Origin of the sequence: Flavobacterium aestivum, assembly GCF_026870175.2 — a bacterium.
GTDB lineage: Bacteria > Bacteroidota > Bacteroidia > Flavobacteriales > Flavobacteriaceae > Flavobacterium > Flavobacterium aestivum.
The window spans coordinates 633,897-864,582 of the sequence record NZ_CP113977.2 but is presented as its reverse complement, the minus strand read 5'-3'; the positions used below and the strand labels follow the sequence as shown (position 1 = coordinate 864,582).

Here is a 230,686-nt window from a genome sequence, read left to right as displayed (position 1 = left end):
TAATAAATATTGGCATTGTGCCAATTCTACTTGGGTTCTTGCATAAGAGGTTTCGGCTCTTTGGGCAAAAATATCGAGTATAAGATTGGTTCTATCTAGTATTTTACAATCAATTATTTTAGAAATATTCTTTTGCTGAGAGGGTGATAATTCATCATCGAATATCAATGTTGATATATCATTCTCTTTTACAAAAAGACAAATTTCATCTAACTTTCCAGTTCCTACAAAAGTTTTAGGATTGGGACGTTCCATCTTTTGTGAAAATCGTTTAACTACTTCACCTCCTGCGGTAAAAGTTAAAAACTCTAATTCGTCAAGATATTCATTAAGTTTCTCTTCACTTTGGTTTTGGGTAACAATACCTACAATAGCCGTTTTTTCGAAATTTATTGTTTCTTTTTCTAACATGTCTTTAAATAAGAATGCAAATTTAATGATTTGATAGCTACAATCCTTTTTATCCCATTATAAAATAACTAATCAGGAAGTAAGCATTTTATTTTATCATTTTTGATTCAAAAAAAATACCCTTCTGAAAAGAAGGGTATTTTTTATAATAGAGTTTTTAAATCTTATTTTTTTGATAGTTTAGAAAGCAATCTTAAGAATTCAATATACAACCATACTAGTGTAATCATTAATCCCATTGCACCATACCATTCCATGAACTTTGGCATTCTTTGTTCTACTCCTTTTTCTATTCTGTCAAAATCCAAGAACAAGTTTAAAGCTGCAATTACAATTACAAATGCACTAATACCTATACTCATCATAGAATTTCCATAATGTACCGGAGTAAAACTTGTAAACATAGAAAACAACCAAGAGATTATATAATAAGTAGCAATGGCAAGAGTAGCTGCCACAACTACAGATTTGAATTGCTCCGTTACTTTTACTATTTTATATTTATACAACCCTAAACAAACTGCAAAAGTGACAAAAGTAGCACCAACTGCTTGTGTTACAATTCCTGGGTACTGAACTTCAAAAATAGCTGATACTCCACCTATGAACAGACCTTCAAAAAGTGCATATCCTGGGGCCAAATACGGAGAATATTGTGGTTTGAAAGCTGCTATTACTACTAAAATTAGTCCCACAATAGCACCTCCAAATGCAGGAACTATTGGATTTATTCCATTAAAAGTGGCCCACCAAATAACAGTTGCAGATGCAGTAAGCAATAAAAAAAGAATTAAACTTCTGTTGATTGTTCCTGCTAAAGTCATATCCTGATTATCATCAATAATCGTTGCTTGATGCACTTCATCTTTTCTGGAAACTGCGTTTGAAAATGTTTTGTTATTTAAAAAAGGGTTATTCGAATTCATATTTTCAGATTTTAATTTTATCAAATGTAATTTTTATTTTTTAGAAGAATGTTTAAATTTTATTAATTTTTTTCTTCTATTTTCCCGCTAGCCAAGTTCTAGGATTGGTATAAGTAGTGTTCTGGGTAATCGCAAATTTTAATATTGTTTTTCCATCGCCATTGGTTTTTATTTTCCCCAAACTTTGTTTTATACTTACTTTATCTCCTTTGCTTACACTCACTGAACTCAGATTTTGATATATGGTAAAAAAGTCTCCATGCTGTAACATTACCAATTTATTTACTGGTGAAATAATAATAACACTAGATACCACTCCCGCAAAAACTGCTCTGGCATTGGCTCCAGAATCCGTTGCAAATTCAAGTCCGCTATTGTGTATTACCAATGTCTTATATACCGGATGTGCTTGATCTCCGTACCCGAGCGAAATATATCCTTTATCTACTGGCCAAGGTAATTTTCCTCTATTGGATTTAAAATTGTCTGAATCCACTTTTCCGTAAGGTGTCAAATCTACTTTAGTAGTAGAAACTGCTACTACAGGAGCTTTGGTTGGTTCTTCCTTAGCGATAGCTTTTTCAACCTCTTTAGGAACCGGAATTGGTTTTGGAATTGGTTTTGCATTCGCTTTTGCTTTGGCTGCTGCAATAGCATTTGCTTTTTCGATCGCTGCCTTCTTTTCGATCGCTTTAGCTCTTTCAATTGCTTTGGCTTTAGCTATGGCATCTGCTTTGGCTTTTTCTTTGGCTGCTTTTTCTATAGCCGCTTTTCTATTGGCTTCGGCTATGGCTTCTCTAATTAATTTATCTATCTTTTTATCAATCGTTTTAGACTCTTTTTGCTTTTTCTTGATATCAGCGATAATCTTATTTTTGTCTTTCTTTAACGATTCTACCAATTTTAATTGTTCTTCTTTTTCTTTTTCTAAAGATAAACGCTCTTTCTCATTTTCGGTAATAAGCTTTTCTTTTGTGCTTTTTTGAAGATCTAATTTAGCATTAAATGTATAAAGCACATTGGTTTTAGATTGTATCTCTTGCCCTTGTATTTTTCTGTAATTCGTATATTGTTTCATATACTGAGCTCTTTTATAAGCTTGCAGAAAACTTTCTGAAGATAATAAAAACATAGCTCGGCTTTCTTCTGAGCGACTTTTGTATGACTTAACAATCATCTTAGCATAATCCTCTTTCAGTAATTTAAGTTCATTTTCTAACTTGCCAATATGAGTTTGATTTACTGCAATAGAACTTCCCAAAAGTTTTGTTTGCTTTTCGGTAGTTGAAATTAATTCTTCCTTTAGCTTGATTTTATTGTTTTGCAAATCAACTGCTTTATTAGCTGTTTTTTCCTGCTTCTTAACCGTTTGCAATTTGGTTTCGTTTTCCCGAATTTCTTTTTGGATCTTGGCTTTTTGCGCTTCTAATTTTGCTTGTTGCGATTCTTGGCTCCAAAGAACTGGAGTTACAACTAGAAAAATAAGGCTTATAAAAAATTTTGACATCTTAAAAATATATGGTACAAATTTAATGAATGATAGTTTAAGAAAAACAGCACTATTTTATTTATGAAAATAAGATAGTGCTGTATCTCCTGAATAATTGGCTACATATTATACAACCAAGACGCTGGATTATTATATGTAGTATTTTGAGAAATGGTAAACTTTAAAATGGTTTTACCCTCTCCGTTAGTTCTAATTTTTCCAAGACTTTGTTTGATGTTTACCTTATCTCCTTTGCTTACAAAAACTGAACTTAAATTTTGATACACCGTAAAACAATCTCCATGTTGTATCATTACTGCTTTGTTTACGGGTGATAAAACAATAACACTTGTCACCTCTCCTCCAAAGACCGCTCTTGCAGTTGCCCCTTGATCTGTGGTGATTTCTATTCCGCTATTGTGAATCACCAAACTTGGATAAACCGGATGCGGCTGGTCTCCATATCCTAATGACACAAAACCTTTTTCTACTGGCCAAGGCAATTTCCCTTTATTGGCTCTAAAATTATCAGCCAATATTTTGGATTCGGCTGTTAATACAATTCTAGATGATGTATAGGCTGGTACTGGAGCATTTGGATTGTTTTTTGCATTTTCGCTAGCAGCTTTTCTGTTGGCCTCTGCAATAGCTTCTCGAATTAAACGATCTATCTGTCTGTCAATAGCTCTGGACTCCTGCTGTTTTTTCTTGATACTAGCAATAATTTTTTTCTTGTCTTTTTTTATCGAGTTAACGAGCTTTTCTTGCTCTTTTCTCTCTTTTTCAAGAGACATTTTTTCTTTATTATTTTCGGCTATCAGTTTCTTTTTGGCTACTTTTTGAGTGTCTAATTTTCTATTAAAACCAAGTAACTCATCTGTTTTTGATTTGATTTCTTCTCCTTGCATCTTTCTGAAACTTGTATATTGTTTCATATACTGAGCTCTTTTATATGCCTGCAAAAAATTCTCGGATGACAATAAAAACATGGCTCTACTTTGTTCCGATCTACTTTTGTATGATTTCACAATCATCTTTGCATAATCTTCTTTGAGCACAACCAACTCCCTATTCAGTTTATTAATTTTCAACTGATTAATATACATGTCATTGCTTAGAATCCTAGCCTGTTTCTCCGTAGTATTAATCAGCTTTTCTTTTAATTTTATTTTATTATTCTGCAAAACAACCACATTAACGGCAGATTTTTCTTTTTTCTTTACCGTTTGCAATAACTTTTCATTAGCCAAAATCTCTTGTTGAATTTCGGCTTTACGCTTTTCTAATTTCTCCTGTTGCGATTCCTGGCCCCACATTACTGAGGTCATAGTTAAAAAAATTAGGCTTAAAATAAATCTAGGCATCTTAAAAAATTGAATTTGTTCAAATTTACTTAATTAAAATTCTTTTATAACCATTTGGAACGCTATATGGGAAAGAAAGTTCTTCATTTATGGTTATGGCATTGTATCCTAAATTTATTTCCGTTTTCCCTTTATCTTGAATGGCATTGATTACAACATTTGAAGGAAACATGGATTCATTATACAGCTTAGAATCAGAATATGAAACCTGAATCATTCTGTTTTTAGCAGTTTGAGTAATCTCTTGCTTATTGAGCAGGAATTTTTGAGTATCAAAAAAGAAATATTTTTTGGTCTCTTTATTAGAAATGTCTTCTAAACGGTATGTTTGATCTACCAATGAATCTTGATATTCTCCTTTCGTTAAATCATCCATAGCTTGGCCAATCAGCATGTTTTGAATCTTTTTATAATCTAAATCAGTTCCCAACCACTCACTTAGTGTACTAAAATCACCTTCAAAATAACTTCCGCTTATTTTCTCATAATAGCTTACTGCTGTTGGAGTAATCAGGGCTTTGGCCATTGTTATTCCTAGAAACCGAATACTAATCAGAATCTGTTCGTTGTTCTTGATTTTGATTTCGGCAGTTACATTTTGAGTTTGTTTCTCGTCACTATATTTTACATTTGATTTAATATATAATGTTGAAAAATCACTTTTATTATTATAGTAATTCTTTACAATTCGATCTGCAGTCAAATGATTTAAATTAGTATTTTCTTTTACAGCTACTGCTTTTGACTTACACGACACGAGTGTTAAGGAACTCGTGAAGCAAATCATTAAAACAAAAAGCACTCTTATCAGAAATTGATTCATTATTTTTTTTCTTTTATTAATTGATTGGCTTTACTAAAATAAAACTCTTTCTTCGCTGCATCTCCTAATCCATTGAAAGCTTCGCCAAGTTGTATATTAAAATTAATTTCTAAATTAACATTTTCTACAACATAATCTAAGCCCATCTCAAGAGTTTCTTTGGCTTTCTTATAATGTTGCAATTGATTGTTTGCCAACCCTGCATAATAATAAAACTGAGGTTCTGCAGGAAAAGTTTCAATCATGGCCATCGCTTTTTTGGCTACAGGCTCAAATTGTTTGAGTTCTGTATTGGCTTGAAGCCAAAGCAAACTTGTTTCAATATCGACTTCAGAATTGTTTTTCTCCGATAGTTCATAATATTTAATCGCATTGGCCCATTGTTTTTTATTCTGGTAAAACTTACCTATTTCCTTTGGAACATTAATTTCTTTGTCTGTCTTGAAATAACCTATTGCATTATCCAAATCGGGCGTAAATTGCTGATTGGCATTGGTAAAAAGTAAAAATTCATTAAGAATACGATGCTTGATTTTTGAATCAATTTTTGGGCTGGCCAAAACTATATTCATTGCTTTTACAGCATTTGGTCCATCATTCTTTTCTAAATAACTTTTGAATAAACTCACTTGCGCCCAAACTGATTCTGGGATTTCCTTTTCTAATTTTTGTGAAATCTCTAATGCTTTTGCCTCTTCATTATTTTTAGAATACAAAAAAATCAAAGCAATATAATTAGACTCTTCTTTTGGGTTTTTATTTATTTGATCTAATAGATTTGTTATTTCTGCATTTTGATATTTCCCTTCAGACAAAATCTCCATTTTGTATATTTCTCTTCTGTCTGTTTTTCCGGTTTTCTCATTCAGCTCATTTATAGCCTCAAGCGCTTTATCATATTGATGTGTTGCCATATATAAAGAAACCAGGTCTTCTTTATATTCTGGATCAAAAGGAATAATTTTATTGACAATAATTATGGCTTGATTAAAATCCTTTGTAACATAACATACATCATACATCCCTACCCAAAACCATTTGTTATTGGGATCTATTTGAGTGGCGTGTTCATATGAATCGTAGGCATTTTTATAATCTTTTAGAGCAAAGTAATTTTTCCCAAATTCAAAATAAACGGTTGCATCATTGGGTTTCAATTTTAAACATTGTTCTAATGATGCTAGAGATTTATCATAGTTTTCAATGCTTTTTTGAAATAACGATTCATAAAAAAAATCTTGGAATTTATCTCCCTCCACCTTAATTTGATCAGGCTCGGTTTGTGCCAATACAGTAACTGAATTGCTTAGCAAAACAGAAAAAGTGAATATGGAAATTATTTTTTTTATCATTTAAAAGAGTGCTCTTTGGTAACAAAATCATATAGAATTGTTCTCCTTTGCAAAATAAATTAAAAAAACAACAAAGCAGCATAATAAAAACTTAAATAATGCTGCTTGATATTTTTTTTATGTACGCTTTAAACTATTCTAGAACAGAATAATCCCCAATGCTTACATTAGTGAAATTCCCATCAAAATTAGCGTGGTTTCCAATCATTGCATTGTCTAAATTGGCATTCTTTATATGTGAATGGGTTTGCACCAAACTATTTTGAATCTTACTATTTTGTACATGGCATGCATTACCCAATGATACATTTGGCCCAACTGTAGAATTGATTAAAATCACATTTTCTCCTATATAACAAGGTGGGATAATCGTAGAATTATCTAATCTTACACTTTTATCTACCAAATCAATTCCGTCCTTATGAAGAAAACCTAGCATTCTAGAATTAGTTTCAACAGTAACATCTTTGTTTCCGCAATCCATCCATTCATCTACTTCACCTGGAACAAATTTCATTCCTTTAGCCATCATCTGCTTTATTCCGTCATTGATTTGATATTCTCCTCCGTGAATAATATTGTTATCTAGCACTAACTGAAGTTCATTTTTTAAAACAGCTATATCTTTAAAATAATAAATTCCGATAACGGCAAGATCAGAAACAAATTCTTTAGGTTTTTCTACCAATTCAATTATTTCATTAGCACCATTTAAGTTTACCACACCAAATGCTTCTGGCTGATCTACTTGTTTTACCCAAATAACACTGTCAGCATTTGTATCTAAATCAAAATTAGCACGAATTAAAGTATCAGCATAAGCAATAACTGCTGGTCCGCTCAAAGAATCTTGGGCGCACATAATGGCATGACCTGTTCCTAGTGCCTCATTTTGATAATAAATGGTTCCTTTGGCTCCTAATTTTTGAGCAATTGCAATTAAATCATCTTCTACTTTTTTTCCAAAACTTTCGTGAATAATAAATGCTATTTCTTCAATATCTTGATTTAAAACGCCAGCAATATCTTCGACTAAACGATGTACAATTGGTTTTCCTGCAATTGGTATTAAAGGTTTAGGTATTGTTAATGTATGTGGGCGAAGGCGTGATCCACGTCCTGCCATTGGTATAATTATTTTCATGTTTTTTTTATTAAAAGATCGAAAAGTTAAAAGATTGAAAAATTAGAATCAAAAATCTTTCAATTATTTAATCTTCAAATTATTAAATTAATTTATTTTACTCCTGTACTTCCAAATCCACCCGCACCTCTTGAAGTCTCAGTTAATTCAAGTGCTTCTAACCACTCAGCACGTTCGTGTTTGGCAATGATAAGTTGAGCTATTCGTTCTCCATTTTCGATAACAAATGGATCATTAGATAAATTTACTAAAATTACTCCAATTTCACCTCTATAATCAGCATCGACTGTTCCGGGCGCATTAAGAACAGTTATGCCATTTTTTGCAGCCAATCCGCTTCTAGGGCGTACTTGAGCTTCATAACCTATAGGCAATTCTATAAAAAGACCCGTTTTTACAATGGTTCTTTCCAGAGGCTGCAATGTTATAGGCTGAGTTAAATTAGCTCTTAAATCCATCCCGGCAGAAGCAATCGTTTCGTAGTTTGGGAGTGCGTGTTGTGATTTATTGATAATGTTTATTTTCATTCTTTTTTTAATATAAATATTGTTGATTACGAGATATCCTAGCCCTGATTACTTCACTTAACTTTTATTTCAACTGGAGTTAATTGAGCTTCGTTTACAGTAGAAATCCCTTTATAATAATTTAAAGATTACATCTGAAACAGGAAATAGCTCCTAATTTTTTATTGGACGTTTTAAAATTCGTAAAAGTGTTTCTTTTTCATTGTAGTATATAAATCCCAGAAATATTCCTAGAAGCAAGATTCCGATATAATAATTCTCTCTAAAACCATAAAAAGAAATACATGAAAAACCAGTAGATAACGTAAGATAACCAACTATCTTTTTCTTGTCATAAGGAATTGGGTAATACTTATTTCCTAGATAATAAGAAATAAACATCATACTTCCGTAGGCAGAAATAGTAGCAATCGCTGAACCATAATAACCGTATTTAGGAATCAATAAATAGTTTAATGCCAAAGTTACTACTGCACCAACTATAGAAATATAAGCTCCCACATAGGTTTTATCAATCAATTTATACCAAACTGAAAGGTTCGTATAAATACCCAGAAAAAAATTGGCTAAAATAATCAGTGGCACCACTTTCATTGCTTCCCAATATGAAGAGTTGGGTATCATAACTTGTTTTAAAATATCTGCAAATACTATTACTGATAATAATATAAAGGAACCAAAAATCACAAAATATTTGGTAATCGTTGCGTAAGTTTCTTGGGCATTATCATTAGAAGCATGACTGAAAAAGAAAGGCTCAATTCCTAACGTATAAGCTGTTCGATACAAAACCATAAACAGACCCAACTTATAACAAGCGGAATATACACCTACTTGTGCTTTGGCAATATTGGCTGGTAATAGATCCCCCAAGAGAATTTTATCAAATTGTTCGTTGATTGCAAAAGCAATTCCGGCGATCATAATAGGTAATCCATAACGCATCATACGTTTCCAAAGCTCATAATCAAATTTCCATTTGATGGCAAAATAATCAGGGAAAAGCACAATGAAAGTTAAAAAACTAGCAATAATATTGGCAAGGAAAATATAACCAATTTGAAAGTTGTCAATATAAACGGAACTCAAAAAACTGTCCGGCTGAGATACCGAAACGCTTGGTAAATATATCAAAAAGAATAGGTTAAACGATAGATTAACTACAACATTCCCAATTTTGATTAATGCATAAAACTTGGGTCTTTGATTAGCTCTTAACTTAGAAAATGGAACAATAACCAAAGCATCTAAAGCCAAAATCCAAATAGAATACGTAATGTATTGAGTGTCTACTCCAGACCATTGAGCCAACGAATTTCGAAACAATAATGCTATAAAAACAAAAAGAATCGTAGACCAAAAAATAGAAACAGTTGTAGTTTCTACTACGCTTGCTTTGTTTTCATTTTTATTATTATAAAATCTAAAAAAAGCAGTTTCCATTCCGTAGGCTAGGATTACATTGAAAAAAATCATCCAAGCAAATATAATTGATACTTTTCCGTACTCTTCTTGTGGAAGCAATCCTGTATACAATGGTACCAACAAGAAACTGAACATCCTTGGTATTACTGTTGCAAGCCCGTAAATGGCCGTTTGTTGAAAAAGTTTTTTATATAATCCCAAAATGTACTGTCTGTTTATTAATTATAACACAAAAATAACTAATTCTTTTATTTATTCATCGTAGGATAAACAATCATTGGTAATTCTTTTACATTGGTAATTTTATAATAGTAGGTTTTTCCATTTTTTAGATATTTTACTACAGCTTCATTAGCTTTTAAGTCAAATTTTGGTTTTGCTATCAGTGGTGGTTTATTTCCATATTCTTTGGTTGAATCGGAATCCATAATATAATCTTGTTTACTACTTTTTGAATAAAAATAGGCAACATAAATAGTATTGGGTTTTAGCTCAAAACCTGCTTCTTGATAATGAAAATAAATTTTCTGAAGTTGAATATTTGCCGAAAGCGGTTTTTTGAATCTAATGTTAAAACGAGTTTCGATTACTACAGAATCTCCTTTACATCGCTGATAATATACTTCTGCTATTTGCTGAGGAAAAACAGTTCCGAGCTTTTGACTTAAAACAACATGGGAAAAGCCAGCAAAAATCAATAAAAAAACATATTTCTTAAAACCAACTTTCATTTTTTCTTTATTTAAGTTAATCCTTCTTCATCTAGTATTTTCAAGAAATGGAAACCTCTAGGTGCATAACCTTGGTTATAATAAAAACGATGAGCTGTAAAATTTCCGGTGAAAGCATCTAGAACAATGGCATTGCAATTTTCAGCTTTCGCTTTAGCATCAATATAATCGGTCATCATTTTACCAACTCCTTTTGCTCTGTGATCTGAATGAACAATAAAATTATCTATTTCGATATACTTACCCGTCCATAGTTTCATAGCTGTCCAAAAACCGGTCACTCCTACACAAATTTCATCTTCAAAAACAGCTAATTGCTTATAATTATGAGGAACCATTTCCTTTAAATAACTTTCATATTTTTCCAAAGTAAGTTTTGGATATAAATGTCGCATTACTCCTATTTGAGCAAGCATTTCTGAAATTGTGGTGAGTTCTACGGCTTTCAATTGAATAGAATTTAAAAATAGAAAGAACAAAAATAAACAAAAAAGAACCATTCAGAAAAGAGAAGAAAATTTATTGAAAAATCACTAAAAGTGGGTATTGTACAAACCTTCATAATGACCGACATTTGTATAACAAAATTTAGATAAAGGGGTTTATAAAGCTAATTGATCCCCACAAAACAAAGCATGGGGATAAGCTAAAATTCACCCTTAAAAAATTGAGCAAAAAGGATTATAAAGCTATTTGTTCCTAAAAACAAAGCACAGGGAAAAGCTAAAATACACCCTTAAACATAGAGCATAAAGGATTATAAAGCTATTTGTTCCTAAAAACAAAGCACAGGGAAAAGCTAAGTTCACCCTTAAACATAGAGCAGAAGGATTATAAAGCTATTTGTTCCTTAAAAACAAAGCACAGGGAAAAGCTATAATACACCCTTAAACATAGAGCATATAAGGATTATAAAGCTATTTGTTCCTAAAAACAAAGCAAAAAAAAAGAGCCATTCGGCTCTTTTTTCATTTTATGCATTTTATAAATTATCCTTTCAATGCTTCTGCTCCACCAACAATCTCAAGGATTTCATTAGTAATAGCTGCTTGACGGGCTTTATTGTATGTCAATTTCAATTGATCTCTCAACTCGGTTGCGTTATCTGTTGCTTTGTGCATTGCAGTCATACGCGCTCCGTGTTCTGAAGCAAATGAGTCACGAATTCCTTTAAACAATTGAGTTTTCAATGCTTTAGGAATTAATGTTAAAACTATTTCCTCTTTTGAAGGTTCGAAAATATAATCACCAGTAGAAACTGCTTTGTCCGATTTTATAGGTGCCAATGGCAAAAATTGCTCTGTTAGAACAACTTGTGTCGCAGCATTTTTGAATTGATTGTAAATCAACTCTATTCTATCATATTCACCAGTAACAAATTTTTGAGTTAATGTATCTGCAATTGCAGCCACATTATCAAATGATAAATGATCAAAAATAGTACTTTGATTATCAATAACTTTTAGTGTTTTTGATAATATATCATTACCTTTTTTACCTATAGCAAAAACATCAACTTGCTTTCCAGCATAATATTCAGAACGGCTTTTAGCTTCTTTAATTACATTCGAATTAAATGCTCCACACAAACCTCTGTTTGAAGTTATGGCAACAAGTAAAACTTTTTTTACTTCACGTTGTGTTGTAAATTCTCCTCCAACATCACCTTCAAGTGTAGCTGAAAGATTTTGTAATAATTCAGTTAATTTTTCGGCATAAGGGCGCATTGCTGTGATCGCATCTTGTGCTTTCTTCAGCTTTGCTGCAGAAACCATTTTCATTGCCGATGTGATTTGCATCGTTGATGAAATGGAAGTAATTCTATTACGGATTTCCTTTAAGTTTGCCATTTGTAAATTAGAAAATGTGACAATTTTAAAATTAGATAATTAGAATAATGCTAAAACATTCTCTAATTATCTAATTTACGAATCATCTAATTAGTTATATTTCGCTGAAATTTCTTTTGCTACAGTTTCAATTACATCTGTAATTTCGTCTGTCAATTTTCCTGCTTTCAAAGCATCAAGAGTAGCTCTGTGCTTGTTGTTCAAGAATTCCAAGAAATCTTTCTCAAATTCTTTTACTTTATTTACAGGAACATCTCTTAATAAGTTTTTAGAACCAGCATAAATAATTGCAACTTGGTCTTCAACAGTATAAGGATCGTTCAAACCTTGTTTCAAGATCTCAACGTTTCTTTTTCCTTTTTCGATAACGTTTAATGTAACAGCATCCAAATCAGATCCAAATTTAGCAAACGCTTCCAATTCACGGAATTGTGCTTGATCTAATTTTAAAGTACCTGATACTTTTTTCATTGATTTAATTTGAGCATTACCTCCAACACGAGATACAGAAATACCTACGTTGATTGCTGGACGAACCCCTGAGTTAAACAAATCTCCATCCAAGAAAATTTGACCATCTGTAATCGAAATTACGTTTGTTGGGATATATGCTGATACGTCACCTGCTTGAGTTTCGATAATTGGTAAAGCAGTCAATGAACCACCACCTTTAACGATACCTTTTAATGAATCAGGTAAATCGTTCATATTTTTAGCGATACTGTCATCAGCGATAACTTTACAAGCTCTTTCTAATAAACGAGAGTGTAAGTAGAAAACGTCTCCAGGGTAAGCCTCACGTCCCGGTGGTCTTCTTAATAAAAGTGAAACCTCACGGTAAGCAACAGCTTGTTTAGATAAATCATCATAAACAATTAAAGCTGGACGACCTGAATCTCTAAAATATTCACCAATTGCAGCACCTGCGAAAGGAGCATATACTTGCATTGGAGCTGGATCAGAAGCATTAGCTGCAACGATCACTGTATAAGCCATTGCTCCTTTTTCCTCTAACGTTTTTGCAATTCCTGCAACTGTAGAAGCTTTTTGACCAATAGCTACATAGATACAAAATACTGGTTTTCCAGCATCGTAAAATTCTTTTTGATTTAAGATGGTATCGATACAAACAGTTGATTTTCCTGTTTGACGGTCACCAATAACCAACTCACGTTGTCCTCTACCTACAGGGATCATAGCATCAACAGCTTTTACTCCTGTTTGCAATGGCTCAGTAACTGGTTGACGGAATACAACTCCAGGAGCTTTTCTTTCTAAAGGCATTTCGAATAATTCACCACCAATTGGTCCTTTTCCGTCAATTGGAAAACCAAGAGTGTTCACTACACGTCCTACCATTCCTTCTCCTGTTTTAAGAGATGCAATACGTTGAGTTCTTTTTGCAGTAGATCCTTCTTTGATTCCTGTTGATGGTCCTAAAAGTACCACACCAACATTGTCTTGTTCAAGGTTCAAAACGATAGCCTCTAATCCGTTTTCGAATTCAACTAATTCACCGTATTGAACATTTGAAAGCCCATAAATAAGAGCAATACCATCTCCAACTTGAAGTACTGTTCCTACTTCCTCTAGCGTAGCACCAGATTCAAAACCTTCGACTTGCTTTCTTAATATTGCTGAAATTTCAGCAGGTTTGATTTCCGCCATCTTAATTTATAATTTAGACACTTAAATGTGTAATAAAACTAATTACTTAACTCTCTTTTTAATACTTGTAATCTGTTGGCAACTGAAGCATTATACTGCTGATCGCCTATTCTTAAAATAAAACCTCCAATGATAGAAGGATCTATTATACTTTCTATTGTAATTTTTTTGTCTGAAAGGGTTGCAATCTTAGCCAAAACTTTAGCCTCAAGTGCAGCATCCATAGCTATAGCTGTAGTTACTTTTGCTACTTCAACATTATTCTTAACATCAAATAATTTACTGTATTCTAATGCAATAACATCCAGAATTTCGAATCTTTTGTTTTCAAATAACAAATGAAGCAATCCTTTAGTTACATTATCCACACCAGCAAAAACTTCTAAAAGTGCTTTCTCTTTTACTTCTACTTTTATAGTTGGGTTTTGAATAAAAGTATTCAACTCCTCATTACCTTTAATTGTTGAAGCAATAGATTTCATGTCATTATTCACAACTTCAGATACACCTTTAGAACTAGATAAATCTAAAATTGCAGTCGCATAACGAATTGCTGCTCTAGTACTTGCCATAATTAGTTCAATTTAACGTCACCTAACATTTTCTCAACCAATTTAGTTTGAGCTTCTTTGTTAGATAATTCATCTTTCAATAATTTTTCAGCAATACTAAGAGACAATGTAGAAACTTGTAATTTCAATTCTGCCATAGCTGCATTTTTTTCACTCTCAATAGCCGTTTTAGCTTGATCGATCATTTTTTGTCCTTGAGCTTGAGCTTCATTTTTAGCATCTTCAACCATTTTCTCTTTCATTTCACGAGCTTCTTTAAGCATGTTGTCACGCTCTAATCTTGCTTCTTGTAAAATACGTTGGTTGTCTGCTTGTAAATTTTGCATTTCTTTTCTAGCGTTTTCAGCAGAAAGCAAAGCATTTTTAATTCCTTCTTCTCTATCGTTTACTGCATCAAGGATAGGTTTCCAAGCGAATTTTTTCAATAACAATATTAACCCAACAAATATTAATACTTGCCAGAAAAACAAACCGAACTCAAACTGATTTATTAACTTTTCCATTTTTTATAAATTGTATAGTGTAAATTCTATTTTAAAAAATAAAATTTAATCTGTTTAATATAATTTTCGACATTTAATTAAAACAATAGTTACAACCAACCGTTGTAACTATTGTTCTTTTTTAGTTTTAATTAAGATGCGAATAACGCAGCAAAACCAATACCTTCAATAAGTGCAGCTGCAATAAGCATTGCAGTTTGGATTTTTCCAGAAGCTTCTGGTTGACGAGCGATAGCGTCCATTGCTGAACCACCGATTCTACCAATACCTAAACCTGCTCCGATAACGATCAATCCTGCTCCTACGATTTGTGGAATTTCCATAATATATATAATTAAAAATTAAACATTAAAATTAAATGTGCGACTCTTCATGCCCGTGTTCTTGTGCTGCTGAACCAAAATAAAGTGCAGACAACATCGTAAATATATAAGCTTGTAAAAATGCAACCAATATTTCAAGAATAGAAAGTGCAAATGACAATCCAAATGATAAACTACTTCCTAACCAACTTTTAAATATAAACATTAAACCAATAATACTCATTAATACAATATGTCCCGCAAAAATATTAGCGTACAAACGTATCATTAATGAAAATGGTTTAATAAAAATACCTAATAACTCAATCGGAGCCAAAATAATTCTCATTGGTTTTGGTACACCTGGCATCCAGAAAATATGACCCCAATACTCTTTATTAGCAGTAAAGTTTGTAATTAAAAAAGTAAGGATTGCCAATGAAAAAGTAATAGTAAGATTTCCGGTAACGTTGATACCAAATGGCATTAGACCAAAAATATTTAAAAATAAAATAAAGAAAAAGATAGTCAATAAATAACTCATGTATCTTTTATAATGTTTCTCTCCAATGTTTGGAATTGCAATCTCATCACGGATAAATAATACCAATGGCTCAAAAATACGAGCTCCACCTGAAGCGATTCCATTATTCTTAGCATAAGATTTTGCTAAACCTGTAAAAATGAAAAACATCAAAACAGCAGCAATCATTATTGATAAAACTGATTTTGTAATTGAAAAATCCAAAGGACGTACATTTGTAGGGTGTCCTGTTTTTTCATCTTCGGTAATTGTACCGGCAGCATCAGTTTTGTAAATTTTTCCGTCGTGGTGGTTTAATTTGTAGAAATTTCCATTTGATTCGGCAACAGCTTCTCCGTGCTCAAATTTTGAAGAAGAGAAAATTTGCAATCCATTGTCCCAAATAATAACTGGTAATGAAAAACCATAGTGTACTCCTGTTTCATCATCTTGGAAAAAAGAAAATTCATGAGAATCTAAAACGTGGTGCTTTACAAATGCTTTTACTTTAGATTTCACATCTGTTGGTTCAGCATGCGCTTCGTGGTTTGCTTCAGTCCCTTCATGAGCTACTGCAGTTTGAACTTTTGTAGTATCCGTTTCAGGGTTTGCCATACTAATAAAAGGAAGACATATAACGAAAGTCGCTATAAAAAATCTAAGTGCCTTGTTTGAAATCACCATATCTGTTAAATATCTAAATTTTTTACGATTCTAAAATTTGGTGCAAATGTACATTTTTTATTAATACTCAAAAGCATATAAATTTAAATTTTTCAAACATTTTTATGTCATATCGTGTATTTACGCTTTTTCGTTAACTAATCGTATTGTAAAAAGTGTTTCAATTGCTAAAAAGACAATAAATAAGACAAAAAAATTTATCCGTTCTGTCGGGTTATTGGGCTTGGGAATTTGCAATAATGGTCTAACTATCAAGTAACAAAAAATCATTTTTATACTTGTAGCCAAAAGAAAAGACATTCCAACATTGTCAAAACTTTTTTCTTTTACAATTAGCAATACTTTAAAAATAATGACTGATAAAAGGGAGAAAAACAGATAAAGTTCTTCTAAAGAATACTTAAATGTGTTAGTATCTATATTGAAAGTATAAAAAATAATTCTATGAATGAGATAAATTGCAAGGACAATGCTTAACAAAGTTATAAATGGTAAGACCTTTTTAAAATTCATTATATGATTACTTTTTATTGATTTCGTTTACTTGCCTGATGACATTATATAAGGCTAAAAAAACACCTATCATCACCATAATTTTTACATAATACACTTTTGTACTAGGATGATTGTCGTCGAGCCAGTTTCCCAGATAGGAAAACAAAAATATAATAACTCCCATTTGGATTGGGATATTAATTAAGGCCAACCATTTATTATAATTGTTTTTCTTAGGATTATTATTGGTTGTCATTTGTGATCCCTTGTGTAGAATTGGGTTTCATAATACAGGTTGCGCTAAAGACAGCTCCTGGTTCTACAGATAGTTTTCCAACTGTGACATCACCAATAATTATGGCCGATGCTTTTATGTTTAAAGTATCATCAACCTTCATTTTACCTTCAAACTTACCTTCTATATCTGCGTTTTGACAAATTATCTCTCCTATCACACTCCCCGCTGGACCAATTACTAACTTTCCGTTTGAAGAGAAATTGCCTACAAGCGATCCGTCTAGTCTAAAATCAGCTTGAGAAACAATATCTCCCCTCATTATAGTTTCCTCAACAATTCTATTTGTTTTCCCTAAAAGATCTGTCAAAGATTTTGGTTTTTTTTCAAACATAATTAAGGTTTTTTTAGTGAAAGATAATCTTCAAGATTTTTTTTGATTTGAACTATTTTGTAGTTTTCATTAGAAATAGCAATTCCTGGTTGATTTATTTTGTATTTAATGTTTTCGGCCAAAAGGGTCGCTACAAATTTGGCATAAGCCTCTGTGTGTATTCCATGAATCGAAATAAAACTTTCTTTTTCGTTATAGGGATCACAGCTATATCTTAGCTTTTCAACATTTTCATTTGCAAAAAACAACGCTAACTTACTCTCAATTGCTGCAGCACTTTTCTCGTCATTATTGGCAATTCTAAAAATAACCTTCCAATTCTTTGATTCGGCTGTACTGAAATTCATTTGTTCCAGAGATGGAATTTGTGTTTTAAGAATTTCAATAGCATTCTTCCCTTCTTCGGTAGTGGCATAATTATCAGCCACGTATCGTATCGCTGTTTTGTAAGCATCAAGTCCATATAATTTTCCAATGGTAAATGCTTTTAGCAATTCGAATTTTGAAATTATTGGATCGCCAGAAAAATTTTCTATTAAACCATCTACTTGTTTTAATACGGATGTAAAATATTCCTCTTCGTATAACCTATATAATTTATTATACACACCTTCGGGTGTATCTTGTACGATTTCATTATTTGAACCCGCATTGTTAATTATGTTTGCGTAACGAGAATTTGGATATTGAGTCGTTATCTCATTCTTCAACGCTTCAGCTTTGGCGCTATTTGTGATTTGATAGATCTTATATAAATTATACTTTGTAGGAAGTATTAATTTCTCTTCTGGATTGAACAGTAATAATTGTTCCAGTTTGTTACTGGCCAAATCATATTCTTTAAATTTTTCTTTATAAGTAACTCCAAGTCTATAATAGGCTGAATTCCTTTCTTTAACCAGACTGTCAACAACCGTTTGCGATTTTGGAAGTTGCTTCATATAATAATCCGTAGTATATTTTTCGTTTACCGCTACTGGAGCAGTTTTCGCATCTGTTTCAACTTCTGTTTTATTTGCATCAGGATTATTATTAGCAACTGGTGCTGCAATTGCCGATAATCTCCAATAACCAACTTGAGTTCTGTTTCCCCATCTCTTTTTAAACTCTAACTTACCATATGCCACAGTATTTGGATTATAGAAATAGAAAGTATTTATCTTTTCTTTTTCTTGAGAATTATTATTATCTGGTGGCACAACTCCTGATATTTTATTAGGTGCTCCTATATTTTTATTAGAAATAGCCCCATCTTGCACATTTGAAGCGCTGTTAATGGCAATGTTATTTTCTATCTTTTTTTGTTTATCCTCTAAAAGTTTTTTTAGTTCGTCTCTACTCTTTAATTTTTGAATATAATTTTCGAAATAAATAATTTGCTCTGGTTCCTTTAATCCGGCTACATAGATAATACTGTCATTCTTTTTGGCAATAGCTTCATCGAGTATGACTTCATCAAGGTCTTTTCTGATTTTTTGAATTTTAAGAAATTCTCTGGACTTCACATCCATTAAGGCCAAAGACTTATCGTAGTTTTTTGCGGCATTTAGATAATCTGTATCTTTAAAGTATAGATTTCCTATATTTCTATAATTGGACGCATTCAAATAAGCATCTGTAGATTTTGCCTCTAATGAAGCATTATAATAATCTAATGCCATTTTTTTATCATTATTATTATCATAAAAAATTCCAATATTATGATATATAACATCTAGGTAGGGTCTGTTTTCTCTGTCTTCCATAATCTTTTTGGATTTTTCGACAAACAAATCATAGTCCTCGTTTTTATAATTGTTGAGTTTCGCTTTTTTGGCATAAGCTTGAATCACAAATTTTCTTTCTGCCTTTCTATTCATATCAATAACTGTCTGATAAAAATAAATGGCACTATCCTTTTGCCCTGATTCTTCATACAACTGCCCTAATAAAAAAGAATATCTCTCTTTATCTTCATTACGCTTTGTGAATTTATTGGCTAATTTTAATTTTACTATTGCACTGTCTTTTTGTTCAATATCCAAAAATGCACTAACTAAAATTGCATTCGCATCTGCATATTCCTGTTTGTTTAACTTATTATTTTTTAGTTTGCTTAACTTACTATCCTCTATAAGTTTAGAAATATTTTTTATTCCTAATGCATCATTCCCTAAACGAATATTGGTTTTTTCACGCCAAATTTTGGCTTCATAAATATTACTACTGTTGGGATATTTGTATAAAATGTAATTGAAAGCGTCTAAAGCAGGAATAAATCTCTGATCATAATACCTTGCTTTTCCAAGTAACAAATAAGCTTCGTCTATTTGATAATTCTTTTCTCTTCCATCAATATTCATGGAATGTTTTTGAATCGCTTTGGTTGCTTTGGCTTCAGCGAGTTCAAAATCAGCATTTTTAGATTTTCCATCTGCGGCTGGCAACTCATCTTTGAGTTGCATTTTCTCGACAGGTAAACGCTTCCAAAAATTTTCAGCCGTATTATCATTAATTCCTTTAAGGCCTTTATCTAGACCAATTTGTCCGTTATATAAAATATTATATTTTGTGCTTAAGGCATGGGAATTTCTAGCCAAAAAAGTATCCTTCTTGGTAGAACAGGCTATCAAGAAAGATAAAAATAGTACTGATAAAATATATTTTGGCTTATTACTATCCAAGGGCAAACGTTTAAGTCATTAAACTTTTAAAAAAGTATTTTAGTATATGACTGGTAAAAATACGTTTCTTTTTGAAATATATATAAATTTAAACCGCAAAAAACAATTCTAATTCCTGTAATGTTTCTTTTGAAGTTGGCATGTCTTTGACCAATTCTCCTTTATTCAAAGCAACAATTCTATCACAAACATCAACTGTGTGCTGTAAATCATGACTTGATACGAGTACTGTAATATTAGGGTTATCAGCCAATTCTCTAATAATTTTTTTCAATCTATTTACTGTTGTGGGATCTAAATTCGCAAAAGGTTCATCTAGAATAATTACTTCTGGATTACCAATTAAAGTAGCTATTATACCCACTTTCTTTTGGTTCCCTTTAGATAAATCGCGTAAATATTTTTTGTTTTTAAGGATTTCACCATTAAAAAATTCTTCATGTTTAGCCAATAAAGCATCAACATCAGCTTTATTTTCTCCTCTTAAATCTCCTATGAAATAGAAGTATTCTTCGGGAGTTAAATATCCTATTAAGAAACTCTCGTCCAGAAAAGAAGCTGTAAAAGGTTTCCAATTCTCACTGGTACTTACCTGAACTTCATTATTTAAAATATTTCCCTTTGTTGGCTGAATTAAATCCAATAACAAACTAAAAAAAGTGGTTTTCCCAGCTCCATTATTTCCTACTAATCCAAAACTTTGTCCTTTTGGAATTTCTAATGACTCTATATTCAATACGGTAGTTCCGTTATATTCTTTGGAAAGATTATTTACTTGTATCATGGTTATTTTAGATTTTAGATTGTGATTTTGGGTTAAACACTCTGAAAAGTGATTTTTTATTAACCCTTTTGTTTGTAAGCTGCAATGGTTTTATATTTCTCCTTTTTATAAATTTTTTCAATTATTGAGAAAACGCTATTTCTAAACATAAATCCTAATACTCCCGCAAGAGCCACAAAAGCCAAACCTAATTTTGGACTTATTATATATGAGCCCAGCCAATATAATACTAATGGCAGTATTAATTTGGGAATTGAAAGTAACATCGTGTTTACATTAAAACCTTTTTTGTCTCCAAATGCACCTTTTGACATTGATAAATCTATTGGCGTTTTTGTAAATGCACCTCCTAACAATACCAAATGCGAGTTTACACCAATATTATAAATGGCTCCTGCAACTATGGTAAGATATACTTGCCAGCCAAAATATAAATAAAAGGAAGCTAAAATGGTTGAAACTGCTGTACCCATTACAATCAGCCACCATTTTGAATTCAAATAACCTTTGTATGGAATATTTTGTGTCATCATCAATTGATAATAAGAACTATCCCAACTTGGTACAAACTGACCAAAAGTGAATAAAAATCCGCCCGATACAAATATTCCAGCAAAAATTTGCATCACTGGAGGTTGATGTGAATTGCTATTGAAAAATAGTAGCCCATAAAACAAGAACATCACACTTAAACCAACAGTGGTTTTTGAACGTTTATTCCTTTTGATTAATTTAATGTCATTTTTTAAGAATGTCCCTAATGTTCCAAATTGGTTCAACCATGTTAGATTTTCCGTTTTGGCAATATCATTTTTAGCAGATAGTCCTGCATCAAGATACAAATCTCCTTTTAGGTAATTATATGTCCAATAATACAACCCCATCACAACTGCGACTGGCAGTAAAAAAGCCCATTTGGTATGGAATAATGCTTCAAAAAATGGATAACTGTAAAGCGTAACATCAAAAAGTTTGTAATATTGACAACCCGCCAAAATCACAACGACTGTGATAAAAACACCTAACAAGTTGTCTTTGTTATTCAATAAAATATTCAAGAAATTATTCGCAAATACTATAGAATAAAGAGCAATTAACCAAAGTAATGCACTAATTACATCATAACCTTCATAAATTAAAACCGCACAAAAAGGCAGAAAGAAAAAAGCATGAACCAAATTAAAAAAAGACAATCCTGTTTTCCCTAAAGAGAAATGTACAATTGTTGATCGCTTGAACGGCATAGTCAATAATGGACGAATATTCATTACCGGAATCGCTTGCAACAAAAGCCGAATAATCAAGTCCATCAAAAAATAATAAATTAAGAACTTGTTTATGGTTACCAAAGGATCTAATTTCATTTCCTTTAGGATATAAAAAGACCCAACTCCTAATGCTAAAAAAACTAATGCAAAATATAGGACCAGAAATCCCATTAAAATTTTTAAAGCTAAATTCGAAGTGAAAGAAGCTGATCTCGTGAAGGATTTCCACTCGAGATAAATAAATTTTGTAAACATGGTTATTTAGTTTGGTTTTGCAATAAGTAGTTTGGGGTAGGAAAATGTTACAAAAACAAATAGAATTTAAACTTGAATTGTATCAAATCCTTTCAATCCTAAATAGTTTTATTACTTTTGCAAAAAAAAATATTCCTATGCCATCTTTCCTAAAACTGATTGTAAAAGAAGTAAAACGCGAAACCAAAGACGCTGTTTCTATACTTTTTAATGTGCCCGAAGAATTAAAATCCAATTATACTTTTATAGCCGGTCAATACATTAATTTACGACTGACATTAGATAATACAGAAATCCGTCGTGCCTATTCTATTTGTTCTGCTCCTACAAGCGGAGAATTACGAATTGCGGTAAAAGCCGTAAAGAATGGCGCTTTTTCTCAATTTGCCAATAGTAAATTGAAAGCGGGTGATGTACTTGAAGTAGGAAAACCAGAAGGAAAATTTATTTTTGAACCTGAAATAGACCGTCAAAAAAATTATATTGCTTTTGTAGCTGGTAGCGGGATTACTCCTGTTTTATCAATTATAAAATCAGTTTTAAAAAGCGAACCAAAAAGTTCTTTTGTTCTCGTTTATGGAAACAAATCTCCTGAAGAAACCATTTTTCACCAAGAATTGCACGATTTGCAATTGCAATATGTAGGACGCTTATTTATACATTATGTTTATAGTCAAGCTAATGTCGAAAATGCTGTTTTTGGTAGAATTGACAAATCTGTAGTAAACTTTGTTTTGAATAATAAACACTCAGCATTAGATTTTGAAAAATTCTACTTGTGTGGACCAGAAGAAATGATCAATACGGTTTCTGGTATTTTGAAAGAAAAAAACGTGAAAGACTCAGCTGTAAAATTCGAGCTTTTCAAAACCTCTTCACACGAAAATACTATTCAAGAAGCGTTAGTTGGGCACTCTAAAATCACTGTTATGGTCGATGATGAAGAAACAACTTTTGAAATGTCACAAAAGCAAACCATTCTTGAGGCGTCCCTAAAACAAGGAATTGATGCACCATATTCTTGTCAAGGAGGTATTTGCAGCAGTTGTTTGGCTCGTGTAACTTCTGGAGCAGCATTAATGAAGAAAAACTCTATTCTTACTGATAGCGAAATCGAAGAAGGTTTAATACTGACTTGTCAAGCGCATCCAACTACTCCTAGCATACGAGTAGACTTTGATGATGTATAAAATAAAAATAAATAATTAACAAAAACTTCTCTGAAAAGGGAAGTTTTTTATTTTAATAAAGTCTTGATTTTTATTATATTAGTAGAATAATTATGACCATCACAATCTGCCTGATTTTAAGGTAGATCAAATTGAGTTGAGCCTAATACTAACTAATACATAAAATGCCATGACAATCCATCACCACATTCACCTGTATTTTATTTCGCTTTTTGTAATAACAGCTTTTTTGTGTGCCATCATTATAATTAAAAAATCGAGAAACAAAAAAGAACCCAAGCTACTTACAAAAGAAAAATACAAATCTACAATGATTGGAAAAATGAAAGAAATAGCACCCGCAGAAGTGATTATTTTTAATATTTGGCCATATGTAGACAAATTAAAATCGGCTAAAACTGTATCCAAAAAAATTAAAGAACAGGAATTAATACATAAAATTTACCGCAACTCGACAGGAGAATTTGAGCACATTCTACTGTTTACCGAAAAAGAAAATAATTTTGTTGTAATTGTTGTAGATAGGAAAAAAAAGAAAATAATAGGTTATTTTCTTCTTGATTTGAATGGAGAATATAACTTAGTGGCTTAAATTAAACTGCATTTTTTGGGTTAATTACCTGAAAAATGCAGTTTAAATTTTAGAAACTATGTCATCTACAGCAATAGTTCGCATAGCATCTTCATAACCGTCTACTTTTTTATTGCCGTAAACAGATGTTGGTAATTTTGGATACAAATCCCTATCCGAAACCAATGCGTTTTCCAATGGTTGATTAAAAGGAGAAAATCCGGCATAAGGATGTGTTGCACCCCAAAGTGTAATGACTTTTACCCCAAGCATTGCCGCAATATGGGCATTTCCGGAATCCATTGAAAGCATTACGTCTAGATTTGATATAAGTTGCAATTCCTGCTGAAACTTTATTTTTCCAGCCATATTGATGACATTCTCTTTCCCGGAACTCATCGTATTCAAAATTTCGATTTCTTTTTTTCCGCCACCAAAAAGCAAAATGGTATTGTTTTGATCTAATGCTAGAATATCTATTACTTTTTGCATCAAATCCTGAGGATATACTTTGGAATTGTATTGTGCAAAAGGTGCAACACCAATTAATTTTTGTTGTGAATTACCTATTAGATTCAGAATCTCAGAATCTAAAACGGCTTTTTTAGGAAATATTGGATTCGCTAAATTCACAGAAAAACCAAGCTCTTCAAACACTTTAGTGTGTCGTTCAAACATGGTGGTCAATGGCTTAAAAATTTTATTTTCGGGACGAGTCAAGCTTTTTTTCTCTTCTCTTCCTTTGTCTACCGAAGCTATTTTTTTTCCGCTTAAAGCAAAAAATGTCCGTACAATTTTTGATCGCAAGACATTGTGCAAATCGGCGAAAGCGTCGATCTTTAATACTTTTAAATCCTGAAACAATCTAAATAATCCTAATGGTCCTTTGTGCCTTACTTTTTCATCAAAAGCAAAAAAAGAAAGATTGGGAATTCCATCAAAAAAAGGTTTAAAAAAAGGCCTGGAAACAACTGTAATTTTTACTTCTGGATACTGATTTGCAAAAGCACGTAAAACAGGAACCGTCATGGCGACATCTCCCATTGCGGAGAGTCTCATAACAGCTATATGTTTAATTTTTTTTGACAATTAACTAATTGGTATAAAAAACCATTAAGGAATTAAGTTTCATTAAGCTTTACTTAATATTCTTAATTCCTTAATGGTTAAAATAATTTTTATTACTTTTTATTTTGGTACAAAACAGGATTCAATTCATCATCATTGTACATTTTCATTTGTTTGTACACTTTCATGAATTTATCACCATTTTCAATATCTTTTAATAAATCATCAATCGCTGTTGACAAGTCTGATCTTTGTTCTAATAAAACATTCAATTTTGCCTGACATTTGTCTCTATGATCTTGCGAAGCTTCAGCACGAGTTGCTTCCTCTTGCATATGGTAAATTTTTAGAGCCAAGATAGACAATCTGTCAAAAGCCCAAGCAGGACTTTCAGAGTTGATTTTGGCATTGTCTTTTACAACAACATCACTATATTTTTGAAGAAAATAACTATCGATATATTCTACCATATCTGTACGCTCTTGATTAGAAGCATCTATCCTTCTTTTCAAAGTCAAAGCAGCAACTGGATCAATATTTGGATCACGAATAATGTCTTCAAAATGCCATTGCACGGTATCAATCCAATTCTTTAAATACAATAAATGTTCAAACTTATCTTTTGGGAAAGGATTGTTTATAGGTTGGTCAACATTATCAAACTGGTGATAATCTTTAATACTTTGTTCGAAAACAGAATAAGCTAATTTAGAAAACATATCTTTATCATTTTTGTGATACAAAGATACTTTTTATACTTTTATAGTTTATAGAAAACTCCAAAAATTATCCCGACGTTTCGGGACCAAACACCTACTTCATGGAAATTCATTATTTATCAGAAAATAATAGTGTGCTAAATCATTTTTTAAGCCAAATTAGAAATATAAAAGTTCAAAATGACAGTATGCGTTTTCGCAGAAACATAGAACGAATTGGTGAGATTATGGCTTATGAAATGAGTAAATCATTATCTTACAAAGCTATCGAAATACAAACTCCTCTTGGTGTTAAAAAAACTACTGAAATTGCAGATCAATTAGTTCTGTGCTCTATTCTAAGAGCTGGACTGACCTTACATCAAGGTTTTTTAAACTACTTTGACAATGCGGAAAATGGTTTTATTTCGGCTTACAGACACCACCCTAACCATGATGCTGATTTTGATATTTTAGTAGAATATCAGGCTATTGCCGATATTAATAACAAAAATGTTTTTCTACTAGATCCGATGCTCGCAACTGGACAATCTATAGTAGCAGTTTTTAATAAGTTAATGGAAAGAGGAACTCCTAAAGAAATTCATATTGCAGTGATTATTGCCGCTCCAGAAGGTATTTCGTATCTAAAAAAACATCTTCCTGATACCTGTCATCTTTGGATTGCCTCATTAGACGAGAAACTCAATGACAAGAGTTACATTATTCCAGGACTGGGAGATGCTGGTGATCTAGCTTATGGAAACAAATTATAACTGAGAGAAGAACGCAAATAAACTACAAGCCAAAAGCACAAACATTACAATTTCTTCTTTTAATTTTGGTTGAGCAATCTCGATATGTGATGTTGCCATTATCGCCAATGGTGCAAAAGTAAAAACTAATAATTCATTGCTTTTGTTGTTCGATAATACAAAAATTAAAATCCCTATAAAAAAAGAAGCAATCACTTTTTTATAAGAAGAATGCAACACTAAAGGTCTATTCGAAAGTGTTGAAAACATAGATATTACAAAAAATAAAGCCACTGTAGCATAAATAGAAAAAGCTGCATTTTGATAATTATTTGTAAAGTAATCTATGCTTAAATTGATTTTACTGTTTTTTTGTAAAAAAGCAATACTGTTGATATCAAAGATCAAAGAGCATGAAATAAATAATATCGAAACCGCAAAAAGTGCAATAAAAGGAATAACCCAGTTTCTATAATCCCTAGATACATGGAATATAACTGATATAAAAACCAGAAGAATATATAAAATACTCCAAAACTGAAATAATGCGGCTACAAAAATCCATAAAGAAGCATCAAAAAGCTTTTCTTTTGTTTCTTTTAATGTTTGTAAAGAAACAAGTCGTCTAATGGCTAACAGTATAAAAAAATTAGCAAGAATCAGATTTGGGTTATTGAATAAATCCGGAAAAAAAAGCAGAAACAAAAAACAAAAAAAAGCGGTGTAAGTACTGTCTTTGCTCAATCCGTTGCGTTTTGAAATAAAACTGGCAAGAAAAACTGTTCCCAATAAAATACTAAATAGTCCTACTCTTTGAAGAATTGAAATAACAGAATTCGTCCAAGTTGGTTCTTGGATTTGATATAGAAAAAAGAAAACCAACATTAAAATAACCACTAAAGAAAAATTTAATGGTGTAGATTTTCTAAAAACACTTGTTATCATAAGGATATTTTATACTTTTGTGACTGTAAATATAATACTTGTTTAAAAAGGAAATGAGCTAGATTAAAAAAGATTCTTTAGAAAATTTTTTTATTGATGTTCTCGACTCCAAAACATAAAAAATAATAAAATAAAATATATTCATTATGACATCATTTTTTGAAGGAATACAATACTTATTTGTAAACATTTTATTCGCTCCTTTAGACTTTTTACGTTCATTAGAGCTTAAAACATGGTTTGGTGCTAATACCATCAACTGGATCTTCATGATTATTTGTGCTGTAGCAATCGTTTACTGGGTTAAACAATTGAAAATTTATGAAGAAAAAGGAGAGGAAAATCAAGATACTACTGCTCATTCATTTTTAGGATAGAGATTTTAGCTCCTGTAGCATTATAAATATAAACTACTTAGATTTTAACTTTTATAAAAATTAAAATCTAAGTAGTTTTTTTGTTTTTAGATTAAATCGAATCCAATATCTTTTCTGAAATTCATCTTATCAAAGTGTAGTTGATTTACATTTTTATAAGACTTATCTAAAGCTTCTTGAAAATTATCTCCATAAGAAGTAATTGCCATAACTCTTCCTCCATTAGATACAACATTACCATTATCTAACTTGGTTCCTGCATGAAAAACGATAGAATCTGTAACCGTTTCTAATCCTGTAATTACTTTGCCTTTTTCAAAATCTTCAGGATATCCTCCAGAAACAATCATAACCGTCGTTGCGCTTCTTTCATCAACTTCAAGGTTAAACTCGTTTAGTTTTTCATTGGCTACAGCCAAAAACAATTCTACCAAGTCTGATTTTAATCTTGGTATTACAACTTCGGTCTCTGGATCTCCCATTCTCACATTGTATTCAATAACAATTGGTTCGTTATTAACATTGATCAAACCTATAAATACGAAACCTTTATACGGAATTCCATCTTTTTGAAAACCTTCTATAGTAGGCTTTACTATACGGGTTTCTATTTTTTCCATCAAAACGGCATCTACATAAGGTACTGGAGAAACTGCTCCCATCCCGCCTGTATTTAGACCTGTATCACCTTCGCCTATACGTTTGTAATCTTTGGCTGTTGGCAAAATTTTATAGCTTTTCCCATCAGTAAGTACAAAACAACTTAGTTCGATTCCATCTAGAAATTCTTCAATTACCACTTTTGAACTTGCTGAACCAAATTTTTGGTGTACCAGCATATTTCTTAATTCAGCTTGGGCTTCGGCCAAATCCTGAATGATTAAAACCCCTTTTCCTGCTGCTAAACCATCTGCTTTTAGTACATACGGAGGTTGCAATGTTTCTAGAAACTGACATCCTTTTTCAACAGTTTCGGCAGTAAAACTATCGTAAGCCGCTGTAGGTATGTTGTGTTTCATTAAAAACTCTTTGGCAAACTCTTTACTTCCTTCTAGCGTTGCACCAAGTTTTGAAGGTCCAATTACTGGGATATCTTTTAAATCCTTGTCATTTGAGAAAAAATCATAAATCCCTTTTACCAAAGGATCTTCTGGTCCAACCACTACCATTTTTATATTTTCTTTGACTACCAATGCTTTTATAGCGTCAAAATCGGTGGCACTGATGTCAATATTTTTTGCAATTTGTGCAGTACCTGCGTTTCCTGGTGCTACAAAAAGGGTGTCACAAAGGGGACTTTGAATCATTTTCCATGCAAAAGCATGTTCTCTTCCTCCAGATCCTAGTAATAAAATATTCATGGTGTAGTTTTATAAAGTTGTGTTGCAAAAATAATTGGTTTTGAACGTAAAAAATAATTATATATTAAAAAGTTACCTTTTAACCCTCAATAGTTCTAGCTAAATATTATTTTTGATAAAAATTATTCTATCAAATGTTGAAACTTTTCAACCTAGCACTCAAACTAAACGGTTTTCCTATACAGGAAGCCAAAACTGAGTTACGAAAAATAATTTCTATTCCCGAGGAGGAATACGGTTCTTATGTTGAGCAAAAGAAAACAGAAATTGTCAATTTTCATTTAAAAAACAACTCAAATTATCGGCAGCTTTTTGGGGAAAATACATTTGATAAATGGGATAATTTACCCATTATGACCAAAAAAGATTTTCAAAAACCATTACGGGAGATACTATCTGTAGGGTATACCGAAAAATCTGTTTTTGTCAATAAAACTTCTGGATCCAGTGGAAATCCATTTGTATTTGCCAAAGATAAATACTGTCACGCCCTGATCTGGGCAAACATTTTACGCCGTTTTCAATGGCATGGCATTGATTTTAATCATTCCTATCAAGCCCGTTTTTATGGTATGCCTCTGGATTTTATATCAAATAAAAAACTGCGCTTTAAAGATTTTTTGAGCCATCGCTATCGTTTTAATATTTTTGATTTATCTGATAAGGGATTAGAAAAAATAGTTCAGAAATTTTCGAAGACCAAATTCGATTATATCAATGGCTACACTAGTTCAATTGTCCTTCTAGCAAAATATTTAAAGAAAAATAATTTATTTCTAGACACTATTTGTCCAACATTAAAAGTATGCATCATTACTTCCGAAATGCTTCTTGAAGAAGATAAAATGTTACTTGAAGAACGTTTTAGAATTCCGATTATAAACGAATATGGTGCCGCTGAAGTAGATGTTATTGCATTAGAGAATGCAAAAGGTATATGGAAAGTAAATGCAGAAACACTTTTTGTTGAAATTCTGGATGAAAATAATCAGATTGTACCTCATGGTACAGCCGGTAGAATTATTGTTACCTCACTTTATAACAAGGCCTACCCTATGATTCGATATGAAGTGGGTGATATTGGTGTATTAGATGAAAAAAGCACCCTAAAAAACCCTATTCTAAAAAAATTAATTGGCCGCACAAACGACATTGCAGTATTACCAAGTGGTAAAATAGCTCCTGGAATGACCTTTTATTCGATTACAAAAAAATTATTTGGAGATCAGGGAAATGTTAAGGAGTTTGTTATTACCCAAACAAAACTAGATACTTTTGAAATAGAATATACGAGTGACATTGAGTTAAGCGAAAACGAAATAAATACCATTAAAACTGTGTTTTCTACTTATTTAGAACCTAATTTACACTACCTTTTTATTAGAAGAAATGCCTTGGAAAGAGGAAAAAGTGGAAAATTGAAGCAGTTTAAATCAATGATAAAATGAAAATCACAATAATAGCAGGAGCTAGACCCAACTTTATAAAAATTGCACCCATAATTAAAGCAATTGAACAAAAAAAAGACAGTGGCGAAAAAATCACATATCGTTTAGTGCATACAGGTCAGCATTATGATAAAAATCTTAGCGACACTTTTTTTGAGGAACTTAACATTCCTTTACCTGACATAAACCTAGATGTAAAAAGCGGAACTCAGTCTGAACAAACGGCTGCAATAATGGTTGCTTTTGAACAAGAACTGCTTAAAAACCCTTGTGATCTTGTTTTGGTTGTTGGAGATGTAAATTCGACTATGGCCTGCGCAATTACTGCTAAAAAATTAAATACAAAAGTTGCCCATGTAGAAGCTGGAATTCGTTCCGGTGATCTAACAATGCCCGAAGAAATAAATAGAATGGTTACCGATAGTATCTCGGATTATTTTTTTACGACTTCAATTACCGCTTCTGAGAATCTATTAAGGAATGGTGCAGATAAGTCAGCAATTCATTTTGTGGGCAACGTAATGATTGATACTTTATACCAAAATCAAAATAAATTTACACCTCCTTCTTTCTGGAAAGAACATCAATTAGAATCTAAAAACTATATTATCCTTACTTTGCATCGCCCTTCTAATGTAGATGAAGAACAATCATTAATAAACTTGCTTTTAGGAATTGACAAAATGGTTGGTTATAAGAAAGTTATTTTTCCTATACATCCTAGAACAAAATCTATATTGGGAGAAAACAACTTGAACCTTAAAAATATAATATTTGTTGAGCCACAAGGGTACTTATCATTTATGTATTTGATTCAAAATAGTTTTGCTGTAATTACTGATTCTGGCGGAATTTCAGAAGAAACAACAATCTTGAACATTCCTTGTTTTACAATGCGAAACACTACAGAAAGACCCGAAACTGAGACTATTGGGACCAATACCTTGGTAGGCACCTCAATAGAAAATTTAGTAAAGGTTTATAATGAATTTCTACTAAAAGGAAAAAAAGAGTCTGGTATTCCAGAACTTTGGGATGGAAAAACATCTGAACGAATCGTTACTATTTTACTAAGCAAAAAATAATGGAAGAAATTCTCATTGTATCCAATTATTATCCTCCGGAAAAAGGGGCTGCTGCCAATAGAATAGAGCAATTGGCATTAAAATTAAATCAAAATAATTACAATGTAACAGTACTTTGTCCTTTGGGAAATTATCCAAAAGGTGAGCTATTCCCAGAATACAAGGGGAAATTCTTTGTGAAAGAAATGTTTCAAAATATTATTGTAAAACGACTTTGGATTTATCCCAGTAATAGCAAAAATATTTTCATACGATTGATATCGATACTCTCTTTTACTACTTGTATCTTCTTTTACCTTTTGTTCAAAAAAACACCCCATAAAGTAGTCGTTCAATCGCCTCCACTATTATTGTCTTTTATTTCTGTTTTTGTACTTTGGCTCAAACGCAAAAAAATAATCCTAAACGTTTCAGACCTGTGGCCTTTGGCAGCAATAGAATTAAAGGCTTTGAAAGTAAATAGTCTTTCTCACAAAGTGTCTCTAAAATTTGAGTTTTTTATATACCAAAAAGCAACTCTTATTTTAGGTCAATCAAATGAAATTATTACCCATGTCAGATCGTTGATTCCAAATAAAGACTGTTATTTATATCAAAATTTCCCTGATCACGCCGTGAATCAAAACGATCTAATTCCAGAAATAAAAACGGAAAAGGAAGGAACTATAAAACTCTTCTATGCTGGACTATTAGGCGTTGCACAAGGTGTTTTAGAATTATGCAAAAAAATTGAAATTGACCATTTAAATATTGAATTACATATTTTTGGAGATGGAGCGGAACGAACTCAAATAGAAGAGTTCATTAAGCAAAACCCTTCGAAAAAAATCTATTTTTATGGGATGCTGGCGCGACAAGATTTACATGAAGAAATCAAAAAATTAGATATTGCCATTGTACCTCTTACAACAAGGATATATGGCTCTGTACCGTCAAAAATATATGAATACGGGGCACTTGGTTTCCCTATCCTCTACTTTGGGGGTGGAGAAGGTGAAACTATTGTAAGTGAAAACCAACTGGGCTGGGTTGCTGAAGTTGGGAATTATGATGAACTAAATGTTCAAATAGCTATAATTTCAAAATTAAGCAAATCCGAAATTTATGAAATGAAAAATGCTATTGTAAAGCAATCCGAAAATGTATTTAATCTAAATACCCAAATGCAAAAACTATTGTCAAAAAACGTGTTTTAATACGCTTTTTTGTCTCCTTTGATAATGTTATAGACGGTATTAATAATAATTTTTAAATCCAACAACAGAGACCATTTCTCGATATAAAAGATATCATATCTTACCCTATTTATAATGTCTTTGTCCGTTTCAACCTCCCCTCTAAATCCTTTGGTTTGAGCCAAACCGGTTATGCCTGGTTTTATAAAATGGCGCACCATAAAATTGTCAATCCGTTCTGCATACATATTGGTATGGCTTACCATATGTGGTCTTGGCCCTACTACGGACATGTCTCCCAATAAAACATTAAAGAACTGAGGTAACTCATCTATACTTGTTTTTCGTATGTATCTGCCAATTTTTGTTATTCTTACATCATTTTTAGAAACTTGATTGATGTTTGCCTCATCGTTGAGTTCCATCGACCTGAATTTGAAACAATTGAACTCCTTATTATTTAAACCATTTCTCTCTTGTACAAAAAACAATGGGCCATTTGAATCTAACTTAATAATAAATGCCAAAATCGGAGTTAGCCAAGATAATATCCCAAGTATTATTAAAATTGAAAAAACAATATCGAATGCACGCTTAATGATTTTATGCAAAGATTGGTCTAGTGAAATTGCTCTTTGTGGAATTATGGGAATATAATCATAATACTCAAAGGTGGTATTTAAAGAAAGTAATTGTTTCTCATTTGGAATAAATTTAAGCGTTTTAAAGTTGTTGTCTGCAAAAAAAATAAAATCATCTATTTGCTTACTGGTCAGATCACTCATAGAACAATAAATTTCATCTATTTTATTATCTAAAATAAACGAAAGGCTCTCCAGTAACTGCTCATATTTATGATGATCTAAATCAAATATTTTTATCAATTTATATCCATAATCTGGATTTTCTTCAAAAAAGTGCTGCAAGGGTTTAATACTTTTATCTTTACCTATAAGCACTACTGTTCTGAAATTACCCCCAAATATGATTCTGTATTTTTTTAGAAAAAAATAAATGAATAATTTGAATCCAAGAACCAATATTGTTGATCCAGTTGTGAATAATAGTATCGCGTATAAACTATACCTTTCGGGATAAAAATAAGCAAGTGCCAGACAACATATCAGAAAAACAGTGGCTTGTTTCAAAGTACAATTCAAAATAGCAATTACTTTGGTGTACCTATAAACTTCGTAGAAACCTAAATTGGCTGCAATAATAAACCAAGTACAACTAATAATTAATGCATAAAAATCCTGAAAAATAGGTATACTCGAAAAATACGCTGCAAAAACATTGATAATAATCAAGTCTAATAAGCGTGAAAAAGGGCGAATATAGCCCGAATATCTTCCAGTTTTAGTCTTCACTAATTGATATACTTAGAAAAATCTTTGTGCTCCTCTTTGGATAATTCCTCTTTGGATAATGACTTAAAATAGTCATACGTAATTTTCATTCCTTCGGAACGACTTACTTTAGCTTCCCAGCCCAATAATTCTTTAGCTTTGGTTGTGTCTGGTTGACGTTGCAAAGGATCGTTTATAGGTAACGGGCGGTAAACCACTTTTTGATTGGTTCCAGTTAATTTTATAATTTCCTCAGCAAAATCCTTGATGGTAATTTCATCAGGATTACCAATGTTTACCGGATACACATAATCCGAGTGTAGTAATCTAAAAATACCTTCTACCTGATCGTCAACATAACAAAAAGAACGGGTTTGTAATCCGTCTCCAAAAATGGTTAAATCTTCTCCACGAATAGCTTGTCCTATAAAGGCTGGAATAACACGACCGTCATTGAGACGCATTCTTGGCCCGTAGGTATTAAAAATCCTTACTATTCTAGTTTCGACCCCATGAAAAGTATGATATGCCATAGTGATTGATTCCTGGAAACGTTTAGCTTCATCATACACACCTCTTGGCCCAATAGTATTTACATTTCCGTAATAGTCCTCAGTTTGTGGGTGTACAAGTGGATCTCCATACACCTCAGAAGTAGACGCAATAAGAATTCTTGCCTTTTTTACCCTAGCTAGACCTAATAAATTATGTGTTCCCAATGAACCTACTTTTAAAGTTTGTATCGGGATTTTAAGGTAATCTATTGGACTCGCTGGCGAAGCAAAATGTAAGATATAATCTATCTGTCCAGGAACATGCACAAATTTGGTAATATCATGATGGTAAAATTCAAAATGCTCTAGCTTGAACAAATGTTGTATATTTTTTAAATCACCAGTAATAAGGTTATCCATTCCTATTACATGATAACCTTCTTTGATAAAACGATCGCATAAATGAGACCCTAAAAATCCTGCTGCTCCTGTGATGAGTATTCTCTTCATAGCTAATGTATACTACTAAATTTATTTTTGTGAAACACGCAAATGTACTAAAATATTTTACCTAACAATTATTCAGATAAATGATTATCAGGTATCCTTTTACATTTACTAACCGATAAATTCTTACGATGGTATTTGTAGTTGAAAAGCCTAAATAAATTTCTTACGTATTGTGAATTAAGCGCCTAAAAAAGGCATTTCGATTAGCAAACTTTATAACTGTTCACTTATGGAAAACACATGGGCATTTGTTCTAGCTAAATCTCGAGTTATGGAAAACAACATGATTCTAAAACTTAATGATTAAGCAAACGAGGTGGATTTGAATGAAAGTAAGGACAAAACTTTCTGTTTTATTTAAAAATTAACAAAACTATTTTAGATACAAAGCAATCAATTGATTGAAGTTTTTATTCATATTAAACAATTCATCAGCTATTTGGAATGATCTTTTACCAAATTGTTCCCTTATGCTTTTATCCTCTAAAATTTGAAATGCATTAACATAATCTTCAATTTTATCACATAAAAATCCATTTTGAGAATTAATTACAGTTGGTTTATTTCCGTTAATATTAGACGAAACAATAGGCTTAGAGAGCACCATTGCTTCAATTATATTAAATGGAAGCCCTTCCCAAGAAGATGTAGATAAAAAAACATCAAATTCATTAGCTAATTTGAGTGTTTCATTATTAGACTTCCAACCCGTAATGATAATATTTTCAGCAGTAAGTTTATCTTTTAACTCACCATCCCCAATCCATACAAATTGATAATTGGGAAGTTTTAACGCCAGTTTATTGAATAACTCAGGGTTTTTCGGTATATATATCTTACCACTTGTTCCAATTGTAAATTTTTGATTGTTATATGGTCTAATGTGTTTTGAAACGGAATCAATATCAACTCCATTTCTAATCAACTCAGCTTTACCAAGCCCTTCTGCTTTTATGAATTCATAATCACCACATGCAATGATAGTACCACCAAATATTTTAGTTATTATTTTTTCTAATAAATAATATACCTGTTTTTTATTTCCTGATATATCTTCTCTAATAAAAGAATAACCATGCGGTGTATAAAACAATTTTGCTTTTGGGTAAAACAATCTAGCAATTCTACCTAATACTCCTGCTTTTGAAGAATGCACATGTATTATTTCCGGTTTAATTTTTCTTATTTCGAGGATAATTTTTATTAATGATTTTAGATCTTTCAAAGGAGAAATCTCTCTTGACATAGTAATTCTCCTAAACTCAACATTTGGAAAAAAGTCCTCCTTAATAAAATCATCATTTGTTTCAGATCTTTCTCCACTATAAATAACAAAATTTTGAAATCTATCGTCTTTTGAACAAAAATAAGTAAGCTGTCTTATGTAGGTGTAAACTCCACTAACAAAGGTTTCAGAAATATGTACTATTTTTGTTTTTTGCATAAAGTCAAAAATACTAATTTTTATAATATATCTTAGGAAGATGAAAGTTGTTTTTTTATTCGGTGGATCAGGTTATATCAGTTATTTTCTAATTAATCGTTTTATAGAGCTTAATAAATTTGATAAATATATTATCTATGACATAAATCGCCCTGAATACTTTGAAACTATTCCTGATATTGTAATTTATGAAAAATGTGATGTAAGAAATCCGATTCCTTTCTATACTGGAGAACTTAATCCTTCAGAATCATGGGTATTTAATCTTGCTGCTATTCATAGAGAGCCTGGCCATGATCCCAAAGAATATTTTGATACAAACATAATCGGAGCAAAAAACATCAATGTTTTTACGGAAAATCTAAAAATTGAAAACTTTTTTTTCATAAGTAGCATTGCTCCTTACGGTAGATCAAAAAATGTTTGTGTTGAAAATTCACCGTTGTATCCAGAAACCCCCTATGGAATATCAAAAGCAATGGTAGAGTTAGAACATAAAACTTGGCTTGCGAGCAATGTCTTTAAAAGATTAATTATTGTAAGACCTAGTGTTATTTACGGACCTAAAGATCCAGGCAATATTTATAGAACCATAAAAGCCTTGAAAAAAGGTATTTTTGTTTTGCCTAATGGCGGAAATGTAATTAAAGCCTATGGTTATGTTTACGGTTTGATAGACAGTATCTTATTCACAATGGAAAAGAAAGACAGGGAAATAACCTATAATTATGCCGAATATCCTTTGTTGAATCTAAAAGAGATGACGCAAGAAATTAAACATAATTTGAATTATAAAAAACCTACTTTGAGTTTACCCATGCCTATTTTAATCACTTTAGCAAGAATTATTCAAATAATATTTAAACTAATTGGTAAGAAATCGGATCTTCATCCCACTCGAGTTAAAAAGGCAGGATTCCCAACAAATATTAAACCTCAATATTTAATAGATACTGGTTTTGAATTTAAATACGGTTTTGCAAAGTCATTAGCGCATTGGAAATCTAATACCCCGAAAGATTTCGAATAATAACTTCTATCATTAAATTATGGGATGTTCTTTATTCACATTGATTGTTTGTTGTAGCCAATAACAACCAAAAATTGAAACCCATAATCCACTAAATACGATTCCATCAAAACGCAACAAAAAATCATCGGTAAGGTTGGAGCTAAAAAAAAGAAAGAAGAAAAAAAGAATCAAGACGTTTTTTAAACTAAACCCTAAATAACCAGGCAATGATAGATAAACTAAAACTATCACTGGGCCTAATATTCCGAATTTCAACAAAAAATCCAAAAACTGATTGTGTGTAGGATATTTATTTCTAGCCAAATAATGTTGATTTGTTTTCTCGAAATATTCTATTAATTTGTTTTTTCCCTCCGATGCCCCTACCCCTACAAGAAGATGCTCTGAGGAAAGTTCCCATGCTGATTTCCAAATAGAAAGACGAGTAACAAATGCACTCGAAAGTTTACCCTCAGGATTTTCAATTTCATCAAGTTTACCAACCTTATCCATATAAGAAAAGGCTATGGAACCATATTTCTCTTTCATAAAGGGATTCTTTTGAATAAAAACAAAAAACACACCTCCCAATAAAAGAATTAATAGAGTAGATATTCCAATAACCCTCCTGAGATTATATTTACTGAAAACTTCAGAGTAAAAAACCAATACATAACCAATAAGCACATTGATCAATGCCATTCTTGTATTTACAAAAAGAATAATGAAAAAGGAAAAAAGGAAAATGAATATACTAGCTATTCTTATGATTATTTTTTCCTTGAGACGGAAACTATAAAAAATGAAAAAGAGACTGCATACACTAACAAAAGCTAAATGCATATTAAGAGCTGGAGCATGTATTCCTACACTATCTGAAAAAACATACCCCATTTCCCATAAATCTTTTCCGCTTAAATATTTATCCATTAATTCTGAATGCAAAACATTAAATCGGACAAAGAAAAAAAGCAAAATAATTGTGGTTATCACACTATAATATCGAAGAATTTTATAAAACTGAACCCTCTTATAATTCCCTAAAATAAATAGTGGGAAAATAAGGAGAGAACTGTATTTCTCTAACGATTTTAAACCTTTAAGATAAGAGTCATTATTCCAAAACATGACAATTTCCAGAATCAAAGGTGACGCGATAAGCAATCCTAAAACCAGAGATTGTTTAGTATAATTCAGTTTTTTGATGAAAAATAAATTAAAAACAGCAAATAATATGATCAACAAAGTACATGGTTTTCTAAAAATCATTGCAATGGCAAGCAATACCAAAAAAACGTTGATTATTTTATTAAAGTTTTTTTCTGAAATGGTCATAGTATAATGCATAGTAAATTAGAGGAAAAACACCTATTTTATGTCGAACTGCCGACCCTAAATCAGGTTCAAAAATGCCTTGAACAATAAAAAAAGCAAACAAAATCAATAAAATCCAAAGCTCATAATCGTTCTTTATTCTATCCTTTATACATCTTGAAAACCGAACAAAAAGAATGTAAAACAAAAAAAGTTGCCAAAAAACAAAAGCCAAAATTTGAGGAGAAAGAATATGTTTAAAGCCGTTTACCGGAATATTTACTGAGAAAAAACCATATACAATTCCAATGGCTTCACCATACCAAGTATCTGGTTTTAATGGAGATATAATGCTAGAATTGGCATCTACTCCATTTAATCTTGCGTTATTTACTATTTCTCTACTAATTTCTGAAAAATAATGTCCTTCTATGACTCCATAACTTAACGACAAAAATATGGCAATAAGTAATCCATAAAAAATAGTATTGAGCGTTGTATTTTTAAACTTTACAAAACTTATACCATACATACCAACGGATATAATTGGAATCAAAAAAAAGTAAGGCCTGTAAAAAACTCCAAAAAGAGCCAAAAAAAACAGGGATAAAAAGACAGATTTCTTAAATGAAATTCTCTCACTTTTATATATAAATACAATTTGTGCAACAAATAAATAGGTTATAAATTCTTTAGAAGGCATTGACATAAAAACTGCCATCATAAGTATTCCTATATAGATGAGTACATTTTTTATGTTAAGCTTCTCAAAATCATAAGGTATTCCTATTCTGTATAAGATATACATCAAAATAGGAAATTGAATTAACCCTACTATAGGAAAAGGTAAATAACGCAAACCCGTTATCTTATAAAACAATATGGTTAGCGGATAACTACCCAAAAAGCCTATTTCATTCCCTTTATCTAACGCAATAACTACAGCGTCATAAAAGAACCGTTTTGGTAATATATAGAATGCAAGAACTGCAACCAATAAATTGAGTATCAATAATGCAATAAAAGTTGCCGTATTTCTTTTAATTAAAATTGACATGATTATATTATTGTTTGATACAAATCTATGTGTTTATCTACCATAAATTGTATGTCGTATTGCTTAGCTCTTATTTTGCAGGCATTAACAACCTCTTTATAATAATTCTGATCCTTGATTAGCTTATCAATATGAAAGGCTAGTTCGCTAGCATTTCCTTTTTCAAACAAAATACCAGCATCTTTAACAACACTTGCCATTCCTGGAACGTTTGAGGCAATAAATGGTTTTCCAGAAGCCATGCTCTCTACAGCTACTAAACCAAATCCTTCCCAATTTGAACTTAAAAGGGATATATCAGCTGTTTTTAACAGCTTTGGCACATCCATTCGCGCACCCAAAAATAATACTCTGTCTTCTAATTTAAGCTGCTTAACCAAGTCTTTGCAGTTTTTTCTTAAAACTCCTTCCCCTACCAGCATTAACTTTACATTGACAGGCAAAAATTTCAATGCTTTTATAACTGTTTCCTGATCCTTATGCTTGCTAAATCTAGCAACTTGAATTAGTAATGTATCTTGATCGCTAAATAGACTTGAAATGTTTCTTTTAGAATAAGGCTCAGCATCGTATATTTCTTTTAGATTAACCCCATTCTCAATTACAACAAACTTCAACTGTGATTGTTGGGTGTATTGATATAATATTTGAGAAACCTCATCTGTAATACAAACTACTTTACAGTAAAATCGGTAAATAAATCGATCTATTTTACTTAATAGATAATTTTTCATGCGAGGATTTGTCGTAGTATGCTCAGTAAGTATCAATTTAATTTTAGAAAAGGACAACAGCTTTGCAAAGACAACCCAATATTGTGAAGGAAATAAATGTACATGAGCTATATCATATTTTTTCAGGAAAGGAATTAATCTAAAAACCTGTATCGGATTGTATTCTGAATTTAGCCCTAAAGAATAAATCGAACAACAGTCGAGCTCTTTTAATACTTGCATAAAAGGACTTTCGGTGCCATTCAGTACCAATAAATCAACCTCAATTCCTTTTTTTCTATAAAGAGGTATAGTGTCCAAAAGTAATTTTTCGGCGCCTCCAGATGCTAAATTGTTTATAATATGTACTATTTTCATTCTTGGGGGCATTCAAATTATCTAATTCAAAAAAACGTTCACTTGATCCTTTTTGTAAATCACAATCGCAGTAATACTGTTCCAAAAAATTGAACTAACCACAAATGCAGTTGCAGCTCCAATCATACCATACTCAGGTATTAATAACCTATTCATAAGAAAATTAATAAACACGGTAACTAACAATATAATTTGAAAAATATGTTGTCTACCCGTCATATTCAAATAAATCGGTGCTGTGCCAAAAGCAGAACAGATTCCTTGACCAATAGCTAAAATAAGCAAAGCATTCTTTGCAGCTACATACCCTTTTCCGAAAAAACCTAAAATATACTCTGGAAAAAAACAGATCATAAATGCTATCGGAAAAGTCAATAGAAATATTAAACGTGAGGCATGTTGAACTGTTTTAATCAAATCCGTTCTGTTTTTGCTAAAAAAATATTCAGAAATTTTGGTAGAAACCGTAATATTTACTGTGATAATCACCATCGAAAGAATGGTAACTAATTTAACGGCTACAGAGTAAAATGCCACTGTAGAATCATCTCTATATTTTTTTAAAAAGAGAATATCAAAACTCATTAATAAAAACAGAGCCATTCCGCTAATTGCGATGGGATATGACTTAGAGAATATTTCTTTATACCCAAAATTTACAGTTGCTTTCTCAACATTTGCTTTGCTAAAATAGAAGAAAACAATAATAGTGGTTATAAAAGAAAGAACAACAAAACCCAACAAAAAAACCTCAACCAAATAGGTTTCTAAACCAAAATAAAAGAGCAAAATTGCTCCAATAATCAATGGAATATATTTGATAGTATTTCTAAAAAGTTCGGCTACATAAAAATGGTCTAATGCGCGAAAAACTTCTGTATTCAAAGTAGTTAAACCATAAAAAAACAACACCAGTACCGATTTTAAAAGAATATCGTAAACTCTTGAATCAGAGAAATAATTGTTTATAAATTCCTCATTGATACTCCAAAATATCAAAAGAAATAAAACTGACATCGTCAGTAACATTCCTAGCATTTTAGTATAAACTTTTTTTATTCCTTCTAAGGTATTCTCTCCTATAAGTCTACCTTTAAAATACAATATCGACTGGTCGCATCCCAACAAACAAATGCTCCCAATTACAAGAAGGAAAGAACGAACAAAATCATATTGTCCAACAATTTTTGGAGAATAGGTTTTGGTAAGAAATACAGTGAATCCAAATAATGTTAATAACCCACAAATTCTAAAAATCAAAGTGATCAAACTTTGTTGAATAAATGAATTTTTGATTATTTTCAGTAATTGGTTCTGAATTTTTTTTACCATATTTCGCTCGCCATACTCATTATTTACTCCAAACTTGCTTTTGCTTTTAACGATTGTTTTTTATAAAAAGCTATAAAAAAGCTTACGAAAACAAAAAGACCAACTAAAAGTAATGGTAAGATAAAAATCAATTTTCCTTTTACGCTCTTATTGTTTTTTATGTTCAAAACCATTCCTTTGTCTTTAATGGTTTTGTCTGTATTGTACTGCTCTATCTTTAATTCCCCAATCAGATCAGTCAAAGAATCTTTGTTTTTAATAACTTTATCTAAATTCAAATTTTCATTATAATAAACCAGTTTTTCATTATTAGGATGATTGCTAAAAGTTCCTGTAAACCGATTTATAATACCATCTATTTGAAGAATTGTCGCTTCTTTTATTTTTATACTGTTTTGAATATTCTGCAAATTGATTTTTTTGTACTTATCATAATAACTACTTGCATTTAAATACTTTAAAAGGGGGTCAATTGTATTTTTTGAAGAAACGACGCCTCTTGTATTTATAGTAATGGCATGAAGCGCATAATTTTTACTGGTAGTTGTTTCTTTAACAATAGATTTAAGATCACCATTTTGTGCCATCAATTGCAATAACTCCAAACTTTTACTGTCTTTGTTTTCATTGATCAAATTATATATATCTATAACTGGTTCAATAGAAATATCTACAATTTTAGACGGCTTTTCGATTCCAATAGATTTTAAAAACAAAGTATCCCTTAAAGCAATTTTTGAGTCCAAAAAATCAATTTTAGAATACAGATAATCTGTCGATTTAAAATTTGGAGCCACCATCACTTTCTGTTCATAGCTGGAGTCTACCTTCTTCAAGAAAAACCCAATTCCAACTCCAATGATGATTAAAACAGATACGACAATAGCATTTTTTACAAAAAATCGAATTATTCTAAACAGCAAAGTATTAATCCATTCAAAGAAATCCCCAATTCTACTAAAAACCGTCAGTAGATCAATCTCTGGATTCTCTGAATTATTCTCTCTTTTTGTACTCATGCTGCCTTTTTATTTTATATTAAAAATTTGTTCAAGTATCTTAATTGTAATCAAATAGGTCGGTTTTACACCTGTGGTTCCTAATCCCCCTGATGCTAATGTGCTTCCAGTTTCAAGTGGGTTATCCGAAGCATAATATGCATAACGCACTTTGATATCATGAGGAACACTTTTTCTAATTTTAGAAGCCGATTGTATGGCTTTTTGATAATAAGAGCCTTCCATTTCCAGACCGATAACTCTCCAGGTTGATTCATGAAAGAACTTTAATAAATCTTTGTTTTGTAACGATGTTCCCAAAACCGTAACCATTGGTCCTGCAAAAACCGCTATACCATTACCCTCAAACATGCTAGCTGTCAATTCATTTTCGAAAAAATAATTATCTGCAGTTCCCTCATTGATATGGGCGTTCGGAATCATGATATCTCCTTTTCCTCCTTCTAGAATCCCTGCTTTTCCCATAATAGAAACCGATTCTACTCGAAGTAAAGTTTCTTTTTTAAACGGTTTCAATAACTCGTCTATTGTTTCATACGCTTGCTCTCCAAAGGCATAATCCATAACGATAAGAACGGGTTTTTTATCCCCAAAACTTGCTGTAGGAAAGGATGTTTTAGACCAATCTATTTTGGCTGTATCAAAAATTTGAACATCTATGTTAGTTCCCGATGTATCGGGTAAAGCAATCATTCCTTGTTTCAACGCTACGGCTTCTACTAAATTTCGAACATCATGAGCTCCAGACTTGCTTAACTCTTCATAAATAAAGAAATCAGATTTGTCTTTGAACTTCGTTTTCAAAATAGGTGTGGCAAAAATAGAATTCATCACCGAGTGCATATTGGCACTAATCACATGAATCGGTCTATCTAGCAGTTGATTGGCTTTCAAAATTTCCTTGATGTTGGTTGCCCAAACTTCTCCATGAATATGATGACCCAAACGTTCTCTTAGAATAGGACTAAACGTAATTGTTCTTTTATTATTGTCAACTACCTCTTCTATAGCCAGTTTCCCTAACCAATAAATCACGTGCAAAAAGCGATCTGGGGCAGTTTCGGTTCCAAATGCATCATAAATATTCAAAACTTCCTCAAATGTTCTCCCTAGAATATTTGCAGCATGAGAAATAGCCTTTTCTTTTTCTATAAGGCTCAATTTTTTGATTTGAGATACCGCTATTTCAAGTTTTACCCAATCACGAGATACTTCACCCACATCATCCAGTAAAACCCTATTTTTGATTTTATGCGATTCTATGAAAATAAATGTCAAATGGGTCAAGATATCATAAATGTCTGATCGCCCTCGAGTGATTTCAACATTCATTTGTTCTTCATCAATTCGGTAGCAATTGCGGCGTCTTTTTGGCGGAACTATCGCTTTAAAATGCGATTTAGAATATCCTTCATCCGAAGTTAAATTAATAAAACGGCACTCCTCTATTCCTACAGGAAGACGCTCTATAACATATAATAACCCATTTAATTCGACTTTCTCTTCGGCAATATTTCCATAAATTTCTGGCCTTAAAGCTAATAAAGCCTCTCTTAATGTATCTCCAGAAATTCCCATTGGTTTATAAAAACCTCTATTAAAAAGATGGCGCATCGTAATGTACATTTTTTCGATTGCTGCCGATGATTCCTGTGCTCTGGATCTGGATATGTTTTTAGTCTCTTTCATATTTTTATTTTATCTGCCTCACTATATTTGGTATAATTAGCATATTAACATGGTCTTTACAACCCATTTCGATAATGCTTATTATCCCCTTTTATATTTTTTAATTCTCAAATGTATCGTTTTTATTTTTGGCTTAAAACCGTTGCAATTTTCCTATCATTAGAAAGCCTTGGTATTTTGTTTTGCCCTCCCAATTTTCCTATAGATTTCATGTACTCTTGAAAACCATTTTTGTTCACTTTGGTAATGACCAGTTTTTTCAAAACATGACCTACAATCAAATCGTCATAATAAATGTTTTGTTTACGCATGGCATTATCTAGCGCTTCCGCAAAAGTGTCACTATCCTCGGGTTCATTTTCAAATTCGATAAACCATTCATGGTAGGGTAATCCTTCAGTTGGAGTAATTTGTGGAGCAACAGTAAATTCATTAACCCGTACATTTGTTCCCATCATGGCTTCTTTCAAAGCGCACTCGACTTCTTTTCCTATAACATGTTCTCCAAAAGCCGAAATATAATGTTTAATACGACCCGAAACTATAACACGATACGGTTTCAAGGAAGTAAACTGAACCGTATCTCCAATATTATAACCCCAAAGTCCGGCATTAGTCGAAATAATTAGAACATAATTAACTCCCAACTCAACTTCGCCTATGGTGTATCGCTTTGGGTTTTCGGTATAAAACTCTTCACTTTTTATAAATTCGTAAAAAATTCCAGCATTCAACAGCAACAACATTCCCTTTTCTTTCTGGGAATCTTGATAGGCAAAAAAACCTTCGGAGGCTGGAAATAATTCAATACTGTCTACTTTTCGACCTATTAAATTTTCGAATTTTGCTCTATATGGTTCATAATTCACCCCACCATAAATAAACAAATTAAAGTTTTTAAAAATATCTCCAACTGGTTTAGCTTCGCTCAGTTCGTCTAAGGATCGGGTTCCGACTCTTTGTTGTAGTTTTTCAAAATACATTTGCACCCAAGAAGGTATTCCTGAAATTACAGTCATATCCTCATTAATTGTTTCATTTACAATAGCATTCACTTTGGTTTCCCAATCTTCAATACAATTGGTTTCCCAAGAAGGCAATCGGTTTTTTTGCAAATATTTTGGAACAAAATGAGCAACAATCCCAGACAATCGACCCAATTTTATTCCGTTTTTTTCTTCTAAAATAGGGCTTCCCTGCAAGAAAATCATTTTACCATTGACAAAATCTGCTTTCTTGGTTTCGTGTATATAAAGCAAAATTGCATTTCGAGCCGCTTCTATATGATAGGGCATTGATTCCTTGGTTAACGGAATGTATTTGGCACCCGAAGTAGTTCCCGAAGTTTTGGCAAAATAAAGCGGTTTACCTTTCCAGAGAATGTTCTCCTCCCCTTTTACCACCCTATCTACATATGGTTTTAAGTCTTCATAATCTCGAATAGGAACTCGTTTTGCAAAATCCTCATGAGTGTTTATCTCATCAAAATGATGGTCTTTCCCAAATTGGGTTTGTTTTGCTTCTTGTATTAAATTTAGAAAAACAGCTTTTTGGGTTTCTATCGGAGTATTGGCCCAAGCCTGTGTCTTTTTGTAAATATTTTGTGCAAATAGTTTTGCGGCAACCGATTTTAGTGACATTGTATTGGGCTTTATTTTAAAATTGTAGTGTTATTTTTCGATCAGATAAAATCTATTGTTTAGGATATAACATTTTATCTAAAAGTTAACACGAATTGTACAAATTTACACAAATCTGTAAGCTTATTACTGTTTGTGCAATTAATTTCAAAAACAGATTAATCGCAATTTAAGAAATTTGTGTTCAGTTTTGTACTTATACACATAAGATGATATTCTATGTAATTTCTCTTATTTTGCCTTCTTTTTTGAATTTGGAATTTCAGGTTTAGACTTTTCTTCTTTATCCACTCTTTCCCTTAATTGTATTTCTTCTTTAGAAGCTGACAAATCAACAGGTTCAGGCGTTTCAGCTGTACTTGAAAGTATAGAATCTTTATTGAATTTAGCGTATTCTAAATCGCCATTCAGTACTTTTTGAATCGATTTAATGTAAGCTTCATTTTTCTTTAGGGCATTAGACAGAGAATCTGATTTTAATGCCAAAACCGTAGCATCTTTTTTTAGTTGAGTAGAAGAATAACCTGGGATATATTCTCTTAAAGGGGTAAATGCAATTAAAACCGTGGTAATAGAGATTAAGAAAATAGCACCTAGTGAAAGTGAGACAAAAACACTCATGATATTCAACTTAAAAGAAAAAATTTCTTCAAAAGTATTCTCATTCAAAATTATTAGTCGGTTTTTGATTAATAATTTATCCAAAAGCTTTTTTCTTTTCAATCGATTACTGGACATGGTATTTGTTTAAGTTACAAATATAATAATTAAAAACGTTGCCAACACTAGCCTGTTTTAAGGAGTTCCGTGGTTAACCTAACAATTTTACCAAATATTTAACGCTTTCTAAAGTAAATAAATCAATCAAAATGAATGCCTATTAAGTTATTCTATATACATTTGCACATTAGATTCATTAACAAATTTGCTACGGCATTAAAATATTCAATCATGGGAAGATTAGGTCTTACAGAAATCCTTGTTATTGTTGCAATCATTATATTACTTTTTGGAGGTAAAAAAATTCCAGAATTAATGAAAGGTCTAGGAAGCGGAATTAAAGAATTCAAAAACGCAGCCAAAGACGATCAACCGGCTGATAAGAAAGAAGATAAAGAAGAAGAAAAAAAATAAAAAAAAGGCTTTTCAAAATTGAAAAGCCTTTTTTTTGTCTTTTAAATAACCATTGTCAACTGAATCCTTTTCCTATCCTCATCAACCTCCGTTACTTTAACCTGAACATGTTGGTGTAATTTTACCACTTCGTTGACATCGCTCACAAAACCGGCTTTGAGCTGAGAAATATGTACTAATCCGCTTTCTTTCAAGCCAATATCTACAAAACAACCAAAATTGGTAATGTTATTAACAATACCAGGCAAAATCATTCCTGCTCTCAAATCTTTGATTGTTTTTACATTAGGGTCAAATTCAAAAACTTTAGCCGATTTTCTAGGATCCAATCCTGGTTTTTCAAGCTCTTTAATAATATCTTTTAATGTTAATAAACCTATTTCTGGTGTAATATAATTTTCAGGTTTTATTAAAGCCGTTTTTTCTTTATTGGCAATCAAATCATTTACAGAAAGTTTCAAATCTTTGGCCATCTTTTCAACAATAGCGTAGGCTTCAGGATGCACAGCCGAATTATCCAACGGATTCTTTGCATTCGAAATTCGGATAAAAGCTACTCCTTGTTGATAAGCTTTGTCCCCCAAACGAGGCACTTTTTTGAGTTGTTTTCTATCTGTAAAAGGTCCATTTTCAGAACGATAATTTACTATATTTTCAGCCAGCTTCTCTCCTATTCCACTCACATAGCTTAGCAAATGTTTACTTGCCGTATTGATATTTATTCCAACAGAGTTCACACAACGAATCACCGTATTATCCAGTTCTTCTTTAAGCTTGTTTTGATCCACATCGTGTTGGTACTGCCCTACACCAATGGCTTTTGGGTCTATTTTTACCAATTCGGCCAACGGATCCGATAATCGTCTTCCGATAGAAACCGAACCTCGAACCGTAACATCATAGTTAGGAAACTCATCTCTCGCAATTTTAGAAGCCGAATATACAGAAGCCCCTGCTTCTGAAACAATGAAAACCTGTACCGGTTTATCAAAAGCAATTTTTTTGATTAAGAACTCCGTTTCTCGGGAAGCCGTTCCGTTTCCTATCGATATGGCATCTATTTGGTAAGCATTGACCATCGAACGGATTTTTTTTATCGCCATGGCTTCCTCCTTTTGCGGAGCGTGCGGATAAATGGTTTCGTTGTACAACAAATCCCCTTTCTCATCCAAACAAACCACTTTACAACCTGAACGAAATCCTGGATCTATTGCCAAAATTCGTTTTTCACCCAATGGTGGGGCAAGTAATAACTGTCCTAAATTGTTAGCAAATACCTGAATAGAATTAGTATCGGCTTTAGCCTTAGCTTCTTGTAATGTTTCATTCGAAATTGCTGGATTCAACAAGCGTTTGTAACTATCCTCAATCGCCAGTTGAATATGTGGTGTAGTACTATTTTCTCCTTTTATGACTAATTCGTCAATTATGTCGTAGGCATCGTCTAATTCAACATCGACTTTGAATTTTATAAAACCTTCATTTTCGGCACGCATTATAGCCAACAATCGGTGTGATGGTGCTTTTGTTAGAGGTTCTGACCAATCAAAATACTGATTGAATTTCTGGGCACCTTCCTCCTCTTTTTTAGACTTAACCACTTTGGTTGTGATAGTTGCTTTGCGTTCAAACAGTCGTCTAAGTTGTTTTCTAACGTAGATATTTTCATTAATCCATTCAGCAATAATGTCTCTTGCACCTTGCAGAGCCGATTCTTCATTAATCACATTTTCATTCAAATATTGAGTAGCCAGAAAATCAACATCATCCTTACCTTGAGCCATAATAATCTTTGCCAAAGGCTCTAAACCGTTTTCACGGGCCACATCTGCCTTAGTTCTTTTTTTCTTTTTATAAGGCAGATAAAAATCTTCCAATTCCTGTAAATCGAAACTTTTGTCAATTTTAGCAAATAAATCCTCATTCATGACTCCTTGCTCCATAATTGATTTTAAAATTGCTTCTTTTCGTTTTACAATCACCTCATATTCTTTTTGATATTTGGCTATTTGCTCAATAACAATTTCATCCAGATTTCCGGTTTTGTCTTTTCTATAGCGTGATATAAATGGAATTGTGCAGTCTTCCTGTAATAATTGCACCGTATTTTGAATATTGGTCGTTGCTGTGCTAACGTATTTTGAAATGAATTGTAAGTTGGTCATTATTTATGCTGTAATTTTTATACTGTAAAAATAGAAAAAGGAATGTATTTCTGCTCGTTTAATTCTTTTTTTGCTAATCGCAAAAAATTCTCCCGGTCACTACTTTTTCAAGACTTAAATAACAAACTTCTGCTATCTTTGGCTCTTATTTATAATCTAATGGAAGTATTAACATATGTCTTTTTTCTTGTTAATTTTATCGCGTTTTTTTTAATTGCTTGCGACAAACGTCTGGCAATTAGAAATAAAAATAGAATTCCAGAAAAAACACTTTTGCTTTGGGTGGCCCTCGGTGGAACCATTGGATCATCGCTTGCGATGTCGATTTTTCGGCATAAAACCTCTAAAACAAGCTATTTGTGGAAATTTTTCGGAATTATTACACTCCAAGTTTTTATTCTACTTGGAGTGTTTTATTTAAACTTAATATCGCTATAAAACATAAATTCAGCCAATACACCAACTGAATTCCTATAATCAGTTAATGTATTGACTGAATCTTTATAAAGTCAATAGAAATTCTATATACTTATTGACAAGCTATTTTGTCAACTCTACTTTGGTGTCTTCCACCTTCAAATTCTGTAGCTAAAAATGCTTCAACAATTTCTACAGCTTGCTGAATAGAAGTAAAACGTGCTGGAATACTAATAATGTTAGCATCGTTATGCAAACGAGTTAAAACTGCAATTTCTTTTGTCCAACAAAGACCTGCGCGAACTTTTGCATACTTATTAACTGTCATCGCAATTCCGTTTCCGCTTCCGCAAATAACAATTCCATAATCAGCTTTACCTTCGCTTACATCTGTAGCAACTGGATGTGCAAAATCTGGATAATCTACACTGTCTACAGTATCTGTTCCGTAATTAGTTACCTCATGTCCTTTTGCTTCAAGCATAGCAACAATCGCTTTTTTATAATCTGGACCGGCGTGGTCATTTCCTATGGAGATTTTCATTTTTATTGAGTTAGATTTTTTTTGCAAATTTAACCAAAGTTATTTAGATACAATGAAAAAACACCTTCCACTTTTATATAGCTATCCAACTAATAACTCCTATAAACAACAGTAATGAGAACTTATTAACCTATCATAATGCTCAAAAATGAACTTAACAGTATACATCTAGATTATTCTATACTCTTAAGTCAAATTTTAAGGTAAAAATTACTAATCTTTGCCATTCAATCCTAACTATTCTCAAAACTCTTAATAGTTATTAACTTCAAATATTCAATAAGCAAAATAGAGTAAAAGAGGCTGTTTTTAAACTTAAATACAACTACTTGATTTTCAGAAAATAACGAGTTTATTAACATAACGATAAATTTACAATAGACTGTATATCAATGCATAGTATGTAACTAAAATGTTAATTATTTACATTGTTGATAGCAAAACATAACTACTTGATATTCAGTTAACCTTAAGTTAACATAAAATGTTTATAACTTAAGAAAGAATTTTAGAAGTATTTTTTGGAAAATAGAATAAAATAAGTAATCCAAAACCCACTTTAAAAATCCAAATTTAGTTTACTCAATTTTTAGAAAAGTTATCAATACTCAAAATTGGTTTTTCAACATAAAAAATAAAAACACTTATTTACAATTTAAATAATTTTTGGATTGTTAACAGTTGTTAACTAAACTTAAAAAAACCTTAAAAATTAAATATTTACGTATAAATAACTATGTTAATAACTCGAAATAAAAACCTAAAACTAGATTTCAATACTTTTTTTTAGAAATTTATAGCAACTATTAACAAGCTATAATAACCATAAATTTTTTTAAAATTTTTAAAATTTCTTTTTCTTGTATTTAATATATGTTGACAACTTTGAATTTTGAAAACAAAAAAAAAAATTCAATTTTTGAAATTTTCTAAACGATTGAAAGTTTGGAATTCAAATTGTCTAGTATTTCTTGAACTTGTTCAAAATCGTTTGGATGTACTTTTAGTTGGATGCCACCGTAGGCAAAGCTTGCCAATGGGTCAATGGAGACGATGTGTTCATTTTCGAAAAAATAATGAATTCCTTCCTGATCCAAAATATGTTTAAGGACCACGATTTCATGTGGAAAATTAAAAATAGCTATCGTTTTAAAGCCTTTCATTTTGAATTTTTTATAAATGTAGTAAAGATATAATAAGTTTAAAACTGAACTGAGAATACGGAATACTGAATACTATTTTGTAATTTTAGACTTTTAAGAAAAGATTTATGAGTAAAAGATTAAGAAAGCCGATAAAAAAAGAGAAAGATTTCTCAGATAAAATATTAAAAATACTATCGAAAAGTGCTAATAAAGCATTTAATTACAAACAAATAGCGGCAAAGTTAGAATTAGACGATACCCAAAGTCGCAATCAAATTATAAAGGATTTAAAGATTTTAGCTGCTTCAAAAAAAATTATAGAATCAGAACCTGGTAAATATTTAGTAAAAGCAGCCAGTAAAGATTATTACGAAGGAACAATTGATATGACAGGTCGTAAAACAGCCTATTTTATTTGTCCTGAGTTTGAAGAAGACATTTTTATTCCAACCAATAATTTAAATCATGCTCTGGATAAAGATACTGTAAAAGTGTATGTTTATAATAGAAGAAGTGGTAGAAGAGCTGAAGGTGAAGTAGTTGAAGTGGTTGAGAGATACAAAACCGACTTTGTGGGAGTAATTGATATTCAAAAGAATTTTTCTTTTGTATCTACTGCCAATCCAAAAATGTATACCGATATTTTTATTCCAAAAGATAAAATAGGGGATGCAGAGCAAGGAGATGTTGTTTTGGTCCATATCGAAGATTGGCCTTCTAGAGCTGACAGTCCTTTTGGTAAAGTGGTAAAAGTTCTTGGAAAACCAGGAGAACATGATACTGAAATTCATGCAATTCTTGCAGAATATGGTTTGCCTGCTGAGTTTCCTATTGAAGTTGAGACTTATGCTCAAAAAATAGATACATCTATAAAAGAAAGTGAAATAGCGAAACGTCGTGATATGCGCGATACGTTGACTTTTACAATTGACCCTAAAGATGCCAAAGATTTTGATGATGCATTGTCTTTCAAAAAGTTAGAGAATGGTAATTATGAAATAGGTATTCATATTGCGGATGTTTCTTATTATCTGGAAGAAGGTACAATACTTGACGATGAAGCTTTTCAAAGAGCAACATCGGTTTATTTAGTAGATAGGGTAGTGCCAATGTTACCTGAAGTACTTTCTAATTTTGCATGTTCGTTACGTCCTCAAGAAGAAAAATATACTTTCTCTGCTATTTTTGAAATCACTGAGAAATGCCAAGTGGTGAATCAATGGTTTGGTAGAACTGTAATTTTCTCTGATCAGCGATTTGCTTATGAAGAAGCACAATACATCATTGAAACTAAAGACAATACTATTCCAGTCGATATTTCTATCACCGGAAGTTCTTATGTCGTTTCTGATGAAATCGTTGCTGCTACCTTAAAAATGGATCAGTTAGCCAAAATATTCCGTAGAAACAGAATGAACGAAGGTGCCATCTCTTTTGATAAAGTAGAAGTAAAATTCAACTTAGATCAAGATGGGGAACCAGAAGGAGTTTATTTTAAAGTAGCCAAAGATGCCAATCATCTTATTGAAGAATTTATGTTATTGGCTAACAGAAAAGTAGCTGAATATATTGGTAAACAAAAGAAAACCTTTGTTTATAGAATACATGATGAGCCAGATGAAGATAAATTAATTGCGATGCAAAATGTAATTGCTAAGTTTGGTTATAAAATTGATTTTAGAAATAAAGGTGATATTTCGAAATCATTGAATGCTTTGATGGAAGAAGTCAATGGTAAAAAAGAACAAAATTTAATTGATACTTTGGCTATTCGATCTATGAGTAAAGCCAAATATTCTACAGATAACATTGGTCATTATGGCCTAGCTTTCGATTATTATTCACATTTTACATCTCCAATCCGTCGATATCCGGATGTAATGGTACACCGTTTATTGCAGTTTTATTTAGATGGTGGAAAATCTGTAGATGAAGAAACATTTGAAACTAAATGTTTACATTCTTCAACAATGGAAGGATTAGCGACAAATGCCGAAAGAGATTCTATAAAATACATGCAGGTAAAATACATGCAAAACCATAACGATCAAGAATTCTTGGGTGTAATTTCAGGAGTTACCGAATGGGGTATTTATGTAGAAATTATTGAAAATAAGTGTGAAGGTATGGTGAGAACCAGAGATATAAAAGAAGATTATTACACTTTTGATGAAAAGCAATACGCCTTAGTAGGTGCTAATTCCAATCGATTATTACAACTTGGTGATGAGATTTATGTAACAGTAAAAAATGCCGATTTGGTTAAAAAACAATTGGATTTTAATTTTGTAAAAAGAAACGAGTAAGATTAATTTTAAGTAGTTGCTAAGATTCTAAGTTTCTAAGATTTAAAAAGGAGAATTATATTAAGCTTAGGTTTTAAAAATCTTAGCATCTTAATTTTTACTAGCAAACAATTAAACATATTAACAATTAAATTTTTTTTAAATGAAAAAGATAATTTTATTAGGTTTTGCATTCCTGACACAGTTGACTTTTGCCCAAACTACTATAGATCCCTTGGATTTTGATGACCTTAAAGTATTTGATAAACTGAATGTTACTCTAATAGCCTCTAATGAAAATAAAGTGGTTATTTCAGGTACTAATCAAAGTGATGTTGAAGTAGTTAATAAAAAAGGGCTTTTAAAAATAAGAATGGCCGTGACAAAATCTATGTCTGGTGATGGAGTAAAAGTGTTATTATATTTCAAAAAAATTCACAGTATAGATGCCAATGAAGGTAGTACTGTAACTTGTACAGATACCTTCAAACAAACTTCATTGGATTTAGGTACTCAGGAAGGAGCAAGCATAACGGTAGCATTAGATGTAGATAAAACGACAATTAAGGCTTATTCCGGCGGTAATATAAATTTATCGGGTAAAGCTACCACTCAATCGGTTTCTATCAATTCTGGAGGTATTTTAAAAGCGAAAAATTTAGAAACTTCGCAAACTACCGTAAGTGTTTCAGCTGGTGGAAATGCCGAGGTAAAAGCAAGTACACTTGTAGATGCTAAAGTAAAAGCTGGAGGTACAATTGCTATTTATGGTAAACCAAAGGAAATCAAACAAGAAACCCTTTTTGGTGGAAGTATTATCGAAAAGTAATAAATAATTTATAAATTTTTAAAGTCATTTTTTAATGATAAACGATATTTTAACTGGAATTCCTTGGGGAGTTTTATTGAGTTTTATGATTGGCCCAGTTTTTTTTATTTTACTTGAAACAAGTATTATCAAAGGATTTAGAGCCGCTTTAGTTTTTGATTTAGGTGTAGTTTTAGGTGATGTTTTCTTTATATCAATTGCCTATTTAGGGAGTTATAGACTTATTCAAAGTTTAAATGACAATTCATCTTTATTTATTTTTGGAGGTTTTATCATGATGGCCTATGGTTTTGTTTCTTTTTTGGGAATTAAAAAAGAGAAAAAAATGAATACCAAAACAATTGATAATGAGATTATAAAAAAGAATTATCTAGGTCTTTTTTTTAAAGGTTTTTTTCTAAACATTATAAACATTGGTGTTCTTGGTTTTTGGTTGGCAGTAATTATTTCTGTTGGACCAAAATTAGAAATGGAAACCTCTAGAGTGCTTACATTTTTTATCTCAGTTATCATTACTTATTTGAGTATAGATTGTATAAAAATAGCCTTAGCAAAGCAATTGAAACACAAAATGACTCCAACTAATATTTATAAAATTAAAAGAGGAATAAGTGTTGTTTTGATGATTTTTGGAACAGCATTAATTTTTCAAGGTTGGTTTCCAGAAGAGAAACAAATGGTAAAAAATGCTTTCGAAAAAATTGAAAAGTAGTTTTGCATTAAAATATAAAAAGGGACTGTTTACAGTCCCTTTTTTTATACTTTTAGTTTTTTATAATTTTATACAATTGATTTTCAATTATAATAGTATATAAACCTTCTGTTAATGAGTTCAAGTCAACTTTGTACTCTGTTGAATCAATTTTATTTTTCAAGACCATTTTCCCTGTTAAATCATATATAGAATACGGTGCATCCAATGGTGCATTTTGTATATAAATATAATTAGTTGTTGGATTTGGATATAAAACTATGTTGGTATTTTTTACTTTGTTTTCATTTGTATTTAATACCACATTTGAGTTTGGTACATAATTTATTAATGCATCAGTACCTGCTAGGTTAAATAAATAAATACTGCTTTTAATTGTGGTTGCAGTTGCAATTCCATCTTGATTAGGAGAGACTTGCCCGTAATCATTATCATTACTAACAGCAATTGTGTTTTTATCAATAATTGCAATTCCTTCTGCTTTATCTAATGCCACAGGCCATCCTTTTGCATACATATCAAATAATAATGTTTTGGTTACCGGAACAATATTATTAGTTGTTAATGCTGCTGGGGTATTCAATTCTTCTAATGTTTTGCCATTGTAAGCCACACCACTTTGTACTTTAGTAGCGTTTGTAATATCAAAAGTGTACATTCTTTTAATATCGTCTGGAGCCGTTCCTGCTGCTTGTTCTACTACTAAAAAGGAAGTGTTGTTTATAGCTCTTAGATCTCCTATTTTTATATCTTTTGGTTTAATAGTTCCAATAGTTCCGTCATTTACATAAGCATACATAGCTGTTGTGTTTGTAGTTGGATCTATTTCTAAAATACGGTGTATTTGTGAACTTGCTAGGGTTCCAGATCCTGCAACTCCAGAAACTGCTTTATAATACAATGGACTTTGTATGATAGCATATATTTTGCCATTAGGAGCGACAGTAATTCCTTCAAAACCGCGATTGTTTCTTCTAAAAGAAAAGCAAGCATCAATGCTTACGTCTTCGGGTTGTTGATTTTGAGTGTAAGGTGTATAACGTTTTAAAACAACACCATTAGGGTTTACTTTCCATATAGTAGGGCCACCTTCTTCGCAAATCCAAAAATTACCATCTTTATCAACATCTATACCTTCAGAATCGATTCCCCAAATGTCTTTTTGGGCTGTATTCGCATCAAAATTGGCACAATCGGTAACTATGTTAGTTGAAGCTACTTCGGTTTCTGTACTTCCAAATCCAGTAGGATTTATAATTCCTGTTGCATCAGTCCCGTTTGGTCTTTTTATAGTTATACTTTTTAAAATTTTAATTTCATTTCCTTCAATTTTTATACGGTGTATTTTAGGAGCATAATTTGCAAACGCATATATTTTATCATAAGTAGGTTTGCAAGTATGATATTTTATTGATGGAGTAGCTGTAGCATTTGCATTAGCAGCATCTACATTGACACCTCTATCGCTAACTGTCCAAAATTCTGTTCCATTAGTATTAGGAATATATGCTAAACTAGAAAATCCTCCTTCTCGGAAAGCTATATTTTGGAAGGTTCCAATAGCAGCAGAATTTACATTTTCATAATGATTGCCAACCGTAATTTGAGCTTGAACGGAGCTAATTCCTAGATTTAATAAGCCAGTTCCGAATAGTGATAATAGTAATTTTGTTTTCATTTATATCAGTTTTTGGCAAAAATAGTTTTGGTTTAAATTGTCCCAGTTTGCTAAAAATTATATAATTGTTATTCTTTTGTAAAATATAATTACTGTATTTATCTTGGTATGATTATTTTGTAACTATTTTATAATGAAGTAATAAATCTCTAAATTGCTTTAGAAGTTCTAGAAGAATAGTCCGGATTCGAACATAAATTTTACATTATTTTTTCTAAAAATAAGACATAAAAAAACCTCTAAATTGCTTTAGAAGTTTTAGAAGTATTGTTCGGATTCGAACATAAATTTTATATTATTTTTTCTAAAAATAAGTCATAAAAAAAAACTCTAAATTGCTTTAGAAGTTCTAGAAGAATAGTCCGGATTCGAACATAAATTTTACATTATTTTTTCTAAAAATAAGTCATAAAAAAAACCTCTAAATTGCTTTAGAGGTTTTGAGGCATCGTCCGGATTCGAACCGGAGTAGGAGCTTTTGCAGAGCCCAGCCTAGCCGCTCGGCCACGACGCCATCGTTGAACGGATTGCAAAAGTAGTTTAAATTTTCAAAGTTCAAAAGTATAATCTAGTTTTTTTTGAATTTTTCTTTTAATTCTTACAATTTGTAATAACGCTCTTCTTCCATTTCTACGCTAACTAATTCAACGTCACCACCTATAGGAGGATTTAGCTTTGAGACCGCTACTTTTATTTTTGATATAGCTTCTATCTCATTTAAGGCCCTAACTATGATTCTTTTGGTAACATGTTCTAATAAATTGGATCGAATAGCCATTTCTTCTACCACAATTTTATTTAAATGAACATAATCTACAGTATCCTTAAGGTTATCTGACTCGGCAGATTGTTTCAAATTGGCTCTTATTTCTAAATCTACACTATAATCAGATCCAATTTTACCTTCTTCTATTAAGCAACCGTGGTAAGAATACGTTCTGATATTTTTTAATTTTATTGTTCCCATTTCTTTGTTTTCAGTAATTAATTCTTGTTTAAAATCGTATTGATTTTTGATTATTTTTTTAGTTAAAAAAGTCTATTTAGTTGATTTCTATATCTGTAAATAAGCTTTTTTTATTTCAAAAAATAAAGCATTTGTACAAATGTATTAAAAATTGATAACTGTTTTTTCTTAAAAGTCTATTATCTCAATTGACCATTATCTGTCATCTATTTTTTATCTTTGCTAAAATTATTTAAAGATGGCATCAGAAGAGAAATCACTTCATTTTATAGAACAAATTATAGAAGACAGTTTAACAAACGGTTTTCCACAGGATAAATTACGCTTTCGTTTTCCACCAGAACCAAATGGATATTTACACATTGGTCATGCCAAATCGATTTGTCTTAATTTTGGTTTAGGTTTAAAATACAATGCGCCAGTAAATTTGCGTTTTGATGATACTAATCCGGCCAAAGAAGAGCAGGAATATGTAGATGCTATCAAGGAAGATTTAAAATGGTTGGGTTTCAATTGGTCAGAAGAATTGTATTCATCTGATTATTTTCAACAATTGTACGAATGGGCTGTTACTATGATCAAAAAAGGTAAAGCTTATGTTGATAGTCAATCTTCTGAAGAAATGGCAATTCAAAAAGGAACTCCAACACAACCTGGTGTTGATGGTCCTTACAGAAATCGTTCTATTGAAGAAAATTTAACTCTTTTTGAGGGAATGAAAAATGGTGATTTTCCAGAAGGAAGTCATGTTTTACGTGCCAAAATTGATATGGCATCTACTAATATGTTGATGCGCGATCCATTGATGTACAGAATTTTACATCGTCATCATCATCGTACTGGAAATGATTGGAATATCTACCCGATGTATGATTATGCGCATGGTGAAAGTGATTATGTAGAACATATTTCGCATTCTATCTGTACACTAGAATTTGTGATGCACCGTGAATTATACAATTGGTTTTTGGATCAAATTTATGATGAAAATCAAGTGCGTCCAAATCAATATGAGTTTGCTCGTTTGAACTTGAACTATACTGTTATGAGTAAACGAAAACTCTTGCAATTGGTTCAGGAAAATATAGTAAATGGATGGGATGATCCTAGAATGCCTACTATTTCCGGATTAAGAAGAAGAGGTTATACTGCAGCTGCTATTCGTAAGTTTTGTGAAGTTATAGGGGTTGCAAAGCGTGAAAATATTATAGATATTTCGCTTTTAGATTTCTGTTTGCGTGAAGATTTAAACAAAACTGCTCCAAGAGTTATGGCTGTTTTAGATCCCGTAAAAGTGGTAATTACCAATTATCCTGAAGGAGCAGAGGAGTGGCTTGAAGCCGAAAATAACCAAGAAGATGAATCAGCAGGTTATAGAAAAGTACCTTTTTCCCGTGAATTATATATAGAAAGAGACGATTTCCTTGAAGTGGCTCCTGCTAAGTTTTTCCGATTAAGTATAGGAAATGAAGTGCGTCTTAAAAATGGATATATCATTAAAGGAGAGAGTGTTACTAAAGATGCTAATGGTGTTATTACCGAAATTCAAGTAACGTATGATGAAGATTCAAGAAGTGGAAGTGGAAGTGAAGCCAGTCAAAGAAAAGTAGCTGGAACCTTGCATTGGGTTGCTGTAAAAACAGCTGTTGAAGCCGAAGTTCGTTTGTATGATCGCTTGTTTACTGATGAAGCACCAGACAGTCATAAAGAGAAAAGTTTCTTGGAGTTTATGAACAAATCTTCTTTAACAATAGTAAAAGGTTTTGTAGAACCAAGCTTATCTGAGTCTAAAATTGGAGATCATTTTCAGTTTCAACGTTTAGGTTATTTTGTTGTTGATAAGGATACAACTAGTTCAAAATTAGTATTTAACAAAACTGTTGGGCTTAAAGATGCTTGGGAAGAGAAAGACAAAAAAGAGGCTAATCTTTTGATGAATACTCAAAAAGAGATCAATAAATACGTAAAAGAAAAGGATGATAATAATGCTCAAATTCTTTTGAATTCTATTGTTGATAACATAAAATCTATTGATAATTTTAGTCTACTTTGTCAAACACTTGTTAAGAATGTTAAGAATGACAATAACTCTTTATTATTTGCTAATTTGATTTTGCATTTTTCTGATAAAGTAGCTGCTAATGATATCGATCAGGAAGTAATACATAAATTATATACAATGTCGTTAAAAAGTCAATTGGCAACGGTCCGTATTTTTGTATTATTAAATATCAAAAAAGATTTACCTAACTTTTCAATTTTTGAATCTCAAATTTCAGATTTAAGAAGTTTAGAAAAAAATGAGAAAGTATTAGAAGTTCTAAATTCTTTATAGAACTTTAATATAGATTTTATCAATCAAAAGCGCTTTTTTTAGGCGCTTTTTTTATTATATAAATTATTGATTATAAATATAAAATTAATAATTTATTTTTATTAAAAACAGCTTTCATAAATCAATTTTAAGCTATTTTTTATTTTTAGGATAGTATTTATATGTTTTTTAGTTTTTAGTTTATTAAAAGTGCTAATTTTAAGTTTTGACTTAAAAATTGATATTTTCAATTAAAAATTGATCAAAATTCTCTTTTTTTGAGATAAAACTATATTTTACTAGAAATATTTACTTTATCTATTTATTTTAATTATTTAATAAATATACTTTATTATTATAATTAACTATTCAGTTTTTAATTTTAATTGATTTTTTAGATTAAAAGTGACTTCTATATCTCTTTTTTAAAGCATTTTTTTATTTATTTGGATATTAGATATGATTTTATATTTATGATTAAACTATGATCTTTATTTTAGTTTTTATTCTGTAATTTTATACTTTAACTGCTTGTTAACACATGTTTGTTAATAAATCCGTATTTTTATAGTAATAACCTTTAAAATTTAATTGATATGTCAAATAATACTGGAAATACAATAGTAGCCATTTTAGTTGGTGCAGCGATTGGTGCTGGAATAGGAATTTTGTTTGCACCTGATAAAGGATCTAAAACTAGAGAAAAAATAAAAGATGGTTTTGACGATGCCAAACACAATCTTCAAGATAAATTACATGAAGTTTCAGAAAGTATTAAAGGCAAAATTGTGACAGCCAAAGATGATATTGATGGGAATTATGAAAATATAGTTTCTTCTTTAAGTCATAAAACTGAAGATGTTATTTCCTTTTTAGAAAATAAATTAGCCGATCTTAAATTAAAAAATGCTAAATTTCAGAAATAAAATATAGCATCTATGTCATTTGTAGAGATAAAAGAGAATTCAGATAAGATTCAAGACCAAGCTCAAGCTTATTTTGAGAGTAGTGCTTCATATTATAAATTATGGGGTTTTAAAGTAGCGATGAAATCTACCACTATGATTTTAAAGTTTGCTTTAATTTTATTGTGTTTTAGTATGGTTTTATTATTTGGTTCTATAGCAGCTGCTTTGGCAATTGGTTCTTATTTTGGTAGTTACGCCATAGGTTTTCTTATAGTAGCTGGTATATATTTACTCACAACAGGTCTTTTATTTTTAGTAAAAGAAAAAGTGATTGAAGGACCAATTTTAGAAAAATTTTCAGAAATCTTTTTTAACGAGTAATTATGGAAATCAAAAAATATTCATCTTATGCAGAAATAGATCGTGATTTAGAAATTTTAAAATTAGAAAAACAGATCAGTTATCAAAAACTAGTTTTAAGTATTCAAAAGACAAAAGATTCAATTACACCGGAAAATATTGTACAAGGTTTCTTTGATTCTTATAAAAATCTACTTTCTAATTCGTTTGTATCTATTTTAAAATCTATAGTTCCCTATATAATTAGTTATTTCATAAATAAAAAAAGAGGCGATTAAGCCTCTTTTTTTATGGTATATATGTTATATATTATTCTTCTGATTTTGGTGATTCTGAATCAGGTAATTCTAGTTTATGAGATGATGGAGGTAAGGTTTTGTGTTCCTCAGCTTTAGATTTCATTTTAGGTTTATTTCTTTTCATCATTTCACCTATTTGATTCGATGCTGAGAAGGAAGCCACCATATTATTTAGCATATCACTTCCGGCTTGTGGAGAATTTGGTAATAAAATTAAGTTTGAGTTAGCATCAGAGCCTATAGCTTGTAGAGTATCATAATGTTGTGTAACTACTATTAATGCTGAAGCTTCTTGTGAATTGATACCCACTTTGTTCAAAACATCTACACTTTCTACCAAACCTCTTGCAATTTCACGACGCTGATCAGCTATACCTTGACCTTGTAAACGTTTGCTTTCTGCTTCAGCTTTAGCTTTAGCAACGATTCTAATTCTAGATGCTTCAGCTTCAAATTCTGCTACAGTTTTTTCTCTATCTGCTGCATTGATTCTATTCATGGCATTTTTTACCTGGATATCTGGATCAATATCGGTTACTAAAGTGTTGATAATAGTATATCCATAAGTAGTCATTGCTTCATTCAATTCTCTTTTTACAGCTATAGCTATATCATCTTTTCTTTCGAAAACATCGTCTAATTTTAGTTTTGGAACTTCAGCTCTCACTACATCAAATACATAAGAAGTGATTTGATCGTGTGGATATTCTAATTTATAAAAGGCATCATAAACTGTTTCTTTGATTACCATAAATTGTACAGAAACTTTTAGTTTAACAAATACATTGTCTTTGGTTTTGGTTTCGATGATGACATCTAACTGTTGAATTTTGAGATTCACTCGTCCAGCAATTCGATCAATCATCGGAATTTTTAGTTGTAAACCGGAATGCCTTATGCTATGGAATTTTCCAAAACGTTCTATGATGATACTAGTTTGTTGTTTGACGGTAAAAAAAGAAGACAGGAATATAAATAACCCAATGATTATTATAAAAATTAGTGCAATGTTCATAGTTTTAGTTTTTAAGTTTGTGTATGTTTGACGTAAGATAAGTTTTAAAGTTACAAAAAAAAAGCTCCCAATTTGGGAGCTTTTTGCTTTTATAAAGTTGCGATTGCTTTTTGTAACCTAGTAATCGTTTCGTCTTTTCCTATGACTTCAACAATATCGAATAGGTGAGGGCCTTTGAGCGCTCCAACCAAACTCAAACGGAATGGTTGCATTACTTTCCCCATTCCAATTTCGTTTTTGGTCATCCAATCTTTTACAATAGTTTCAATATTCATTGAGTTAAAATCGGTTATTTCTTCAACAACAGAAATTAATTCTTGCATTAAAGCTGGAGTTTCTTCTTTCCAATTCTTAGATGCTTTTTCATCATAAGTAGTTGGAGCTACAAAGAAGAAACTAGTCAAATCCCAAAACTCAGAGATAAAATGAGCATCTTTTTTGATTAAGGAAACAATTCTGTTTAAGTCAAATTTTGAAATATCAACACCTTTTTCAACTAGAGCAGGAGTAAAGGCTTTTGACAAAACACTATCATCTTGCATCATTAAATATTGTTTATTGAACCATTCATTTTTCTTAGGATCAAATTTAGCTCCTGCTTTATGAACTCTTTTTAAATCAAAAGCTGCAGTTAGTTCATCCAATGAGAATAATTCTTTTTCAGTTCCATCATTCCAACCCAATAATGCTAAAAAGTTGACTACGGTTTCTGGGAAGAATCCTTTCTCTCTATAGCCAGATGAAATACCTTCTTCTGTTTTCCATTCTAATGGGAATACTGGAAATCCCATTTTATCTCCATCTCTTTTTGATAATTTACCGTTACCAATAGGTTTTAATATTAATGGTAAATGGGCAAATTCTGGTGCATCCCAACCAAAAGCTCTATACAACATAACGTGTAATGGCATAGATGGTAACCATTCTTCTCCACGAATTACATGGGTAGTTTCCATTAAATGATCATCAACAATGTTTGCTAAATGATAAGTTGGCATTCCATCACTTTTAAACAGTACTTTATCATCTAATAGTCTGGTTTGAAACTGTACTTCACCACGAATGATATCTTGTAAATGTAAAGTTTCGTCTACCGGTGTTTTAAAACGAATAACATAATCTTCGTTATTTGCGATTCTTTTCTCAGTTTCTTCTTTAGAAATAACTAATGAGGTATCTAGTTTTTCTCTATTATGATGATTGTATATAAATGTTTTTCCTTCAGCTTCATGTTGTTTTCTATGAGTATCTAAAGATTCTGCAGTATCAAAAGCATAATAAGCATTACCTGATTCAATCAATAAATCAGCATATTGTTTGTACAAATGCTTTCTTTCACTTTGTCTGTATGGACCAAATTTTTCATTTTTTCCAACTGTTTCTTCAGGTGCTATACCTAACCATTCCAGTGCCTCCATGATATATTCTTCTGCACCTGGAACAAATCTAGTTTGATCTGTATCTTCTATTCTTAAATAAAAAGTACCACCATGTTTTTTTGCAAATAGGTAATTGAATAAGGCGGTACGTACTCCGCCAATATGTAATGGTCCTGTTGGACTTGGTGCAAAACGCACGCGAACTGGTTTAGACATTGCTTAATTTTTTTGCAAATATACAATTTTCAAATAGTCCATAGGTTATGCCTAATTGTGGAATATTGGTATGTAGAATATTATGTTTTTTTTGCATTTTAATAGTCATTAAAATTATTACTTTTATAGGTTATTAAATCAATAGAGTAATTTTGGAAAAATCAAATTCTATACATCAAAAATTAGAAGCCTTTATCAAGAAGTATTATACCAATGAGCTTATTCGTGGTATAATATTCTTTGTTGGTTTAGGGCTAATTTATTTTTTGTTTACACTTTTCATTGAGTATTTTCTTTGGTTAAAACCACAGGGAAGATCTTTCTTGTTTTGGTTTTTTATCACAGTTGAAGCTTTTTTATTGCTTCGTTTTATATTATTTCCTGTATTTAAAATTTTTAAATTTCAAAAGGGGATTGATTATAAGCAAGCCTCTTTTATTATTGGAAATCATTTTTCTGAGGTTAATGATACTTTAACTAATTATCTTCAACTTTCTAATTCAGATACTTCTGCTTATAATTCAGAATTATTATTGGCTTCTATTGAACAAAAGGCTAATGCTCTTCATCCAATTCCATTTGGTAAAGCAATTGATTTCAATAAAAACAAGAAGTTTTTGCCATTAGCGATTCTCCCAATTCTATTTTTATTGTTCTTTTTTATATCTGGTAACAGTACTATCATTTCTCAAAGTTTGAATAGAGTAGTACATTTCAATGCGACTTTTACACCACCGGCACCTTTTAAATTTGTTGTTTTAAATAACAGTTTGGTTACGGAACAAGGAAAGGATTTTGTATTACACATTAAATCTGAGGGTTCAATTGTTCCTGAAAATGTGATGATTTTCATTGGTGATGAGAGTTATTTTTTAGAAACTATTCGCCCAGGTGAATTTCAATTTAAAATAGTTAAGCCATCATCTAATGTTGATTTTCACCTAGAAGCCAATGGGGTTGAATCTTCTAATTATGAATTGAAAGTAATAGCTGTTCCTACTATTGCTAACTTCGAAATGAAGTTTGTTTACCCTTCTTATTTAAATCTTAAAAACACTGTTATTAAGGGAACTGGGAATGCAATTATTCCTGAAGGAACTCAGGTTATTTGGGTTATGAATACCAATTATACTCAAAATGTAGTTTGGAAAGATGGTATTCATTCGTTTCCATTTTCTAAAACAGATAATACATTCATTTTCTCAAAAAATATTAGTCAAAATACAGAATATCAAATTATTACATCTAATTCTGAAGTAAAAAACTTTGAAAAGCTGGATTATCAGCTTAATATTGTCAAAGATCAATTTCCGAGCATCAATGTTACCAAAGCACCCGATAGTTTAAGGGTTGGAAACTCTTATTTTGTTGGACAATTATCAGATGATTATGGTTTATCTAAGTTGCAGATTGTGTATTATGAAAGCGGAAAACCACTCAATGCCAAACGTGGAACAATTGCAGTTAAGAAGGATGTTTTTGATCAATTTGTTTTTGATTTTCCAAGTAACCTTGATATTGTTAAAGGTTTAAATTATGAATTTTACTTTGAGGTTTTTGATAATGATGCTATTCATCATTTCAAAAGTTCACGTTCCTCTGTGTTTACTAATCGTGTACTTTCTGATGAGGAAAAGCAAAATCAATCTTTCCAGGAGCAAAAGAATGATATCAATAGTTTGCAAAAAACATTATCTAAGCAAGACAAACAGTTTTCTGAAATAGAAAAACTTCAGAATACAAGTAAAGAAAAGTCATCTTTAGACTTTAAAGATCGTCAAAAAGTTAATGATTTCATCAAACAGCAAAAGCAACAAAATGATATGATGAAGGAGTTTGCTAATAAAATGAAGAATAATTTGGATAAATCTAATCCTCAACAAAAGGATGAAACCAAAGAATTATTGCAAAAAAGATTAGAGAATACAGAAAAGGAACTTGACAAAAATAAGAAGTTGCTTGATGAGCTTAATGAATTAAACAATAAAATCAATGACGAAGATTTTACTGAAAAGTTAGATAAATTTAAGGAAGCAAGTAAAAGCCAAAATAAAAATTTAGCTCAATTGGTTGAATTGACTAAGCGCTATTATGTAGAGAAAAAGGCTGAACAAGTAGCTGATAAATTAGATAAACTATCTCAAAAGGAGGATAAGTTATCAGAGAATGAAAAAGAAAATTCTGCTCAAGAACAAGAAAAACTTAACTCAGAGTTTGATAAAATTAAAGATGAACTTGACAAATTAGAGAAAGATAATAACGAATTAAAATCTCCGATGGATATTCCAAATGATGCTGAAAAAGAAAAAAGCATCAAAGAAGATTTAAAGAAAGCAACTTCTGATTTGCAAAATAACAATAAATCTAAGGCCAAGCCAAATCAAAAAAATGCTTCTAAAAAGATGAAGGAAATGTCTAAAGCAATGGAGATGGCAATGGAAGAATCTAACAAAGATCAGATAGAAGAAGATGTTAAAATGTTACGTCAAATATTGGATAATTTGCTAACGTATTCTTTCTCTCAAGAAGATGTTATGAACCAATTTAAAACTATTAAGCCAGGATCACCATCTTTCAATAAGTATATTAGAAATCAGCAAAACTTAAAAACGGAGTTCAAACATGTAGATGATAGTCTATTTGCTCTATCCTTACGTCAACCAAAAATAGCTGATGCCGTTACAAAAGAGGTAGCAAATGTTCAGTACAATATTGATAAATCTCTTGAAAGTTTATCCGATTCGCAGTTACAAAGAGGAATATCTCAACAGCAATATGCGTTATCTTCTGCTAATAAATTGGCTGATTTGTTAAGCGATTCTCTGAATAGTATGCAGATGCAAATGTCAGGAAGTAGCAGTGGAAAGCCTAAACCAGGGAAAGGATCAGGTATGCAATTACCTGATATTATAAAGAAACAAGGTGAACTTGGAGACAAGATGAAGAAAGAAATGGAGAAGGGTAAGAAGGATGGAGAAGGGAAGAAACCTGGAGACAGTACTAAAGGAAAGGGTTCTCAATCTGGAAAAGAGAAAGGAAATGATGGTGGAGAAAACGGAGATGGTGAAGGAGATGCTAAAGCAACAATGGATATTTACAAAGAACAAAAACAATTACGTGAAGCTCTACAGGAAGAGTTAAATAAAAAAGGGTTGGGTAATAATGGGCAGAATGCCATGGAGCAGATGAAGCAATTAGAAAAACAACTTTTAAATAGAGGTTTTACAAACGAAACAGTTCAAAAAATAAACAATATAAAACAAGAGCTTTTAAAGTTAGATACTGCAATTCGTTTGCAAGGTGAAGATCCAAAACGTCAGTCTGAGACGAATACTAAGAATTTTTCTAGCCAAGCGAGTCCATTGCCAAAGGTGCTTTCAGATTATTTAAACAGCATAGAAATATTAAATAGACAATCGCTACCTTTGCGCTCCAATTTTAATCATAAAGTTCAAGTATATTTCAATAACAAATGATCAATTTTAATTACGAATCCGATTTTACTTTAGAGAACGAAGAAGCAGTTGCTACTTGGTTAAGTGCGGTAATAGTTTCGGAAAACAAGACAGAAGGAGAAATTAATTATATATTTTGTGATGATGAATATCTTCATAAAATAAATGTAGAATACTTAGATCATGATACGCTTACTGATGTTATCAGTTTTGATTACACTATGGGCAATGAAATTAGCGGAGATATTTTCGTTTCTGTAGAAAGAGTATTAGATAACTCTGTAGATTTTAATACCACTTTTGATAATGAACTGAAGCGTGTTTTAGTTCACGGAGTTTTACATTATTGTGGTTATAAAGACAAATCAGAAGCTGATGAAGCTGTAATGCGTAATAAAGAAGATGAAAAATTAGCTATGTTTCACGTGGAACAGTAGCTATAAATCTTTCAAAATTATATAAAAAAATAATACGTTCCACGTGAAACATTATAAAAATTTTATATTTTTTTTAATGTGTTTCACGTGGAACATTTTTAATTTTGTCAGGTTAAAAGTTTCACGTGGAACATATTTTGAGTTTTTGTTTTGATTTGTTTCACGTGGAACATTATTTCAAGATTTCATAATTCCTTTTAGGAGGATTAATTTATAAGAGAATGTTTTTAGAAGAGTATGATGTAATTGTAGTGGGTGCTGGTCACGCTGGATCTGAGGCTGCGGCTGCGGCGGCAAATTTGGGTTCTAAAACTTTGCTGGTGACTATGAGTTTGCAAAACATTGCACAAATGTCTTGCAACCCCGCAATGGGCGGAATTGCCAAAGGACAAATTGTTCGTGAGATTGATGCGCTCGGAGGATACTCTGGAATCGTTTCGGATCGTACGGCAATTCAATTCAAGATGTTGAATAAATCAAAAGGTCCAGCAATGTGGTCTCCGAGGGTTCAAAGTGATCGTATGCGATTTGCTGAGGAATGGAGAATGATGTTGGAGGGAACTCCAAATCTTGATTTTTACCAAGAAATGGTTAAAGGATTGATAATTGAAAACGGAAAGATAAAAGGAATCAAAACTTCGTTGGGAGTTGAAATTCGATCAAAATCGGTTGTCTTGACAAACGGAACTTTTTTGAATGGTTTGATTCATATTGGTGAAAAACAATTTGGAGGAGGAAGAGCAGGCGAGAGTGCTGCGTATGGAATTACAGAAGATTTGATTCATGTAGGTTTCGAAGCTGGACGAATGAAAACTGGAACACCTCCAAGAGTCGATGGGAGATCTTTGGACTATTCGAAAATGAATGAGGAAAAAGGAGATGCGAGACCAGATAAATTTTCGTATTCGGATTTGACCAAACCATTGGCTGTTCAAAAATCTTGTCACATGACGTACACTTCCTTGGAAGTGCATAATATTTTGAGAGAAGGTTTTGATCGTTCTCCAATGTTTAACGGAAGAATAAAAAGTTTGGGCCCGAGATATTGCCCTTCTATTGAAGATAAGATAAATCGATTTGCTGATAAAGAGCGTCATCAATTATTTGTAGAGCCAGAAGGGTGGAATACTTGTGAGGTTTACGTAAATGGTTTTTCTACATCTTTGCCAGAGGATATTCAATTTAAAGCTTTGCGTTCAGTTGCAGGTTTTGAAAATGTGAAATTCTTCCGCCCGGGTTATGCAATCGAATATGATTATTTTCCACCAACGCAATTGAAACATACTTTGGAAACAAAGCTAGTTGAAGGTTTGTATTTCGCTGGACAAATAAACGGAACAACCGGATATGAAGAAGCAGCTGCTCAAGGTTTGATGGCGGGAATCAACGCGCATCTTAAAGCGCATGAAGAAGCTCCGTTAATTTTAAAAAGAGACGAAGCTTATATTGGAGTTTTAATTGATGACTTGATTACGAAGGGAACAGAAGAACCATATCGTATGTTTACTTCTCGTGCAGAATACAGAACTTTGTTGCGACAAGATAATGCCGATTTTAGATTAACGCCACTTTCGTATGAAATTGGTTTAGCATCTGAAGCACGTTTGCGTCGTATGGAGCGTAAATTAAGTGAATCCGAAAAAATGGTAAATTTCTTCAAGGAGACAAGTGTTACTGTTGCGGAGGCTAATCCTATTTTAGAAGCGAAAGATACTGCATTGATTAGTCAGGGAGATAAAATGTTTAAAGTTTTCTCAAGACCACAAATTGATTTGGATGATATGATGAAATTTGAGAAGGTCGCAGAATACGCTGCAGAAAATAATCTTGATCAGGAAATTTTAGAGCAAGCGGAAATCCAAGTGAAATATTCAGGCTACATTGAAAAGGAAAGAAATAATGCCGATAAATTGACAAGACTGGAAGATGTAAAAATTCCAGAAAATTTCGATTATAGTAAAATCAAATCAATGTCGATTGAAGCAAAACAAAAATTGAATAAAATTCGCCCAATAACCATTTCTCAAGCTTCAAGAATAAGTGGTGTTTCACCAAGTGATATTTCGGTACTTTTGATTTATATGGGAAGATAAGAGGAGTTTAGAATTTCATAGTTTTTGAATTCTTTTAATCTAAGTTCAGAAGTCTGAATTCTAAAATTAAAATGTTCCACGTGAAACTACGGTCTTAACCCTTGTATTTGTTGATAAAACGGAAATACAATATTTTTTAAAATGAAAATCCTTCAAACAACGGTTTTAAATTTGAATCAAAAGCAATCGCTGTTTGAACTTTGGAATGCTGAATATCCCGAAAAAATTGGATATTCCAAATTATCAGAATTTGATAATTATCTAGAGGGACTTTCAAATGCAGCGCATTATTTATTAGTTGACGATCAAAGCCAAATTCTAGGTTGGGCTTTTACTTTTTTTCGTGAGGAAGAAGATTGGTTCGGAATAATCATTGATTCAGAAATACAAGGAAAAGGATTTGGAAATTTTTTACTGAATGAATTAAAGAAAAATAAATTGATTTTGAATGGTTGGGTTATTGATCATCAAAATGATTTAAAACAAAATAAAGAGTCTTATTTGTCACCATTAGAGTTTTATACCAAAAATGGTTTTTTAGTGCATGAAAATATCAGAATTGAAAACGATAAAATTTGTGCGGTTAAAATAAGATGGGAAAGGGAGTAGAGTAGCAAAACAATTGCTGCTAATAGAATTAATTAAAAAAGAATTTGTTTTCAGCTTTTATTCAAAAAAGGCTGAAATTATTTATTTAAAAACAAAAATGGACATTACACACAAAAAGCATTTTCTAAAAGTAAAAGATTATTCGGTTTCTCAAGAAACTTTCGATTTGTATCAAGATGAAGCATTAGATATGTTAATCACACATCCACAACCAAGTTTAGATGTATTAGGTAAATATTACGAAAGTGCTGATTATATTTCGCATACTGATTCAAAAAGATCTTTGTTTGAAAAAGCATATCATTTTGTGAAAAATATAGCTCTTAAAAATAAATTGAATTTAATTAATTCTTATCAACCTTCTAAGGGGTTGATTTTGGATATTGGTGCTGGAACTGGCGATTTTTTGACCGTGGCTCAAAATGACGGATGGAAAACAATTGGTGTAGAGCCTAGTGATAAAGCGAAAGCTATTGCAAAAAGTAAGGGTGTTTCATTTGTAGAAAAAACTTCTGAATTAGAGGATCATTCGTGTGATGTGATTTCTATGTGGCACGTTTTGGAGCACGTTCCCAATTTAGACGAACAAATCAAAGAATTAAAACGTTTGCTCAAACCAAACGGAACTTTGATTGTAGCTGTTCCTAATTTCAAGTCTTTCGATGCAAAACATTATGGACATTTTTGGGCTGCTTATGATGTGCCAATTCATTTTTGGCATTTCTCGAAAACTGCAATCCAAAAGCTTTTTGCAAAAGAAAATATGAAGCTCGAAAAAGTACTGCCTATGAAATTTGATTCTTTTTATGTGAGTTTACTATCAGAAAAATACAAAACAGGTAAAATGAATTATTTTAAAGCTTTTTTTATCGGTTTACAGTCAAATTGGAAAGCAAAGCAAAATTTTGAATACTCATCGCATATTTATATCCTTAAAAACATCTAAAACGCATTTTAAGCGTTTTTTATGCATTAATTTAGGTTTTGCTAGGGAAATTATTCAATTTTTTTGATTTGTTTCTTAAAAGCAACCCTATTGATTAGGTCTTAATAACTTTTTTTGATAGAATTTTTATTTTTTAATAATTAAAATTTATTATAACAAAATAGTAGCATTTTTTAATCTTTTTATCAATGCTATCTATTTTTTTATATTTTTGTCATCCATACTAAAAAAATTTGAAATACATTAAAATGAAGAAAGCATTATTATTTATCGCAATTTCAATATCACTTGTTTCTTGTGATAAAAAAGCAGAAGTGAAAGAGTTGAAAACGGCTTATGTTGATACAGCAGTTTTGATGAAAGAGTATACTGAAACTAAAGATCTAGAAGCAAAATACAAAGGGCAAGCTGCCGAAAAAGGAAGACAATTAGAAGCAGAAATCAATAGATTTAAACAAGATGCTGCTAATTTTCAGCGTAATGCACAAGCAAACGGTCAAGAATGGGCTCAAAAAAATGGTGCTGAATTGCAACGTAGAGAGCAACAATTAGCTCAAGCTCAACAAGGTTTGCAAATGCAATTGCAACAAGAAAGTGGAAAAGAAATGGATTCTCTTGTAAAAGGAGTTAAAAAATTCATCAAAGATTACGGTAAAGAGAAGGGTTACGCTTATATCTACGGTACTGGTGATGCAGCGTCTATTTTGTATGCAGAAGATAAATACGATATTACAAAAGAGATCGTAAAATTATTGAACGAAAAATACAAATCTCAAGCTAAAACTGAAGAAGTTAAAAAGTAATTTTTTGTTCATATTGACATTTAAAACCTTCATCTTGAACGAGATTGAAGGTTTTTTTTATTTTCATATTTTAGTTTTTTAAACTTATACGCCATGCAATCTATTTCCGAAGCTGCTGCTTATGCCTTACGTTTTATCAATCAAACCCATCAATCTGTTTTTCTAACTGGTAAAGCGGGAACAGGTAAGACTACACTTTTGAAAGAAATCATTGCGACTACGCACAAGAACACGGTTGTGGTGGCACCAACCGGAATTGCTGCGTTGAATGCAGGTGGTGTAACTATCCATTCCATGTTTCAGTTGCCATTTGGAGGATTCATACCAGATAATTCTGCTCCTCAGTTTTCTGATACAACTAAGTTTGAAACTAAAGCCACATTGCGTAGGCATTTTAAAATGAACAATCAAAAAAGAGCCGTTATCCGCAATATGGAATTGCTTATTATTGACGAAGTCAGTATGTTACGTGCAGATTTATTGGATGCCATGGATTACATGATGCAAACGGTTCGAAAGAAAGCCGCACCTTTTGGAGGTGTTCAAGTATTGTTTATAGGAGATTTATTACAATTACCACCAATCATCAGAGATGATGAATGGCGTACTTTACGAACGTATTACAGAGGAAAATTCTTTTTTCACGCACATGTGATACAGCAATATCCGCCGTTGTACATTGAACTGTCTAAAATTTATCGTCAAACAGATGACCGATTCATTTCTGTTTTGAATAATCTACGGAACAACGAGATTACGCCAAGTGATATACAAACGCTGAATGAATTTGTAAAACCAGATTTTGACTTGAAAGCCAACAAGGGATATATCACTTTGACAACCCACAATTCCAAAGCTGATGTGATGAATGCACAATCGCTAGAAGATCTTGAAGGAAAACTAACTAGTTTTCTTCCCGAAATCACTGGAGATTTTCCAGAAAAAATATACCCTGTCGATCCCAATTTGCAACTGAAAGTGGGAGCACAGATTATGTTTGTCAAAAACGATTTGTCGTTGGATAAAAATTATTTCAATGGAAAAATGGGAGTTGTAAAATCAATGACCAGCAAAGAAATCTGGGTGCATTTTCCGGATGAAGACAAAACGATCGAAGTTGACAAATACGAATGGCAAAATATTCGATACACCGTAAACGAGATGACCAAGGAAATAGAAGAAGAGGTTTTGGGAAGTTTTGTGCATTACCCAATCAAGTTGGCTTGGGCTATTACAGTCCATAAAAGTCAAGGTTTGACTTTTGACAAAGCTGCGCTCGATGTATCGCAAGTTTTTCTTCCTGGACAGGCATATGTAGCATTATCACGTTTGCGTTCCTTAAATGGCCTTGTTTTGCTTTCTCCGTTGCGAATGAATGGTATTTCTAATGATCAGGATGTAATGGATTATGCGGAAAACAAAGCGACTGAAGAAGCATTAGCTAACGCTTTGAAACGCGAGACTAAAAATTTTATTCTCAACTATCTGAAAAACAGTTTCAATTGGAACGAGTTGGCACAAGAATGGCGCAACCACCAATTTAGCTACAACGAAGATGCCGAAAATTCAGCCAAATCCAAGCATGCCACTTGGGCACAAAACCAAGCTGGAGTCATTTGGCAATTACTAGATCCATCTTCCAAGTTTTTGGTTCAGTTAGACAAATTGTTCCACAGCGAACAATTGGAATTCTCTCATATTTCTGACCGAATCAATGCCGCTTTCAATTATTTTATGGAGCCAATGGATCAGTTGGTTTATGAAATCCTCTGGAAATTGGAGGAAGTTAAGCGACTCAAAAAGGCCAAAGCATTTTACGATGAGTTAATGGTTTTGGACGACCTGCAAACTAAGGCAGTTCTTCAGCTGATGAAAGCCAAATTAATGGTTGCAGTATTAGTAAAAGGAGAAACCATTTCTAAAGAAAAATTAACCTCTGAAGAAATAAAAAAATATAAAACAACCAAGGTAGAGCGTGTCATTGAAGACTTCAAGAAAGTGAACATTACGTTGATTGAGGATGAAAAAGACGCAGAACGTTACGCACCTAAGAAAACAACCAAGAATGAACCTAAAAAATCTACTGTACAGGAAACCTATGAGTTGTGGTTAGAGAAGAAAACGGTTAACGAAATTGCTAAGATTAGAAAGTTTACCCAGGAAACTATTTTGTCACATTTAACCAAATTGATTCAATCTAAAACTATTACAATTAGTGAAGTCATGACCAAAGAGAAGGTAGCTGAACTTACCGAGGCTTTTGCTGGCTATAAAGAAGAATCCGTTTCTCCTCTAAAAGAAAAGTACGGCGATAAATTCAGTTGGGAAGAACTTCGAATGTTCAAGGCTAGTTTGAATCTTAATTAGACTAAAGAAATTTAAAATCATTTAGGCATGCCACCATAAAAACAAAGGGGCCAACTCATCATATCTGTGAGTCGGCCCCTTTGCTTTATGCTGTTGGGCTATACGCGCTACTTCGGTAGCTAGCTGCTATCCCTCACATGTACTTACAAGATGTTTTATGGTAATTGAGAAGAGTTTTGAGGTAATAAAAGACTATATTTTTGTAAGAATTATTTAATAATTTTGAAAATTAGATTGTTTAGATATATTAATTTTTTACCGAAATGATACCGGAGATTTGTAATCTAATGGTTCAGTTAGAGTATTGCTATTGTAGAAACGATCGTTCAAAATCTTATTCAAGAATTCAATTCACATTCATAAACTAAATGAAAAAAATTACCTTATTCTTCCTCATAGTATTTTCTCAAACGGTATTTGGATATTCAAAATTTACAGAAACCCAAAAATTGGTAGCCACTTGTAAAGTGTGGGGCTATTTAAAATACTATCATCCAAAAGTAGCGCATGGAGATTTTAATTGGGACAAACAGCTTTTTGAGGTTTTACCTAAAATTGAACAAGCGCAAACAAAAGAAGAATTTTCATTAGTTATAGAAAATTGGATCGATTCCCTTGGTGAAGTAAAACAAATAGCTCCAATCATTCCACCAAAAGACATTGAATTCTTTGATAAAAACTTCGATTTATCTTGGATTAATAATGATAAATTGTTTTCTAAAAACCTTTCGAAGAAATTGAAATTTATTGAAAACAATAGATTTCAAAGTACCGAAGAATTTGAGCCAGGATTTGATGGTCTTAAGAATATAAAAAACTATTTCGATCTTGATTATAATTCGAAAGGTTCTAGAATTCTGATGTTGTTTGCCTATTGGAATTTAATAGAGTATTATTTTCCGTATAAATATCTGATGGATCAAAAATGGGATAAAACTTTAGAACAAATACTTCCTCTTGCTGTTGAAGCAAAAGATAAAAATGACTTTTATCAAGCATTGAAGAAAATGTCAACGAAGATCAATGACAGTCATGGTTACTTTTTTGGGGCTACAAAATGGAATCCAGAGTCCAGGTATTTTCCAGCTAATTGTAAAATAATTGACAATAAAATGGTTGTTACTGAAATCGTTGGTGATAGTTTGGCACAGGCTGATAATATTAAAATCGGAGATGTTATTACTAAAATAAATGATAAAACCATTAAAGAATTTATTGAAAAAAATAGAGATTTAGTCTGTGCTTCAAATGAAGCTTCATATTTAAATAAAGTTGTAGAAACAATTTTACGTTCAGATTCAGAGCAAGTTAAAGTTGAGTTTTTAAAGGATGGTAAGTACGAAATAAAATCAATGACCTGGTATAACTATCATGATTCTCATAGAAATGAGTTTAAAAAGGGAGCCATGAAAAAGAAGGAAAAGTTTAAACTTCTTGATAGCAATATTGGTTATGTCAATATGGGTGTCATAAAAGTTAAAGATGTTCCAGATATGATTGAAGCATTACGATCTACAAAAGCAATTGTATTTGATATGAGAAATTATCCAAATGGGACCTTTAATGACATTGCTAATTTTTTAAATTCAGAGGAAAAGAAATTTGTTATTTATACTTTTCCTTATTTGAATTATCCTGGAAGATACGTGTGGACTGAAGAAAGAAATTGCGGATCTGAAAACAAGGATAATTACAAAGGAAAGGTGATTGTGCTTCTTAATGAAGATTCTATAAGTCAGTCAGAATGGACAGCAATGTGTTTTCAAACTGCTGGTAATACAACGATTATTGGTAGTCAGACCGCTGGTGCTGATGGTAATGTATTTGGACTTGATTTTAAAGAATTCCATACAGCTTACTCAGGAATTGGTGTTTATTATCCCGATAGGAGAGAGACACAAAGAATCGGAATCATTCCAGACATTGAGATCAAACCTACGATTTTGGGAATCCAGCAAGGAAAGGACGAGGTTTTAGAACGAGCATTGCTATTTATTGAAATCGGAAAGTAAGCTCAATTTTTGTTGATTTTATATAACCTTTTGTTTTTAAAATTACACTCTCGGCAAAAGCCTAGACTTTGGTGATCTTTTTTAAGAGTGTAACATTTGAAAGTCTAACTCGTCCTTTATTTTAAAAATAGAAAAAATGAAAAACACTGTTTTATCGGCATTCATGCTTATTTTGTCAGTTATGGCATATGCGCAAAAAAACAAAAAAGTGGATGTTTTAACCCTTGGGACATTTCACTTTACTTTTCCGAACTTGGACGTACAGCAAATAGCAAAAGGAAATCAAATAGATGTTTTTGAAACAAAATATCAGAAAGAAATAAACGATATAATTAAAAAGTTAGAGCAATTTAAACCCACTATTATTGTTATCGAAAGACAACCCGAACAACAATTAAAGATCGATTCGCTGTATAATGAATATATAAAAGGCAACTATCAACTAGGAAGAGATGAAGATCAACAAATAGGTTTTAGATTGGCAAAAAGATTGCATCTTAAAAAGTTATACTGTGTAGATGAGTGGGGGAATTTTAACAGCAATATAGAGCCAATAATTAGCGGAAAAGATAGTTTGGAAGCAAAGAAATTTGAAACTTTTTTTGTGAATGATCCTGATATTAAAAAAAAATTTTCGCTGAAGCAAGTGTTTAAACAAAAGGGAATACTATCAGAATTAATTCAAATAAACGATGAAGTGAATATAAAAAAATCCCTTGGAAATTATTTGATTGGCTTATTTAAATATGAATCTAAAAATAATGATTTTTTTGGTGTAGATTTTGAGACAGGTCGTTGGTTTAATAGAAATTTAAAAATTTTTAGAAACATTCAAAGAATCGAAACGAAACCAACTGATAAAATTTTGGTTATTTATGGTTCAGGACACCTACAATCTATTGAACTACTTTTTTGAATGTTCTCCAGAATATCAATTACTACAAACGAACAGTTATCTAAAAAAGCATTAATAATAAAAAGAAAAGCGGTGAATATTTCTATTCAGCCGCTTTTTCACACAGTTCAATTTGGATTATAGTCTATTTGTTCGGAATAGATTGCTTTACTGATGTAATTTTTTTACATAAAAGTGAATTTTAAAAGTTGTTTTGTTTTACTTGTGGTTATGCTTTTTTTTATAATAATACAAGGATATAAATGCCACCATGTTTAAAACAATTATTATTGATACAATTGGATTAAAATCTAAGGCTTTTCCAAGATTTTCAGTTATTTTGCTTACTACCATCAATACAAATGAAGCAATGCTTACATAGGCGTAGATCAAGTAAACGGATTCTTTGGTTGTAATTTGTTCGGTTTTCATCTTTGATTGGTTTTTAGTTATTTTTTACTTCAATAATTAATTAAAAAATAGTTACAAATGCTTAATACTAAGATAACTATAAAAATATATTAATGCTATTACTACAAAAAATAAATCTGCTGTATTGCATTAAAATCCGATTAAACGACGAAATTGTATTCATTTTGTTCAGTTTTATATTTAAAGTTTTAAGTTTGATAATCAGATTATAGTTTTTTTTTGATTACCTGATTTATGATATTTAGGATCGGTATTGATAGTAAAAACTAAATTTGTTTAGTTTCTTATTTCAGATTGTAATTCATGATTAGTAGAATTATAATGAATTAGACGTTTTTAGGGCCTTTTTTATAAGTTGATATAAATGGGGTTCTGAATCTCTAAAAGAGCTTTAAAACAAAGCTAAACCACTTTATATCGCATTTAGTAAATAGAAGGAAAGGAAATCAATTATAGATCTTTTATAAACGTCTCAGAATTATCGCTACTATATTCTTATTTGATTATTGTTTAATTATATCTATTTTTGTGACTGATTAGTCAATCTTAAAGTAATGGATAAAAAACAAATAATTCTAGAAACAGCTCTTAAACTGTTCGTAAATAACGGTTTTCATGGTACAGCAACCAGTAGAATTGCTCAGGAAGCCAGTGTAGCCAATGGGACACTTTTTAATTACTTTAAGTCGAAAGATGAACTTATCGTTACTCTATACAATTCCATTTTAGGAGAAATGGATGATTTTATAATAGCTAGAATGGAATCGTTTTCTATTTCTAAAGAATCATTTCAATCACTTTTTTTTACGACTCTATTTTGGAGCTTAGATAATCGGATTAAGTATCAATATGTGCAGCAGTTTAATCACTCTCCATATTTTAAACAAGTATCCCCAATTATTCTAAAGCAGCAAGAACACCCACTTTTTATTTTAATTCAAAATGGAATTAATATTGTTCTTCTAAAGCAAATGCCAGCTCATTTTATTTTTTCTTTATGTACAGCTCATATTGATGGCGTTTATAATTATTTAATCGATAATAATTTAGGAAAGAATGAGCAATTGGAATTGATTCATGAATCTTTCGAAATGTTATGGAAAGTGATAAATGATTAATCCAATATCTTTATGACTGATTAGTGAATCTTAAGTTTTCTTGAAATAAATAATTATCTATATATCATTTAAACTATTATAAATTAACTGATTACATTATAAAGTAATTTGTTAAATTACTTTATTACCCAGTGTAGCCTATATGGCACTCTTTTTAATTACTTTAAGTCTAAAGACGAATTTATCGTTACTCAATTAAATTCAATTTTGTCTAAAATGGATGATTATTTAATGACAAAGTTGGAATTTTTTTCTATTTCTAAAGGGTGTTTTAATCATCCTTTTTAAATTATATTTTGTCGTCTTAATTTCTAGATTGAGTATTAATTTATATCAAAAGTTTAATCATTTCCATATTTTAAAAAATGTCTGCAACTCTTGTAGGGCATTACGAACTTCCGAAAAATCAGCGATTGGAATTGATTTATAAATCTTCTGTAATGTATAGATTTATTTAGTGACTGATTAGTCAATCTTTGAATTTGAGTAATAAATAATTCTATAAAATACATTTAAATTATTATTATATAGTAAGTTATACTTTTTGCAAAGAAAAAAATGCACAAGTACTCAGTGTTGTTAATGGGACACATTTTGATTGTTTTATAAAGCAAGATGAACTTACTTTTTATATTTATTTCTATTTTTAATGACTGTCATCGCAAGACCTAAATACTTTTTATTTATAAAGAATCATATGGCATCATTTCTTTGTTATTTTATTTTAAAGCTTAGATAATCAAAATCAGTATAATTTTTTGCATCAGTTTATTGATTCGTTATATATAAAAATAACTGTCTAAAACAGTTGTAAAACAGCAAGACTCATTAAAGATAAGGCAACTAGAAATGTTATTAATTTAATTAATTATTATTTTAATCTTATTATGACTGATTAGTCACTCTTTGAATTTTTTTAAAATTGTAGTTCTAATGTTTAATAATAAGTTGTTTATATAGAATGGTTTATATATTAAAGCAATGAATAAAATTGTACAGTAAGTAAGTGTTATGAATTCTTTTTTTTAAATTGCTTCAAGACTATTGATGTGTATATCGTTTCTTTATTCAATTCTGACTTTGATTGATTTTTAATGAAAGAATTAAATCTTTTTCGATTTCTAATGAACTATGTCAATCTAACTTTTTAATGATTTTATTATTAAGCTTAGATAATTGGATTCAGTATTAATATATAATTTTAAATAAGCACATGTAAGAGTTATATAGAAGCAAAAGTTCCTGAAGGCATATACAACTGAAATTGATCTTTAGAAATACTATAGTTCAAATTAAGATCAATTCAATTTTTATATGACTGATTAGTCAATCTTAATTATTTAAAAGAATGAAAACTATAGAAATAGTATTTAAATTGTTAGTATAAAGAGGTTTATATTTTACAGTTGCGATAAAAGTGTACAACAGATAAGCGTTACCAATAGGACTTTTTTTAATTATTTTATTGTCAAAGATGGACTTTTCGTTATCTTTATTTAATCCTATTTTAGAAGATTTTCATTGTATGTATGAAATCTATTTCTATGAGTAAGGAGTTTTCCTAATCACTCTTTTTGCAACTTTATTTTGGTTTTGAATAATAGGATTAAGTTTCAAAAATAGGTAACTGTTAATCTTTTTTATGCTTTAAGTTCGAATTTTATTTTATAGAAACGAGCTAAAACACCATTTTTTATTATGGTTGAAAGTGGAATTAAAATTGTCCTTCTTAAACAAGTGCCAGATCATTTGACTTTCTCTTTACGTGTTATCTATAGCAATTTTGTGTTCATGATTATTAAATTATCAATAACTTAAGTAAATTTTAAAATTATAACATTTTAAAAACGGTAATTTGATTTCCAATTGACTGATTAGTCAGTATCTTTTTTTGAGATTTTTTATATTTAAATAGTGCAATTGTTCAAGATAGAATACAAATACCGCATAAATAAGGAATAGTTAAAATCTACTATATTTACTTCGAATTTAAGAGTAGAATATCAAGTTACAGTCTTAAGAGTAATCATTTGGTACAATCCATTGTAATACAGCTGATAAATAATATAAATGCAGACATTAATTACATATTTTGAAAAATTGGGCTTTTTGGAGAATGATTTGACAGCGTTTTTAAGTTGTATAAAAACACGTAAGTTTTCAGCTAATGAAATAATTCTTTTCAATGGTCAATTAGAAAGTTATCTATCCTTTATCGATACTGGTGTATTGCGTTATTATGTGGTTGCAAATGACAAAGAAATTACGTTTGATTTTGCTTTCAAAAATTCCTTCTATTGTGCCTACGATTCCTTTTATAATAGAACCCAAACGAGTATTTATATTCAAGCTATAACAGATTGTCAGCTATATTCCATTTCATACGAAAGCCTTGAAAGGCTGTATAAAGAATGTGAAAATGCTAAAAAACTCGGAAGAATTGCCACTGAATTCCTGTTGGCCAAAAAAGTAAAAAGAGAATTGGATCTTTTAACGAAATCTCCACAAGAAAGATACGAAAATCTGCTTCAGGAACACCCTAAATACATTCAACAAATACCATTGAAATATCTTGCTTCTTATATTGGCGTCGTACCTGAAACGCTAAGCCGTATTCGGAAACGCATTTCTTGACCAAAGTCAATTCTGGAATCATAAATAGGGTTCAATTTTGCATTATCATTAACTATAAAATTATAAGGCAAAATGAAAGTAACCATTACACATATCGACACGGCTTGTGTTTTAATAAACATCAATGGGTTCAAAATATTGACAGATCCAACTTTAGACAATAAAGATGGTTTTTTACCGCAATACGTCAGCAAACCATTGGCTTTCTCCAAGAAATATTGTGATCCCGCTTTATCAAAAGATGAGATTGGTAAAGTAGATTTAGTGTTATTAAGCCATGACCATCACAGTGATAATTTAGATAAAAAAGGGCGAGCGTTTATCAAGACGGTCAATACTGTACTTTCGACTAAAGATGCTGTAAAGCGTTTGAAAAACGATAATACGATTGGACTTGATAATTGGGAGGAATATAGTGTAGGAACTGAAAAAGTCCCGCAATTAAAGATAACTGCAATACCAGCTCAGCACACTAATATAAAGCGATTAGATAAAGTTATGGGTAAGGTAATTGGCTTTACTATTGAATGGGAAGGGCAAAAAAACGGTTGTATTTATATTTCGGGTGATACTGTTCTTTTTGAAGGTATTTATGAACTTAAAAAAAGAAAAAAAGTTGATATAGCTATTTTGCATCTCGGAGCTGGGGCATTTCCTTATTTGAAAAAGAATTTGAGAGTGACCATGAATGGGGAAGAAGCCATCAAAACCGCTAAACTTTTAAATCCAAAAAGTGTTATACCAATACATTACGAAGGATGGTGGCATTTTAAACAATCGGCTAAGTCTTTAAAAAGTGAGATAGAAAAGTCTGAAGATAAAGATAAATTTTTATGGCTTACTAGCGGAATTGAAACGACATTGGTAAACTAAAAGTTAGAATTTACACATACCAATTTGTATCTGGTAAGTTATTTTTTAAAAGCCTTAAACATAATAAGTTCGGGGCTTTTTTGCTTTTTAAAAACTTAATTTAGTGATCAGATCAATTGGTTTTGTAAAAAGTATTCATGAAACTATATCTGAAAGAAAACTGTAATTTCAGATCTGTCCCGCTGTTACCCTTTGCAGCAGGAAGATTAAAATAAGGATCACCGGCAAAGTCGTTGTTTTGGCGCATTCCCCATTGTAATTCAGGCCCCATTATGCAATTTTTTGCAGGTGAATACAATAAATTGACACTGGCATATTGCCCAGTTTTGTAAGCAGTTGATAATTGAGCCTCAGTGGTTTTATTGTTCAATATGGAATATCCGATGGTTGAACTGAACTTCCTGTTCCAGTAAATATCAAAATAAGAAACAGCTCCAACCAATGGAATAGAAACTCCTGTAATTGGTGTCAGAGTGTTATCATATTGTCTTTTTATGCCTATATCAGCTTCTGCATCGTTCATATAGTTCTGAATACCAGCACCTGTTGTAAAAGCCCCATGATAAATAATGTTATTCGCTAATTTTAATCTGGTACTTAAACTCAAACCCCAGCCTATAGCACTTCCAGATAGATTAAATTGGTCAGTGTTATTATCTTCCCATTTGATGCTCCTGAGAATACTGGCTAATTCTACATAACCCCAAGAAGCACTGTAGCGATATTCGGTAGAAAAGTCAGGCAAAGTAAACCTGAAATTAACATGCTCTAATACGGAAGCATATATGAATTCGTCTCCGTATTGTCCTTGGTCTGCTGTAGCTCCAGGACGTTCGAGAGCAACAGCAAATCTATGGCCATTACTCTGAATTGGAACATAGCGGATTTGTATATTTCTAAAGGCTGACATGGCATTTGGCCCCATAAATTCAAGCATATTGGGATAGACTTCTACGTCAGAAAATAAACTGTTGGTTTGTCCAACTCCAAATCTGCCTAATTCAGCAAAAGCATGCCTCAGATGAAAGGTGGTAGCTCCTACATCTTTTCCAGAACCTACCAAATCAAATTCTATAAATGTCTTAAGCAATCCGATTCCAGTATCAAAATAGTTTCTTAAACTCAAGGCTGTTTGTCTAACGCCCATAAAATAATTTCCTTGTGGTTTAAATTCATTGCCTTGACTATCCAAAATTTTAGTGGGACGCATTGAATCATACCAATTAGGATCCATCTTCCCAAAATCATACCCAGTGTCTAGCATGATAAAACCTTTGATTTCCATGGTTTTATCAGTTTTTTCAATTTCTTGGCTTTGTGCATTTAAAACAATTGAAAACAAAAAAATAAGTAGAATGGAGTATGTTACTTTTTTCATATTTTTTGTTTAAAGTAGTACAAGAAGGATTGTAATTTTAAAACAGGATAACAAAAAGAAAGAGACTACTCTTTGTAAATGATAAGTTTATCTTACCAAATTTAATGAAAAAATAATTACAATTAATTTTATTTCAATGGTTTACAAAAAATTTGAGAAGAGTTTTCTAGAGGAATGATATTCATAATGTTTTCTGAATTGATCCAGCTATAGTTACATTATTTCAGAATTATTTCTAATGTGGGGTAAGTCAAAAATTCCATCAAATGTATTGGTATTTTAGAGTATGACAATTTGCCTTTTCTCAATGTATAAGCTACTTTTCGTTTGTTTTAAGAGGTCTTTATGGATTAATCGACTTAGTGGTGGTTTTGTATATAAATCGATCTGAAATGGTCTTAAATTGAGTTTAGTGTAAAATGAAAAAGGAATTGAATGAGGTAAAATAAAAAATCACGAACAAACACAGTTTAAATTCGTGTTCATTCGTGATTTCTTTATGATTGATTTTAATTTTCTAAAGAGACTGTATCAAAATCCAAGCTTCGGGATTATCGGTTTCTGTGATTTTGGTTTTCTCTTTTTCTGCTTCCGCAAAAGTAGAGTAGCTTCCGTATAATACAGGGTAAAGTCCATTTTTATTAACCGCCAAACGTCTTGCTTTGTACCCTTTGGCAACTAATTGGTCATATCTTTTTTGTGCATTAGCTTCACTTCTAAATGCTCCGGCCATAATGTGATACGGCAATTTTGTTACTACTTCCTTGTTCGTCTTCAAAGAAAGAGTCACCGCTGGTATTGGCGTTTGAATAAAGAAAGTAGCTTCTTGAATTTTGTTTTGTACTTGTTTTTGAACTGCTGTTTCAACTAAAATAGTTTCAGAGGCAATTTGTTTTTGGTACAAAGGATATCCAATAGTTCCAGTTGCAGCTAATCCAAGAACGAAAATAGCGGCGTATTTAAGATAAACACTTGTTTTTCTTGTTTCAGGAATAAATTCAATCGGTGCTTTTTCTGCAACAACAGTTTCTTTTTGAATTTCAATTTCTCTTTTTACAGCTGGCGATACAAAAGTACTTAATCCAAAAGACTGGGTTAAATAATTAGTTTGCTCGTTAGGAGTGAAAAGAATATTGTTATCTGCATTCAAACTAAGGATACCAACATTTTTTATCGAAAAAGTTCGGTTTTCCTGTAATGTTTTCTTCCAACTCAACACTTCATATTCTATAGCGCTTACGGCATAATCATATGATGTTTTTTCGGCTTGTGCAATATGATTGGCTAATAATCCATCATTGTTTTTTAGATAGGAATTAAAGGAAATCATCTTTTTTGGCGGAAAAAAAGAATGTGAGTTTTCGATTAATTGAGCCGATTGTATTTCGGTCAAAAAAGCTCCAAAACCAGGAACGGTTACACATTGGTAACGGTACAAAAGTTGCGCGATGTAATGTTCGATTTTCATAATAACAAAGTTATGGAACGAGAATAGTTATCAAAATTTTATTCACAATTTTTATTAACAATTTGTATGTGTTTATTTGTCAATATGTTATGGTTTGAGCATTTAAAAGAGATTCAGTTTAAACGTGATTTTTATTTTCATCCTTTTTTAAATAGGCTTTAGTTTTGAAATATTTTGACGCTAAAATTTTTAGTGATCCAAAAATATGTGGTATAATTGTAAGATATGTCAGAGGAAAATTTATTTCATTTAATGGCTTTACTCCGTGTGGAAGGGGTTGGAGATGTTATGGCCAAAAAGCTGCTAAAACATTTTGGTAGTGCTGAAGCGGTATTAAATGCGAAAACGAATCAGCTTGGCGCTATTGACGGAGTAGGTTCAGTTTTATTAAAAAATTTAAAAGACAAATCTGTTTTCGAAAAAGCTACCCAAGAACTTCGATTTATTCAAAATAATAGTATTGATGTGCATTGTTTTCAAGACGAAAGTTATCCAGATCGCTTAAAGCATTGTATCGACGGCCCTGTTTTGTTATTTAGTTCGGGAAACATCAACTTAAAAAACCGAAAAATAATAAGCATCGTGGGTACACGCCAGATTACTTCTTATGGTACTGAATTTTGCAGAAAGTTTATTGAAGATCTTGCACCACTTGACCCAATAATTGTGAGTGGGTTTGCATATGGAGTAGATATTGTTGCACATCAACTGGCAATGGATTGTAATTTACAGACTATTGGTGTTCTAGCACACGGTCTGAATCAAATATATCCTAAAACGCATAAAAAATATGTTGCCAAAGTAGAACAAAACGGAGGTTTTATGACTGAGTTTTGGAGCACTTCAAAACCTGATAAAGAAAATTTTGTTCGCAGAAATAGAATTGTGGCTGGTATGACTGAAGCTACAATTGTTATAGAATCTGCAGATAGGGGAGGTTCGCTCATTACTGCCAATATGGCCAATGATTATAATCGAGATGTTTTTGCAGTTCCCGGACGAATTACAGACAAATACAGTCAAGGTTGCAATAATCTAATAAAAACTCAAAAAGCCAATGTTCTCACTAGTGCGGCAGATTTAGTTTATATTCTGAATTGGGATATCGAAAAAGAAGCTAAACCTGTGCAAAAACAATTGTTTGTTTCTCTTGAGGATGACGAACAAAAAGTATATGATTATCTCTTGAAAACGGGTAAAGAACTAATGGATATCATTGCTTTGCATTGTGATTTACCCATTTATAAAATATCTGGATTACTCTTAAATATGGAACTTAAAGGTGTTATTAGGCCTTTACCGGGTAAGTTGTTTGAGGCCATTTAAAAAAAGCAGACTTAATGAGGTCTGCTTTTGAAGTTTTGGAATTATAAGTGTTAATCTAAAATCAGTAATTTTTAATAAAGAATTCTATACCTGATGGTATTTGGAATCTTCTTTAATTTTTTTTCTAACTCTTTGTTATGGAAATTATCAATATCAGTAATTACATATCCTAAAGTTTCATTGGTCTTAAGATATTGTCCCAAGATATTATTATCATACTCTGAAAGAATTGTATTGATCTGGGCCAAGATACCTTTTACATTTTCATGAATATGCATAATACGGTGAGCACTTTGTAATTCAGGTAATTGAATTTCTGGAAGATTGATACTTCCATATGTGGAGCCGGTGTTGATATACTGAATTATTTTTCTTGCCACAAAATGGCATATATCTTGTTCCGCTTCTTGAGTATTTCCAGCAATATGAGGAGTAAGTATCACATTTGGTAATCCTCGTAATTCGGAAATAAATTTCTCTTGCGAATTGGTTGGTTCGTTAGGGAATACATCTATGGCAGCTCCACTGATGTTTCCGTTTTTGAGATTGGCGGTCAAGGCTTCAATTTCGACAACATTGCCACTAGAAAGGTTTAAAAATACTACACCAGGCTTCATATATTCAAAAGCTTCGGCATTTATCAGGTTTTTATTGCTTTCTGTTTCATCTATATGTAAACTAACCACGTCTGAGAGTGATAATAACTCTTTTAGCGAAGAACATTTTTTAGCGTTACCAAGGGCTAATTTGTCAACAGTATCATAGAAATAAACATTCATTCCCAGTGCTTCGGCAACTACCGATAGTTGTGATCCAATACTTCCATATCCTATGATCCCTAGTTTTTTCCCTCGAATCTCATTGCCATTTGTAGCAGATTTATCCCAAATTCCGGAATGCATCATTTTGTTTTTTTGGAACGTATTGCGAACCAACATTATGATTTCTCCTATGGCTAACTCAACTACTGAACGGGTATTGCTATAAGGCGCATTAAATACAGAAACACCTTGCATGGTACACGCTTCTAGATCTACTTGATTAGAACCAATACCAAATGTTCCGATAGAATGTAATTTCTTGGCATGATCTAAAACTTTTTGGGTAACTTTTGTTTTTGATTGAATTCCAAGTATCGAAACTCCTTTGATTCTTTCACATAATTCGTCTTCAGTCAATTCGTTTTCGACTATTTCTACCGTATAACCTTCATGCTCGAAAGTTTGGGCAACTTCTTGATTTATATTTTCTAATAATAGAACTTTGATTCTGTTTTTAGGATAAGATACAGATGCCTTATATGATAAATCATAAAGAATTTCATCTAAAGAAGGCGCAATTCTATCGGCTTTATCAACAACAATTTTGCGGCTAACATTTTCTGTAAATGCAAAAAACTTAGATACAGCTCCACCTTCAAGAGTTTCATAATCGGTATAACCATCACCAATCATAATGGCTTCACCTTTTAGATTTAATGATTTTATTTTTTTTACTTTCCCTTGATTTTCACACAATTCATCTTTTTCATCAAAACCAATAATTTTTCCATCATGGTCGAATTTGAAAGTATTGGCTAAAACATGTTCTGGTTTTATGCCATATTCCTGAACAATAGGAATGATTATTTCTTTGAATCCATTCGAAATGATATAAACATGATCGGCATGCTGTTTGAAAAAAGCTCTGTTTCTAATAACAGATGCAGTCACTTTCTTTTTCAAAACGTCTATTGTGGTACCTAAGTGATCTCTATTGGCTTGTAAAAGGCTTATTCGTTTCGTTAAAGACTCTTTTAAGGACAATTTTCCTTCCATTCCAAGGTTAGTCAATCGTTGGATTTCATTCAGAATTTGAATTCCTGCGGTACTGTCTTCATAAATTACTTCACATAACACGTCAAGTGCTTCGACTTTGATAAAAGTACTGTCAAAATCGAAAATAAATGTTTCTTGAATTTCTGTCATTTTAAAAAATTAATGGTTAACCGAAATAATAGGTACTTGTATCAGGCTCAAAGATAAGATTGCAATTATAATTATGAAAGTTTAAGAGCTTTACCCTTTGCAAATTATTACAGAAAAATTGATTTGATTTTTTTTTAGACTTTATTTTGACAAATTTTCATTTAATGGATTAAAAATTATGCAATATGAGATGTAAAGAACATTTTAAGAATCTATTTTTCAGTTGATCAGTTGTAATTATAGAGTTTTATCTTCGTAGGGTTCATGATTCTGTAAGAAGTGTCCTTAAAACAAAAAGTCCACGATTTCAACCGTGGACTTTATTGTTTTTATATATTTTTTTTGATTACATCATCTCAAAACCTAGTTTCTCTCTTACTCTATCCAAGACACTATTAGCAACGGTACTTGCTTTTTGAGCACCAATTTTCAATAAGGCATCTACTTCCTCAAGATTATTGATGTAGTAATTGTATTTTTCTCTTTCGGTTTTAAATTTTTCCAAAATCAATTCAAACAAAGCCTGTTTGGCGTGACCATATCCATAATTGCCACCTAAGTAGTTAGCTCTCATGGTTTCTAATTGACTTTCAGTTGCCATAAGTTTGTACAGTGCAAAGCAATTACAGGTTTCAGGATTTTTGGGAGCCTCAAGCGGAGTACTATCCGTTTCTATGCTCATGATTTGTTTGCGCAATGCTTTATCATCCAAGAAAATATTGATAAAATTATTGGCAGACTTACTCATTTTTCCACCATTTGTACCTGGAATAAGCATACTGTCATCTTGAACTTTGGCTTCAGGAATTACAAATGTTTCTCCCATTTGGTGATTGAATCTTGAGGCAACATCACGTGTAATTTCTAAATGCTGTAACTGATCTTTTCCAACTGGAACAAATTCTGCATCATACATCAAAATATCAGCAGCCATAAGCATAGGGTAAGAAAACAATCCAGCATTTACATCATCCAATCTATCGGATTTATCCTTGAAAGAGTGGGCTAATGTTAAACGTTGAAATGGGAAAAAACAACTCAAATACCAAGATAATTCTGTTGTTTGTGGCACATCTGACTGACGGTAAAAAACCACTTTTTCAACATCTAAACCACATGCTAACCAAGCCACAGCAGTACTATAAGTATTGGCTCTTAAAGTTTCTCCGTTTTTTATTTGTGTGATTGAATGTAAATCAGCTATGAAAAGAAAAGATTCGTTTTCGGGTTTATTAGATAATTCTATTGCTGGTATAATTGCTCCAAGTAAGTTCCCTAAGTGAGGAGTTCCAGTACTTTGAACTCCAGAAAGTATTTTTGCCATTTTATATGTTTTATTCCCTATTGATTTCGTTATCGAAAGTATTTTTAATTGCAAAGTTAATTCTTTTGCCAAATTTTCCGCAAGTTTCCTTACTTTTGACGTTATGAAATGAGCATAATTTTTAATTGGTCGTCTAACCAATGTTGATATGTGAATTACATCTTACCAATAAAGAACAATTATTATCAATACATGAAAGGTATAAAAAAGATATTTTGGGCCGTATGGCGGGTTTGGTTTTACGTCGTAATGCTTATTCCGATCCTTATTATGTGTCCTTTTTTGGTTGCTTCAATCTTGACCGAAAGTGGGTATCCCTATTTTTTCAAGATGTCCCGTATTTGGGCAAAATGTGTTCTTTTTGGAATGGGATTTTATTATAAAGTGGAAAAAATTCAAAATTTAGATCCTCACAAAAGCTATATGTTTGTAGCTAATCATACCTCAATGACAGATATTATGCTAATGCTTGCGGTGGTAAAAAATCCGTTTGTTTTTGTTGGTAAAATGTCGCTAGCTAAAATCCCATTATTTGGCTTTTTTTACAAAAGAACAAGCATTCTTGTAGATAGAAGTTGTTCTAAAAGTAAAATGGAAGTTTTTGAAGAAGCTCAAAAAAGAATTGATCGCGGACTTAGTATTTGTATATTTCCGGAAGGAGGAGTTCCCCATGACGAGTCTATTTTGTTAGACAATTTCAAAGATGGAGCATTTCGTCTAGCAGTAGAACATGAATTACCAATCGTTCCTTTAGTTTTTCCAGACAATAAGAAAAGATTATCTTATACTTTCTATAGTGGAAGTCCTGGTTTGATGAGGGTAAAAATTCTTCCTTATATCGAAACAGCAGATAAAAAAGGAGTGATAGACAGAAAAGAAATTAAGGAAGAAGTAAGGGATCTTATTTACAATGAATTACTCGAGTTTGAGAAATTAGACAAGCTGAAAGAAAAGAATTAACTATTTTGAAATAAAATCAGCTTCATCCAATATCATTATAAAAAAAGAGTCCGTAATTGAATTACGGACTCTTTTTTTATTTAATCGATTGCAAATTCTTTGATGTGATCTTTGATCTTCACTTCAAGTTCGTCAGCCAATTCCGGATTGTCTTTTATTAATGATTTTACTGCATCACGACCTTGTCCTAGTTTGGTCTCACCATAACTAAACCAAGAGCCCGCTTTTTTGATAATTTCAAATTCTACAGCAAGATCTAATATTTCACCAGTTTTAGAGATTCCTTCTCCATACATAATGTCAAATTCGGCTACTTTAAATGGCGGTGCAACTTTGTTTTTAACAATTTTTACTTTAGTTCGGTTACCTAATACGTTTTCACCATCTTTTATCTGAGTAGAACGACGAATGTCTAAACGAACTGAAGCATAAAATTTCAATGCATTTCCACCCGTTGTAGTTTCAGGATTTCCAAACATCACACCGATTTTTTCTCTCAATTGGTTGATAAAAAATACTGTACAGTTGGTTTTGCTTATCGTTCCTGTTAATTTTCTTAGGGCTTGTGACATTAAACGAGCATGTAATCCCATTTTTGAATCCCCCATTTCGCCTTCAATTTCACTTTTAGGTGTTAATGCAGCAACAGAGTCAATAACCACAATGTCAATTGCACCAGAGCGAATTAAATTTTCAGCAATTTCTAATGCTTGCTCCCCGTTATCAGGTTGAGAGATGATTAGGTTTTCGATGTCAACATTCAATTTCTCTGCATAATTTCTGTCAAATGCATGTTCCGCATCTATAAAAGCAGCTATTCCGCCTGCTTTTTGTGCTTCAGCAATAGCATGTAGGGTCAATGTTGTTTTACCAGAAGATTCAGGACCATAGATCTCTATAATTCTTCCTTTAGGGTAACCTCCAACTCCCAAAGCTAAATCAACACCTAAAGACCCAGAAGAAATAGTTTCTACTTCCTCAATGGCTCTATCCCCCATTTTCATTACAGTTCCTTTTCCGTAAGTTTTGTCTAATTTATCAAGCGTTAATTGCAGTGCTTTTAACTTAGCTTCTTTCTCTGAACTGTTTTTTTCTTTCATTTCTTTTTCTTTTTCTTTCATATGTTTTGCACTATTAAAGGCTCGAAATACTGGATTGGTTTACTATAATTTTCGTAAAAATACTTCTTTTTTTTGAAGTTACAATAGTTGTTTTTGGGAACAAATTGTTGTCTTCAAAACAATTTTGGCGTGACCATATTATAAAAAGGGGCTACTTTAGATTATCTAGAGCCACCCCTTTTTATAATATGATCGGGCTATCCACGCTACTTCGGTAGCTAGTTTCAAATGAAATTCACTGGACTCCTATGAGAATAAATGGATAGTGGAGTAATCCCTCACGCGGTTTACCATATCATTATGGTTTTTTATGTAAAAAGGGCTTTTAATTCAGTAGCATCATGAGGATTCATTTTGCCAGCCAAAACTAAGCTCAATTGTTTTCTTCTTAAAGCCCCATCGTAGCGTTGTTTTTCCAATTCTGTTTCTGGTTCCAGTACTGGAACTTCTACGGGTCTTCCTGTGTCATCAACAGCTACAAAAGTGTAAATCGCTTCATTGGCTTTGGTTCTATTCCCAGATTGTCGGTCTTCAACCCAAACATCTAAATAGATTTCCATTGAACTTTTAAAAGCTCTGGATACTTTGGCCTCAATAATTACTACACTACCTAATGGAATAGATTTGTTAAAAGCAACGTGATTAACAGAAGCCGTTACACCTATTCTACGAGAATGTCTTCCGGCGGCAATACTCGCTGCGCGATCCATTCTGGCTAATAATTCCCCTCCAAATAAGTTATTCAAAGGATTGGTTTCACTTGGTAAAACCAAATCGGTTAATATAGTTAAGGATTCCGAAGGATGTTTTGGTGTCATTGTTTATTGTTTTATAATGATATTGTAGTTATTTCAATTAAATTAATTCAGCCAATATACAGCCATTACCGCAGGAATAAAATAAAGGACTATGGTTCTTGCTCCGTCATAATCTTTGGCTAATCTTTGTCCAAAAAGTAGCATTATAAGAGTAATACAAGAAAAAATTGCTCCATACAAGCCATAAGTTTTTCCGCTATTTACGGTTAATTCTATAGAGCCGACAGTGCATAAAATACCAGACAATAATTCTAGCAATAAGACATTAAGTAAGGCTAGCGGAACTTGATTTTTTAAGGGAGTTGCTGAAAAATGTTCTTTTAACCAATCGAGATTATCTTTCCAATAAAATAGTTTATCATAAGCTGATTGCAAAAAGGTAATGGCTAAAAAAACTAAAATTAGGGTTGAGGCAATATTATTCATGTTCATGTTTAATTACTTTTTATGGATGAGACGTGTGAGTTTTATAGATAAATCTGTTAAAATTATTTTTGCGTTTCCATTGCGTTCTATATGATACATAGCATCAGATAGTTCTTTGAAAATGTCATTAATATTGTTTCCGTTTACAAAAGGTGCAAAATTTTCTAGTTTGAATTTTTCGACCTTAGCTTCAATGTAAACTAGTTTCTGAGTTTCATAATTCAGTAGCAAAGCCTGACGAAACATTTCGATACAAAACTGTAGAAATTTTTTCTGTGTTTCTCTTCCTAATGCAGCGATTTGTTCACTCCACAGAATCAAATCTTGAATGGCCGCCGCATTTCCTTTGGCTTTAAAGGCAGCTCTAACCCAAGTAACAAACCATTGCTCAAAAGGAAATTCGTCATTATCATCATGCAACAGGTGTAGTGCTTTACAGTAGTTACCCTGTGCTTGATGAGCAATTTTTGTCGCCAGTTTTGGATCAATTTGTTCTTTGTTTATTAGAGCATCTGTTATAATTTGTTCACTTAAAGCATTAAAATGAACTATCTGACAACGTGATCGTATCGTTTGAATGATGTCTTCTTCATTCTCAGAGATCAATATAAAAACTGTTTTTTCCGGTGGTTCCTCCAGTAACTTTAATAATTTATTAGAAGCAGAAATGTTTAATTTATCTGCCATCCAGATAATCATTATTTTGTAACCTCCTTCGTATGATTTTAATGCCAAAGATTTTAAAATTTCTTGGGCATCATCTACACGAATTTCACCTTGCTTATTTTGAACGCCCAATTTTGAGTACCAATCAAATAAACTTCCGTAAGGATTTTCAAGTAAAAATTGTCTCCAATCAGTTATGAAATCGATGCTTTTTGGCTTTTGTTTTATTTCTTCAGTGGTAACGGTGGGGTATATAAAATGCAGATCAGGGTGTGATAGTTTTTGGAATTTTAAAACACAGGATTCGTTTGGCCCTTCAGTATTATTGCAAAGTACATATTGAGAATAGGCTATCGCCATAGCCAAAGTACCACTTCCTTCAGGTCCCACAAATAATTGTGCATGAGGAATTCTTCCTGAATCGGCACTTTTTGTTAAGTGATTTTTAATATAATCTTGTCCTAGAATTTCTGAAAATTGCATGAAGCAAAGATAGGAGAAAATGATTTAGTCAAAAATAATACGTTATAAAGTTTATATCGGATTTATAACTAAACGATTATGAATTAGAAAAAAAGAAAAAAAATATGTTATAGTATTGAAGCAATAAAACATGTGTTGATAACTTTTGTATTAAATAATTTACTAATTGATAAATGTTTATTTTTTTAAGTGTTTTTTGAAAGAAAATATGTGTTTTTAATTAATTTTTTGCTATTATTTATTTTAAAATATTTAATAATTTAACCGATAAAGTGTTGATTTTACTCGGCATAACGCAGAATTTGGCTTGATTTTATCTTAAAATTGGTTTTAAAATATTATTTAGAACTTGCAAATTCAAAATATTTGTATATTTTTGTTTTATTAATTAAATTTTATCAATGATATGAAAGGGAAATTTATTTTTTTCAGTATTTTTATGTTAGCATTTAGTACTACAGTGACAGTTAAGGCACAGGCCAAAAACCCAAATATGCCAAAAAGTATTATTAGCACGAGCGCTGCAATTCGTACTTACTATGATGACAAAACGCTGAGAGCAATGTCAAAAGGGGAATTGGTAGAATTATACATCGAGCGTATGAAGGTTGTTGTAAAAACATTGCCATATATCGCTTTGGCAACAAAACCAGGTGTTACCTTGACTGATCTTGGAATTCCAGCTGACGAAGTAAATAAAAAAGCATTAGATTTAGAAACTGAAGCAACAAATGTTTACTTAGAAGTAACAGTAGATTTTTTAAGAAAAATGCTACCTTATTCTGACAAAGGACAATTGGTGACTATGGTTTTATTCTACGAGCAAACTTTGAAAGCTTTGCATGAAGTGGAACATGAATAAAAATTAAAGTTTTTTAGAAAAGATGTAAAAATCTTACTCTAAGATTGACCCTTAACTCTATATATGAGTTTATAAGCTCTTCACCTACAAGAGACTACCAAAAAACACAATTTAACACACCCCCCAAACCTATGAAAAATTTACTACTTATTATATGGGTTTTCCTTTCGGTTGTTTGCAATGTAAATGCACAACAAGAGAAAGGAATAATTGGATCAAGCAACTGGTTGAACAACTGGACAGAATTTAAACCAGGTAAATCAGATTACGGAGAAGCGACTCAGATTCTCGCTGGTAATATTGCTGAGAATACTAAATTGACCAAGAAAGATGTTTACATTATACAAGGAAATGTATATGTGACTAATAATGCAGTACTTACTATTGAACCAGGTACAGTAATTATTGGTGATTCAGAATCAAAAGGAACTTTGGTTATTACTAAAGGAGCTCAATTGATTGCGGAAGGTTTGGAAACAGATCCAATTGTTTTTACTTCAAATAAATCGCTTAAAAAAGCTGGTGATTGGGGAGGTATTGTAATGCTTGGTGATGCTCCAATTAATAAATTCGGATCATATTCTTCTATTAATAGTTATGACTTAGATCCTTCATTAACTACTTATGGAGGTTCAAATCCAGCAAGCTCTTCAGGAGTTTTAAAATTTGTTAGAATCGAATATGCTGGTAAAAAACCAAGAGGTTCTGAAAATTTTAATGCTCTTTTGTTAGGAGGAATTGGAAACAAAACAATTTTAGAAAACATTATGGTAAGCTTTGCTGCTGGAGATTCTTTTGAAGTTCTTGGTGGTGAGCCAGTGATGTCTAAAATGGTTTCTTATAAATCTAACGGAGTAGATTTTAAATTTACTTTGGGAGCACAAGTTAAAATTGATAACTCTTTAGCAGTAAGATCTTCTTATTTAACTGGTAGTAGTGGTTCTCGTTGTTTAGATGTTTCTTCTTATATTAAAAAAGAAGAAGTAGATTTTACAAAAAAGCAAACACTTGTTACAGCGACAAACTTGACTTTGGTTAATGATAGTGAAAATATTGATGCTGATATTAAAGCAGGTTTAATTAAAGAAGCTGTTTACGTAAGTGAAAATTCTTCTTTGGTTTTACGTAAAAGTGTAATTTCAGGTTTTAATCCAGCAGTAGTTCTAGATAGCAAAATTGAAATTAACGATAAGAACCTTAAAAAGATTCGTATTGAGGAAATGTACTTAAATTTCTGTAATGGAAATATATTTTCAGAAGGATCTGATAATAATGAAGATTTAGAAGGTTATTACGGTAATAGTGTTTTCTTTAATTTGTATTCTAAAACTACAAATTTAGAAACGTTCAATGACTTCGCAAATCCTAAAAGACCAGATTTTAGATTAGCTCTTTCTAAATTCACAGCTTCTTCAAAATAAAATTAAAGTTATAATGACCTTTAATTCTAAAATGAAAGTAAAACCTTAGCAAAGGTTTTGCTTTCATTTTATTACTTAAAGTAGTCGTTAATTTTTAGTTTTAAATGCTATTCAATATGTCAAGTAAAGCCCCCTCTTTTTTTTCTTCAGATATTTTTTTAAATTTTTTGATGCTGTTGATTCTGCCTTCAGCGTTTTTTGTGTATTCACAAACAATTAACCCTATAAAATTACCATTCGATAGAATTTGTGCTGGTGGACCACATCCTTCGATTGCAGGTCAAGTTTTTAATGAGTATCAAGCTTCTTTTAAGGTTAGTGGTTTTGATCCTAGTGTAAGCTTTGTTGTAGAACTTTCCGATCCCTCAGGATCTTTTACAACTCCAATTGCAACTACTGCTTTACCACCTTTGGCAGGAACACCTCCAGATACAGCAACAGATAAAACGCTTACATTTGCAGTACCTACTAATTTAGTAGGTTCTAATACCTATCAATTGAGAGTTAAAAGTTCTAGTGGAGTAGTAAGTTCTAGTTTTAATATTAATGTTCCGGGTAGTGATAAAAATCTTCCTGCGTATTTTAAAGCTTATAACGGCTCTTTTTTCATTAATGATAAAAAGAATGCTGTAAGTTATTGTAATGGTGGTAGTGTTACTCTAACGATATATAACCCAACTCCTTCTACTCCTGAATCCTCACCTGCAAATTACCCACAATTAAAATATAAGTGGTATCAGAATGATCAATTGGTGCAAAACCAATCTGGGAATTCTTTAGTAGTAAGTTCGGAAGGAGTTTATTATGCTGAATTAGATTATGGTTCTTGTTCTGATGTTAATTTTAGTTCACAGCGTGTAACCGTAACTGGTGTAACCGGAAGTGTGGCGTCTATTAGTTCAAGCTCAGGTAATCCTTTTTGTGCTAGTTCTGGAAATTCTACTTTAACAGCTACTTCTGGAAATACGTATGTATGGAAAAAAAATAATGTTATTATTGCTGGTGCTACTGCTCAAACGTATGATACCAATTTACCAGGTAATTATACTTGTGACGTTGACTTTGGTGGATGTAAATCAACTGGGTCTATAGATTTAAAAGTATTTGAAATTAATAGCACAATTTCTGGTGTTGATGTTGATAAAGTGAATAGAATAGCTGAAGGAGAGAAATTATCCGTTACAACAACTACAAATGCTGTTTCGCCAAGTTATCAATGGCTTCTTAATGATGTTATCATTCCTGGTGAAACCAAAAGTTCATTAGATGTTACAGCTCAAGGGAAATATAAAGGGATTATTACACAAACTTCGGGATGTCAAATAAAAAATGAATTCCTTTTTGAAGTGTCTTATCAAACAAACTATAATGTGTCACAAATATCGAATATAGTTACTCCTAATAATGATGGTATTAATGATACTTGGATTATTCCTGATCAATATATTAGTGGGACTAATACCCAAGTTATGATATTAAATTCATCAGGTAAAATAGTTTTCCAAACTGATAATTATGATAATTACAATGGTTGGCCACAAACCCCTATTGAATTCAGTAATTTCAATCCTGTTTACTATTATATAATTACTCCTTCTGGTCAATCTGCCAAAAAGGGTTCAATAACTCTTGTGAAATAATATGAAATGAGCATCAATTTAATTTTGTTGTAAAACAAAATATAATATGCGAATTACTTTCGATAGTTATTAGGACTCCAAAAACAATATTATCTACGTATGAAAAATTTTCTTTTAAGTGTTTTCTTTTTTTTCTGTTCCATTCAAGTTTTCTACTCACAAAAAGAAGATGGAGCAGTATCTTTTGTTATTCCTCCCGGAAACTCTTTGAAATTTAATTCATTTACAATCAATCCTACTTTTAGTTTTGTAAGACAGCAAAGTGCTTATATTACACTTTTTAACAAAAGTCAATGGACAGGATTTGAAAATGCGCCCAAAACTTATTTATTAAGTTATTCAGGACGTTTTAAAGAAAATGAAGGTATAGCTTTGGGCGTTTTTAAACAAGATTATGGTGTATTAACCACTTTTGGTCTTATGACCAATTTTGCCCATAATATCCTTCTTCAAGAAGATAATAATTTGACATTTGGAATTAATTTAAGTGCTTATAAAAGCGGTTTGAATAGTGGGAAAATAGTTTCTAATTTCCCAGATCCTTCTCTGGATAATATCCCTTCCAATACTTTGTTAGCTATTTCACCTGGGGTTAACTATGGTACGACTTATTTTGATTTTGGTCTTGCTTATAATAATTTAGTAACATATAATTTTAATTCAGGTGTTTTAAAAGACGATCCTAATAGTGGGTTAGAAGCTCATGTTATGTATACAGGATTCCTTGATTCATATGGTTTTTTCGACAAAAGTAAGTTTTCAGGTCTCGTAAAAACCGAATTATATAAAGAACAGACGATTATTTCAGGATCGGCAATGTTTGCGATTCCTAAAGGTATTTGGGCCCAGGCTGGATATAATTCTGTTTTAGGAATATCAGCTGGGCTAGGTTTTAATATTACTCCAAAAATCGCATTAGAATATTCATACGGAATGGGCTTAGGAGATATTTCAAACCTTGGTGCATCACATATTATTGTTTTAGCATATAAATTGAAAAACAATAATTATGATTATGGAGATGATGAAGAGGAAGGAGCTATTTTTACACCTACAGAAGTTCGTAAAACGGTACCTGCAAAAGCTAAAACAGATACAAAAGAAGTTGCTGCAGCGAAAGCACAAGCTACAGCTGAAGCAAAAGCCAAACTAGCCGCTGCTGCAAAAACAAAAGCTGATGCTCAAAAGGCGGCTGCAGAAAAAGCAAAACTTGCTGCTGATGCCAAGGCGAAGTCAGATGCTGAAGCTGTTATTGCTAAAAATAAATTAGCAGCAGATGCTAAAGCAAAATCGGATGCCGCAGCAGCACAAATTGCAGCTAATAAAAAATCAGAAGCTGCCGTTGCAAAAGCAAAACTAACAGCCGATACAAAAGCGAAAGCAGATGCAGATGCTGCTGCAAAATTAGCTGCTGAGGCTAAGGCTAAATCGGATGCTCAAGCTAAATTAGCGGCTGACAATAAAGCTAAAGCAGATGCTGCTGCTCAAGCTAAAGCAGAAGCTCAAGCTAAACTAGCAGCAGACAATAAAGCGAAAGCCGATGCTGCCGCTCAAGCTAAAGCAGAAGCTCAAGCTAAACTAGCAGCAGACAATAAAGCGAAAGCTGATGCTGCCGCTCAAGCTAAAGCAGAAGCCCAAGCTAAATTAGCCGCTGACAATAAAGCGAAAGCCGATGCAGCCGCTCAAGCCAAAGCTGAAGCTCAGGCAAAATTAGCTGCAGATGCAAAAGCAAAATCGGATGCTGAGGCTCAAGCAAAAGAAGCGCAAGCTAAATTAGCAGCAGATGCGAAGGCTAAAGCTGATGCACAAGCAAAACTTTTAGCTGATTCAAAAATTAAAGCAGATGCAGATGCTCAAGAAGCCTTAGCTGCCAAAGCTAAAGCCGAAGCTCAAGCAAAAGAAGCACAAGCTAAATTAGCAGCAGATGCGAAAGCCAAAGCTGATGCGCAAGCAAAACTTTTAGCTGATTCAAAAATTAAAGCGGATGCAGATGCTCAAGAAGCCCAAGCTGCCAAAGCTAAAGCAGAAGCTCAAGAGAAAGAAGCCCAAGCGAAATTAGCAGCAGAAGCTAAAATTAAAGCTGATGCTAAGGCTAAAGAGGAAGCCGAAGCTCAAGCGAAACTAGCAGTAGAAGCTAAAGCAAAAGCAGATGCAGAGGTTCAAGCTAAATTAGCTGAAGAGGCCAAAGCAAAAGCCGACGCTGAAGCTAAAGTTAAAGCAGATGCAAAGGCTAAAGAGGAAGCAGAAGCTAAAGCCAAACTAGCTTCAGAAGCCAAAGTTAAAGCTGATGCTGAAGCAAAATTGATTGCAGATGCGAAGGCTAAAGAAGCAGCAGAGACTAAAGCAAAACTAGCTGCAGAAGCCAAAGCCAAATCAGACGCTGAAGCAAAATTGATTGCTGATGCGAAAGCTAAAGCAGATGCAGAGGCTAAGGCGAAACTAGCTGCAGAGGCTAAAGCTAAAGCCGACGCCGAAGCAAAATTGATTGCAGATACGAAGGCCAAGGAAGAAGAAGCTAAAGCAAAACTAGCTGCAGAGGCCAAAGCGAAAGCCGACGCTGAAGCAAAATTGATTGCTGATGCGAAAGCTAAAGCAGATGCAGAGGCTAAGGCGAAACTAGCTGCAGAGGCCAAAGCTAAAGCCGACGCCGAAGCAAAATTGATTGCAGATACGAAGGCTAAGGAAGAAGAAGCTAAAGCAAAACTAGCTGCAGAGGCCAAAGCGAAAGCCGACGCTGAAGCAAAATTGATTGCAGATGCTAAAGCCAAAGCAGATGCAGAGGCTCAAGCGAAACTAGCTGCTGAAGCCAAAGCTAAAGCCGACGCCGAAGCAAAATTGATTGCAGATGCTAAAGCCAAAGCAGATGCAGAGGCTCAAGCGAAACTAGCTACAGAGGCCAAAGCTAAAGCCGACGCAGAAGCTAAAGCGAGACTAGCTGCAGAGGCCAAAGCTAAAGCTGATGCAGAAGCACAAGCAAAACTTGCTGCTGAGGCTAAAGCCAAAGCGGATGCTGCTGCTCAGGCCAAACTAGCAGCCGAAGCAAAAGCTAAAGCGGATGCTGATTCAAAATTAGCTGCGGAAGCAAAAGCAAAAGCAGATGCTGCTGCTGAACAAGACAGAATTGAAGCTGCTGCCGCTGCCAAACTAGCTGTTGAAGCACTTGCAAAAGCAAAAGCTGATGCTATGCCTAAAGATGAGTATGGCAAATCGATGGATAATATAACTAAAACATTAGAGGATTCTAAAAAGAAACAACAGCAGTTACTTAATAGATTAGATGCTTCTGTGGCCAATAAAGAAAAAGCTTTAAGAGAGTTAAAAGAAGAAAATGACTTAAGCGATAAAGGTGTTGTAAAAACAACTGTTGAGTTCAAGAGCACATCTGCTGAAAATAGTGAGTTAGAATCTATAAGAGCTCAAATTGCTGAAGTGAATAGAGCACAAAATGAGTCTTTAGCTGAGTTTAACAGACTTTATAATGAAAGACTTAAAAAGGTTCCAAATAAGAATGATTTGATTAATCAAAATTATTTAAAAACTATTGAAAATTTAAAAGCTGAACAAGCAAAAGCTGAAGAATCAAATGCAGCTTTAATTAGAAACTTAGAGCAAATTAAAATACAAACTGAGATTGAGAAAAAACGTAGAATCAAGCGTGCAGCCTCATTGAATGATCAAGATAGATATGCTCAGGATTTAGCTACTTTAAAAAGATTAAAAGAAACAACAAAAGTTAGTAGTGTTCCTCTTAAAGCAGAAGATTTTGATTTTGGAGACAAGCAATCTAATATGCAGATTATCAAGAATAATAAAAATGTTGAGAGTGGTTATTATTTAATTCTTGCTGTACATAGTGATGCACAAAAAAGAGATACTTTTGTAACCAAAACATTGTCAGCAGGACAAAAAGATGTGAATTTCTTCTATGATGCGAATTCAAGTAAATATTTTATTTACGAAGCGATGTTTGATAATCTAGAAGAGGCAACAAATGCATTAGGAGAAAAAGGTAAAAAACCATACAACGGTAAGATGGTAATTGTTAAGATTGAAAAATAATTATTAAGTTATTGGTTTGTTTAAAAAAAAAATAAAAATAGTATACGAAATTGTGATAAATAGTATACTTTCGCGTCTTAACTTATGTTTTGTAGTAAAAATAATCGTGTAGTATTTTTATGAAATTATAAGTAAAAGCATATCAGAATATTATATTATTTTTTGTTGTTTTCTAGGAATAGGAATCAATTTATAAACGTTATTAGATTTAAAATTTAATTAAAAATGATTTTCTTTTAAGACATTCTTTTGCCCCAAAGAATGTTTTAAAAGGTTTTCTGTAATATTACATATATGAAAAAACCTACTTTTTCTAAATTTGTTATTTTCACTTCATTATTTTTAATGAATCTTACTTTATTCGCTCAGAACGATAAAGCTTTTGGAGTTCGATTTGATAAAGATGTTCAAGGTGATATGTTACTGATCGGTAATAATATTCTGAGTCAGGACAACAATAATTATAATAACGACGGCGAGTACAATTCTAATATCGATATGAAATATGTCGATGTTGATAGTGACCCAACTACATTTAGCTCTAGTAGCGCCAAATTAGATATTCCTAATAAGGGTTGTGCTAAAGTACTTTATGCAGGTTTATACTGGAGCGCAATTCTTCAAGATGGTGATCGAAGCACCATAAACTCAGTAAAATTTAAAACCCCAACAGGAGGATATAACAATATAACTGGTCAAATAATTTGGGACGCAGATGCCAAACCGGTTGCATCAAATAAGCCATATGTTTGTTATGCAGATGTAACTAATTTGATGGATGCAATGAACCCTAACGGGGAATATACAGTCGCGAATGTTGTTGCTGGTTTGGGTTTCAATGGGGGAACAGGAATGTCTGCAGGTTGGTCGCTTTATATTGTTTATGAAGACTTAACCTTGACGAGTAAGTCAATTACTTCTTTTGATGGTTTTAGTGGTATTACAAGAAATACAGGAACATTAGACATTCCAATTACTGGTTTTAGAACTATACCTACTGGTCCTGTTAGAGCAAAAATAGCCTTTGCAGCTTTAGAAGGTGATAAACCTATCCCTGGTGATTATTTGCAAATTAATGGTAGTGCTATGAGTACTACAGAGAGACCTGCAGATAATTTCTTTAATAGTACTGTTACAGATTTAAATGGTTTATATACTAATAGAACCCCTGCAAGTAGTAATACTTTAGGATATGATGCAGGAATAATGAAGGTAAATAATCCAGCCACTAAAAAATATCCTGGAGGTTCGGTTATTAAGAATGATGATACAAGCGCAACAATAACACTAGGAAGTACACAAGATACCTATTTTTTCTATTTTACCGCTTTTGCTGTTGATATTATTGCCCCAAAAATTGTACTTACAAAAATTGTACAGGATAATTCAGGTAAAGATATTGGTAATACGAATGTTACCCTTGGAGATCAACTTAACTATGTTATCGGTTTTCAAAACGTAGGAAATGATGACGCAAAGTCTCTAACAATTCGAGATGTATTGCCAATAAATATTATTTTTAACTATCCTGCAGATTTAACAGCATTACCAACTGGTGTAACAGTGAAGAGCTACAATGCTGCAACAAGAGAGATCATTTTTGATATTGATAAAAGCGTGGTAGAAGTTGGGGATGCTGCTTTAGAAATCCGTTTCAAAGTAAAAGTAGTACCTAGTTGTAATATGTTAAGCGATGCTTGCTCGAACAGTATTGATAACACAGCATATGCTACTTATAAAGGAACATTAAATCCTGATTTTATACTTACTGATGATCCAAGTGCTAATACTAATACAGGTTGTTTATTAGTTAAAAAAGCAACCAATTTCTTAGTTGGGATAGATGATTGTAAGTTTACCAAAAATGAAATTTTATGTGGTGCAACAGTAACTTTAAAAGCGGCCAATGGATATAATAGTTATTCATGGTCTTCAAGCCCAACAGGTACACCAGTATTAGGAACAGGTCAAACTCTTACTGTTTCTAAAGTAGGAACTTATTATGTACATGATACAGCAGTTGCTCCATGTTTGTCAATTGATGAAACAGTTACAGTAACTTCTTTTGGAGGGATTGTTAATAATCCTGTTATTCCTTTTGCAGATCAAGTAGTTGTTTGTACTAGTGATGGAAAAAAATTACCTAATATATTTTTATGTGGAGCAAATGCTTCCAAATTAATTCAAACCAATATTTCTGATGGTTCTACCATTGTTTGGGAAAAATTGAATGAAAATGGAACTTGTCCTGCAGCAACTAGTACTACACTATGTGCTAACGAAAGTGCTTCTTGTTCTTGGACACAGGTGGCTACTGGACCAGATTATTTAGCAAATACTTCAGGGCAATTTAGGTTAACATTAACTTATCCGGGCGGATGTTTTAATCGTTTTTATTTTAATGTTTTTCAAAATTTATTAAACCCAACTGCTACTTCAACAGATATCTATTGTAATACTCCAGCAAAAATTACTATTGGAGGTGTAGGTGCTGGTTATGAATATAGTTTAGATGGAGTTACTTACCAATCGAGTAATGTATTCCCTAATGCTTCTTTTCCTGTTGTTACTGCAGGTTTACACACAGTTTATATTAGACAAACAGGTGTGACTAATGGATGTGTTTTTGAAGTAAAAAATATTCAAATCCTTGATAAGGTTTTAAAAGTTAACACAACAAAAGTTGTTCAACCACTTTGTTTTGGCTCTAAAGGTTCAATCAAAGTAGGAGCGAACGATGTAAAAGGACAATATACTTATACTTTATATAAGAATGGTGTGTTTGTAAGTACATCAGGACTTACGAATGCTCTTGATTATGAATTTTTAAATCTGGATGGAGGTACAACGACTCCTTTGGCACCAATACAATATAGAATTGATGTTACTACAGACAATGGTTGTTCAGATTCTGTAACAGTAGATTTAATTATGCCGGATCCAGTGACAGCTTCAGCTGCATTAACGAAGCCATTTACTTGTAATGATGGAGAAATTACAGTAAATGCAGCTGGTGGTACTAAACCTTATTTTTATTTTGTAAATAGTTCTACAGTTTTTCAAACTGTGCCGCAAATAGTGGTGACTAACCCTTTACCTGCTGGTGGAGTTTATAATATTGATGTTGTAGATGATAACGGATGTAAAGCTCAGACATCAATTACGGTTAACAATATCCCTAAGCCAGTTTACACAGTTACGAAAACAGATGTAAAATGTTATGGTGATAATACAGGAAGCATTCAGTTTAATGTGACGAATGCTAATGGATATACATTAATGTATAGTATTGATGGAGGTGTTACTTATTCTGCTTCTAATGTTTTTTCTAATTTGGTAGCCGGTACGGTTTATACTCCACAAATAAAATATTCATTAGGAGGAGTAGACTGTATTGATAGTAAACCAACTATTACTTTAACAGAGCCTGCAGCTCAATTAACAGCATCGGCAGGTGTATCTGAATTGGCAGGATGTGGAGATGGAGTTATAGTGCCTAAGAATAATGGTAAAATACGTATTACAAATGTACAAGGAGGTACGCCAACTTATGAATACAGTTTTGATAATCAAGTATCATGGATTGGAACTAATGAGGCTTATAAAGCTCCAGGTACTTATACAGTATATGTAAGAGATTCTAATAAATGTATTTTTTCTGCAAGTGTTACCATAGATCCAGAACCAGTGGCACCAGTTATTGATGTTGCTACTCCTGTTGATTTTAATTGTGACGGTACAGCTACAAGTACAGTAATTGTAAACAATCCTGGAACGGCATCATTTACTTACAAATATTATTTAGATGGTGTATTAAATCCAAATACTCCTGCAAATAAATTTTTGAATGTACTACCTGGAACTCATGCAATTCGTGTAGAATATTCAGTAAATTCAGTGCCTACTTATAGTAACTTGTTAAAAGAAACTTTTGGATCGGGTAACCCAACCTTATCTCCAGGTATTGCAAGTGCATATTGTTTTAACGACCAAAGAGTAAATGCACCTTATTTATGTGGTACTCGTTCAATTGAAGATAACCAATATTCTGTGGCAAATGATTTTTGGAGAGGAGATGATCCTAGCGGAACAAATGTAGGTGCATGGTATCATTTTAAAGACCATACATCAAATGGAACTGATCCAAAAGGTCGCTTTTTAATAGTAAATATTGGTGGAGCGGCAGGAGCAAATGGTATTCTTTATAGTAAAGTTATTAATGACATTATACCTAATCAACCTGTTATAGTTGAAGCTTATTTATCCAATCTTTTAAGACTAGGTTTTAATGGAGGTGCAGATCCAAGTTTCTCTTTTGAATTAGTGGATAGTACCGGAAAAGTTGTTGCTCAACAGCCACCAATTCCTCCAACTCCTAATCCAACAGGAATTCCAGCGATTCCAACTATACCTCGTTCAAATAATTGGGAATTAAGAACAGTTTCTTTGAACCCAGGATTCAATACTACTTTGACATTCAATGTTAGGTCAGGAAGTACAGATTATAGCGGGAATGACGCAGTTATAGATGATATTACAGTATATCAATTACCTAAAGCTTGTGCAACTATTAAGGATTATACTATAGTAGTGCCTACAGGAAAAGCATTCTCTGCTGCTATTACGGGTCATAAAGATGTTACTTGTAATAATTTAAAAGATGGAGAAATTACTATTTCTGCTCAAAATTTTGATACTGTAAAAGGTTTTCAGTATTCTTTAGATAATGGAACCACTTGGAATACGTCACTTACTTCACCAAAAGTGATTACAGGATTAGACTCAGGTACTTATTCTATTTCAATACGCCCAGATGCTACTTCATCTGCAGCATGTACTAAACCATTTACACAAGAAATCAAGAAACCTGCTGCGATAATGACCGTAGTTACCGTGCCAGTATTAGCTACTTGTACAACAGGAGCTACTATTGAAACTAATGCTTCTGGTGGAACTGCAGCTTATCAATACGAGTTAAGAAAAGCTGACGGTATTACTGTTGTTGCACCTTATCAAGCGAGTAATCAATTTACTAACGTGCCGGTTGGAAGTTACACGGTTTTTGTTAAAGATGCCAATCTTTGCGTAAATCCAGTAGGAGCTACAGTAGATGTGTTAGCACCACCAACATTAACTGCAACTTTAGATACAGGTACTGATTTATGTTATGATACAGTAAATAAAGCAACTTTTGTGGTTAAAGTAACCGGAGGTGTTGGGCCATTTACTTATAAATTAGATACTAATGCCGCTCAAAACAGCAATACTTTCAACAATGTCGGACCAGGTCTTCATACTATTTTAGTTACCGATGCAACTACAAATTGTACTGCAAATGTAATATCAGTGACAATTGAACCTGAATTAAAATTAACGGCTACTTTAGGACAAGATTTAACCTGTTTGGTCGATGCTTCTATGACTACTACTATTGTGGGAGGAAATGGAGCTCCTTATACCTATACAGTTTCTCATAATGGAGGTGCACCAACAACCGTAGCTTCTTTCCCTTACATGGTTTCGGTTTCAGGAACTTATGTGTTTACTGTTACAGATAGCAAAGGCTGTTCAGCAACTAGTAATACAATAACGGTTACTCCAAAAACAACTCCAACATTACTATTTAAAAGCACGGATATTACTTGTAATAATGCTAATGATGGTACAATTACAGTTACAGCAAGCAATGGATTTACATCAAGCTATACTTATGCGATTAAATTAAATTCGGCTGCAGCTTATACTACTCAGACCACTAATAAATTTACAGGTCTAGCAGCTGGAACGTATAATATCAAAGTAATTGATAGTAAAGGTTGTGAATCTGCGGTTACTGATGTTACTATTGTGAATCCAGCTATAGTTGGGGTTTCGGCAGTAGTTACAACTCCATTTAGCTGTAGTGCTACGAATACAAAAGTTGCCGCAGTTATTACTGTAACTGGGTCTGGAGGATCAGGAACTTTCACTTATAGTTTCAATAATGGAACTTCATATAGTTCGGCTAATACTTTGACTGTAAATGATAATGGAAGTATTCAATCATTTGATATTATTGTAAAAGATAATAAAGGTTGTTTATCTTCTGTACAACATATTGATTTAGCACCATTAAATCCACCAACAGATTTGACATTTGCTAACGCAGCTGTAACATGTACTGCGCCTACTACAAAGGTTACACTTACGGCTACGAATGGAGTGGCAGCTTTACAATATGAGACTATCGCGCCTTCGGTAGTAATTTTACCAAAGCAAAGTTCAAATGAGTTCCCAGGATTAGCTCCAGGTAATTATACATTTAGAGTAACAGATGCTAATGGTTGTTACTATACTGAGTCATACATAGTAAAAGCAGTTACACCAATTACTGCTTCGGCAACGAAATTGAAAGATATTGATTGTTTTGGAAACACTACAGGTTCAATTCGCTATAATGTGGGTGGATTTACAACTTATAGTTATAGTGTTAATGGAGGTACAGCGGTAACAGGACAAACGGCTGCAACATTTACATTACCAAATCTAGGTGCAGCTACTTATAATGTGGTTTTCACTGATGAAACTACTGGCTGTACAGCTTCAACATCAACAACTATAACGCAACCAACAGCAGCTTTAGCAGCAACTTATGTAACTATAAATGCAAATTGTAATGTTGCAACTTCAAAAGTAACAGTAAATGTAACTCCAGGAACTGGAACACCAGGTTATACTTATTCATTTAATAATAGTAATGTTACTGCGGGTACATATGTAGCTTCTAATGTGGCTAATTTAAGTCCTGCGCTTACTTGGTATGCTTGGGTAAAAGATGCTAATGGATGTACAGTTACACTACCATTAACTTTGGTTAAAGATTCTGCACCAACAGCTGTTACTGCAACTGCTACAGGACAATGTTTAGGAGTAGGTAGTTATACTATTACTGCTACAGTTACAGGTGGAACAGGAGCTTTATTATATAGTATTGATAATGGTGCTTCTTGGCAATCAGGAAATACTTTTGTTGTTACAGCTGCGGGTACTTATACTATTAGAGTAAAAGATGCTAATGGCTGTACAAAAGACAGTAATCCAATAACTGTTGCATCACAATTGACTTTGACTGCTGTTTTAAATAAAGGTATTACTTGTAATCCTGCACCAACAGCTGCTCAAATAACTTTAACACCAACAGGAGGTGTAGGTGCATTTAGCTATGAATCTAAAGAAGCTCTTGGCGCATATACAGCTATGGGAAGTAATGTGTTTACTTCAGCAACAGCAGGTAGCTACACTTTTAGAGTTACAGATGCAACTACAGGATGTACTGCTCTAACTACTACACCGATAGTAACTACTACACCAATAAATCCTGATATTACGGGAGTAACGCAAACAGCATTTATTAACTGTAATACTGATAGGACTGCAGCAATTTCTATTGCCATTGATAATACTAAAGGACAAGCACCATTTGTATTTAATGTTAAGCAATATTCTGATTTAGCACACACTATCTTAGTTAATGACTTTGGTACTCAAACGTCTGGATTACCAGCAGGCTTTTACGTTGTAACCGTTACTGATGCAAAAGGTTGTATGGATACTGAGCCAATTACTATTGCAGAGCCTACTCCAATGGTTATTGATAAAACGGTTATTCCAATTCAATGTAATGGCTCAGGTATTTCTAAGGGATCTATTATTATAAATAAAATAACTGATGGAGTTAGTCCATTAGGAGGTACAGGAGGAACAGCTCCATATACGTATTATGTAACAGGAATTAATGGTTATAACCAGTCTGAACCTAATGCTTCAGGAACAACTTCTGTTACTTTCAATGTAGTAGATTTTGGATTGTATCAAATTAGAGTTGTTGATGCAAAAGGTTGTACTGTTATAGAGAAGGATGTTTTAGTCGCATCTCCACCAAATTCTTTAGGAATTACAATCAATCCTACTGTTACTTGTGCAACTGGAGGTTCAGCTATAGTTAAAATTACTTCTGCTTTTGCAGGTACAGGTCCATTCCATTTTAACATTTATAATGGTCCAGGTCAAGTTTGGACTGCAGACGGAACAGATGGGTGGCAAGGAGAAATGCCTGCCGGTAGTAAAGAGACTCTTTTTTCTCCTTTATTGCCTGGAGTAACCTATACTTTTATAGTTTATGATGAAAACACTAAATGTTATTATTATGAAACTGCTGCAATACCAGTACCATCAATTACTTCTCTTTCGGCTAACAATATAGTTCCGAAAAATATCACATGTAAAGGAAGTAATGACGGGAATGTATCTTTCGATATAACTAATGCAAGTGGAGCATCATTAGATTATACTTATGAAGTTTTTGAAGCATTTACAAACATATCTAAATATGTTTCTGGTACTTCTACTATTCCAGGTTCAAGTACTATTAACATTCCAAATATTCCTATAACTCTTGGGGTTGGTAGTTATTATGTTTATATAAAAGAAATGTCAGGCCCTAATAGTGGTTGTGGTAAGGCTTCGGCTAATTTTAATATTAATGAATCACCTACAGTATTAACAGTTACCGCTACAAAAACTAAAAATGTTAATTGTAATGAAGATGGTATAATTGCTGCACAACCACAGGGAGGTACTGCACCTTATACATATCAATATCTATTGGCTACTGATCCAGTACCTACAGCAAGTACTGGAGGTTGGACAGGAAATACAACTTTTGCAACAAGCGTAACAGGTAATTATATTGTTTATGTTAAAGATGCTTACGGTTGTATTAAACAAGATGCAGTAACGCTAGTTGCGGATGCTTTACCAACAATTAGTGCACCATCATCAATTTGTTATGATGGAGCGACTGCATTTACAATTAATTTATCATTAGTTTCTTCTGCAACAATATTGCCTGCAACTTATAGTGTTAATGGCAGTGCTTTTCAAACTTCACCAAACTTTACCTTCAATGCGTCAGGTACTTATAACCTGGTGATTAAAGATGGAAACGGTTGTACAGCAAATGTAGATTATGTTGTATATCCTAAGTTAGATTTATCGGCTACCTTGACTAAAGAATTAGATTGTACAGGTACACCAGATGCTATAATTACCTTGACTACAACAGGAGGTAATACGACTCCAACTGCTAATTATACTTATGAAGTTTCTTTTAACGGAGGTGGGTTTGCAGTAGTAACTAGTCCATATACAGCAACTACAGCTGGAACGTATGATTTCAGAGTAACTGATGCAAATAATACAACTCTATGTCAGGCTACTAAAAAATTTATTTTAGATCCGATACCAACTACAGTATTTACAACAACTCAGACCCATGTAAGCTGTAATGGCGATTCTGATGGAACTATCACAGTAAATGTTACAGCTGGTGAGGGACCTTACGAATATAGTTTAACAGATGGTGTAACAACAACACCATTCCAAACTGGAAACTCATTCACCGGTTTAAAGGCTGGAACTACCTATGTGGTATCAGTTCGTAATGTAAGAAACTGTGTGCGAAATTCGGCAGCTATTACGATTACTGAGCCTAATCCATTATTAGCAACATCTGCTATAACTACGCCATTAACTTGTGGTGCTGGTAATGTAGCACAACCTGCTACTGTTACCGTTACAGCTACACCAGGTACAGGAACGGCTCCTTATCAGTATAGTTTTGATGGAGGAACAAGTTATTCTTCTACAAATACTTATCAAACGTATGTTGGAATTACTTTTAATGTACTTGTAAAAGATGCTAAAGGATGTATTTATACTTTGGTAAATGGAGTAAATATTCCGGCTTTAGATCCGCCAACGCAAATGGATATTGCTGGGACACCAATATATTGTGTGGCTCCAAATACTACTAGTACTGTTACTATTAGTAATGTTATCAATGGAGTTGGGCCATTTACATATCAAATTATTTCGCCAGCAATTGTGAATAATGGTAACAATCCTATTTTCGCGGGATTAACTCCAAATACTTATACTTTCCAGGTAACAGATGCAAACAATTGTACTTATCAGGAAGCGTACACTGTTGATCCGGTAAACAATATTACGGTTGCTGGTAGAATCATTAGTAACGTGACTTGTTTTAATGCTGCTAATGGAGTTGCACAGTTTGATATCACTAACTTTACAGGAAACTACAACTATTTATTCGATGGTGTACCAGTTAATGGTGTAAATAATGCTCAATTAACATTCACCAATTTAGCACCAGGAGTACATACATTAGATGTTACAGATGCTATAACTGGATGTCAAAATACAGCTAGCGTAACTATAAGTCAACCTGCAGCTGCACTTGATTTTACAGCTACAGCTACAAATACTAATTGTAATAATGATAATGCTACTATTACAGTAACTCCAACAGGAGGAACAGCACCATATAAATATGCAGCTGTAATTGCTGGAAGTCCTGCCCCAACCGTATTTAGTACAAGTAACTTAATTACTGTTGATACAAATACTGGTGCAAATATGACTTGGGATGTATATGTTACTGATGCGAATGGTTGTCCGATCAATAAACCACAAACGATTCTATTGGATGCAAGTCCGTCATTAATTTCTGTGGCTCCATATAGCGAATGTCCAAACGCAATAACTGGTACTTATACGTTTACTGTAAATGTACCAACAGGAGTTGGTCCTTTTGAATACAGCATCGGTGGTGGTTTCCAAACCAGTCCAACTTTTGTTGTAAACGCACCAGGTAATTATAATGTTACAGTGAAAGATAAAAATGGTTGTACTACTACAGCTACGGCTTTAGTAACTATTCGTCAGCCGTTAATCTTAACTCCTGTAGTTACTACTCCACCTTCATGTTCAGATAATGATGGTGTAATATCTGTAAGTACTACAGGTGGATCAGGAAGTTATGTGTACAACATAGATGGTGGTGCTTTTGTAGCAGTTACCTCTTTTAGTAGTGTAATACCTGGAACTCATACTATTGGAGTTAAAGATACTGCTACTTTGTGTGAAGTTTATGTTCCAATTACTTTAAGTACTGCGACACGTATTACTGGTTTTGGTTTAACACAAACTGCTGTTACTTGTAACGGAGGAAATGATGGTACTATTACGGCTACTATGGCAACTCCGGCACCAGGCGTAAATGACAATCCTGTATATAGATATACTTTGAGTGGAACGACGGTAACAGGAACTGCGGTTAATGTGGGGCCACAAGATTTTCCTCTATTCAGCGGATTGAAAGCTGGAAATTATACTGTTGATGTGATTTCTGGAAGAAATTGTCCTGCTTCTTTGTCTATTACTGTTGGACAACCAGATCCAATTGATGTTCCAGCTCCTGCAGTAGTACAGTTTGCTTGTACATCTGGAAATACAGGTAACTTTGCTACTATAACAGTAAATGGAGTTACTGGTGGATCTGGAACGTATACAATTTACGAGTTCATTAAAGGGGCTACAGTTGTTCAAAGAGGAGCAAGTAATGTTTATATAATATCAGATTTATCTGGAGGTAATTATACGGTTAATGTTTATGATAACAAACGATGTATTGGATCTATCGCAACTCCAATAACAATTGCTCCTTTCATAGCATTAGATAAAATCAATGTAGCAATAACTAAGGCTATTACATGTAATAATCTTGAGGATATTAAGGTCACTGTAAACGCTACAGGAGGAACTCCTACTAATTTGGAATACACTTTGGTAGATGTTAATGCTACAACAGGTGTTAATGGTGGTTTGTATCCTTCACAAACAAATGCTACAGGTATCTTTACAGGATTACCAGTTGCAAATTACCTAATCACGGTGAAAAATCTTGATACAGGTTGTACTATGCAAGCTGCTCATTATGTAAACGAGCCAAATACTTTTGATCTTCTTATAGATAATATAGTAGATGTAACTTGTTTTACATATAAAAATGGAAGTGCTAATGTTACTTTTATAGATAGAGTAATTACTGCTACTGACCCGAATCAGGCTGGAGCATTTACGTATACTTTGGTTGATGCTTTAGGGAATGCTCTTCCTGGAGGTACATCTTCAAATGCGGGACCTGTTACGATTAGTAATTTAGGATCAGGAACTTATACAGTTACTGCTACTTTAACTAATTCTCCATTCTGTACATTTAGCAAAAACTTTACAATCTCTGGACCAGCAGCGGCTTTAGATGTAAGTAAAACATCTTATACAAGAATTACATGTGCATCAAATAATGACGGAACTATCTCAGCTACTGCTGTAGGTGGATGGCCAGGTGGTTATATGTATCAATTGGAATTAGTAGGAGGAACTGTAATCAGTAGATGGAGTACTGTTTCTGAATTTTCAAGATTGGGAGCAGGAAATTATATAGTAAAAGTTAAGGATAGTAAAGGATGTGAGGACACTGTTTCAGTAACATTATCTATTCCAACTCCAATTGCTTTCACAGCTACACCATCAACTACGTTATTAACATGTTTTGGAGATACTAATGCTTCAATTACTGTTAGTGCACCAACTGGTGGTCAAGGTTCTAATTATTTATATACTTTGAATACAACTTCGGTAACGCCAAATACATTCTCAGGACCTCAGGCTTCTCCTGTATTTGCTAATCTTGGAGCAGGAACTTATACTGTAACTGTTACTGATGGATTTAGTTGTAGTAAAACTTCTGCGCCAGTTGTAATAGCACAGCCTAGTATAGTAAAAGCTAGTTTAGTGGTGTCATCTACTCAAACTTGTACAGTTCTAACATCTCTTACCTTGAGTGCAACAGGTGGGACTGGATTATACAGTTATAGTACGACTCCTAATTTTGCGGTAACATTGGGCACTTTTGCTTCATCAGTTACATTTACTGTACCAACAGGAACGCACCGTTATTATGTAAAAGATGCTAATGGTTGTATCAGTATAGTATCTAACGATGTTACAATTGATCCATTAGTTCCATTAACTATCAAATTAGATGTTACTAATGCAGTTGTTAATTGTCGTGGAGATAAAACAGGTGTTATTGTTGCGACTGCAAATGGTGGTTTAGGTAATTATGTTTATACCTTACTTGACGATGCTACAAATACCCCAATTGCAGGTGCTGTTCAGACTTCGCCAGGTTACTTTACTCAATTGGCTTCTGGAACTTATAAAGTGAGAGTGGTGAGTCGTGATTGTAATACAACAACAGCTACCATTACGATTAAGGAACCTAATTTACCATTGATTGCTCCATTTACAGCAACTCCTGTTACTTGTAATGGTAATGGTGATGGTAAAGTAGTGATAAATGCATCTGGAGGAACTGGTATTATTAAATATGCGATTTCACCTAATTTAGATCAGTTCTTTGAGAGTAATACTTTCAATAAATTGAAACCTAATAATTACGATGTAATTGTTCAAGACGTTCTTGGTTGTTATGTTCGATTAAACTTTACTATAACTGAGCCTAATCCGATTGATGTTAGTACAGTGGCTAATTCTATTATTCCAGAAGTTTGTGTTGGAGATAAGAATGGTGCATTTAAGATTAATGTTACTGGAGGTGTTGCTCCTTATAATGTTGAGTTAGATAAACCAAGTACTGCAAATACTCAGAAAGGTACTGCAACTCAAACACAATTTGATTTTACTAATGGAATTACCGGAGGTGATCACATGGTTTATGTTACAGATATGAACGGATGTACCGCTGAATGGAAAGTATCATTGCCAAAAGCAATTAATCTTGATCCTAAAGCTGTAGTAACGTATGAATGTGATGTAAATACTCCAGGAAATAAAGTTACCGTGACTGTAGATCCTAGTAATACTGTTCCTTCTGAAATTGATTATATTATTGATGGAGTTAAGCCTTTCCAAGCGAGCAATGTATTTGCTAATGTGGCACCTGGATTGCATTATGTAGAGGCAAGACACACCAATGGTTGTATCCAAAAATTCAGTGGAATTGCAGTTGAAAAAATAGATCCTTTATCTCTTTCAATAGATCTTGGAGGATTAAATGAAATTGTAGCTACCGTTTCAGGTGGATCAGGTATTTACCAATTGACTGTTAATGGTGAACCAATGACTGCTCAAAACAAGTTCATTTACTTTAAGTCTGGAGATTATACAGTAGTTCTAACTGACAGTAATGGATGTACAGTATCTGCTACCAAGCATTTTGATTTTATTGATATTATAATACCGCCAATATTTACTCCAACTGGAGATAATACGAATGACACTTGGAAACCAACTAATACTGAAAATTATCCAGACATTAAGTTCATTGTTTATGATCGTTATGGACGTGAAGTAGGTGTTTTTGGAGCAGGAGAATCTTGGGATGGTAAGTACAACGGAACAGAGTTACCAATGGGTGATTACTGGTATGTATTGAAATTGAGACATTCTCAAGATGATCGTGAATTTATAGGCCACTTTACTCTATATAGATAACAATAGTGAAAGCAGTTAGTTATCCAAAATGAAAAAATAAAATGAAAAAGATCTTAATTAGCATTTTCCTCATGACTGTAACAGCCAGTTACAGTCAAGAGTTGAATGTTCCAGTAGCTACACAATATTTGGCCGATAATCCCTTTGTAATTTCACCCAGTTATGCTGGTATTGGAGATAACTTTAGAATCAACCTAAATGGTTATAAACAATGGGTAGGCGTTCAAGATGCTCCTCAAAGTCAGGCACTTTATGCAGATTTTAGGGTATTAAGCCAATCTGGTGTTGGTTTAACATTGTATAATGATTCAAATGGAAACACTAAACAAAGTGGGGGTAAGCTTACCTTTGCGCATCATATTATTTTGGATTATTATTCCAAGCAATACCTTTCGTTTGGTCTTTCGTATATATATAATGCGTTTCGTATCGATGTTCCAGATTTAACCAATGTCCCACCTGATGCTGCAATTACTGACAATCGTTCCACTACAAACAATAACTTTGAAGTAGGATTGTTGTATCGTAATAAAGGTTTTTATGTGAGTGGTACTGCTACCAATATTTTGCAAAAAAATATTGATTTTAGTACAACTAAGATTGAACCAAATTTACTTGCAAATTATCAACTCTATTCTGGGTATGTTTTAAATATAGGAAATAGAGCAGAATTAGAACCATCTGCTTATTTTCAAGTATTTCAAAGTGATGGCCGTTCTAATACGGATTTGAATATAAAGTATAGAAAATTCAATAAATACGAAGATTACTATTGGGTAGGAGCTTCTTATCGTTTCTTAAATGATCAAATAGGTCAGCCACTAGGTATAGGTCCAATGGCGGGATTTACAAAAGGATATATCTCAGTAGGTTATTCTTATCAAGTGACACTAGACAATAATTTGGCTCCTCATAATTCAGGAACACATTCTCTGACAATAGGATTTAGATTCCTGCAAGGTGTTAGTAACTGTCCTTGTACAGAGAGCCCAATACACGATTAAACACAAGTATTTTAAAATCTCAAAAACACAAATTTGTTCTATTTACTAGAATAAGTTTGTGTTTTTTCATTTCCCCAAGTAGTAAAATAGGATTTCTTATTGTAATCAGTTTCTTTTTGTGTTTATATCGATTTCGTTAGTAAAATGACTTCTTTTTTAGAATTTTCAAATTTAATAGTGGTTTAAAAATTATATCTTTGCTTTTCTTTCAAAAACAACTAAAAAAAGAACCATGAAGACTTTAAATAATTTTGATTTTAATGCTAAAAAGGCAATAATCCGTGTAGATTTTAACGTTCCTCTTGATGAGAACTTTAATGTTACTGATGCTACTCGAATTGAAGCTGCAAAGCCCACTATTGATGCTATTTTAGCTCATGGCGGGAGTGTAATTTTAATGTCTCACTTAGGTAGACCAAAAGGAGCTGAAGATAAATATTCATTGAGACATATTTTGAAAACTACTTCTGAGATTCTAGGAGTTCCAGTTCAATTTGCATCTAACTGTATAGGTGAAGAGGCTCAAAATGCTGCTAAAAATTTATTACCGGGTCAAGTTTTATTATTAGAAAATTTGCGTTTTCATAATGAAGAGGAAGCAGGAGATGTTGCTTTTGCTAAAGAGTTGGCTTCATTAGGAGATATCTATGTAAATGATGCATTTGGAACGGCACACAGAGCACACGCTTCAACTACTATAATTGCTCAATTTTTTCCAACAAGCAAATGTTTTGGAACATTATTGGCAAAAGAAATAGAGAGCTTAAATAAGGTATTGAAAAATAGTGAAAAACCAGTAACGGCTGTTCTTGGAGGATCAAAAGTTTCATCTAAAATTACTGTTATAGAAAATATTTTGGACAAAGTAGATCACATGATTATTGGAGGTGGAATGACATTTACTTTTGTAAAAGCTTTAGGTGGACAAATAGGAAATTCTATTTGTGAAGATGACAAACAAGAGTTGGCACTCGAAATTTTAAGAGTAGCCAAAGAAAAAGGAGTTCAGGTTCATATTCCGGTTGATGTTGTTGCTGCCAATAGCTTCTCTAATACAGCAGATACACAAATAGTCGATGTTGACAAAATTCCTGAAGGATGGCAAGGTCTTGATGCGGGACCAAAATCATTGGAAAACTTCGAAAAAGTGATTATGGAGTCTAAAACAATTCTTTGGAATGGTCCATTAGGCGTTTTTGAAATGGAAAATTTTGCTAAAGGAACTATCGATTTAGGTAATTATATCGCTGCATCAACTGCAAATGGTGCTTTTTCACTTGTAGGTGGAGGAGATTCAGTAGCTGCAGTAAAACAATTTGGTCTTGAAGACAAAATGAGTTACGTTTCTACTGGTGGAGGTGCTATGTTAGAAATGCTTGAGGGTAGAGTATTACCTGGAATAGCTGCTATTTTAGACTAAGACACATCTTATAAAATATTCCTGAAATCTATTTTGGACGATCAAGAAAACTAGTAGTGATTTATTTTACTGCTAGTTTTTTTTATGGTGTAGTTTGGTTTTAGAATCATTCAGTTCAATTTATTTTACTGAACATTTAAAATAAATAATAAAAAAAAGCGTTGTATAAATTCGTAATAAGCTGAAATACAGTATTGAATGGTGTTTTCTTTCTAATGAATTTACGATACTTACTGTTTTTTGAACTTTGTTTTGAGCCTTAAGCAATTTTTTTAGAGCTAATTTCCTAATATTTGAATAATAGGCAAATGATAAAAATTAGGTTTTTGAAAAATTTAACTCACAAATGATTAAAAATTAGGCCAAATATCGAGTTTTTTTGTATTTTTAACATTATTTATAGCTTTTTTAAAATTTTACCTCTTAAGTTTGTAATCCTTAATTTGTAATTATTTGAATAATAGCACTTTGAAAATATATTTATGACTTTAAAAAATACCACATTATCGTTTTTTCTTTTGCTAACTTTTTCAGCCTTTTCTCAAAATCTTGTTGAGAAGAGTGAAATGACAAGTACAGAAAAGCCTGTTTCTTATTTAGACTCCATCAAAAACTCTTTTGTTAAATACGATAGAACAACAAAAACGGATAGTTTATGGATGAATCAGGTATCCAGTTTTGATATTTATAATAATATAGAAACCGAAATCAATACTGTAAATGTTGATAAGGATATCGATAAAGAATTACCAACTGAATTACTAAAAGAAAGATTAGCAGCTATGGATGCTAAATCACCTTTTAATATCGAATACAACCAAGGTCTTGAAAATTTAATAAAATCATTTCTTAAGAACAGAAGAAAAGCATTTGCCAATCAAATGGCGATAGCCGAGTATTATTTTCCTATTTTCGAAGAAGCATTGGCTAAACAAAATGTTCCTTTAGAAATTAAATATTTAGCGGTTGTAGAATCAGCTTTAAATCCTAAAGCTGTTTCTAGAGTAGGAGCTACAGGTTTGTGGCAATTTATGTATCAAACGGGAAAACAATACAATTTGAATATTGATTCTTATGTTGATGAGCGTAGTGATCCTTTAAAATCTTCTGAAGCAGCAGCGCAATACATGACCAATATGTTTGCCATTTTTAACGACTGGGATTTGGTTTTAGCCTCTTATAATTCAGGTCCGGGAAATGTAACCAAAGCGATTCGTAGATCAGGTGGTCAACAAAATTTCTGGAACATCAAAAAACACCTTCCTCAGGAAACCCAAGGTTATGTTCCTGCTTTTCTAGCAACGATGTATATTTATGAATATCATACTGCACACGGGATTATTCCTAAGAAAGCTTTAGTAAAACATTTTGCGACAGATACCGTAATGGTCAAAAAAGAGATGTCCTTTGCTCAAATTTCAAAATTGTTAGACGTACCGGTTGAGCAACTTCAAGCTTTAAATCCTTCGTACAAACGAAATGTTATCCCAAGTTATGTTGGAAAAAGCCATTATTTGACACTACCTTCTTCAAAAGTGGCGGTTTTTACTTCAAATGAAGATAAAATCTATGCCTATGTTCAATACGAATTAGATAAAAGAGAAAAAGTTAATACTGGTAGAAAGTTTAATAGTTTCAAAGACTCTTCTGCTACAGCAATCGCTTCTAACAGTAAAGTTAAATACTATAGAGTGAGACGAGGCGATAATCTGGGAGATATTGCCAAGAAGAATGATGTTGCAGTTTCTGATTTGAAAAAATGGAATCACCTCAGAGGAAATTCTGTTGCTTCGGGTAAATCATTAAAAATTATTCTTGAGGATAATACAGATTCAAGAACCAGCTTAGCTTCAAATGCCAGTAAAAATAAAGCTTTGATCGTAGCCGATGCACCAAAGTTGGCTAATGCAGAAACTAAAGCAAATTCTATTGAGAAGACGGACACGTTAGTTTCTGATGCTGTGAATCTTTATATCGTTCAAAAAGGTGACAATCTTAACACGATTGCCAAAAAATACAATACAACTGTTGCGGAGATTAAAGAATGGAATCACCTTACTTCTACTAATCTTAAATTGGGAGCGTCTTTACAAGTTGCCAGTCCAGTAGTCGAAAATAAAGAAGCTGTTGCTGTAAACACTCCAGAGCTTAAAGACATTCAATACGAAGTTAAAAAAGGAGATAATCTTGGAAACATCGCTAAAAAATTCGGAACTTCTTTAGCTGATTTGAAGCAATGGAATAATTTACAAAACAATAATCTTGCAGTTGGGAATGTATTAATAGTGGCAAAAAATGAAGTGGCTATTATTACAAATAACGCAACGGTAGATTCATTTAAGAAAAAAGATATTTTACCATCTTCTTCTAAAAATGCCGATATTGATTATTTGGTTAAGAAAGGAGATTCTTTATTTAGCATATCCAAACAATACCCAGGAGTAACTGTATCCGACTTAAAAAAATGGAACAATATTACTGGTGACAATCTTAAACCAGGTATGGGATTAAAAATAAAAGGATAATACAATAAACTGCTGTACTTTTGAGGTCTATTTTATAATCGGTTTATGATGAATAAAAAGCCTATTTTATTTGTATTTCTGTCCTTACTCTTTTTTCTTTCTTGCTCCAAGAAAAATGATAATTTGGTACGACATTCTTCAGGGAAAATCAATTCTATATCGGTAGTTATAGATGATAACCTTTGGTATGGCGTTATTGGAGACAGTATTAGAAATAAATTTGCCCGTCCAGTTGAAGGTTTACCAAAAGAAGAACCATTATTTGACATAAATCAATATCCTACCCATTTGATGGAAGGATTTATGACCAAAAGCAGGACGATTATTGTAATCAAGAAAACCGATCAAAATGTTTTTGAGATTAAGAAAGATCAGTATGCTACGCCACAAAATGTGTTTCATATCTCAGGAAAATCAGTTTCGGCAATTCTTGAAATTTTAGAAACACACGCTCCACAAATAATCCAAATTATAGAAAAAGGGGAAATCATTGAGCACCAAAGACTGTTAAGTGATTCTATCCTTAATCCTAAGGTTATTCAGAAACAATTTCAAGTTGTTCTGAAAGTTCCCAATAGTTATTCTTATACTATTAAAAAGACTGATTTTGTATGGCTAAAAAAAGAGTGCATTAGCGGTAGTAATAGTTTGCTAATCTCTAAACTGCCTTTGAGCTCGATAAAAAGCAATTTGAATGTATTTTCAAGAATTTTAAAGCTTCAAGATTCTATAGGAGGGTTATATGTAAAAGGAACTGAGCCGGAATCAACAATGTATATCGATCAATCCTACCCCATTTACTTTTTTAAAACCAAAGTAGGAGGGAAAGTTGCTTATGTAACAAAAGGGACTTGGCGATTAAAAGATAGTTTTATGTTTGGGCCTTTCGTGAATTATATGATTTTGGATGCTGATAAAAATAGGATTTTGTTTTTAGAAGGATTTAGTTATTCCCCTTCAAGAGACAAGCGTGATTTTATGCATGAATTAGAGTCAGTCATACAAGGAGCAAAGATGTAGTAGCGTTTTTAGATTTCATAGTGCTTATCTGTATCTAAAAATATTTAAAAAAAGGAATAATGACTATAGAATGGAAAATAAAGCCTTTTGAGGCATTAACGGTTAATGAACTATATGATATACTCCAATTACGAAGTAGAATCTTTGTAGTGGAGCAAAACTGTGTCTATCTTGATCTTGATGGCAAGGATAAAGTGGCTTTACATCTTTTTGGGATTTTTGATGGCAAAATTGTGGCTCACGCTCGACTTTTCAAAGCTGGAATCAGTTTTGATAACGCTTCAATTGGGAGAGTAACTGTAGATCCTGACTATAGAGATAGAAAATGGGGACACGATTTAATGAACGAAGCCATTTCGGGTATACAGATTTATTTTGGCGAAAGCCAAATTACTATTGGAGCGCAATTGTATCTTAAAAAATTCTACGAAAGCCATGGATTTGTTCAAACCAGCGAAATGTATCTAGAAGATGATATTCCGCATATCGAGATGGTGAGGAATTAGTTTAATTTTATGCTAATTATTAACTGCACCTCATTACGCGGTTAGTTTTTCAAAATACCATTATATTCTACAGGGTTATTCAAAATAGCAACAGCTTTCTTGATTTCGGCATTATTTTTTATATAATAATCGTACAATCCTTCTTGATATTGATAACGTTTGATGATTTCGTCTAGCAGTAAACCTTTGATTTCTTTTTGGTTTTTATCTAATTGATTGTTTTCGGATTTTTGAAGAGCTGTAAGCAATTGTTGATATTCAGTAGAAATAGATTCGTCTAGATTTTCTTTTTTGGCAGTAGCCAAAGTATTTTTTAAAGCGATTTCAGTCTCGGTATCAAAAGTTAGTTTTTGTGTTTTCAAAAATTGTTTGAAATCTGAGTAATCAGCATCTGTAAGCGTTGGAATCTTAGTTCCTAAATTAGGATTTTTGTAATAGTAGTATGTTGCATACTGAAAAATCCCATCGTTTTTTAGCAATGCATTAGTTATAGGGCTAGTTTTGGTTTCTTCCATTTCTATATCTGGTAAAACACCGCCTCCATCATAAACTGTTCTTCCTTTTCTGGTTTTAAAGGTGTTGTAGTTTTTGGCATCGGTTCTAGTAGCAACACCATTTTTATCTTTATGAGCATAATCTAATGCTTGAATGCATCTGCCTGAAGGAGTATAGTAACGCGAAATAGTTACTTTGAGCTGTGTTCCATATGTTAATTCTACAGGTCTTTGTACTAATCCTTTTCCAAAGCTACGACTGCCCAAAATTACAGCACGATCCAAATCCTGTAATGCTCCAGAAACAATTTCGGAGGCAGATGCACTTCGTCCATTTACTAAAATAACTAGCGGTATGTTTGTGTCTACAGGCTCCTTGGTAGTTTTATAGGTGTTGTTGTGTTTTTCTATTTTTGATTTAGTGGTAACAATAGTTTCATTTTTGGGTACGAAAAGATTGCAGATATTTACAGCTTCGTTCAATAACCCTCCAGGATTGCCCCTTAAATCCAGAACGATTCTTTCGGCTCCTTCTCTTTTTAGTTGTTCTAGAGCCTCTTTGGTTTCATTTGAAGCTTTGTTGTTAAAGCGGGCCAATACTATATACCCAGTTTTTGCATCTATTTTTCCGAAATAAGGAACCGATTTGATCTCGACTTCATCCAATACAATTACAGTTGAAAGTGTTTTTCCCTGACGAATGTATTTAATGTCGATTTTAGTGTTTTTTGAACCTTTCAAAAGTTGTGAAGCGTCATCTTTGAAGTCGGTCAATGGTGTATCACCAATTTGGATAATTTCGTCTCCGGCCTTGAGTCCCGCTTTATCTGCCGGGAAGTTTTTGTAAGGCTCTTTTATAATTAATTTATCGTCTTTTCGGGTTATCAAAGCTCCAATTCCGGTATATTCACCAGTATTATTGATCTTGAATTTAAGTACTTCCTGTTCATTAAAATAAACTGTATAAGGATCAAGGGAACTCAACATCCCTTTTATAGCGTTGTTCATCAAATCTGCAGGAGTAGTTTCATCTACATAATTCTTGTTCAATTCCTTGAATAGTGTGGTGAAAATCTCTATCTGTTTTGCAATCTCAAAATAGTCGTCTTTAAAACTAACACCTACATATAAAAATGCTGATGCAATAACTGGAATGATGAATTTTTTTTGAAAAAGAGTATGCATGATTATATGTTTTTTTCTTAAAACGTTTTCTTATAAAATAAAATTGTTACTATAAATAAGGTCAAATCTCTAAATAATGTCAAAAAGAAGTTTGAAATTTCATAAAATCCAGATTTGAAGGCGTTCCATATTTTGATTTTATAAATAGGCTTAATTTATTTTTAAAAATACAAAATTAATTTAGATTAAAGCTTAGACAGTAGTTGTACTCATTTTTTTAATCAAAATTTATGGAGTCGTTTCTTCTTTTTTTATTTGTTGAATAAATTTCTCGAAAAGCTGTATAGTTTTTGTGTTGATTTCATCATAACTCAATCGGTCTTTGCTTTGATAGAAAAACATAAATGAATAAGGCTGATCCAGATTGTCAAGTAGTAAATGTTTGTTGAGTCTATAAGTTTCGCGAAGCACACGTTTGAAATAATTGCGATCTACGGCTTTTTTAAAATATTTTTTAGAAACCGAGACACCAATTTTTATTTTTTCACCTTCGCCAAAAGTCCCGGTATTATAAACCAATCGTAGAGGATATTTAGAAACAGATTTTCCTTCGGTAAATAATAAACCGATAGTGATTTTACTTTTTAGTTTTTCTGTTTTGGGATAGGTAAAATTCATTTTGTACAAAGCAAAGTTATGAGAATGCAAAGGTACAATTAATGTACGGCGATACAATAGGTTGTTTTAGCGCCCTTTTTTAACTATTTTTTAATTTTTTAATTTTGCTTGGCAAATGAGATTTTAATTGTAAGTAATTGAATGTTAGTAAAATGGTAATATTTATTTTGTTGTAAGTGATATAAATACTCCTAAAAATATATTTCTTACTTTTGTGCCAAATTTAATAGTATGCAAAAAATTATTTCGTATCCCTTATCTTTTGTTGTTTTAATGTTAGTTCTTTTGACATTGGTGGTTTTTCACCCGATTCAATGGATTTGTTTAAATGCTTTTGGATATCAGGCGCATAAGAAAAGTGTCGATTATCTTAATTTTATTTTATTGAAAATAGTTCTTTTGTTGGGTACTACTTTCAGTTTTGAAGGAAGAGAAAATATACCAAAAGGGGTACCAGTTATATTTGTTGCTAATCATCAGAGTTTGTATGATATTATTGCTATGATTTGGTTCTTGCGACGATCTCATCCAAAATTTGTGAGTAAGAAAGAATTAGGGAAGGGAGTTCCAAGTGTTTCGTTTAATTTGAGACATGGAGGTTCTGTACTTATTGACCGTAAAGATCCAAAACAAGCGATACCATCTATTAAAAAATTATCTGAATATATAGAAAAAGAAAAAAGATCAGCAGTTATTTTTCCAGAAGGAACACGTAGCAAAAACGGGAAACCAAAAGAGTTTGCTCAAAGCGGATTGAAAATTTTATGCAAGTATGCACCATCGGCATATGTAGTTCCGGTAAGTATCAATAATTCATGGAAATTGGTAAAATATGGAACTTTTCCATATGGTTTAGGAAATCGTATTACCTTTGTAGTACACGAAGCAATCGCGGTTAAGGATTATGGTTCTGATGAAATAGTAAAAATGGCCGAAACGGCAGTTGTAAAAGGAATAAAAATTTAATATTTATATAAGATGTCTATAAAGAACATTCGTCTAGAGGTTATGCAATTTCTAGAAAAAAAGGTTGACAGTTTTGTTGATCAATACTTGATACCAGTGGAGCAAATTTGGCAGCCATCTGATTTTTTACCAAATTCAGAAAGTGATAACTTTCTTGAAGAAGTAAAAGAACTTAGAGAGATTTCAAAAGATTTACCATACGATTTTTGGGTTGCTATGGTAGGGGATATGATTACTGAAGAAGCTTTGCCAACCTACGAAAATTGGTTGATGGAAGTAGAAGGAGTTGATAACTTAGAAAGAAATGGTTGGGCAAAATGGGTACGTGAATGGACTGGTGAAGAGAATCGTCATGGCGATTTACTAAATAAGTATCTTTATCTGTCAGGTCGTGTGAATATGCGCGAAATCGAAATGACAACGCAACACTTAATCAACGATGGTTTTGACATTGGAACAGGAAGAGATCCATATAAGAACTTTATCTATACGAGTTTTCAAGAGTTAGCAACTTATGTTTCGCATAACAGAGTTTCTCAACTAGCTAAAAGTTATGGAGATAAGAAATTGTCTAAAATGTGTAAAATGATTGCAGGTGACGAAATGCGTCATCATCATGCCTATAGTCATTTTGTTTCTGAAATTTTCAAAATAGATCCAAGTGAAATGATGCTTGCGTTTCAATACATGATGAAAGCCAAAATCGTTATGCCTGCGCATTTCTTGAGAGAATCAGGAAATAGAATTAGCACTGCTTTCGAACATTTTTCTGATTCAGCACAAAGAATTGGAGTTTATACTGCCAATGATTATGTTGAAATTATGCAAAAATTAATTAATAAATGGGAAATCGATAAAATAGGTAGTTTAACAGATGAGGCAGAAAAAGCCCGTGACTATTTAATGAAATTGCCTGCTAGAATGGCTAAAATTTCTGAAAGATTGGTTATTCCTACTGAGTCATTTCAGTTTAAATGGGTAGAACCGGCGAGATTGTAAATTTTAGAATTCAGATTTTTTAAAATTAATAGGGCTGATTTTTGAGGTTTATACTTTGAAAGTCAGCTTTTTTTATAAGCAAAAGTATAGATGAGTAATTTAGATTTAATAAATAAAACAATCCTTTTTGTAAAAGAAAAATTAGCTAATGCCGAAGGGGGACACGATTGGTTCCATATTCAAAGGGTATATAAGAACGCACTCTTGATTGCAAATGGCGAAATTTGTGATGAAACCGTAGTAAAACTTGGGGCATTGCTCCATGATATTGCAGACAGTAAATTTCATAACGGAGATGAAACGATTGGTCCAAAAATGGCTCGTGAATTTTTAGAAAGCGAATCAGTTCCGGAATCAGTAATAGAGCATGTGATTCAAATCATAAATAATGTCTCTTTTAAGGGCGGAAATACTGAAAAGGTATTCTCGTCTATAGAATTGGATATCGTTCAGGACGCAGACCGTTTGGATGCTATAGGAGCCATTGGAATCGCAAGAGCGTTTAATTATGGAGGTTTTAAAAACAGAGCGCTGTATAACCCTCAAATTACGCCAAATTTGAACATGACCAAGGAAGAATATAAAAACAGTCAGACACCAACAATTAATCATTTTTATGAAAAATTATTGTTGTTAAAAGATAAAATGAATACTGAAACAGGTAAGCAAATAGCCCAGGGAAGACATCAATACATGATGGGCTTTTTGGCTCAGTTTTACGCTGAGTGGGATGGAGAATTGTAGGTTTCAGAGTTTCAGATATTTTTTGACGGAATAATTTTTTCGTGTTTTAATAAAGAATCACTAATAAAAGTATAAAATATGTCAGAGAATAATCTAAAATGTTCAGAAGCCCAAATGCTAATTAGAAAGCCAGTTTCAGAAGTTTTCCAAGCATTTATTGATCCCGAATTGACAAAACACTTTTGGTTTACCAAAGGGAGTGATAAATTAGAAGTTGGTAAAACTGTAACTTGGGAATGGGAAATGTATAATTTCTCGACCAAAGTGGTAGTCAAAGAAATTGTGGTAAATCAAAAAATAGCCATTGAATGGTTTACTTCGGAAAAACCAACAAATGTAGATTTTGAGTTTAAAACACTAAGTGACGGTAATACTTTTGTGAGTATTACACATTATGGTTTTGATAAAACGGGAGACGAATTATTAGAAACAATCAAGGATTCAACCGGTGGTTTTACCATTGTTCTGGCAGGACTTAAAGCTTATTTGGAGCACAACATCAATTTGAATCTTATTTTAGACAAATTCCCAAAAGAAATCATGCAACACGGAAATAAATAAAATAATAAGTCCCGATAGTTTGCTATCGGGACTTGTTATTTACAATCTAAAGACCCTTTTCTTTCATTTCCAAAATCACATCAGATGCATTCTTAAAAGTAGGAGCTTGTTCAATAATGCTTCCTGCTCTTTTTTTGTTGATTTTAAAGGTGATGTCATTTTCGGTAGTGAATAAAAGAGCTGTCAAAAATGGATTATTCATGTATGAAGCCAGAAAATGGTAGGCTTCATCAAGGGTGTGAAAACTTTCAATTTCTTCAGTTTTATAACGGGCTATAACCGAAAGACTAAAGACATCATCATTCAAAACAGGGCGAACATAAATGTTTTTCAATTCAGTATCGCCTATGGTTTTGGCAAGGGTTAATTTGGCATACGTTTTATTCTCGATGCTTTCTTTTACTTTTTCCCAGAATTCAGCAAATACAGGTAGGAATAACATAGATTTTATTTTTAGGTAATGAAATTTATAAATGGAAAGCACAAAATTAGGGCTTGTGAATTAAAGAACTTCCTGATATCTGAAATATTTATTTTTCAATGGAATATTCTATTCTCAAAAAGTAATTTTATGATGTAGTTAATTCGAGTTTATAAAGTTACTTTTAAGAGTTGTTTCTTACTCCCGTTGGATCCTAGAAAAAAAACAGAATTATCTAATTGAACACCTTTTGAGACCATAAAGGGTACTTCATTTTTTTCATCATCTAGGACTTTTTCAAATTCAAATTCACCATTATTTTTTATTCTGATCAGATAAAGATTTGATTTATTTTTGTTTGAATCTTCAAATTCTATTCTATTATTGTCTAATTGTTTTATTTTTTTTCCACCATTAATAAAGTAATAAGGCATATCTTCTACAATTGATGCTGTATAGGAAACGTAGCTCTCATCTTCATCATACTGGTAAGCTTGCTTTTTGTTAATATTTCTTGCCCAAACTAAATCACCATCAATACTCAATTTTACGGTTACAATATCACCATAGTTAAAATAAGTTCGACTACCATTATTAATAAACATGCTATTCACGCCAATTGCCGTGTTATTTGAAGTAACTGAATATTCTTCCTGGGCATTAAATAATAATTCATTGTCTTTAGTAAAAAGATAATTTTTAAAAGTTAAATATTTTAATTCTTTATCTTTTTCCTCCCCATATTTATCAATCATAAATTGCTCAGAAAACGGATTGTATTTTGTTTTTAAAAGCGTTAGAGAATTTGCATCTAATTTAAAATAGCATATCCCTTTGTATTTAGAATCATTAATGTCAGAATAAAATCCACAGCAAATTAGTCTGTCTTCCTCTGTGATAGTTTTTAAAGAACCTATGAAATGTTCTTCAGTTTCAAAAGTGTTTGTGACCTCTTTATCTTGATTAAATTTTGTTATTTCGAATTGGTATTTACCCCCTTTTTCTTTACTTTTTTGATTTGGTGTAAAAGATTTACTTAAGAGATAAATTGAATTTCCATCTTTTGACAAATTAATATTTTGAAATATATATTTACTGTCTTTGATTTCTTTGGAATAAGTAAGGTCATTTTTTTTATTTAGTTTATCATCAAATAAGTACAGTTTTAATGTTTCAGCTTTTTTGCCGTTAAAATCAATTCCTATTGAAAACGCATTTTTATCTTTATTAATTACTATTGCAATTCCTGAATTATTTCCAAAAGATGAACTAGTATCGTGTTTTGAATTAAAAGGATTTAATGAGAATGTATTTCTATTTCCTTTAGAAGAAAAATCACCATTTAAAAAGGAGTCGTTTCGAAAGCTTTTAAAAAAACTCTCCGATAGATCAAAATTTCCATATTGTTTTATTTCTTCACGAGTAAATCTAAATAGCTCTTTTTGAGTGGTATTAAGATCATTTTTGTTAATACAGTGTGCAAGACATATGTAGGCTCTCTCATTTATATCATAAAAAACTTGAATGATATTTAAGTTGTCTAACATTGTAAAGACACCTAATTCAAATTTATATTTTTGTGTTCCAGTATGTTTTAATTCATAATCAAACTCTTTTATAAGTTTTAAATTTGAATCATAATGCTCAATATAGTATCCTCTTTTTCCTGAAAAACTTCTTTCATAGGATCTTACTATTAAAACTCCTCCATTTCCATCTTCTTCGGAAAGTACTATGTGAGATTCTTTATACTCATCTTTAAAAAGCTCGCTTTTTTGAATTTTAAAAGGAATAGTTTGCGCAAAAGTTGAAATGGAAATCATTATAATTCCGAGTACAACAATTATTTTATTCATGTAATTAATATTATTTCCCAGTAAAAACAGCTTTTCTTTTTTCTAAAAACGCTTTGGTACCTTCACTAAAATCTTGGGTTCCAAAACATTTTCCAAAGTTTTTGATTTCGGTTTCATAACCATTTTTACCATCTACAAAATTAGCATTAATCGCTTTGATGGCTCTACCAATGGCAAAAGGAGAGTTTTTTATGATTTTTTGGGCAATACCAGTACAAAATTCTATTAACTCAGCTTGTGGTACTACGTGATTTACCAAACCGTATTGCTTGGCTTCATCGGCAGTAATCATTCCTGCAGTCATTATCAATTCCATTGCACGACCCTTACCAATCAATTGAGGTAAACGTTGTGTTCCTCCATAACCTGGGATAACTCCAAGAGATACTTCCGGAAGCCCCATTTTGGCATTGTCTGAAGCTACTCTAAAATGGCAAGCCATAGCTAATTCTAGTCCACCACCCAAAGCAAAACCATTAACAGCCGCTATAACTGGAGTTTTTAGATTTTCTATGAAATTAAATAGAAGCTCTTGCCCTTGAAAAGCCAGTTGTACACCTTCTTCAATAGTAAAATGAGCAAACTCTGAGATGTCTGCTCCAGCAACAAACGCTTTTTCTCCGCTACCTGTAAGTATGATAGCTTGAATTTCTTTGTTTTTACCCAATACTTTAATGGCTTTATGCAAGTCATTTATCGTTGCAATATTCAAAGCATTTAGTTTGGTTGGTCTATTGATCACAACGGTTGCGATGTTGTTTTCTATTGTAATTAATAAGTTTTCGTAGTTCATTTTGCTGTTTTAAGTGTTAATGATGGGTAGAGTAACCGTAAAAATGGTTCCGCTTCCAAATTTAGTTTCAAAGGTAATCGTTCCTTTGTAGTTTTCGATAATGTTTTTTATAATTCCAAGACCTAAACCCATTCCGCTGTTTTTGGTGGTAAATTTTGGTTCAAATATATTAGCTACATGGTGAGGATCAATTCCGGTTCCGTTATCTTTTATGGCAATTACGACTTCGTTTGCTATTTTTTTTATGGTAACCAATACCATTTTGGTCTCCTGATCTTCCGGAATGGACTGTATAGCATTCTTAACCAAATTGGTAATGATTCTAATAAGTTGCGTACGGTCTATTTTTGAAATGATCTCATTTTCGGAACATTCAAAAACAATATAATCTTCATTAAATATATCTAAGGTAAGTTCTACAACTTCAACAACGTTCAGGACCTCGTTTTGTTGCGCAGGCATAGAAGCAAAATTAGAAAATGCTGAAGCTACTGAACTCATTGTATCTATTTGCTGAATTAATGATTCGGCAAAATCATTCAATTTTTGTTTAATATTAGGGTCTTCAGGACTAAATTTTCGTTGGAAACTTTGTACCGTGAGTCGCATAGGCGTAAGCGGATTCTTGATTTCGTGTGCCACTTGTTTTGCCATTTCTCTCCAAGCTAAGTCTCTTTCGTTTTGGGCCAGTTTTACGGCGTTTCTTTCGAGTTCTTCAATCATCCTATTGTAGGCAATCAATAACATGTTTATTTCTTTAATCTTGGCCGAAAACGGGATTTTTTCGTTTTTTCGATTCAATCTGGTACCGCTCAATTTTTTTGCAAAATCATTGATGGGCTTGGTTACAAAAGAGGATAAAAAATAAGCAAATGCAAAAGCCACAATAATCATAAAGGTGTACACTTGTGCCAAGTGAATCAGGAAATTGTTTAATTCTTTTTCATAATAACCATCATCGGGTATGTTGGGTAAATTGAGAATGCCAATAGGTTTGAATTTTTTGTTCTTTATCAGACTATAGGAAGAGCGATACTTAATGCCATTAATCGTTTTGACGTCAACATATCTTTTGTTGATAGAGGATTGTACTAATCGAAGTATGAATTTCGAAACTGTAGGGGATTGCGACTCTACAGAGAAAGATTCTTTAGACGATTGAAGCAATTTTCCCTCCAGGGAATAAATTCGGATTTCCACATTTTGGATGTCCGACATTTCGTGGATTTTATCCTTAAAAATTAGTTTTATATTTTCATCAATCAGAGGATAGGTTGTGTTTGAAAGGATATAATTGATGTGCTTTTTTACATAAAATTCTATGCCTTCTATCCGTCTTTGATTGTATTCTTTAGCTACACTTTTGTATTGTATTATAGAGATAGTTATGAGCAATATTGAGGTTGCGATGATTAAAACAATCATCGACAGAAAGATTCTAACACGTAATGAAATTAAGGGAATCTTAAAATTTTTAAACATAACTACGATTTATTTCGCTCTCTTATTCTCTTATAAAATTTAAAACCAAGCATGATGGTAATCGAAAACAAAAAGATACCCACGACTCCATAAATCCAATTCACGGCATTTTTTAAAATTACTAAAAAGACAACGGCAAATAGAATGATGGTTGCTCCTTCATTCCACAATCTCATGTAATTTGTGGTGTACTTTACTTCGTCTCTTTGCAATTGATTGAATATTTGCTGGCATTTTAAATGGTATAAATACAGTAAAAAAACAAAACAAAGTTTTACATGCATCCAGGGCATTTGTAACCAAGCATTGCCAATTTCTGTAAAAAACAACATCCAAAAAGCAAAAAAACTGGCCAATATAGCTGATGGCCATGTGATAATGTACCACAAACGGTACGTCATAATTTTATATTGTTTTTGAAGAATCTCTTTTTCTGGAGAAGGCTTATCGGCAGCTTCTATTTGGTACACAAATAATCGAACGATATAGAATAAACCAGCAAACCAAGTAATTACAAAGATGAGGTGTAATGATTTTAAGTAATTATAATACTCCATGGGTTGTTGTCTTTTGTTTGAAATTCATTTCTTTTTTTAGGAAATAACCGGTAACGAGTGTTGATAAAACATCGGCAATTGGAAAAGCAATCCATACTCCAAAAATACCTAAAAAATTTGGTAATAAAAGCACTAAAGGAATTAAGAAAAAGCCTTGTTTGCTTAACGTTAGGAGTAATGCTTTTTTGGCTTTGCCGGCAGCTTGAAAATAAGCAGCCCCGATAAGTTGAATGGCAATAATGGGTGATGCTGCAAAAACCCAGCGCAAGGCTGCTGGCGTTTCGGCAATGACTTTGGGGTCAGTAGTGAAGACAGAGACTATGGAGCGGGCAAAGAATAGTATAATTATAAAAATAATGGTGGCTAGAATGGCTGAATATTTTATAGAAAGAGTAACACTTTCGTGTACTCTTTCAGTATTTTTTGCACCATAATTATAACCAGCAATTGGTAAAAAGCCCTGTGTGATTCCAAGTATAGGGAATAAAGCAAACATTAGCATTCTGCTGATTATTCCGTAAATGGCTATAGAATGTTCACCTCCATAGTTATATAAAGTGTGATTTAATATAATGGCTAATATACTCACAACACCTTGCCTGGAGAAAGTAACAAAACTTAGTTCTACTATTTCTTTTAGTATAGGTAGTTGAAATTTAAAATGTCGAGCTTGTAGTTTCAATTCACTTTCGGTTATAAAAAACCAAAAGACAAACAAAAAACACAAAAAATAAGAAATGGATGTAGCTAGCGCCGCTCCCAAAATACCTAAATTCAAGAACTTTATAAAAATAATGTCTAAAAGAATATTTGCAATTGCAGGAATAATCATGGCGACCATGGCAAATTTTGCTTTTCCTTCAGCTCGGATAATGTTATTCCCCATCATGCAAAGTGCCAAAAAAGGAACACTGATTATGATTGGGATAAAGAATTCTTTGGCGGGTCCCATAATTGTGCCTTTGGCTCCAAAAAGCAACAATATCTGATCGCTAAAAACAAGTCCTAAAACAGAAAAAAGGGTAGACAATAAGAACGTCATCATGATTTGGTTTCCAAACACTTGTTTGGCTTTCTCTTTGTCATTTGCGCCCAAAGCCCTAGAAAGTACAGATCCTCCACCCACACCAATTGCCATTCCTAATGATGAAATTAAGAAGGTAATTGGCAAAACAACAGTTAACGCCGCAATGGCAAGAGAGCCAATCCATTGTCCTACAAATATGGTGTCGACCAAAATGTTGATCGACATGAATAATATACCTATTGAAGAAGGAATCGCTTGTTTGATCAAGAGTTTCTTTATATCCTGTGTGCCTAATTCTACTGAGGTTACGGCCATTTTGATTTGTTTGATTTAAGATTTTCGAATTGAATGTGAATAAACAGATGATTCTTTTTAAATAGAATTAAAAAAGAGAATCGTTACTATTTATTGATCTAAGATATAATATAAATCGGCATTCTAAAATCATAAATCAATTATCCTTTTGCCCAATTGTTAATCCACTTGCTTACTGTGGCACACCATTCGTCATCATCATTCAAACATGGAACGGCCAAGAAATTCTCGCCTCCGTGTTCTTTGAATTGATGGTTGGCTTCCATAGCAATTTCTTCCAGGGTTTCTAAACAATCAGCAACAAATGCAGGAGTTACCACAGCCAAATTCTTAATTCCTTGTTCTGGCATTTTATTCACTTCGACATCTGTATATGGTTCAAGCCATTTGTCTCCCGCCAAGCGCGATTGAAAAGTTTGGCTGTATTTGCCTTCTGGAATTCCTAACGCCTTTACTACTAATCTCGTGGTTTCATAGCATTGGTGACGGTAGCAAAATTCGTGTGCTGGAGATGGAGTGTTGCAACAAGAACCATCAATTTTGCAGTGCGATTTGGTTATATCGGTTTTGCGAATATGACGCTCCGGAAGTCCATGATAAGAGAACAAAAGATGATCGTAATTAAATCCGTTCAAATGTTTTTGAATAGAATCAGATAAGTTCTTGATGTAATCAGGTTTGTTATAAAATGCGGGAACAGAAGAGAATTTCATGTTAGGGAAATGCTTTTTTCTAACTTCTTCTGCCTTATCGATAACGGTAACTGTAGACGACATTGCGTGGTGTGGGTACAAAGGAAAAAGCAATACTTCGGTAACGCCTTTGTCCTGTAATTCCTGAAGACCTGCTTGTAAGGAAGGATTTCCATAACGCATGGCTAAAGCAACAGGAACATTAGCTTGAGGTTTAACTTTTTCGTGCATTCTTTTAGAAAGAACCACTAGAGGAGAACCTTCCTCCCACCATATTTTTGAGTAAGCCGAAGCCGCTTTTTCAGGTCTTTTTCTTAGAATAATACCACGAACCAATAATGCTCTCAATAAATACGGAACATCAATCACGTATTTGTCCATTAAAAATTCATCTAAATAGGGTTTTACATCTTTGGGAGTTGGACTTTCAGGAGAACCTAAATTGATTAATAATACGCCTTTCATTTTTTATTTTTTTTGATGTTTCAAAAGTAGCTAAATGTACTTTTGGATAAATTGATGTTTATTATTTTTTAATTATTGTTGGATATAGAAATTTGATAGCCTTGAATAATCCCTAATACAAGTTTTAGAGATTTGAATTAATAGACATCAAATATTTCTTAGGAGTTGTGGCAAATTTCTTTTTGAATGCCGCTATAAAGTGACTTCCGGTGCTGTAGCCAATTTTCAATCCAACTTCATTTACATTATAAGAGCCGCTGTCTAATAATTTTCGGGCATATTCCATCTTGTAATCAAATAAGAAACCATAGACCGTATCGCCATAAATTTGCTTAAAGCCCATTTTGAGTTTCTTTAGATTCAAACCAATCTCATCTGCCAATTCTTGTAAACCAGGAGGTTCGGCCATGTTGGCGATAATAATGTCTTTGGCTTTTTTGATTTTAAAAACATTGTCTTCGTCAATCAAGAACGGACATTGTTCTGCATTTGGATCTTCTGTTCGGTTAAAATAGAGACTCAATAATTCGTATCCTTTTCCTTTGTAATAAAGGTTTTTGATGGAAGGATGCAGATTGTAATGAAATAATTGACTCAAGACAATTGCCATAGACGGACTTATGTCGTCCTCCTTATAATATTTTTTATCCTTATTGTCGGCACTCAAAAAAGTGATGTAATTGGCTTCGGTCGAAAATAAGGCATGGAATTTTTTGATTGAAATAATCACTGAGATTACCCAGGAATTTGGAGCTAATTCTAAATTTAAGGGTAATTCCTTTTGCGGATTGTATAAAAGCAATGATTTCTCTTCTTTTAACTCCAAAGTATAATTGCCTTGATTGAAAATAAATTTAGCACTTCCTTTTAGCCCAAAATGAAATTGTATCAATCCGCTACTGACTTCATGCTGTGCCTGAAAAGCGGTTTCGGTGTCATTCTGAAAACGAATGAGTGTAAAATCATCTTCAATAATTATAATTTCTTGAGACCCCATAGCGATGTTTTTTTTGTTAAAATATGATAATTGTCAGATTGTTTTATTTAGAATGATTCTTGATAAAACAAGTTTCAACCCTTGATAACACCGCAAAAATAGAGGTTTTTATTCTAAAACAACGATTTAAATTCAAAAAAACATACAACGACACAAAAAGTACTTCTAGCGTTATTTTTATAAAGAGGATAGTAATAAGTTTGTCTAACTTTAAGTTAAAGTGTAATTATGGAAAATCACAGCGTTTCAAAACAACATTATTTCTATTCAATTGGGCTCAGTTATAAAAAAGCAGATGCCGAGATTAGGGGGAAGTTTAGTTTAGATACTCTAGCAAAAACGCGTTTGCTTGAACAAGCTAAAAGCGAAGGAATACAAAGTTTGTTCGTTACTTCTACCTGTAATAGAACAGAGATTTATGGCTATGCAGAGCACCCTTTTCAATTAATAAAACTACTTTGTGAGAACAGTAATGGTACTGTTGAAGATTTTCAGAAGGTAGCTTACGTTTATAAAAATCAAGAAGCAATTTCTCATTTATTTCGAGTAGGAACTGGTTTAGACAGTCAAATCTTGGGTGATTTTGAAATCATCAGCCAAATAAGAAATGGTTTTGCTGAGGCCAAAGCAATGGGATTAGCGAATGCATTCATGGAGCGATTGGTGAATGCGGTAATACAATCCAGCAAAAAAATCAAAAATGAAACCGAAATTAGTTCAGGAGCCACTTCGGTATCTTTTGCATCGGTTCAATACATTATCAAGAACGTTCCAGATATAGGAAACAAGAATATTTTACTTTTTGGAACAGGTAAAATCGGAAGAAATACCTGTGAGAATTTAGTAAAACACACCAAAAACGAGCACATCACTTTAATTAACAGAACCAAAGACAAAGCTGAGAAATTGGCTGGAAAGTTGAATCTGATTGTTAAAGATTACTCAGAATTGCATCTTGAATTGCAAAAAGCTGATGTGGTTGTAGTGGCTACTGGAGCTCAAAATCCAACGATAGACAAAGCTATCCTGAATTTGAAAAAGCCAATGTTGATTTTGGATTTGTCAATTCCAAAAAATGTCAATGAAAACGTAAAAGATTTAGAGGGAGTTACCTTAATTCACATGGATCATTTGTCGCAAATGACAGATGAAACATTAGAAAACAGAAAAACACATATTCCTGCTGCCGAGGCTATCATCGAAGAAATAAAAGATGAATTCATAGCTTGGACCAAAGTAAGGAAGTTTGCCCCTACAATCAATGCCTTGAAAGATAAGCTAAACGCGATTAAAACTTCGGAATTGGATTTTCAAAGCAAAAAAATTTCCAACTTCAATGAAGAACAAGCCGAAATTATCAGCTCTAGAATCATCCAAAAAATTACAACCCATTTTGCCAATCATCTAAAAAATGAAGATACTATGGTAGATGAAAGTATTGATTGGATAGAAAAAGTTTTTCAAATAGAAACGGTTACAAAGTAGTTTAACCATTAGACATTTAATTAAAAAAATTGAACCATTAAGATATTAAGAAAGTTAAGTTTTGATGGCCAAAAAAATGAACTATTAAGAGATTGAGATAAATTAACTTTTGTATTTATAAAAGTAGGCTTAATAATCTTAATATCTTAATGGTAAAAATTATCTTAATGGTAGAAAAACAAAAAATGTTCTATGACAAAAAAAGAGGTTACACAATTAGCTTATGAAATTACAGGTTTTGCTATAAAAGTGCATAAAGCTTTAGGACCTGGACTTTTAGAAAGCATTTATGAGCAATGCCTTAAATATGAATTAGAACAAAACGGATACGATGTTAAACAACAATTAGTTGTTAAAATAGACTATTACAACCTTGAATTAGAATCTGATTTAAGAATTGATTTACTTGTGAATGACTGTGTAGTTGTTGAATTGAAAGCGATAGAAAACCTTTTGCCAATTCACGAAGCACAATTACTAACATATATGAAATTGTTACAAAGACCTCAAGGATTATTGATTAATTTTAACACTTTAAACATAACAAAATCAATGAAACCACTTGTAAATGAATTTTTTTCAAGGTTAATTGATTAAAGAATTAAACCATTAAGAGATTAAGAAAATTAAGTTTTATACTTAATGAACCTAAATATTCAACACGAAGCTTAATTCTCTTAATGCCTTAATGGTGAAAACAAAAATGGTAGAAAAAACAATAAGAATAGGAACCCGTGATAGCGAACTCGCACTATGGCAAGCCCACACGGTAGAAAAAAAACTAAACGATTTAGGGTATAAAACCGAAATCATTGCTGTAAAATCACAAGGCGACATTATTCTCAACAAACCCCTTTATGAACTGGGAATTACAGGAATTTTTACAAAAACGCTCGACATTGCCATGATTAATGGTCAAGTAGATATTGCTGTGCATTCTATGAAAGATGTTCCAACGGCTTTGCCAATAGGAATTGTTCAGGCAGCCGTTTTGGAAAGAGCCAATACCTTAGATATTTTAGTGCATAAAGGAAATCTTGATTTTCTAAATGAATCCGGAACCATTGCAACAGGAAGTTTGCGTCGTCAGGCTCAATGGTGGAATAAATACCCCAATCATACTGTAGTCGATTTGCGCGGAAACGTAAATACCAGAATGCAAAAACTACAAGAAAATGATTGGAATGGAGCCGTATTTGCTGCAGCGGGACTAGAACGCATCAACCTAAAACCCGAAAATTATATAGACTTAGATTGGATGATACCAGCACCTGCACAAGGAGCAATGGTTGTTGTGGCTATGGCAGATGATGATTTTTGTAGAGACGCAGTTGGACAATTAAATGATATAGAAACCGAAGTGTGCACTCATATCGAAAGACAATTCCTAAGAACCTTAGAGGGCGGTTGCACGGCACCAATTGGAGCTTTGGCAAAGTATAACGAAATCGAAGATACTATTGAGTTCAAGGGAGTTTTATTTTCTATTGACGGAAAACAGAAAATTGAAGTAAACAAAGTCGTTCCTATTGAAGATTGGAAAAAGTTAGGTTATAATTCGGCTCAAGAAATATTCGAAAACGGAGGAACTCAATTGATGGCAACAATAAAAGAGAGTTTAAAAAAATAAGAAGCGAAGAAATTGGTATTTTTGGTAAAATAGATTTCCGATATCATTACAAATCTTTCTAAGCTCATTTATAGAAACGAGATGAAGAAAGATTTTCTTTTCGAATGAAATTCACTGGACTTTGATGAAAATAAAGATACAGCGAAGTAATCGGGGCTAAAACAAAAATAATTGGCTTTTTCAGAATGATTTAAAAAACAAAATAGCAAATGAGCAAAATCCACATATTATCCACCAAGATTCTTTCTCCTATTCAAAAGCAAGAATTGATAAAAGCGGATTTTGAAGTAACAGAAGCCGATTTCATCAAAACTGAAAGCAAGAAAATTGAGCTTAAAGAAGTCAATGAGAATTTGATCTTTACCAGTCAAAATGCCGTTCACAGTGTTTTTCAGCACACAGATTTAGAGAAATTAAAGTCTAAAAACGTTTTTTGTGTAGGTCTCAAAACCAAAATATTATTGTCTGAAGCAGGATTCAATGTGGTAGCTTATACCGGATATGCATCAGATTTGGCAGAAATAATCACGCTGATTTACGGTTCTGAAAGTTTTACCTTTTTTAGTGGTAATTTACGCCGTGAGACTTTACCCGTTGCGCTAAAAGAAGCAGGAGTGAAGTTTAATGAAATCAAAGCTTATGAAACGACTTTGACTCCACATAAGATGAAGACTAAAACCGATGCAATCTTGTTTTTTAGCCCATCTGGAGTAAAAAGTTATCTAAAAGAGAATACAATCAAGAACGAGAACTGTTTTTGCATAGGAGAAACAACCGCAAGTGCATTAGATAAAATAACAAAAAACATCATCGTGGCAGACCAACCCAGTGTTGAAGAAGTGATTGATGATGTAATAGCAGAATATAAATAGAAAAAAGCTTTAGGCAGTAAGCCTAAGCAAAAGAATTATAGATAAACAAAACGCTTAAAGCCCAATGCTTAAAGCCTAAAGAAAGAAAACAATGCTAAAGAACGATTTATTTTTAAAAGCTTTAAAAGGAGAAACAGTACAACGCCCACCGGTTTGGATGATGCGTCAAGCCGGAAGATATTTGCCTGAATTTAGAGCTTTGCGTGACAAATACGATTTTTTTACCCGTTGCGAAACTCCAGAATTGGCTGCCGAAATTACCGTGCAACCTATTCGTAGAATTGCTCCGGATGCAGCTATTTTGTTCTCGGATATTTTAGTAGTGCCAAGAGCAATGGGAATTCACGTAGAATTGAAAGATAATTTGGGACCAATAATTCCAAATCCAATACGTACCATGGAACAAGTAAATCAGGTTTTTGTTCCAAATATTCAGGAAACCTTGGGTTATGTAATGGATGCGGTAAAATTGACCAAAGAAATGCTGAATGATGAGGTGCCATTAATTGGTTTTGCAGGTTCACCTTGGACTATTTTCTGTTATGCAGTAGAAGGAAAAGGATCGAAAAGTTTTGATACTGCCAAAGGGTTTTGTTTTTCAAACCCAGTAGCTGCACACACTTTATTGCAAAAAATTACCGACACAACGATTTTATATTTAAAAGAAAAAGTAAAAGCAGGAGTAAATGCAGTTCAGATTTTTGATTCTTGGGGAGGAATGCTTTCACCAACAGATTATCAGGAATTCTCATGGAAATACATTAACCAAATCATTGAAGCATTAGCGGAAATTACACCGGTAATTGTTTTCGGAAAAGGATGTTGGTTTGCTCTTAACGAAATGGGAAAAAGCAAGGCATCAGCTTTGGGTGTAGATTGGACATGTACACCTAGAAATGCTCGTTATTTGTCTGGAGGGAACGTAACTTTACAAGGAAATTTTGATCCTTCAAGATTGCTTTCGCCAATTCCGACCATCAAGAAAATGGTACACGAAATGATTGACGAATTTGGAAAAGACAAATACATAGTAAATTTAGGTCACGGAATTTTACCAAATATTCCAGTAGATCACGCCAAAGCATTTATTGATGCGGTGAAGGAATACGGAAACTAATAAGCAATTTCGGTTTGTATTGTATATCCTGCAAGGTTTTTTGAACCTTGTAGGTGTGTTAGAAAACGTTATTTCAAAAGAATGAGTGTTTATGAAATTAGAAGTTTTAGAAAAAGAGGGTTATTATCATATTTATAACAGAGGTATAAATAAGTGTTTAATTTTCGAAAATGATGAAAACAAAAACTTCTTTTTGAAACAACTTTCAAAATATTTATCAGGTAAAATCTCAATATTTGCATATTGTTTAATGGATAATCATTTTCATTTGGTTATTCGATTGAATGAAGAGGAAAAAATAGTAACACAGGCATTTTCTAATTTTTTTAATTCTTATGCGAAAGCTTTTAATAAAGAAAGTGATAGGACAGGGAGTTTATTTGAAAAGCATTTCAAGAGAATAAGACTCAATGATGAAGAGTATTTGAAGCAATTGATACAGTATGTGCATTTGAATCCGAAGCATCATTTGGATTTAAAATTTGAGAATTATAAGTATTCATCCTATCCGGCTTTCATCTCAAATAAAGAAACAAAAATTGAAAGAGAAGAAGTTTTAAAATTATTTGGAGGTCTAGAAAATTTCATTTTTTGCCACATTCAAAGAAATGATTTTTTGACGGAAAAATATACTTTTGAATAAATTATTGGGAGTATGTATCTCTCCCAGATTTTTTCAAATCTTGAAGTTATGATATAAAAGGATAGCACAAAAGTGATACCTACAAGGTTTTTTAAAACCTTGCAGGATAAATAAATAACAGTAATAATAAAATATGCTAAACAAAGGCTTAAGAGACCAAGAAAGTATTCGGATTGACAACATGCTCAAAAAGCTGATGTCATTGGTTTATGTGCCTAAGTTTTGGAATTTAGAAGATCTTCTTTACCTAGAAAATGAGTTAAAAGATTTGGCGATGAATGTCGAGAGTCTAGGGGAATTTAAAGAAGATGAATTGATTACCCATTTGGAACGCCTACATTTTGATTGGAATCAGTTCGAATTATTTGCCGATTTTTTAGTCGCTTTTTCAAAAGGAAGTCAATTTGATTTTTCACAAAAAGCCATTGCCATTTACAATTATATTCAACAGGAAAGCAAGACGTTTTCGTTTGGAATAAGTGCAAAAATTGCCAATGCAAAAATAAATTAAAACAAATCCTCAGCTCAGCTCTCTAGGTAATTTATCTGGTTTGCAGGAGAGTTAAAGGGAGAATAAAAAACATAATGCATTATATAAACTCATTCCATATTGCCCTACTGGATGACAACGACGCAAAAAATCTGAATGAATTAATGGTTTCAAATGCCGAAAGATTCAAAAGATATTTTCCTCAAACATTATCTAGTAATCTGACTTTAGAAGATTCAGCAAACTATATTAATATTAAAACATCAGAGCTGCAATCTAACATTTGTTATACGTTTGCCATAAAAGAAAAAGAAACTGAAAACATAGCGGGTCTGATTGCTATCAAAAAAGTTGATTTTGAAACGCGACAAGCAGAATTGGCTTATGGTATTGGTGCTGAATATGAAGGGAAGGGTTTAGTTACTTTTGCTGTCAAAGAAGTTTCAAACTTTGCATTCAATGAGCTGAATTTGAACACCCTTCAAATTATATCGCATAAAACGAATTTGGGGAGTGTAAAGGTGGCCGTAAAATCTGGGTTTGTTTGGCAAAGAACCTTGCCAAATGAGTTTACGCCAACGGATGAACTTCCAATAGATATGGAATTATATGAACTAACGAAATGAGCATTGCCTAAAATCAGTCCTAAGCATTAATGTAGTTATGCGACTCGAGTCCCGATAATTATCGGGACGAATAGGTGAAGCAATTACATATGACCAATGAAAAATAATATTATCTCCTTATGAAAGAACAATTTTTCTCTTATATACAAAACCTTCAAGACCAAATCTGTAAAGGATTAGAAAACGTGGATGGTCAAGCCAAATTTCGTGAAGACCTTTGGGATCGTCCAGAAGGAGGAGGAGGGCGTACCCGTGTTATTGAAAATGGGGCCGTTTTTGAAAAAGGTGGTGTTAATATTTCGGCAGTACACGGGAAATTGCCTGAAACGATGCAAAAAATGTTCAATGTAGGCGAAGCAGATTTTTTTGCCTGCGGTTTGAGTTTGGTTTTGCATCCCAAAAGTCCAATGGTACCAACAGTTCATGCCAATTGGCGTTATTTCGAAATGTACGATGATAACGGAAAAGTGATTCAGCAATGGTTTGGAGGCGGACAGGATTTAACGCCTTATTATCTATTTGAAGAAGATGCCGTTCATTTTCATCAAACCTGTAAAACGGCTTGTGACAAACACAATCAGGAGTTTTACCCAAAGTATAAAAAACAATGCGATGCCTATTTTTGGAACGCGCATCGTAATGAAGCTAGAGGAATTGGCGGATTATTCTTTGATTATTGCAAAGCAAATGACGCTATGAGTATGCAAGATTGGTATAATTTTGTTACTGAAGTGGGAAATAGTTTTCTGGAAGCCTACGTTCCAATAGTCGAAAGAAGAAAAAACTTGACTTACACACCTGAGAACAGAACTTGGCAGGAAATTCGTCGAGGACGTTATGTAGAATTCAACTTAGTACACGATAAAGGCACTTTATTTGGGCTAAAAACCAACGGAAGGATAGAAAGTATCCTGATGAGCTTACCGCCGCATGTACAGTGGGTATATGATCATCATCCAGAGGCAGGAAGCCAAGAAGAAAAGTTATTGAAAGTATTAGAAAATCAGAAAGAATGGTTGTAAAAACGTTTTGTTTGATTTTGATTGGTGGGATTCTTGGCTGTTTTGCCCAAGAAAAGACAACCCCCAATTCGTATTTCAAAACGTATGATGACAAAGTAATAGCCAGCTTGTATTATTTGGATGTTTCTAATGCTTTTCAGATTGTTGGTTCGAATACAGATGGGACAAAAAGAGTACTTGATCTGATTCCTAACCGAAGAGAGCAAATAGGAGCAAGTGTTTCATTTAAAATGGCTGATTTTTCATTTGGATTTTCACCTCGTTTTTTTGATGCTAACAAAGACAATGGAGATTCAAAATTATTTAATTTGAGCACACGGTTTATTCATAAAAAATGGATGCAAACACTTAGTTTTATTAATCAAAAAGGATTTTATGTCAATGATGGACCAGTAACAGTTCCTTTGCCAAATCTGAGATCTACCAAAATAGGAGGTGTTACTTCCTATATTTTCAATCCCAATTTTTCGTTTAAAACAATAGCAAATCAAAAAGAATGGCAAACTAAAAGTTCGGGTAGTTTTATTCCAAGTTTTTCATTTTTTTACACCAATCTTGATCTGAATGACGGAAGTCAAAACCCAGAAAGTGATTTCTTTGAAATGACATTATCTCCGTCATATTATTATAATTTTGTAATTAACAACAGGATTTTGCTATCGGCAGGATTAGGGATAGGAGGAGGAATTAGTGATATGGATGGAGAAGTTTCGGGTATTTATAATTCTAGCGGGAGTTTAAAGCTGGGTTATAATACCAATTCGTTCTTTTCATTTGTTAACGTAAATTACATTGCATTTGTGCAAGACAGTGACACTAGAGTACAATTGAATGATGCTGTTGGCACTTTAAATTTTACGGTAGGCTATCGTTTTGATCCTCCCCAAAAAGTAAAAGAAGTATTTGAAACCGTTCATCAAAAAACGGGATTTTAATAGCTTAAATATAAATCTGAAATCTAAAATAAAAAATTATATGTTCCCATTACACAGAAACCGCCGTTTAAGAGTTAACGAATCGATTCGTAGTTTGGTTCGTGAAACGACTTTGAGTCCAACTGATTTTATGTTTCCAATGTTTATTGCAGAGGGAGAAAACGTAAAGGTTGAAATACCATCTATGCCGGGAATCTTTCGCCGTTCGATTGATTTAACGGTAGCTGAGGTCAAAGAAATATATGCTTTAGGAATACGTGCAGTCAATATTTACGTAAAAGTAAGCGAAGACCTAAAAGACAATACAGGTGCAGAAGCTTGGAATCCAAACGGATTGATGCAACAAGCTATTCGAGCTATCAAAACAGCTTGTCCAGAGATGGTTGTAATGCCGGATGTGGCTTTAGACCCATATTCTATTTATGGTCACGATGGAATTATTGCCAATGGCGATGTAGAAAATGATTCTACAGTAGAAGCTTTGGTAAAAATGGCAGTTTCACATGCCGAGGCTGGGGCCGATTTTGTAGCACCATCTGACATGATGGACGGACGTGTGCTACGTTTGCGTGAAGGATTAGACGCTGCAGGATTTCACCATGTAGGGATTATGAGCTATTCTGCTAAGTATGCATCAGCATTTTACGGACCTTTCCGAGATGCTCTAGACAGTGCACCAAGAGAGGCTGATGTTGCCGTTCCTAAAGACAAAAAAACATATCAAATGGATTATGCCAACCGTATCGAAGCCATCAAAGAAGCCTTATCTGATGTAGAAGAAGGAGCGGATATGGTAATGGTAAAACCAGGAATTGCCTATTTAGATATCGTTCGCGAAGTAAAAAATGCAGTAAATGTTCCAGTAACGGTTTTTCATGTATCTGGTGAATACGCCATGATCAAAGCCGCAGCCGAAAGAGGTTGGTTGGATAATGACAAAATTATGATGGAGCAATTAATGTGTATCAAAAGAGCGGGTGCAAGCTTGATTTCGACTTATTTTGCCAAAGAAGCCGCTATACTTTTAAATAAATAATTTTCAGGAGCTAATCCCGTTATCCGCTATATCTTTATGTTTTTAAAGGAAAAACATAAAGGATGCCGCTACTACCGGGGCTAAAAAACAAAACCATTTGTGTAAGCGAATGGTTTTTTTATTTTCATCCTTTCTAAATTCTTTGAGAACTTTGCAATAACTTTGAGAACTTATAGTCAAATCTACTTAAAATCATGGAAACAGCTTACATCAAAACACCTTTGGGAATTGCCGCAATTACAGGCGATGAAAATGGAATATCTGAAATTTCTGTTTTAGATGAAGGAACAGTTTCGGTAGAAATTCCAATTGTTTTACAAGAAGCAGTTTTGCAACTCAATGATTATTTCGAAAAGAAAAGAACTCATTTTGATTTCAAACTCAATCCTAAAGGAACAGAATTTCAACAAAAAGTATGGAAAACATTACTAGAGATTCCGTATGGGAAAACCAGATCATATTTAGAACAGTCAAAAATTTTAGGAGATGTAAAAGCCATTCGTGCTGTAGCTTCTGCGAATGGGAAAAATCCGCTTTGGATAGTTGTCCCTTGTCATAGAGTCATTGGAACAAATGGTTCACTCACGGGCTACGCAGGAGGATTATGGCGAAAAAAATGGTTGCTCGAACATGAAAATCCCACCACACAACAAAGTTTATTTTAGTTTAGACTTATTTAGATTGTTAGATTTTTGGACTTCTTAGATTAGAATTATTTACAAGTCTACTTTCTTAAAACGGGATTATCTTAGATTTTTTAGATAAATTAGTTTTTTGAATTAGTTAGCAATTTCTAAACTGTTCGAAAAATCTAACAATCCAATAATCCAAAATCTATCTGATGATTGAAAAAATAAACCTCAATAATATACTATTCCTCGATATAGAAACCGTTCCGGAAGAAGAAAACTACAATTCACTTGATACTGAAATGCAATCGCTTTGGGAGCAAAAAACGTTATACCAACGCAAAGACGAGTTTTCAGGAGAGGAATTTTACGATCGTGCCGGAATTTGGGCTGAGTTCGGAAAAATCATTTGTATATCAGTTGGGTATTTTACCATTAAGGGAGATATCCGAAATTTTAGGGTGACTTCCTTTTTTGGAGAGGAAAAGAAAATCCTAAATGATTTTAATAATTTGCTGAACAATCATTTCAATCAACCACAACATGTTTTGTGTGGGCATAATGCCAAAGAATTTGATATTCCGTTTCTAGCCCGTCGAATGATTATCAATCAAATAGCAATTCCTAACAAGCTGAATTTATTTGGCAAAAAGCCATGGGAGATTCCACATTTGGATACTTTAGAGTTATGGAAATTTGGTGACTACAAACACTTCACATCGCTGAAGCTAATGTGTAAAGTACTCGGGATCCCATCGTCAAAAGGCGATATTGATGGTAGTCAGGTGGGGCACGTTTTTTATGTAGAAAAAAATATTGATCGTATCATCACCTATTGCGAGAAAGATACCATCGCCGTAGCGCAAATTTTCCTCCGCCTCAGACGGGAAGATTTATTGATAGAGGAAGAGATTATTCATGTTTAGACTTTATAAGACCTAACAGGTTTTTAAAACCTGTTAGGTCTTTTCTTTTAAATAATTATATTTACAAAAATTATAAATTATGGTATTAAGTAGATTTTGGTTGGTTATTTTCATTTCTTCAATTGTATTTGTTGTTGTCAGTTTATTTACGGGAAACAGTTACACCATTGATTATACCTTGAATGGGAAAAAAGACGATCCAATTTTACTGTCCGAAAAATATATTCATCAGGTTCCTGCTTTTATCAAGGATAGTATCAAGAAAGCACCAGATCAAACCATGATTATCAATCGTGATACGCTAAATGCTGACACGACTTACGTTTATAAAAACAAAACCGTAAAAATTTTCAGTGGAGTTCAAAAATCAGATGGTTTGTTGCCAACCTGCAAAAGCACTTTGGTAGATTTGATTTTACCACTTATTGCTTATCTGGCATTTTTCTGCGGCTTGATGGAGTTATTAATCATATCCGGAGCTTCTGAAAGATTAGCCAAAGTATTAAGTCCGGTATTTGTGAAAGTGTTTCCAAGCATTCCCAAAAATCACCCTTCGATTTCTTATATGACCTTAAACTTTGCTGCCAATTTCTTGGGATTGGATTCAGCCGCAACACCATTTGGGTTAAAAGCGATGGAGAGTTTACAAGAAATAAATCCCGAAAAAGACAAGGCGAGTGATGCCCAAATTATGTTTATGTGTTTGCACGCATCTGGGCTAACATTAATCGCAACTTCTATTATTGGTTATCGTGCAGCGGCTAATGCCACCAATCCTGCCGATGTAATGTTGCCTTGTATAATCACTTCGTTTATTGGCACAATTGCCGCTTTCCTTATTGTTGGAATCAAACAAAAAATTAATTTCAAAAGCGCTTCTTTGGTTGTATCCTTGATGGCACTGATTGCAGCGATAGTTGGTTTGTTGATGTATGTAAACCATTTGGATTTAATAGGTAAAAATTATTTTACTTCGAATCTATCGGCTTTGATATTGGTAGTGATTATTGTTGCTACTTTAATCTTATCCTTTGTAAAAGAAAAGAAATTTGCAGAGGCAAAGACTACCGTTTTTGAAGCTTTCGTGTCGGGAGCCAATAATGGTGTAAAAACCGGAGTAACTATTTTTCCATATGTTTTGGGAATGTTAGTTGCCATTTCTTTATTTAGAAACAGCGGTTTATTTGAAATTATCAGTAACTGGATTGCTTATGCTTTCTCTAATATGGGAGTAAACAAAGAAATTACCGATGCCTTACCAGTGGCAATGCTTAGACCTTTTAGTTCAGCGGGATCAAGAGGATTTTTGATCGATTCGATGAATACTTTTGGAGCCGATTCTTTGACGGGAAGATTGAGTAGTATTTTTCAATGTAGTGCAGAAAGTACTTTTTATGTGATTGCCGTTTACTTTGGTTCAGTTAATATAAAAAATACCCGTTACGCTTTAGGAACTATGCTTTTGGTGGATTTAATCTGTGTGATTACCGCTATTTTTGTGGCGAGTTGGTTTTTTTAAAACAAGACCCATTTTGAAGTAAGCTTATTTTGTATCGATTTGTTCGGAAGCGATATAGTATTATAAAAAAGCCTCGCAATTTGCGAGGCTTTTCATTTGGTTAGTAAGGGAGATTATTCTTTAACCAATTTCTTAGTCATTGTTTTTTGACCATCATTTACTTCAATAATGTAAGTACCGGCACTTAATTTACTAACATTGATGTCGTTTTCAGATAATTTACCTGAACCAACCTGCTGTCCTAAGTAATTAAAGATTCTGTATGAAACTACTCTGCTGTCAGCCATTTTAATGCTAACGGAATTGATAGTAGGGTTAGGATATACGGAATAATCAAAGATGTTATTTTCATCACCTAATTCTTTAGTACCAGCAATGTTAAACCCTGTTATTGGTGAACCACCAATATTTACTGTATAATCCTCAACTTCTCCATAGGTGAAAGTTTCACAGGCTGTTGCTGCAGCTCCGTATTTCATTGAAACTCTCATTCTTGTTGGTCCAGCCAATGCTGTTGTTGGAACTGTAAACGTATATGAAAGGTTAGAACTAAGAGATGATGATCCAGCTACCATTTGCTCAGAAGTTTCGAAAGTTCCATTTTTATTAAAATCAATCCAAACTCTCCAATATTCTGTGTAGGCAGAACCTGAAAATCCAGTACTCAATACTATTGTGTTTGTACCATAAGGAAGATTACCGGTTTGGCTTGTGAAATCTCCATAGCCTCCGTTACCGGCTGTTGTATTTGCAATACCACCAATGGCAACATAGTCAATAAATTCATCGGCTACACTATTTCCTTTAGAAGTACAGTAAGTAACTGCAGTTCCAGTTGTAGTTACATTTGCCACATTACTAGATGCAGAAACATTACCGGCAGCATCTTTTGCAACTACATAAAAAGTATAAGCAGTACTTGCTGTCAAACCTGTAACGGCATATGTAGTTCCTGTAACGGTAGATTTTAAAGTTGTTCCTTGGTATACGTCATAGCCAGTTACACCTACATTGTCTGTAGATGCTGTCCAAGATAGATTTGTTGTAGTTGCAGTAGTTCCAGAAGCAGCAAGGCTTGTAGGAGCTGTTGGCGCTTGGGTATCGGTTGTTCCAGTAGCAAGGTTAACAGTGTAATCTTCTACTTCTCCATAAGAAAAAGCTTCACAAGGAGTTGGTACGCCATTATATTTCATAGATACCCTCATTCTAGTTGTGCTAGCAGTTGCAGATGTTGGAACTGTGAAAGAACCAGTAGCTGGTGTTGTAGTTGAAGCGGCTTTGCTCCACACTAATTCACCTGCATCATCAAAATCTTTATCATCGTTTAAATCAATCCAAACTGCATAACCTTCAGCATAAGAAGTTCCAGTCCATGTTGGTGTAATAGTGATTGTTGAAGCGCTACCTTTTGTTAGATTAGTAGAAATAGAAGTATAATCACTATAACCTGTACCTCCTGTAGACGTATTATTGATAGTGCCTAATTGTACTTTTCCGATATATTCATCAGTTACACTATTCCCTTTAGAAGCACAGTAAGCTGCTGTAGCTGGTCCAGTTGTTACAGAAACCGCATTACTGCTTTGAGATAGATTTCCAGCAGCATCTTTAGCTTTTACGGTAAAAGTATAAGCTGTGCTAGCTGTTAATCCAGTAACAGTATAAGTCAATCCAGTAGCGGTGGTTACTAAAGTTGCCCCATTATAAACATTATATCCAGTTACAGCCACGTTGTCTGTTGCTGCTGTCCAAGATAAATTTGTAGAAGTTGAGGTTGTTCCTGCTGCTGCTAAATTTGCAGGTGCTGTTGGTGCAGTTGTGTCGTTAGAATAAGCTGCTCCAACTCCCACGGCATAGAAAGCGTTAGTAGTGGCAATTACTTCTGGAGAACCTGCTCCGTAAAGATCAATTGCAGACTGGATTCCATAAGTTCTGGCATTAGCATAAGTAGAGTTTGCCGATAAATACACACTTTCTAAACGAAATGCAATTTTTGCAGCTTTGTCTATTGTAATACCAGTAACACTATAAGAACTTCCAATGTCATTTGTTCCTGTTTTACCTACACTCAAAATGTAAAACCAGTGATTTAGTACCCCACTATTTGTATGTACTCCGCAGTAGTCATTGGTTTGTGATGGCGTACAGCTTACAGATTTCCAATTTGTTCCTCCATAAGTATCAGGTTGTCCTTCTGACTTTGGATTACTCATTGATCGTAATGAAGCGTGTCCTGCTCTTCTTTCAATATCTTCTCCAACTAACCAGGTAGATTTTGTTGGAGCGGCATAATACTCGATACAAGCTCCCCAAATATCTGAGAAACCTTCGTTCATGGCACCAGATTCTTTTTGATATACCAGATTAGCCGTTTTTTCACATACGGCATGACCAATTTCATGACCAGCAACATCTATTGAGGTCAGTATGTCAAAATAAGTACCGCTTCCGTCGCCATAGGTCATTACGCTTCCGTTCCAGTAGGCGTTATCATATGCATTGTCATAGTGAACATAACTTTTGATGGCTGCACCAGCATTATCAAAACTGTTTCTGCCGTGAACAGTAGACCAGTAATCGTACGTTTTTTCGGCTCCCCAATGAGCGTCAAGTGCACCATTATCCTTGTTTGTGTTGTTATATTCAGCTGCGGTCCAATTATTGTCAGCATCAGTAAAATTTACTGCAGCGCTATAGTTGGTTCCCTTTTTCATATTTACCGTTAAGACCCCATTTCCTCTGGTATTGTCTGATAAAATATAAGAGGAACCACTCAATAAAGTTTGAATAGTTTGTGTCCCGCTATAACGAGTTGCAGCATTGGCGGCAACAAATACTGTTTTTGTATTTTGGGTAGCTTTTTGAGTATCTACAGCAGTAGTTTTTGAGCTGCTATGAGCATATTCTCCAAGATGTTTTATGGTTGCATTGTAAAATAAAACCGCTCCGGAATTGGCATCAATATACATATCACCACGACTCACAGGATTTGTGGCATAAATATCAAATTTATAGGCTAACCGAACTACATCTGTTGTTCTTTTCGTTCCTTGTTCTTCCATAGATGGGAGAAGAACTAACTCTCCTTTCGGTTTTTGATAGCCCATTTGTGAAGCCTCTTGAGGATTATCCCAAAGATATTCTTTAGCACCTGTACGGCTTATCGCTATGTTAAGAGCATCTTGAGGAGAGATCGAAGCTGTCGTTTTTACATTTTTCATATTGTAAAACTCACCATTCATCGATTCTAATTTTTCGCTCTTAGAGTGTAAAGTATAAGTTGCAAATTCGACTTTTAAACCTTGTTGGTACAATTGAAATCTTTCATGAGTATATCCTTTTGCATCAGTTTCGGTTTTAATTTTCGAAAAAGATTGATTCTCATTTAGATTCAATTGCTCTTTAAGTGCCTTTTTGGAATCTGAGGCTTTGTAGGTTGATTTGTCATTAAAGGTAATTGAACTCGGAGTGCCATTGTCAGATAAATTTTTCTGGCTAATTCCCTTGTCTGTTTTTTGTGCAAATGCCGACAAAGAGAATATCGATGTCGCAAATGTCAGTGCAATGATTTTCGGTAATTTTTTTTTCATTTTGGTTGGTTTTGGTTGGTTAATAAATAATTTTTGTTTTTACAACAAAAGCAAATGTATTTGTTGTGAAAAAACTAATAGCACGTATTAATACCTGTTTTATGGTCGTTATTTTCGTTGAATTTGTTTGTAAACTGCTTATTTGCAGTAAGTTTTGAAAGATTAGAAGCGGAAATCTTAGGAATATAGAGGGGTAAACTAGGTATGCATAGCATTGTATTTTTTTATAACAAAATGTAATGTTTTTGTTATAAAAACATTAAATCATTGTAAAGGTGTCTAATCTGTAGTTACGCTTTTTGATATTTTTACAAATGTGTTACTAATTGGTATTTAGTTTTTTATGAAATAATGATGATTATTTTGGGATATAAAATTTTTATTTTAATGATCATGTAGGAAATGAAAGTAGGAAAAAGATGGAGTTTTGAGTTATAATTTTATTTGTATATTTCAAAATGGGTCTTTTGTCATGATTATTTAATGATTTTGGATAATTTAAATGAGGAAGCTGGTATAAATGAGCTATGGTTCTTTGAACAATTCTTATATTTACGCCATCAAAAATCAATTATAAATTATGGACTTTATATACCAGGATCCTTATCCTATCTTAAAAGACGATACCCAATACCGTAAAATCACTTCTGATTTTGTAAATGTTGAAAAATTTGGCGATAGAGAAATCTTGACTGTTGATCCAAAAGGATTGGAATTATTGGCTCAAGAAGCTCTAAAAGATGTTTCTTTTATGTTGCGTACTTCACATTTAGAAAAGCTAAAAGCAATTCTGGATGATCCAGAAGCGACAGATAATGACCGTTTTGTGGCTTATAATTTATTACAAAATGCTGTAGTGGCTATCGATGGAGAGTTGCCTTCTTGTCAGGATACCGGAACGGCTATCGTAATGGCCAAAAAAGGAGAAAACGTATATACTGGAGCTGATGATGCCGAATGGTTATCAAAAGGGATTTTTAATACTTATCAAGAAAGAAACCTTCGTTATTCTCAAATTGTGCCTATTAGCATGTTTGAGGAGAAAAATTCAGGGTCTAATCTTCCTGCTCAGATTGATATCTATGCAAAAAAAGGAGCTTCATATGATTTCTTATTTTTAGCCAAAGGAGGAGGATCTGCCAATAAAACGTATTTATACCAGCAAACAAAATCGTTATTGAACGAAAAATCACTGGATGCTTTTATTCGTGCCAAAATAATGGATTTGGGAACTTCGGCTTGTCCGCCATATCACTTAGCTTTAGTGATTGGAGGAACTTCTGCAGAAGCGAACTTAAGTGCCGTTAAAAAAGCTTCGGCAGGTTATTTTGATAATTTGCCTACTTCTGGAAACATGGCAGGTCAGGCTTTCAGAGATTTGGAGTGGGAAAAAAGAGTACAGTTAATCTGCCAGGAAAGCCATATTGGAGCACAATTTGGAGGTAAATATTTCACCCACGATGTTCGAGTGATTCGTTTGTCACGCCACGCTGCTTCTTGTCCGGTAGGATTAGGTGTTTCTTGTTCTGCCGATAGAAACATCAAAGGTAAAATTACTAAAGATGGTATTTTCGTTGAGCAATTAGAAAAGGATCCAAAACGATTATTGCCAGAAACAGCACCGCATTTAGAACCAGCCATAGAAATAGATTTAAACAGACCAATGTCTGAGATCTTGGCAGAATTGTCTAAATACCCAATCAAAACTCGTCTAAAACTGAACGGAACTTTGATAGTGGCCCGTGATATTGCTCACGCAAAAATCAAGGAATTATTAGACGCTGGGAAACCAATGCCAGAGTATTTTAAAAACCATCCGATCTATTATGCAGGACCGGCAAAAACACCAGAAGGAATGCCTTCGGGAAGTTTTGGACCAACAACTGCTGGTAGAATGGACGTTTATGTAGAAGAGTTCCAAAAAAATGGTGGAAGTATGGTGATGCTAGCCAAAGGAAATAGAACCAAAGATGTAATGAATGCTTGTAAAACCTATGGAGGATTCTATTTGGGATCTATTGGAGGTCCGGCAGCAATCTTGGCCAAAGAGAATATTCTATCAGTTGAGGTTGTGGATTTTGAAGAATTAGGGATGGAAGCCGTTCGTAAAATCACCATTAAAGACTTCCCAGCTTTTATCATTACTGATGATAAAGGGAATGATTTCTTCGAAAATCTTTAATAGAACAATTCATTTATAAATTGTAGAGACCACCGTTTCAAGAGCTTTTGAAACGGTGGTCTCTGTTTATAAGCACAAATTTGCATTGTAGTTTAAGCTCTCAACTTTTTTTATATATTTGCTACCAATGGATAAAAAACTAACTATTAAGGATATTGCTAAGTTAGCCGGGGTTTCAAAAGGAACCGTGGATAGAGTGTTGCATAAAAGAGGCAAAGTATCTGAAGATGCTCTTTTGAAAGTGAATGCTGTTTTGAGTGAGATTAATTACGAGCCTAATTTTATGGCAAGAAGTCTCAAGAACAATAAAGTATATAGCATTTGTGTTAGCCTTCCAGATCCATCGTTAGACTCCTATTGGCTTCCTTGTGTTAAAGGAATCGAGGATGTTGTACAAAAATTTAAAGCATACAACCTTCAAATCAAAATATTCTATTTTGATCCGGAAAGCACAGAATCTTTTATAAGTTGTAATGAATCTATATTGAAAATGGCTCCTGATGCCGTTATGTTAGTGCCATTGTTTTATAAAGAAACACTAAATGTGGTAGAAAAATATAATGATTTAGGAATTATTGTTTCTACTTTCAACAATCAAATTCACTCATCTATAATCAAAAGCTTTGTTGGTCAGGACTTGTTTATGAGCGGTAGGGTTGCAGCAAAACTCTTGGATTTGCTTTACAAAAAAGGAAGTCTGGTTATTATTCATATCGATGAGTCGTATGAAAATGCCAGTCACATGCAGGAAAAAGAGCGTGGATTTAGAACGTATTTTAGCGAAAAAGAGAATTCAGATTACACGATACAGACTCTAAAACTGCATCATCCAACTATAGAAAAAGACTTTAAAGATTTTCTCGCTCTCAATCCCAACTTAGACGGAATCTTTGTCACCACTTCAAAATCCTATCATATTGCCAAAATAGCCGGTGATGAAAATACATCTAAAATTGGTATTATTGGATATGATTTGGTAGACGAAAACTGTACTTTTTTAAACCAAGGCGCTATAGATTTTCTAATTCATCAAAATCCTAAAAGACAAGCTTATTTGGGCGGAATGGGTCTAGCTGAGTTCTTTATTTTTGGTAAAGAAATTCCAAACACTACATTGTTACCCATAGATATCATCAATTCTGAAAATATCAATTCCTATTTAGAGTAAGACTTTTTACTCTTAGTATTTATAAGGGTTTTATGTTATGCTTCTTATTGAATCTATCTCCCCAAAGATTCAATGATGCCCAAAAAGTGATTTTATGCTTTGCAACTTCATGACATTGTGTTGTTATGGACAATTCTTTATTTGAGATAATCAGAACAGCAGTAATATGATTATTGCTGAGGTTCTTCTTTTGGTAATTTGCCAATTTTCCTTTTTTGTTGCAAAATTTTGACGTTGTAAATGATGCTCAAAGTTATTCTTTAAAATTCCCTTTTTTCAAATTCCAAACCTTTTGGTGAAACTCCCTTGTATTTCTTACTTGATTATTTTTTGCATTAGATAAAAACAGACAGGTTAAACGTTTCAGAATTAATGCTTTTAAAAAGAATTCCGATACTTTTCCTGCAATTGTGTGCTCGAAAACACAAATTTAGCGTGTTCGAGCACATTTTTTGTCACTTTCCTTTTTTTATTAAAAAATAATATATAGTTTCGTCATGTAATTGTGAATTTTATTATTCCATTTTCAATTTTAAAGCGCTAAAAAAATGATTCTAATATTATTTCCGGCTTTTTAAATGAGAATGTGTTTAATCGAATAGAGTGTTTTGAAATTTTAAAGTCAACAGGAATGTTAAGATTCTTTTTTTGAAAAAACAGACAGATTCAATTGTTTGTAGTGTCAAGAACAGATTTTTAGGAAAATGAAAAAATAACTAACTTAAATACCATGAATATGAATGTAAAAACCAAAAATAAGCCCGAAGATTTTCGGCTTAACATGATCTCTGGGAGAGTGGTCAAAATTACAACAGTTTTACTGCTCAACTGGACTTTGCAAGTTTCAGCATCAGAAAGTTATAGTACAAATCTTCCGATAGAAATTAATATCCAAAAACAAATTAAAGGAAAGGTTACAGATGAGGCTGGACAACCTATATCTGGGGCTAATATTCACGTTAAAGGAACTAAAGAATCAGTTCAAACTGATGTAGATGGTTCTTTTGCAATCAATACCTCAGAGACTTCAGTTACTTTAGTGATTTCTTTTATCGGAAAGCAATCTAAAGAAGTAAAAGCGACTGATGGTTTTATGACAATCACTTTGAAAGAAGAAGGTCAGGTAATGAATGAAGTAATTGTTGTAGGGTATGGTAAACAAAAGAAAAGTGACCTTACCGGTTCTGTGAGTTCTATTGGTAAAGACAACTTAAACTTAGGAGGTACTGTTTCTAATGTTGGTCAAGCTTTACAAGGACGTGCATCAGGGATTCAAGTACAACAAAATAGTTTTGCTCCGGGAAGTACACCTTCAGTTATTATTAGAGGGGGGAACTCAATCAACACCTCTAATGCGCCATTGTATGTGGTAGATGGATTTATTACCAGCACTGGTGCATCGATTAGTCCAAATGATATCGAAAATATTCAGGTTTTAAAGGATGCATCATCTACAGCTATTTATGGAGCCAGAGGAGGAAATGGGGTTATATTGATTACTACCAAAAAAGGAAAATCAGGTAAGATGCAAGTTGAGGCTGAAATCTCGGATGGTTTTCAGAATATAATCAAAGAACCATCTTTAATGAGCGGGCAGCAATATGCAGATTTTCAAAATGCACTGGCAGCAGAGAACGGTAAACCGCCAGTTTTTCCTTCTAGTTTTCCTATAGCAAACACCAATTGGTTTGACGAAGCAACCCGCCAAGGAAGCGTAATCAACAGAAGTCTTACTTTTAGCGGAAGCGATAAAGTGTCTAAGTTTTTCCTTTCTGGAAATTATCTAAAACAAAAAGGGGCTCTAGAGAATACCGATTTTGAGAGATACACAGTTAGAATGGGCGCCGAGAAAAAATTTAATGATAAATTAAATATGGGTACCAATTTTTATGGTGCTGTAGGTGAGGGTAATAACAGTGATTTTGGGGACAACATTTTATCTCCAATGTATTCTATCCAAACTGCACCTCCAACACTTCCGGTATACAATCCTGATGGGTCTTATTATAAATACCAAGGAAAAGATAATGCATTGGCACTTTTGTTAGAACCAACAGATCATACAATCAATAGATTAGTAAACGGAAGTATGTTTCTGGACTATGAAATTATCAAAAACCTGACGTATCATTTTGGAGCTGGAGCTGAATGGCAAGAAAACATACAAGGGAAGTACACACCAAGCACGCTTGTTGCAGGTGCAGCTTTAAAAGGTTCCGGGTCAGAAGAAAACAAAACCTTTTTTAGATGGAGTACAGAGCAATATTTGACTTACAAGTTTAATATAAAAGAACATGCTATAACAGCCATGTTGGGGACATCCAATCAAAAAGATACTTACGAGCGAGTAAGAGCAGCGGGTACAGGTTTCAGCAATGATTTGTTAACTTATTACAATCTTCAAGGAGCATCTGTTTATTCAAAACCGGAAACCGAGAAAACAGAGACTAAGCTTACTTCATATTTTAGCAGGTTGAATTATTCATTTGCAGATAAATATTTAGTTTCCTTCACGATAAGAAAAGATGGTTCATCTCGTTTTGGTCCAAATAATAAATACGGAATATTCCCATCTGGAGCTATTGCATGGAAAATGTCTAACGAATCATTTATACAAGATCTAAATACCTTTTCAGATTTAAAATTAAGAGCCAGTTATGGTATTACGGGGAATGATGGTATTGGGGATTATGCATACATGAGCAGGCTTGCTTCTTACGGTGTAACGATTGCTCCAGATAGTTTTGTAGGAGGTACAGAACCGGCTAACCTTGCTAATCCTAATTTGAAATGGGAAGAAACCGCTCAAACCAATTTAGGTTTGGACATGGGATTCTTTGGCGGAAGACTTAGCAGTACTATCGATGTCTATAAAAAAACTACTACTGATGCACTTTTGAATGTTCCAGTTGGTGGATGGTGGGGCTTTGGTGTACAAAGAATAAACTCGGGAATTATTGAAAATAAAGGGATTGAGCTTGGTATAAGTAGCGAAAACTTTAGAACAGATAATTTTTCTTGGAGAACGTCTTTAAACTTTGCATACAATAAGCAAAAGATAGTAGAGCTTGCTGATAATGTTAAAATCATTAGTACAAATACATCCAACCCAAGTGGAGTAGTTTCGGGTCAAGAGTTTACAAGACTTGAACCAGGAAAAGAAATGGGAGTATTATTTGGTTATGAATATGCGGGAGTGGTAAAAACAGGAGAAGTGTATGCACCACAACCATTGTCTAAACCAGGAGATCCAAAATATGTAGATGTAAATGGAGACGGAAAAATTACAGCAGATGACAGAACGTATTTAGGAAATTCAATACCACATTATATTGCAGGATTTAATAATGATTTTAGATACGGAGATTTTGATTTGAATATCTTTTTTCAAGGAGCTTTTGATTATTCAGTATACAATATGACCGCAATGGTAGGAGAATCATCTACAAGTATGGATGCTTTGAATCGATGGGTAGCCGGTACAAATGAAAATACAGATATTCCAAGAGACGGGTATTACAAAAGTAAATATGGTAGTTATGTTAATTCAAGATTTGTTGAAGAAGCATCATACATTCGTCTGAAAAATGTTTCTTTAGGATATTCTATTCCACAAAGTGCATTAAGACAGGTTAAATTTATAGATAACATCAGGTTGTATGCTATTGGTCAGAATTTGGCAACTTTTACAAAATATTCTGGAAATGATCCTGAAGTAAATGGGCATTCAAATAACAACTTGGGTGGAGGAATCGATTTTAACTCATTCCCAGCTTCCAGAACATTTATTTTAGGTTTAAAAGTAACAATTCACTAGTCTAAAAAGCTTTTTAACTAACACTAAATTTATTAAGATGAAAAAATATACAATATTATTACTTTTACTTACTGCAGGAGCACAATTTTCGTGTAATAACGATCTTGATCCTACAGTATACAGTAATCTGACCAATACCAATGGGTATCAAACCAAGTCGGATGCCGTAGCGGCCATTAATTCAATTTATGGTAGACTTAAAGGACCAGCTGTGGGGGATAACTTTTCATACTGGGCAACACGACATTTTGCTTTGACAGATCTTGCAACAGATTTAGGACATTGTCAATTTGGTGGTGACCCGGGACAATTGTCTTTGGGAACCTGGAACGCAGCTAATGGACTACTTAAAGAAGATTGGAATGCAATGTATAAATTGATTGCCAATGCAAACAATGCGATTTTCAACATCACACCAATGACTGGAATTTCTGAGGCAGAAAAAGCACAGTTTTTAGCCGAGGCTAAGTTTTTAAGAGCTTGTGCCTATATGGACTTAACGGATTCTTGGGGACCGGTAATTTTAATTACTGAGGCCGATTTAAAGAATCCTGATTATTTAAATCAAACCCCTCCAACATCAGTTGAGGATATAGATACTTTCTTGATCAAAGAACTTAATGATGCGGCAAGTGTATTACCGGTTAATTATAAAAACAATGCCATTTATGATAGTAATGATGTAGGACGTGCTACCAAAGGAGCAGCATTAACGTTATTGGCAAAATTGTATTTACGCAGTCACAACTGGCAACAGGTGGTAAATGTTACCCAACAGGTAATGAACCTAAATGAATACAGCCTTTTCCCATCATACCTGGGCTTATTCAAAGAAAATAACAAATGGTGTAATGAGAATATTTTTTCTTCACTTAGTGATGCTAATACGAACGGAACAGAATTGTTAAATCATTTTGGACCAGTAGATCACCCAGTTGTTCAAAACAGATGGCAGTATTATACAGTAAACTGGGATTTCTATAATACTTTTGGAGATGAAGACGACAGAAAACAATGTTTCTTCCCAGAATATATGGGTGTAGATGGTTTGTTGCACAAGCAAGCACCTACATTGGGGGCTGAACCACCAGAAGGCGAATTCTATATGCAAGATGTAGCGACCAAAAAATATGCAGATGATGAAACTACAACCTATTATGATGGTCACAGTGTAGATATTTTACGTTATGCCGATGTGTTGTTAAGCAGAGCAGAAGCATTAAATGAACTTAGCGGACCTAATGCAGAAGCAATAGATCTTATTAATCAAGTTAAGGGAAGATCGCATGCTAAACTTTTGGTTCTGGCAGATCATAATCAAACTACTTTAAGAGATGCTATTTTGCAAGAAAGAGGATGGGAGTTTTTCTTTGAAGGAAAACGTCGTTCAGATTTAATAAGAATGAACAAATATGATGTTCTTGTAAATGCATATCACCTAAGAGTAGGTGAAGCGGCTCAAATCAAGATGCCTCAAAATAAGTTTTATACTTACCCTCAAAGTCAAGTTGATCTTAATCCTAAGTTAAGTAACGCTGACAGACAATAAGCAGGAATAGGTATTTTAAAAATCAAGAATATAATAAATTGTGAGACTATTATATTCTTGGTTTTTATAAAAAAGCAGTAGCATTTTTTTAAACACAGACATAAAATGATCAAGAGATTTTTATCAAAAACACTTTTTGTTCTCCCGCTATTAGTACTGATGGGTTGCTCTAATAAAAGCAATTGTATCAAAAATATCAGCGTCGGAACTCATAGTAACAACGAATTGAAGATTCAAATTGATGTTACTACAAGTACAGATGCAAAAGTATATGTAGAATATTGGCGTGAGGCAATAGGAAGTAAAGATAAAATGTCATCTATGATAAGTCCAAGTGGTAAAAAACATTCATTGGTGCTATGTTCCATCAGACCTGAGACTAAATACAACTATCAAGTTGTGACAGTTCAGGATGATGTAAAAAACACAAGTAAAGTCTATGCATTCAAATCCAGACAATTGCCGGAATGGTTGCAAAAACAATTCAAGGCCAATTGTCCAAAACCAAAACTATTGCCTGAAAATTTCAAAAAAGGTTTTTTGCTCTTAAGCAAAAGAGAAACACCCGGAGTAGCTTACATTGTAGATTATAAAGGGAACTTGAGATGGTATCATACGGTAGAAGGAACGGGATTTAAAGTTTCTTGTTTTACAGATGATCAAAGCATTATTTCTATACTTGGGAAGAATGATGAACCAACAAGTTATGGCAGCGAAATCTTGGAAATTAATTTGCAAGGCGATACACTAACACACCTTAAAAAAGGTCAAGGAGATTTTAAACAAGTCATTCATCATGAAATCATAAAAAAATCAACAAACGAAATCGTAACACTATTTGTTGATGAAAGAATAACTGATTTAACCGCTATTGGAGGTAAAAAGAAAGATACCATCAATGGTGACGGAATTATCATTTTGGACAAAAAAGGAAAACAACTCTGGAAATGGAGCGTTTTTGACGATTTAGATCCAATGAAAGACAAAGCATTACTGAAAACCAAGAAGGATTGGATGCATGCCAACAGTTTGAATTATGACAAAGACGGCAATTTCATTATTTCGTTTTATAACAATGGCCAAATCTGGAAAGTAGATGCTAAAACCGGAAAAGTAATCTGGAAAATAGGAAAAGGTGGTACCATGAAAATGCCTGTCAATTGTAGTTTCTCGCAAGCCCATGCGGCACACATTAACGAAGAGGGAAGCTTGATGTTTTTTGATAATGGAGTCGATAAAAAACAATCTTCAATTTTTGCTTTCAAAGTAGACGAAAAAGGCAATGCCATAAAACTGGATTATCAGGTAAAATTGCCAAAGGAAATCTATAATGACAGAATGGGAAGTGCCTATAGGATAGATGCAGCAACCATATTGGCATGTTGTTCCAAAAGACATATAACGGTTTTGACCAATAAACAAGGGGTGTTACTATGGGCTTTAGAGTCAGAAATTCCACCTTATCGAACTAAGTTTATCCCGGAAGATAAACTCAAACCGTTTCTTTTTAATTAAAAAATAACCAAAGGGAAAAGAGCAGTTTCAGTAGAAACCCACATCAAAAATATTTTTCTTCCGATGAAATGAAAAAGTGGGTTCCTGACAACCAAAATTTAAATACTTTTTTGGAAGAAATAGCTTTTAGATACCAGGATTTAATACCTTATTAGAATGAAAAAAATAGTTGTTATAGGAATCCTTTTTGCAGTGCCAATAATGGTTTTTAATTCATGTAATTTATCTTCGGCTAATACTGTTGCGAAAACAGATGCAAAAGATGAATCTTATATTACCATTGATACTTCAAAAATCCCAAATGATAAGTTTGGCGAGTCAGTGCGTTATGGAAGAGAATTAATGCTAAGAACAGCGTATTATATTGGTCCAAACGGAATTAAAGGAAAATATTTGGGCAATAAAATGAATTGTACCAATTGCCATCAGGATGCAGGAACCAAACCATATGCTTTCAACTTGATGTCATCGCATGATAATTACCCACAATACCGTGGAAGAGAAGACAAAGTACTCACATTGGCAGAACGTGTAAACAACTGTGTGATGCGTCCGCATTCAGGAAAACCATTGCCATTAGACAGTGATGAAATGGTTGCTTTCTTATCTTATTTTAAATGGATTAGCAAGTTTGTACCAAAAGATAGTTTGTTTAAAGGTTCTAAAAACCTAAAAATTGAATTTCCGGAAGTAGCAGCAAGTCCAGAGAGAGGAAAAGTGCTTTTTACCGAAAACTGTGCTCGTTGTCATGGAAATGACGGACAGGGGAAATTCAATGAGGATAAATCGGGCTATGTTTACCCGCCTTTATGGGGTAATTATGCCTACCAACCCGGTTCAAGCATGCATAGAGTTATTAAGCAAGCACAATGGCTAAAAGGAAATATGCCTTATGATAAAGTAACTGTTGGAAAACCATATTTGACAGATGCACAAGCGCTCGACATTGCAGCTTATGTGAATGATGATTCTGTTCATACCAGACCCAACCCAAAAACATTAGATTACCCAGACCCAAAAGCAAAAGCGATAGATTATGCGCATGCACCTTTTAGCGATCCTTTCTCTGAAAAACAACATAGACTAGGACCTTATAAACCCATTATAGAATATTGGAAAAAACAAGGTTGGGAAGCTATTTACTAAGCGGTTCTATAATACAAATTATTACTATTCTATACACTCTTTTGAAAAAAATACAATCATGCAAAACAACTTAAAACCGAGATTTTTTATAAGTAGCTTATTCGCACTTTGTCTTTTTATAACAACAGGCGCTTTACAGGCACAAGAATTAAAGTACACGGATGGAAACGACAGTTGGAATCCTGATTTACTCGGAAATCATCGAGCGATAGTACAGTTTACAGGTAGCGGAACGGTTGCCAAAACAACAATTGATTGGAGAAGGAGAGACGAAAATCCAGAACAAAAACGCATCATTGTGCAAGATGCAAAAACAGGAAAAGACATTCTAAATGTTAAGTCTGAAAATATAAACAGAGAATCCGGAACAGTACTTTTTGAACCGGTTTCCGGTAAAGGAACTTACTATGTTTATTATCTACCATACATAGATGAAGGTAAGGCAAATTACCCAAAAGGAGTTTATGTAAAACCGGAGAATACTGCTGATGCGGCATGGTTGTCAAAAGTAAAAGCCGATTTAAAACCAAATTGTAGCGTTTCGGAAATTCAAAGTATCAATGCTTTCAATAGTTTTTATCCTATGGAAGTGATTGCAACGGCTACCGAAACCCAAAATATAATTGCACAGAACAAAGGAAAAGCATTCTTGGTTTTCCCGGAAGACAGAACGAACTCTATCCGAATGCAAAAAGATTTACCAAAGCGTTGGATCGATAAGGGAGTTCAAAACACTTTTACAGATACTGCATTAAGAGGAGAATATTTGGCATTTCAGTTGGGAGTTTATGCTTTGCAAGATTTAAACAACCTGAAAGTTACATTTTCGGATTTAAAAAGTAAAGACGGAAAAACAATTGCAGCAAAAAGTATAAGCTGTATCAATACAGACGGAACAAAATATGATGGAACTGTTTTTTCGAATACTGTAAATGTTTCAAAAGGTAGAATCCAAGCTATGTGGTGCGGAATTGATGTTCCGGAAAGTACTGTCGCTGGAGATTATTTTGGTGAGTTTTTGGTGAGTTCGGGAGGTGCTGCCCAAACGGTTACCCTTCATTTAGTGGTTAAAGAGGAAGTAACTCATAACGGTGGCATCGACCAACCCGAAAAAATGACCCGATTAAAATGGTTGAATTCTACAATGGCACAAGAAAACACGGTAATTGCACCATATACTCCATTAGAAGTAAAAGAAGCAGAGGTTTCATTATTAGGAAGAAAAGTGCTTTTGAACAAGAACGGACTACCGGCTCAAATTCAGACTTTTTTCACACCCGAAATGACTTCAATTGGTACCAAAGCCAATGATATATTAACAGCTCCAGCACAATTTCATTTAGTAGACAACACAGGAAAAGAAATTAATAATTGGAAAAACACCAGTTTTAAATTTACCAAAAAAGAAGCAGGAACAGTATCTTGGGAAAGTACCAATACGGATACTGCTGTAGAAATGCAGGTAAACGGAACCCTAGAATTTGATGGGTTTTTATCATACACTGTAAAAATTACGGCTCTTGAGGATGTTACTTTCAATGACATTAATTTTCAAATGCCATTGCAGCCTACATCGGCTAAATATCTGATGGGATTAGGTCAAAAAGGAGGAGAACGCCCAGAATCGATTAAATGGAAATGGGATGTGGCCAATAAAAATCAGGATGGAGCATGGATCGGGAACGTGAATTCAGGATTGCAATTTTCATTAAGAGATGAAAAATACAGCCGTCCTTTGAATACTAATTTCTATTTACAAAAACCATTGCTTTTGCCAGCATCTTGGGGCAACGGAAACAAAGGGGGAATTGACATTGTACCTAGCGGAAAATCAGTTTTGGTTAATGCATACAGCGGAAGCCGAAGCATGAAAAAAGGAGATGTTTTGTACTATAATTTCAATTTGTTGATTACACCTTTTCATGCAATCAATACCGATTTCCAATGGGACAGCAAATTCTATCACAAGTATGATAATTTAGATACCATTGCAAAAACAGGAGCAACAATCGTGAATATACACCATGCTACTCCTATCAATCCATATATCAACTATCCTTTTATCGAGCATGAAAAGATGAAAAATTATATAGATGAGGCACATGGCAAAGGACTAAAAGTAAAAATTTACAATACGATCAGAGAGCTTTCAAACAAAGCATATGAAACATTTGCTTTAAGAAGTTTGGGACATGAAATTTATTCTCCAGGAAAAGGTGGAGGCTTCAATTGGTTACAGGAACATGTAGGCGATGATTATATAGCAGCATGGTTTGTACCTGGGATAAAAGATGCAGCAATAGTAAATAGCGGAATGAACCGTTGGCATAATTATTACGTAGAAGGAATGAATTGGTTGGTTCAAAACGTAGGTATAGATGGAGTTTACCTTGATGACGTTGCTTTTGATAGAGTAACTATGAAGCGAGTAAAAAGAGTATTGACTCAAAACGGACATCCTGGAATAATTGATTTGCATAGTGCCAACCAGTATAACAAAAGTGATGGGTTTAATAACAGTGCCAATTTATACATGGAGCATTTTCCATATCTAAATAAACTATGGTTTGGAGAATATTTTGATTATGAAAAAAATCAACCGGACTTTTTCTTGACCGAAGTAAGCGGAATCCCTTTCGGGCTTATGGGCGAAATGTTGCAAGATGGCGGAAACGCTTGGCGAGGTATGATTTACGGCATGACGAACAGAATGCCTTGGAGTGATAATGCAGACCCGAGACCAATCTGGAAAGTATGGAATGACTTTGGCATAAAAGGATCAGAAATGGTTGGATACTGGAGCGAAAATTGTCCAGTGAAAACAACTAATACCAAAGTATTGGCAACGGTTTATAAAAAGAAAGGTTCTGCATTAATTTCTATTGCAAGTTGGGCAGATAATGATGTAAAAGTAAAATTGAATATAGACTGGAAAAAATTAGGTATTGATCCTGCTAAGGCTACAATAACAATTCCAGAAATAAAGAATTTTCAATCGGTACAACAATTTTCAATTAATGCAGAATTACCGGTTGCAAAAGCAAAAGGACTGTTGTTGATTGTTAAGCAATAAGTTTTTTAAAGCCTTTTTAACTTGAGTTCAATTGTTTTTTGTGGTTTGGTTACCTTATGTTTTAGAGCATAAAATGAAGAGCAATGAGAAGGAATAAAAGGCACAATGTATGAAATCGCCATGATTCTAAACACAAAGGAAGAGTGGCGATAACATATTACTTAGCCAGTTAGTTACCGTTCTAATTCGTTGAAAATAACAAATAGCTACTATGAAATTTAAATCAGCAGTATTTCTTTTATATTTTGCAAGTCAGTTTGTTGTTGCGCAGAATAATGTGCCAACAATCAAAGAGTATAAAAAAGTTTTTACAACCTATCCTTTTTCAGATCCGGATCCTATCCCAAAACCAGACTCAAAAATCTATCCGTATTATAGATTTGATGGTTTTACAGATAAGCCCGTGCAAAAGGAGTGGAAAGTGGTCGAATTAGAGAACGATTACATAAAACTAACAATATTGCCAGAGGTTGGCGGTAAGGTTTGGTCAGCTATCGAGAAATCAACAGGAAAGGATTTTATTTATAACAATCATGTGATTAAATTTCGGGATATTGCCATGCGAGGACCTTGGACCAGCGGCGGTGTCGAGGGAAATTATGGAATAATAGGTCATACGCCCAATTGTGCCACAGCGGTAGATTATACAACCATTACCAGAGAAGACGGTAGTGTGAGTTGTGTGATTGGAGTATTGGATTTACTTACCAGAACATCTTGGAAATTAGATATCAATTTGCCAAAGGACAAGGCTTATTTTACTACCAATTCCTTTTGGTTTAATGACACTGCGTACGAACAACCGTATTATACTTGGATGAATACAGGGATTAAAGCAGCAGGAAATTTACAATTTATTTATCCAGGCAAGAACTATCTAGGTCACGATGGAGAGTATCATTCATGGCCGATCAACAAGGATAACGGAAAAGATCTTTCCTTTTACAACAATAATAATTTTGGAGGTTATAAATCATACCATGTATTTGGTAAGTACAGCGATTTTTTTGGAGGATACTGGCATGATGAAGATTTCGGAATGGCTAGATACAGCAATCATGACGATAAACCCGGAAAGAAAATATGGATATGGGGTCTGTCTCAACAAGGGATGATTTGGGAAAAATTACTAACGGATACAGACGGACAATACGTTGAGGTGCAAAGCGGAAGATTGTTCAATCAATCTGCAGAAAACAGTATGTACACACCTTTTAAACACCGTTCTTTTTCGCCTTATCAGTCGGATTCATGGACAGAATACTGGTTTCCGGTTAAAAAAACCAAAGGTTTCGTAAAAGCAAATAATTATGGTTCCGTAAATGTGAAAAACGAGAACGGCTGGCTAAAGATTTATTTTTCGCCATTGCAAAAGTTAAACGAAAAACTAGTGGTGTTTGATAACGGAAAAGTGGTGTACTCCAAGGATATTGCGGTTAAGCCAATGGAATTATTCAAAGATTCTATCCGCGTTACGGTTGATGAAAATAAATTAAAACTAGCAATCGGGGAGAATAAACTGGTTTGGAACTCGGCACCAGAAGACGGCAATCTAAACCGTCCGTTAGAAATTCCAAAAGATTTTGATAACAATTCAGTATATGGTTTATACCTGCAAGGCAAAAATTACATCAGTTTTAAGGATTATATAAAAGCAGAGGAAAAATTAACCGAATGCTTGAAGAAAGATCCCAATTATGCTCCGGCATTATCGGATATGGCCTCTCTGCAAATAAGAAAAGCCCAATATGCAGAGGCAGTTTTAACCGTGAGTAAAGCTTTGGCGATTAATACCTATGATCCGGCAGCCAATTATTATTATGCCATGGCCAACTTGCATTTAGGAAAGATAGCCGATGCAAAAGATGGATTTGATCTTGCCGCATCGAGTGTTGAATACCGCAGTGCCGCATATACGGAGTTGAGTAAAATTTACTTTTGTGAAAACGAACCAACCAAAGCCATTGAATATGCTGATAAAAGTTTGTTAAACAATCAATACAATTTGGATGGCCTGCAATTGTTGGCAGTAGTATACCGCTTGCAAAACAATACATCTAAAGTAACAGAAATATTAAATAAGATTTATGCAATTGATCCTTTGAATCACTTTGTTCGTTTTGAGAAATTTCTTTCGGATGGTTCCGAAGCCTCAAAACAACGTTTTATTTCGCTGATACAAAACGAAATGCCACAAGAAACATACCTGGAATTAGGAATGTGGTATCAGCGATTAAATCGTAAGGAGGAAGCGCTAAAAGTGTTTTCACTAGCAGTTCCCAATGCGGAGCTAATTTACTGGAAAGCATTTTTAGAAAACAAAGCAGTAGATTTAAGTCAGATTCAGCCAGGAATTAGTTTTCCATTCCGTGCCGAAACCGCTAATGTGCTAGAAAAATTGATTGCAACAAATGAGCAATGGCAATTAAAATATCATTTGGCATTGATAGAATGGAACCGTAATAATATTGGAAAAGCAAAAGAGTTGTTCCAGCAATGTGGTGCAAAACCTATGGATCCTGCTTTTTATGCAGCAAGAGCGGCACTGATGAAAGATAATCCAGGATTGGCATTGATAGATCTTCAACAAGCCGTTAAACTGGATAAACAAGGATGGCGATATTCTAAATTATTGACAGAGCATTATATCGTGCAAAAGCAATATGATAAAGCACAGGCAGTAGTAGAGCCTTTTTACAAAGTGCATAAGGATAATTACATCATGGGAATGTTATATGCAAAAACACTCTTGCTAACCAAAAAGTATGCAGTAGCAGATGCATTATTAACCCAATTGCAAATTTTGCCTTTTGAAGGAGCTACAGCCGGCAGACAATTGTACCATGAAGCCAAACTAATGCAGGCGGTAACAGAAATGAAAAACAAGCAATACAAAAAAGCATTGCAGTTTATAGCAGAAGCAAAGTTATGGCCAGAGAATTTGGGTGCCGGAAAACCGTATGATGAAAACATAGACGAAAGAATGGAGAACTGGCTGAATTATTTATGCTACACAAGTCTTGGCGATAAAGCAACAGCCAACGAGTCATTGCAAAAAATCATTGCCTTTAGCCCAAAAGTAGACAATATGGTTATGAATTTCTTACCGGCAAATCAACTGGTTGCGGCATGGGCAATAGAAAAAACATCTACCACAAAAAAGGCAGAAGAATGGTTACAGGCACAAGCAAATATGTATACATCTAACAAAATCATTCAATGGTGTTTACAGACGTATACCAGAAAACAATCAGTTAGTTTAACAGAGGATGAAAAAGACGGCGAAGTCAGAATTCTGGAAAAACTTTGAAAATTCAAGATTATCCTTTCAGCACTTTGCGTCTTTGCGAGAAATATATAGTAAAAAATAATTATACCCAAGGGATTGATTTAGTATAATTGCATCATAAAATAACGATCATAAATAAAATAAAAATGAATAAGCTTTTTTTAAAATGTACAGTTTTTAGCTTCATGGCACTGGTATCAGTAAAAATGGAAGCACAGAATGCTGATAAAAACACCGATGAGTTAGCGGTTTATAGAGTTACTTCGCTAAAGGTTAACGATCTCGTAAATACAAAACTTGATGTATCGTTTGATTACGGCAAGAGATATTTGTACGGAAAAGCATGGCTTACCTTAAAACCTCATTTTTACGAGACAGATGTACTTACTTTGGATGCCAAAGGGATGGATATTAAAGAAATAGCCATCATGGTAGGAAAGGAAAAAACTCCTTTAAAATATACTTACGACTCAGAACAACTTTCCATTACTTTAAACAGAAAGTATAAAAGAACGGAGAAATACACTATTTACATTGATTATACAGCAAAACCAGATGAGTTAAAAGCAAAAGGAAGTGCAGCAATTACTAATGCAAAAGGATTGTATTTTATAAACCCAGACGGAAAAGAAGATAAACCTATTGAAATTTGGACACAAGGTGAGACAGAAGCATCATCAGCTTGGTTTCCTACTATAGATAAGCCAAATCAAAAAACGACATCTGAGATTTCGATGACAGTAGCTGCTAAATACGTAACCTTATCAAACGGGAAATTAGTCGCTCAAAAAGACAACAAAAACGGAACCCGTACAGATACCTGGAAAATGGATGTGCCACATTCTCCTTACTTGTTTATGATGGCGGTAGGTGATTTTAAAATCTATAAAGATTCGTATAACGGTAAAGAAGTTAGTTACTATTTAGAGCCTAAGTACGCGCCGTATGCCAAACAAATTTTTGGTAAAACACCAGATATGATGAATTTCTTCAGCAAAATGTTAGGGGTTGAATATCCGTGGGTAAAATACGCCCAGATTGTAGCTAGAGATTATGTTTCTGGAGCAATGGAAAATACATCGGCTACTTTGCATGGAGAGTATGTGCAAAATACAGAAAGAGAATTACTGGATGATAATGGAGAAAGCACTATTGCACATGAACTTTTTCACCAATGGTTTGGAGATTATGTAACAGCAGAGTCTTGGTCTAATTTAACAATGAATGAATCATTTGCAACTTTTGGAGAAGTGCTTTGGCACGGGCATGATGCCGGACAAGATGCAGAAGACAGATCGCGTTATGAAAAATTACAAAGCTATTTGCGTTCCAGCAAAAACGGAATGAGTCCGGTTTTGGCACGTTTTCATTACAATGATAAAGAAGATATGTTTGACAATATCAGTTACTCAAAAGGGTCTATAATCCTGTATGCATTAAAAAATCAAATGGGGGATGAAGCATTCTTTAAATCATTAAATCGTTATCTGACAACAAATGCCTATAATTCTGGAGAAACACACCAGTTGCGTTTGGCAATGGAGGATGTAACAGGAAAAGATTGGAGCCCATATTTTAACCAATGGTACTATCAAGGAGGTAGTCCAATTTTAGAAATTCAATATGGTTATGCTAATGGGAAAGCTACTATTGTGGTAAAACAAACACAAGACAGTTCAGTACAATTGTTTAGTTTGCCACTAAAAGTTGATTTTTATGTAAACGGAAATAAAATAAGAAAGGATATTTTAATAGAAAAGCGTGAGCAAAATTTCAGTTTTGATGTGCCAGCCAAACCTGATTTTGTAGACATGGATGCTGATAAGATTCTGGTAGGTCAGATTATAGACAACAAGAAAGCCGAAGATTATCTTTATCAGTACAAAAATGCACCATCATACCACAACAGAATCGAAGCTATCAAATTTGCAGCAAAAGATAGAAGCAATACGGCTCAACTTATCTTATTGGCCGGTTTAGGAGATCAACAAGATGATCTAAGAACACTTAGTATAAAAGGATTGGATTTAAATGATAATCTAATAAAAGAAGCCGCACTGAAAAGTCTACTTAGCATAGCCAAAAACGACAAAAATACAACCGTTAGAGCTGCAGCAATTATGAAACTTGCAGCTACTGGTGATGCTAGTTATAAAGGATTAATGGATGAAAGTGTAAAAGATCAGTCATATAGGGTGATTGCTGCCGGTATATCTGGCTTACTAAAATTAGCACCAGATGAAGGAAACAAAGCATTAGCAGCATTAGATGAAGACACAAAAAATCATGTAACAGTGCTGATAAAAAAATTGAACAATCAAAAATAGTTAGCAAAAAGCCTTGCAGTAGGATTTTCAAATTAGTTGCGGACAGGCATATTAGATAATTTTTATCATATCAAATTTATGAAAGCTAATAATACACGTCGTTCTTTTATAACAAGATCCATTGCAGGTGTTACGGGAGTTGTGGCTGCAAGCGCATTGCCTTTGTCTGCGCTTGCAGAAAACACAAACCCGGAAGTTCTTTCAATAAATGATTCCCATGCTTTTTTGACAAAACCCTATCTACAAGCACCAGGCATAAATAGTATGACCATAATGTGGCTTACTAATCTAAAGTGTCTGAATTGGGTAGAGTTTGGCGAAACAGAAAAGTTAGGCAATAAGGCACAACAAACCACAAACGGAATGCTGAATACGCATTCTAAAATCAATTGTGTATCACTAAAAGGACTTAAGCCTAATACCCAATATTTTTATAAAGTTTTTTCGAAACAAATTGTGGAGTTTCAGCCTTATAAAATGACTTTTGGAGAAACTATAAGTAGCGAAATATATTCTTTTACAACACTGAATCCCGATGCTGATAAAGTTAGTTGGTTGGTATTAAATGATCTTCATGACCGCCCGGAATCATTTGGAGAATTAATGCAACTAAATAAGGATAAACCGTATGATTTTGTTTTCTTAAATGGAGATATGTTCGATTATCAAATAGATGAAACCCAGATTGTCAATCATTTGCTGGATCCTTGTAGCATATTTTCAACAGAGAAGCCTTTTTTATATGTACGAGGTAATCATGAAACCAGAGGAAAATTCTCGAGAAACCTTTATGATTACTACTATAATTATGGCAATAGAGAGTATTACTCTTTTCAAATAGGGCCTGTGTTTACAATGGTTTTAGACACAGGAGAGGATAAAAAAGACACACATCCAGTGTATGGAGGAGCAGTCGATTTTGATAAGTACAGAGAAGAGCAATCAGTCTGGCTAGAGAAACAAATGAAAACGAAAGCGTTCAAAAAAGCACCTTTCCGAGTAGTTATGATGCATATTCCGCATTTTCATTCAGATGATGCGCATGGTACCTTAGATTGCCGAAGACTTTTTGGACCATTATTCGAAAAGTATAAAATAGATTTATTTATAGCAGGGCATACCCATGAATACGGATTGTATGAGCCTAATCCAGAACATACCTATCATTTTGCCATTGGTGGAGGACCTGTTACCGGAACAAGGACATTAACGCGAATAGAAGCCAGCTCAAAAAAATTGAATTTAACAATGTATAAAGATGATGGTACCGAAATAGGACAGTTTAATCTAGATTCCAAGAGATAGAACTCCTCATTTTTTATTAATAATCACAGATTAATAATATTTAGAAATCAGATTGAAGTACTTGTAGTAAGAAAAGAAGCTTTTTTGCCTTTTTTTATTTAAAACCCCCTTCAAATTACAATCTGAAAGGTGTTTTTTATTTGCTGAAAGTTTGCACTAACATTCTGATTTAAAGATTAGATAACTATAAAAGTATGTTTTATTTTTCTTACTGAAAAGAAGAGAAATAATTTTCAAAAACGGATGAAATTAGTTTTGGGGTGTGTTTTGTGTGCTCGATAACACAAATTTAATGTGTTCGAGCACATTTTTTAGGGTTTTCCTTTTTTTATTAAAAAATAATATATAGTTTCGTCATAGAATTGTGAATAATACGGTTCGATTCTTAAGTTAAAGATATTAAAAAGAGGATTTTAGTGTCGTTTTAAAACTTTTTTAAGAAAGAAGCAAGAAGGGATTTTTTAAAACAATTTTAAAATAAAATGATAACATAAAAAGACCATCATTTTGATAAAAAAAATCGTTTTTTCAAAAGATTAAATAGGAATGAAAAGAATGATGAAAAAATACTAAAAACAAGCACCATTCATTGCTTCCAAAACCATAATCGATTACAACAAAAGAAAAAGTAGTCCTAACGATCAAATAGAAGACAATATTAATTTATAAAGTAACAATCCTAAAAAGAAGAATCGAACACAAATGAGATTTGCTTTTAGGATAATAGGATTAAAACAGAAAGAAGATGAAGCCAACACTAGTAGTATTAGCCGCGGGTTTAGGAACTCGATATGGGGGATTGAAACAGTTAGATACCATAGGACCCAATGGTGAAATTATAATGGATTATTCCATTTCGGATGCCTTACTAGCAGGATTTGGTAAAATAGTATTGATCGTACAGGAAGATATGATTTCAATTTTGACAGAAAGATACATTACGGATCAAAACTTAGATGTCGAATTTGTAGTTCAAACTAAGGAGTTAACACTAGAGGGATTAACGTATAAAAATGTAAGGCCTTGGGGAACAGCACATGCCGTTTGGTGTGCGAAGGATATAGTCAAAAACAATTTCTTATTGATAAATGCCGATGATTTTTATGGTCGAAGCTCTTTCAAATTGGCATACGATCATTTATCAACCTCTAATGATCCTTGCGCAATAGTGTATCCAATTCTGAAAACATTATCGGATAACGGAACAGTAAATAGAGCCGAAATCCAAATGAAAGATGGCTACTTGGTAGATTCTATCGAAAGAGAAAAAATTAGGATTGAAAATGGCATAGTTGTTTATCCGAATGCCAATTCAGTTATGCAGGAGATTAGCAAAGAGGCATTTGTATCGATGAACATGTTTGGGTTTACCACACAAATTTTTGATTTCATAGATACGGATATTCACAAATTTGTTGCGAACTGGTTAGAAGATAATAGTATAGAATATCAATTGCCGAATGTAGTTGGTGATATGATCAAAAACAATATCATTAAGGTTGAGGTTTTAAAAACGAATGAAGAATGGATAGGGATTACCTATAAAACCGATAAAGATTTGGCCGAAGTAAAACTTCAAAAATTACACGATCAAGGGACTTATAAAAATGAAGTATGGAAGAATTAATTCAAACCGTCTTTAAGGATTTTTATTCGGACAAACCAATACTTGGCTATACCACCATACATAGTGGCTTGATCAATAGCACTTATAAAATTGAGACAGCCGATGAGGATTACATTTTGCAAAAAATGAATCAAGTTGTGTTTCCGAACATAAAAGCTTTATTGAACAATAAGATAAAGACCACTTGCTATTTGAATGCAAACGGGTTTTCTACTTTGACATTTATTGCAAATAGGGAAGGTCGGTTTTATTCAGAACAAGATGAAACGATTTGGCAACTTTCAACCTATATTCCTTCGGTGGTTCTGGATCGGATAGATTCGGATATGGTAGCAAGTCAGGTTGGGGCTTATTTGGCCAAGTTTCATACAGCCTTACTTAATTTTCCGGTTTCGGATTTAGAGTATACAATACCGGATTTTCATAATACGATAAAAAGATTTAATGATTTTGAAGAAAGCATAAAAAAAGCTTCGGCAGAAAGACTATCGGAAGCAGAAGAATCAATAGCATTTTTAGAATCAAATTTCAAAAGTATAGAAGCCGTTGCCAATGCCATAAATACGGGAAAAATACCATCGAGAGTAGTGCACAATGATACTAAAATCGGGAACATGCTTTTTGATGACAACGGAAATATTCTATGCATTATTGATTTTGATACGGTAATGCCGGGAAGTATTTTTCATGATGTGGGTGATGCTTTAAGAACGGCTACCAACACTTCTACAGAAGAAGAAAAAGACCTGTCAAAAGTGTGTTTCGATATAGAAATTTATGAGGCCTTTATGAAGGCTTATGTCAATGAAGCCTCTTGTTTCATGTCAGAAGAAGAAGCGCAAAACATCCATTTAAGTTTGCCATTGATCCTTTTTGAACAAGCTTGTCGCTTCTTAGGAGATTATCTAAATAACGACAGTTATTACGCTACAACATACGAAGATCAAAATTTGGTAAGGGCCAAAACACAGATTAAGCTTATGGATAGTGTACAGTTGTATTTGAAAACAAAAAAATAATTTTTTAAAGAGCATCTTTAGATGAAAAAAAGTCTTTTTACCTTGTTTTTATTCCTTTTGTTAGCTGTAAATGCAACAGGGCAAACCAAACATACTTTTGCTATAACTGATGGCAATTTTGTTTTAGATGGGAAACCTGTTCAGATTCATAGTGGCGAAATGCATTATGCCCGTATCCCAAAGCCATATTGGCGTCATCGCTTGAAGATGATGAAAGCCATGGGATTGAATGCAGTCGCGACTTATGTTTTTTGGAATTATCATGAAACAGCACCAGGGGTTTGGGATTTTAAAACAGGTAATAGAGATATTGCAGAATACATAAAGACAGCGCAGGAGGAAGGGTTGTATGTTATTTTACGTCCGGGACCTTATGTTTGTGCTGAATGGGAGTTTGGAGGTTATCCGTGGTTTTTACAGAAAGTTCCGGGAATGGTTATACGGGGTAATAATCCACAATATTTGGCAGCAACAAAATCATATTTTACGGCACTTTATGGTCAGGTAAAAAAATTATTGGTTACTAATGGCGGACCAATAATTATGGTTCAGGGCGAGAACGAGTTTGGTTCCTATGTCGCTCAGCGAAAAGATATCCCATTGGCAGAACACAAAAAATACAGTGCCGCAGTCTTTCAACAACTCAAAGATGTAGGTTTCAATGTGCCATTCTTTACCTCAGATGGTAGTTGGTTGTTTGAAGGAGGTGCACTTCCGGGAGCTTTGCCAACTGCAAATGGCGAAGATGATGTTGCTAAATTAAAGGAAGTAGTCAATAAGTATAACGGAGGGAAAGGGCCGTATATGGTTGCCGAATTTTATCCGGGTTGGTTAGATCATTGGGTCGAAGAATTTCCTAAAGTAGCTACAGAAAATGTAGTAAAACAAACTCAAAAATATCTTGATGCTGGTGTTTCTTTCAATTATTATATGGTACATGGAGGAACTAACTTTGGGTTTACCTCTGGGGCAAATTACGATGGGAACCATGATATACAACCAGATTTAACTACTTATGACTATGATGCCCCTATAAGTGAAGCTGGTTGGGGAACAGAAAAATATAATGCTTTGCGCAATATATTGAAGAGCCCTAAAACACCAGCAGTTCCTGCAAAAATTCCGGTAATTACAATTCCAAATATTCAATTAACAAAAGCCGTTAGTTTAGAATATCTAAAAAGCAAAGTAAAAGCAGTTACAGCAGATTCTCCTTTGACTTTTGAAGATTTAAATCAAGGTCATGGTTATGTTTGGTACAGTAAAAAATTCAAACAGCCTATTAGCGGAAAATTAGAATTAAAAGGACTTCGTGATTATGCAATTGTATATGTAAATGGTGTGAAAGTAGCCGAATTGAATCGCTATTATAAAAAATACGATTGTATGATAGATGTGCCTTTTAATGCTACTTTAGATATCATCGTAGAAAATATGGGGCGTATTAATTATGGAGCCGATATTATAAACAGCACAAAAGGAATTATTTCGCCAGTAATCATTAATGGGCAAACGATCACAGGAGATTGGAACATGTACTCGTTACCGATGGATGTAGTGCCTAACCTAACCGATGCCAAAAACATGGTAAAAGTTGGATCTCCCACAGTCTATCAAGGAACTTTCAACCTGAGTACAACAGGAGATACTTTTCTCGACATGCGTGATTGGGGTAAAGGAATAATTTTTATTAACGGAATCAATATTGGTCGTTATTGGAGTGTAGGTCCGCAACAAACCTTATATGTTCCGGGATGCTGGTTAAAGGAAGGAGCTAATGAGATTGTGATTTTTGAACAAAAAAATGATAAAATACAAACGTCAGTAGGAACTGTAGAAACACCCATATTAGAAAGTTTGCAACCTGAAAAAGGAGAGGAAAAGTAAAAATGAATGTATTTTGGTTAGTTGAAAAACTTCATTAGACTTTTTCCTAGTGGAGTTTTTTAAAGTTTAGGATTTAAAATTAAGTTTAGGATTCCCCATTAGAAAGGTATTGTGGTGCTATTTAATTCAATTTTTTTAATATAATTAATTCGTTATGAAGACAAGAATGATTAAGCATGTTCTGTTAGCATGTATGCTGGTAATAGCCAATGTATCGGCACAGATGATTAAAACGGTTACGCCAAAACGTCCTAAAGGTCAAACAGATGTATTGCGTTTGGCCACAGCACCATTGTCCACAGTTCGTGTTGCTTATATTGGTTTAGGAATGAGAGGTTCAGGTGCTGTAGAGCGTATGACTCACATAAAAGGAGTAGAAATAGTTGCTGTATGTGATATGTTAGAAGATCGTACCAAAGCAGCAAATGCAACTCTTGTAAAAAGAGGTTTTCCTAAAGCTCAAGAATTCTTTGGGGCAGATTCTTGGAAAAAAGTGACAGCGCTTCCAAATGTAGATTTAGTTTACATTGCCACAGACTGGAAGAATCATGCCAACATTGGTGTACAAGCTATGAAAGATGGAAAACATGTGGTAATAGAAGTACCAGGTGCATTGACAATGGACGAAATCTGGGAATTGATCAATACATCTGAGAAAACAAGAAAGCATTGTATGCAATTAGAAAACTGCGTGTATGATTTCTTCGAGTTGACTTCTTTGAACATGGCACAACAAGGCCTGTTTGGAGAAGTTCTTCATGCAGAGGGATCGTATATTCATAATCTAGAACCCTATTGGGAAGATTACTGGAACAACTGGCGTTTGGATTACAACAAAGCACACCGTGGAGATATTTATGCTACACATGGTATGGGACCAGCTTGTTTGGCATTAAATATACATCGTGGAGACAAAATGAATTATTTGGTTTCTATGGATACTAAAGTCGTTGGAATTCCAGCATTTATCAAAGAAAAGACTGGAGTAGATTTGAAAGATTTCAAAAATGGAGACCATACCATGACCATGATTCGTACCCAAAACGGGAAAACAATTCAGATTCAGCATGATGTGGCAAATCCTAGACCATATAGTCGCATGTACCAACTTACAGGGACAAAAGGTTTTGCTAATAAATATCCATCAGAGGGTTATGCATTGGATGAATCAGTGATAGGTCCAGATATTGTACCAAATCATAAAAAACTAACAGCAGAGGAGTATATGCCAGACGATGTAAAAAAAGCTATGATGCAAAAATACAAGCACCCTATAGTTGTTGGTATAGAAGAGCAAGCTAAGGAAGTTGGCGGTCATGGTGGTATGGATTTTATAATGGATTACCGCTTGATTCACTGTCTTCAAAACGGACTTCCATTAGATATGGATGTGTATGACATGGCTGAATGGAGCTGTTTAGGACCTCTAACAGAGATTTCACTTAATAATAATTCTGCCCCAGTAGAAATTCCAGACTTTACTCGCGGAGGTTGGAATAAGCTAAAAACAGTTGAGTTTTCAAAATAGAAACTTTCAATATTTTTTGCATACTTTTTAAATATTAAAAACCTACATAATCCAGTCTTGGAAGATGTAGGTTTTTTGATTTAAGATTTTGATAGATCGTTTTTTAACGGATTGATGTGATTATATGCCAAAACATTATTTTCCGTGTAATTGTTTATGAAGCGTAATTATTGGTTTTTGATTTAATCGAATAAAGCCTTTTTCCGGACGGTCAAGGGCAAGAATCAGCCACATTAATGATGCAAAAATAATAGAGATTAAAACGGCAACGATATTGTTTTTTTTGCCCGATATTCCAAACTGATAGCCCAATAAAAACATTGAAAACAAAGTGATAATACCCAAAATAAATAAAATAGCAAACGGAATGCGATACTCAAAAGTATAAGTTACACGATGATTGTATATTTCGTTCAAATCATTTGTAGATGACATGTAAAGAGAATATGCTTCCGAACTTCTATCTAGAGCTCCCAATGCTTCAGAATAATGCCAAAGAGAATCTAAAATTGCTTGAGATCTATTCTTCAGGTGCTCTACTTTTCGAGGTGTAATCTCATCAACTATAGAAGCACGCAAATCAGTATATTCAATCAAGAGTTTCCTTGTATTTGATTTGTATGGTTCCGGTATTAGTCCGGCACGCAAGTAAGTGGTACGAATAGTTGTCACTTCATCAAGCAAAAGTTTTTTTCGCTCGTTATACCGGTTATCAACAATTTGAAAGGTAAAAGCCAGCATAAAAGCCAAAAGACCAAGTGCAGCACCAACGACAGATCCAACCGGAGCATCACTGACTTTAACAGCCTTAGTTTTTAAATAAAATCCATATCGCTGACCTAAAAGAATTGGGATTAGTACACCAAAAAAAGGGACTAGGTACATTACCAAATTTTGAAGTATATAATTATCAATCATATCAATTCGGTTATTAGATTTAATACATAAATTTACAATTATATTGTTCATAATCAGTTAGAAGTAATAAAATTTTGTATTACTGTGAAACGGAAGCTTAATCCGAAAATGATTTAAATAAAAAACCACGCAATTTGCGTGGTTCGTTAATTATAATTCTTTGTGGTTATTAATTCCAACCTCCTCCTAAAGCTCTGTACAATAGTATCATTGAGCTTAATTGATTTTGGGTTAACTCGGACAGACTCAATTCAGAATCATACAATGAGCGTTGTACTTCTAGTACTTCCAGATACGAAACGTACCCATTGTAATATCTGGCTTCCGATAATTCGAAATTTTTTCTGGCAGCTATCACTTGTTTATTTCTGGCAGTCCATTCTTCTTTATAAGTCCTTACGTTTTGCAAAGCCTGTTCAACTTCGGCAACGGCAACTACACAGGTCTTTTGATACGAAAGTTTCGATTCTTCGGCAATTTGTCTGTAAACCTCTACTCTTCTTTTATTTTTACCAAAATTAAAAATAGGGCCGGCAACTGAAGCACTTGCGTTTTGCAAATAAGAAGAACTGTCAAACAAATGGCTTACTTCACTGTTTGCAAAACCAGCTAATGCAGCAATATTAAAAGAAGGGAAACGCATTGCCTGTGCCACCCCAATTCTTTCATTAGAGGCAATATAATTTCGTTCAGCCTGTTGTACATCAGGTCTGTTTTTTAATACAATAGAAGGAATAGAAACAGGAATGTTATTTGCCACTTGTAGTTCCAAAACTGTTTTTCCTCTCTCAATAGGACCAGGAGCTTGCCCGATCAATATTGAGATTCTATTTTCACGATCAGTAATCAATCGCTGAATAGCAGGAATAGCCGCTTCGGCAATAGCCACTTGCTGTTCAATCTGAACTTTATCCACTTCGGAAACATAACCTTGTGTAAACCTTTGATTGATTATTTCATAGGCCTTTTGTCTGGTTTCCAAGGTCTGTTTGGTAATCAATAACTGATTGTCAAAATCACGAAGTTCAAAATATGCAACAGCAATATCGCTTACTAAATTTGAAAGAATCACTTTTCGTCCTTCTTCACTAGCAAGTAATTCGTTTTGAAGCGCTCTGTTTTCATGACGTATTTTACCCCAGAAATCCAACTCCCAAGATAGAGTAGCGGAAGCATTAGATGGTAAAAAGGATTTCTTATTACTGTTTATCGTAGCGCTGTATCCTACTGCAGGCAATAAGTCAGCTTTGCTGTATCCTAATTCAGCTCGGGTACGTTCAATACGGGCCAAAGCAATTTTCATGTCATAGTTATTTTCCAATCCTTTATTGATTAGTCCTTTCAGAACTTCATCATTGAATAGATCAAACCATTTGACATTGACAACAGATGCCAACGTATCAGCATTTGCGGTTCCATTACGATAATTAGCAGCACTTTGATCTTCCGGTTTTTGATATTTAGGTCCAACCAAACAACCTACAGGAAGCACTGCAAGAACTACAATAACAACAATTATTTTAAACTTATTCTTCATGATCTGTAGTTTTTGAGTCCGTAATACTTTCTGTTGCTACAACCTCATGTTTGCTTTTTCCGATATTTTCAATCATTACAAACAATCCAGGTACAATTAACACTCCAAGAACTGTAGCGATTAGCATTCCGCTAAATACGGCCATTCCCATTACAATACGGGCTTGCGAACCTGCACCAGTGGCAGTCAATAACGGAACAACTCCAAGAATAAAAGCAAAAGCAGTCATTAAGATAGGTCGGAAACGGAGCTTAGCTGCGACCATCGCTGATTCGTACAATGGTTTCCCTTTTTCATATTCTTCTTTGGCAAACTCTACGATAAGAATCGCATTCTTGGCCACCAATCCGATTAACAGTACCAATCCAATTTGGGCGAACACGTTGTTTACATAAGCATCACTTCCAAATCTTGCCAAGGCCAATCCCAAAAAGGCCCCAAACACGGCAAAAGGCGCTCCAAGTAATACACTGAAAGGCAGTTTCCAGCTTTCGTATTGCGCGGCAAGAATTAAAAACACAAACACCAATGCCATAAAAAACACGGTACCTCCACCAGGTGAATGTTTCTCCTGATAGGAAAGGTTGATGTAATCGTAACTCATATCGGCAGGCAAGGTTTCTTTGGCAACTTCTTCCAAAGCAGCTAAGGCTTGTGCACTACTGTAACCGTCGTTAGGGCTTCCCCCAATCTCAGCAGATCTAAACAGATTCAAACGGTTTGTAAAATCAGGTCCCGCAACTTTTGTAGCAGTTACAAGGGTTGATACAGGCAGCATACTCCCTTCGTTATTCCTTACATAAATATTATTAAGGTTTTCAGGACTTAACCTATCTACAGCTTCTCCCTGCAAGTACACTTTGTATTGACGTCCGAAACGGTTAAAATCATTCACATAAGTACCACCCAAAAAGGCTCCCAAAACTTCGGTAACTTTTGAAACAGGTACCCCCAATTTCATTGCTTTTTCATTATCAATATCCAACTTTATTTGAGGAGTCCCAGCGTTGAAAGTGGTATAAATCCTTTTAATCTCTGGACGTTTTTGGGCGGCGGCAATAAAAGCCTGAGTTTGTTGTGCAAGGTATTGTGGTGGATTACCTCCACGATCCTGTAGCATCAAACTAAAACCGGCAGATGCTCCCAATCCTTGAATTGCAGGAGGTCCAAAGGCAAAAGCGGTTGCATTGGTAATTTGTGTCGATAATCTTTTATTCAATCGATCTACCAATTGTTTAGCCGTTTCTGCTCTTTCTTCCCATGGTTTTAGGGATATGAAAATAAAGGCATTATTTGGCTGATACGAGTTGGTAAGCATACTAAATCCATTGATTGTGGTATAGGAAAGTATTGCTTTCTCTTCTTTAAGGAAACTATCAACTTTCTTTGAAACTTCATCCGTCCTCTGGAGTGAAGATGCCGGAGGCAGGGCTATATTAACCAATATATAACCTTGGTCTTCTTCGGGTATAAAGCCCAATGGGATTTTCTTGCCTAATAAAACAATTGCGGCAATAATTACACCCAATAAAGCAATAATACGCAATGATTTTTTAGCAAAAAATGTAGCTCCTCCTAAATACTTTTCTGTAACGTTTTCAAAAATTCTATTGAATCCGGCAAAAAATTTGGCCAACCATCCTGTTTGCTGATCAACCGGTTTTGTGGGTTTCAGTAACATGGCACAGAGTGCGGGACTTAATGACAAGGCACTAAATGCAGAGAAGGCCACCGAGACCGCAATGGTTATGGCAAACTGTTGGTAAAAACGACCAGTGATACCGGGAGTCATCGCAACGGGTACAAACACCGCAATCAATATGAGCGCAATTGCAATTACCGGACCCGAAACTTCTTTCATCGCCTGGATAGTAGCATCCTTCGGAGACTTACCATGTTCGATATGATGTATTACGGCTTCTACCACCACTATGGCGTCATCCACAACAATACCAATTGCAAGTACCAATCCCAATAAAGACAGTGTGTTTATCGAAAAGCCCAACATTGGGAAAACCGCAATAGTACCAATTAAAGACACTGGAACCGTAATTAATGGAATCAGAGTAGCTCTCCAGTTTTGAAGGAATATAAATACTACCAAGATTACCAATATAACTGCTTCAAAAAGAGTGTGAACAATATCATTGACACCTGCTGTAATAGCAAGTGTTGTATCTAGTGATTCCTGATAAACAACATCCTTTGGAAACTTTTCAGACATCTTTTTCATAGCCTCTTTGGCAAGAGTGGCAACTTCTAAAGCGTTACTACCCGGCATCTGGAATACCGTAATTGCCGCTGTAGCATTACCGTTTCTACGGGCATTTGAGCTATAATTCTCTGTTCCTAATTCAATTCTGGAGATATCGCTCAACAATACTTGAGCACCGTCTGATTTACTTTTAACCACAATTTGGCCGAACTCTTTTTCGGTAACCAAACGGTCTTGAAGTGTAACCCCGTATGTGAAATCAGTTCCTTTTGGAGTAGGCTCAGCGCCAAATTTACCTCCCGGACTAATCATGTTTTGAGCATTCAAGGCATTCTTCACATCATCAACAGTAATACCAAGCTTGCTCATCATATCGGCTTTCAGCCAAACCCTCATGGAATAGTCACTTCCCCCAAAAAGGGAAACCTCTCCAACTCCTTTTATACGCGCCAATTGATCTACTATGTTGATGTTGGCATAGTTATTCAGGAATTTCGAATCGTATTTAGGGTTTGTCGAAGTAAGCGTGAACAACATCATTGGGAATGACAATGATTTTTTAACCACTACCCCTTGTTGTTTTACACTCGAAGGCATAAATGGAGCCGACTGCGCCTGACGGTTTTGGGTAAGCATGTTAGCATTATCCAGATTGGTTCCTACATCAAATGTTACTTCAATAGTACAAGCTCCATCAGATGTATTTGTAGATTTTATGTAAAGCATTTGCTCTACTCCATTTACTTTTTGTTCAATTGGGGTAGCAACAGCTTGCTCAACATTTAAAGCATTTGCTCCAGTAAAAGTTGTAGTGATTTTTACAACTGGCGGATTGATATCCGGATATTGTGAAATTGGTGTTTTTTGTAGCGCCAGTAATCCAAGTATAACAGTAATGATACTGATTACTATAGCTACAATAGGTCTTCTAACGAAAAATTCTCCCATAATAATATTTCTAAATTATTTAGTTAGCACTGATTAATTTTCTGCTTTTCCTGGGGTCCAATCATTAATTTTTGGAGTAACTACACTTCCGCTTTTCAACAAGGAAGTTCCACCTAGAGCAACTTTATCATTAGCCGTTAATCCATCGGTAACTATATAAGAATCTTTGTATGACGGACCAATTTGTATCATTTTCATATCTACTTTATTACCATTGCCTAAGACATAAACCTGATAAAATCCTTGCATTTCGATAACAGAACGTTTTGGAATAATCAGGGCAGACTTGCGAACATCTGTAACTACATGGACCTTCACGAATTGTCCAGGTCTGATTAATTGGTCAGGATTTGCAAATGCTGCCTCAAAAGTCACCGCACCAGTAGTTGGATCAATTTGTCTGTCGGCAAAACTAATTTTCCCTTTTTCTGAATATTCCGAACCATCAGACAATATCAAAGAAATTGATTTTCCTGCTCCTTTTAGATTAGAGTCTTTCTTGGTTATTTCTCTAAAAATTCGAAGATACTCCTGTTCGCTCATTGTAAAACGAACCCTTACATCGCCTAAATCCGAAACGGTATTTAAAACAGATGCTGCACCCGGACGGACATAATCTCCAACTCTTACTTTGGAAATACCGATCAATCCTGAAATTGGAGCAAGAACTCTACAGTATCCTAATTCTATTTTTGAATTTTCTAAATTGGCATTTGCTGCTTTTATAGAAGCAGTAGCTGCGCTGTAAGCTGATTTTGCAGCAATTAATTCTCTTTGACTGACTGCATTCATCTTGGCCAATGGCACCATCATATCATAATCTGATTTGGTTTTGGCTAATCTGGCCTGCATTTCTGCCAAATTTGCTTCTGATTGGTGCACTTTTTCTTGAAATGGTAATGGATCAATCGTGTATAACAATTGACCTTTGGTAACTAAACCACCTTCTTTAAAATTGAGGCTTTCTATAACGCCGTCAACTCTGGGGTTAATTTGTATATCCGATTGTCCAAAAGTTTGTCCGGTAAATTCCGATTCGAGACGCACATCTTGTTGAAGCACTTTTACAATTGAAATTTCCAGTGGTTTGGCTTCGGGTGCAATCTCTTTTTTACAAGAGAAAAGAAATGGGGGGATAACTAAAATAAAAAGTAAAATTTTAATCTTTTTCAATGTATTCATAAAATTAGTATTAAAATTAGTATAAACAAAAATACTGATTTATATCAATCAGGATGAGGAAATTACAAAAAACGAATGAATAATTTACAGAAACTGACAAAAAAAGTTAATAATTTCTTTTCGTTTTAAATTAACATTAAGAATTTCATAATCATTCTTCACAAAATAAAATACGGTTTCTGTTTTTTTACTAAATTAGTTGATTGTATTCCTAAATTTTTATTAGTAGGAAAACATTAATTGTTTTTTAATCTGCATCACTTTTTACTAACATCAAATTTGAAGATTATGTCTAAATCAAATAAAAAAGAGTTGAATGAATTTGAGGAAAAACTAATTGACCTAGGTTCTTTAAGTAAAAAAGAATTGGTACAAAAGGCCAAAAAGTTCTCAAAGAAATATTGTGTTGGAGATGGAGATGGTTTTAAGCTTAAGGATTACGAAACCAAAGCCAGTTTTAATCTGGGTGAAGAAGGAAAACCATTGGTAAATCAAACATTGCAAATGGGAGTTGATGCCTTGGCCGCTATGCAAGATGTATTGTATGCTCAGGACAAGTGGTCATTATTACTCATTTTTCAGGCGATGGATGCAGCCGGTAAAGATGGTGCTATCAAACACGTCATGTCGGGCGTAAATCCACAAGGATGCCAAGTTTTCTCATTCAAAGCACCCAGTTCGGAGGATTTAGATCATGATTTTTTATGGCGATGCCAAAAGCATTTGCCAGAACGTGGGCGTATCGGAATTTTTAATCGTTCCTATTATGAAGAAGTTCTGGTGGTACGAGTGCATGAACAAATTTTAAAAAGCCAAAAATTACCCGAAAAGTTGATTACCAAAGATATTTGGGATGAGCGTTTTCAAGACATTCGAAACTTCGAAAAATACTTAAACCGAAACGGAACCATAGTCCTCAAATTTTTCCTTAACGTTTCTAAAAAAGAACAAAAAGAACGATTCATAGAGCGTGTAGATAATCCAGACAAAAACTGGAAATTTAGTGCTGCAGATGCAAAAGAACGAGGGTATTGGGATGATTATATGCATGCCTATCAGGAATTAATAGAAAATACTTCTACCAAAAAATCTCCTTGGTATGTTATTCCCGCAGATAATAAATCGTACGCTCGAATTGCAATAGCTTCAGCAATCATTACGGCATTAGAGGAAATGGATTTAGAATATCCAAAAGTGAGTAAAGAAAAAATAGCTGAGCTAAATGCTGTTAAACAAGCATTACTAGATGAGAAAGATTAGTTTTATTTAGTAATTAGCCACTAGGCATTAGCTAAAAGTGATTAGTCAATTTGAGAATTATTGAAAAAAAAACTAATTACTAATGGCTTGTGGCTAATCACTAATAACCATTTTGAATTATGGCTTCAAAACTTTTACCCTCTGTAGATTGGATTAAAGAATACAAAAGGAAAACTCTCAAAAGCGATTTTGTAGCTGGGATAACACTGGCTGCATATGGAATTCCGGTTTCTTTGGCTTATGCTACCCTTGCGGGACTACCACCTCAATACGGAATCTATGGCTATCTTATTGGTGGTCTGTTTTATGCCATATTAGGAACCAGTAGGCAACTCGCCATAGGACCAACATCGGCAATTTCCTTATTGGTTGGTACCACTATTGCTGATATGGCCAATGGCGATGTACAACGTTGGGCTGATATTGCCTCACTCACGGCTTTGGTGTTTGCAGGAATGGCAATATTGGCTTATCTCTTGCGCTTGAGTGGTATTATCAATTTTATTAGCGAGACCGTTTTGGTGGGATTCAAGGCGGGTGCAGCAATAACAATTGGTTTAACACAATTACCTAAATTGTTCGGCGTAAAAGGTGGGGGCGATAACTTTATTGATCGTATCGTCACTCTTTTCAACCAACTTCCAGACATGAATACCGCAGTTTTTATTTTTGGTATAGTTGCTATTATTATCTTAATTGTTGGAGAAAAAATGGCACCGGGACGTCCTATTGCAATTTTGATAGTCGTTTTATCTATAATACTCATTTCGACAACTCCATTGGGACATGATGGATTCAATACGGTTGGAGTTATCCCTACAGGTTTGCCTGAATTTCATTTACCTTCACTTCGGATTCGTGATGTCGATGGAGTATTGCCACTCGCCACGGCATGTTTTTTATTGTCTTATATCGAAAGTGTTTCAGCCGGAAGAACATTGGCACAAAAAAACGGATATATTATAGATCCCCGTCAGGAATTGTTGGCACTTGGAGTTGCAAATGCAGCCGTAGCATTTGGACAGGGTTACCCAGTTGCTGGTGGATTGTCGCAGTCAGCCGTAAATGATACTGCTGGTGCTAAAACTCCATTATCGCTTGTATTTGCATCAGCAACAATTGCAGTTTGTCTATTATTTTTAACAGGTTTCCTTCAGAATTTACCAACAGTGATTTTGGCATCTATTGTTCTGGTGGCCATTAGAGGGCTTTTTGACATAAAAGAACTTAAACATCTCTATAAAATAAACAAACAGGAATTTGGTGTAGCCATGATTGCACTTGTCGCGGTGCTTATTTGGGGAATATTGACAGGGGTTTTGCTTGCGGCTATGGTAACTTTATTATTGCTGATAAAAGCGGCCTCGAAACCAAATGTGGCATTCCTTGGCAGAATACCCGGAACTAAACGCTATACTGACATGGAAAGACACCCTGACAATGAAAAGATTGAAGGTGTACTGCTTGTGAGGGTTGAGTCCTCCATATTCTATTTTAATGCTGAATACATAAAAGAACAAATTTGGGAAAAAATCTATAGTGAAGCTGATTCTTTAAAAACTGTAATTTTAGATCTCAATTCCTCTCCTCATATTGATATTGCAGGGGCTCGCTTTTTAAAACATCTCTTTTTAGATTTGAAAGCCAGAAATATTTCCCTAAAAATTGCCGAAGCTCGTTCTGAAGTAAGGGACTGTCTGCGAGCTGAAAATCTTGAGGCTCTATTAGGACACATCAGTCGTTCCGTTTCAGTTGACGATTTGGTGGTTCTTGCCATTCAAAATAAATAATGATGATCTCGAAGAGATTCGCAGAGAGTTATACAAAGGTTCGCAAAGATTGAAAATAAAATTCCTTTATTTTATGGTTTTCCATGGTTGAAATCTTGGGCTATGGCTGGAAATAAAAAATGATAACCATTAATCTGTGTAAATCTGCTAGATCTGCGTGAAAAAATTGGCACGCAGATTTACGCAGATTTTTTTAGGAACACTTTTAAAAAAGCAATAATGTTGATTTTTAGCCCCGAATGTAGTGAAAATCCTTGTGGGCTGGGGTTCAGCCCGCAAGATTACTTCGTCAGTTCGCTATCGCTCGTGTGAAGTGGAAAGCGGGATCCATCTTCCTAAAAGCGCACCCGAGCGATAGCGAACAGGCGAAGCAAATGTTTCTGCTCTAAAAAATTAACCTTACTGCATTTAGGAGTCCATAAATCATAATATTCCGCCAATTCACATTTGAAAATCGTAAAAGTTCACTACTTTTGCGCCCGATTTCGAATGTATTATATTGAAATCAACATATATTTCTAAACTTAAAATCGTTTATAGCATGCAACTGTACAACACTTTAAGCGCAGAAGAAAGAGCCATCATGATCGATGATGCCGGTAAACAACGACTTACGTTGTCTTTCTATGCGTATGCCAAAATTCAAGATCCCAAAAAATTTCGCGACGATTTATTTATAGCCTGGAACGCACTTGATGCTCTAGGCAGAATTTACGTTGCCAACGAAGGAATAAATGCTCAAATGAGTATTCCTGCCGAAAATTTAGAGGCTTTTAGAGAGACTCTGGAAGTTTATGAATTCATGAGAGGCATACGTTTGAATGAGGCTGTAGAGCATGATGACCATTCATTTTTAAAATTGACTATCAAAGTGCGTCATAAAATTGTTGCTGACGGTTTGAATGACGAAACTTTTGATGTTACTGATATCGGCGTTCACTTGAAAGCCAAGGAATTCAACGAAATTCTTGATGATCCAAATACGATTGTGGTTGATTTTAGAAATCACTACGAAAGCGAAGTTGGCCATTTTAAAGGCGCCATCACTCCAGATGTAGAAACTTTCAGAGAGAGTTTACCAATAATCAACGAACAACTTCAAAACCACAAGGAAGATAAAAATCTGGTAATGTATTGCACAGGTGGAATTCGTTGCGAAAAAGCAAGTGCGTATTTTAAACACCAGGGTTTTAAAAATGTTTATCAGCTGGAAGGTGGTATCATCAATTACAAAAAACAACTTGAAGAAGAAGGTTTAGAAAGTAAATTTATTGGTAAAAACTTCGTGTTTGATAATCGTTTAGGCGAAAGAATTACTGATGATATTATTTCACAATGCCACCAATGTGGAAAACCTTGCGACAATCATACCAATTGTGAAAACGACGGATGTCATTTGTTATTTATTCAATGTGATGAATGTAAAGCTGCAATGGAAAACTGCTGCTCTACAGAATGTCTTGATATTATAAACCTGCCTTTAGTTGATCAGGTACGATTGAGAACTGGAAAACAAGTTGGAAACAAGGTTTTCAGAAAAGGAAAATCAGAAAATCTAAAATTCAAACATTCCGGTGAGCTACCAAATGCTGCTTTGGCTGCGGCTGATACCCGAGGCGAAGCCGAACGGAGCGGAGCTAAACCAAGTGATATTCGTCAAAAAATAAAAGTTAAGAAAGTACTTCTTGGAAAAGCGGAACATTATTATGTAAAAGCACAAGTGGGACTTTTTACTATCGAGAATCACGAACTGAATCGTGGTGATAAAATCTTAATCTCTGGACCAACAACTGGTAACCAAGAATTGGTCCTAGACAAAATAATCGTTGAAGGTGCTGAGATCGAAACCGCTAAGATTGGCGATAAAGTTACTTTTGAAGTTCCTTTCAGAATTAGATTATCGGATAAGGTGTATAAGATTTTGGAATAGTTTTCAGCTAATAGGAATATTTTTTTTAAATATAGACTATGATATAAATCATAGGAATCTAATCTATATCAACATTATTTTTGTCATTGGAATAATAGATTCAAAAATGACAACAAATAATAAAATCGAACTCATGGCTCCCGCTGGGAACTTTGAGTCGCTTCAGGCTGGATTAGATAATGGTGCCGATTCGGTTTACTTTGGAGTAGAACAATTGAACATGCGCGCCCGCGCAACGGTCAATTTCACCATGGATGATTTACCAGAAATAGCCCGTCGTTGCGAAATCAAAAACGTTAGAAGTTATTTAACGTTGAACACTATCATTTACGACCATGACTTATCGGTGGTAAAAACGTTGCTGAACAAAGCCAAAGAAGCTAACATCACTGCCGTGATTGCCTCAGACCAAGCCGTAATTGCAATGGCAAGAGGAATTGGGATGGAAGTTCATATTTCGACCCAGTTGAACGTTACCAACATCGAAACCATAAAATTCTATAGTCTTTTTGCTGACACTATGGTTTTGAGTCGTGAGTTGAGTTTACGCCAAGTAAAAAAAATCACGGAACAAATAGAAAAAGAGCAAATCAAGGGACCTAACGGTAATTTGGTAGAAATCGAAATCTTTGGTCACGGAGCTTTATGTATGGCGGTTTCAGGAAAATGCTATTTGAGTTTACATTCACATAATTCATCGGCAAATCGTGGTGCTTGCAAACAAAATTGCCGTAAAAAATATACTGTTATAGATCAGGAAACTGGTTTTGAAATCGAATTAGACAATGAATACATGATGTCTCCAAAAGATTTATGTACGCTTGATTTTCTAGACCAGGTGATTGATTCAGGTATTCAAGTCCTTAAAATTGAAGGTCGAGGCCGTGCTCCGGAATATGTGGGCACAGTAATCAAAACCTATCGTGAAGCGATTGATAGCTATTATGAAGGGACTTTCACCAAAGAAAAAATTGCAGTTTGGATGGAAGTGTTGAATACTGTTTACAATCGTGGTTTTTGGGCGGGTTATTATCTTGGGCAAGAATTGGGAGAGTGGAGTGATGTTTCAGGGTCGATGGCAACTCAGAAAAAAGTATATGTTGGGAAAGGAACCCATTTTTTCCCAAAAGCTGAAATAGGTCAATTTAAAATCGAAGCCTACGATATCAAAATTGGAGATAAAATATTGGTAACCGGCCCAAGCACAGGAGCACAGGAAATGGTTATTGAAGAAATGTACGTAAATGATGCCGTGGCGGAAAAAGCTACCAAAGGAGATGATTGTACTTTTAAATTGCCATTCAGAATCCGAATGTCTGACAAGTTATACAAAATAGTAGAAGCCTAATGGTCATTGTAACGCTACAAAGAGACAAATGTATTGGGTGCAATTATTGTGTAGAAATGGCACCGGTTCAATTCCAAATGTCTAAAAAAGACGGAAAATCGGTTTTGATTAAAAGCGTGAATGCCAAAGGTTTTTACACTTTGAAATCACCCGATCACAGCATAACCGAAAGTTGTGAACTGGCAGCAAAGGCCTGTCCGGTGAAAATTATTACAGTGAAGGAAACTTAGAAATTGTTTCCTTCATTTTAAAACAAAAACCTATTCCGTTTTTCAACGGAATAGGTTTTTAATTCATCTCAAAGTAAAGAATAAACTTTTATTCTTTATTAAAAGCTCTTGCTGCTTCGCGTTCCAAATCAAGATACTTTTCTTTGCCTGTATTCACAGTCACGAAAGAAATAGTTCCTCCTTCGAATTCACCTGGTGATGAATATTGTTTACTTACAGGATCGCCGCTATCATAGCCGACGCAAAGACCATCGCCTACAAGGGTAAACTTACCGGTCTGAGTTGTCATTGATCCATTTGCCATTTCTTTATCGTTTATATATAGTTTTGTAGTTCCTACAGACTCTCCATGCTCGCCATCTTTTTCTTTATTAAATTCCATACCAAAAGTGTATTTACCCGGTTTAAGTGAAGTACTTGAAACCAACTGTTGTTCCTTAATACCAAGGAAATTATAAACATAATACAATTTGTGATCTTTGATAAACAGCGTATGTCCTCCAAAACGGGAACCATGAGCAAAAATCACTCCCGATGCATTAGCATCTGTAATTTCCACATTTGTGACAATTTTAAACGATTTGCCCCTTATACTTACGGCCACGGCTTCGGGTACTGCACTAGTATGAGGATAATAACTGTAAGATTCTCTTGCTTCTTCTTCTGTTGGTCTTTCAATTAAAAAAAGTGTTTTGGCGTCACGATCATCCAATGGTAAAGCATTATTTTTCAATGCTTCTTCCATATATAATTTCTTTAATGCTTCCAATTTTTCTGGATTCTTTTTGGCCAAATCAACAAACTCTGATCGATCTACATCCGTATGGTACAATTCCCATTTGTCCTGATCAAATTTACCTTTATCACTAAGCGGGGAATGAACAGCAACAGCTTTCCAGCCATCCTGCCAAATGGCACGTGTCCCCAACATAGTGTAATACTGCACCTTTTTTTGAGTTGCGCCATCCGGTTTAGCATCAAAAGAGTACCTCATAGAAACCCCTGATAAAGGATACTGTTCTACTCCCCTGTATACTTTTGGCATTTCAACACCACAAATATCAAGAATAGTCGGAACAATATCTACCGCATGATGGTACTGATTACGAACTTCCCCTCGGGCTTTTATACCTTTGGGCCAGGTTATAGTCAACGGGCATTCAGTTCCTCCTGCATAATTAGAATACCTTTTAAACATTTTGAAAGGAGTTGACAAAGCAGCCGCCCATCCCGTTGGATAATGCTCATAGGTGTTTGGTCCTCCCAGTTCATCAATTAATTTCATATTTTCAGCTAAATCATCTGGAAAACCATTAAAAAATTTATTCTCATTAACTGAGCCATTAGGTGTCCCTTCTCCAGAAGCTCCGTTATCAGAAGCATACAGAATAACAGTATTGTCATATTGACCGGTGGCTTTCAAATGGTCAATAATTCTCCCTATCTGTACATCTGTATATTCTGAGAATGCTGCATAGACTTCGCATAAACGCGAAAATAATTTTTTCTCATCGGCACTCAATGTATTCCATGGACGAACAAAATCAGCTGTATTTTCCTGGTCTTTAGGCATCGGATTAAAATCTGTCAATTTAGTCCCTGCAGGCAGAATTCCTTTTTGAATCATACGGGGCAAAACCCATTTGCGATACGCATCATATCCATCATCAAACTTCCCTTTGTATTTTGCAATATAATCTTTAGGAGCTTGGTGAGGTGCATGATTCGCTCCCGGACAAAACCACATAAACCAAGGTTTTGATGGATTTGCCGATTTTTGATCACTAATCATTCTGATAGCCTGATCAGCCAAATCTTTTGATAAATGATAGCCTTTTTCGGGACCGTACGGTTGCTCTATAGCATGATTATCTTCAGTAAGATCAGGATACCATTGGTTCGTTTCTCCACCAATAAATCCATAAAACCGATCATAACCCTGTTGCAATGGCCATTGGCTTTTATTTCCACCCGCCGAAAGATCCGTTTCCGGAACATTATGGTCTTTCCCTAGCCAAAAAGTACTCCATCCGTTATCATTAAGAATCTGTGCCATCGTAGCAGCCTGAGGAGGCAACTGACAACTATACCCTGGAAAACCATTTGAGGCCTCTGTAATAGACCCCATTCCATTCAAATTGTGATTACGACCTGTATTGATACAAGAACGTGTTGGAGAACAAAGCGCTACAGTATGCCATTGCGTATAAGTTAAACCATCCGCGGCCAATTTATCCATAGTTGGCATATTGATTCTTCCTCCATAAGGAGACCAGGCTGCCAGTCCGGTATCGTCATAAAGAATAAAAAGAATATTTGGTGCTTCTTCGGGGGCTTTTTTGCGAATAAATGGTTTCCAATCCGCGGTGGATTCTCGAACATCTAATTTCACAACACCATTGAATGGCACTTGTCCATAGCCAGTGCAATAAAACAATACTGCCACTACAACTGAAAGTAAGCTTTTCTCATTCATAATTATTGAAATTTTAAATTAATACTTTTTAGTAAGAATAATTCTTTGAAAAGAAAGTATTAAAATTAAAAAAAAAATCAACTATTTAAAACAAAAACACCTTATTATCAATGAATTACCCATAAATAACAAAAGCATAAAATTTTAAAGACAAAAAAACTAATATCAAGCCCATTTGTCTTAAAAGGAAATCTCAACAAAATCGCTATTATTATTGAAAACAGTAAAGCAGGAAACCAAATAGACATTGAAATTAGCAGTTCGGAAATTATGACTTTAAATTATACAATCGTAAACCGATATTTAGGCTATTGTACTCCAATCCTACTGATGAAAAAGTATTATCAATTTTAGTAATACTTTAGACTATGTTTTTTAATTCGATACTTTAATAAGGTTTCAACTTCAAACTCTCAAAGTTTTTACTCACAATTATTTAAGATAAGACAAAAACCGTTTAATTTTCATTAGTATAATTTTATGAATTTTTGCCATTTTCATCCCTTGTAACATAAACTAAAAAAATACTACCTTTACAGATTAAACATATTAAGAACTTAAATTGCGTCAATCGCAATACTACATATAAAATTATGGCATGTACAAGTTGTTCAACCTCAGATGGTGGTGCACCAAAGGGTTGTAAAAATAATGGGACTTGCGGCACCGATAGCTGCAATAAATTGACGGTTTTTGATTGGCTTTCTAATATGAGTTTGCCTACTGGGGAAGCTCCTTTTGACTGTGTTGAAGTTCGTTTTAAAAATGGAAGAAAAGAATTTTACCGCAATACTGAAAAATTAACTTTAAGCATAGGGGATATTGTGGCAACAGTTGCCTCACCCGGACACGATATAGGAATTGTTACACTTACAGGAGAATTGGTAAAAATTCAAATGAAGAAAAAAGGGGTTAATTATTCAAGTAATGATGTCCCAAAAGTATATCGAAGAGCCACTCAAAAAGATATTGATATTTGGTCTGCAGCAAGAGACAAAGAGGAGCCTATGAAGGTAAGAGCTCGTGAACTTGCTATTGCCCAAAAACTGGAAATGAAAATTTCGGATATCGAATTTCAAGGAGACGGATCAAAAGCAACGTTTTACTACACAGCAAATGATAGAGTTGACTTTAGATTATTGATTAAAGATTTTGCCAAGGAATTTGGTACCAGAGTAGAGATGAAACAAGTAGGTTTCCGTCAAGAAGCAGCCCGTTTAGGAGGTATTGGATCTTGCGGAAGAGAATTGTGTTGTTCTACTTGGTTAACTGATTTTAGAAGTGTAAACACCTCGGCAGCACGTTATCAACAATTGTCTTTAAATCCACAAAAACTAGCAGGTCAATGCGGTAAGTTGAAGTGTTGTTTGAATTACGAATTGGACACTTACATGGATGCTTTAAAAGATTTTCCAGAGTTTGATACCAAATTAATTACCGAAAAAGGTGATGCCGTATGCCAAAAACAAGACATTTTCAAAGGATTAATGTGGTTTGCTTACACTAATAATTTTGCTAATTGGCATATCTTGAAAATTGATCAAGTCAAAGAAATAATTGCGGAGAACAAGCTAAAAAATAAAGTTTCTTCAATAGAGGATTATGCTATCGAAGTGGTTGTTGAACCGGAGAAAAATTTCAACAATGCGATGGGTCAGGAAAGTTTAACGCGTTTCGATCAACCAAAAAGAAAGAAAAAGCCAAACAAAAAACCTAGAGTTGCGAGTGAAAATGTGGCAGGAGCCAATAAGTCAAATGATCAAAAAAACAATCCTGTTAGCAAAGAAAATAATCCAAATAAAGAGAATAATCCTAACAAAGAGAATCCAAACAAAGGAAATCGCAATAATAGGAACAAAAATAACAATCGTAACAAATCTAATAACAACCGGTCGGCTACAAACGAGAATAAATCTGAACAACCTAGAAAACCTATAATTATTAAAAAGAATGAGAATAAAGAATAGTGTTCTACTCCTCTTAGTAACTGTACTCCTTTTTTCGTGTGATAAAAAAAGAGTTTTTGACGAGTACAAGTCTCTTGGTAGTGCTTGGAATAAAGATAGCATCGTAACATTTGATTTACCCGTTTTGGACTCAACAAAAAGGTATGATTTATTCGTAAACCTGAGAGATAACAACAATTATAAATATAATAATATCTTTCTAATTGTATCTTTGGAAAGTGCAAATGGCTACACAAAAGTAGATACTTTGGAATACCAAATGGCCAATCCAGATGGGACATTATTAGGCGACGGATTTACAGATCTAAAAGAGAGCAAACTGTATTACAAAGAGAATGTAAGGTTTAGAGGAAAATACAAAGTGCACATCAAACAAGCGGTGAGAGAAACCGGAAAAGTTCCAGGCGTTGCCCTTTTAGACGGAATCACAGAAGTAGGTTTTAGAATAGAAAAAAAAGAATAGATTACTATTATGGCTGCTAAAAAAAACAACACTCAAACAAAAAACATCGATAAAGATGTGAAATATTATGCCAAGAAATTTTGGAAGATTTACTTTTATGGATTGGGAATAATTGCTTTATTTTTCCTATTTGCTTCTTGGGGGCTTTTTGGATCCATGCCATCTTTTGAAGATTTAGAAAATCCGGATTCAAATTTGGCCACGGAGATCATCTCTTCAGACGGGGTCGTTTTGGGTAAATATTTCAAACAAAATCGTTCTGCATTAAAATACTCTGATTTACCAAAAAATTTGGTTCAAGCCTTGGTAGCTACTGAGGATGCTCGTTTTTACGAACACTCAGGAATTGACGGAAGAGGAACCCTAAGAGCCATTGCTAGTTTGGGAACAAGCGGAGGGGCAAGTACATTAACCCAACAATTGGCCAAGCAATTATTTCACGGAGAAGGATCTAAGTTTTTGCCTTTCCGAATTGTGCAAAAAATTAAAGAATGGATTATTGCCATTCGATTAGAGAGACAGTATACGAAAAACGAAATCATCGCCATGTATTGCAATGTGTATGATTTTGGGAACTACTCTGTAGGGGTTAGCTCTGCGGCAAAAACCTATTTTTCTAAAGAGCCAAAAGATTTAACTATAGATGAATCGGCTATTTTAGTGGGTATGTTCAAAAATTCAGGACTTTATAATCCAGTTAAAAATCCAGTTGGAGTAAAAAACCGTAGAAATGTGGTGCTTTCACAAATGGAAAAAGCTAATATTATTACTGAAGATCAAAAGCATCAATTACAAAGTTTGCCTATTACACTGCATTTCAAACTAGAAAGTCATAGAGAAGGAACAGCAACTTACTTTAGAGAATATTTGCGTGATTACATGAAAAAATGGGTAGAAGAAAACAAAAAACCCGACGGATCTGATTACGATATCTACAAAGACGGTCTTAAAATCTACACGACTATCGATTCAAGAATGCAAGCTTATGCAGAAGAAGCTGTTGCTGCTCATATGGCAAACATGCAGGAAGAATTTTTTGAACAGTCTAAAGACAATAAAAATGCTCCTTTTGTAAATATTACTGAAGCAGAAACGCAACGTATTTTGAATCAGGCCATGAAATCATCTGGTCGATGGGCAGCTTTGAAAGAGCAAGAGAAAAGTGATGAGGAAATCATCAAATCATTCAATGAAAAAACAAAAATGACGGTTTTCACTTGGAAAGGTGAGAGAGACACCATCATGACCCCAATGGATTCCATTCGTTATTACAAGCATTTTTTACAAGCAGGAGTAATGTCCATGGAACCACAAACGGGTAATATAAAAGTTTGGGTTGGAGGGATCAACTACAAATATTTTCAATATGATCACGTAGGACAAGGTGCTAGACAAGTAGGTTCTACCTTTAAGCCGTTTGTTTATGCTACGGCAATCGAACAATTGAACATGTCACCTTGTGATTCTATACTTGATGGACCTTTTATGATTAGAACAGGGCGTCATCATGTAACTGAAGACTGGGAACCTAGAAACTCGGATAACAAATACCGCGGAATGGTGACCTTAAAACAAGCTTTGGCTCAATCTATAAATACCATTTCGGCAAAATTAATAGACAAAGTAGGTCCTGAAGCCGTAATAGAATTAACTCATAAATTGGGAGTAAAATCAGAAATTATCAATCAGCCTTCTATTGCTTTGGGAGCGGTTGAAATAACGGTAGAAGACATGGTGGCCGCTTTTAGTACATTTGCCAACCAAGGAGTTTATACAAAGCCTCAATTTTTATCAAAAATTGAAAACAAAAGTGGTGAAGTAATCTACGAACCAATTCCAGAATCTCATGATGTTTTGAACAAAGACATCGCATTTGCGGTAATTAAATTATTAGAAGGTGTAACCGAAACTGGTTCTGGAGCTAGATTGAGAACTCAAAACGGAGGAAACGGAGACAAACGCTGGACAGGATATCCATATATGTTTACCAATGCAATAGCAGGTAAAACAGGAACTTCTCAAAATCAATCAGATGGTTGGTTTATGGGAATGGTACCTAACCTTGTAACAGGAGTTTGGGTAGGTTGTGAAGATCGTTCGGCACATTTTAAAAGCCTTACTTATGGACAAGGAGCCGCAATGGCATTACCTATCTGGGGGTATTTTATGAATAAGTGCTATGATGACAAAGCCTTGAACGTATCTAAAGAAGATTTTGAAAGACCAAAGAATCTTTCTATCAAAGTAGATTGTTACACACCAAGAGCAGCAGTAGTCAAAGATACCACCGCAACTCCAGAACAGGATACTGAAGAATTTTCATTGTAAAAGAAATGTTTCATGCCAACAATGGGTTTTTTAAAAACATTAAGGCGTGTCACCATAGGGACCAATTCACTATACCAGTGATTCGGTCCCTTTTCTTTATGGTGTCGGGCTATCCGCGCTACTTTGGTAGCTAGTTTTTATCCCTCACGCAACTCCTGCTTCTTATCCTATTTTATTTTTATAATCCCTATAAAAAAACATTATCCTAATTTAATACGCTTTTTGAATCCAAATTAATGCGATTATTTTATTAGATTTGCTTTATAAATTCGTTTTCTTCAATTGAAGTTGATTTTTTAATTCATTAAATAATGATACTTCAGAGAAAATAGAAAATTCTGTAGCTTTTAAAATTAAAACGAAATCGATATAGTTATAAAAAGATTATTATGATTAACAAAAAAGTAAATACCGTTCAAGAAGCATTACAAGGAATAGAAGACGGGATGACCCTTATGCTTGGTGGATTTGGATTGTGTGGCATACCCGAAAATGCTATTGCCGAATTGGTCCAAAAAGAAACCACAAATTTAACTTGCATCTCAAACAATGCTGGAGTTGATGATTTTGGTCTAGGTTTGTTATTGCAAAAAAAGCAAATTAAAAAAATGATTTCTTCCTACGTGGGTGAAAATGCAGAATTCGAGCGTCAAATGCTTTCTGGGGAACTTGAGGTAGATCTTATTCCACAAGGAACTTTGGCAGAAAGATGTCGAGCGGCACAAGCAGGAATTCCAGCTTTTTTCACACCTGCAGGTTATGGAACCGAAGTGGCTGAAGGCAAAGAAGTTCGTGAATTTAATGGTAAAATGCACATTATGGAACACGCTTTCAAAGCCGATTTTGCCATTGTAAAAGCTTGGAAAGGAGATACTGCAGGAAATCTTATTTTCAAAGGAACAGCCAGAAACTTCAACCCATGTATGTGTGGTGCTGCCAAAGTTACCATAGCCGAAGTAGAAGAATTGGTCGAGGCAGGTACCTTAGATCCTAATCAAATTCATATTTCCGGGATTTTAGTACAACGTATCTTCCAAGGGGAACGATATGAGAAAAGAATCGAACAACGCACTACCAGAAAAAGAGAGTAGAAGTTAAGTATCAAAAATAGAGTAAAGAGAATAGAATGAGGAAAATCTAAAAAAGAGTAGATTACTTTTTTCTTTTTTTAAATTTATACATAAGAGACATGGCATTAGATAAAATAGGAATCGCAAAACGAATTGCGAAAGAATTGAAAGATCGTTATTTCGTCAATTTAGGCATCGGAATACCTACTTTGGTGGCCAACTATATCCCTAAAGGAATTGACGTCGAATTTCAAAGCGAAAATGGTGTTCTGGGCATGGGACCTTTCCCTTTCGAAGGTGATGAAGATGCAGATATTATTAATGCGGGAAAGCAAACCATAACAACTTTACCGGGAGCTTCTTTTTTTGATTCCGCAACTAGTTTTGGAATGATTCGTGGGCAGCATGTAGATCTAACGATCCTTGGTGCTATGGAAGTTTCAGAAAATGGAGATATTGCCAACTGGAAGATTCCTGGAAAAATGGTTAAAGGAATGGGAGGTGCGATGGATCTTGTAGCTTCGGCCGAGAATATTATAGTGGCGATGATGCATGTTAATAAAGCCGGAGAATCAAAAATATTAAAAAAATGTACTTTACCATTAACAGGTGTGGGTTGCGTTAAAAAAGTAGTGACTGAATTGGCAGTACTAGAAATTACTCCAAAAGGGTTTAAACTACTGGAACGTGCTCCAGGAGTAAGTGTAGAACATATTATTGCATCTACAGAAGCCAACTTAATAATTGAAGGTGAAATTCCAGAAATGGAAATTAACTAATACTGCATTTGTCAGCAAAAAAAAGCAACTCAATGGAGTTGCTTTTTTTTGCCCCGAATTTAAAAAATTGACATTCTTACAAAATGTTTTTGTTGTTGTATAAACGACTGTAAACCAAACCCTGTTTAACAAATATTTTGTAATATTTTTAAATTTTTTATTATATTTGTTAGAAACAACTAAATAGAAAAAATTATGAAAAAGTACAGTTTATTAGTAATCGCATTTTTATTTTCAGTAGGTATGATGGCTCAAGATAGAGGATCAGTTGTACTAGACCTTCACGGAAGCTACACTTTTTCTAACAACGTAAATTTTGATTACGGGCATTTAAAAATAGGGGATGGTTTTACATATGGTGCTGGATTTGAATTTTTCCCACAAAAAAACTCGTCTATAGAGCTTAAATATTTAAGATTAGATACTTCTATGGATATTGATGTCCCTAATAATATAGCTGGATACAATGATAAAAATGGTAACGGGGCATTCAATTATATCTTAATAGGTGGTAATCATTATTTTGATAGCGGAAGCAATGCAGTTCCTTATTTAGGAGGTGGACTTGGTATGGCTATTACTGAGGGACCATATGGAGGAAGCGACACTAATTTTGCATGGGAACTCAAAGGGGGGGTTAAAATCAAAACGCACTCTAGTGTTTCTGTAAGCCTTCAAGCAAATCTTATTTCGACTTGGGCTGCTGCAGGTACAGATACCTATTGGGGTTACTGGGGACCTTATGCCGTACAGGATTATGCAGTTTCTTATCAATTTGGTTTAGGTGCCGTAATTGGATTTAATTTGAAATAAGAAAAAATAAGATTAAAATCAAAAAACCATCCTTTTCGGGATGGTTTTTTGATTTTAATCTGTTTTAAAGCTTAGCAATACTCGTTGAAAGCATCTTTTAAGTTCTCAGCTATTGTTTCAGCTGGACGTCCTTCAATGTGGTGACGTTCTAACATGTGAACTAACTCACCGTCTTTGAATAAAGCAATACTTGGTGAAGAAGGAGGAAAAGGAAACATAAATCCTCTTGCAGCTTCAACCGCTTCTCTGTCTACTCCTGCAAAAACAGTTACTAGATTTGAAGGTTTCTTAGCATTATCCAAACTCATTTTTGCTCCTGGACGTGCATTTCTAGCAGCACAACCACAAACAGAGTTTACTACTACAAGTGTTGTTCCTGCTGATTTTATTGCATTTTCTACAGCCTCTACAGTATGTAAATCTTGAAAACCTGCAGTTGTTAATTCAGCCTGCATAGGTTTTACCATTTCTTCTGGATACATATTTTTTATTTTAAGTTTAACTTTTGAGCTGCAAAGTTACAAAGTTTAGTTGCAAGAACTTAATTTGAAGTATAAAGTTTTGTTATAGTTTGATTGCTATTGCTTTACTTCTAAAATAATTTTGAACAATACATTTATTTTCAATTTTTTTAGAAAGTATCATTTGTAAACAGTTAGTATAGTCGCCAATCAGACATCAGTTAAAATGTAATATAAACACTATGTTTTGTCGTGATATGATTTATATAAAAAATTGATCTCTGATTCTTGTGATGAAAACGTTAAAAATAACTCGAAATCCCAAGGTTGAAACCTGTAGTAGTTGATGGAGTATTACCCAAGATGTCCGTTTTCTTTTGATACAAATAATTGAATCTAATAACGGTTTCTGAAGTAGGTCTAAAACTTATTGCAGGTGTAATGCCCCAAAAATCTTCGGAAATGTTTCCTCCTGTTTCATTAAATGTACCGACATTCCAATCTACATATTCCAATCTACAAGCAATGTTAAGACTCGCATTTTTCCATCCTAGCATTGGTCTTTTTAGAATAGGTTGAACAATATCCATAAATCCTCCATATTGTTTATTGCCATATTGCTGAGAATACGTTTCTGGTACATCAACCGAAATCCAAGCCCATTCCGTTGTTATGAAGGTTTTGGTTTTAGGTATTGTGGTATTAAAGTCTAAAGCAAAAACTTTTACTCTCCTTTTTTTATCCAGAGTTATCCCGTCATCTTGAAATTTGTTGTAAACTCCATTCATATAAGAAATCCCTAATTCTCCTATTTTCTTATTTCCGACTGCCAGTTTTCCTGTAAATAGAGGAATTCCACTATTTATTTCTTCGAAGCGTTCTGGATTGAGTTTAGCAGCTGGTAAGAACGTTTTGTTTTCTGGATTATCAATTATGGAGTTATCAAAATTTCCTGAAAGGTATGCCTCATAACCAAACATCCAGTCGTTAACATACTTTTTTCCAAATATGCCTGCTCCAGCATTAGAAAATGTAGCCGGAAGCATTTGCGTTGCCGATACGGGTCTATCTGTAAATTCCCATTTTGGACCGTCATGGTTCTGATTGAATGCACCTATTGGATTTAGTATTATCCCAGCTCTAAAATTTGCGAGAGGTGTAAATTCTACATCTATAGCGGCAAATTCAATACCGATTTCTTTTCCTCCGTCTTCAAATTCAATTTCGCTTAAAAACTTAACTCGTTCACTTATGGTTGCAGACATGAATATAGACAATCTTCTTGCTTGAAATTGTTGCCCTTCGGATATTCCATCAGTTTCAATTTGTTGCCAATTGGCTTCAAGATAACCACCAATTGCCAAAGGTGTTTTTCCTAGCTTCATAGACGGTCTATTGTAGATTGCGTCCATGTTCAGAGATTGTTTTGTGCTATCTTTTTTGACTCTTTTTAAAAGACTTTCATCAATTTGGGCTTGTGCTGCTGAGAGTATTAATAAGAGGACAGTTGTGATTTTTATTTTTTTTGAAATCATTTTTTTAATGATATTTTTAGGATGTTGTTTTCAATCAGTATCGGAAAATTTCTCAAATGAGTTGTTGCAGGACCATCTTCAACAAGGCCTTTATTGTTAAACTCACTTCCGTGAGCAGAGCATTGAAGCTTGTCTCCATATACTTGTAATTCGGCTCCTTGGTGGGTACATTCCATTAATAAAGCAGTATAATTTTCAGTGTCAAATCGATAAACACAAATAGGAAATTTTAATAGCTCGTTTTGTATTATAATGTATTTTTTATATTTAGTTTTTCCATTATATTTTATTTCAAAATCAGCTATTGGCAATAGTATATCAGAACCAACTATCTCTTTTGACATTGCTAATGATGAACTGCAACTTTCTAATAATGAGACACCAGTTATTCCCGCTAAGTAACTGAATCCGCATGTTTTTAAAAATTCTTTTCTGTTCATAGCTACAATGATTTTATAAATTTCAATAATGATTCTTTGTCAGATTTGGAAAGTGCACTAAAGTTGTTTTTGCTTTTTGTTGCTTCTCCACCATGCATCAAAATGGCTTCTTCAATACTTCTAGCTCTACCATCATGCATTAAGAAAAGATTGCCACCTTGTGAACCTTGCGAAAGACCTATTCCCCATAACGGAGGTGTTCTCCATTCGAAAGTTTTTGCGTTTCCTTCAGTATAATTATCGTCTAAACCGCTTCCCATATCGTGCAATAATAAATCGGTATATGGAGCAAATGTTTTGTATGAAAGGGCTTTGATAGGTGAGTGTCCGGTCTTCAATTCTGATTTATGACAACCTGTACAATTAATTTGATTGAAAATCGCTGCTCCTTGTTTTACAGTTTCATCTTCTTGATTGCGTTGAATAGGAGCTTTCAGTGTTTGTAAATAAAAAACAACGTCATTTACGGTAGCTGTGGCAATTTCAGGATCGATTTCTAAATGAGTATAAGTATCAATTGGTCTGAATACGGATGTTATTCCCATGTCTTGATTGTATGCGTTTGCCGTTTGATGCAATAAATTATGAGCAGCAGCTTTCTTGCCGTAACGTCCAATATATTTTCCGTTTTGTGACATAGCAGTCGAGGAGGGAATTACAAAATTGGGAATGTCTATCCAGTTTGGAACACCTGAAATTCCGTCATTATTACTGTCGTTTGGGTCAGACATTGCTATGATGTCTGAATCTGTTACAAACTGTAAGAAGCCTAAGCCTGTATTTGCAGGAGGGGTAAACTTGGCAAAAGTTGCTCCCGCTGGGATTTGTTCTGGTAAATGTCCAGGCAATGATCTGTTTTGTAATTGAGGCCCGCCTTGATTTAAGAATAAATTTCCTGTTTCATCTATTTGTCCAAAACGAGTAAGAGTAGTAAATGGGTGTCCTTTTCCATCGCCTGCATGACAACTCACACAGCTTGTTGACACAAAGGTTGGGCCTAGTCCTGTTTTACTGGTAAATACCTCATTGAAAGCGGCATCCCCTTTTAGGAAGCGAGCCGATTCTTCTTGTGAAAGTCCCTCTATGGTTCCGTCTAAAACAGCATCATCAGCCGGTATGTCAGTATACGTAGCTTCACAGGATGTCAACGTAATAATTGATAGTAATAAAGCTATGCTGGATTGTAAAAATATTTTTTTCATTTAAATCAAAATTAATTTTAGACAAAACTAAAAAAAATATTTTAGAAGTGTAAAGTTATTTTATACATTTGTTTTTTAAATATTTAAAAATGTCTAAATCATTAGAAGAAGTACACCAATCGGTTACTACGCAAAATAAAACCACTATATTTAGAAGAATATTAGCATTTTTTGGGCCAGCTTACTTAGTCAGCGTTGGCTATATGGATCCGGGAAATTGGGCTACAGATATTGCGGGAGGAAGTCAGTTTGGTTATGCGTTATTATGGGTGTTGCTTATGAGTAACTTAATGGCGTTGTTATTGCAAAGTTTAAGTGCCAGACTGGGAATTGTTACTCAACGTGATTTGGCGCAGGCCTCACGGGAAACCTATTCAAAATTCATTAATTATATTCTTTATTTTCTTGCCGAAATCGCTATTGCCGCTTGTGATTTGGCCGAAGTCCTGGGGATGGCAATAGGTATTAATTTATTGTTTGGAATCCCTTTGGTTGAAGCGGTTGTGATTACTGTTTTAGATACTTTTTTATTGCTTTTTCTTATCAATAAAGGGATTCGAAAAATGGAAGCTTTTATCATCGTACTTGTTACTATTATTGGATTTTCATTTATATTCGAAATGATATTTGCGCAACCGGAAATAGGGAAAGTAGTTTATGGTTTAGTTCCTTCGTTACCCAATGAATCGGCCCTTTATATTGCTATTGGAATCATTGGTGCCACGGTCATGCCTCACAATTTGTATTTGCATTCCTCTTTGGTGCAAACCAGAAAATTTGATAGAAGTTCGGGAGGTATCAAGCAAGCCATAAAGTATAATTTTATAGATTCAACAATTGCTTTGAACTTGGCATTCTTTGTCAATGCGGCTATTTTAATTTTGGCAGCAGCAACATTCTATAAAAACGGAATGTATGAAGTGGCAGAGATTCAAGATGCTTATCGTTTTTTGCAACCGTTATTAGGAACTAAATGGGCCCCCACTTTATTTGCAGTAGCTTTAATAGCAGCTGGACAAAGTTCTACAGTTACCGGAACGCTAGCGGGTCAAATTGTTATGGAAGGTTATCTAAATTTACGTATTCAGCCATGGGTTCGTAGAATAATTACCCGTTTAATAGCAATTGTACCGGCCATAATCGTTATTTTTATCTTTGGTGAAAGCGTTACTGGAAAAATGTTGATTCTAAGTCAGGTAATTTTAAGTTTACAGTTAGGTTTTGCCATCATACCGCTTATTCATTTTGTGAGTGATAAAAAAAGGATGAAAGGATTTCACATTAGCAGAACCACAGAAATAGCTTCATGGATAGTAGCTTTAATTATCGTTTCGCTCAACGCTAAATTGGTTTACTCTGAAATTCAAGGATGGTTGGAGTCTTCAGATAATCCATTAATCCTTTGGTTAACAGTGGTACCATTGGCAGTTAGCTTCTTGATTTTGTTGCTTTATATTGTAATTAAACCTTTTGTAACGAAATCAAAACCTGATATTCAAAACCATTCTCCGCATCTTCTGTCTCTAAAGTTTTCTCAGGCAGGAACTTATTCGAACAAAAATATTGCGGTATCAGTAGATTTCTCTGCTGCAGATGAAGTTGCTTTGAATCATGCCTTTGAATTAGGCGGAATAGCTGCCAAATACACTTTGATACATGTGGTAGAAACCGTTGGCGCTATGATGTATGGAGATGAAGCCGATGATCATGAAACCAGTATTGATGAAACATTACTAAAAGAGTATAAAGAAATGCTTTCGCAAAAGGGTTATAAAATTAAGACTGAATTAGGATTTGGTGATCCCCGTAAAATTATCCCTGAAATAATAAATGGAGGTGATTTTGATATTTTGGTAATGGGAACGCACGGGCATACAGGCTTAAAAGATTTGATTTTTGGAACTACAGTCGATAAATTGCGACACAAAATTTCAATACCTTTGTTTATTGTAAAAAATTAAAAATAGTTGCTGAGGTTTTGAGTAGCTAAGTTTCTAAGATATTTTCGAAATCTTTTTACTAAGAACCTCAGAATCTATAATCTTAGAACCTGTAAAAAATGACTTTTTCCGAAGAAAATTACCTAAAAGCCATATTCCATCTTACGACTCGATTAGATGCCGAGGTAAGTACCAACGCTATTGCAGAGATGATGGAAACCAAAGCTTCATCCGTAACAGATATGCTTAAAAAATTGGCCGAAAAGGACTTGATAAATTATAAAAAATATCAAGGTGTCTCGCTAACTGAGAATGGGAAACTGGAGGCCAAAATGATTGTTAGAAAGCACCGATTATGGGAAGTATTCTTGGTTGAAAAATTAGATTTTTCTTGGGATGAAGTACATGATATTGCTGAACAGTTAGAACACATTAAATCTGAAAAACTCATTAATAAACTGGACGATTTTCTGGGTAATCCTACCGAAGACCCACACGGTGACCCAATTCCAGATGCACAAGGCCGAATGATTACCGTAGAAAAGCAATTGCTTTCAGACTTGTTGGGAAATCAAGCAGGAATATGTGTAGGGGTAAAGGATAATTCTTCAGATTTCTTGAAATACCTCGATAAACAACAAATAGGTTTGGGATCTAAAATTGAAGTCATATCTAAAGAAGCCTTCGATTTATCATTAAAAATTAAAGTTAATGGAGAAGAACTGGCTATTTCGAATAAGATTGCCAGTAATTTATTTGTGAAATTAGTTTAGATCGAAACATCATACTTCATTTAGAATTCTGAATCTTCAATAGAGTGGTTAAATTCATTATCGGAACATTGTCGTTATTTTATTGGGTTAAGTGAACACCATATTAGGTGTTTGTCTGTTTGGCACAAATTTTGATTTGTATTGTAATATTCTAATCAAGGCATAATTTATTAAGTTTAGTTTGCTATATTTACATTACAAATTTAAATCATAATATTATGAAAATAAGATTTTTATCGCTTCTAGTAATAGTAATGAGCTTGTTTGGAGCAACAGCTTTTTCTCAAACAGATAAAGATACAGAGGAATTAGGTTTGCCCGGGGACAACCTAGATCTTTATGCAGTTTTGGATCTTTTTCAAAAGTCTAAAACTATAGAAGACTTTGAAAAGTCATTGAATGATGAAAAAACTAAAGTCAATAATTTGGATTTAAACGATGATAAAAAAGTCGATTTTATCAAAGTGGAGACCAAGAAAGACGGAGATAATTTTACGTTTATCCTTAGAGACCCCATAAGTAAAAAAGAAACCCAGGATGTTGCTGTTATCATGGTTACAAAAGACAAAAACAAAAAGGTTTCTATGCAAATTATTGGAGACAAAGATTTGTATGGTAAGGATTATATTATTGAGCCTAATACTACAGGAAAAGGAGTTACTGCCAATCCTGGATATACTGGAAATAATCCTGTTACCGTAAATGTTCCGGCACAAACTACGACTGTAGTTGTGGAACAGGCACCAATCGTACAGTATGTATATTCGCCGGCTTATGTGCCATATTATCCTCCTTACTATTATGGGTATTATCCACCATGGTTCGGATTTGCAACTGTTATGGCAGTTGGTATTTACCGTCATAATCACTATTACCATCATCATGGAGGATATTACGGTCATAGCAATGTTTATATTAATCATAATAGTTACAATAACTATAATAATAATAGCAGAAACTCGTCGAATAGAGTTTCGCATAATAACATAAACAGCGGTAACAGAAACAATAATATTGGAAACTCAAGAGACGGCAATAGGAATAGTGCCTCAACACGTGATGCCAATAGATCATCTACACGTGATGGAAGTAGAAATTCGGCTTCAACACGTGATGCTAATAGATCATCATCTTCATCCAGACCATCAGCTAGCAATAATATGAGTTCTTCCCGTTCCGGTTCAGGTTCGAGTAGTTTTAATAGAGGAAGCAGCGGTGGTAGTTATAGATCTGGCGGCGGCGGCGGAGGTTACCGAGGCGGCGGCGGTGGATTTGGTGGCGGTGGCGGAAGAAGACGCTAAATAAACCTTTTTTGAATTAAAGTATATAACCCTGATAACAATGTTGTCAGGGGTTTTTATTTGCCAAAATGGTTATTTATCGAATGAATTATTCTGTAGAGATGCACTGTTGTGCATCTCTATTTTTAGGTAAAAGAATTAGGAGGTATTAAATAGAAAAGGTTCCCAAAAAATGTTTTTGGGAACCTTTTAGTAATGAATTATTGTTTTTTATTAGTTTGGCATGTCTGATGTGCCCATATCCCTTAAGCAAACATATTTGCCGTTTCTTTTTACAAATAAGCTCATGTAGTTTCCTGAATTTACAACAGCATTAGTAGAATCGACTACTTTATAATTACCAACTTCTACGACTTGGTTTCCATCATTTGACACAAATACGTCGTCGGTTTTAAAGGAGATTTTTCTTCCTACTGTAATACTATCTCTATGGGTTTTTAAAAAATCAACTATTGCTTTTTTGCCTATTATTGGTTGACTGTTTTGCGGATAGGTTATAGCATCATCAGCATGGTAACCTATGTCTTTGACTACTCCTGAGTTGTATGTGTCTGCAAACTCATTTTCTTTGGCTTGAATCTCATCTTTGATTTGATTAGTGTCAATTGCAGCGGTAGCTGATTCTTCTTTTTTACAGGAAATTAATAATAACAATACACTTGATACAACTATTCCTTTAATAAACGTTTTTTTCATAATATTCAGTTTTTTTAAATTTAGCCATTAAGGGATTGATAATTAATGACATAAATTTAATATAAAAAAATGAAACGAAATGTTTTTATAATAGAAATTCGATTAATTAGTATCGACTATACTGTAGATTTTTTGTGTTTAAGATAGTTTTTGAATGAAAGATTATGATGCTTAATCTTTATTTTAAAAAATGAAGATTTATGACAATCTGAAAGAAAATTTAGGAAGCAGTTAATAGAAATGCTATTTAATGATAAACAAAGTCAGATAGTTTTAGTCTTAAAACCCAATTAACTACAACCGCAATCGCCACTACCACAGTTTTTGTTCGATTTTTTTTTGAAGAAAAATTTTCGAATCAAAAAAGTAAGGGCAACACCTAGAATGATAAAAGCTATTATTTCTTGTATCATAATATGCTATTTTAGAATTTGAAAAGCAATCAAAGCCACTAAATAGGCCAATGTACTCATAAAAACAAGCTGACTTGCAGGCCATTTCCATGAGTTGGTTTCCTTTTTGGTTATGGCAAGAGTACTGGCACATTGCATGGCAAATGCATAGAATAAGAGTAATGAAATCCCCGAAGCAAAATTGAATATTTTCTGGTTTGTTTCTGGGTTCACTTCTTCTGCCATTTTATTTTTTATAGTATTCTCATTATCGGTTCCACCAACACTGTATATGGTTGCCAAGGTACCTACGAACACCTCTCTTGCTGCAAACGAACTGATGATAGCAATACCAATCTTCCAGTCATAACCCAATGGTGAGATTACTGGTTCGATGGTTTTTCCCATTAATCCAATATAGGAGTTTTCCAGTTTTTGCGAAGCAACAGCATTATTAAATTCGGTTTCAGATAATGGATGTGCCTTAGTATTCTCGATTATTATTTTTTCGGCTTCGTTAAACTGTTTTCCTGGTCCGTAAGAAGCCAAAAACCATAAAATAACAGATATAGCCAAAATGATTTTTCCGGCACCAAAAACGAATGCTTTTGTTTTCTCAATTACATTTATGGCCACATTCTTGAACATTGGTAATTTATAGTTGGGCATTTCTACCACAAAGAATGTTTTCTCTTTTACTTTTAGAATGATATTCAAGATATAAGCCGATAATATTGCCATTGCAAAACCAATAACATACAAAAGCATTAAGGTTAATCCTTGTACATTCAATATTCCTAAAACATAAGTATCTGGAATAACCAACCCGATAATAATGGCGTAAACCGGTAATCGAGCGGAGCAAGTTGTGAAAGGAGTTACCAATATTGTGATTAAACGTTCTTTCCAGTTTTCTATGTTTCGAGTTGCCATAATTGCAGGAATAGCACAGGCTGTTCCAGAAATTAAAGGAACTACACTCTTACCTGATAATCCAAATCTGCGCATAATTTTATCCATTAAGAAGACCACGCGACTCATATAACCACTCTCCTCGAGTATGGAAATGAATAAAAATAAAAAGGCAATTTGGGGAATGAATATCAAAATACCTCCAATTCCGGGAATTATCCCTTGTGAAATCAAATTGGTTAACACACCCGGAGGTAAATGTTTGCCAGCCATTGTGCTTAAAGTGGCAAAAGTACTGTCTATAAAATCCATTGGAATTTTGGACCATTCAAAAATAGATTGAAAAATCACAAATAAAATCAGGAAGAAAATAGCATAACCCCATATTTTGTGTGTAAGAACGCGATCTAGTTTACTGCGAAAATCTTTCGCAATACTAGAATCAATTTTTAAACCTTCTTTTAGAACATCATTGATGAATTGATAACGCTTGATGGTTTCTTTTTGTTGCAATCGTTTCAAATCCGAATGGGATTTGGTAAAAGAACTGCGGATTTCATTGCGTTCCAGATTCAAGAAGTTGACATCTTGTGTAATTACTAACCATAATTTATACAATAACTGATTAGGAAAGGCATGACGAAGATTATTAAAATATTCTACATCAATACTCGAAGCATTTAAGCAAGGTTCGCTTGAAATGGTTTTATAACTAACAATTAAATCCTTTAATTCCTCTATTCCGTGTCCTTTTCTGGAACTGATAAGCGCAATTTTGGTTTTTAAATGTTCTTCGAGATAAGAAATATCCAAAGTAATTCCTTTATGTTCCATTCTGTCAGCCATATTAATGATTAGAATGGTAGGAATTTCAAGATCTTTTATTTGGGTATAAAGAAGTAAATTTCGTTTTAGATTCTCCACATCGGTAACCACAAGGGCAACGTCTGGATAGAGGCGATCATTTTTGTTAAGCAAAAGTTCTATAACAACACTTTCGTCAATAGAACTGGCGTTTAAGCTATAAGTACCCGGTAAATCAAGAATATTGGCTTTGATATTGTTGGGCAGTTTGCAAAAACCCATCTTTTTCTCTACGGTAATTCCGGGATAGTTACCAACTTGTTGATTCAAACCTGTGAGTTGGTTAAAAACCGAAGTTTTCCCCACGTTTGGATTTCCAATTAAAGCAACATTGATATTTTTTAAACTCATTTTTCTTTATTTTTTAATGAGTTCAACTTCAATTTGTCTAGCTGTTTCGATACGTATAGCAAGATGAGAACCATTAATGTCCAAATATAGTGGATCTCCAAAAGGAGCGATTTGGAGTAATTCGACTTCATTACCAGGCAAACAACCCATTTCTAGTAATTTTAATGGGATAACGTCGATATCAAAATCCAGTATGATGGCTTTTTGTCCTTTTTTGAGGGAATGTATCGTTGTTTGCAAAGCTTATTTAGATTGAATTAAGATTGCAAAAATACATTTTTTATTATAATTAAAACTGATAATTATCAGATTTACTCATTTTTTTCATTATTGGAAAGCCAATTAATATCTTCTATTAATCGCTGAATGTCTTCTTTCTTAGTTCCGTCATAAAAACCTCGCACACGTCTTTTTTGGTCTACCAAAACAAAATTCTCGGTATGTACCATATCATACAACTCTTCTGGTTTTCCAAGCTTTACAGCCAAGTAGGATTTTCTGGCCATTTTGTAAATTTCTTTTTTATCGCCGGTAACAAGATTCCATTTTGCATCAATCACACCGTGCTTTATCGCATAAGCTTTTAGTACAGGTACACTATCGGTTTCTGGGAAAACGGTGTGAGAGAGCAACATTACTTTTGGGTTATTTTGTATCGCTTTTTGTACATCGACCAAGTTAGTTGTCATTTTAGGACAAATAGAGCCACAAGTGGTAAAGAAAAAGTCGGCAACATATATTTTGCCTTCATAATCTTTTTGGGTAATGGTTTTTCCGTTTTGGTTTACAAAAGAGAAATCAGCAATGGTATGGTACTTACTAACGTATTGTATGGTAGTGTCTACCAACTCTGGATTTACATCGGCCGGATTGAAAATCGGCAATGTTTTATTGGGTTTTAAAGCCGAATAAAATAAGTAAAGAGTTGTAACAGAAAAAATCAAAACAATACCAATATATATTCGGTATTTTTTTAAAATAGATAACATAATTTTAATTTGCTGCAAAAATACAAAAAGGAATCTCTCTTTTGAATATTTTAATGAATGGAATTATATCTGTTGTCAATTTGTAAAAAAATATTGATAAGTTTGTAATAACATCTAAACCAATAAATAAGAATGAAAAATTTATTAACTAAACGGCTTATTTTTGTAATTCCAGCTTTTATTTGGGTTACAGAAGGCCAAGCACAAAAAGTAGTAAAAATTACAGAACCAGGGATTAATGTTTTGTATATGGATAAAAATACAAAACCGAAGGATGATTTTTTCCGTTTTGTAAATGGGACATGGTTAGACAAAACTGAGATTCCAAGCGATCGAACTTCTTGGGGGAGTTTTAATGAGTTAATCAAAAAAACGGACAAAGATGCTATGGCAATTCTGAAAGAAGCATCAGCCAATCCAATTTATAAATCGAACACAGATCAAGGGAAAGCGATTAATCTTTTCAAATCGATTATGGATACCGTTGCTCGAAACAAACAAGGAATTTCTCCTTTGAAACCTTATTTGGCAAAAATTGATAAGGTTAAAAATATTCAGGATTTACAGAAGCTTTTAGTAGAGATGGAACCTGTAATTTCTGCAGGCTTTTTCGGGTTACAAATTGGAGCTGACGAGAAAAACAGTAATAAGAATTCTATAAATTTAGTAATTGCCAGACTAGGTTTACCAGACAAGGATTATTACTCTTCTGTTGATAAAGATCCTAAAGAAAAACGCGAAAAATATGAACTTCATGTAGCAAGAATGCTTCAGTTTATAGGAGAGAGTCCCGCAGAAGCTAAAGTAAATGCTTCAAAAATATTGGCACTTGAAACTGCATTGTCTAATCCAAGATTGGATAGAGTAGAACGTAGAGACAGTCGCTTGCAATACAATCCGATGACGATTGCTGATTTACAAAAAATGACACCGGCAATACAATGGAATGCTTATTTCTCTGAGTTAGGTTTTAAAAAATTAGACACCATTATTGTTACAGAACCTAGATACATGAAAGCTTTGCAAACTGTTTTTACCGAGAACAAAGTTGCAGATTGGAAAGAATACATGAAATGGACCGTTCTTAATGCATCGGCAGGAGAATTGTCTACAACTATAGAATTGGCCAATTTTGATTTTTATGGTAAGACATTAACCGGTGCTATTAAACAAAGACCTAGAGAAGATAGAGCTTTGCAAACTGTAAACAGATCAATTGGAGAGGCATTAGGTAAATTATATGTTGAAAAAATGTTTCCGGCTGAAGCTAAAGAAAAAGCGGAAAAAATGATTCAGAATGTAATTTTAGCTTACCATCATCGTATTGATAATTTGACTTGGATGTCGCCAGAAACAAAAATAAAAGCGATTGAAAAATTAAATAAAATCAATGTCAAAATAGGATATCCAGACAAATGGAAGGATTATTCTGCTTTACAAATTAAAGGTCCAGCGGAGGGAGGTAATTGTTTTGAGAACATGAGAAACTTGAACCGTTGGAATTTTCAAGAAGATTCAGCAAAACTTTCTAAACCAGTGGATAAAACAGAGTGGGGAATGTCTCCTCAAACTGTTAATGCTTATTATAATCCATCTTATAATGAGATTGTATTTCCAGCCGCTATTTTGCAACCGCCATTCTATAATTACCAAGCAGACGAAGCTGTAAATTATGGAGGAATTGGAGCAGTTATTGGTCATGAAATTTCTCATGGATTTGATGATGCTGGAGCACGTTATAATGCTGATGGTAATCTTGTGAATTGGTGGACTGCCGAAGATTTAAAACAATTTACAGCATTAGGAGGCGCTCTTGCAGATCAATACAGTGCTATAGAACCATTACCAGGAATTCATGTAGACGGTAAATTTACGCTTGGTGAAAATATTGGGGATTTAGGAGGTGTAAACGCCGCTTACGATGGTTTACAACTGTTCTTAAAAGCCAATGGTAATCCAGGATTAATCGATGGATATACACCAGAGCAACGTTTCTTTGTATCTTGGGCTACAGTTTGGAGAACAAAAACGCGTGATGAGGCTTTGAAAAACCAAGTAAAAACAGATCCGCATACTCCTGGAATGTACCGTGCTTATGTGCCAATTCAGAATATCGATGCTTTTTATCAAGCGTTTGATATAAAAGCGGGTGACGGAATGTATATTGTACCAGAGAAAAGAGTTAAGATTTGGTAATTTATTAATGCTAATAAAACAAAAAATCCCATTTTGATCAGTTATCAAAATGGGATTTTTGTTTTTATATCTAGTCTAAAGAAAAGAGACATAAGGACAATTTTATTAATGAAATCAGATATTTAAAATTAATTGATCTCAGTTATAGGTTCAATAGTGTTTTTCTTTTTTCGCATGGCATAATTAATTAGATATAATCCAATTAAGGTAACGCTTCCGCCAAAGATAATTGCTGTGGTCAATGGTTCCCCAAAAATAAAAGAGCCCAAAATAACCGCAACTATCGGATTGACATAGGCATAAACACTACTCAATTCGGTAGGGAGTTTTTGTAAAGCATAAATAAAAGCAATAAAGGTCAATACTGAACCAAAGAGTACCAGATAGGCAATTGACCACCAAGAATTGGCCGGTATTTCAGATACAGGGATGGTAGCGCCAGTAGCACCTACAAAGGTAAAAAGGAAAATACTGGAAATAAACATTTGTAAACCCAGACTAAAGTATGGATTAAAACTAGCCGCTTTTTTCTTGGTATATAAAGTTCCAAAAGCCCAGGTAATAGTTGCTGCTATCGAGAGTACAATGCCAAATTGGAAGTCGGGTTGTAAAAAATCGAGTAGGTGTTCGTAAAAGATAACACAAACACCTCCAAAACAGATCAAGATTCCTAAAACGGCCAATCGTGTAATTTTTTCACCCTTAAAAATACTGATAAACACGATCCACAAAGGAACCATTGCACCAATGATGGCGCCTAATCCGCTACTGATATATTTCACTCCCCAAGTGCTAAGCCCGTTGCTACAAACAAAATTGAGTAAACTTAGGATAAAAATGGTTTTCCATTGTCTTCCTTTAGGCCAAGGGGTTTTCTTAAATATAAAAAAACACACATAAAGAGAACCCGCAATAAATTGTCTAATAGCCGCCAGTTGAAGCGCAGGCATGTGTTTGACTCCTTCCTTGGAAGCAAGCCAAGTGGTTCCCCAGAAAAAGCTCACCCAACATAGGGCCAAAATAGGTAATCCAATGGAATTAACTTTGGATTTGAAAAGGGTTTTTATTTTTGTTCTCAACTTATAAATCGGTTTTAATGAAGGTATAGCCTAAAGTATTTTCTACTTTGTCACTCAAAATAAGTTTTTCAATAGAAGGTTTTGAGTAATCAAATCGAGGCAAAGATAAGGCTAATTCAATTGCTTTTTGTGTATAATAAGTTTCTCTTGTAGGATGAAAAGGACATACACCATTATAGATTTCATTCCAAGAATGTGTTGCTATTATTTTTAAGATTATCCCAATGCAATCTTCTTGATGAATAAAGTTAATAGGAGCTTCGGGATTATTCAAGTTTTCTTTTCCTGCCAGAAAATGTATTGGATTTCGGTCTTCGCCAATGAGTCCACCAAAACGGAGAATCGTGGTTTTGAAGTTTGGATTTCCTTGCAAAAGCGCTTCAGCTTCCAGTAATTGTTTGCCGCTTTCGGTATCGGGATTTGCAAGGGTTTCTTCGGTTATTGTAGTATTTGCTTCCCCATAGACCGAAGTTGAACTCACAAATAGAACATTCGTAACCGTTGATTTTTCAATATACGGAATCAAAGTCTTTATTTTTTCTACAAATACTTTTTCATTCGTAGTCAAAGAATCATTGTTATTCCCTCTTAATTGTGGCGGAATATCGATAACCAAAGTTTCACTTCCGTCAAGGAAATCTTTGATGGCACCAGTTATTCTTTTGCTGTCAAGCGCAACCAAAAAAGGATCAATACCTAATGTTGTTAATCCAGAAAGTTTACCTTCGGATGTGGTTGAACCTTTTACAGAAAACCCATTTGTTAGTAAGGCTTTTGCCAAAGGCATGCCCAACCATCCACAACCTAATATGCTTATTTGTGTCATTTTTATTTTTATAACCTATTCAGGAAAATCTTTATCAAGTCACAATTTGCGGGTAACATTTTTTTATTTTACCCGTAAACTATCCTTAACCACCTTTAAACTATCAGTAGGTGCAGGTTGTAACAATTCTGGAGTAGCAATAGGTACAACTGCTTTTGGAGTAGGTTTTATTTTTTGTCTAATTACTACTGCATCATTCAAGACAAAAGGTGTAGGCATCATCCAACCTTCTCTTTGGTTCATGGCGAATAATGGATTGGTCATTAAATCAAAAGAACTTTCCATGACATTCATATCAAAAACTGTATTTTTGTTTATGGTGAATTGCAATACCAGTGGTTCGTTGTTGACTACATAATAGCTCAATAGTTTGCTGCCATTTCTTTCTAATTCAGTTCCTTTTTGGCCTAAAGTAGAAACACCATTTGCCTTGAAATTAAAAAACGTCATGTTTTCATTGGCAAAAATATCATAGCGATTAACCTTTCGGTTTGGGGTAATTTGAATCTTTAAAAATCTTCTGAAACCCACAATACTATCTTGTAAAAACGTAATAGTTGGCTTGGCAATTCCTTTATTTGGTGCTTCGGAGGCATATGTAAACTCCGAATTGTATTTGCTAAATAATTTTAGATCATTCCATATTTTTGCATGTTTTGGGTTTTCACCCAAATAGCTTTTTGTCCATGAATCAAGATTGGTGTCATAAGTGACCCAATTGGCTTTGTTTGTGTCTGCATTATAGAGATACACTAAACTGTTTGATTTGGCTTTGCCCAATTCATAACCCGAATTGTACTGGGCTTTTGCCAAAAAGACTACAGTCATTAATAATAGCAATAAAGACCAGCCTCCTTTTTTGGAGAAATCCCCAAAAACTGGCAACAGTAGGGTAAATGTCAAAACGGTCAAAATAGCGCTACCAAACAATACTTTCAAACCTAAACCTACCGGAAACATTTCGATAAACGGACCAATAATCAATAAAGCGGGAATACCACAAATTAGATTTAAAATCCAATTAGATCTTTGGCTAAAGATAAATACGGCAAAAGCCAATAATCCAAAATAAACAGGAATAATCAAGAATCCTGCACCTTGTAAACTGTTGGCAAGAAATCCATTCAATACAATCCAAAACAATAGCGGAACCACATAATGATTCATAGTCACTTTTGACTTTGAGGCAACGTGATAAAAGAAAAAGGATATCGAAAGACTGAGTAATACAAAAGCTGTAATATAATCGTGTCCGTTGTATGTAAAACCGTTGAGTAAATCATTGTATTGAGGATTCAATAAAAGCAATCCTTTCCAGCCATAATAGGTAATCAATCCGGTAACTATTAAAGCGCCCAAAAAAGGAAAAAAGCCTTTTATGATATCTTTAGCTTTCAACATACGTTTGGCTTTACCCAAAAACACCAAAATGATAAGCAAACCTGCAGCTATCAATGTCATTGGCATTACCCAGGCAAAAGGATAGCTGATAAACGTAAACGGAATTGTGAAGTAAACATCATCTGTTGTTGAAGCCGTAGCATTCAAATCAGCATTCGAAAAATAATTCAGTAAAGGCATCAAGTATGAACCCTGATGTTTCAGCGTACTTCTGTCTAAATGCGCCACATCATCCTGAGCAGTATGGTAATTAAAATGGCTGTCGATAAAAGCAAAATTAAATCCTTGAATATCGCCTTGTTCTCTAAAAACCGTTAAATCAGTGTCATTTGGTAACATTTTGTAAATACTATACATCAAGGAATTCGAAACTGGATATGTAGCGCCCGCTTTGGCAAATTCTTGAACCATACCAGCATTACCTTTGTTGGTTTCCATTAACATATAACTTGGACCTGATGAGCCACGGGCTTCAAAGTTTAGAACAAGCCCCACTTCTTTTGCCCATTGGTGTTGGGTAACAAAAAGAGCAGCACCATTTAAGCCTAATTCTTCAGCATCGGTAAACAGAATAATGATGTCGTTTTTATGTTTGGTTTTGGCATTCAAGAAAGCACGAACACCTTCCAGTATTGTAGCCACACCTGAGGCATCATCACTGGCTCCGTGCGAAAAGGAGTGCGGTGCACTGTCATAATGGGAGAGTAGGAGCAATGCTTTACCATCTTCTGTACCTTTTATACGGCACATTATGTTTTTTGACTTTACAAGATTTCCCCAATCGCTCAATGTAAAACCTTCTTGAGTAGCAGTTTGAAGCCCCAGTTTTTGAAGTTCTTTAAGGATATAATTGGCCACAACTTCGTGGTTTTTGGTACCTACATAATGCGGTTGTTTGGCAATCGCTTTTATATGATCCAGAGCCCTTGAGGTTGAGAACTCAGTAATTTTTTTGTTTTCATCTGCAGACCATGAAGGCATCATTGTTACAAATAGAAATCCTAAAACCAAGAAGATAGAAACAGCAATTATAATAGACGAGAAATTTTTTTTCATTATTTAGGGGTATTAAATATCTTTTTTAACAAGCACATAAAAATCATTATCCAGAACCATATAACCTTGGTCGTACAGGAAATAGTATGTATTTCCCGATTTGGTATTTAAAATATTCGTGAAAAATTCAAAATCAAATCCCTTGCTCATCAGCTTGGCACGAGTTGTTTTCGATTTTCCATCTATATTCAGTTCTGACAAAATTCGGTAATTTTTACGCAATTTGTTATTGATATTACGCATATAATTGGTACTATCCTTATTTATTTTATTGTTATAGGCATTGCGACAACCATCACTACAGAATTTCTTGTCTTCACGACCTACAATGGGATCACCACATTCGAGGCAAATTTTCATATATTTTACTTTTTATGGCTATTTTTTTAATCGATCTAAGTGTAAAAATACCTATAGATAACGCAGATTAAACGTATTAATGTTAATTTTTATTAAAAAAAATTAAACGTATCAAAAATGCATAAGTAGAATTCAAAGTTTTATCTATGAAAAAGCGTTTAGTTTGTGAGCACACCCGTTAATTTTCAATCTTTTTTATCTGATACAAATCGTCTCGTCTGTCTTTTAAGATTCTTACGCTTCCGTGTTCATGCAAATCTTTTAGCAATCTCAAATCGATATCTACAATCAATGTCATTTCTGTATTTGGTGTGGCTTCGGCTTTGACGCCATTACTAGGAAATGCAAAATCAGCAGGTGTAAAAACAGCTGCTTGCGCATATTGTATATCCATGTTATTCACCTTTGGTAAGTTTCCGACACAGCCAGCAATGGCAACATAACATTCATTTTCTATAGCTCTAGCCTGAGCACAGTGTTTAACTCGAATGTATGCATTTTGTGTATCGGTCAAGAAGGGTACAAATAAAATATTCATTCCTTCATCAGACATTATTCTGGAGAGTTCCGGGAACTCGACATCGTAACAAATCATAATGCCTATTTTACCACAATCAGTGTCGAAAGTTTTAATTTCTGAACCTCCTTTCATTCCCCAATGTTGCACCTCGTTTGGGGTGACGTGAATTTTGGTATACATTTCAGAAGTTCCGTCTCTTTTACAAAGAAAACCAATATTATATAAATCACCATTTTCCAGATACGGCATACTTCCCGTAATGATATTTATGTTATATGAAATGGCAAATTCTTGAAAGCGCTTACGAATGGACTCGGAATATTTTGCCAATTCACGAATGGCTTCGGCCATTGTCAAATGATTGTAATCGGCCATAAGTGGTGCAGGGAATAATTCTGGAAATAATGCAAAATCACTTCCATAACCCGAAACGGCATCTATAAAAAATTCTGATTGATCAAATAATGCTTGAAGGTTAGTCAGAGAACGCATTTGCCACTGAATTAACCCTAACCGAATGATGTTTTTTTCCTTGCTAATTAATTTTGGACTATCCTCATAATAAACATTATTCCATTCTAATAGTACTGCAAATTCTTTTGAGCTTTCATCGCCGGCTAAATAATTTTTCATGATCCGAAGAACATGAAAATCATTGCTCAACTGAAATGAAAGTACAGGATCGTGCAGTTCTTTGTCTTTTACTTTTTCGATGTATTTTTTAGGGGGCATTTTATCTGAGTACTGTGCGTAATTAGGAATTCTTCCTGCAAAAACAATTGCTTTTAGATTCAGTTTTTCACATAATTCTTTTCGGGCATCATATAAACGCCTTCCTAAGCGCAGTCCTCTATAATTGGGATGAATAAAAACATCTATTCCGTACAAAATTTCACCTTGAGGATTGTGTGTCGAAAAAGAATAATCGCCAACAATTTGTAAATAATTATGTTTTTTATCCACCAGACTTTCATCAACGATCAGAGATAGGGCAGAGCCCACCACTTTTCCATCGGCCAAAACCACTAACTGCCCTTCTGGAAAAACATCCAATAATCTCTGGATATGACTGGGACGCCAATAGGAATCGGCCATTTCTGGATACGATTCTACCATAGAGTTTTTGAGTTGTCTGTAATCCTCAAAAGCTAAATTTCGTAATTCTACTTTCTTTATTTTGGCTTGCATAATAATAAGAGAATTTTATGTGAATAATTAGTTTAAAGCAACGTCATTTCATTGTTTGTGCTATATGTAACAAAGTCTTAGCTGTTATCCAGAAGATTTTGTTATACACCAAATTGCCTTAAGTGATGATCCATGTGTTTATATGCAGCAATTCCCCATTCGTTTGTTGAGATATTTCCAAAAGCAGGGTGTGTTACTGTTAATGTTTCTTTGTTCTGAGGGAATTTATTGATGAGTACTTTAAAAAGTTCTTTTTGAGTTTCAAATTCTAATGGGTCAATTTTACCTTTTGTATCATGTCTTTCCTCACTTATTCTCCTTTTACTAAAATTTGGAGCTAAATACAATGCTAATATTCTTAAAAAATATTGTTTGATATTTGTACTACTTTGTGATCTGCTTTCTTCAAAGATTTGCTTGTTACAAGAATTACAGTGAGCTAACATTTCAGTTGGATTCATTTCTCCCCAAAGTGCTTTACTTTCATTTTCAAGCCTATCAATTCTTGCAATTATGTAATTAGCCGATGAATGATTTAATAGATTTTTTTTCATAAGTATAAAGTTTGAAACAATGCAACAAATCTAATTAGTTCTGGAATTGTTTTCTTACAATTTAAAATCTTTTTTATCGAAAAAAATTAGAAGGATAAACAAAAAAGATCAGCTTTATATCGTTATAAAAGAGGTAAAAATTGGTTCGACTTTTAAAAAATAAGTTTATAAATACTGTTGTACAACATTTACCACTCTTATAGAGGTAAACGAAGATTACATTCCTGGCCAATATAGAAAATTGAATTTATGACCATCTGGATCCGCAAAACCAAAAGTATAGCCCTGCTCAAATTTTTCAGGATTTGAAAAAATTTTGCCACCTGCTTTTTTAACTTTTTCAAACCAAAGATCTACATCTTCTTTGCTGTCAGCAGATAAAGAAAAGATAATTTCATTTTCGATTTTAGTGTTAATGGATTTACCCTTCAAAGCAGTTTCAAACCTTTTGGTTGAAAAAAAGTTAATCACAAAATTATTGTCTGCAAAAATGACACTTACCAATTCGTCAGTCATTTGACAATTTTGTTTAAAACCTAAATCAGTATAAAATTGAGCTGTCTTTAGTAAATCAGTTGAAGCTAAGTTTGCCCATATCATTTTAGTTTCCATAACTTTAGTTTTAATTGAATAGATTTCTAACTAAGTTAATGAATTAATCTCTGAATTGCCTTGGGTAAGGATATAAAGTTTTGTTATAGATGTAGTTATGAGTAATTGTGTGTGGTTTCCGAGCTTCATGTAGTCGGAAAATTTTACCTGTATACTTTTCTTTAGGGCAGAAGTTAAATAGACAATTTTGAGTTTAAATTTAGCCTAAAAAAGTGTTCCATTAAATTGTTTTTATTTGATATTCTATTTTTGATTTTTGTTTTCAATAACCAATTTTGCTATATCTCTTGTTACTTGGGTTGGTGAATTACAATCGCAATTGCTAAATCCTAAAACATAAGTATCTTCATCTGGAATGTAAACGGCCATAGATTTAAAACCAAAAATACTTCCGCCATGTTCTCGAGTAGGTACACCATTGATGTTTTTTAAATGCCATCCGTATCCATATTCAATTTTTTCGCCATTATTGAGGCTGTATTTCGTAAATGCCTTTTCAAGATTTGCTGGTTGTAACAATAAATTTTGATTAAGAGCATTTTGCCATTTTAACATATCATCCAAAGTGGACATTAAAGAACCAGAGGAAAATGGAACACTAAAATTTATGACTGTTTTGTTAACATATCCATTGCTTTTTTTATGATAACCATAGGCTCTATTTGCTATTATTTTTCTGTCGCTCGCATAGTAAGAGTCGTTCATTCCTATTTTATCAAAAATGTTTTTCTTGATAAAGTCTTCGTATTTCTCTTTAGATGCTAATTCTATGATATAGCCAAGTGCAACGTATCCTGAATTATTATATTCAAACTTTTCACCGGGAGCAAAATCAACAGGTTCATTTTTGAAAAAATCTACCATTTCTTTCGGAGCAATTTCTTTTTGGGCAATTTCAGAAATTGTTTTCATTTTTGTAAAATCTTTAATACCAGATGTATGGGTTAATAAATGATGAATCTTGATCGAATTGCCTTTAGGATAGTCTGGAATAAATTTAGAAATAGGATCATTTACGCTTAGTTTTCCCTGTTCTTCTAAAATTAGAATTGCAATTGCCGTAAACTGTTTCGTCATTGAACCAATTTGGAAAACATCTTTTGGAAATAACTTTACATCTAATTCCAAATTAGCAAGACCAAAAGCTTTTTTGTAGACAGGCTTGCCTTTTTTTGAAATTAAGAATACTCCACCAGGGCCATTTGTATCCTTAAATTCTTTTAAAATTATACTATCGACCTTACTTTCTATATTTTGTGAAAATGAAAGATTAGTTGTAAAGAAAACAATGAATAAAAAGAATAATTTTTTCATAATCGTATAGCTTTTATTACAAAGATATATCTTATTAATATTACTATGCAATACAATATAGTATTTTCTTGAAATTTATTTTTATATTTTGAATGATGTATAGGCTAAAGTCTTATATATGCTCAGAAAATTCCGGTTACAAACGTTTACAAACAATTACAACCGAAAGTAAACAGTTAGTAACCGAATAAGTTTTGCAAGCTGTCGCATCTTTGCCAAGTCGAAATGAAACAATGTAATTTTGATTTCAACAATAACATATACACACTAACATTTAAATTTTACACGCCATGAAAAACAGAGTACAATTAATCGGAAACGCAGGAAATGATCCAATAGTTAAAACTTTGGACGGAGGAAGAAAGGTAGCTAATTTAGCTATTGCCACCAACGACAGCTACAAAAACGACAAAGGTGAGCGAATAGACCAAACTGAATGGCACACCGTTGTGGCTTGGGGAAAAACCGCAGAAATCATAGAGAAGTTTGTTACTAAAGGGAAACAAATTGGGATAGATGGTAAACTGACTCACAGAAGCTATGAAGATAAGAACGGGTATAAACGTTATATAACCGAAGTGCTAGCAAACGAAATTACGTTGTTTGGGAAGTAAGCAGCTGATTGTATCTTTTTTAAATTTGAAAGAAACCCAATCTGGAGAATCAAAATAATTAAGCCATAAAAAAAGAGTTCCGTGATTACGGAACTCTTTTTCAATAATATAAATTAACTATTACGAATGGTTCATTACAAACCAACAGGGAATTAAAAATATTAATATAAGCAATTCTAACTGCTTACAATACTAATGTTTTCTTAGTAAATCAAACATTGGACAACGACTGCAACGCTTTTTTTCACCTTTTTTGTATTTTTCACAACAACTAGATTTGCAGTTTTCCGCCACTTTTATCTTTTTAAGGATTTCTTTTTTTTTATCCTTTTTCTTCTTTTTCTCTTTTTCTTTCTTGCTCAATGTGTAAAGTGTTAAATACTAGGGCAAATGTATGTTATTTTTATCTATTCTAAATAAAATTTAACGTTTTTTGAAGCAAAAAAAATCCTCAAATTGTGACTAAAACAATTTGAGGATTTATTTATAAGAAGTGTCTTAATTATTTGGCTGTAGTAGCAGTATTGTTAGGTGCGATTTGCTGAATGTCTCGATCAAAAAGATACAATCCGCCTTTGTCATCACCAATCAAGTTGATTTTGTCTAAAATTGATTTGGCAGTAGCTTCTTCTTCAATTTGTTCAGCTACATACCATTGCAAGAAATTATGAGTGGCATAATCTTTTTCTTCAAACGTAATATGTACTAATTCATTAATCGATTGCGAAACAAAAACTTCGTGTTTGTATAATTCTTCAAACATTCCTTTGAAAGTTTCGTATGTTGTTTTTGGAGCTTTCAAGTCGGTAACTTGAGAATGACCACCACGTTCGTTTACATATTTGATTAATTTGAGCATGTGCA

178 protein-coding genes and 1 tRNA gene (2 of these 179 only partly in view) are annotated in these 230,686 nt (G+C 33.5%); 89 read left to right on the top strand and 90 right to left on the bottom strand.

Going from position 1 to position 230,686, the window contains the following annotated elements:
• The 23 genes from hflX to OZP08_RS03640 all read right to left on the bottom strand — a co-directional run.
• A protein-coding gene (gene hflX, locus OZP08_RS03750) for a GTPase HflX (RefSeq protein ID WP_281323028.1) crosses the window boundary here: on the bottom strand, positions 1-411 show its 5' portion. Its footprint begins 822 nt before the window's first position; the window shows 411 of its 1,233 coding nt (coding positions 1-411); it begins with the start codon at positions 409-411; the stop codon falls past the left edge of the window.
• 164 nt (positions 412-575) lie between these two features.
• A complete protein-coding gene (locus tag OZP08_RS03745) occupies positions 576-1,337 on the bottom strand; it encodes a Bax inhibitor-1/YccA family protein (protein WP_281323027.1) in 762 nt (253 codons plus the stop codon).
• 76 nt (positions 1,338-1,413) lie between these two features.
• Positions 1,414-2,844, bottom strand: a complete 1,431-nt coding sequence (locus OZP08_RS03740) for a murein hydrolase activator EnvC family protein (protein ID WP_268848411.1) — start codon at positions 2,842-2,844, stop codon at positions 1,414-1,416.
• A 101-nt stretch (positions 2,845-2,945) separates the two neighbouring features.
• Positions 2,946-4,154, bottom strand: a complete 1,209-nt coding sequence (locus OZP08_RS03735) for a murein hydrolase activator EnvC family protein (RefSeq protein WP_281323026.1) — start codon at positions 4,152-4,154, stop codon at positions 2,946-2,948.
• 61 nt (positions 4,155-4,215) lie between these two features.
• A complete protein-coding gene (gene lolB1 / locus OZP08_RS03730; protein WP_281323025.1) occupies positions 4,216-5,013 on the bottom strand; it encodes a lipoprotein insertase outer membrane protein LolB1 in 798 nt (265 codons plus the stop codon).
• Positions 5,013-6,365, bottom strand: coding sequence for a tetratricopeptide repeat protein (locus tag OZP08_RS03725; protein ID WP_281323024.1), 1,353 nt, complete (start codon positions 6,363-6,365; stop codon positions 5,013-5,015). Before OZP08_RS03725 ends, lolB1 begins: the two co-directional genes overlap by 1 nt.
• Before the next feature lie 133 nt (positions 6,366-6,498).
• Positions 6,499-7,509: a sugar phosphate nucleotidyltransferase gene (locus tag OZP08_RS03720; RefSeq protein WP_281323023.1), complete on the bottom strand. Its 1,011-nt coding sequence runs from the start codon at positions 7,507-7,509 to the stop codon at positions 6,499-6,501.
• A gap of 92 nt (positions 7,510-7,601) precedes the next feature.
• Positions 7,602-8,036 carry a dUTP diphosphatase gene (gene dut, locus OZP08_RS03715; RefSeq protein WP_268848408.1) on the bottom strand — a complete coding sequence of 145 codons (435 nt, stop codon included), beginning with the start codon at positions 8,034-8,036 and terminating at the stop codon, positions 7,602-7,604.
• 153 nt (positions 8,037-8,189) lie between these two features.
• Positions 8,190-9,662: a lipopolysaccharide biosynthesis protein gene (locus tag OZP08_RS03710; protein WP_281323022.1), complete on the bottom strand. Its 1,473-nt coding sequence runs from the start codon at positions 9,660-9,662 to the stop codon at positions 8,190-8,192.
• Positions 9,663-9,709: 47 nt separating this feature from the next.
• The gene (locus tag OZP08_RS03705; RefSeq protein ID WP_268848407.1) at positions 9,710-10,192 is read right to left on the bottom strand and encodes a hypothetical protein; all 483 of its coding nucleotides are present in this window, start codon (positions 10,190-10,192) and stop codon (positions 9,710-9,712) included.
• 11 nt (positions 10,193-10,203) lie between these two features.
• Entirely contained in the window at positions 10,204-10,647 is a 444-nt protein-coding gene (locus tag OZP08_RS03700; RefSeq protein ID WP_268849432.1) for a GNAT family N-acetyltransferase, read from the bottom strand.
• Positions 10,648-11,181: 534 nt separating this feature from the next.
• A complete protein-coding gene (gene atpG, locus OZP08_RS03695; protein WP_268848406.1) occupies positions 11,182-12,042 on the bottom strand; it encodes an ATP synthase F1 subunit gamma in 861 nt (286 codons plus the stop codon).
• 90 nt (positions 12,043-12,132) lie between these two features.
• Entirely contained in the window at positions 12,133-13,710 is a 1,578-nt protein-coding gene (gene atpA / locus OZP08_RS03690; protein ID WP_281323021.1) for a F0F1 ATP synthase subunit alpha, read from the bottom strand.
• A 38-nt stretch (positions 13,711-13,748) separates the two neighbouring features.
• A complete protein-coding gene (gene atpH, locus OZP08_RS03685; RefSeq protein ID WP_268848404.1) occupies positions 13,749-14,282 on the bottom strand; it encodes an ATP synthase F1 subunit delta in 534 nt (177 codons plus the stop codon).
• Between the two features lie 2 nt (positions 14,283-14,284).
• Entirely contained in the window at positions 14,285-14,785 is a 501-nt protein-coding gene (locus OZP08_RS03680) for a F0F1 ATP synthase subunit B (protein WP_268848403.1), read from the bottom strand.
• A 131-nt stretch (positions 14,786-14,916) separates the two neighbouring features.
• Positions 14,917-15,108: an ATP synthase F0 subunit C gene (gene atpE / locus OZP08_RS03675; RefSeq protein WP_185965906.1), complete on the bottom strand. Its 192-nt coding sequence runs from the start codon at positions 15,106-15,108 to the stop codon at positions 14,917-14,919.
• A gap of 31 nt (positions 15,109-15,139) precedes the next feature.
• Complete coding sequence (gene atpB, locus OZP08_RS03670; RefSeq protein ID WP_281323020.1) at positions 15,140-16,294, bottom strand: F0F1 ATP synthase subunit A; 1,155 nt, start codon at positions 16,292-16,294, stop codon at positions 15,140-15,142.
• Positions 16,295-16,414: 120 nt separating this feature from the next.
• Positions 16,415-16,807, bottom strand: a complete 393-nt coding sequence (locus tag OZP08_RS03665; RefSeq protein WP_268848402.1) for a hypothetical protein — start codon at positions 16,805-16,807, stop codon at positions 16,415-16,417.
• A 7-nt stretch (positions 16,808-16,814) separates the two neighbouring features.
• Complete coding sequence (locus OZP08_RS03660) at positions 16,815-17,045, bottom strand: AtpZ/AtpI family protein (protein ID WP_281323019.1); 231 nt, start codon at positions 17,043-17,045, stop codon at positions 16,815-16,817.
• Positions 17,032-17,418 carry a bactofilin family protein gene (locus OZP08_RS03655; RefSeq protein ID WP_268848400.1) on the bottom strand — a complete coding sequence of 129 codons (387 nt, stop codon included), beginning with the start codon at positions 17,416-17,418 and terminating at the stop codon, positions 17,032-17,034. The genes OZP08_RS03660 and OZP08_RS03655 overlap by 14 nt, the downstream gene beginning before the upstream one ends.
• Positions 17,419-17,420: 2 nt before the next feature.
• Complete coding sequence (porW, locus tag OZP08_RS03650; protein WP_281323018.1) at positions 17,421-20,081, bottom strand: type IX secretion system periplasmic lipoprotein PorW/SprE; 2,661 nt, start codon at positions 20,079-20,081, stop codon at positions 17,421-17,423.
• Positions 20,082-20,169: 88 nt separating this feature from the next.
• Positions 20,170-20,865, bottom strand: a complete 696-nt coding sequence (locus OZP08_RS03645) for an ABC transporter ATP-binding protein (protein WP_268848398.1) — start codon at positions 20,863-20,865, stop codon at positions 20,170-20,172.
• A 59-nt stretch (positions 20,866-20,924) separates the two neighbouring features.
• Complete coding sequence (locus OZP08_RS03640; protein ID WP_281323017.1) at positions 20,925-22,388, bottom strand: DUF5687 family protein; 1,464 nt, start codon at positions 22,386-22,388, stop codon at positions 20,925-20,927.
• Positions 22,389-22,525: 137 nt separating this feature from the next.
• Here OZP08_RS03640 and OZP08_RS03635 point away from each other — a divergent pair, with 137 nt between their 5' ends.
• Together OZP08_RS03635 and OZP08_RS03630 are read left to right on the top strand one after the other, a co-directional pair.
• On the top strand, positions 22,526-23,578 hold the full coding sequence (locus tag OZP08_RS03635; RefSeq protein ID WP_268848397.1) for a ferredoxin--NADP reductase: 1,053 nt from the start codon (positions 22,526-22,528) through the stop codon (positions 23,576-23,578).
• Positions 23,579-23,900: 322 nt separating this feature from the next.
• The gene (locus tag OZP08_RS03630; protein ID WP_281323016.1) at positions 23,901-24,170 is read left to right on the top strand and encodes a hypothetical protein; all 270 of its coding nucleotides are present in this window, start codon (positions 23,901-23,903) and stop codon (positions 24,168-24,170) included.
• A gap of 42 nt (positions 24,171-24,212) precedes the next feature.
• Here OZP08_RS03630 and OZP08_RS03625 read toward each other — a convergent pair whose 3' ends face one another.
• Positions 24,213-25,208, bottom strand: a complete 996-nt coding sequence (locus OZP08_RS03625; RefSeq protein ID WP_281323015.1) for a glycosyltransferase family 9 protein — start codon at positions 25,206-25,208, stop codon at positions 24,213-24,215.
• A gap of 122 nt (positions 25,209-25,330) precedes the next feature.
• Positions 25,331-25,936 (bottom strand): DUF4254 domain-containing protein, encoded by a 606-nt coding sequence (locus OZP08_RS03620; RefSeq protein ID WP_268848395.1) that lies wholly within the window; start codon positions 25,934-25,936, stop codon positions 25,331-25,333.
• Between the two features lie 101 nt (positions 25,937-26,037).
• Between OZP08_RS03620 and upp the strand changes: the two genes are divergently transcribed.
• Complete coding sequence (gene upp / locus OZP08_RS03615; RefSeq protein ID WP_268848394.1) at positions 26,038-26,691, top strand: uracil phosphoribosyltransferase; 654 nt, start codon at positions 26,038-26,040, stop codon at positions 26,689-26,691.
• Here the strand turns inward: upp and OZP08_RS03610 are convergent.
• Positions 26,686-27,615 (bottom strand): DUF6427 family protein, encoded by a 930-nt coding sequence (locus OZP08_RS03610; RefSeq protein ID WP_281323014.1) that lies wholly within the window; start codon positions 27,613-27,615, stop codon positions 26,686-26,688. The two genes, upp and OZP08_RS03610, sit on opposite strands and share 6 nt — an antisense overlap.
• A gap of 146 nt (positions 27,616-27,761) precedes the next feature.
• Between OZP08_RS03610 and OZP08_RS03605 the strand changes: the two genes are divergently transcribed.
• Positions 27,762-27,992 (top strand): DUF6341 family protein, encoded by a 231-nt coding sequence (locus tag OZP08_RS03605; RefSeq protein ID WP_268848392.1) that lies wholly within the window; start codon positions 27,762-27,764, stop codon positions 27,990-27,992.
• A gap of 86 nt (positions 27,993-28,078) precedes the next feature.
• On the opposite strand, the gene purD is transcribed toward OZP08_RS03605, so the two are convergent.
• Positions 28,079-29,353: a phosphoribosylamine--glycine ligase gene (purD, locus tag OZP08_RS03600; protein WP_281323013.1), complete on the bottom strand. Its 1,275-nt coding sequence runs from the start codon at positions 29,351-29,353 to the stop codon at positions 28,079-28,081.
• Between the two features lie 134 nt (positions 29,354-29,487).
• Here purD and OZP08_RS03595 point away from each other — a divergent pair, with 134 nt between their 5' ends.
• The 3 genes from OZP08_RS03595 to OZP08_RS03585 are packed head-to-tail and all read left to right on the top strand — an operon-like array spanning position 29,488 to position 33,082.
• Complete coding sequence (locus OZP08_RS03595) at positions 29,488-30,801, top strand: phenylacetate--CoA ligase family protein (RefSeq protein ID WP_268848390.1); 1,314 nt, start codon at positions 29,488-29,490, stop codon at positions 30,799-30,801.
• Complete coding sequence (gene wecB, locus OZP08_RS03590; protein WP_281323012.1) at positions 30,798-31,886, top strand: non-hydrolyzing UDP-N-acetylglucosamine 2-epimerase; 1,089 nt, start codon at positions 30,798-30,800, stop codon at positions 31,884-31,886. The genes OZP08_RS03595 and wecB overlap by 4 nt, the downstream gene beginning before the upstream one ends.
• The gene (locus tag OZP08_RS03585; RefSeq protein WP_281323011.1) at positions 31,886-33,082 is read left to right on the top strand and encodes a glycosyltransferase family 4 protein; all 1,197 of its coding nucleotides are present in this window, start codon (positions 31,886-31,888) and stop codon (positions 33,080-33,082) included. Before wecB ends, OZP08_RS03585 begins: the two co-directional genes overlap by 1 nt.
• Here the strand turns inward: OZP08_RS03585 and OZP08_RS03580 are convergent.
• The 3 genes from OZP08_RS03580 to OZP08_RS03570 form a co-directional block, all read right to left on the bottom strand.
• Positions 33,079-34,431 carry an exopolysaccharide biosynthesis polyprenyl glycosylphosphotransferase gene (locus OZP08_RS03580; RefSeq protein ID WP_268848387.1) on the bottom strand — a complete coding sequence of 451 codons (1,353 nt, stop codon included), beginning with the start codon at positions 34,429-34,431 and terminating at the stop codon, positions 33,079-33,081. The genes OZP08_RS03585 and OZP08_RS03580 overlap by 4 nt on opposite strands.
• Positions 34,431-35,414 (bottom strand): UDP-glucuronic acid decarboxylase family protein, encoded by a 984-nt coding sequence (locus tag OZP08_RS03575; protein ID WP_281323010.1) that lies wholly within the window; start codon positions 35,412-35,414, stop codon positions 34,431-34,433. Before OZP08_RS03575 ends, OZP08_RS03580 begins: the two co-directional genes overlap by 1 nt.
• A gap of 373 nt (positions 35,415-35,787) precedes the next feature.
• Positions 35,788-36,858, bottom strand: coding sequence for a glycosyltransferase (locus tag OZP08_RS03570; RefSeq protein ID WP_268848385.1), 1,071 nt, complete (start codon positions 36,856-36,858; stop codon positions 35,788-35,790).
• Positions 36,859-36,898: 40 nt separating this feature from the next.
• Between OZP08_RS03570 and OZP08_RS03565 the strand changes: the two genes are divergently transcribed.
• Positions 36,899-37,888: an NAD-dependent epimerase/dehydratase family protein gene (locus tag OZP08_RS03565; RefSeq protein ID WP_281323009.1), complete on the top strand. Its 990-nt coding sequence runs from the start codon at positions 36,899-36,901 to the stop codon at positions 37,886-37,888.
• A gap of 12 nt (positions 37,889-37,900) precedes the next feature.
• Here OZP08_RS03565 and OZP08_RS03560 read toward each other — a convergent pair whose 3' ends face one another.
• From OZP08_RS03560 to OZP08_RS03525, 8 genes are all read right to left on the bottom strand, one after another.
• Entirely contained in the window at positions 37,901-39,205 is a 1,305-nt protein-coding gene (locus OZP08_RS03560; protein ID WP_281323008.1) for an O-antigen ligase family protein, read from the bottom strand.
• Positions 39,180-40,241, bottom strand: a complete 1,062-nt coding sequence (locus tag OZP08_RS03555) for a hypothetical protein (RefSeq protein ID WP_281323007.1) — start codon at positions 40,239-40,241, stop codon at positions 39,180-39,182. The genes OZP08_RS03560 and OZP08_RS03555 overlap by 26 nt, the downstream gene beginning before the upstream one ends.
• Before the next feature lie 2 nt (positions 40,242-40,243).
• On the bottom strand, positions 40,244-41,332 hold the full coding sequence (locus OZP08_RS03550) for a glycosyltransferase (RefSeq protein WP_281323006.1): 1,089 nt from the start codon (positions 41,330-41,332) through the stop codon (positions 40,244-40,246).
• A 21-nt stretch (positions 41,333-41,353) separates the two neighbouring features.
• The gene (locus OZP08_RS03545) at positions 41,354-42,664 is read right to left on the bottom strand and encodes an MATE family efflux transporter (protein ID WP_281323005.1); all 1,311 of its coding nucleotides are present in this window, start codon (positions 42,662-42,664) and stop codon (positions 41,354-41,356) included.
• Between the two features lie 23 nt (positions 42,665-42,687).
• Positions 42,688-43,683, bottom strand: coding sequence for a hypothetical protein (locus tag OZP08_RS03540; RefSeq protein ID WP_268848380.1), 996 nt, complete (start codon positions 43,681-43,683; stop codon positions 42,688-42,690).
• 9 nt (positions 43,684-43,692) lie between these two features.
• Positions 43,693-45,372, bottom strand: a complete 1,680-nt coding sequence (locus OZP08_RS03535) for a DUF6909 family protein (RefSeq protein WP_281323004.1) — start codon at positions 45,370-45,372, stop codon at positions 43,693-43,695.
• A gap of 122 nt (positions 45,373-45,494) precedes the next feature.
• On the bottom strand, positions 45,495-47,012 hold the full coding sequence (locus OZP08_RS03530; RefSeq protein ID WP_281323003.1) for a GH3 auxin-responsive promoter family protein: 1,518 nt from the start codon (positions 47,010-47,012) through the stop codon (positions 45,495-45,497).
• Positions 47,013-47,243: 231 nt separating this feature from the next.
• The gene (locus OZP08_RS03525; protein WP_281323002.1) at positions 47,244-47,750 is read right to left on the bottom strand and encodes a peptidase; all 507 of its coding nucleotides are present in this window, start codon (positions 47,748-47,750) and stop codon (positions 47,244-47,246) included.
• A 213-nt stretch (positions 47,751-47,963) separates the two neighbouring features.
• Here OZP08_RS03525 and tatA point away from each other — a divergent pair, with 213 nt between their 5' ends.
• Positions 47,964-48,146 (top strand): twin-arginine translocase TatA/TatE family subunit, encoded by a 183-nt coding sequence (gene tatA, locus OZP08_RS03520; RefSeq protein ID WP_281323001.1) that lies wholly within the window; start codon positions 47,964-47,966, stop codon positions 48,144-48,146.
• Positions 48,147-48,187: 41 nt separating this feature from the next.
• Here tatA and OZP08_RS03515 read toward each other — a convergent pair whose 3' ends face one another.
• Complete coding sequence (locus tag OZP08_RS03515; protein WP_281323000.1) at positions 48,188-50,311, bottom strand: Tex family protein; 2,124 nt, start codon at positions 50,309-50,311, stop codon at positions 48,188-48,190.
• Between the two features lie 159 nt (positions 50,312-50,470).
• Here OZP08_RS03515 and OZP08_RS03510 point away from each other — a divergent pair, with 159 nt between their 5' ends.
• The gene (locus tag OZP08_RS03510) at positions 50,471-50,749 is read left to right on the top strand and encodes a DUF1294 domain-containing protein (RefSeq protein WP_281322999.1); all 279 of its coding nucleotides are present in this window, start codon (positions 50,471-50,473) and stop codon (positions 50,747-50,749) included.
• A gap of 91 nt (positions 50,750-50,840) precedes the next feature.
• On the opposite strand, the gene rpiB is transcribed toward OZP08_RS03510, so the two are convergent.
• Together rpiB and OZP08_RS03500 are read right to left on the bottom strand one after the other, a co-directional pair.
• Positions 50,841-51,272 (bottom strand): ribose 5-phosphate isomerase B, encoded by a 432-nt coding sequence (rpiB, locus tag OZP08_RS03505; RefSeq protein WP_268848378.1) that lies wholly within the window; start codon positions 51,270-51,272, stop codon positions 50,841-50,843.
• A gap of 929 nt (positions 51,273-52,201) precedes the next feature.
• Positions 52,202-52,435, bottom strand: coding sequence for a putative signal transducing protein (locus OZP08_RS03500; protein WP_281322998.1), 234 nt, complete (start codon positions 52,433-52,435; stop codon positions 52,202-52,204).
• A 107-nt stretch (positions 52,436-52,542) separates the two neighbouring features.
• On the opposite strand from OZP08_RS03500, the gene rnr reads away from it, so the two are divergent.
• From rnr to OZP08_RS03485, 3 genes are all read left to right on the top strand, one after another.
• A complete protein-coding gene (gene rnr, locus OZP08_RS03495; RefSeq protein ID WP_268848377.1) occupies positions 52,543-54,723 on the top strand; it encodes a ribonuclease R in 2,181 nt (726 codons plus the stop codon).
• 142 nt (positions 54,724-54,865) lie between these two features.
• Positions 54,866-55,531 (top strand): head GIN domain-containing protein, encoded by a 666-nt coding sequence (locus OZP08_RS03490; protein WP_281322997.1) that lies wholly within the window; start codon positions 54,866-54,868, stop codon positions 55,529-55,531.
• Positions 55,532-55,565: 34 nt separating this feature from the next.
• Entirely contained in the window at positions 55,566-56,243 is a 678-nt protein-coding gene (locus OZP08_RS03485; RefSeq protein ID WP_281322996.1) for a LysE family translocator, read from the top strand.
• A 52-nt stretch (positions 56,244-56,295) separates the two neighbouring features.
• Here OZP08_RS03485 and OZP08_RS03480 read toward each other — a convergent pair whose 3' ends face one another.
• The 3 genes from OZP08_RS03480 to folB all read right to left on the bottom strand — a co-directional run bounded on the left by OZP08_RS03480 (position 56,296) and on the right by folB (position 58,888).
• On the bottom strand, positions 56,296-57,921 hold the full coding sequence (locus tag OZP08_RS03480; protein WP_268848375.1) for an esterase-like activity of phytase family protein: 1,626 nt from the start codon (positions 57,919-57,921) through the stop codon (positions 56,296-56,298).
• 443 nt (positions 57,922-58,364) lie between these two features.
• A tRNA-Cys gene (locus OZP08_RS03475) sits at positions 58,365-58,435 on the bottom strand.
• 84 nt (positions 58,436-58,519) lie between these two features.
• A complete protein-coding gene (folB, locus tag OZP08_RS03470; RefSeq protein WP_268848374.1) occupies positions 58,520-58,888 on the bottom strand; it encodes a dihydroneopterin aldolase in 369 nt (122 codons plus the stop codon).
• 238 nt (positions 58,889-59,126) lie between these two features.
• On the opposite strand from folB, the gene OZP08_RS03465 reads away from it, so the two are divergent.
• From OZP08_RS03465 to OZP08_RS03450, 4 genes are all read left to right on the top strand, one after another.
• Entirely contained in the window at positions 59,127-61,223 is a 2,097-nt protein-coding gene (locus OZP08_RS03465) for a glutamine--tRNA ligase/YqeY domain fusion protein (protein ID WP_281322995.1), read from the top strand.
• Between the two features lie 575 nt (positions 61,224-61,798).
• Positions 61,799-62,128, top strand: coding sequence for a YtxH domain-containing protein (locus tag OZP08_RS03460; RefSeq protein ID WP_268848372.1), 330 nt, complete (start codon positions 61,799-61,801; stop codon positions 62,126-62,128).
• 12 nt (positions 62,129-62,140) lie between these two features.
• Positions 62,141-62,491 carry a phage holin family protein gene (locus OZP08_RS03455; protein WP_268848371.1) on the top strand — a complete coding sequence of 117 codons (351 nt, stop codon included), beginning with the start codon at positions 62,141-62,143 and terminating at the stop codon, positions 62,489-62,491.
• Positions 62,492-62,493: 2 nt separating this feature from the next.
• Positions 62,494-62,748, top strand: a complete 255-nt coding sequence (locus OZP08_RS03450) for a DUF6327 family protein (protein ID WP_268848370.1) — start codon at positions 62,494-62,496, stop codon at positions 62,746-62,748.
• Positions 62,749-62,779: 31 nt separating this feature from the next.
• On the opposite strand, the gene OZP08_RS03445 is transcribed toward OZP08_RS03450, so the two are convergent.
• Positions 62,780-63,784 carry an SPFH domain-containing protein gene (locus OZP08_RS03445; RefSeq protein ID WP_281322994.1) on the bottom strand — a complete coding sequence of 335 codons (1,005 nt, stop codon included), beginning with the start codon at positions 63,782-63,784 and terminating at the stop codon, positions 62,780-62,782.
• Between the two features lie 89 nt (positions 63,785-63,873).
• The gene (gltX, locus tag OZP08_RS03440) at positions 63,874-65,379 is read right to left on the bottom strand and encodes a glutamate--tRNA ligase (RefSeq protein WP_281322993.1); all 1,506 of its coding nucleotides are present in this window, start codon (positions 65,377-65,379) and stop codon (positions 63,874-63,876) included.
• Between the two features lie 152 nt (positions 65,380-65,531).
• On the opposite strand from gltX, the gene OZP08_RS03435 reads away from it, so the two are divergent.
• The 9 genes from OZP08_RS03435 (at position 65,532) to OZP08_RS03395 (ending at position 79,017) form a co-directional block, all read left to right on the top strand.
• A complete protein-coding gene (locus OZP08_RS03435) occupies positions 65,532-68,855 on the top strand; it encodes a coiled-coil domain-containing protein (RefSeq protein ID WP_281322992.1) in 3,324 nt (1,107 codons plus the stop codon).
• Entirely contained in the window at positions 68,852-69,271 is a 420-nt protein-coding gene (ybeY, locus tag OZP08_RS03430; RefSeq protein ID WP_268848369.1) for an rRNA maturation RNase YbeY, read from the top strand. The genes OZP08_RS03435 and ybeY overlap by 4 nt, the downstream gene beginning before the upstream one ends.
• Positions 69,272-69,492: 221 nt before the next feature.
• The gene (gene mnmG / locus OZP08_RS03425; protein ID WP_268848368.1) at positions 69,493-71,364 is read left to right on the top strand and encodes a tRNA uridine-5-carboxymethylaminomethyl(34) synthesis enzyme MnmG; all 1,872 of its coding nucleotides are present in this window, start codon (positions 69,493-69,495) and stop codon (positions 71,362-71,364) included.
• Between the two features lie 141 nt (positions 71,365-71,505).
• On the top strand, positions 71,506-71,973 hold the full coding sequence (locus OZP08_RS03420; protein WP_268848367.1) for a GNAT family N-acetyltransferase: 468 nt from the start codon (positions 71,506-71,508) through the stop codon (positions 71,971-71,973).
• 97 nt (positions 71,974-72,070) lie between these two features.
• The gene (locus OZP08_RS03415) at positions 72,071-72,919 is read left to right on the top strand and encodes a class I SAM-dependent methyltransferase (protein WP_268848366.1); all 849 of its coding nucleotides are present in this window, start codon (positions 72,071-72,073) and stop codon (positions 72,917-72,919) included.
• 248 nt (positions 72,920-73,167) lie between these two features.
• Entirely contained in the window at positions 73,168-73,722 is a 555-nt protein-coding gene (locus OZP08_RS03410) for an OmpH/Skp family outer membrane protein (RefSeq protein ID WP_268848365.1), read from the top strand.
• 93 nt (positions 73,723-73,815) lie between these two features.
• The gene (locus OZP08_RS03405; protein WP_281322991.1) at positions 73,816-76,089 is read left to right on the top strand and encodes a helix-turn-helix domain-containing protein; all 2,274 of its coding nucleotides are present in this window, start codon (positions 73,816-73,818) and stop codon (positions 76,087-76,089) included.
• A 368-nt stretch (positions 76,090-76,457) separates the two neighbouring features.
• Entirely contained in the window at positions 76,458-78,101 is a 1,644-nt protein-coding gene (locus OZP08_RS03400) for a S41 family peptidase (protein ID WP_281322990.1), read from the top strand.
• A gap of 136 nt (positions 78,102-78,237) precedes the next feature.
• Positions 78,238-79,017 carry a DUF5694 domain-containing protein gene (locus OZP08_RS03395; protein WP_281322989.1) on the top strand — a complete coding sequence of 260 codons (780 nt, stop codon included), beginning with the start codon at positions 78,238-78,240 and terminating at the stop codon, positions 79,015-79,017.
• Positions 79,018-79,215: 198 nt separating this feature from the next.
• On the opposite strand, the gene OZP08_RS03390 is transcribed toward OZP08_RS03395, so the two are convergent.
• Complete coding sequence (locus tag OZP08_RS03390; RefSeq protein WP_268848360.1) at positions 79,216-79,428, bottom strand: hypothetical protein; 213 nt, start codon at positions 79,426-79,428, stop codon at positions 79,216-79,218.
• Between the two features lie 554 nt (positions 79,429-79,982).
• Between OZP08_RS03390 and OZP08_RS03385 the strand changes: the two genes are divergently transcribed.
• From OZP08_RS03385 to OZP08_RS03375, 3 genes are all read left to right on the top strand, one after another.
• Positions 79,983-80,546 carry a TetR/AcrR family transcriptional regulator gene (locus OZP08_RS03385; RefSeq protein WP_281322988.1) on the top strand — a complete coding sequence of 188 codons (564 nt, stop codon included), beginning with the start codon at positions 79,983-79,985 and terminating at the stop codon, positions 80,544-80,546.
• A 2,070-nt stretch (positions 80,547-82,616) separates the two neighbouring features.
• Entirely contained in the window at positions 82,617-83,180 is a 564-nt protein-coding gene (locus OZP08_RS03380; RefSeq protein ID WP_268848357.1) for a Crp/Fnr family transcriptional regulator, read from the top strand.
• 72 nt (positions 83,181-83,252) lie between these two features.
• Entirely contained in the window at positions 83,253-84,053 is an 801-nt protein-coding gene (locus OZP08_RS03375; RefSeq protein ID WP_281322987.1) for an MBL fold metallo-hydrolase, read from the top strand.
• Positions 84,054-84,165: 112 nt separating this feature from the next.
• Here OZP08_RS03375 and OZP08_RS03370 read toward each other — a convergent pair whose 3' ends face one another.
• Positions 84,166-85,431, bottom strand: a complete 1,266-nt coding sequence (locus OZP08_RS03370) for a DcaP family trimeric outer membrane transporter (protein ID WP_281322986.1) — start codon at positions 85,429-85,431, stop codon at positions 84,166-84,168.
• A 517-nt stretch (positions 85,432-85,948) separates the two neighbouring features.
• Entirely contained in the window at positions 85,949-86,899 is a 951-nt protein-coding gene (locus OZP08_RS03365; protein ID WP_281322985.1) for an HU domain-containing protein, read from the bottom strand.
• A 225-nt stretch (positions 86,900-87,124) separates the two neighbouring features.
• Here OZP08_RS03365 and dprA point away from each other — a divergent pair, with 225 nt between their 5' ends.
• Positions 87,125-88,225, top strand: a complete 1,101-nt coding sequence (dprA, locus tag OZP08_RS03360; protein WP_268848350.1) for a DNA-processing protein DprA — start codon at positions 87,125-87,127, stop codon at positions 88,223-88,225.
• A 71-nt stretch (positions 88,226-88,296) separates the two neighbouring features.
• On the opposite strand, the gene serA is transcribed toward dprA, so the two are convergent.
• A complete protein-coding gene (gene serA / locus OZP08_RS03355; protein ID WP_281322984.1) occupies positions 88,297-90,192 on the bottom strand; it encodes a phosphoglycerate dehydrogenase in 1,896 nt (631 codons plus the stop codon).
• Positions 90,193-90,538: 346 nt separating this feature from the next.
• Entirely contained in the window at positions 90,539-91,516 is a 978-nt protein-coding gene (gene trpS, locus OZP08_RS03350; RefSeq protein ID WP_281322983.1) for a tryptophan--tRNA ligase, read from the bottom strand.
• Positions 91,517-91,708: 192 nt separating this feature from the next.
• On the opposite strand from trpS, the gene OZP08_RS03345 reads away from it, so the two are divergent.
• Entirely contained in the window at positions 91,709-92,476 is a 768-nt protein-coding gene (locus OZP08_RS03345; RefSeq protein WP_281322982.1) for a lysophospholipid acyltransferase family protein, read from the top strand.
• Positions 92,477-92,556: 80 nt separating this feature from the next.
• On the opposite strand, the gene recA is transcribed toward OZP08_RS03345, so the two are convergent.
• From recA to OZP08_RS03325, 4 genes are all read right to left on the bottom strand, one after another.
• Positions 92,557-93,597: a recombinase RecA gene (gene recA / locus OZP08_RS03340; RefSeq protein ID WP_268848348.1), complete on the bottom strand. Its 1,041-nt coding sequence runs from the start codon at positions 93,595-93,597 to the stop codon at positions 92,557-92,559.
• A 308-nt stretch (positions 93,598-93,905) separates the two neighbouring features.
• The gene (locus tag OZP08_RS03335; RefSeq protein ID WP_268848347.1) at positions 93,906-94,415 is read right to left on the bottom strand and encodes an acyl-CoA thioesterase; all 510 of its coding nucleotides are present in this window, start codon (positions 94,413-94,415) and stop codon (positions 93,906-93,908) included.
• A gap of 42 nt (positions 94,416-94,457) precedes the next feature.
• Positions 94,458-94,841, bottom strand: coding sequence for a DoxX family protein (locus OZP08_RS03330; RefSeq protein WP_268849427.1), 384 nt, complete (start codon positions 94,839-94,841; stop codon positions 94,458-94,460).
• A 12-nt stretch (positions 94,842-94,853) separates the two neighbouring features.
• Positions 94,854-95,990 carry a DNA polymerase III subunit gene (locus OZP08_RS03325; protein ID WP_268848346.1) on the bottom strand — a complete coding sequence of 379 codons (1,137 nt, stop codon included), beginning with the start codon at positions 95,988-95,990 and terminating at the stop codon, positions 94,854-94,856.
• Positions 95,991-96,396: 406 nt separating this feature from the next.
• On the opposite strand from OZP08_RS03325, the gene OZP08_RS03320 reads away from it, so the two are divergent.
• The 10 genes from OZP08_RS03320 (at position 96,397) to OZP08_RS03275 (ending at position 124,868) form a co-directional block, all read left to right on the top strand.
• Complete coding sequence (locus tag OZP08_RS03320) at positions 96,397-96,852, top strand: hypothetical protein (protein WP_268848345.1); 456 nt, start codon at positions 96,397-96,399, stop codon at positions 96,850-96,852.
• A gap of 131 nt (positions 96,853-96,983) precedes the next feature.
• Positions 96,984-98,273, top strand: coding sequence for a hypothetical protein (locus tag OZP08_RS03315; RefSeq protein WP_268848344.1), 1,290 nt, complete (start codon positions 96,984-96,986; stop codon positions 98,271-98,273).
• Between the two features lie 116 nt (positions 98,274-98,389).
• Complete coding sequence (locus OZP08_RS03310) at positions 98,390-99,913, top strand: T9SS type B sorting domain-containing protein (RefSeq protein WP_281322981.1); 1,524 nt, start codon at positions 98,390-98,392, stop codon at positions 99,911-99,913.
• Between the two features lie 99 nt (positions 99,914-100,012).
• Entirely contained in the window at positions 100,013-103,972 is a 3,960-nt protein-coding gene (locus OZP08_RS03305; RefSeq protein WP_281322980.1) for a PorP/SprF family type IX secretion system membrane protein, read from the top strand.
• A gap of 294 nt (positions 103,973-104,266) precedes the next feature.
• Positions 104,267-118,393, top strand: a complete 14,127-nt coding sequence (locus OZP08_RS03300) for a T9SS type B sorting domain-containing protein (RefSeq protein WP_281322979.1) — start codon at positions 104,267-104,269, stop codon at positions 118,391-118,393.
• 41 nt (positions 118,394-118,434) lie between these two features.
• On the top strand, positions 118,435-119,397 hold the full coding sequence (locus tag OZP08_RS03295; protein WP_281322978.1) for a PorP/SprF family type IX secretion system membrane protein: 963 nt from the start codon (positions 118,435-118,437) through the stop codon (positions 119,395-119,397).
• 232 nt (positions 119,398-119,629) lie between these two features.
• Positions 119,630-120,817, top strand: a complete 1,188-nt coding sequence (locus OZP08_RS03290) for a phosphoglycerate kinase (protein WP_268848337.1) — start codon at positions 119,630-119,632, stop codon at positions 120,815-120,817.
• A 482-nt stretch (positions 120,818-121,299) separates the two neighbouring features.
• Positions 121,300-123,342 carry a LysM peptidoglycan-binding domain-containing protein gene (locus OZP08_RS03285; protein WP_281322977.1) on the top strand — a complete coding sequence of 681 codons (2,043 nt, stop codon included), beginning with the start codon at positions 121,300-121,302 and terminating at the stop codon, positions 123,340-123,342.
• A gap of 45 nt (positions 123,343-123,387) precedes the next feature.
• Complete coding sequence (locus OZP08_RS03280) at positions 123,388-124,362, top strand: DUF4837 family protein (protein WP_281322976.1); 975 nt, start codon at positions 123,388-123,390, stop codon at positions 124,360-124,362.
• 59 nt (positions 124,363-124,421) lie between these two features.
• A complete protein-coding gene (locus OZP08_RS03275; protein ID WP_268848333.1) occupies positions 124,422-124,868 on the top strand; it encodes a GNAT family N-acetyltransferase in 447 nt (148 codons plus the stop codon).
• 41 nt (positions 124,869-124,909) lie between these two features.
• Here OZP08_RS03275 and OZP08_RS03270 read toward each other — a convergent pair whose 3' ends face one another.
• Both OZP08_RS03270 and OZP08_RS03265 read right to left on the bottom strand, forming a co-directional pair.
• A complete protein-coding gene (locus OZP08_RS03270; protein WP_281322975.1) occupies positions 124,910-126,547 on the bottom strand; it encodes a S41 family peptidase in 1,638 nt (545 codons plus the stop codon).
• Positions 126,548-126,775: 228 nt separating this feature from the next.
• Positions 126,776-127,165, bottom strand: a complete 390-nt coding sequence (locus OZP08_RS03265; RefSeq protein ID WP_268848332.1) for a ribonuclease P protein component — start codon at positions 127,163-127,165, stop codon at positions 126,776-126,778.
• A gap of 231 nt (positions 127,166-127,396) precedes the next feature.
• Here OZP08_RS03265 and OZP08_RS03260 point away from each other — a divergent pair, with 231 nt between their 5' ends.
• From OZP08_RS03260 to OZP08_RS03245, 4 genes are all read left to right on the top strand, one after another.
• Complete coding sequence (locus OZP08_RS03260; protein WP_281322974.1) at positions 127,397-128,131, top strand: lysophospholipid acyltransferase family protein; 735 nt, start codon at positions 127,397-127,399, stop codon at positions 128,129-128,131.
• A 12-nt stretch (positions 128,132-128,143) separates the two neighbouring features.
• Positions 128,144-129,130 (top strand): acyl-ACP desaturase, encoded by a 987-nt coding sequence (locus OZP08_RS03255; RefSeq protein WP_268848330.1) that lies wholly within the window; start codon positions 128,144-128,146, stop codon positions 129,128-129,130.
• A gap of 90 nt (positions 129,131-129,220) precedes the next feature.
• A complete protein-coding gene (locus tag OZP08_RS03250; protein ID WP_281322973.1) occupies positions 129,221-129,874 on the top strand; it encodes an HD domain-containing protein in 654 nt (217 codons plus the stop codon).
• 78 nt (positions 129,875-129,952) lie between these two features.
• The gene (locus OZP08_RS03245; protein WP_268848329.1) at positions 129,953-130,435 is read left to right on the top strand and encodes an SRPBCC family protein; all 483 of its coding nucleotides are present in this window, start codon (positions 129,953-129,955) and stop codon (positions 130,433-130,435) included.
• Positions 130,436-130,481: 46 nt separating this feature from the next.
• Here the strand turns inward: OZP08_RS03245 and OZP08_RS03240 are convergent, their stop codons facing one another.
• The 8 genes from OZP08_RS03240 to OZP08_RS03205 all read right to left on the bottom strand — a co-directional run bounded on the left by OZP08_RS03240 (position 130,482) and on the right by OZP08_RS03205 (position 139,040).
• Complete coding sequence (locus tag OZP08_RS03240) at positions 130,482-130,877, bottom strand: hypothetical protein (protein ID WP_268848328.1); 396 nt, start codon at positions 130,875-130,877, stop codon at positions 130,482-130,484.
• A gap of 149 nt (positions 130,878-131,026) precedes the next feature.
• Complete coding sequence (locus OZP08_RS03235) at positions 131,027-132,712, bottom strand: hypothetical protein (protein WP_281322972.1); 1,686 nt, start codon at positions 132,710-132,712, stop codon at positions 131,027-131,029.
• A 10-nt stretch (positions 132,713-132,722) separates the two neighbouring features.
• Complete coding sequence (locus OZP08_RS03230; protein WP_268848325.1) at positions 132,723-133,505, bottom strand: enoyl-CoA hydratase/isomerase family protein; 783 nt, start codon at positions 133,503-133,505, stop codon at positions 132,723-132,725.
• 9 nt (positions 133,506-133,514) lie between these two features.
• On the bottom strand, positions 133,515-134,930 hold the full coding sequence (locus OZP08_RS03225; RefSeq protein WP_268848324.1) for a sensor histidine kinase: 1,416 nt from the start codon (positions 134,928-134,930) through the stop codon (positions 133,515-133,517).
• 59 nt (positions 134,931-134,989) lie between these two features.
• Entirely contained in the window at positions 134,990-135,544 is a 555-nt protein-coding gene (locus OZP08_RS03220) for a CopD family protein (protein ID WP_268848323.1), read from the bottom strand.
• Positions 135,531-136,886, bottom strand: coding sequence for an MATE family efflux transporter (locus tag OZP08_RS03215; protein ID WP_268848322.1), 1,356 nt, complete (start codon positions 136,884-136,886; stop codon positions 135,531-135,533). Before OZP08_RS03215 ends, OZP08_RS03220 begins: the two co-directional genes overlap by 14 nt.
• A 140-nt stretch (positions 136,887-137,026) precedes the next feature.
• Complete coding sequence (hemH, locus tag OZP08_RS03210) at positions 137,027-138,043, bottom strand: ferrochelatase (protein WP_281322971.1); 1,017 nt, start codon at positions 138,041-138,043, stop codon at positions 137,027-137,029.
• A 124-nt stretch (positions 138,044-138,167) separates the two neighbouring features.
• Positions 138,168-139,040: an AraC family transcriptional regulator gene (locus OZP08_RS03205; RefSeq protein ID WP_268848321.1), complete on the bottom strand. Its 873-nt coding sequence runs from the start codon at positions 139,038-139,040 to the stop codon at positions 138,168-138,170.
• 228 nt (positions 139,041-139,268) lie between these two features.
• On the opposite strand from OZP08_RS03205, the gene hemA reads away from it, so the two are divergent.
• The 14 genes from hemA to OZP08_RS03135 all read left to right on the top strand — a co-directional run bounded on the left by hemA (position 139,269) and on the right by OZP08_RS03135 (position 151,970).
• On the top strand, positions 139,269-140,525 hold the full coding sequence (gene hemA, locus OZP08_RS03200; protein WP_281322970.1) for a glutamyl-tRNA reductase: 1,257 nt from the start codon (positions 139,269-139,271) through the stop codon (positions 140,523-140,525).
• Between the two features lie 192 nt (positions 140,526-140,717).
• Positions 140,718-141,122 (top strand): GxxExxY protein, encoded by a 405-nt coding sequence (locus OZP08_RS03195; RefSeq protein WP_281322969.1) that lies wholly within the window; start codon positions 140,718-140,720, stop codon positions 141,120-141,122.
• A 106-nt stretch (positions 141,123-141,228) separates the two neighbouring features.
• Positions 141,229-142,155, top strand: coding sequence for a hydroxymethylbilane synthase (gene hemC, locus OZP08_RS03190; RefSeq protein WP_281322968.1), 927 nt, complete (start codon positions 141,229-141,231; stop codon positions 142,153-142,155).
• A 209-nt stretch (positions 142,156-142,364) separates the two neighbouring features.
• Positions 142,365-143,027 carry a uroporphyrinogen-III synthase gene (locus tag OZP08_RS03185; RefSeq protein WP_268848319.1) on the top strand — a complete coding sequence of 221 codons (663 nt, stop codon included), beginning with the start codon at positions 142,365-142,367 and terminating at the stop codon, positions 143,025-143,027.
• A 91-nt stretch (positions 143,028-143,118) separates the two neighbouring features.
• Positions 143,119-144,144 (top strand): uroporphyrinogen decarboxylase, encoded by a 1,026-nt coding sequence (hemE, locus tag OZP08_RS03180; protein ID WP_268848318.1) that lies wholly within the window; start codon positions 143,119-143,121, stop codon positions 144,142-144,144.
• Between the two features lie 91 nt (positions 144,145-144,235).
• Positions 144,236-144,787 (top strand): transposase, encoded by a 552-nt coding sequence (locus OZP08_RS03175; protein ID WP_268848317.1) that lies wholly within the window; start codon positions 144,236-144,238, stop codon positions 144,785-144,787.
• Positions 144,788-144,920: 133 nt separating this feature from the next.
• The gene (locus OZP08_RS03170) at positions 144,921-145,298 is read left to right on the top strand and encodes a hypothetical protein (RefSeq protein WP_268848316.1); all 378 of its coding nucleotides are present in this window, start codon (positions 144,921-144,923) and stop codon (positions 145,296-145,298) included.
• A gap of 74 nt (positions 145,299-145,372) precedes the next feature.
• A complete protein-coding gene (locus OZP08_RS03165; RefSeq protein WP_268848315.1) occupies positions 145,373-145,903 on the top strand; it encodes a GNAT family N-acetyltransferase in 531 nt (176 codons plus the stop codon).
• Between the two features lie 119 nt (positions 145,904-146,022).
• Entirely contained in the window at positions 146,023-146,925 is a 903-nt protein-coding gene (gene hemF / locus OZP08_RS03160) for an oxygen-dependent coproporphyrinogen oxidase (protein WP_281322967.1), read from the top strand.
• Entirely contained in the window at positions 146,916-147,860 is a 945-nt protein-coding gene (locus OZP08_RS03155) for a DUF4421 family protein (RefSeq protein WP_268848314.1), read from the top strand. Before hemF ends, OZP08_RS03155 begins: the two co-directional genes overlap by 10 nt.
• A 40-nt stretch (positions 147,861-147,900) precedes the next feature.
• Positions 147,901-148,896, top strand: coding sequence for a porphobilinogen synthase (gene hemB / locus OZP08_RS03150; RefSeq protein ID WP_268848313.1), 996 nt, complete (start codon positions 147,901-147,903; stop codon positions 148,894-148,896).
• Between the two features lie 194 nt (positions 148,897-149,090).
• Entirely contained in the window at positions 149,091-149,561 is a 471-nt protein-coding gene (locus OZP08_RS03145) for a methylated-DNA--[protein]-cysteine S-methyltransferase (protein ID WP_281322966.1), read from the top strand.
• A 176-nt stretch (positions 149,562-149,737) separates the two neighbouring features.
• Positions 149,738-150,451 (top strand): 3'-5' exonuclease, encoded by a 714-nt coding sequence (locus OZP08_RS03140; protein ID WP_268848312.1) that lies wholly within the window; start codon positions 149,738-149,740, stop codon positions 150,449-150,451.
• A 79-nt stretch (positions 150,452-150,530) separates the two neighbouring features.
• Complete coding sequence (locus OZP08_RS03135) at positions 150,531-151,970, top strand: nucleoside recognition domain-containing protein (protein ID WP_281322965.1); 1,440 nt, start codon at positions 150,531-150,533, stop codon at positions 151,968-151,970.
• 113 nt (positions 151,971-152,083) lie between these two features.
• Here the strand turns inward: OZP08_RS03135 and OZP08_RS03130 are convergent, their stop codons facing one another.
• Positions 152,084-155,560: a M4 family metallopeptidase gene (locus OZP08_RS03130; protein WP_281322964.1), complete on the bottom strand. Its 3,477-nt coding sequence runs from the start codon at positions 155,558-155,560 to the stop codon at positions 152,084-152,086.
• A 580-nt stretch (positions 155,561-156,140) separates the two neighbouring features.
• Between OZP08_RS03130 and OZP08_RS03125 the strand changes: the two genes are divergently transcribed.
• The 14 genes from OZP08_RS03125 (at position 156,141) to OZP08_RS03060 (ending at position 182,992) form a co-directional block, all read left to right on the top strand.
• Positions 156,141-157,742, top strand: a complete 1,602-nt coding sequence (locus OZP08_RS03125; protein WP_268848309.1) for a fumarate hydratase — start codon at positions 156,141-156,143, stop codon at positions 157,740-157,742.
• Between the two features lie 127 nt (positions 157,743-157,869).
• Positions 157,870-158,910: a substrate-binding domain-containing protein gene (locus OZP08_RS03120; RefSeq protein WP_281322963.1), complete on the top strand. Its 1,041-nt coding sequence runs from the start codon at positions 157,870-157,872 to the stop codon at positions 158,908-158,910.
• A gap of 736 nt (positions 158,911-159,646) precedes the next feature.
• A complete protein-coding gene (locus tag OZP08_RS03115) occupies positions 159,647-162,727 on the top strand; it encodes a SusC/RagA family TonB-linked outer membrane protein (RefSeq protein WP_281322962.1) in 3,081 nt (1,026 codons plus the stop codon).
• 37 nt (positions 162,728-162,764) lie between these two features.
• Positions 162,765-164,276 (top strand): RagB/SusD family nutrient uptake outer membrane protein, encoded by a 1,512-nt coding sequence (locus tag OZP08_RS03110; protein WP_268848303.1) that lies wholly within the window; start codon positions 162,765-162,767, stop codon positions 164,274-164,276.
• Positions 164,277-164,381: 105 nt separating this feature from the next.
• Complete coding sequence (locus OZP08_RS03105; protein ID WP_281322961.1) at positions 164,382-165,791, top strand: aryl-sulfate sulfotransferase; 1,410 nt, start codon at positions 164,382-164,384, stop codon at positions 165,789-165,791.
• Positions 165,792-165,947: 156 nt separating this feature from the next.
• Positions 165,948-166,937, top strand: a complete 990-nt coding sequence (locus OZP08_RS03100; protein WP_281322960.1) for a c-type cytochrome — start codon at positions 165,948-165,950, stop codon at positions 166,935-166,937.
• Between the two features lie 58 nt (positions 166,938-166,995).
• Complete coding sequence (locus tag OZP08_RS03095; RefSeq protein ID WP_281322959.1) at positions 166,996-170,010, top strand: glycoside hydrolase domain-containing protein; 3,015 nt, start codon at positions 166,996-166,998, stop codon at positions 170,008-170,010.
• A gap of 211 nt (positions 170,011-170,221) precedes the next feature.
• Positions 170,222-173,320: a DUF5107 domain-containing protein gene (locus tag OZP08_RS03090; RefSeq protein ID WP_268848296.1), complete on the top strand. Its 3,099-nt coding sequence runs from the start codon at positions 170,222-170,224 to the stop codon at positions 173,318-173,320.
• 125 nt (positions 173,321-173,445) lie between these two features.
• Positions 173,446-175,626, top strand: a complete 2,181-nt coding sequence (locus OZP08_RS03085) for a M1 family metallopeptidase (protein ID WP_281322958.1) — start codon at positions 173,446-173,448, stop codon at positions 175,624-175,626.
• Between the two features lie 78 nt (positions 175,627-175,704).
• Entirely contained in the window at positions 175,705-176,931 is a 1,227-nt protein-coding gene (locus OZP08_RS03080; protein WP_268848294.1) for a purple acid phosphatase family protein, read from the top strand.
• 745 nt (positions 176,932-177,676) lie between these two features.
• Positions 177,677-178,558, top strand: coding sequence for a nucleotidyltransferase family protein (locus OZP08_RS03075; protein ID WP_268848293.1), 882 nt, complete (start codon positions 177,677-177,679; stop codon positions 178,556-178,558).
• Positions 178,546-179,577 carry a phosphotransferase enzyme family protein gene (locus tag OZP08_RS03070; protein ID WP_268848292.1) on the top strand — a complete coding sequence of 344 codons (1,032 nt, stop codon included), beginning with the start codon at positions 178,546-178,548 and terminating at the stop codon, positions 179,575-179,577. The genes OZP08_RS03075 and OZP08_RS03070 overlap by 13 nt, the downstream gene beginning before the upstream one ends.
• Positions 179,578-179,598: 21 nt before the next feature.
• Positions 179,599-181,464 (top strand): glycoside hydrolase family 35 protein, encoded by a 1,866-nt coding sequence (locus tag OZP08_RS03065; RefSeq protein WP_281322957.1) that lies wholly within the window; start codon positions 179,599-179,601, stop codon positions 181,462-181,464.
• 154 nt (positions 181,465-181,618) lie between these two features.
• Positions 181,619-182,992 (top strand): Gfo/Idh/MocA family protein, encoded by a 1,374-nt coding sequence (locus OZP08_RS03060; RefSeq protein WP_281322956.1) that lies wholly within the window; start codon positions 181,619-181,621, stop codon positions 182,990-182,992.
• A 135-nt stretch (positions 182,993-183,127) separates the two neighbouring features.
• Here OZP08_RS03060 and OZP08_RS03055 read toward each other — a convergent pair whose 3' ends face one another.
• The 4 genes from OZP08_RS03055 to OZP08_RS03040 form a co-directional block, all read right to left on the bottom strand.
• Entirely contained in the window at positions 183,128-183,961 is an 834-nt protein-coding gene (locus tag OZP08_RS03055) for a bestrophin-like domain (protein ID WP_281322955.1), read from the bottom strand.
• 118 nt (positions 183,962-184,079) lie between these two features.
• The gene (locus tag OZP08_RS03050) at positions 184,080-185,447 is read right to left on the bottom strand and encodes an efflux transporter outer membrane subunit (RefSeq protein ID WP_281322954.1); all 1,368 of its coding nucleotides are present in this window, start codon (positions 185,445-185,447) and stop codon (positions 184,080-184,082) included.
• Positions 185,437-188,610, bottom strand: a complete 3,174-nt coding sequence (locus tag OZP08_RS03045) for an efflux RND transporter permease subunit (protein WP_281322953.1) — start codon at positions 188,608-188,610, stop codon at positions 185,437-185,439. Before OZP08_RS03045 ends, OZP08_RS03050 begins: the two co-directional genes overlap by 11 nt.
• A gap of 33 nt (positions 188,611-188,643) precedes the next feature.
• On the bottom strand, positions 188,644-189,792 hold the full coding sequence (locus OZP08_RS03040; RefSeq protein ID WP_281322952.1) for an efflux RND transporter periplasmic adaptor subunit: 1,149 nt from the start codon (positions 189,790-189,792) through the stop codon (positions 188,644-188,646).
• A 288-nt stretch (positions 189,793-190,080) separates the two neighbouring features.
• On the opposite strand from OZP08_RS03040, the gene OZP08_RS03035 reads away from it, so the two are divergent.
• The 5 genes from OZP08_RS03035 to OZP08_RS03015 all read left to right on the top strand — a co-directional run bounded on the left by OZP08_RS03035 (position 190,081) and on the right by OZP08_RS03015 (position 196,350).
• Complete coding sequence (locus tag OZP08_RS03035; protein WP_281322951.1) at positions 190,081-191,052, top strand: polyphosphate kinase 2 family protein; 972 nt, start codon at positions 190,081-190,083, stop codon at positions 191,050-191,052.
• A gap of 119 nt (positions 191,053-191,171) precedes the next feature.
• The gene (locus OZP08_RS03030) at positions 191,172-192,842 is read left to right on the top strand and encodes a SulP family inorganic anion transporter (protein ID WP_268848284.1); all 1,671 of its coding nucleotides are present in this window, start codon (positions 191,172-191,174) and stop codon (positions 192,840-192,842) included.
• Between the two features lie 541 nt (positions 192,843-193,383).
• Entirely contained in the window at positions 193,384-194,772 is a 1,389-nt protein-coding gene (gene trhO / locus OZP08_RS03025) for an oxygen-dependent tRNA uridine(34) hydroxylase TrhO (RefSeq protein ID WP_268848283.1), read from the top strand.
• Positions 194,773-194,878: 106 nt separating this feature from the next.
• Positions 194,879-196,120, top strand: coding sequence for a peptidase U32 family protein (locus tag OZP08_RS03020; RefSeq protein ID WP_281322950.1), 1,242 nt, complete (start codon positions 194,879-194,881; stop codon positions 196,118-196,120).
• Positions 196,120-196,350: a ferredoxin gene (locus OZP08_RS03015; protein WP_268848282.1), complete on the top strand. Its 231-nt coding sequence runs from the start codon at positions 196,120-196,122 to the stop codon at positions 196,348-196,350. The genes OZP08_RS03020 and OZP08_RS03015 overlap by 1 nt, the downstream gene beginning before the upstream one ends.
• A gap of 88 nt (positions 196,351-196,438) precedes the next feature.
• On the opposite strand, the gene OZP08_RS03010 is transcribed toward OZP08_RS03015, so the two are convergent.
• The gene (locus OZP08_RS03010; RefSeq protein WP_281322949.1) at positions 196,439-198,826 is read right to left on the bottom strand and encodes an arylsulfatase; all 2,388 of its coding nucleotides are present in this window, start codon (positions 198,824-198,826) and stop codon (positions 196,439-196,441) included.
• A 593-nt stretch (positions 198,827-199,419) separates the two neighbouring features.
• On the opposite strand from OZP08_RS03010, the gene OZP08_RS03005 reads away from it, so the two are divergent.
• The 6 genes from OZP08_RS03005 (at position 199,420) to OZP08_RS02980 (ending at position 206,246) form a co-directional block, all read left to right on the top strand.
• On the top strand, positions 199,420-200,793 hold the full coding sequence (locus OZP08_RS03005) for a PSP1 domain-containing protein (RefSeq protein ID WP_268848279.1): 1,374 nt from the start codon (positions 199,420-199,422) through the stop codon (positions 200,791-200,793).
• Positions 200,777-201,256, top strand: a complete 480-nt coding sequence (locus tag OZP08_RS03000) for a gliding motility lipoprotein GldH (protein ID WP_268848278.1) — start codon at positions 200,777-200,779, stop codon at positions 201,254-201,256. Before OZP08_RS03005 ends, OZP08_RS03000 begins: the two co-directional genes overlap by 17 nt.
• Positions 201,257-201,265: 9 nt before the next feature.
• On the top strand, positions 201,266-203,584 hold the full coding sequence (locus OZP08_RS02995; protein WP_281322948.1) for a penicillin-binding protein 1A: 2,319 nt from the start codon (positions 201,266-201,268) through the stop codon (positions 203,582-203,584).
• A gap of 389 nt (positions 203,585-203,973) precedes the next feature.
• Positions 203,974-204,675, top strand: coding sequence for a CoA transferase subunit A (locus OZP08_RS02990; protein ID WP_268848277.1), 702 nt, complete (start codon positions 203,974-203,976; stop codon positions 204,673-204,675).
• A 98-nt stretch (positions 204,676-204,773) separates the two neighbouring features.
• Positions 204,774-205,433: a CoA transferase subunit B gene (locus OZP08_RS02985; protein ID WP_281322947.1), complete on the top strand. Its 660-nt coding sequence runs from the start codon at positions 204,774-204,776 to the stop codon at positions 205,431-205,433.
• A gap of 195 nt (positions 205,434-205,628) precedes the next feature.
• On the top strand, positions 205,629-206,246 hold the full coding sequence (locus OZP08_RS02980; RefSeq protein WP_281322946.1) for an outer membrane beta-barrel protein: 618 nt from the start codon (positions 205,629-205,631) through the stop codon (positions 206,244-206,246).
• Between the two features lie 71 nt (positions 206,247-206,317).
• Here the strand turns inward: OZP08_RS02980 and OZP08_RS02975 are convergent, their stop codons facing one another.
• The 4 genes from OZP08_RS02975 to OZP08_RS02960 all read right to left on the bottom strand — a co-directional run bounded on the left by OZP08_RS02975 (position 206,318) and on the right by OZP08_RS02960 (position 209,884).
• Positions 206,318-206,728, bottom strand: a complete 411-nt coding sequence (locus OZP08_RS02975; RefSeq protein WP_268848274.1) for a BrxA/BrxB family bacilliredoxin — start codon at positions 206,726-206,728, stop codon at positions 206,318-206,320.
• A 281-nt stretch (positions 206,729-207,009) separates the two neighbouring features.
• Positions 207,010-208,242 (bottom strand): hypothetical protein, encoded by a 1,233-nt coding sequence (locus OZP08_RS02970; RefSeq protein WP_281322945.1) that lies wholly within the window; start codon positions 208,240-208,242, stop codon positions 207,010-207,012.
• The gene (locus tag OZP08_RS02965; protein ID WP_268848272.1) at positions 208,239-208,682 is read right to left on the bottom strand and encodes a Rieske (2Fe-2S) protein; all 444 of its coding nucleotides are present in this window, start codon (positions 208,680-208,682) and stop codon (positions 208,239-208,241) included. The genes OZP08_RS02970 and OZP08_RS02965 overlap by 4 nt, the downstream gene beginning before the upstream one ends.
• A 2-nt stretch (positions 208,683-208,684) precedes the next feature.
• Positions 208,685-209,884 (bottom strand): di-heme oxidoredictase family protein, encoded by a 1,200-nt coding sequence (locus OZP08_RS02960; protein ID WP_268848271.1) that lies wholly within the window; start codon positions 209,882-209,884, stop codon positions 208,685-208,687.
• Positions 209,885-209,973: 89 nt separating this feature from the next.
• On the opposite strand from OZP08_RS02960, the gene OZP08_RS02955 reads away from it, so the two are divergent.
• The 3 genes from OZP08_RS02955 to OZP08_RS02945 all read left to right on the top strand — a co-directional run bounded on the left by OZP08_RS02955 (position 209,974) and on the right by OZP08_RS02945 (position 213,898).
• Positions 209,974-211,845: an Nramp family divalent metal transporter gene (locus OZP08_RS02955; protein WP_268848270.1), complete on the top strand. Its 1,872-nt coding sequence runs from the start codon at positions 209,974-209,976 to the stop codon at positions 211,843-211,845.
• 98 nt (positions 211,846-211,943) lie between these two features.
• Positions 211,944-212,597, top strand: coding sequence for a metal-dependent transcriptional regulator (locus OZP08_RS02950; protein ID WP_268848269.1), 654 nt, complete (start codon positions 211,944-211,946; stop codon positions 212,595-212,597).
• Positions 212,598-212,815: 218 nt separating this feature from the next.
• Positions 212,816-213,898 carry a hypothetical protein gene (locus tag OZP08_RS02945; protein WP_281322944.1) on the top strand — a complete coding sequence of 361 codons (1,083 nt, stop codon included), beginning with the start codon at positions 212,816-212,818 and terminating at the stop codon, positions 213,896-213,898.
• Between the two features lie 213 nt (positions 213,899-214,111).
• Here OZP08_RS02945 and OZP08_RS02940 read toward each other — a convergent pair whose 3' ends face one another.
• The 5 genes from OZP08_RS02940 to OZP08_RS02920 form a co-directional block, all read right to left on the bottom strand.
• Positions 214,112-214,594 (bottom strand): YybH family protein, encoded by a 483-nt coding sequence (locus OZP08_RS02940; protein ID WP_281322943.1) that lies wholly within the window; start codon positions 214,592-214,594, stop codon positions 214,112-214,114.
• Positions 214,595-214,884: 290 nt separating this feature from the next.
• On the bottom strand, positions 214,885-215,007 hold the full coding sequence (locus OZP08_RS02935; RefSeq protein WP_281322942.1) for a FeoB-associated Cys-rich membrane protein: 123 nt from the start codon (positions 215,005-215,007) through the stop codon (positions 214,885-214,887).
• A gap of 6 nt (positions 215,008-215,013) precedes the next feature.
• Positions 215,014-217,113 carry a ferrous iron transport protein B gene (gene feoB, locus OZP08_RS02930; RefSeq protein WP_268848266.1) on the bottom strand — a complete coding sequence of 700 codons (2,100 nt, stop codon included), beginning with the start codon at positions 217,111-217,113 and terminating at the stop codon, positions 215,014-215,016.
• Between the two features lie 6 nt (positions 217,114-217,119).
• Positions 217,120-217,353 carry a FeoA family protein gene (locus tag OZP08_RS02925; protein WP_268848265.1) on the bottom strand — a complete coding sequence of 78 codons (234 nt, stop codon included), beginning with the start codon at positions 217,351-217,353 and terminating at the stop codon, positions 217,120-217,122.
• A 71-nt stretch (positions 217,354-217,424) separates the two neighbouring features.
• The gene (locus tag OZP08_RS02920; RefSeq protein WP_268848264.1) at positions 217,425-218,102 is read right to left on the bottom strand and encodes an SCO family protein; all 678 of its coding nucleotides are present in this window, start codon (positions 218,100-218,102) and stop codon (positions 217,425-217,427) included.
• 132 nt (positions 218,103-218,234) lie between these two features.
• Here OZP08_RS02920 and OZP08_RS02915 point away from each other — a divergent pair, with 132 nt between their 5' ends.
• Entirely contained in the window at positions 218,235-220,298 is a 2,064-nt protein-coding gene (locus tag OZP08_RS02915; RefSeq protein WP_268848263.1) for a M13 family metallopeptidase, read from the top strand.
• 128 nt (positions 220,299-220,426) lie between these two features.
• Here OZP08_RS02915 and OZP08_RS02910 read toward each other — a convergent pair whose 3' ends face one another.
• The 8 genes from OZP08_RS02910 to OZP08_RS02875 form a co-directional block, all read right to left on the bottom strand.
• Positions 220,427-221,377 (bottom strand): DMT family transporter, encoded by a 951-nt coding sequence (locus OZP08_RS02910; RefSeq protein ID WP_268848262.1) that lies wholly within the window; start codon positions 221,375-221,377, stop codon positions 220,427-220,429.
• Position 221,378: 1 nt separating this feature from the next.
• Complete coding sequence (locus OZP08_RS02905) at positions 221,379-222,203, bottom strand: Rossmann-fold NAD(P)-binding domain-containing protein (RefSeq protein WP_268848261.1); 825 nt, start codon at positions 222,201-222,203, stop codon at positions 221,379-221,381.
• Between the two features lie 63 nt (positions 222,204-222,266).
• Positions 222,267-224,660: a M20/M25/M40 family metallo-hydrolase gene (locus tag OZP08_RS02900; protein ID WP_281322941.1), complete on the bottom strand. Its 2,394-nt coding sequence runs from the start codon at positions 224,658-224,660 to the stop codon at positions 222,267-222,269.
• 12 nt (positions 224,661-224,672) lie between these two features.
• Complete coding sequence (locus OZP08_RS02895) at positions 224,673-225,020, bottom strand: hypothetical protein (RefSeq protein ID WP_268848259.1); 348 nt, start codon at positions 225,018-225,020, stop codon at positions 224,673-224,675.
• A 178-nt stretch (positions 225,021-225,198) separates the two neighbouring features.
• On the bottom strand, positions 225,199-226,728 hold the full coding sequence (locus tag OZP08_RS02890; protein WP_281322940.1) for a carbon-nitrogen hydrolase family protein: 1,530 nt from the start codon (positions 226,726-226,728) through the stop codon (positions 225,199-225,201).
• A gap of 101 nt (positions 226,729-226,829) precedes the next feature.
• A complete protein-coding gene (locus tag OZP08_RS02885) occupies positions 226,830-227,282 on the bottom strand; it encodes a DUF1569 domain-containing protein (protein ID WP_281322939.1) in 453 nt (150 codons plus the stop codon).
• 216 nt (positions 227,283-227,498) lie between these two features.
• Positions 227,499-227,894 carry a VOC family protein gene (locus OZP08_RS02880; RefSeq protein WP_281322938.1) on the bottom strand — a complete coding sequence of 132 codons (396 nt, stop codon included), beginning with the start codon at positions 227,892-227,894 and terminating at the stop codon, positions 227,499-227,501.
• 243 nt (positions 227,895-228,137) lie between these two features.
• Positions 228,138-229,208, bottom strand: a complete 1,071-nt coding sequence (locus OZP08_RS02875; RefSeq protein ID WP_281322937.1) for a serine hydrolase domain-containing protein — start codon at positions 229,206-229,208, stop codon at positions 228,138-228,140.
• 290 nt (positions 229,209-229,498) lie between these two features.
• Between OZP08_RS02875 and OZP08_RS02870 the strand changes: the two genes are divergently transcribed.
• Positions 229,499-229,822 (top strand): single-stranded DNA-binding protein, encoded by a 324-nt coding sequence (locus OZP08_RS02870; protein ID WP_268848253.1) that lies wholly within the window; start codon positions 229,499-229,501, stop codon positions 229,820-229,822.
• A gap of 192 nt (positions 229,823-230,014) precedes the next feature.
• On the opposite strand, the gene OZP08_RS02865 is transcribed toward OZP08_RS02870, so the two are convergent.
• Both OZP08_RS02865 and OZP08_RS02860 read right to left on the bottom strand, forming a co-directional pair.
• A complete protein-coding gene (locus tag OZP08_RS02865; RefSeq protein ID WP_281322936.1) occupies positions 230,015-230,185 on the bottom strand; it encodes a hypothetical protein in 171 nt (56 codons plus the stop codon).
• A 139-nt stretch (positions 230,186-230,324) separates the two neighbouring features.
• Positions 230,325-230,686: the 3' portion of a ferritin gene (locus OZP08_RS02860; RefSeq protein ID WP_268848252.1), read on the bottom strand. 154 nt of this gene lie beyond the right edge of the window; the window shows 362 of its 516 coding nt (coding positions 155-516); its start codon lies beyond the right edge, outside the window; it ends in the stop codon at positions 230,325-230,327.

What these genes read in the sequence shown, in the direction of transcription:
- OZP08_RS03490 (WP_281322997.1), top strand. Translation starts at nt 54,866, where the DNA reads ATGAAAAAGATAATTTTATTAGGTTTTGCATTCCTGACACAGTTGACT.
- OZP08_RS03105 (WP_281322961.1), top strand. Translation starts at nt 164,382, where the DNA reads ATGATCAAGAGATTTTTATCAAAAACACTTTTTGTTCTCCCGCTATTA.
- OZP08_RS03300 (WP_281322979.1), top strand. Translation starts at nt 104,267, where the DNA reads ATGAAAAAACCTACTTTTTCTAAATTTGTTATTTTCACTTCATTATTT.
- OZP08_RS03410 (WP_268848365.1), top strand. Translation starts at nt 73,168, where the DNA reads ATGAAGAAAGCATTATTATTTATCGCAATTTCAATATCACTTGTTTCT.
- OZP08_RS03290 (WP_268848337.1), top strand. Translation starts at nt 119,630, where the DNA reads ATGAAGACTTTAAATAATTTTGATTTTAATGCTAAAAAGGCAATAATC.
- OZP08_RS03010 (WP_281322949.1), bottom strand. Translation starts at nt 198,826, where the DNA reads ATGAATGAGAAAAGCTTACTTTCAGTTGTAGTGGCAGTATTGTTTTAT.
- atpH (WP_268848404.1), bottom strand. Translation starts at nt 14,282, where the DNA reads ATGGCAAGTACTAGAGCAGCAATTCGTTATGCGACTGCAATTTTAGAT.
- dut (WP_268848408.1), bottom strand. Translation starts at nt 8,036, where the DNA reads ATGAAAATAAACATTATCAATAAATCACAACACGCACTCCCAAACTAC.
- hemC (WP_281322968.1), top strand. Translation starts at nt 141,229, where the DNA reads ATGGTAGAAAAAACAATAAGAATAGGAACCCGTGATAGCGAACTCGCA.
- OZP08_RS03370 (WP_281322986.1), bottom strand. Translation starts at nt 85,431, where the DNA reads ATGAAAAAAGTAACATACTCCATTCTACTTATTTTTTTGTTTTCAATT.
- OZP08_RS03065 (WP_281322957.1), top strand. Translation starts at nt 179,599, where the DNA reads ATGAAAAAAAGTCTTTTTACCTTGTTTTTATTCCTTTTGTTAGCTGTA.
- OZP08_RS03100 (WP_281322960.1), top strand. Translation starts at nt 165,948, where the DNA reads ATGAAAAAAATAGTTGTTATAGGAATCCTTTTTGCAGTGCCAATAATG.
- hemB (WP_268848313.1), top strand. Translation starts at nt 147,901, where the DNA reads ATGTTCCCATTACACAGAAACCGCCGTTTAAGAGTTAACGAATCGATT.
- OZP08_RS03380 (WP_268848357.1), top strand. Translation starts at nt 82,617, where the DNA reads ATGCAGACATTAATTACATATTTTGAAAAATTGGGCTTTTTGGAGAAT.
- OZP08_RS03040 (WP_281322952.1), bottom strand. Translation starts at nt 189,792, where the DNA reads ATGAATACATTGAAAAAGATTAAAATTTTACTTTTTATTTTAGTTATC.
- OZP08_RS03305 (WP_281322980.1), top strand. Translation starts at nt 100,013, where the DNA reads ATGAAAAATTTTCTTTTAAGTGTTTTCTTTTTTTTCTGTTCCATTCAA.
- OZP08_RS03320 (WP_268848345.1), top strand. Translation starts at nt 96,397, where the DNA reads ATGAAAGGGAAATTTATTTTTTTCAGTATTTTTATGTTAGCATTTAGT.
- atpG (WP_268848406.1), bottom strand. Translation starts at nt 12,042, where the DNA reads ATGGCAAACTTAAAGGAAATCCGTAATAGAATTACTTCCATTTCATCA.
- hemE (WP_268848318.1), top strand. Translation starts at nt 143,119, where the DNA reads ATGCTAAAGAACGATTTATTTTTAAAAGCTTTAAAAGGAGAAACAGTA.
- OZP08_RS03045 (WP_281322953.1), bottom strand. Translation starts at nt 188,610, where the DNA reads ATGGGAGAATTTTTCGTTAGAAGACCTATTGTAGCTATAGTAATCAGT.
- OZP08_RS03245 (WP_268848329.1), top strand. Translation starts at nt 129,953, where the DNA reads ATGTCAGAGAATAATCTAAAATGTTCAGAAGCCCAAATGCTAATTAGA.
- upp (WP_268848394.1), top strand. Translation starts at nt 26,038, where the DNA reads ATGGAAATTCATTATTTATCAGAAAATAATAGTGTGCTAAATCATTTT.
- OZP08_RS03530 (WP_281323003.1), bottom strand. Translation starts at nt 47,012, where the DNA reads ATGTCACTAAAATCGGTTGCCGCAAAACTATTTGCACAAAATATTTAC.
- OZP08_RS03625 (WP_281323015.1), bottom strand. Translation starts at nt 25,208, where the DNA reads ATGAGACTCTCCGCAATGGGAGATGTCGCCATGACGGTTCCTGTTTTA.
- OZP08_RS03395 (WP_281322989.1), top strand. Translation starts at nt 78,238, where the DNA reads ATGAAAAACACTGTTTTATCGGCATTCATGCTTATTTTGTCAGTTATG.
- OZP08_RS03215 (WP_268848322.1), bottom strand. Translation starts at nt 136,886, where the DNA reads ATGGCCGTAACCTCAGTAGAATTAGGCACACAGGATATAAAGAAACTC.
- OZP08_RS03500 (WP_281322998.1), bottom strand. Translation starts at nt 52,435, where the DNA reads ATGAAAGGCTTTAAAACGATAGCTATTTTTAATTTTCCACATGAAATC.
- OZP08_RS03550 (WP_281323006.1), bottom strand. Translation starts at nt 41,332, where the DNA reads ATGAAAATAGTACATATTATAAACAATTTAGCATCTGGAGGCGCCGAA.
- OZP08_RS02915 (WP_268848263.1), top strand. Translation starts at nt 218,235, where the DNA reads ATGAAAAATTTATTAACTAAACGGCTTATTTTTGTAATTCCAGCTTTT.
- OZP08_RS03120 (WP_281322963.1), top strand. Translation starts at nt 157,870, where the DNA reads ATGGATAAAAAACTAACTATTAAGGATATTGCTAAGTTAGCCGGGGTT.
- OZP08_RS03265 (WP_268848332.1), bottom strand. Translation starts at nt 127,165, where the DNA reads ATGAATTTTACCTATCCCAAAACAGAAAAACTAAAAAGTAAAATCACT.
- OZP08_RS02975 (WP_268848274.1), bottom strand. Translation starts at nt 206,728, where the DNA reads ATGTATCCAGAAGAAATGGTAAAACCTATGCAGGCTGAATTAACAACT.
- OZP08_RS03680 (WP_268848403.1), bottom strand. Translation starts at nt 14,785, where the DNA reads ATGGAAAAGTTAATAAATCAGTTTGAGTTCGGTTTGTTTTTCTGGCAA.
- OZP08_RS03130 (WP_281322964.1), bottom strand. Translation starts at nt 155,560, where the DNA reads ATGAAAAAAAAATTACCGAAAATCATTGCACTGACATTTGCGACATCG.
- OZP08_RS03660 (WP_281323019.1), bottom strand. Translation starts at nt 17,045, where the DNA reads ATGACAACCAATAATAATCCTAAGAAAAACAATTATAATAAATGGTTG.
- OZP08_RS03570 (WP_268848385.1), bottom strand. Translation starts at nt 36,858, where the DNA reads ATGCAAAAAACAAAAATAGTACATATTTCTGAAACCTTTGTTAGTGGA.
- OZP08_RS03285 (WP_281322977.1), top strand. Translation starts at nt 121,300, where the DNA reads ATGACTTTAAAAAATACCACATTATCGTTTTTTCTTTTGCTAACTTTT.
- dprA (WP_268848350.1), top strand. Translation starts at nt 87,125, where the DNA reads ATGTCAGAGGAAAATTTATTTCATTTAATGGCTTTACTCCGTGTGGAA.
- lolB1 (WP_281323025.1), bottom strand. Translation starts at nt 5,013, where the DNA reads ATGAATCAATTTCTGATAAGAGTGCTTTTTGTTTTAATGATTTGCTTC.
- atpE (WP_185965906.1), bottom strand. Translation starts at nt 15,108, where the DNA reads ATGGAAATTCCACAAATCGTAGGAGCAGGATTGATCGTTATCGGAGCA.
- OZP08_RS03155 (WP_268848314.1), top strand. Translation starts at nt 146,916, where the DNA reads ATGGTTGTAAAAACGTTTTGTTTGATTTTGATTGGTGGGATTCTTGGC.
- OZP08_RS03610 (WP_281323014.1), bottom strand. Translation starts at nt 27,615, where the DNA reads ATGATAACAAGTGTTTTTAGAAAATCTACACCATTAAATTTTTCTTTA.
- OZP08_RS03535 (WP_281323004.1), bottom strand. Translation starts at nt 45,372, where the DNA reads ATGAAAGAGACTAAAAACATATCCAGATCCAGAGCACAGGAATCATCG.
- hemA (WP_281322970.1), top strand. Translation starts at nt 139,269, where the DNA reads ATGGAAAATCACAGCGTTTCAAAACAACATTATTTCTATTCAATTGGG.
- OZP08_RS03450 (WP_268848370.1), top strand. Translation starts at nt 62,494, where the DNA reads ATGGAAATCAAAAAATATTCATCTTATGCAGAAATAGATCGTGATTTA.
- OZP08_RS03735 (WP_281323026.1), bottom strand. Translation starts at nt 4,154, where the DNA reads ATGACCTCAGTAATGTGGGGCCAGGAATCGCAACAGGAGAAATTAGAA.
- OZP08_RS03070 (WP_268848292.1), top strand. Translation starts at nt 178,546, where the DNA reads ATGGAAGAATTAATTCAAACCGTCTTTAAGGATTTTTATTCGGACAAA.
- OZP08_RS03725 (WP_281323024.1), bottom strand. Translation starts at nt 6,365, where the DNA reads ATGATAAAAAAAATAATTTCCATATTCACTTTTTCTGTTTTGCTAAGC.
- hemF (WP_281322967.1), top strand. Translation starts at nt 146,023, where the DNA reads ATGAAAGAACAATTTTTCTCTTATATACAAAACCTTCAAGACCAAATC.
- OZP08_RS03135 (WP_281322965.1), top strand. Translation starts at nt 150,531, where the DNA reads ATGGTATTAAGTAGATTTTGGTTGGTTATTTTCATTTCTTCAATTGTA.
- atpB (WP_281323020.1), bottom strand. Translation starts at nt 16,294, where the DNA reads ATGGTGATTTCAAACAAGGCACTTAGATTTTTTATAGCGACTTTCGTT.
- OZP08_RS02880 (WP_281322938.1), bottom strand. Translation starts at nt 227,894, where the DNA reads ATGGAAACTAAAATGATATGGGCAAACTTAGCTTCAACTGATTTACTA.
- OZP08_RS03545 (WP_281323005.1), bottom strand. Translation starts at nt 42,664, where the DNA reads ATGGTAAAAAAAATTCAGAACCAATTACTGAAAATAATCAAAAATTCA.
- OZP08_RS03050 (WP_281322954.1), bottom strand. Translation starts at nt 185,447, where the DNA reads ATGAAGAATAAGTTTAAAATAATTGTTGTTATTGTAGTTCTTGCAGTG.
- trpS (WP_281322983.1), bottom strand. Translation starts at nt 91,516, where the DNA reads ATGGCAAAAATACTTTCTGGAGTTCAAAGTACTGGAACTCCTCACTTA.
- OZP08_RS03575 (WP_281323010.1), bottom strand. Translation starts at nt 35,414, where the DNA reads ATGAAGAGAATACTCATCACAGGAGCAGCAGGATTTTTAGGGTCTCAT.
- OZP08_RS03385 (WP_281322988.1), top strand. Translation starts at nt 79,983, where the DNA reads ATGGATAAAAAACAAATAATTCTAGAAACAGCTCTTAAACTGTTCGTA.
- OZP08_RS03620 (WP_268848395.1), bottom strand. Translation starts at nt 25,936, where the DNA reads ATGTTTTCTAAATTAGCTTATTCTGTTTTCGAACAAAGTATTAAAGAT.
- OZP08_RS03455 (WP_268848371.1), top strand. Translation starts at nt 62,141, where the DNA reads ATGTCATTTGTAGAGATAAAAGAGAATTCAGATAAGATTCAAGACCAA.
- OZP08_RS03275 (WP_268848333.1), top strand. Translation starts at nt 124,422, where the DNA reads ATGACTATAGAATGGAAAATAAAGCCTTTTGAGGCATTAACGGTTAAT.
- OZP08_RS02950 (WP_268848269.1), top strand. Translation starts at nt 211,944, where the DNA reads ATGACTTTTTCCGAAGAAAATTACCTAAAAGCCATATTCCATCTTACG.
- OZP08_RS03035 (WP_281322951.1), top strand. Translation starts at nt 190,081, where the DNA reads ATGTCTAAATCAAATAAAAAAGAGTTGAATGAATTTGAGGAAAAACTA.
- OZP08_RS02905 (WP_268848261.1), bottom strand. Translation starts at nt 222,203, where the DNA reads ATGACACAAATAAGCATATTAGGTTGTGGATGGTTGGGCATGCCTTTG.
- OZP08_RS03295 (WP_281322978.1), top strand. Translation starts at nt 118,435, where the DNA reads ATGAAAAAGATCTTAATTAGCATTTTCCTCATGACTGTAACAGCCAGT.
- OZP08_RS03090 (WP_268848296.1), top strand. Translation starts at nt 170,222, where the DNA reads ATGAAATTTAAATCAGCAGTATTTCTTTTATATTTTGCAAGTCAGTTT.
- OZP08_RS03645 (WP_268848398.1), bottom strand. Translation starts at nt 20,865, where the DNA reads ATGATACAAGTAAATAATCTTTCCAAAGAATATAACGGAACTACCGTA.
- OZP08_RS03375 (WP_281322987.1), top strand. Translation starts at nt 83,253, where the DNA reads ATGAAAGTAACCATTACACATATCGACACGGCTTGTGTTTTAATAAAC.
- OZP08_RS03400 (WP_281322990.1), top strand. Translation starts at nt 76,458, where the DNA reads ATGAAAAAAATTACCTTATTCTTCCTCATAGTATTTTCTCAAACGGTA.
- OZP08_RS03205 (WP_268848321.1), bottom strand. Translation starts at nt 139,040, where the DNA reads ATGGGGTCTCAAGAAATTATAATTATTGAAGATGATTTTACACTCATT.
- OZP08_RS02970 (WP_281322945.1), bottom strand. Translation starts at nt 208,242, where the DNA reads ATGATTTCAAAAAAAATAAAAATCACAACTGTCCTCTTATTAATACTC.
- OZP08_RS03220 (WP_268848323.1), bottom strand. Translation starts at nt 135,544, where the DNA reads ATGGAGTATTATAATTACTTAAAATCATTACACCTCATCTTTGTAATT.
- OZP08_RS03585 (WP_281323011.1), top strand. Translation starts at nt 31,886, where the DNA reads ATGGAAGAAATTCTCATTGTATCCAATTATTATCCTCCGGAAAAAGGG.
- trhO (WP_268848283.1), top strand. Translation starts at nt 193,384, where the DNA reads ATGCAACTGTACAACACTTTAAGCGCAGAAGAAAGAGCCATCATGATC.
- OZP08_RS03185 (WP_268848319.1), top strand. Translation starts at nt 142,365, where the DNA reads ATGAGCAAAATCCACATATTATCCACCAAGATTCTTTCTCCTATTCAA.
- OZP08_RS03085 (WP_281322958.1), top strand. Translation starts at nt 173,446, where the DNA reads ATGAATAAGCTTTTTTTAAAATGTACAGTTTTTAGCTTCATGGCACTG.
- OZP08_RS03605 (WP_268848392.1), top strand. Translation starts at nt 27,762, where the DNA reads ATGACATCATTTTTTGAAGGAATACAATACTTATTTGTAAACATTTTA.
- mnmG (WP_268848368.1), top strand. Translation starts at nt 69,493, where the DNA reads ATGTTTTTAGAAGAGTATGATGTAATTGTAGTGGGTGCTGGTCACGCT.
- gltX (WP_281322993.1), bottom strand. Translation starts at nt 65,379, where the DNA reads ATGTCTAAACCAGTTCGCGTGCGTTTTGCACCAAGTCCAACAGGACCA.
- OZP08_RS03705 (WP_268848407.1), bottom strand. Translation starts at nt 10,192, where the DNA reads ATGAAAGTTGGTTTTAAGAAATATGTTTTTTTATTGATTTTTGCTGGC.
- OZP08_RS03235 (WP_281322972.1), bottom strand. Translation starts at nt 132,712, where the DNA reads ATGAATAAAATAATTGTTGTACTCGGAATTATAATGATTTCCATTTCA.
- atpA (WP_281323021.1), bottom strand. Translation starts at nt 13,710, where the DNA reads ATGGCGGAAATCAAACCTGCTGAAATTTCAGCAATATTAAGAAAGCAA.
- OZP08_RS03720 (WP_281323023.1), bottom strand. Translation starts at nt 7,509, where the DNA reads ATGAAAATAATTATACCAATGGCAGGACGTGGATCACGCCTTCGCCCA.
- OZP08_RS02895 (WP_268848259.1), bottom strand. Translation starts at nt 225,020, where the DNA reads ATGAAAATTTGCCTCGAATGTGGTGATCCCATTGTAGGTCGTGAAGAC.
- OZP08_RS03655 (WP_268848400.1), bottom strand. Translation starts at nt 17,418, where the DNA reads ATGTTTGAAAAAAAACCAAAATCTTTGACAGATCTTTTAGGGAAAACA.
- OZP08_RS03000 (WP_268848278.1), top strand. Translation starts at nt 200,777, where the DNA reads ATGAGAATAAAGAATAGTGTTCTACTCCTCTTAGTAACTGTACTCCTT.
- OZP08_RS03525 (WP_281323002.1), bottom strand. Translation starts at nt 47,750, where the DNA reads ATGTCCAGTAATCGATTGAAAAGAAAAAAGCTTTTGGATAAATTATTA.
- OZP08_RS03335 (WP_268848347.1), bottom strand. Translation starts at nt 94,415, where the DNA reads ATGACACCAAAACATCCTTCGGAATCCTTAACTATATTAACCGATTTG.
- OZP08_RS03330 (WP_268849427.1), bottom strand. Translation starts at nt 94,841, where the DNA reads ATGAATAATATTGCCTCAACCCTAATTTTAGTTTTTTTAGCCATTACC.
- OZP08_RS03665 (WP_268848402.1), bottom strand. Translation starts at nt 16,807, where the DNA reads ATGAATTTTAAAAAGGTCTTACCATTTATAACTTTGTTAAGCATTGTC.
- hemH (WP_281322971.1), bottom strand. Translation starts at nt 138,043, where the DNA reads ATGAAAGGCGTATTATTAATCAATTTAGGTTCTCCTGAAAGTCCAACT.
- OZP08_RS02920 (WP_268848264.1), bottom strand. Translation starts at nt 218,102, where the DNA reads ATGTTATCTATTTTAAAAAAATACCGAATATATATTGGTATTGTTTTG.
- OZP08_RS02985 (WP_281322947.1), top strand. Translation starts at nt 204,774, where the DNA reads ATGGCATTAGATAAAATAGGAATCGCAAAACGAATTGCGAAAGAATTG.
- folB (WP_268848374.1), bottom strand. Translation starts at nt 58,888, where the DNA reads ATGGGAACAATAAAATTAAAAAATATCAGAACGTATTCTTACCACGGT.
- OZP08_RS03560 (WP_281323008.1), bottom strand. Translation starts at nt 39,205, where the DNA reads ATGACCATTTCAGAAAAAAACTTTAATAAAATAATCAACGTTTTTTTG.
- OZP08_RS03365 (WP_281322985.1), bottom strand. Translation starts at nt 86,899, where the DNA reads ATGAAAATCGAACATTACATCGCGCAACTTTTGTACCGTTACCAATGT.
- OZP08_RS03555 (WP_281323007.1), bottom strand. Translation starts at nt 40,241, where the DNA reads ATGTCAATTTTAATTAAAAGAAATACGGCAACTTTTATTGCATTATTG.
- OZP08_RS02990 (WP_268848277.1), top strand. Translation starts at nt 203,974, where the DNA reads ATGATTAACAAAAAAGTAAATACCGTTCAAGAAGCATTACAAGGAATA.
- rnr (WP_268848377.1), top strand. Translation starts at nt 52,543, where the DNA reads ATGAGTAAAAGATTAAGAAAGCCGATAAAAAAAGAGAAAGATTTCTCA.
- OZP08_RS02935 (WP_281322942.1), bottom strand. Translation starts at nt 215,007, where the DNA reads ATGATACAAGAAATAATAGCTTTTATCATTCTAGGTGTTGCCCTTACT.
- OZP08_RS02960 (WP_268848271.1), bottom strand. Translation starts at nt 209,884, where the DNA reads ATGAAAAAAATATTTTTACAATCCAGCATAGCTTTATTACTATCAATT.
- OZP08_RS03255 (WP_268848330.1), top strand. Translation starts at nt 128,144, where the DNA reads ATGTCTATAAAGAACATTCGTCTAGAGGTTATGCAATTTCTAGAAAAA.
- OZP08_RS03465 (WP_281322995.1), top strand. Translation starts at nt 59,127, where the DNA reads ATGGCATCAGAAGAGAAATCACTTCATTTTATAGAACAAATTATAGAA.
- OZP08_RS03310 (WP_281322981.1), top strand. Translation starts at nt 98,390, where the DNA reads ATGTCAAGTAAAGCCCCCTCTTTTTTTTCTTCAGATATTTTTTTAAAT.
- OZP08_RS03110 (WP_268848303.1), top strand. Translation starts at nt 162,765, where the DNA reads ATGAAAAAATATACAATATTATTACTTTTACTTACTGCAGGAGCACAA.
- OZP08_RS03195 (WP_281322969.1), top strand. Translation starts at nt 140,718, where the DNA reads ATGACAAAAAAAGAGGTTACACAATTAGCTTATGAAATTACAGGTTTT.
- OZP08_RS03540 (WP_268848380.1), bottom strand. Translation starts at nt 43,683, where the DNA reads ATGAGTACAAAAAGAGAGAATAATTCAGAGAATCCAGAGATTGATCTA.
- OZP08_RS03565 (WP_281323009.1), top strand. Translation starts at nt 36,899, where the DNA reads ATGAAAGTTGTTTTTTTATTCGGTGGATCAGGTTATATCAGTTATTTT.
- OZP08_RS03075 (WP_268848293.1), top strand. Translation starts at nt 177,677, where the DNA reads ATGAAGCCAACACTAGTAGTATTAGCCGCGGGTTTAGGAACTCGATAT.
- OZP08_RS03170 (WP_268848316.1), top strand. Translation starts at nt 144,921, where the DNA reads ATGCTAAACAAAGGCTTAAGAGACCAAGAAAGTATTCGGATTGACAAC.
- OZP08_RS03125 (WP_268848309.1), top strand. Translation starts at nt 156,141, where the DNA reads ATGGACTTTATATACCAGGATCCTTATCCTATCTTAAAAGACGATACC.
- OZP08_RS03280 (WP_281322976.1), top strand. Translation starts at nt 123,388, where the DNA reads ATGATGAATAAAAAGCCTATTTTATTTGTATTTCTGTCCTTACTCTTT.
- OZP08_RS03250 (WP_281322973.1), top strand. Translation starts at nt 129,221, where the DNA reads ATGAGTAATTTAGATTTAATAAATAAAACAATCCTTTTTGTAAAAGAA.
- OZP08_RS02870 (WP_268848253.1), top strand. Translation starts at nt 229,499, where the DNA reads ATGAAAAACAGAGTACAATTAATCGGAAACGCAGGAAATGATCCAATA.
- OZP08_RS03445 (WP_281322994.1), bottom strand. Translation starts at nt 63,784, where the DNA reads ATGAACATTGCACTAATTTTTATAATAATCATTGGGTTATTTATATTC.
- OZP08_RS03030 (WP_268848284.1), top strand. Translation starts at nt 191,172, where the DNA reads ATGGCTTCAAAACTTTTACCCTCTGTAGATTGGATTAAAGAATACAAA.
- OZP08_RS03420 (WP_268848367.1), top strand. Translation starts at nt 71,506, where the DNA reads ATGAAAATCCTTCAAACAACGGTTTTAAATTTGAATCAAAAGCAATCG.
- purD (WP_281323013.1), bottom strand. Translation starts at nt 29,353, where the DNA reads ATGAATATTTTATTACTAGGATCTGGAGGAAGAGAACATGCTTTTGCA.
- OZP08_RS03415 (WP_268848366.1), top strand. Translation starts at nt 72,071, where the DNA reads ATGGACATTACACACAAAAAGCATTTTCTAAAAGTAAAAGATTATTCG.
- OZP08_RS03630 (WP_281323016.1), top strand. Translation starts at nt 23,901, where the DNA reads ATGAAAGAAATAGCACCCGCAGAAGTGATTATTTTTAATATTTGGCCA.
- OZP08_RS03005 (WP_268848279.1), top strand. Translation starts at nt 199,420, where the DNA reads ATGGCATGTACAAGTTGTTCAACCTCAGATGGTGGTGCACCAAAGGGT.
- OZP08_RS02885 (WP_281322939.1), bottom strand. Translation starts at nt 227,282, where the DNA reads ATGAAAAAAAATCTATTAAATCATTCATCGGCTAATTACATAATTGCA.
- OZP08_RS03270 (WP_281322975.1), bottom strand. Translation starts at nt 126,547, where the DNA reads ATGCATACTCTTTTTCAAAAAAAATTCATCATTCCAGTTATTGCATCA.
- OZP08_RS03095 (WP_281322959.1), top strand. Translation starts at nt 166,996, where the DNA reads ATGCAAAACAACTTAAAACCGAGATTTTTTATAAGTAGCTTATTCGCA.
- OZP08_RS03115 (WP_281322962.1), top strand. Translation starts at nt 159,647, where the DNA reads ATGAATGTAAAAACCAAAAATAAGCCCGAAGATTTTCGGCTTAACATG.
- OZP08_RS03595 (WP_268848390.1), top strand. Translation starts at nt 29,488, where the DNA reads ATGTTGAAACTTTTCAACCTAGCACTCAAACTAAACGGTTTTCCTATA.
- OZP08_RS02900 (WP_281322941.1), bottom strand. Translation starts at nt 224,660, where the DNA reads ATGAAAAAAAATTTCTCGTCTATTATAATTGCTGTTTCTATCTTCTTG.
- OZP08_RS03080 (WP_268848294.1), top strand. Translation starts at nt 175,705, where the DNA reads ATGAAAGCTAATAATACACGTCGTTCTTTTATAACAAGATCCATTGCA.
- OZP08_RS03745 (WP_281323027.1), bottom strand. Translation starts at nt 1,337, where the DNA reads ATGAATTCGAATAACCCTTTTTTAAATAACAAAACATTTTCAAACGCA.
- OZP08_RS03165 (WP_268848315.1), top strand. Translation starts at nt 145,373, where the DNA reads ATGCATTATATAAACTCATTCCATATTGCCCTACTGGATGACAACGAC.
- OZP08_RS03345 (WP_281322982.1), top strand. Translation starts at nt 91,709, where the DNA reads ATGAAAGGTATAAAAAAGATATTTTGGGCCGTATGGCGGGTTTGGTTT.
- OZP08_RS03325 (WP_268848346.1), bottom strand. Translation starts at nt 95,990, where the DNA reads ATGCAATTTTCAGAAATTCTAGGACAAGATTATATTAAAAATCACTTA.
- OZP08_RS02940 (WP_281322943.1), bottom strand. Translation starts at nt 214,594, where the DNA reads ATGAAAAAAACGTTTATTAAAGGAATAGTTGTATCAAGTGTATTGTTA.
- OZP08_RS03405 (WP_281322991.1), top strand. Translation starts at nt 73,816, where the DNA reads ATGCAATCTATTTCCGAAGCTGCTGCTTATGCCTTACGTTTTATCAAT.
- wecB (WP_281323012.1), top strand. Translation starts at nt 30,798, where the DNA reads ATGAAAATCACAATAATAGCAGGAGCTAGACCCAACTTTATAAAAATT.
- OZP08_RS02890 (WP_281322940.1), bottom strand. Translation starts at nt 226,728, where the DNA reads ATGCAAGCCAAAATAAAGAAAGTAGAATTACGAAATTTAGCTTTTGAG.
- tatA (WP_281323001.1), top strand. Translation starts at nt 47,964, where the DNA reads ATGGGAAGATTAGGTCTTACAGAAATCCTTGTTATTGTTGCAATCATT.
- OZP08_RS03230 (WP_268848325.1), bottom strand. Translation starts at nt 133,505, where the DNA reads ATGAACTACGAAAACTTATTAATTACAATAGAAAACAACATCGCAACC.
- OZP08_RS03260 (WP_281322974.1), top strand. Translation starts at nt 127,397, where the DNA reads ATGCAAAAAATTATTTCGTATCCCTTATCTTTTGTTGTTTTAATGTTA.
- ybeY (WP_268848369.1), top strand. Translation starts at nt 68,852, where the DNA reads ATGATCAATTTTAATTACGAATCCGATTTTACTTTAGAGAACGAAGAA.
- rpiB (WP_268848378.1), bottom strand. Translation starts at nt 51,272, where the DNA reads ATGAAAATCTCCATAGGAAATGACCACGCCGGTCCAGATTATAAAAAA.
- OZP08_RS03635 (WP_268848397.1), top strand. Translation starts at nt 22,526, where the DNA reads ATGCCATCTTTCCTAAAACTGATTGTAAAAGAAGTAAAACGCGAAACC.
- OZP08_RS02995 (WP_281322948.1), top strand. Translation starts at nt 201,266, where the DNA reads ATGGCTGCTAAAAAAAACAACACTCAAACAAAAAACATCGATAAAGAT.
- OZP08_RS03390 (WP_268848360.1), bottom strand. Translation starts at nt 79,428, where the DNA reads ATGAAAACCGAACAAATTACAACCAAAGAATCCGTTTACTTGATCTAC.
- OZP08_RS02875 (WP_281322937.1), bottom strand. Translation starts at nt 229,208, where the DNA reads ATGAAAAAATTATTCTTTTTATTCATTGTTTTCTTTACAACTAATCTT.
- OZP08_RS03480 (WP_268848375.1), bottom strand. Translation starts at nt 57,921, where the DNA reads ATGAAAACAAAATTACTATTATCACTATTCGGAACTGGCTTATTAAAT.
- OZP08_RS03225 (WP_268848324.1), bottom strand. Translation starts at nt 134,930, where the DNA reads ATGATTGTTTTAATCATCGCAACCTCAATATTGCTCATAACTATCTCT.
- OZP08_RS03740 (WP_268848411.1), bottom strand. Translation starts at nt 2,844, where the DNA reads ATGTCAAAATTTTTTATAAGCCTTATTTTTCTAGTTGTAACTCCAGTT.
- OZP08_RS03640 (WP_281323017.1), bottom strand. Translation starts at nt 22,388, where the DNA reads ATGTTTACAAAATTTATTTATCTCGAGTGGAAATCCTTCACGAGATCA.
- OZP08_RS02965 (WP_268848272.1), bottom strand. Translation starts at nt 208,682, where the DNA reads ATGAACAGAAAAGAATTTTTAAAAACATGCGGATTCAGTTACTTAGCG.
- OZP08_RS03485 (WP_281322996.1), top strand. Translation starts at nt 55,566, where the DNA reads ATGATAAACGATATTTTAACTGGAATTCCTTGGGGAGTTTTATTGAGT.
- OZP08_RS03140 (WP_268848312.1), top strand. Translation starts at nt 149,738, where the DNA reads ATGATTGAAAAAATAAACCTCAATAATATACTATTCCTCGATATAGAA.
- OZP08_RS02980 (WP_281322946.1), top strand. Translation starts at nt 205,629, where the DNA reads ATGAAAAAGTACAGTTTATTAGTAATCGCATTTTTATTTTCAGTAGGT.
- OZP08_RS03055 (WP_281322955.1), bottom strand. Translation starts at nt 183,961, where the DNA reads ATGAACAATATAATTGTAAATTTATGTATTAAATCTAATAACCGAATT.
- OZP08_RS03145 (WP_281322966.1), top strand. Translation starts at nt 149,091, where the DNA reads ATGGAAACAGCTTACATCAAAACACCTTTGGGAATTGCCGCAATTACA.
- OZP08_RS03020 (WP_281322950.1), top strand. Translation starts at nt 194,879, where the DNA reads ATGACAACAAATAATAAAATCGAACTCATGGCTCCCGCTGGGAACTTT.
- OZP08_RS03460 (WP_268848372.1), top strand. Translation starts at nt 61,799, where the DNA reads ATGTCAAATAATACTGGAAATACAATAGTAGCCATTTTAGTTGGTGCA.
- serA (WP_281322984.1), bottom strand. Translation starts at nt 90,192, where the DNA reads ATGACAGAAATTCAAGAAACATTTATTTTCGATTTTGACAGTACTTTT.
- OZP08_RS03015 (WP_268848282.1), top strand. Translation starts at nt 196,120, where the DNA reads ATGGTCATTGTAACGCTACAAAGAGACAAATGTATTGGGTGCAATTAT.
- OZP08_RS03060 (WP_281322956.1), top strand. Translation starts at nt 181,619, where the DNA reads ATGAAGACAAGAATGATTAAGCATGTTCTGTTAGCATGTATGCTGGTA.
- OZP08_RS03510 (WP_281322999.1), top strand. Translation starts at nt 50,471, where the DNA reads ATGGAAGTATTAACATATGTCTTTTTTCTTGTTAATTTTATCGCGTTT.
- OZP08_RS03175 (WP_268848317.1), top strand. Translation starts at nt 144,236, where the DNA reads ATGAAATTAGAAGTTTTAGAAAAAGAGGGTTATTATCATATTTATAAC.
- OZP08_RS03240 (WP_268848328.1), bottom strand. Translation starts at nt 130,877, where the DNA reads ATGTTATTCCTACCTGTATTTGCTGAATTCTGGGAAAAAGTAAAAGAA.
- OZP08_RS02945 (WP_281322944.1), top strand. Translation starts at nt 212,816, where the DNA reads ATGAAAATAAGATTTTTATCGCTTCTAGTAATAGTAATGAGCTTGTTT.
- recA (WP_268848348.1), bottom strand. Translation starts at nt 93,597, where the DNA reads ATGAAAGAAAAAGAAAAAGAAATGAAAGAAAAAAACAGTTCAGAGAAA.
- feoB (WP_268848266.1), bottom strand. Translation starts at nt 217,113, where the DNA reads ATGAGTTTAAAAAATATCAATGTTGCTTTAATTGGAAATCCAAACGTG.
- OZP08_RS03315 (WP_268848344.1), top strand. Translation starts at nt 96,984, where the DNA reads ATGAAAAATTTACTACTTATTATATGGGTTTTCCTTTCGGTTGTTTGC.
- OZP08_RS02955 (WP_268848270.1), top strand. Translation starts at nt 209,974, where the DNA reads ATGTCTAAATCATTAGAAGAAGTACACCAATCGGTTACTACGCAAAAT.
- OZP08_RS03515 (WP_281323000.1), bottom strand. Translation starts at nt 50,311, where the DNA reads ATGACCAACTTACAATTCATTTCAAAATACGTTAGCACAGCAACGACC.